Consider the following 230,686-nt stretch of genomic DNA (forward strand, 5'->3'; position numbering starts at 1 on the left):
AAAGTTGAGCAGGCCATTGATTCCTTTGTCAAAAAAGATAATTTCAACGGGTCTGTATTGCTGGCAAAAAATGGAAAAATTGAATTACTGACCTACAAAGGATTGTCCAACAGGCATTACAACGTTCCATTTTCAGATGAAACGAGATTTCATATTTTCTCGCTCACCAAAACATTTACGGCGGTCCTGATCATGCAGCTTTACGAAAGAGGAAAAATCGATCTGGATGCTCCTATTTCCAAGTATTACCCTGAATATAAAGGGGAAGCCGCCCATAAAGCCACGATAAGAAATCTTCTTACCTACAGCAGCGGAAGGTACAACAAAGACATCAGTTCGCCGGAGCTTATTCATCAGGCGTATGACAATACGATCTGGGATCTTGATGATTTTATTACAACTTTTCTTTCTGAAAAACTGATTGATCAGCCAGGAACCAAGTTCAGCTATAACAATGGAGATTTTATCCTGTTGGGAAAAATTATTGAAAAAATATACAACAAATCTTTTGAGGAAGTTCTTAAAGAGCAGATTCTACATCCTCTCAACATGCAGAACACCGGATTTCTTCATCATAACGACATTATCAAAAACATTGATGATGGATATTCTGCTTACGAAAATGATGCATTTGCTCTTCATACACCTACCAATACTTATATTGATAATTTCTACTCCGCCGGAGCGATGTATTCGACTCCGAAAGATCTTCTGGCATTTGATCAGGCGATATTCAATCATACTTTATTCAATAAAAAAACGTTGGAAATCATGCTTACTGCGGATAAGAAACTGGAAGATACAGCGCTTGGCTTTTGGGTTTATCCTAAAAAGTTCGGATCTGTCAATACAATATTTGTGGAACGCCAGGGTGAAGGATATGGGCACAGCGCCAACTGGGTTCATTTGGCAGATAAAGGCATTACTTTGATTATTCTCTCCAACACAAAAGATATTCACTACCTCAATACAATGAGAGAGAAACTGATTATGGCCTATTACGGACAATAATTATTTTATTATTGCCTGTCTTTTTATTCTTTCAGGCTTAAAAAGTCTAAGATTTTTTTCCATTCTTCCAATTTCTTTTCAAAAGAAACGGTGTGAAGTGGGCTGGTTGAAGGCAATAAAAAGACAGGCAATTTATACTCCTTCCCTAACAGTTTCTGTAAATTTTTATAGGATTTTCCGCCGTTGCAAAAAATAACTTTAATATTCGGATATTCTTCCAGTAGCTTCCCGATCTGATTGGCTTCTTCATTTTTTATTTCAGAATCAAGACTTCCTTTACGTTCACAGGAATCGATGACATCCCAAAGGGCAATATGGTGTTTCTTTATGGTATCTATTCTTTGAAGGTAATGATCCGTAAATTCTTCATTCAGCAATTCAAAAATAATTTTCCAAAATTTGTTCTGAGGATGTGCATAATACTGCTGCTTTTCTAATGACTTTACCCCAGGAATTGATCCTAAAATTAAAATTTCAGATTGATCGTCAATAATGGGTGGAAATGAAGAAATACGGTTTTGCATATTCAAATATATATATTTTCTCAAAAGCCTTCGGACTTTTAATCATAAAAAAACGGGCTAAAGCCCGTTTCTATTGATATTGTATCCTATTTTGTCTTACAAGGTTTCCTTCAACCAATCGAAGAATTCTCTCTGCCATACCAATCCGTTTTGTGGATGAAGTACCCAGTGATTTTCATTCGGGAAGTAAACTAGTTTAGATTTTAATCCTCTCAATTTAGCAGCCTGGAAAGCTTCCTGCCCCTGTTCGTAAGGAACACGGAAATCAATTCCTCCCTGAACGATCATGATTGGCTTGTTCCATTTTTCCACAAAATTACTTGGGTTGAATTCTGTGTATGCTTTTGGCAATGGTTTTTCCCAAGGCGAACCAAGATCCCAGTTAGCAAACCAAAGTTCTTCCGTAGTCAGGTACCATGATTTCATATCGAACAGTCCATCGTGTGCAATGAACGTCTTGAATCTGTTTTCATGGATTCCAGCCAACATAAATACGCTGTATCCTCCGTAGCTCGCTCCTACTGCTGCTACTCTATCGCCATCTACATAAGGTAATGTTTTAGCATAATCTGTTGCGGAAAGGTAATCTCTCATCGGCTGGCCTCCCCAGTCTTTAGAAATATCTTCGTTCCATTTTGTTCCCCATCCTGGCATACCTCTTCTGTTTGGAGCCACCACAATATAACCGTTGGCTGTCATCAAAGCAAAGTTCCATCTTACGCTGAAATATTGCGTCAATGCAGATTGTGGACCTCCCTGGCAATATACCAATGTAGGATATTTCTTGTTTGGATCAAAATTTGGCGGATAGTGGAACCACACACCCATTTCTTTACCATCAGAAGTTTTTACCATTTTTAGCTCAGATTTTCCCTGAGCCAGTTTAGCATAGGTTTCTTTATTGGCTTCGGTAACCTGCTTCATTTCTCCATTCTTAAGATTTACAGAGAAAAGTTCTGTCGCATGGTTAGCATCTGTTCTTCCTACCACAAGAGAAGATTTATTATCTGTAAAAATTTCATTTACGTCAAAATCTCCTTTGGTGATCTGCTGTACTTTTGCAGATTTTGAATCTAAAGAGAAAAGCTGTTTTGTTCCTCTGAAAGCTGCCGTAAAGTAGATTGTTTTTGAATCTGCTCCCCAAAGCACATCTCCGGAAACACTTTCATCCCAAGCGGCTGTAAGATTGGTGGTTTTGCCCGTCTTCCAATCCATGATCTTCACATCATTTTTGTCTGCTTCATACCCGTCTCTTGCCATACTTTGCCAAACCAGAGACTTTCCATCAGGACTAAATTTAGGGTTAACATCATACCCTTTATTTGACTCAGTAAGGTTTTTAGTCACTCCTGAAGCCATGTCATAGGCGAAAATATCAGTATTGGTACTGGTTGAATATTCTTTACCGCTTTTTGGTTTTGTAACATATAAAAGCTGGGTAGAATCCGGACTCCAGATAAAATCTTCAGCTCCACCGAAAGGTCTTTGTGGAGAATCCCAAGTTTTTCCTTCTAAAAGGTCTTTCGCTGCGTCTACTTTATCCGAGATATTCACAACAAATACGTGATTGTATTTCCCTTCGTTGAAGTAGTCCCAATGTCTGTGGTTCAGATCTGTATATACCTGAGCTGTGGTTTTAGGAGTATCTGCATATTTATCTTTTCCCATCAGTTTTTCTACTAAAACCTGTCTGCTGAAAGCAATTCTCTTGCCGTCCGGAGAAATAACGATATTATCAGCTTCCCCGATGGTATAAAATTCTATCCAGGTTTTTCCAGCATCTTTTGAAAGATAGATATTATCTCCCTCCTGAGCATAGATTCCGTTTTTGTCCCATTGGATAAGGGCTTTTTTTCCGAAATCAATTTTAGTAGACTGATTGTTAAGAACATTCAGGAAATAGTTCTCATTTTTCGTTTTTTCTGTTTTCAGATCTACCTGCCCTACTTTATAGATAAGGGAAGCCTGATCTGGTGAAACAGCCTGTACTCCTACTTTTTTCAAAGTCCAAAGGATTTCAGGCGTCATTAGTTGTTGTGCGTTCATTAAAAGCGGAGCTGCCAGAGCCAGCAGACTGTACTTAAGTTTCATATATTGCTATTCTTTTTTTAACGGATAAAATCTGCGCGATTGTTTTTATCCTTTTATTACATTCAAAGATTGCCAAAGTTAATATTTAAAATAAAAACGGACGAAAGAATTAACATTTAAGTTTTTTAAAGTTTAAATAACCTTTTTCTGTAAGAATGAATTTTACTAGCTTTACCATCATAAACTAATACCCATCTTCTATGAAAAAGTTCTTACTTGTTTCTTCATTCCTGGTGTCCTCATTCTTTTTCTCGCAGTTAACGATGAGTCCCACTGCGACCCATTATTCTACCCCTTATCAGGCCATTATTTCAGGAAACGGAACCATTTATTATACAACCGACGGAAGTACTCCCACACTGAGTTCAATTTCAGCAGCCAACAGTGTACAAATCCCTATTGATCAGACGAAAGAAATCAAAGCATTTCTGGTGAACGGGCAGGGAAATTCCTCAGCTATCATCAGCAAAAAATATTATACAGGAAGCATTCCTGAGGCTGTTATTTATTTTAAAGTACCTTCCAACTGGACGGCGGGAAGTTGCATCCTGATCGATATGGTAAATCCCAATTCAATTAACGGATCTGTTATTGATATATCATGGCCGGGACTTCCTATGCAACCTACAGGGTGTGAATCCTGGTATAAGATTACCCGAAATTTTGAAAATGCCAATGTGCGTTTTAATAACTGTACCCTTTTCGAAAATATTCCTCAAACCATTAGTACAAATCTGATCCCCGCAGGAAGCACTTTATATTATGATTTTACAAATGGGGTGATCACCACTCCGCCTTCATGTCTATTTTTAAAGAACAATGAAGCTTTGCCAAAAAGTAAAAATGTTTTGATAAAAGTGTATCCCAATCCTGTTTCGGATGTTTTAAAAGTAAATACCGACCGATATTTCCAGGAGTATGAGATTATAGACGCCAGTGGAAAAGCGGTTGTAAAAGATCAGTTTAAAAAAGAAATCCCTATCAGTCAGCTTGTTTCAGGGAATTATTATATCAAACTGAAAGACCAGCAGGGAGATCTGGTGGTATTGAAATTTATTAAGAAATAAAAAAACCGCTCGTTTTGAGCGGTTTTTTGTATGTTGATCTGTTTTTTATTCTTAGTCTCCATCTGAGAACATTGAGTTGGCCAGAGAGGTTACAATAGACAATAGAATACTGAATATAAATGCTGACCAGAATCCACTAACAGTCATACTGTCGATAAAATAATCTGCAATCAGAATAATCGCTGCGTTGATAACCAATGCAAAGAATCCTAAAGTGATAATCGTCAACGGAAGCCCGAAAAGACTTAAAATAGGTTTTACAAAAATATTTAAAACACCCAGTACAATAGCAAATATAATTGCTGAGGAGAATCCTTCAAAATGTACTCCTGGTAAAATTTTAGTTAAGAGGAAAGCAACTATGGCAGTTACAAACAATCGGATAATAAAGTTCATTTTGTTATTTTTTTAATGTTTATGGGGGTTATGGAGCAAAAGCCATTCCATTTTACGTCCTACTTTTCCCGCTAGGTGAATCTTTTATTTTATTTTCATCATCGTTACCAACGAAGTGGCGACATGACTTTCCGAATCGGAGTTTTCATTCTGAACATAAATCTCTGTTCTTACGACACTTATTTTGGCTCCTCCTTTTATGACATACGACTTGGAAACCAAAACGTCTCCTATTGCGGGACGCAGGTAATTCACTTTCAATTCTACGGTTACTACATAACAGTCTTCGGGATAATGGCTTACGGCAGCGTATCCTGACGAGACGTCTACCAAAGAAGCAATCATTGCTCCATTGAACATTCCTGCTTTTCGGGTCATCATTTCCATTTTTGGAATTTTCATAGAGATAAAATCAGTTTCTACCTCCAAAAGTTCTGCTTTATAGAACTGTAATGTTTCTGAGCGGCCGAAGCTGTCTGTAATGAGTTTTCTTTTTTCCGGTGTCATGAATTTTATTTTTAAACAAAGGTAAGTGCTACAGGCTTTTTAATCTATATACCAGGGAAAATTTTCATAAAAAAAGCCATCCCACAGGTTGTGAAACGGCTCTTTATTTTAAGGATTACCCTCTATTTCAAACTAACGATAACTTTTCGGATGTTGAGGAAGCTTTCAGATGGTGATCTTCTTTAATCATATCGGCTGCTTTTTCTCCAATCATAATGGTAGGAGCGTTGGTATTTCCGGACACTACATCGGGCATAATGGAAGCATCGGCCACACGAAGACCTTTTATTCCATACACTTTCAATCTCGGATCTACTACAGAAAGACTGTCAATTCCCATTTTGCAGGTCCCGGCCATATGATGGTAAGTAGAGCATGATTTTTTAATATAATCAATGACTTCTTCTTTTGTTTTTTCTTCTCCTGGATAAATTTCACCATCGTTCCATTCTTTCATAGCTTCTGTTCTTCCCATTTCACGGCAGATTTCCACGCAACGGTAAAGAGCTTCCAGATCAGACTCCTCGGAAAGATACATCGGGTTGATTTCCAATGCTGCAGCGGGGTCCGAAGAGGTCAGTTTAATATATCCTTTACTGGCAGGTCTGATAAATCCTGCACAGAATGTAAAAGCGTTTTCCGGCCCAGTGAATCCCGGACTGTAATAAGGAAGTCCCATGAATAAAGGCTGCAGATCCGGGAAGGCCATTTCTTCTTTGCTTTTCCAGAAGAGCTGCGCTTCCAGTAAATTGGCTTCGGGAGCTGGAATTTGTTTTTTAGCTTTAAAAATAACACTGGTTAAAAGATGGTCCTGAAGGTTTTTGCCGACCCCTTTCAGATCTTTTACCACAGGAATTCCTACAGAATCCAGTTCCTCTTTATCTCCAATTCCGGAAATCATCAGAAGTTTAGCAGATTCTATTGTTCCACAGGATACAATGACTTCTTTGTCGGCTTTTGCTTCTACTAATTCTCCATTTTTCGTATACTGAATTCCTACACACTGATCTCCTTCAAAAATTAATTTCTGAGCAAGCGCACCGGTTTGAATATGGAGATTGGTTCTTGATTTAACGGGATCCAAAAATGCTTTTGCTGTGGAACATCTTTTCCCATCTTTTCCTACACTGAGATGATTGAGACCTGCTCCCCAGATTTCTTTATTAAAATCGTCTGTCAAAGGATAGCCCAATTCTTTACAGGCATCTATGGCACTTATGGAGATTGCATTGGGATGTTTGATACGGCTTACAAACAAAGGTCCTTCTCCTCCATGCGTATGATCTTCCCCTTCTTCGTGAGTTTCAGATTTTTTAAAATAAGGCAAGACATTTTCCCAGTCCCAGCCTACACAACCTTTGTATGCCCAGCTGTCGTAGTCCTGCTGATGACCTCTGATGTAGATCATTCCATTAATCGAGCTTGAGCCTCCTAACGTTTTTCCTCTCGGCCAATATCTGGTATTTCCACCGGCACTTTCCTGAGGAACGGTGTGATAGGCCCAGTCTCTCTCGGTATTCCATATGGCAGGCCAGCCCGCCTGTTCTTCTACTTCTACCACTTTATCGTCCGGCCCTGCTTCCAGAAGAAGTACATTTATATTCTCGTTTTCGCTTAATCTGTTGGCCACTACAGCTCCTGCGGAACCTGATCCTACTATTATAAAATCGTAATTCATAAGTTTTAATTTAATTTGTTACTTTTTGATGCTGATTACTTTGGGAACTGTTACTGCTTTTAGTCCTTCGATTCCGAATTCTACTCCATATCCGGATTGTTTTGCTCCTCCAAAAGGAACAAACGGATGAATGGCTCCATGCTGATTGATCCAAACCGTACCTGCTTCCAGCTGTGTGGCTACTTTCTGTGCCTGGTCAAGATCATCACTCCAAACTGAAGCTCCTAATCCGTTTTCGGAATCATTGGCTTTACTGATGGCTTCTTCCAACGTTTTGTATTTTATAATAGGTAAAACAGGACCGAATTGTTCTTCATCTACGATTCGATCTCCGTTGTCAACATTACCGACTAAGGTTACCGGGATGAAATACCCTTCCAGATCAGGCTTTTGTCCTGTAAATATAAAGTCGGCACCGATATGTTCAGAATCTCGGATAAGATCCTGAATTTTATCATATTGCATTTTGTTTTGTATAGGTCCCAGCACACTCGTTTCTTCTGCTCCGTTACCCATTGGAATGTGAGAAGAGTATTCTGCCAAAGCATTGGTCACTTTTTCATAATCATCTTCGTGTACGTAGAGTCTTTTTAGACAGGCACAGGTTTGTCCCATGTTCAGGAAGGCACCCCAAAAAATGTTTTCTATATGTTTTGCGATATCAAGACCTGGTAATATAATACCGGCATCATTACCTCCGCACTCCAATGTTAAGCGTGCCATATTTTTAGCAGAAGCTTCAATAACTTTTTTTCCTGTGGCAATAGAGCCTGTAAACATAATTTTTCCGATTTCCGGATGAGATGTAAGATAACCACCCACTTCTCCTCTACCGGTAACCACTTGTAAAAGATCTTCAGGAAGAACAGTATTGATTACTTTTATCATTTCCAGACTACAGAAAGTCGTATATTCTGAAGGTTTGATAATTACTGCATTTCCCATTCTGAGAGACGGAATAATCTGCCAAATAGCAATCATTAAAGGCCAGTTCCATGGGGCAATTGCAGCGACTACCCCAATAGGATTTCTATATAGGACATCTTTTCTTGTATCATCTTCAAAAACAACTTCTTCCGGCAAGTCTAGGGATGCGGGAACCTGAGTCCAGCCTACACATGCCTGCATTTCAAAATTGGCTCCCGGACCGCTAAGCGGTTTTCCCTGTTCGCGTGTGATCCATTCTGCCAGTTGCTTCGAGTTGCTCTGCAGAGCTTCAGCTACTTTGAGTAAAATCTCCTTTCTTTCTCCATCCGGCCTTGCTGACCATTGTTTTTGGGCATTCTTTGCTCTTGTAATTTTGACATCTATTTCTTCTTTAGAAGTATTGATAACTTCACCAATAACCTCTAAGGTAGAAGGATTTAAGGATAAAAAAGAAGTATCTACAATATGTGATTTTTCTACGAACGATGTATTTTCCATTGTTTAAATTATTTTGTATTTTACATAGCTCGAAAATGACGAAAACATGATATAAATCATTTGCTTATTCTCTATATTTTTTAACCTAAACTCTAAGCTATAATGGAAAAGATTGAAGAAAGAACGGTTTTCAGCATTCCCTTCGGTGAGCTGAATGTGTTCGAAACAAATGTAGTATGCCACGATTTTCCCTTTTTTTTTGAAAAGCCTGTCATCACGCTGATGCTGAGTGGTAATAAGATTATACGCAGTGAGGAAGAGACGTTTGAGTTTAATGAAAGAAGTGTTTTCATTCCGCCTTGTAATAAGGAGCTGAGTATTGATATTCATCCTGTTTTCCGGGAACCTACAAAATGCCTGGTACTGGATATAGAACAGGAATACATTGACAGCGTTTTTTCGGAAGTTATTGAAAACTGGCATCCTGATTGGGACAGAACAGGAATCATGATGAAAGAGAATGCCGTGAAAAAGTTTGTAAGCTCGGATGAATCTTTATGGAAAAGTCTTACAAATCTTTATAACAGAAGAATAGACGGAAGCATGTACGGAACGTCAGATTTTCTTTTAAGCTTAAGCCTTAAAGAGCTGATCTATGAACTGATGAAAACCAACGCCAAACACATCCTTCTGCATACGGATAAAGCTGAGAATATACAGAACGGGCTTCAGGAGGTGGTTCATTTTATCAAACAAAATTACAGAGAGCCTATTACAATAAAAAAACTGGCGGCTGTTGCGGGAATGAGTGAAGCGAATCTCTTTAAAAAGTTCAAACATTCCTATAACTGTACTCCGGTTGAATATATTATTCAGCTGAGGATAGAACACGCGAAGCAGCTTTTGATCAGCAATCCTGAAATCGGCATTAAAAACATCTGTTTTGAATCGGGTTTCAATACATTGGAATATTTTTACAGAAAATTTACTCAGATCACCGGAAAATCTCCGAAAAAGTTTACAATAAACTAACTATTTATAAAGGAAAAAGCGATGCATCTAAAAAGAGTTGTTGTATGGGTAAGCCTTCTGTTATCATGTATTTTCCAGGCCCAAACTTTACATTTATATGGAGGTTCGGATCAGAAGCAATATCTTGGCTGTTTAAATTGTGATACTTTTGATAAATCTTCTATATGGAATAAGTATGGCGATTTTGGAAATGTATACAGCTCAAAATCTATCTGGAACTCCTATGGAAATTATGGAGGTACATACAGCACCTATTCACCCTGGAGTACATATGCTTCTTATCCTCCTGCAATTGTAGACCAGGATGGAAATTTTTACGGATATCTTACTTTGAACCCTTATAAATCTGAGAGGTCTGAGTTGGAACTGGCAAATATTTTATGCAAATATCACGAGGATATCAAAGCGGATATTGACAGATGGTATGATAAATTGTTCAGATAAAATATAGAAAATAATATCTGCGCGTTTGACTGGCAGTCAAAATGCCACGAGTTCGAATCCCGTATTCTCCACGTTTAAATCAGGGAGAGAGGGCTTTGGATAAACCACCCCTCCAAAGTAGGGGAATTTTTACGTCTTCATTGGTAGTATTTATCAACAAAATAAAGCTTGTGAAAAATATAAAAAAAATAAGGACAGGTTCCGACAGAATGACAAACTGTGTGCATAAATTCAACATTGCACTTCTCATTCTGCGGGAATTTTAGTATTAATAAAAAGTCGGAAGATAGGTGAAGAACGTAAAGAGGCAAAGTAGTTTTTTAAGCTACAACTTGTACGCAAAAGTTTCTTCTTCCCCAAAACAGGAATATTGTTTTTCATTTACACTAAAAATTTATTTAACTTTCCCTCTTATCAAATTCAAAACGAAAGTCCTTTATTATGTTGAATGATTACAAAAAACACGAATTATTTGGAAAGCCTTTATTACAAAAAATTGATCTTAAAGGATCGTTCAGATATGATTTTCCGGTTTCTGAGCAAGCCTGTTTTCTGTATGTACTTAAAGGGAAGTTTCAATACAAAACAGATGAGCAGGAGTTTAAATTTTCTGCTAATTATTCTTTGTTTCTAAATTGTATGACTTCTGGAAAGCATATTCAAAATTCAGAGTCGGAGGATCATTGTGAAATTGTTATCGTTACTTTTTATCCGGATATCCTGAAGAGAATCTATGACAGAGAACTGCCTTTATTGTTGCAAAAACCTGCAAATATGGTATCAAACAAATCTAGTGAGAAAATAAATAATGATTTTCTGATACAAAAATATGTTGAAGGTCTTCTTTTCTATTTTGAAAATCCTTCTCTAATTAATGAAGATATATTGGTTCTTAAACTAAAAGAAATCATGTTGCTGCTGGCCCAATCACAGAATGCTAAAAATGTTCAGCTGATACTGTCACAACTTTTCTCACCCACCACTTATTCTTTTAAACAAATTATTGAAGCTAATTTATTTTCTCAACTAACGATTGAGCAACTTGCTGAGCAAAGCAATCTAAGTGTATCGTCTTTCAAAAGGGAGTTTACCAAATTATACCATGACACCCCTGCCAATTATATAAGGAATAAAAAACTGGAAAAAGCGGCCGAATTACTGCTGATATCAGATGAACGCATTACTGATATAGCATTGGACTGTGGTTTTAATGATCTGGCAACTTTTACAAAAAATTTCACTGATAAATATCTTATCAATCCTTCTCACTATCGTCAGGAACAGAAGAAAAAATAATTGTAAATCATTTTCATATCATGATACAGGCATTTCTTATTTCGATAAGGAATGATTTTTTGGACTAAAACCTCAAATTCTTGAACTAAATCCCAAAATCATTTCTGTATTTCTATTGCAAATTTGTACTGTCAGTTTCAGGGAATAGAAATATACCTAAAACTCAAGCCAAATAAGTATAAATTTTAAATACTATCAATATGAATCTATCAATTTTAGGAATTTTCCATACCATTATTGGCATCACAGCTCTTGTGGGCGCCATTATAGGGTTTATTAAATATGGTAAAATTAATCTGGCCCAGCTCTCCGGAAAAGTATATTTTTATGCAACTGCCGTCACCTCTCTTACCGCTTTGGGCATTTCAAAACATGGAGGATTCAATGCTGGCCATGTATTCTCATTATTTATAATAGTACTGATCGCTATTGCCTACTTTCTTTTCTCCAATAAAAAGGACATCAGAAAAGCCAGATATTTTGAGAATTTTCTTCTTTCATTCAGCTTTTTTCTCTCTCTGGTTCCTACTATTAATGAGACCTTTACAAGGGTTCCGATAGGACATCCTCTTGCTAAGGATATCAAGGATCCGCTAATTGGGCAAACTCTTCTGATCATCTTCCTGCTTTTTGTTGCGGGATCTGTTTTTCAGTTCATTAAACAGAAAAAAGATAATCTTGAAATATTATAAATCTGCTGTCGGCTGAATAATACATCATTTATAGACAGTACAATTGACGTTGACTTTTAGATTGAACTTATTATTGATTAGCTAAGTTGTGTCTGAAAGTCGTCGCTCAATGTCAGGACACCTTCCGTGATAGCTTCCGGATGGGTAGAGAAACCTTTCAATTTTGAAGTTTTACCTTTTAATACCAAGTCTAAAAGCTGTTTATCTGATAATTTCTTACCGAAAATTTCAAAAGTAATTTTAAAGCCACAATTCTTGAAATCGGAACAGCCTACTGCGGTTTTTCCTTTGATCAGATTGTGCTCTTTACATTTTGGGCATTTCGTTTCTTCCCAGGATTGAAGCTCTTTTTTCTGTGCCGGTTCTCTTTTTTTCTTCTCCTTTACTTCTTCTTTTTCTTCTTCCTGAAGGGTAATCACTTTTCCTTTGCCATACACCACTTTATCAGTAAGCTCTGTTACCATTTGTATCAGTTCTTCTTTAAAGAGATTGGCTTCATATTCCCCTTTTTCAATCTTACGGAGTTTCGATTCCCATTCTCCGGTAAGTTCTGGGCTTTTTAAAAGTTCATCTTCAATCGTATCGATCAGCTGAATTCCGGTTTGAGTGGCAATCAGGTTTTTTCTTTTCTTTTCAATGTACTTTCTTTTGAAAAGGGTTTCAATAATGTTGGCTCGGGTGGATGGTCTTCCGATTCCGTTATTTTTCAGAAGTTCACGAAGTTCATCGTCTTCCACCTGTTTCCCTGCAGTTTCCATCGCACGCAGCAATGTTGCTTCTGTATACGGTTTAGGAGGTGTTGTTTTCCCCTGATGGATCATAGGATCATGAGGGCCTGTTTCTCCTACAATAAATTCGGGAATAGTCTGTTCTTCTTCCTTTTCTTTTTCTTTATCTGTAGGTTCTTCTTTCGGCTCTTTAGCATACACAGCTCTCCAGCCAGGTTCCAGGATCTGTCTTCCGCTGGTTTTAAAAGGAATGGTTCCTACTTTTCCTTCTACTAAAGTATTGGAAATTTTACATTCAGGATAGAAAACCGCAATAAAGCGTTTCGCGATCAGATCATAGATCAGCTTTTCTTCCCTGCTCAGATTTTGAGAAGGAGGAACTTCCGTAGGGATGATCGCATGGTGATCTGTTACTTTTGCATCATCAAAAACAGCCTTTGATTTTGGAATGGGAGCTTCTAATAAAGGAGCTATCAAATCCTGATAAGGGTGCATTTTCTGAAGAATACCTTCTATTTTAGGGTATAAACTTTCGGATAGATAGGTTGTATCTACACGGGGATAAGTAACGTGCTTCTTTTCGTAAAGACTTTGGATATAATTCAAGGTATTCTCTGCAGAATAGCCATATTTTTTGTTGGCTTCTACCTGAAGTCCGGTAAGGTCAAAAAGTCGTGGATTTTTTTCTTTTCCTTCTTTAATTTCGAACGAAACAATCTCAAAGGGATTAACTTTAAGGTACTCCAGTCCTTTTTCTGCACGTTCTAATGTTTTTAAACGATCGATCGCTGCATTGAAAATTACATCACGATATTTCGTTTTCAGCTCCCAATATTCTTCTGTGGTAAAGGCATCAATTTCTTTCTGGCGCTGCACCAGCATGGCCAATGTTGGCGTTTGTACCCTACCGATAGAAAGAACAGCTTTATTTCCACCAAATTTTTTAGTAAAAAGTCGGGTTGCATTAATTCCCAATAACCAATCTCCAATGGCTCTGGCATTTCCCGCCAGGTAAAGGTTTTTATAATCTTCAGCAGGCTTTAAACTCGCAAACCCCTCTTTAATAGCATCTTCCGTAAGTGAAGAAATCCATAAACGCTGAATCGGTTTATTACATTTGGCCTTCTGCAATACCCAACGCTGAATGAGTTCTCCCTCCTGCCCGGCATCCCCACAGTTAATAACCTCATCACATTCTTCCACTAATCTTTCAATGACTTTAAATTGATTTTCAACGCCTTTATTCGGGATCAGCTTGATTCCAAAGCTGTTGGGAATAATCGGCAGTGAAAAAAGATTCCAGGATTTGAATTGTGGACCATAGTCGTGAGGTTCTTTCAGGGTACAAAGGTGTCCGAACGTCCATGTTACGCAATAGCCGTTTCCTTCCATATAGCCTTGTTTAGGCGTGGTAGCGCCCAATACTTTGGCGATATCTCTGGCAACACTGGGTTTCTCGGCAATACATAATTTCATGAACTCGGATTTATTGTAGGAGTGCAAAAATCGGGATTTTTTTTGGATTTTACTAATTTAGGTACATATCAAGATAGAAAGCTTGATTATACGAGAGATACTAATAATTAATCCACTTTTTTATGTAAATGCCTATTAATCGCTGTAAATACTATATGCTTCCTTTTTCTTATTTGATTCATAAAGTGTTCTTCCCCAAATATCAGGCAACATCGCCTTACATAAGAATAATAGTTAGATTCTTTCTTATTATTTACTGGATAATGTGAAAACTCATAAAACCCTCTTTCATTTCTAACCAAAGAGTAACGTTTTCTAATTTGTTTTTTAAGTTCTGTACTTTCAGAATCCTTAATCTTTAAAGGTTTATTATAAAGCTTTTTTATTTGATTAATATAAATCGCTTTTTTAGCTTCCGGAGTTTTATTCAGTAACATCCGAGTTCTTTTACATCTTCTTTTTGTTATTGAAATGATTTTCCTGTAATAAGAAGATAAATTAGCTGATTTTATAACAGTTTTATATCCTCTAAATTCAAAACCAAGATATAAGAGCGGTGTTTCTTTCTCTTCCTTTGTTACTTTATTTACTTTAAAACAGGTTAGTCTTTTTTCATTATGTTTTGGAGAATAAGTAACATTTTTGAAAATAAATTTTTCGGTCTTATTTTTACTGATTTGAACTTTACTTTCTTCTACAAGATCATAAATATATTTCTCAATAAATTCTGATTGGTCAGGTGTACAAACTACAATAATATCATCAGAATATCTTCTATAATAAGCCCCTCTTTCAGTAACAATATCATTGACAATTTTTAAATCAAAATCATATAAATATAGATTCGCAAGAAGTGCACTAATAGGAAGACCCTGTGGGATTCCAATATTTATTTTTTCTTTAGAAAAAAACGGATTCTTATAAATTCTAAGCTTTCCTTCTTTAATCGTTTTCCTAAATTCTTCATTACTTCCAAAAAAACATTTGAAACCTTTTTCTTTTCTAATTTTAGCAAGCTTTGATTCGTCAAATCCTAATCTTCGTCCTTTTTTATTTTTCTTTTGTATTCTTAGATCATCAAGAAGTACATATCTAAATTTTGTACAGGCCTTAAAAACATTGTAATGATCTTTTGGTAGTTCATCAACTTCTAAAAGCCACTTCCACTTTTGTTTTAAAAATTGATGATCTAAACTAGAAAAGAAACTTTTTAAATCAAAAGTCATTACACAGACATCTTTATTTTCCCCTCTTTTTTTAATCTCATCAAATGCTTCTTTTGCAAAGTGAATTGTACTTTTCCCTTTTTCATTTTCTTTAGAAATTGGAATTTTACGATATGCATTTACAGAAGCATCTAATGTAGAATTTTGTTTTAACTTACTTTCATAAAGCCCATTAAGAATATCTTTATAATATCCAAAAACAAGTGCATCCATATGGCTGGCATAATGTAAAGGACGAAGCTTATGTGTTTTTTCAGGCTTATTGGTCTCTTTATGAAAATGACAATGTCTGCGATCATCATTATGCTTATGCTTTTCAGAGTCCCCTTTTTTATATTTTCTATCTTTTAAGATAGTATGTATAAGTGGATAAAATGCGTATTTTTCAACGTACTTTTTATTTGTAATACTGTAATAATATCTTGTCCAATCTTCTCCAAATTTAAGAGAAGGAGAAAGATGTAAATAACCTTTTTCTTTTATCCAATCTGGTTTTTCCATTATAAAAAATGCTTGCAAAAAAATCAATATCGCTTAAATAATTACATACAGCTTTCGCTCAGATAAGTACTCAATTACTGAGTCATTGATATTTTCGTAATTGATAGTCGAACTGCCTACGGGCATAATTCAGTCTATATTAGTTGAATATATAGTTAAATACCTAAATAATAATGAAGAATAAGAAATCTTTAATAATTAGATCAATACTCTTGTATATCTGTTTGATATTACTTACATTCGTGTCGAGCATTGTCCCTCTCGGGCATCCAGCTCTGATGAAATTCTTCTTCCTTATAACCCAATTGTTATAAGTAAATTCAATTGAACCTATTATCTTTTTCTAATTGTAATTAAACTTCTTTTTGCAAGCACTTCAAAAATAATCAATAATTATTATATTTGTATATAACCTTGAAAATATTATTAAACTATGGGAGAATTTTCCATTGGTGACTTAGTATCATTAAAAAATCACCCTTATAACATAGCACAAAATTCAAAAATTGGAGCTGCTGCATTATTAACACCTCCAATAATGGTGGTAACAGAACGTTTAATTTCTAATAAATACAATGCTGATGCCGAAGAAAAAGAATTAATTTCTAGTCAAATACTTTGTACATTTTTTAATTCGAAAAACTCTTCAATCGAAAAATTTTGGTTTAAATCTAATGAATTATCTAAAATACATAATGAAAAGAATCAATTAAACCCAGAAAACGAATCAGAAACAGACTATAAATCAGAAAGCAAGGATCTTGCATCAATGAAAAGAGATTTTAAGAATGAGTTAGTCGTTCTTTTAACAGCAGATGAGGAACTAGGCAAAAAAAAAATGAGTTGGTTTAAAAATAAAGAAGAAGACAATTATAAAACTGAAGCTTTTTTAGAATTTTTACCTCCGGTTATGACAGTTATTGATGTAGTAGAAAATTTGAATTACTTAAAAGAACGTAGAGATCCCAAAGATGGAGCATTAAAAAAAGCCTCATGCAAGTATTTATTGAAATGTAAATGGTATAATCCTATAAAACAAACATTCTCAGAAGAATTTATTCCCTATAAAATCATCCAAAAAGTAAGTTTCTCAAATGATCTTTTAGAGATAATTAAAGATGCTATTATTGATAAGACAGTTTTTTCTATCGTTTCAAATGAGAAAGAAATAAAATTCAATAATAATAAGTTCAAGAAAATTATTTCTTTTAAAGAAGTGATTATTTTAAATCATACCGTTAAAATACTTTATAAAGATATATTTTCTAACAAATTATCTACAGACAACTTAGAAAACCTAAATATAACATCTTTAAAAGGTAATATCGAGGAATTGGGAGATAAAAAATATCCTGATTATACAAACTCTGGTTATATAAAAAGAGACAAACTAACTTGGAATAAAAATAAAATCTATAGAATTAAATATGTAGACAGAAATGGAAGAAATACTGAAAGGTATATTACCAATGCAGAATTAAAAACATTTGATACAGAAGAAGCAGATAAAGTAAAGTTTATCGTGGCTAATTGTTTATTGAGACATGGAGAAATAAGGCATTTTAAATTAAGTAATATTAATGAGCGCTTAGACATGAAAGATGAATTCAATAAATTAATTAAAAAATAATACAAAAAGCCCCCTTATAAAAAGGAGGCCGAATCAACAATAGTAACGAAACTAAGTTCATTATTTCTTTTTTACTTCTTCAATGGCTTCTGAAATCCCACCTCCTGCGGTTTCAAAGAAGGAAGGACCGGCAAGCAGATATACTTTTTCAATTTTTTTTGTGGTGGATAATTTATGTTCCTTCAGGTAATTTTCAGAACGATTGGCGTGTACTATTCCTCTTACTACATTTCCGGCTATCAAAGCGGTTGGAGAGTCTATTCCTGCATCTTTCAGATCGCTGGCGAAGGCAAAGTTGGTAACGCCTAATCTTAATGCTTCACGGGCTGCCACTTCTCCTACGGAGGTCATCAGATCCGGAGAGAATTTGTTTCGATCACCTAAACCGATCAATAATAATTTCTTTGCAGATATAGATCCGGCGGGAGGAGTAATTAAAATAGTTTCCAAAGAATGTCCCTGAAACTGTCCTGACTTTCTGATGTTGGTCAGTTCTCCTTTTAAAGCTTCGTCCAAATGTACCAATCCATTCAAATTGGCGGGTAAAGCCGGAGCATTGAAAATATCTCCGTCTGTATATTCAAAAACGCAGGCTACTTGTAGCTGGGCATCGGCTGAAGATGGCCCCTGTACCAACCCTACCATAGAGATTCCGTCTACGGTTCCCCAATTTTTGGAGGTTCCGATGGCTGTTGTTTTCGGAGCGGCTGTAGGGGTTGTTTGCGCAAAGCTTAATGCAGAGAATGCTAACACTACGATTATTAATGATTCCCTTAGAATATTTTTCATATTGTTTGGATGCTGGTTATTTTTGTTTCCGGATAGGGGATTCTTTTTATAAAGTCATAGGAACTTCCATGATCAGAATTTCTGTATCTTCCTGTAAGATTTTAATATTTAAATCCTTGATATCCCATACCCCGAAGCCGTCTCTTTCTTCTACTTTTTCACCTTCGATTTCTGCGCTTCCTTTAAGGATAAAGAAATAGGCCCCGTTTCCTTTTTTCTTGATTTCGTAAACTGTTTCTGCGTCCTTGTCAAAAGTTCCCAGATGAAACCATGCATCCTGATGAATCCATACTCCTTCATCGTCGGCATTGGGAGAAAGAATCTGTTGAAATCTGTTGCGGCTTTTTGTTTTGTCTAGTGTAATTTGATCGTATCTTGGAGCTACATTTCTCTTCTTTGGATAAACCCAGATCTGAAGAAACTTCACAGGCTGATCGCTGTTTTTGTTGAACTCACTGTGCATGATTCCTGTTCCTGCGCTCATCACCTGGATGTCTCCACTTTTGATAATTGCTGTATTTCCCATGCTGTCTTTGTGTTCAAGATCCCCTTCCAAAGGAATGCTGATAATTTCCATATTATCGTGAGGGTGGGTTCCGAAACCTCTTCCTGCTTCTACTTTGTCATCATTAAGGACTCTCAAAACACCGAAGTGCATTCTTTCAGGATTGTGATAGTTGGCAAAGCTAAAGGTATGCTGGCTTAGTAACCATCCGTGATCTGCTTTCCCCCGTGAATCCGCTTTATGGATAACAGAGTTTTCTTTGATTTTTGATGGGGTGTTGGGTAAGTGATTGTATCCTATAGGTTCTAGCGGTTCAATCTCGTCGATGTCATTTTTCATGGTGTTGGCAAGTGAAGCAGAGGTTACAAACATCCCTGTTCCCAATAGTCCTTTTTTTATAAAATCTTTTCTGTCCATATCTAGGTTCTTATTTGTTCATTTTTGATATGACAAATTTAGAGTACCTGGAGGCCCTGTACATTTAACTAGTTTAATAAATGCCTGTAATGGAAAAATATTTTCCTATTTCGGTATATTGTTGTTTAGACAAGTCCCATTGCTTTGGCCAGTCTGTATGCTTCAATTGAATTTTTCACCTGTAATTTCTGAAGAATATTCTGCCGGTGTCTATTGACGGTATTTAAGCTTATCCCCAGTGATTCAGCGATTTCCTTACTCATTCTACCATGAGCAATCATCAAAAGAACCTCCTTTTCTCTTGCCGACAGTACATCGTTATATGTAAATTCTTTGTAGTAAAGTGTAGCTCCATTCATAGAATTGACGATAACTCCATTTTCGTGAAGTAAGGCATTTACATTATTTCCGGATATATTATAAATACAGAGGGCCATTCTTACTTTATCTTCTTCAATACCGTAAAACATACGATGCCATACCGTAATATATTCTCCGGAATTACTTCGCATTCTAAGATTAATAGCCATATAGTAATCTGTCCACTCTTTTATGGGAATATCTTTCAGAAAATGAAAAAAGTAATGTTCCAGAACGAGTTTTTTTCTGACATCTTCAGCATGTATTTTATTGAGGATATCATCTTCCCAAATCGAAGAAATTCCTACTTCATCTCCCTTACGATCTTCCCCGATCAGCGAACTTATACCACCATAGTAAATTACGCTTTTTCTCGTCTTGAGATCTGTAAGTACACAGATCGCATTTTCAATTTCAGCATACATCTTTGCAATGGATCTGTATTTCAGACAGATTTCTGAGGTCTTTTTATCTTCAAAAGACTGGTTTAATAATGCTTTGTCAAGTTGAGCCTTAATATTCATCGTATGGTTATTACTAACTATTGAATTCTTTTTGGAGGCAAATTACCTTTGTAAATATAGATTTTTTAGTGGTTATTCGATGAAGCAGAATATCACTTTCGAAAAAAAATATTCTGTTTCATTGTATGTTTATATTATATTTTTAATGAAAAAATTATTACTGGCGGCATCTCTGTCTATCATGACGGGATTCTTACACAACGTAAAAGCGCAACGTTTAGAAAAAATGAATTGGTTCAATGAACCTGAAAAATGGGAAATAAAGGATAATACATTATCGATGTTCGTTACTCCGCAAAGTGACTATTGGCGTATTTCTCATTACGGATTTACGGTAGATGATGCTCCGTTTTATTATTCCACCTATGGCGGTGAATTTGAAGTTAAAGTAAAAATTACAGGTGATTATAAAGTAAGATTTGATCAGATGGGCCTGATGCTTCGTACAGATCCTCAGAATTATATAAAATTCGGAATCGAATACGTAGACGGAAAATATAATCTAAGCACAGTTGTTACCCATAACACCAGCGACTGGAGTGTTATAGAACTGAAAGACAAACCCCAGTCTGTATGGATTAAAGCGATCCGTCGTCTGGATGCCGTTGAGATCTTTTATTCCTTCGATGACAAAAATTATATTATGATGAGGAATGCTCATCTGCAGGATAACACTCCTGTGATGGTAGGCTTAATGGCCGCCTGTCCTGATGGAAATGGTTTCAATGCGAAATTTGAACATTTTCAGGTAAAGCACCTTCCTGATCAACGAAGATTGGAATGGTTAAACAAGAACAAATAACACCATAGAAAATTCGATATATAATTTTTTCAAATTAGCTTTATTCAACCGATGGTTTATCACTTAGAATTCTCGTGGTTGTGGAACAACGATAAACAAGCAACGGTTGATGAATGCTTTTTTGGATTGATGATTAAATTATTTCGTTTATAGGTACCGCTTTTATGATGAAGTTGTACCTATTTCTCTTTTGATGCCAGACGCTTTCTGATGGTACTCACAAACTCTTTAGAAACACCGAGATAAGAAGCAATATAATATTGAGCCACTCGCTGCGGAATGGAAGGATATACTTTGATAAATTCGAGATAGCGGTCTGAAGCAGTTTTTGAAATCGTATTTACCAAACGGCTCTGAAGCGTTGCAAGGTTTCTCTGCACAAGCATTCTGAACACCCTTTCAAATTTTGGAACTTCATTCAGCAGCTTTTCTTTCGTAGTGGGATTCAGCATATAAATTTCTGAATCTTCCAGAGTTTCTATATATACTTTAGAAGGTTTCTGTTCCTGGAAAGAAGAGATATCGCTAATCCACCAGTCTTCGATAGCGAACAATAAAGTAACCTCCGAGCCATCATCATCCAAACAGTACATCCTCAAACACCCTTTCTGAATATATCCTTCAAATTGACAGACTTCTCCTTCTCTTAATAAAATTGTTTTCTTTGGGAATGACTGGCAAACCAGTAAGTCTGTAAATATTTTTTCCTCTTCCGGGGTAATCGTAATGAATCTTGTAATGTTTTTGATGATGTTTTCAAACATAATTTAAAGTTTACTCCCGCAAATTAGGAAAAAGACTGTAAACTTCATTCTTCAAAAGGCCACTTCCTCCTCCATAATGGTCAATTACTTTTACGTTTTTATCTAATTTTTCACAAAATACTTTAATTTTTTTTTCAAATTCATCTTCCAGACCGGAGCTTAGAAGTACAATATCTACCTCATTCTCTTCTACATATCCGTAGCAGAAATTTTCATCGCTTTGGATTTCAGCGGTCCAGCCTTCGTTGTTTTCAATAATTCTTTTTAAGACTTCCAGAATCTCCTGATTCTTTCCGATAACTAAAAAATGGAGTGTTTTCATTATACTTGAGAGATTAAAAGTTCTATAGGTACTCTATGACTCGTTTATACTTTTTCGTTTTTTTTACTTTCTAAAGATGCTTATTTCCGGTTATTTTCAGTTCATTCAGATCCAGCTGTGATTCTGCTTTTCTGATCTCGCCATCACTGAACTGCTTTTCGCGTTTCATTTTAAAAAGCTCTTTTCTTTGATGAGCAAAAATATCCAGCATGATCTTATGATATTCTTTCATGTCATTTTGCCTGTTGCTACACATTTCAAGGGAGCTTAAATGATTTTGGTGAAGAGTAATATCATTTTCCAGTGCTTTTTTCAGGTTTTCTACCAGGCTGTTGGTTTCTATGGAAGTTTCATATTCCTTATTAAGTCTGTCAACAGCCAGCCTATCCAGCCTCATTTGAATTCCTGCCTGCTGTTCATGAGAAGGAAGGATAGAATCGATCTCTCCGATTTTGGTTAATTTAATAATCAAAGGAAGTGTAAGTCCCTGAAAAACCAATGTTACAAAAATAACGATGAAAGTGATAAAAATAATAAGGTTTCTCATCGGAAACTGCGCCTGGTCATTCATCATCACCGGGATAGATAATGCCGTTGCCAGAGAAACAACCCCTCTCATTCCTGCCCAGCCTATAATTAAAGGATTCTTCCATCCCGGACTTGGATCCCGGCGTGCTTTTTCGCTTAGCCATCTTGGAATATGAGCAACCGGATAAATCCATAAAAGACGGACTACAATAACGATCAAACTTATAATTAATCCATATTTTACCCCATCCATTAAGGAAGTTTCTCCTAAACCATTGATAATATCCGGAAGTTCAAGACCTATTAAAACAAAGACCAAAGCATTCATCACAAAGATCAGGGTATTCCACACTCCTGTCATGTTGATTCTTGTAGTTCCGGTTTTAAATATTTCATGAGCACGGAAAGACATAAATAACCCTCCACTTACCACAGCCATTACTCCCGAAAAGTGAAAATGTTCTGCTGAGAGAAACAAAATATAGGGAGTCATTACCGTAAGGGCTGCATCAATCGCCGGGGTTGTAGGTAAAAATCTGTGAATGGCATAAAAAATGTGTGCTCCCACAATTCCAACTACAATTCCCATTCCTGCAACCCAAAAAAACTGTCCTGTGGCCTCATGCATCGAGAATGCTCCTGTTACAACGGCAGCCAGAGCAAATCTGAAAACAATTAACGAAGAAGCATCATTAATAAGACTTTCCCCTTCCAGGATTGCAATTGTCCGTTTGGGAACTTTTAATCCCTTCAATACTGTTGTTGCGGCTACTGCGTCAGGCGGAGAAACAATTCCTCCCAATAAAAAACCTAATGCAAGGGTAAAACCGGGAATCAGCATCTGAGAGGTATAAGCAACCACCAAAGAAGTCAAAAATACAAGACCAAAAGCCAGTAGGCTGCTAGGACGCTTCCATTTCCAGAAATCATTCCATGAGGTATACCAGGCTGCTTCGTACAAAAGCGGAGGTAAAAAGATCAAAAATATGATGTCCGGATCCAGTTTCAAAACGGGAACTCCAGGGATGATACTGATTCCTAATCCTCCAAGGACCAGAAAAATAGGGTAAGCAATTTTGATACGCTGTGCCAGCATAACCAAAAGCATAACAACGAGCAGAAGTCCCAGTATTAAAAGTAATTTTTCGTGCATAGTTTTTTTTAAATGAGTAGAATTAGATTCTGATTTATATGGATTTTTGCTAAAGCACTTGTGTATTGTCTCTGTTTAAAAATAATAATTTCAATTGTAAAAGCTAACCACAAAGTCATAAAGTTTTACTTTAAAATACTTAGGAAAACTTAATACTATACTAGAGAAAGTTTACATAAGAGAAAAAATCAGAGATTTTCATGAAACTTAAGGACTCTTATCTAAAGTTCAATAGTGAGGTATCCAATCTTTTGTGACTTTTGTGGTTAAATCCTTTATTTAAATATGATTGAGTTGGCCAACTCTATTTCTTCTTCATTGATGGAGTGCCCGAAATTGGCATATACTTTCTCGGTAACTTCAGCATTCATTTCTCTTAAAATATTGGCTGTTGCATATACTCTTTCCACCGGAACATGAAAATCCGGGTTACTGGTTCCTAAAAAAACAGGGGTCCCCGCAAAATCTCCTTTATAGTTATCCCGATTGATTTTATCACCGATTACACCTCCAATAATAGCTACAGCTCCTCCAAACTTCTGTGCATGACGGGCCAAAAACTCTAAAGTAAGACACGCACCCTGAGAAAAACCGAAAAAGTAAATATTTTCTGGTTGTATCCCTGATTCTACGATTATTTTTACGGTTTCTTCTATCATTTCCAATGCTGACGACAACCATGGCTCATTCTCATCAACCGGTGCCATAAATGAGTAAGGATACCACGTATGATTCAAAGCCTGTGGAGCAAGCAATGCGTAATCCTTTACCTCTAAATGCTGGGAAAGACTTAAAATGTCCTGAGCACTTCCTCCCCTTCCGTGTACCATAATCAATGCTTTTTCAGCTTGTTTTAATGGTATTCCTGCTGTTTTTATATTTACTATATGACTCATTGTATTTATTTGAATTTTTCTGTTGGATAATGTATTGGGGGAAGAACCTCAATCAAACGATCTCTCTGTTCTTCAAACGGTGAAGGCAACTGTAGCGCTTCTCCTAAAAAAGCTGCTTCTTCATCTACATCGAAACCGGGACCTGAAGTGGCAATTTCAAACAGCACTCCGCCGGGTTCTTTAAAATATACTGAGGTAAAGTATTTGCGGTCTTTCACCTCTGTATGTTCCAGTCCGTAAGTGTTTAATCTTTCTACCATTTCAAGCTGTGACTGGACATCCGGCGTGGCAAAGGCAACATGGTGAACGGTTCCTCTTCCGGCCAATCCTTTCAATGCATTGGGAGCTGATAACAAATCCACATACTTTCCCGGAAGGTTTTCTGTGCCTAATCTCAGTCGGCCAGAGCTTTCAACAATCACTTTATGATCCATTTGAGTAGTTAATAAAGCTGCTGTTCTTTCGTAAGCATCCTGCCATATTTCAACATGATGAATTCCTTTTAAAGCATATTCTTTCGGAATATATCCGTTGTAGTAACCTTTTCTTTCGTCTTTATCTGTAAAAACCAGTTCCAACCCCAATCCGTCAAAATCTTCCAGGTAAATAAAGACCTCATCAGAAAATCTTTGCTGCGGATGTTTATAGGGAATATTAAACTGATCAAGACGATTCAACCAATAATCCAATGCCTCTATAGATACTGAAAAAGCAGTGGTATTCAACATTCCTTTTCCATGTCTTCCGTTGATCAGATCTTTACCATACGGGAAAGTGGTCATGATTGTTCCGGGCGTCCCGTATTCATCTCCAAAATAAAAGTGATAGACATCGGAATAATCAAAATTAACCGTTTTTTTAACCAGGCGAAGTCCTAAAACTCCGGTATAAAAGTCTATATTTTCCTGTGCATTGCCTGTAATAGCGGTAACGTGGTGTAGTCCTGTGATAAGATTCATAGTATTGAAAATTGAATGTTAATAGTAATTGACAAAAGCTCTTTAAAAGATCAGTCTTCTATGCTGATGCTAGTTGTCTTTCATCCATACATCGTTATATTCTTCCGGATGACGCTTGAACTGTGCATGAACATACGGGCATAACGGTACAATTTTGAGATCGTTTTCCCTTGCATAAGAGACCAGTTTTTCCAGTAAAATTTTAGCAAAACCTTTGCCTTCGTATTCTGGATTAACTTCTGTGTGATAAGCCGTCAGTTTTTGTCCAATGACTGAGATATCCATTTTTCCTGCTTTATGATCGTCTGAGAAAAGTTGAATTTCTCCTCTTCTTCCTTCTAAAACTATTTCTGTTCTTTCCATTTTTTGTTTTTAATTATTAATTCAAAATTAGCCTCTTTCTGTGATGCAGTCGATGATCTATGATAATTTCGGAAGTACTCCTTCTATTTTATCGCGCATTCCTTCATACTGTGCAGGAAGTTTCAGATGTGTTCCCAGCTCATTCAATGGTTCATCTACGGTGAAACCTGGATTATCTGTTGCGATTTCAAATAAAACACCTCCTGGTTCACGGAAATACAATGAGTAGAAATAGTCTCTGTTGATTTTCGGCGTGATGCTCAATCCGGCAGAGAGTGCCTTTTCGCGGTATTCCATTAAAACATTCTCGTCTTTCACTCTGAATGCAATGTGATGGTTGGTTCCTGCTGCATTTCTTCCAGATGGAATCTTATCATTTTCTACAATATCTATAAGGTTGGCAGTATCAATTGCCTCTGTAGCCAATCTAAGTCTTTCCCCTTCCTGTTTTTGTATCGTGTATCCTAATAGATCAGTCAGTACTTTAAGAGTAGGATCCGCTTTTTTTAGGGTTAAAGTTACGTTGTGGAATCCTTTCAAAGCATTGTCATCTTTAATGTCCTCCGTTGTCCAGACCTTTCTGTTATCTTCTGCTAATGGTTCTGTAAACTGTAGCTGCAGACCATCCGGATCTTTAAAAGAGATCATTTTTTCTCCAAAAATCTCCCCTTCTTCAATATTGACGCTGAAACTTTTCAAACGTTCTTTCCAGAAGTCCAGGCTTCCTTTGGGAACGGAATAACCGATGTGGGTAGCCATACCACTTCCATTGGTTCCCTGCCCGATTCCTTCCCATGGAAAGAAAGTGAGAATGGTTCCCGGAGTTCCGTTTTCATTACCAAAATAAAAATGGTAGGTTCCCGGATCATCAAAATTTACGGTTTTCTTTACCAATCTTACTCCCAACACCTGAGTATAAAAGTTTAAGTTTCTTTTTGCATTGTCCGCAATAGCTGTAATATGATGCAGCCCTAATATTCTATTGTCCATGTTTTTAATTTTGATGCTAAATTACAGCACATAGAAATCCTGCACATTTAACTAGTTTAATAAATGCTTTTTCATTTCACCTCCTCACAACTTTATGCAATTCTTAAAAAACAAGCGTTATTTTATCTTTTCTACAACCGCATTATACTCGTTATTTTAATAAAAACAGGAGTAAAGGGTATTTAAAATCGCATTAAACCCTTTTCTACCGTAATCCAAAATACAATTAATTCACTTAAAATCAAACAATTAAATACTTAACAATAAATTAATATTTAAAAAGTCTACTTTTTTAGTGGACTAATAAATATTATATTATATATTTGCAAACGTATTCAGGAAATAAAACAAAATGAAGGCAGAATTCAAAAATAATTCAATAAAGAAACATAGCATCAACAATATGATGATGGCTATCTGTATGCCTATGCATCTAGAATACTGTGGTTGACCTTACTTTTATATGACATATTTTGCAGAGGCCCTACCACGTTGTAGGGCCTTTTTTAATTGAAAAAACGAACAACATTAAAAAAATAAAAAATGAGCAATTCTAAAAACAAATGGTTAATTCCATTAGCGTTTACAAATATCTATGTGATATGGGGAATTACGTTTTTAGCTATTTCATTTGGCTTGAAAGGTTTTCCCCCGTTCATTCTTTCCGGGTTAAGATTTCTGGTAGCAGGAATTTTGATGATGGGGTATCTTCTATCCAAAGGAGAAAAAGCAAATTCTCTGATGAACTGGAAGAAAAATGCAATTACAGGAATTCTCATCCTTGCCGGAGGAACAGGTCTTGTTGCCTGGGGAGAGCAATATGTAACCGCTTCTGAAGCTGCCATTTCAATAGCTACCGGGCCATTCTGGTTTATTGCGATTGACCGTAAAAACTGGAAATATTATTTTTCTGATAAATTTATCCCAATAGGTTTGGTGATTGGTTTTGTAGGATTGGTATTATTTTTAAAAGGGAGTGTTACTTCCAATGCAGCCCACGCAGCAACAAATGGAAATCTGCGTATCACTGCTTTTATCGTATTAGGTCTAAGTTCAATAGCATGGGTATTGGGTTCTTTGTATTCCAAGAAAAATCCAGCCTCACAATCTACTTTTATGAATATTGCCCAACAGCTTATTATTGCGGGATTGGCATCGTTTGCTATCGCTTTATTAAGGGGAGAATGGGTTGGTTTTTCGTTTTCTGCGGTTCCATTATCGGCATGGTTTGGAGTTTTGTTTTTGATTTTCTTTGGATCAATAGTCGCTTATTTGTCGTACATTTGGCTCTTGTCTGTGAAACCCGCCGCTTTAGTAAGTACCCACACCTACATTAATCCTATTGTAACAGTTATTGCAGGCTGGATTGTTGCCCACCAAAGTATCAACGGAGGTCAGCTGTATGGTTTATCCATCATATTACTGGGAGTGCTTCTCACCAATGTGACCAAGTACTTCAGACTTTCGAAACGGTCAAAGGTCAAAATCAGACGATTAAGAAGATTTTTTAACAGAGCAGGTAGACGATATCAGCCTATTTAAACAGTATATTATATCATAATGATAGAAATAAGAAATATATCAAAAACATTTCACCAGAAAAAACAGTCTTTCAAGGCTCTGGATAAGGTGAGCCTTACTATAGAGAAAGGAGATATCGTAGGAATTATCGGTTTTTCCGGTGCGGGGAAAAGTACATTAATACGTACCGTCAATTTATTGGAAAGACCGGATGAAGGAGAGGTTATCATCAATGGAAAAGATTTTACAAAACTCAGCGCTACGCAATTGGCGGAGGAACGCAAAAAAATAGGAATGATTTTCCAGCATTTCAATCTTCTTTCTTCAAGAACTGTTTTTGATAATATAGCACTTCCTCTGGAACTGGATCATAAAAGCAAAGAACAAATCCATACAAAAGTGAATGAGCTTTTGAAAATTGTAGGCCTTGAAGATAAAGCCAACGATTATCCTAAAAGCCTTTCAGGAGGACAAAAACAAAGAGTTGCCATTGCCAGGGCACTAGCCAACGACCCTCACCTTCTTCTTTCTGATGAAGCAACGAGCGCTCTAGACCCGGCTACCACACAGTCTATCTTACAGCTTTTAAGAGATATCAATAAGAGACTGGGCATTACAATTCTTCTCATTACCCACGAAATGGACGTGATCAAAGCGGCTTGTAACCATGTTGCAGTAATAGACAAAGGAAAATTATTAGCAAAAGGTACTTTAAGCGAGATCATTTCGGACAAAGAAAATCCGGTGATCCGACAATTTATAAATTCAGACATCATGGCCCTGCCACAGGAACTCAATAACAGACTGCAGAAAGAGCCAAAAGAAGGTTTATTCCCGCTGGTCGAAATAGAACTTAATGAAAGCATCAGTGTGGAGCAGATTCTTTCTGCATTATACAATCAGTATAAAATTCCTTATAGGCTTTTAAAGGCTGATGTAGAATATCTGGGAGATTCCAACTTTGGTAAACTTCTGCTGCATCTACAGGGTAAGGAAGAAGAAAACCAACAGGCGATTTATTATTTTAATCAAAATAAAATTCAAAATACAGTAAAAGGATATGCTTAGTGATACAGTAATTGCGCTTTTGGCAAAAGGAACCTGGGAAACAGTTTATATGACATTTTTATCCGGATTTTTCGGATTTGTCCTGGGACTTCCGGTGGGAATTATGCTGTTTTTAACCCGAAAAGGACAGCTTATGGAAAATGCTTTTTACAACAGAGTTTTATCTATTCTTGTTAATATTTTCCGTGCTATTCCCTTCATTATTCTTATTGTATGGATGATTCCTTTTACAAGAATTTTAGCGGGTACTTCCATTGGTGTAAACGCAGCACTGGTTCCATTAAGTGTGGGTGCAGCCCCATTTATTGCAAGACTTGTCGAAAACAGCCTTATTGAGGTTCCTCACGGTCTTATAGAAACAGCCAGAGCATTGGGAGCTTCTCCGTTACAGATTATTAAAAAGGTGTTATTACCGGAAGCGCTTCCGTCATTAATCAACAATGCAACCATCACTTTGATTACTTTAGTAGGATATTCTGCGATGGGAGGTGCTGTAGGAGCCGGTGGGCTGGGACAGGTTGGCTATCAGTACGGATACATTGGTTATGATATTGTCATTATGAATACCGTATTAATATTACTGGTTCTTTTGGTATTTATCATCCAGTTTGCCGGAGACAGATTATCAAAAAGTTTCGACCATAGATAGTTGGGTTTCGAGATGCGAGTTGAAGCATATAAGGGTCGAGCGTAAGAGTATATTCATTCGTTTTTTCCCCTAGCTTTTTGCCTCAATACCATTTAAAATAAAAAAATAGAATGAAAAAAATAAATATTTTTGGTTTATTAGCTGCAGGAATATTACTGTTCAGTGCCTGTTCAGGAAGAAAAGATGATCCGAACTTTATCCGTGTAGGAATTACTTATGGCCCTGAGCAGGAAATTGCAGAGGTGGCTAAAAAAGTGGCTAAGGAAAAATATAATCTGGAAGTGGAGCTTATTCCTTTCAATGATTATGTGGTTCCCAATGAAGCGCTTACCAATGGAGATATTGATGCCAATGCATTTCAGCATATCCCTTATTTAACAGAACAGTCGAAACAAAGAGGATACAATCTGGTACCCGTAGGAAATACTTTTGTATACCCTATTATTGCGTATTCAAAAAAGATTAAAAATATCGGCCAGCTACAGGAAGGAAATACCATTGTAATTCCCAATGACCCAACCAATGGCGGACGATCCCTGCTTCTGCTGCAGAAAAGTGGTTTATTAAAACTGAAAGACGGAGTCGGACTTCTTCCAAAAGTTACAGACATTACAGAAAATCCAAAGCAGCTGAAGATTATGGAAATTGAAGGTGCGCAAATTCCAAGGGTTTTGGACGACAGAGATGTGGTGGTAGGAATCATCAACAATAACTTTGCAGCTCAGGCAGGCCTGGATCAGGAAAAACAGGGAATCCTTGTAGAAGATAAAGACTCCCCTTACGTGAATGTGATCGTTGCCAGACAAGATAACAAAAACAGCCAGAAAGTGAAAAACTTTGTAAAAGCCTATGAATCACCAGAAGTCGAAAAGAAGGCCAAAGAGATTTTCAAAGGAGGCGCTGTGAAAGGTTGGGATTAATACATTGCAGGGTTTAAAGGTTTCATAATAAGCAGATACACAAAATCATCCATCTTATTTTTTATTATTTTTTAGATAATACACCTGAAAAACCTTTCTTCTCCCTGTCCTTTTACCTTATAAATACAATCAATAGTAAATAATCAACTGCCTGCTTATAAAGTGGCAGTTTTTTTATCCACAAAAATTTATTTTCTCAATTTGAGATAATAAAAAATTTTCTTTACTTTTGTTTTCAATCAAATAGAAAGGAATTATGATAAAGAAAACCGTCATTATAAGTTTATTCACCTTTATTTCTGCTTCTTATATGGCTCAGACAAATACTACTCTACCCGTTTATTTAGATGAATCAAAACCCGTAGAACAGCGTATTCAGGATGCACTTTCCAGAATGACTCTGGAAGAAAAAGTGGCTATGCTTCACGCACAGTCAAAATTCAGTTCACCCGGAGTTCCAAGACTGGGAATTCCTGAATTCTGGACAACAGATGGTCCTCACGGAGTACGCCCGGAAGTAATGTGGGATGAATGGGACCAGGCCGGATGGACCAATGACTCTATCATCGCCTACCCTGCTTTGACGGCCTTATCTGCAACCTGGAACAAAAAAATGTCCTGGAACTATGGTAAAGCATTGGGCGAAGAAGCCCGTTACAGAAAAAAAGATATCCTTCTAGGACCTGGAGTTAACATTTACAGAACACCACTCAACGGAAGAAACTTTGAATATATGGGAGAAGATCCTTATCTGACCTCAAAAATGGTAGTCCCTTATATTAAAGGAGTACAATCTAACGGAGTGGCAACCTCGGTAAAACATTTTGCACTCAACAACCAGGAAATGTTCCGTCACACCAGCAATGTGAAAGTAGATGACAGAACCCTGTATGAAATTTATCTACCTGCTTTTAAAGCTGCAGTGACAGAAGGAGATTCATGGACGATCATGGGGGCTTACGACATGTATAAAGGTCAATATGCCAGCCAAAACCAATATCTTTTAAATGATATTCTAAAAAAAGAATGGAATTATAAAGGAGTGGTTGTTTCAGACTGGGGTGCCGTAAACAATACAGAACAGGCCATCCATAATGGTTTGGATCTTGAGTTCGGTTCATGGACCAACGGACTTTCTGCGGGAACCAAAAATGCCTACGACAATTATTATCTGGCAAAACCTTATCTCGATTTGATTAAATCCGGGAAAGTAGGGACAAAAGAGCTCGATGACAAAGTAACCCGATTACTTCGCCTTGCTTATAAAACGACGATGAACCGCAATAAACCTTTCGGAAACATCGCTTCAGATGAGCATAAGGCCATTGCCAAAGAAATTGGAGAAGAAGGAATTGTTCTTCTGAAAAATCAGGGAAATGTTCTTCCTATCGATATTAATAAAGCTAAAAAAATCGCTGTTATCGGTGAAAACGCTATTAAAATCATGACAGTGGGTGGAGGTTCTTCTTCTTTAAAGGTAAAATATGAAGCTCTTCCTTTGGACGGTATCAAATCCAGATTCGGGAAACAGTCTGATGTACAATATGCAAGAGGATATGTGGGTGATATTGGCGGAGAATACAATGGTGTAAAATCCGGACAGGATCTAAAAGATACCCGTTCAGAAGCTGAATTGATCAATGAAGCAGTAGAACTGGCAAAAAAATCAGATTATGTGATCTTTGTCGGAGGGCTAAACAAAGCTGACTTCCAGGATAGTGAAGGGAACGACAGAAAAAGCTACGAATTGCCTTACAACCAGGATCATTTGATCTCTGCTCTGGCAAAAGCCAATAAAAATCTGGCTGTTGTTCTGGTAACTGGAAACGCAGTGGCTATGCCTTGGATCAAAGAAGTTCCAACCGTTGTACAGGCATGGTATCTGGGATCTGAAGCAGGAAATTCTATTGCCGCTATTTTAGCTGGTGATGCTAACCCTTCAGGAAAACTTCCGTTTACTTTCCCTGTGAAGCTTGAAGACAACTCAGCGCATCAGCTTGGAGAATATCCTGGCCAAAAAGACGAGTTCGCAGCAGGAAAAGGAAAAGATCAGAAAAACCCAATCAATATTACGTATAATGAAGGCGTTTTTGTAGGATACCGTTGGCATGACACTAAGAATATTAAACCATTATTCAGCTTTGGACATGGATTAAGCTATACCACGTTTGAAATTGGAAAAGCAACCGCTGATAAAACAGTGATCAACCAAAATGATAAGATCACCTTTACGGTAAGCGTTAAAAATACAGGAAAAAAAGCAGGAGCAGAAGTGGCTCAGCTTTACATCAGTGATTTAAAATCATCTGTTCCACGTCCTGCAAAAGAATTGAAAGGTTTTGAAAAAGTATATTTAAATCCTGGTGAACAAAAGGAGGTAACTTTCACTATTGATAAAACGGCATTAAGCTTCTTTGATGCTCAAAAGCACGACTGGGTAGCTGAACCGGGAGATTTTGAAGCTCAAATCGGTAACTCTTCAGACGCCATCAAAACGAAAGTGAAGTTTACTTTGAAATAAACAGAGATTTGTATCCAAATTAGCTACATATGGACTGAGCCAAGAACATGCAGAAAAAATTGAAGCTCTAATAAATAATATCTGCAGAACAAAATATCAGTCTTAAACATCTCATCAACTCCGTCTTTGATGAAAATATTTTAATGAAACAACGGATTAAGGATTTGATAATCCTTAATCCGTTGCTTTAAAAATGAAATAGTCAGGTATCTGAACTTCTACATTCTTTTTAACTGTTACGGAATACATAATTACTCCCGCTAATAAAATTAGCGCTCCCACTACTGCGACAGGGTGAGGTTTCAATTGTTTAATCAATTTTCTCATATTTCTATTTTGATCTTTTTAATAAATACTTGGTTTCTTCCAAAAGTACTATCGACTTTTCCCAAAATCGGGTTTGCTTATTTATACCTCCAGCTCCAGAAAGAAAATCAATGTTCAAACTTCCAAATTCAAAACATTTCCTGAAAGGACATACATTATCACTTCTCTGTAATCCCTATAAATAAAGGATTTCAAAGTTATTTATCATTTTTAAAAAGTTGTGACGCACTTAATTGCTTCCCACAGGGATAAAGATAAAATGTATTCAATCTATCTTTTGTTACACCAAAAATTCTTGAGATACGGCACAAAAAAAAGCCCCTCGTAGTACGAGAGACTTTGTCTTCGATACGAAGCTACGGAATGATCTAATACGAAGCAAAAGCATTAATTTTAAAATTAACCTTCTATAACACTATTTATCCTAACACCCTGTAGTTTATATATTTCGATACCTTCAGGATCATGTTTTATTGACCTCTTTGTATCACCAGATACAAAAAGAGTAGATCTACTACTACTTTTTCTCTTTTATTATTTTAACAATGAGAATTATTAACTCTATTACTTTCACTATTCCACCTAATAACTATTCAATCTGTTCCAGCTTGTTGTTTTGCATAATTTTTAATATTAAAAACACCGACAAGGTTTTCACCCTTGGGTTTTAGATATCTAAAACGATCACACTCCCATTCATAACTCTTAACAACCATTTTTATAATCCTTTTTTGTGTATTTATTTTTGGACACTATTGTCTAAAAATTTTAAACTAAGGAGCAACGAACGGCAAGTGTTTTGAAAAAACGGGAAGTCTGAGGAAGTAACGGCTGAAAAATTTCACTTAGTGTGATATTTAATTTATCTTTCTTAAATTCACACCAATAACATTTACGGTAAAAAATTAAAGCATTTGCTTTTCTGTTAGGAAAACTGGTAATTTTCATTCGAACACAGGAATATGCAATGCTCACGCTACGGCGTGGGCTTGTTTATTTTTGTTCAGGTATACCAGTACCTCCTAACAATAGGCATAGCTCCACGCTTTTTTTGTGCCCATAAACTAAATCCAAGATGTATAAATTTAAAATACGACATGATCTGTCGCTATGCTGTAATAGATTTGTTTTTAAGATTTCCGTAAAAGCAAAATACCGTGATTTTACGGATTGTGCAAAGACTCTGTAGTGCCTAAGTTCGCTTAAGAGAAAAACAACACACAATGAGAGAAAAGAAATAATGTTCCCAACACAAAATTTCTTGTATGCACAAAGTAAGGTCCCTCCTTATTTCTTTTGTGCAGGACTTCTAAAGTCTAAGGTCCTGATTTTTAATCAGGCTATATCATCATTTTTTTAAAATAAGCCATATGAAAGCTTTATGTATTTCAGGGTATTTTATATCCTGTCGTACAAAACCCATATAAAAATCCCCCCCTTAATTGGGAGTTAATGGTGTTTTATTTTTCACATTAAATTCATAAATCATGAAAAAAAATTATTTAAGTGCATTATTTTTATGCACTACCCTGAGTACATTGAGTGCTCAGCAGACCGAAGTCTACTTCAAGTATGACGCGGCGGGCAACCAGCGCTATCGCGGCCCTGATACCAATGCAAAACAATCCTCTGAAACTTTATCACCATTAGCATCTAAAACCTCTGCAATGGCGCAGTCTGTGGCTATGAATGAAGGAACCTTCTGGAAACAGGTGCGCTTGTACCCGGTTCCGGTTAACGATCTGTTAACCATCGACTGGAGCGAGGAAACAGACAAGCTTATAGAATCAGTTTCTCTCTATCAGCACAGTACAGTGCACTGGAAGTTTCAGCAGCAGAATATTCCCGGACTTGGCAGGCAGTTGAAAATTAATATGACGGGCTATGATTGGGGAGTATACGTCCTGCGTTTTACCCTGAAAGACGGAAGAATCTTCAGTAAAAACATCACTAAAAGATAAAGGCTATGGAAAAAAAATATCCTCAGAAAATACAGCTATTTTCATCGCTTATCTTATCTTTTATATCGGTATTCTGTTTTTCGCAGACCCCAACTCCAAAATTTCACGATACCAAAGGAAATATAGAGGTTACGGGGGCAGGCCAGCTCCAGTATACTCTTCCCCTTGATCTTCCCCCTGGTGTTAAAAATACAATGCCCGGGATCAGCCTTGTATATGTGAGCGGAGCGGGAAATGGCCTGGCAGGCTATGGCTGGAATCTCACAGGGCTCAGCGCTATATCAAGGGTAGGCAAAAATCTTGAAAAGGACGGCATTACCAAAGGAGTACAGCTGGATTATTCCGACTATTACAGCTTTGATGGGCAACGATTACTTTTAAAGTCCGGAGAGTATGGTAAGAATAGTGCTGAATATGTAACGGAGAAGTATTCTAACCTTAAAATTAAATCGGTAGGAAGCATTGCCGGGCAAAGCTGGCAAGGTCCGGAATACTGGGAAGTAACTTCCCCTGACGGATCTCAGGTATGGTATGGAGCCACAATTCCCGGAAACAGTTCTGCCAGAACACCTATAGATTATAATATTGTTAAATCAAAAGATACTGATGGTAATTATATGACCTATCATTATATTTCAGATGGTAATGTCTCTGTGATTAGCAGTATTGAGTGGGGAGGGAATGAGATCCAAAACACTCCTCATTATAATCAAGTTAAATTTGCATTTGGAGAAAGATCGGTCCCGGAAACGGCCTATATAAAGGGTACTCTTTTTTCCCAGTCAAAGCTGCTCGAATCTGTTTTGATCTCTAGTAATGGCAATCAATACAAAAAGTATACTATTTCTTATAAAAAAGATCTGCAGGAAACAGCATACAGATATCTTGATAAAATTACCATTCTGAACAGTAATAACGAAGAAGCTAATCCTGTTCTTTTTACCTATGAGAAATCACTGGGCATAGATTATTTGGATGGTGGGGTTTGTAGTGAAGTCATGGCATTAAGGCCTGATAGTAGTCGTGATGTAGTAGGAGATTTTGATGGTGATGGTAATCAGGATGTGTTAAGGTATCATTCTGTCGTATCACAAGGAGTTCCGCAGCCGGGGTTATACCTGTATAGTAACTTTTATACAAAAAATTATTATACCCCTCCTGTATTTGTTGGAAATTCTTTATCAGGATTAAAAGATGCGGTTACCGTAAATTTAAAAAAAAATAATCTTATTGGTAACCGTCAGGGATTTGTAGTGTTCAATAAAGTAACCAATCCTTCCACCTCCGTATCAGATCTGGAAGTCTCCTTTTATAGTATTACAGAAAACAATCAGCTGATGCTGCATTCTAAAAAGGTTATTACTAATGCAAATTATGACTATTCCTCCGGAACAACACAAAACGGAACAAGAACAACTGTTATAGGGCTAAAAAATGTTGATTTTAATGGAGATGGTTTGAGCGAAGTTATTTTACAGTTAAGAGACAGAGTATGCTGGTCTGATCTATCCAATTCTGCTAAGCTGCCACATCAATGTGAAGTTTATAACAGGTACTATGTTATTGATCCTGATGAATCGGTTCAAAATAATAGTTGGTATTATGAACTTACTCTTTATAATGCGCCTAATGAAGACGCATTTGTAGCATATAGACCAGGGGATTTTAATGGAGACGGGCAATTTGATTTTCTTAAAATAGATACCAATAAGAAACCCCAGTTAATTACTTTCCAGAAAGATACCCAGGGAAAGTATGTGTCTGCTATATCACCTTTTAATCCTGCCAACGACGCTACTATAAATGGATATTGGCAAGAATCCTTAGTAGGGGATTTTAATGGGGATGGTTTGAGTGATCTTATGATGCCCGGTACTCCTACCTCTGTCATTTGGTATTTATATACCTCCAAAGGAAATGGTTTCAAAGAAGAAACAACAAACTTCCTTCGGCCTCAAAGAACGCGTGAAAAAAGCTACGATCTTAATCAAAATATTTCGATATCTAATCCCCGAACCTTTGTAGCGTATGATATTAACAATGATGGAAAAACAGATCTTATATCTCTTCAATCAACAAGATACTATCATAAGGCTTACCCTCAAGACAGTAATCAAGGAATGAAATACGAGAGAACTTACCGTATGGCAGCCCATGTGTTCTCCACTTTTGGGGGGCATCACAACTATAAGTTTAGTGCCTATAATATCGAGGATCAGGTGGTTTATCTTACGGATAATAATATCGGTGCGGAACTGGCTCCCAATTCAATAGATGCAATGGGTGTATCGGTTGATCAATGGACTGGAGCAATGCTGAGAAAGCTTGTTCTTACTTCTGCAATTGGATTCAACTATGGCTATGATAGGGAACAATATGTAATATCACACCCATACTATGATATTTCAACGGAAGGGCGTATTAAAAGTATCTCCCAAGGGGGTATTACAACAGCTATTACTTATAAACAGCTGGACAAAGTTAAAAATCCGGGCTTATATGACGGTGTTTCGACTCTAAGCTATCCTTACGTTGAAATCAATCAATCAACAGGATTTTTTGTGGTATCTCAGCTTACGCAAAGTATTGCATCAGACAAAAAATTAAAACAGGATTTCAAATATCGAGGTCTCACTTCTAATATTCTGGGAAGAGGGCTTATTGGTTTCAGAAAAGTAGCCCGATCATCTTGGTATGCTGATGGATTTGAAAATACAATAATTTGGTCAGGGATGGAAACAGATCCTCTGAATGAAGGAGTTCCTGTAAAAGAATGGTCAATCAGAACCAATATTGCGGCAAATATTTTCCCGACGGATCTTTCTGAAAATAATACCCAGCTTCTTTCTTTAAAATCTACCACCTATCAGATTGATAGAATATTGAATGGGCAGATAGTGAGTAGCATTCCTGCTGCTGACAAAGCTAAGATCATTACTGCCATCTTACCTAGAATAAGCCGAGTGAAAGATTTCTTAACAGGAACTGTTACAGAAAGTGATATCACGTATGGGGCATACTACCTGCCAGTACAGGCTCTATCTAAAGTAAATACAACCTATGGAATTACCACTTCTGGTTATCAGTATGAGCATAACCCTTCCGGAAATGGAGCAGGATATTATATAGGCCGTCTGAAATCTAAGACAGAAAGTCGGCAGGCCTACGGAGACACCCAATCCGGCAAAGAAGAATACACCTATGAAAATAACAGAATAAAAACCCTTAAGAAATGGAACAGGAATAATTCGGGGTATCTCCTGGAAACGTACTCCTATGACGGCTTTGGAAATATAAACGGAAAAACGCTAAATAATAGTATTGATGCTCAAAACCGTACCACAGCTTCTCTGTATGATCCTACCGGAAGATTTGTTATTAAAACGACAGACCACTTGGGATTACAGACTCAGTTTTCATATAATAGCTGGGGACAGCTGACAAAACAGACTGATCCGTTAGGAAATACCCTTATAAATACTTACGATAACTGGGGAAAACTCCTGACTTTTGAAAGCAGCCTTCAGGGAACCACCGGCTATATCTACGAAAGGGATAACTCTGATAATGTTACGGTGACAAAAAATGAGCCCGATGGCAATATATCCAAAACATTCACCAACAAACTGGGGCAGGTATATAAGGTGTCGGCTAAAGCTTTCTCGCAGGGACAATACGTTTCTCAGGAAACCCAGTACGATCTCCTGGGAAGAAAAACTAAGGAATCCGAACCTTATTTTGAGGGGCAAAGTGCCAGTAAATGGAATACCATTGCCTATGATGATTCTGTATATCCTGCCAAAGTAAAGGTAGCCACATTTACCGGGAAGCAGACAGAAACGACAGTGTCCGGATTTACCACCTCCAGTAAAGAACTTAATGGATATGGAAGAACCACTTCCAAAACAGGGGATGCTTTAGGAAATGTAATTTCTTCAACAGATAAAGGAGGAACGATACAATTTTCCTACAATGCAGCAGGAGAACAGATCAAGGCTCAATATGCTGAAAATATAGTCAGTACAACCTATGACCATTGGGGAAGAAAATCAGAATTCAATGACCCTTCCAACGGATTATACAAATATGAATATGACGGACTGGGACAGCCTAAGAAAACCATAAGCCCGAAAGGAACTAAAGAATACACCTACAATAATTTCGGACAATTGGTTGCCCAAAAGGAACTTTCCACCACAGATGGAGGGCAGGCCACCAATAAAACCATTGCGGTCACCTATAATAATAAAGGGATGATTACCGGAAAATCCGGCACTGTGAAAGGTCAGCAATTTGGTACCCAGTTTACCTATGACCCTCAGGGAAGAATTGTATCTTCTACAGAGAACAGCAATGGAAGAACCTATACGCAGAAAGGGATAACCTATGACAATAAAGGAAGAATGATGTCTTATGAGAAAGAATTACTCTCCTCGGGCATTATAACCAAAGTTGTGATAGAAAACCTTTACAGTACCTGGAACGGAGAACTCTATCAGGTTAAAGATAAAACCTCCGGAAAAGTACTTTGGGAGCTTCAGCAGACCAATGCGAAAGGACAGGTAGTAAAAAGTAAATTAGGGGCAGCAGATATTAATAATGCATATGATGCCAATGGTTTTCTGAGCAGCGTTAACCATTCTTCACAGGTAAAACCAGGAATCCTGCAGATCTCCTACTCATTTGATGCCATAAAAAATGAGCTTACCGCAAGAACAACCGGAGGAGATTTCAATATTGCAGAATCCTTTGATTATGATGATAATAACAGGCTTGTAAACTGGACCAATCCGGTAACGGGAGTAAAGCCTGCTATGAATAGAAATATCTATGATATAAAAGGAAGGATTAAGGAAAATGATCAGGTGGGAATCATGAAGTATGAAAATGCAGCTAAGATCTATCAGCCTACCGGAATGACATTAAATGCGGAGGGAATACAGAATTATAATGGGGATCTAATCCAAAGTATCACCTATAATGAGAATAATGATCCGGTGCAGATTGATGGAGAAAAAAACCGTATTTATTTCGATTATGGATTGGGGAGTATGCGCCAGCGGGTAGGGATTAGTAAACTGACCAATACGGAACCAGCCACCGGACTGGGAATGGCAAGAAGTGGATTCTGGGATCCTAATGCTCCTATATGGAAAGATACTTTTACAAAACTCTACAATGAAGACGGAAGCTTTGAAGTGACGATGGATCTTGCTACAGGGCATGAAAAGCATATTTTATACATTGGGGGCAGTCCTTATGAATCGGATATTGTATATTTGAAAGACAGTGATCAGACCAACGGTTCTTATAAATTCCTTCACAAAGACTATATAGGAAGTATTCTGGCCATTAGTGATGAAGCCGGGAATAAACTGGAGCAAAGACATTATGATGCTTGGGGCAGCTTAGCAGCTTTGTCATTTGGGAATAACGGGGTCGTAATAACAGATAAAAATCTTATTGCGGAAGCTTCACTTCTTATAGACAGGGGATATACCAGCCATGAGCACTTTATGAACGTGGGAATCATCCACATGAATGGCAGACTGTATGATCCACTGCTCAGAAGGTTCTTAAATGCAGATGAGAATATTCAGGATCCTACCAATACCCAGAACTATAATAAGTACGGGTATGTGATGAATAATCCATTGATGTATAATGACCCAAGCGGGGAATTCTTACAGTGGCTTATTGGGTCTTTAGTAGGAGGTTATTTAAATGGTGTGGCCGCCAATGGTGGAAAATGGAATCCCGGAAAATGGGACTGGGAGAAGACATGGAGTGCCGTATTAGGAGGGGCTATTGGTGGCGCAGCGATCTCAGGAACATTGGGGAATATTGCCAGTAACCCAGGAGCGATTAAGTTTGTACTGCCAAGTATTATCTCAGGAGGGTTAAACTCTGCCTTTACAGGAAGTAATTTCTTAGGAGGAGCTATTGGTGGGTTATCATATGTCAGTAGTGTATTTGAAAATAAAATGACATCCACAGATATGGGATCCTTGGGCTATAAATATTTTACTTCTACAGACTATAGCAATTCGTTTGATACAGAATCAGTTAGTATCGACGAAATTAAATCTAAATATCCTAGATATTATAAAGTATTAGCTAAGCTTCATAGTTTCGTTTCAGAAAATGAAATTATATCTCAGGCGTTTATGGACAACTCTGAAGCATCTAGAGAGGAAATGTTAAAATTATTAAATATGGAAAGTATTCAGCAACTTCCAATTAAGATTGCCGAAATTGAATCTGTATTTCATAGTGGTAATGGAAACGATTATAAGGATAAATGGAATGTAGGAGGTAAAACAAGTGCATATTCACCTTTTAATATTACAATTAACAAACTTAGAGTTATGACTCTGGAAAGGTTAACAGTACAAACTGCGATCAATGCATATTCATTTGCATTAGGTATAACTACTTTACATGAACTTGTTCATTATGTGAGATTTAAAAAAGGATTAGATAATTATAATTACGAATATGGAAACGCTTTTGAAAAACGAGTCACTGGAATATTTTGGCCTTACGATGAAAACTTATTTAAAACAAATATGCATGGTTGGAAATTTTAAATATTTTGTATTCATATTACTTCATATTACTTTGTTTTCTTGTCAGAACAAAAAAGAAAAAAGTAAACTAGGTAAAGAACTAATATCTGAAAATTTACCTATTTTGTTAGATAATTTAGATTATTTTAAAGTTTCCGGAACTCCTCACTTATCTGCAGGAATTTATCAATATGTTGGTGAGGTTAAATCAGATCAAACGATGGTCATTGAAAAATTTCAAAACAGATTTAATTTAAATAATGAAAAAATATTCAACGGTCCAATAAAAATTGGAAAAATCCCCCAAAAAATAGGAAATCATTCTGTTTTTTTAAATACAGAAAATGCATTTGGTAAGAGAAGTGATATTATTAATATTTCTTTTGTTAATTTTATTATTAGTGAAAATAATCAATACGCATCTATTGAAGTAATTAAATCTTTAGGTAGTGGAGCAAAATTTGAAATTTATTACTTTAAACAGAACAATGGCAAATGGATTTTTGTTGGTAAAGAAGTAATAGGAGTAGGCTAAGTTTTACATTCCCAAACTAAGAGATATCATTTGAGAACAGAAGTAGGAGTATTCCTTCTTCTGTTCTACTTATTACAAGCAATCCGGGAGCAATTAAGTTTGTACTGCCAAGTATTATCTCAGGAGGGTTAAACTCTGCCTTTACAGGAAGTAATTTCTTAGGAGGAGCTATTGGTGGGTTATCCTATACGGCTAATTTATTTGAGAATAAAATGACATCGGCAAATATGGATTTCGCCGGATATAGATACAGCATAAGTGAAATGCTTGTTAGTGATGATAATACTTTAAATGGTGCAACTGAGGCTGAATTCGGCAGGGATACAGTAATAAATGTAGAAAAGGCTCATTATAAAAATCAATTTATCCGTGGGAGTTGGCATTTTGTAGATGAAACAAGTGACTTAAGTCCATTCCTTCGAGGTCAAGGCTATTCATTTGGAGGTAATAATAATAAAAATCTTTTAGTCAATGGGGATAGAAAAGTTTGGGGATTAACAGAAATTGTTACTCATAATGGTATTCTTGTCTGGCAAAGGATATACTTACCAAAAGGAGCATTTATAAGCTTAGAACAATTGGATTTAACCATGGGACACGAGATTTTTCACACTATATTAAACAATGCACGGCTTTTTGATGATTACACATTATCTGGAACTAATAAAAGATCATGGGCGCATGAATATTATACATCAAGGTGGGAAGAACAGTATGTGAAATTCCGAGGTTGGCAAAAGTTAAATCTAGACATGGAATCATTTAATACTGATGCATTTTATGATAAATCCTTAGAGGGTTTAATCAATAAGATAAAGCCTATTTTTAATAATTACTTAAAAAGTACCCTAAAATGATAAAATACATATATAGATTAATTGGTTTTGTACTTCTTTTCTCGTGTAAAGAACAACATAAAAACACATTAAATTTAAAGTATATAAAAAATAGTAAGAATATATATCTTCAATTTAAAAATAACACAGGTAAAGATATTATATTCTTAGTACCAAATTCTTTAGAATTTGGTACTAAGAATATAAAAAGTTATTCTACACGGGGAAGTAGAGAAGAAGATTACCCTCTAAATGTCTATGCTATAATTGAACCCAGACAATTCTCCGAAAGTTTTCAGAAAAAATTAGATAGTATTCACAATACTTATCTAACTGAAATTGGTAATAGTGCTTTTATAGGAGACGAACGACCTGGCGATGGAAATTCTGCATTATATTTAAAAAATAATAATATTATAAAAGTAAAATATAAGCTAACTATCAAACAATCTCCCCCAATAGAAAAGTATTCTTCAAAATTTAAACAAAACTATTATCCCTATGATAAGGTCTTAAAAGGAAATTATCCTGAAGGAGAATACTTGAGAAGGTTTTCAAAACTAAATTTCGGTAAAGCAAAGTTTGTGGCGCAACCTGTGATAGAAGATAGTTTGTTTATAAATATTACCGAAAATGATGTAAATTATTGAAAATTATAATTTTTTAAGCTCCTGCAGTAATTGTTGGAGCTTTAAAAGCTTGACAAAAAGATGTTAAAATATACGGATTATCTTTTGTGTTTAATACAGAAATAAATAGTTTCAAAATGGTTTGATTGACTAGAACCTAAAATACAATCAACATTCAATAATTATTTGACAGAATGCTAAACAGATTCCAAATCGGGATCTGTTGTTTTATCCTTCTAAAACCTAAATCTGTTCATGACTCACTTTCATCATCAGTAAGATTCAAGAAAAAAGCAGATTCCAATGGAACCTGCATTTGTTTTATCTCACTCATCTTGAATTATTTTCCGCCTCCGGAATTCTTTTCAACATCTGTTTTGGTATTTTCCTTTACCTTCTGGTTTCCGAAACGCTTCACAAAAGTAAGCGAAACTCCGTACCAGTCCCATTTTGAATACTCTCTAAAAGTTCCATCCTGGCTGTATGTGGTATTATCTGCATACGGTCTTTTAAAGATGTTCATCAGCTGCATACTCAATTCCATCTGTGTTTTAGGGAATATTTTGGTCACTGAGATATTATGGAAAACATTGGTATTATTTGCATATGAATTTCCGTTATTCTGATTCGCGATTTCCATCCATGCACTCAGGTTGATATTCTTATTGAAAAGATTGGTATACGATATGTTTGCAGAACCACCCCAATAGCTGATATAATCTTTAGCGCCTAATTGATTTTTTTCATTAAAATCTTTATTATTAATGTAATACCATCCAAATCCAACGTTCACGTTCAGCTTATTTTTCAGGAAGTTCTGGTTCGTATTGGCAAAAAGGTAATACTTCTCAACCTTTCCATCAAAATTGCCCGGTAATGAAACCGTTCTTCCGTTTTCCGTTACATAAGTCGTCCAATAATCCTGATTGGTATGCATATATCTTGCAGAAATAAAGTACTTCTTCAAAATTCCGAACTTCAGGTAAAGACGGTCATTAGGATTTGGATTCAGAGACAGATTTCCTCGGGAATAAGTTCCGTTGATGTCAGGGACAAGAAAGGGATTAAACTCCGAATACCAAGGTCTCCAGATGCTTCGGTTATAGGTAAGGCTTACATCATATTTATCTGAAAAGCTATATTTTAGCAATAAATTGGGTAAAAAGGTGCCATAAGAATCTTTTCTTTCCGTTCCTGCAACATCCTGTCTTACTTTAAAATCCATGTATTCATATCGAATTCCGATTCTGGTTTCCAGTTTTTTGAAAAATGTTTTGCTATAGTTAGCATACAAAGAACTCAGATTATCTTCATAGTGGAACCTGTCACTTCTTGCAAGATTAAAATACTCAGATAGAGGATCAGAAATACTTGTCCCATACAGACCATTGGAGATCACATGATTGTTAAACTCTGTTTTACCACCTACTTCTACTGTTCCACCCGATTTCCCTAGTGGTTGCGTATAATCTACTTTCAGATAATAATTACGCATTTGGTTATTGCTGAGCACTCCCAGCTGTCCCATTTTATCTGCGATGGATGTTCCTCTCTTATCGATCAGGTTGTCATTATCATTTCCTGTATAATTGGTCCCGATATTAACGTCCAGAATTCTGTTTTTCTCTTTATCGTAATATTTATAAAAAGCATTCGTTCCTAAAGTACGGCTGAATCCCCATGTATTCTGAGTCTGGTTATAAATATCATCAGGTTTACCATCTTCTGTAAGCTTTCCGCCAGATTCACCGAATGACAAGTTCCTGTTTTGGTAATATTCCAGCACAAGACCTATATTATTTTTATCATTGATCTCAAATTCGGAAGTGGAAGACAGAGAAGGACTTTCATTTCTCATCTCTGTTTCTACGCTGGTTGTATTGATCCTGTTATTTTTGTATCGGGTATCCAACGTCTCGTTTTTCTGTACGTAGGTTCCGTTACTATAACTTCCAATCAAAGTTTGAGTAAATTTCTTCTTATGATAATTCAGGTTAAAATTGGTGTATTGTGAGTTTTTGGTACTTTGTCTGTTGTTCAGGGAAATACTTCCCTTCATCCCTTCATCGTCTCTTTTTTTCAAAACAATATTGATAACAGATCCGGAAGTTTCGTATCGCGAAGACGGGCTGGTAATGACTTCAATCTTCAGTAGATTGTCTGCAGGAATCGTTTTAAGATATTCTTTCAATTCTTTTCCTGTAAAAACTGACTTTCTGTCGTTGATATATACAGTAACCATCTGCCCTTCAGCCTTTACATCATCATTATTATCAACGCTCACCAAAGGAGTCATTCTAAGGACATCCCAGGTTGTATTTCCTGCCACAATAGCACTGTTGGCCACATTGAAAACAGTTCTGTCTACTTTGGATTCTACTGTAGGCTTTCTGGCTACCAGGGTAACTCCTTCTATTTCTTTAGCATTGGTTTTTACAGTATCCTTTGCAGCCTGGGTCTGAGCTAAAGCCAGAGAACCCGTTAGTAATGCAATTGGAAATAATAGTACTTTCATGTGAGATTATAGTTTTACCTATAAGACCACTATCTTGATATAAATGTTACATCAAAAAGTAAAAAAAATTAAAATAAATATCTAATCCTCAACAATATACCAGCAAAAACATTAAACATAAATTCAAAAACAATGAAAATTCAGTAATAAAAAACAGTAATAATAAATATTTACATAAAAAAACAACTACAAAACCAATTTTACTGTAATTTAATTTTTATTAAAAAAAGAATTTAAATTCAATGGTAACCTTATCTATAAAAGGATTTCTGTAGTCACATTTCAACAATTTCAGAGAGAATTTTCTGGAAATATACTCCACAAAAAAAAGCCCGGATCTCACCCGGGCCGCTAGCAATAGCAAATTTACAAGGATATTAAAATAAGTGCTAGTTTAAGCTTTCAAAATAATGGATAACGCCTACCTCCGGCAAGTGAATATTATCCTTATTAAAATCAGTTTCCTGACGTTGAGTATTTTCGAGGAAAGAATTACTGTAAAGAGCATACGAAGGCTGTTCTGCCACGCCATTTTTCAAAAGCTGATGCGCCTCTACAATTGTTTTTCCGTATAATTTTCTGAAGTTCCCAATATTATACTGAGAAAATGATCCATAATGCACAATAAATTTGAGAGACAGATCTATTGTTGTGCTCATACTTTTGCTGAGTTCTTCTATTTTTCTGTTGAAGGCACTCCTCATTTTCCAAAGCATCCTGGAGATACTTTTATAAGAAGGGTTCTGATCGTAACGGTAAAATAAAATAGCATCCCCTTCAATTTCTGAAATTTCAAAATACTGGTCATTCACGTCAATTAGCGTAGACAATAGCTGTCTTACGATATACTCTCCCGTATACAGTTTTGTATTGAATACAAACTCTGTAAATCCGCTGAAATCCGGAATAAGAATGATGCCCTCTTGTATAGTTGTTTTCATAATGATAATGGATTAAAAACCTGCTTCATGAATAAAGACGAAGCAGGTTCAATTTTACTTTATTGCGATCCCCCTCCTACAGAGCGATAGAGTACTGTAATGGCATTCAGTCGCTGCGTTTTCAGAGAAGCCAGATCCAATTCTGCCTGAAGCTTATTGGTCTGCGCAATGATTACCTCCACATAAGTAGCTGAATTGTATTTAAATAGCATATCCGCTTTTTTAACAGCCTCATTGGTTTTCAGCACCAGTCCTTCGGCAATTTTTTGCTGTTCTTCCAGTTTTTGAATCTGTACCAAAGCATCAGAAACCTCTCCAACTGCTTTCAAAACCGATTGTTTGAAACTTATTTCTGCCTGATCCGCCAATACCTTAGACTGCTCATATTGTGTTTTCAGCTGCTTGCCATTCAGAATAGGCTGAGCAATGGCTCCGGCAGCCATCCCAAAAAGAGATCCCGGAACACTGAACCATTTGCTGATCTGAAAAGCATTTACTCCGCCCTGTGCTGTAATATTCAGTGAAGGATACATGCTCATTTTGGCGACATGAATAGCAGCTGCACTTTTCCTTACTTCAAGTTCTGCCGCTTTGATATCGGGTCTGTAGCTCAATAATTCCGAAGGAATTCCTACAGAAATCTGATCTGGAGACTGAACATTATTCAAGCTTACCTTTCTTTCAATTTTCCCCGGCATGGAGCCTGTAAGAAGACTCAAAGCATTTTCCTGTGTGGTGACAGAGCTTTCAATAGCGGGAATGGTTTTCAAGATCTGATCTTTCACAATTTCCTGCTGCTGAACGGCTAACGCTGTTGTTAACCCCAACTCCTGCTGCTTGGTAAGAAACTGTAAAGTATTGTCAGCATAAGTAAGGTTAGACTTTGTAATTTCCAGTTGAGTATCCAGCATCAAAAGATTATAATACCCCTGTACTACCGAAGCTACCAGTTGTGTTTTCACCGCTTTGGCAGCTTCCTGAGTTTTAAGATATCCCGCTAAAGCCTGTTCCTTTCTTCCTCTGATCTTGCCCCAGATATCTGCTTCCCAGGAAAGATTGATGGAGGTGGTGTAATCTTCCATATATCTTTTTCCCATGAACTGCCCTGCCATCATTCCGTTCATACTGTTGTCTGAAGGACGGTTGATATTGGCATTGGCTCCTACACTTACAGTAGGAATATTGGCCCATTTGCTTTGATTATAGGCTAATGAAGCATACTCTATCTGCTTTAAAGCAACCAGCAGATCATTATTCTGTACCATCGCTTTATCGATCAGTGCTACTAAAACCGGATCTTTAAAAAAATCTTTATAGCTGATTTTAGCGATATTTTCATTGTGTTCTGCAACGATACTGTCACTCCTGAAAGTTTCAGGCATTTTGACTTCCGGCTGTTCATACTTCTGAACTTTGCAGGAAACCGCGGTCCCTGAAATGAGTGCGATATATGCAATATTTTTAATTTTCATTTTTAAAATCATTTGAATTAATATTCCCAGTCGGCATCCGTTACTACTCTTCCGTTGATCTTCTCGTGTAAAGCCTGGAATACCACGAAAAGAACCGGAACCACAAAAATTCCTAAGATCGTTCCGAAAAGCATCCCTGAAATGGCAGCATACCCAATAGAATGATTCCCCATTGCCGAAGGTCCTACTACAAATACCAATGGAAGTAATCCGGTAATAAATGCCAAAGAGGTCATCAGAATAGGTCTGAGACGGGCTTTCGCTCCTTCTACAGCAGAAGCAATAAGACTTTTTCCTGCTCTACGTCTCTGAATGGCAAATTCTACAATCAGGATACCATTCTTGGCCAAAAGTCCGATCAGCATCACCAAAGCAATCTGTACATAGATATTGTTGGAAAGGTCTGCCAATGTAATTCCTACAAATACGCCTGATAATCCTACCGGAATTGCAATAAGTACCGCCAATGGAAGAATATAACTTTCATATTGTGCAGATAACAGGAAGAATACGAATACAATACATAATCCGAAGATCATAACAGACTGTGAGCTTGATCCTGCTTCTTCACGGCTCATTCCTTTATAGTCATACGTATATCCCGGAGGAAGAACCTGCTTGCTGACTTCCTCAATTGCTGCCATTGCCTGCCCCGTACTGAATCCAGGAGCTGCCATCACTGTTAAGTTGGAAGAATTGAAAAGATTGAAACGGTCCACCACCTCTGCACCAGTTACCTGTTTTAGGCTCACAAGGGTGTTGATAGGAACCATCTGTCCTAAATTATTTTTAACGAAAACACCATTCAGCGATTCTTTATCCTGTCTTGTTTCAGGAGTAGACTGTACCAATACCCTGTAATATTTACCGAACCTGTTGAAATCCGAAGCCTGAATACTTCCATAATATCCCTGCATTACGCCTAATACATCAGAAACGTTTACTCCAAGCTGCGCTGCTTTCACCTCATCTACCAATACTTCAAACTGAGGATAGGTCACATCAAAAGTGGTAAAAGCTACGGCCACTTCAGGTCTCTGCATCAAAGCACCCATCATTCCGTAGGAAATATTCCCTAAGTTCTGAAGTTCTCCGTTGGTACGATCCTGCAGAACAAGCTCCATACCGCTGGTATTTCCGAAACCGTCTACGGTTGGGGTATTAATCACCAGGAAGTTGGCTCTTTTATCCTGAGAAAGCATTCCCTGAGTTTGTCCGATGATATCATTGATATTATTAACAGAACCTCTTTCTCCTCCCTTTTTCAGTTTAACGAAAATAGAGGCTGCTGAGGATGACATGGAACCACTGAAAAGGTTGAGCCCGTCTACAGAAATTACTTTTTCAACAGCCGGATTTTTCATTAAAAGATCTTCCGTATCCGAAACTACTTTTGAAGTTCTGTCTTTAGATGCTCCCGGTGCCAGATTAGCTGTTACAATAATGAAACTCTGATCCTCATCTGGAATGAAACCTTTAGGAGTTGTCATCGACATCCAGGCAAACAATCCTCCAAATGCTACGATGATGACTAATGCAATCCATTTTCTTTTCAAGAGAAATAACACCGCTTTTCCGTAACGGAAGGTCAGTTTATTAAAGCTGGCATTAAATCCCGCAAAGAAACGGTCTTTAAAATTCATCTTTTCATGTGTTCCCGGATGATGTTGTTTTAAGAATAAAGCACACAGCGCGGGGCTCAATGTTAATGCATTAATGGCAGAAATCACAATCGCAATCGCAAGTGTTAAGGCAAACTGCTGATAAAACAATCCTGTGGAACCACTCATAAATGCCACCGGAACGAATACGGCAGACATAATCAGAGTAATTGAAACAATAGCTCCTGTAATCTCACTCATTGCCGACATTGTAGCGGCTCTCGGATTCAGCTTTTTATGTTCCATTTTGGCATGAACGGCTTCTACAACAACAATAGCGTCATCTACCACAATACCGATAGCCAGTACAAGGGCAAACAAGGTCAGGATATTGATGGAAAATCCAAAAACCTTCATAAAGAAGAATGTTCCTACAATAGATACCGGAACGGCAATAGCCGGAATCAATGTTGAACGGAAATCCTGAAGGAAAATATACACCACAATAAATACCAGGATAAATGCTTCTATCAGGGTATGAATCACCTGCTCAATAGATTGATCCAACGCTTCTTTTGTAGCATAGGGAATCTCATAATCCATACCTTCCGGAAACGATTTTTCCAGTTCTTTCATTCTTTCCTGAAGAGCGATCTGTACTTCATTGGCATTAGATCCCGCCATCTGGAATATCGCCATGGTCACAGAAGCCTTTTTATTATAATTGGAAGAAACAGTATAGCTGTATGCTCCAAATTCTACTTTCGCAATATCTTTCAGCTTTAAAACAGAACCGTCATTCAGTGCTTTAATAGTAATATTTTCATATTGTTCAGGTTCTGTGAATTTTCCTTTGTAACGAAGCACATATTCCATCACTTCTTTACTTCTTTCTCCCAGTCTTCCGGGTGCCGCTTCCAGGTTTTGAGTCTGAATGGCTCTTGAAACATCAGATGGAGTAAGATTATAGGAAGTCAGTTTATTAGGATCCAACCAGATACGCATCGAGTAATCTTTATTTCCGTATACCATTGCATCTCCTACCCCTTTCACTCTTTTCAGCTCCGGTACAATATTGATCTTTGCATAGTTTTCGAGGAAAAGATCGTTCATTGAGCCATCTTTACTGGTCAGAGAAACCATTGCAATCATACTGTTCTGTCTTTTCACGGTGGTGATCCCCGCCTGAATTACTTCGGCAGGAAGCTGATTGGTAACCTGCGCTACCCTATTCTGAACATTGATAGCTGCCTGATCCGGATCTGTACCCAGTTTAAAAATAACGGTGATACTCAATGTTCCATCGTTACTTGCAGTGGAGGTAATATAATCCATATTTTCCACTCCATTGATGGCATTTTCTAATGGCGGGGCTACCGACCTTGCAATGGTTTCAGCATTCGCTCCCGGATAAACAGCGGTTACCATAACGGTAGGCGGTGCGATGTCCGGAAATTTGGTAATCGGCAGACTTACCATCCCTACAACCCCCAGAATAACGAGCAATACGGAAATAACCGTGGCCAGTACGGGTCTTTTTATAATTTTCTTTAGCATGATTCTGTCTTACGATTTTTTCTGTTGAGCATTTTTCTTTTGCGCCACTACAGGAGTCCCCGGCTGCAGTCTGTCGAAACCGCTGGCAATGTACTGATCACCTGCCTTAAGTCCTTTGGATACGATGAAATGATCCCCAGCTTTCCCATTCACTTCAACAGGAAGCATCGCTGCTTTTCCGTCTTTGATGGTGAAAACAAAAACCTTATCCTGAATGGTTCTGGTAGAAGCAATCGGAAGCAAAACAACATTGCTGTAAAACTGATCCAACAGAATTTTTCCTGTGTTTCCACTTCTCAGAATGTTCTTTGGGTTATTGAATTTTGCTCTTAATGTAATAGAACCTGTTGTTTTGTTAAACTGTCCTTCTACAGCGTCAATCTTTCCGGTTTCAGCATACTTCTCTCCTCCTGAAAGCAATAACGATACTGCCGGCGTATTTTTGATCACCTCATCAATACTGCTTCCTACATATTGTTTCTGAAAATTATTAAAATCATTTTCACTTAAACTAAAGTAAGTATACACCTGATGAATATCGGACAGTAAAATGATCGGATCCTGATTACCCGGTGTCATCAAACTTCCTAAACGATAGTTGAATCTTCCGATAAAGCCACTTACCGGAGCTTTAATGGTTGAGAAATTAAGATTGATCTTTGCCGATTCTATGGAAGACGCTGACTGACTTACAGCTCCTCTCGCTGCATTATAAGCTGCTTCTGCCTCTTTTACCTGAATTTCTGACACCATTTTATTACGGAACAGCTCCTTTTTTCTGTCCAGATCAATTTTAGAAGTGGAAAGATTGGCCTGTGCAGTAATTAAAGACGCCTGTGCACTTTTCAGCTGTTCACGAAAAACCTGATCTTCAATTTTGAAGAGCACCTGCCCCGCTCTTACGAAGTCTCCTTCATCTACAAAAATCTTGCTTAGATATCCCGTCACCTGTGGTCTGATCTCCACATTGGAAATTCCTTCTACAGATGCTGCATATTCTCTGGAAACAGAGGCATCTCCCTGCTTCACTGTTTCTACGGGAAGCTCCGGTGCCTGCTGCTGATAAGACTGGTTTTGATTATTTTTCCTACATCCCGCCAAAACGATGAGCGAGAGGAAAAGTATGGTTGATTTCTGAATAAAAAATCTTTGCATAACAATATTCCTTTTAAATTTTCCGCACAAAAATCGACCGAAAAAAATTCAATAGGATTATTCAAAAAACTCCTTGTTTTGTCAAAAAGACTCCTCATTTATCAAAACATGAGAAATATCATTTATAGATAGAATAAATATGATATTTTAATATTTTAAATCAAGATAACACTCAATTTTAGCAAAAAGACGCTTTCAAATACAATTTATTGATTATCAATACAAATCATCTTTCCGGTATTCCAAAGGAGATCTACCGGTATGCTTTTTAAAAAACTTACTAAAGGAAGCCTGATCAGAAAATCTGAGCTGTAATGCCACTTCATTCACATTCAGGTTAGGATTCTTCAGCAGCAGTCTGGCTTCTACCGCTAGCACCTGATGAATGATCTCTCTTGGGGATTTTAAAACTGCTTTATTGATCACTTTGGTAAGGTATTTTCGACTGATACACAGCTTATCTGCATAAAACTGAACATTGTGTTCTTCTTTAAAATGATCCTGAACCAACTTAAAGAAACTGGTGGTAAGCTCATCTTCCCGAAGCGTCACCGAATGAGGTTTTTCTATCTTTTTAAAATAATTATCAATTTCATAGATCACCAGTGAAAAGTGATGCCAGATCATTTCATTGAAATAGTAATTATCTTTCTCCTTGTTGTTGAGAACCTGAAGCTCATCCAGATGAAAATTGATCTTCCTGTAGACCTCCGCATCATTTCTTATAATATGGGTAGGATCTGAAGAGAGGCTTTTGAGTACGTTATTGGATTTATAATTGAACCCCGCTTCGGAAATAAAATCGAGTGAAAAGAAAATATATTTCGAATTATAATCATCCGCAATAGCATCTACCCAGAATGTTTCTGAAATGGGACAGAAAACAATATCCCCTTTGGAAACCTCATAACTTTTATCATCAAGTCTGAAGCTCACAGTTCCTTTCTGCACAAGGAAAATACAGAAATAATCAGCACGATACGGAATATTGGGTTTTATTATATAGTTCTCCCTATCAATTTCCATGACAACAAATTCTTTAATCCTGAGATCAAATTCTACCTGCTGCAATACTTCATCAAAAGCCAACTGTGAAACAAATTCAGATTCTTTGGGAGATTCATTGCCGGATTTTTTAGCCATGGAAAACGGGTTATAAAGTACGAAGGTAGTGAAAAAGGCTAAATTGCTGAAAGATAAAAAGTGAAGAAAAACGACAGGCAAACTCAATTCAACCTACTGCTTATACTTTTTACACTGTAATGATCAACTCTTTGTCAAAGCCGTTGTATTTTTCATCGATATAGCCGTGAGGATTACAAATGACCTCCGTATTTTCAATTCTATATCTGCACGGAGTATGAATATGCCCATGAATCCAATATAATGGCTGATATTCTGTGATCATCTCTTCAAGATCTGAAGCATACGCAGAGGTTATCGGATCGTTTTTATATTCTTCGGGAACAGAAAGAAGACTGGGAGCATGATGGGTGACGACAATATTTTTAAGACCTTTTGAACTTTCTAAACTTTCTTTAAGCCACTGTCTTGAAAGCTGATGAATTTTAAAAGTATCCATCGTCCTCATTTTTGAATAAGAAGGATCTCTTTTGATCATTTTATAGTCATTCATCTGCGGCTGACAGATCATTCCGTAATGAGCCGGGTTTCCAAAGATTGAAAAATCAGTCCATAAAGTAGCGCCATGAAAACGAACATCCCCTATATCTACGAAAGAATTTTCAAGCACAGAAACATTTGAGTCCAAAGCTGCTTCTTTAATTTTATTCAATGTTTTTGGATAAGATCCTTTGTAATATTCGTGATTACCCAGGACATAGATGACCGGTTTATCAGAAATCTTATGCTTTATCCATTCAATACCTTTTGTTCCGAGATTAACGTCACCAGCCAACACAACGACATCGGAATGATCAAAGTTCAATTCCGTGCTTCCAAATTCCTGATGAAGATCGCTGATGATTTGTATTTTCATAATACAAAAATAGGAAAATAACTCAAGCCGGATTCCTATGGAATGACAAACGTATTGTTTGAGTTTATCTTCACAATTTATTATTCTGTAAGAATATCAACATTGTATTATTTTAAAACACTTCAGTAAACTTTAGAAAGTTTAATATCCTCCTTTATAAGTAAGTTCACTTTAGATGAAAATCAAAGATTTTCAAAAGCTTATGTGTACTTCATCTACGCAAGGCTTTAAACTTAAAATAACTAAAGTGTTAAAAAACTTTTGCACCTTTTGTGGTTAAATAAAAACACATAAAAGAATGATAATTTCTAAGGCTGGATTCCTACGGAATGACAAACAGGACGTTTTCATCTATCTTCACACTTTGCCATTCTGTAAGAATCTAAATATTGTATAATTTAAAAACACTTCAGTACACTTTAGAAAGTTTAATATCCTCCTTCATAAATAAGTTCACTTTAAGAAAAAATCAAAGATTTTCAAAAACTCTTGTGTACTTCATCTCCGCAAGGCTTTAAACTTAAAATAACTAAAGTGTTAAAAAACTTTTGTGCCTTTTGTGGTTAGATAAAAACACATAAAATAATGATGATTTCTAAGGCTGGATTTCTACAGAATGAAAAACAAAACGTTTTAATCTATCCTCATCACTTTGTCATTCTGTAAGAATCTAAATATTGTATAATTTAAAAACACCTCAGTACACTTTAGAAAGTTAAATATCCTTCTACATAAATAAGTTCACTTTAGATGAAAATCAAAGATTTTCAAAAGCTTATGTGTACTTCATCTCCGCAAAGCTTTAAACTTAAAATAACTAAAGTGTTAAAAGACTTTTGTGACTTTTGTGGTTAGATAAAAACACATTAAATAATGATGATTTCTAAGGCTGAATTCCTACGGAATGGCAAACAAAGCGTTTTAATCTATCCTCACACTTTGTCATCCTGTAAGAATCTAAATATTGTATAATTTAAAAACACTTCAGTATACTTTAGAAAGTTTAATATCCTCCTTCATAAATAAGTTCACTTTAAGAAAAAATCAAAGATTTTCAAAAACTTATGTATACTTCATATCCGCAAGGCTTTAAACTTAAAATAACTAAAGTGTTAAAAAACTTTTGTGCCTTTTGTGGTTAAATAAAACACATAAAAGAATGAGAATTTCTAAGGCTGGATTTCTACAGAATGACAAACAAAGCGTTTTAATCCATCTTCACACTTTGCCATTCTGTAAGAATCTAAACATTGTATAATTTAAAAACACTTCAGTACACTTTAGAAAGTTTAATATCCTCCTTCATAAATAAGTTCACTTTAAGAAAAAATCAAAGATTTTCAAAAACTCTTGTGTACTTCATCTCCGCAAGGCTTTAAACTTAAAATAACTAAAGTGTTAAAAAACTTTTGCGCCTTTTGTGATTAGATAAAAACACATAAAATAATGATGATTTCTAAGGCTGGATTCCTACGGAATGACAAACATAGTATTGAGTTTATCCTCATACCTTGTCATTCAACAGGAATTTAAAGTTCTATACTTGGTAAATCTTTGATAGGGCTTTCAACTCATCAATAAAAAAAGAACCGACACGTTAAGCACCGATTCTTCCTCATATAGTTTGTGTAATTTTAAGGCCGCTTATTATGAAACGGCGACATCTGCCTGCTTCACCTTTAAGCTTCTTAGTATAAAATAAAATAACATCCCGAGCGCCAGAAGAGCATAGCCGATCAGAATAATCAAATTCAGGCTTCCTACTGCAAATTCTGAAGGAAAAATCTGACTCATCAAAGTCATGAAAGACAATCCAATACCAGCTCCCAAGAAGTAACTTGTAGAACTCAAACTTGATGCCAATCCGTAATTGGAAGCGTCAACATCCTGAATTCCCATTACTGAAAGTGCAGTAAAACAGAATGTCATTCCTACTCCGGAAATACAAGCCGCCCCCAACAAAACCACTGCCAGTGGGTGTCCTGTGAATACTGACGTTAATAACAACAGCCCTCCTGCCAACATAAATAACCATCCAAAAATTCCCATCTGAGAAGAACTTAGTCTTTTTGAAATGTAAGGTAAAACAAACTTGGCAGTCAGTGCAGACAATATACTGAACGGAACAAGCATTAATCCCGCAGAAGCTGCGCTATATCGCATATCTTTCTGAAGCATCAGGGAAATCAAGAATAAGAATCCTATAAAAAACGCTCCTAAAGTAAAGAAAGCAGCATTGGAAACCACTAATGATTTATGTTTAAACAGTTTTAAATCAAACAAAGGTTCTGCAACAGATTTCAATCGATAGAAAGTCATCACTAAAAGCAACACTGCCAAAACTAAAGAACCTATTACAAGCAAAGGTTGTTCTTTAATATGAAGCAACTCATGCGTTCCGTACGTAAGACTCAGAAGTCCCAATACCATCATCATACCGGAAAGAAGGTCTGTCTTTTGAGCCGTTTCGTTTTTCTCATCGGTTGGAAGGTAATAGTAAGATAAAATTAAGGTTACAAAAAGGATAGGCACGTTAATCAGAAAAACCCAGTGCCAACTCATATATGTACTGATGATCCCTCCTACAGAAAGTCCACTTCCGGAACCAATGGCCGCGAAAGAACTGAAAACTCCAATAGCACGGTTCCTCTCCTGCTCCCCTCTGAACGTATTGGTAACGATAGATAATGCAGAAGGCATCACCAAAGCTGCACCTAATCCTTGCAACGCACGGAATACCGCCAGCACTTCAAAACTTCCCGATAGCCCAGCACCTAGTGATGTGAGCATAAAAATCAAAGCTCCCCAAAGAAACATTTTTTTTCTTCCGATCTGATCTGAAAGCTTTCCTCCAATAATCAGAAAACCACCGAAGAACAATACATACAAAGTCTGTAGCCATTGAACCGTTTCAGCTCCAATCTGAAACTGTTTTTGAATGGCAGGAATCGTTAAATTAATAATGGCAATATCCAATGCTTCCACAAAAGTCCCTACTGATGCTAATATTAAAATGATATTCTTCCTTGTATCCATATGTTCAAATTTCCTGCAAAATTAAAATTAACAGAACGTATATAAAAATTAAGTCTTAAATTTGGAACAAAGCAATTAATAAACACACTTAAAAAGAACAAAACAACTGTTCTAATCCATAATTACCCATAAAACAGAACAAAATGGCAACAGAAAATTACACTCCCGATGAAAAAGACCTGTCTATCCTTAGGCTTCTTCAGAAAGACGCCAAAATGAGTGTCCGCGATATTTCGGCAAGAATCAATCTAAGCCCAACTCCTACTCATGAGCGCATCAAACGTATGGAAAAACAGGGAATCATTAAGGAATACACTGCTGTAGTAGACCGTAAAAAGGTAAATAAAGGAATGATGGTTATTTGTATGATCGCCCTGAATGTTCATAATAAAAAAACGGCAGGAAAATTCATTGAGGAAGTCAGCAAACTGAAAGAAGTTGTTGAGTTTTACAACATCAGCGGGGATTTTGATTTTATGCTCAAGATCCTTGCGCCTAATATGGATGACTTCCATGAGTTTTTTGTAAACAAACTTTCCGAGATTGAAGGAATAGGGCAAACCAAAAGCATCTTTGTAATGAACAGCATCAAAGAAAGCGTACAGATTGTTTAAAAATAAAAAACAGCTTCATTAATGATAAAGCTGTTTTTTTAATATACAGTATAGATGGTTTATTTCCAGTAATTCCAGACGGCACCATCATATATGGCTAATGTCTTGCTGGTTGTATCGTAGCACATCATTCCCGGATAGGGACTTTTCACATTAAGATGGGGTGTTGCGATTTTGGGAAGTATCATTGCTTTATCCTGAGCTTCTAAGACAAGAACTCCATCTGCAGTACTGCTTGAAGCACCAATAATAACTCCTCTACCCGACTCTGCAGAATTGTTGGCCGCAATCGCACTGGAACTTCCTGCATCAGAAAGAGATTTCCAGACATCATTTTCGTATACTTTCACTTTATTATCAGTAACATCAAAAACAAATGTTCCGTTTACAAGTGAGCCCGTAGGAATTCCCGATGTAGCAGGAAGAATAAGACCTTTTGTATTGGTAGGTGCATCATTAAAATCAAGCACGGTACTATTCCCATTAATGGTTTGTTTGTCGATAGCTACTTGAGCAAAAGAGAGGTTAAAAAAAACAAGAGCTGCTGCTATATTTATATTTTTTATGTTTTTCATATTACGTTATTCTTTTAAATTAATCATTACAGCTTCTTTGTACACATTTCCATTCGGTTCCGTTATAAAGCTTTATGCATTTGTCCTGAATATCATATACAATCATTCCTTCTTTAGGATCTGCAATAGCATCTCCGGATTGCGGTGTCTGGCTCACATGCTGAACTCTGGTAATTACAAAACCTTTTTCTTTAGATTCCATAGCGAGAAAACCATTGGGGATATTCTCCGGCCATGAATTTGTTTTCTGCTGTATGGTAATTCCGAAGTTGGTAAAGCCATCGGGTGTTCCTGTAGCTCCAGGTTTTGTACAATAATCATCAATAACATTAATAATATTAGGCGCATTCCCGCAATCAGCAATACTGTTTGATAATCCCGGCGGCCATAAAGTAGGACATGTAGCACTTGTCGCATTCGGACCACAGAAGCTTGAACCTCCAGGTCCAATACCCGTAGTTGGCCCCATCGCAATGGCTATAATCTGACTGTCATTACTGATTACGGCAGAGCCTCCACTCCCACTCACTTCTGCTTTTGCAATACAGTAAGCTCTTCCCGTAGGACTTCCTACATAATTAACAGACGGATATGTTGTAGACCGCTGGGTAAATGTTCCACATATTTCTACTACGCTATAGGTTCCCATTTCAATCACAGAAGTTGTACCGGGATAAAGACCTCCGAAAGTAGGATCATCCTGTATTACAGATCCTGTAAGGGAAAGAAATGATTTTGTTCCTAATCTGATTTTTGAATTTTGTTGAGACCCAAATGTTCCGATCGAGATGGAGCCGGTAGACACAACGCTTGCTCCATCATTTATATCGAGAAAACCCATCACCTGAATACCTGCCACATCCAACTGCCCGGACTGAACAATAAGAGTTGCTCCGTTAGGAATGGTAATTCCACTAACTGTAGAGTATCCACCGCTGATGCAATACGTATTTCCACTTGTCATTGCCTGACCTGTGTAAGGGATACACTGCGCTCCCGCTACTCCATAGAAAACAAGCATTAACAAGAAAATCATTTTCTTATCAATACTGAAGAAAAATAAATTATTCATTTGCATTTATAATATTTTAACAGATTATTGTTATTTTAATGTTAAATATTTGATTTTTCAACATCATCGACCGACTAATAAACAATTAACATACCAAACTTCCACTCAACCACATGGCAAAGTACCTGCGAACGACACATCTCTTCTATGAAAAGTTACATATATTCAATAAATATTTTTAACATTATTTAAAATTTCAATGTTATTTTTTATGCATATCATGACATTATCAAATAAAATCAATCATAAATATCAAAATACATCACTCTCATTAACAATAAAGTAAACCCACAAAACAATAATAGATCATTTCATGGCTTTACAATAGCTTTATTTTTTATTCCAACAAAGCAATAGATAATCTGAATAACAGACCTGATTATAAATTCTCATTAAAAAGCGTAAATTTGCACCATGAATAACGATACTATTTGTGCACTGGCTACCGCCAATGGAATAGGTGCTCTAGGCATTATCAGAGTTTCAGGAGATGAAGCATTACCCATAGTTCAGAAAAGTTTTCCGGCCAAAAAACTGGAAAAGCAGAAGTCACATACCATTCATTATGGATATTTTATGGATGGCGAGGAAGCTATTGACGAAGTAATGTTGTCTATTTTTCTGGCTCCGAAAAGTTTCACTACAGAAAACTCTGTAGAAATAGCCTTTCACGGTTCCCCGCATATTGGAAAACGTATTCTGGAAACGTTGATCAAAAACGGAGCAAGAATGGCTAAGGCTGGAGAATTTACTCTCCGGGCTTTCATCAACGGAAGAATTGATCTTTCCCAAGCGGAAGCAATTGCAGACGTCATTGCCTCTGAAAATGAAGCGTCAAGAAAAGTAGCCATCAATCAATTAAAAGGAGGAATCACCAATGAGATTTCTTTACTGAGAACAGATCTTCTTAATTTTGTTTCTTTGATTGAACTGGAACTGGATTTTGCAGAAGAAGATGTGGAATTTGCAGACAGAACCGCCCTGAAAGGATTGCTTGACAAAATTGAAATCAAGCTAAATTCTCTTATAGAAAGTTTCCAATATGGAAATGCTATTAAAAATGGAACCGCCGTTGCTATTATCGGGAAACCGAATGCCGGGAAATCTACTCTACTCAATGCCCTATTAAAAGAAGAAAGAGCGATCGTCAGCAATATCGCCGGAACCACAAGAGATACTATTGAAGAAGTTCTTCATATCAAAGGTCATGCATTCAGACTTATAGACACCGCCGGACTTCGTGAGACCGTAGATGAGATTGAGGCTATCGGAGTTAAAAAAGCAAAGGAAAAAGTAGAAAATGCCAACATCCTTGTATACCTGGCAGATGCTGCTACAGAAGATTTTTCTGAAGATATTGAGATGATCCAATCTTTATTGAGAGAAGATTTAAAACTTATTATCTGCGCTACAAAAATTGATGAAGTTGTTCCTACAAAATATGAAACAGTAGAAACTATTTTCAGAAATTCCATTTCTAATGATTTTGATTTCATCACAATTTCAGCAGTTGAAAATCAAAACATTCAGGATTTAAAGAATGAGCTCTCATCCTATGTTGAACATTTAAAGACTGAAGAAAATAATGTTGTAATTACCAACCAACGTCACTTTGAAGCATTACAAAAATCTTTGGAAGCCGTACATAAAGTAAAAGAAGCAATTACTTTTCAAATTTCAACAGAACTACTGGCTTATGAATTGAGAAATGCTCTGGAACACCTTGGAGAAATTTCCGGTGAAGTGACTAATGATGAAGTTCTTGGAAATATTTTTTCTAAGTTTTGTATCGGGAAATAGGAAATGAGCGGTAGCGTTAGCTCACATCACATTTGTAGCAAGTGCAATCAAAAATTCATAGCCAAAACATTCACTAAGAAACATTATTCACACCCCTATAATCAAAAGGATTATAAGAAATATATTCTATTTAAGTCCCACCAATGAAATTATTAGTGATGTAGCTATTCATCTACACATAAAACGTTTCTAACAGTACTTCAAACGAAAACGGTTTTTGAAAATATTATTATTTTATAATTACCAAAATAATCCAGCTTTTAAAAATACTTGAAGCGTCTCAAATAATATTTCATCTTGTATTGAAAGTCTTCTTTTAAAAAGAGGACTTTCTTTAATAATACATGACAGCAGGTTTAGATCAATTTTATTCTGATCGTAGTTGTACTACACTTTCAAAATTTTTCAAAGATTTTCACATGTGGTATTATCCATTTGCCTATATTTGAAAACAACACAAATCACTCTTTATCGATGAAAAAAAATCTTTCTAATTCTGAAAGGATTTCAGAGAATTATATGCCCGGAATTAACCGTGTGGTTAAGCTGGATATCGTGATTGAAGGAAAATCCATCAGCCATTTTAAACACTTCCGTTTACAGCAAAGCGCCAAAACGCATCATCATTTTAAACTGACTTTAGCCCATGATTCTTTAGATGAAGTACAGAATCATAACCTTGAAGAAGCGAGGCAGTTTTTAGGAAAACGCATTACAGGAACTTTCAAATACAAAGACTTTGAAGATGAAAGTCCTGAAAGAACTTTTGTAGGGGTTATTACACAGGTTGCATTTAGCCAAAAGCAAATGAGTCTTGGTAATATTGTTCTGGAAGGATATAGCCCAACAATTTTAATGGATTCGGCCCCGCATACCCAGAGTTTTGGAGGAAATCAATCGGTAAACACCTCTATTATTGCCGACAGAATCATCAAAGAATCATTAGGAACAAGCAAGTTTGATTTCAGAATAGAATCTCAGAATAAAGGATATATCAATTACAGTGCACAGTATTGTGAAACACATTACAATTATCTTGCAAGATTGGCAGAAGCCTATGGAGAGCAATTTTATTATGATGGATATATTTTACATTTTGGAAAACTCCCTCCCTCCGAAAAGGCTATACAACTCATCTATGGAAGTAATGTTACAGACATACAGGTAGAGTTAAAAGCTATTCACACTAAACCCGAATATTTTGGTTATAATAGCAGCAGCCATGCAAAAATGCTTGGGTCCGATAATAAGATAAAACATCTCGGAGATTTATCTCAAAAAGCATACGAATTAAATGATGGCATTTTTAAAACAAGGTCTCTTACCCCTACTCCTATCAATGCCAATATGTTTCTGGATGTGGATGACTCCCAAAAAAGTGCAAGAGGAAGTAAAGCAGTAGAAGTTTTTACGGTTTCAGGAAATACAACAGTTCCTTTTTTATATGTGGGTTGTGTGGCAGATATAGACATGAGAAATCAAGATAGTAACCAGACTTCCCATTTCACGACATTAATGATGACAGAAATAAGGCACGAAGTGGATGCCAGAGGTTATTATACAGGAAGTTTTGAAGCCATAGCTGAAGGAACAGGTTTCATGCCTAAACCTGATTTTATAATGCCAAAAGCTGAGCCACAAGTTGCCACTGTAATCTCCAACGTTGATCCTTTAAACCAAGGAAGAATACAAGTGCAATTTGACTGGCAATTAAATGACACCACCCATTTTATCAGAATGATGAGTCCTGATGCAGGGGGAACAGATGCTGTAAGCCAAAACAGAGGATTTGTAGCAGTTCCAGAAATCGGGGACCAGGTAATGGTGGATTTTGAATATCATCATCCAGACTTCCCTTTTGCCATGGGAGGAATGTTTCACGGAGGTGTAGGTTTAGGAGGTGGAATGGATAACCGGGTAAAATCTTTACAGACCAGAAGTGGGCACAGATTAGTGTTTACAGAAGACGAAAGTATTGTATTGACTGATAAAAGTGGCAATGAACTTAGGTTTGATACAGAAAGAAGTAACATCAACATTACAGCCCCTGAAACCATTACTATAAAATCAAAGAATCTGAAGTTTGATATTGAGGAAAATATTGAAACCAAAGCAGGAAAGAATATGGATACTGATGTTGGACAGAATATCAAGATTATTGCCAAGCAGGAGATCAGCCAGGACAGTGGTAAGAAGACCATCATTAATGCCGGAACCAATACTGAAATATCAGCAAAAGCACACTTAGACCTTTATGGTAAAGAAAAATTCATTGGTTATACTGATGGGCAAACAGAGTTCGGAGCAAAAGACAGAATGCATGTTTATGGAGCCAACTCATTATTGACTGCCAAAGATAAGATTGAGTACAAAGCTCCACAAATGAATAAACTTCCTCAAAATGGAAAGTTTGATTATACAAAAGAAAAGCAAATTGTAAGTGTTCAATGGATGGATGATGAAATGAATGAGAATATTAACGAAGCATATATTGGACAAAAAGTAAGTTTGTTTATACATACAAGAAATTATGAAGAAGGAGAAACTGTGCAATTGAATGTTAAAGAAATTCAAGGAAAAGAAGTTGAGGACAAAAAAAGTTCTGTACCATATTCAGGAACAGTTGATAAGAATGGGTTTGCAATTTTGAAAAAACGAATCATTATAAAGGAATATCAAAAGGAAGGATAAAAAAGGGGGTGAAAATAAATAAAAAATAATTTTATGGACGGAAGAGTTTTTTACGTAGAAATAGATGGCGTTGAGTATAAAGATGCCCTTTTAAAAATAGATATTAGCATTGATATTTTTGTAAACGAAGATGGAAAAGAAATAGGACGAGTAGCAAACAAGGGAATTAGAGATAAGAAAAGAGATAGAACAGCAAAGGAAGATATTTCAACAGACCTAGAAGTTGATTTATCTTTTGACAAAGGGCAAGCTAATGAAAATGAGGAAATCAAATTTACAATTACAGCTAAAAATCTTGGCCCGAATAAGGCAACAGGTGTATACGTTGAAAATGCATTACCTGATGGATATTCCTTTGTAAGTGCAACTCCCTCTAAAGGAACTTGGGCTAACGACGAATGGACTATTGGAGACATGGAAGTAAATAAAGATGAAACACTTGTTATGACAGCCAAAGTAGCAAGTGGAGAAAATTACGAAAGTAATGTACAGATATATTCAAATGAAGTGTATGATAGGTTTCCGACAAATAATGCGAAGAAAACAGGTAATAGGGTTTTTGTAATAAAAACAACTACAAAAACGTTTGATTCAGGCGCAAAAGGTGCAAATCTCTCGAATAAAGAAGCAAAAGAAACTGAGAAGTTTATTACAGAAAATCTTCAAAAACCTGAAATGTTTACCGCTGGTTGTCTGGCTTATAAGAATACTGTGGAAATTGTTCCAAAGGAGTCTACAAGACAAGCAATGATTAATGTTATAATAAAAGATGATGGTTCAGGTGGTACTTTTGATATAAAACCCAATAATAACAGAGAATATGGAGGAGCTATTAATAAAAAAGGAGATGTTTATAATATCAGTGAAGGAGATGTTATAGATCTTTCGAAAGCTACTTATGCTTCCGTTGGCATTACATATAATGAAGGAGATTCTATTTTTCATTCCCATCCAAGCGGTACATTGGGAGAAGAAAAAAAGAGTACTGGAACAGGGTCAAGTAGTAGTGTTATTGGATATGGAGGGGGAACAGAAACCAAAGAATATGGTCATGCTCCTTCAAATAGTTTCAAAGGTAAAAACGGGGAAGCAATGGGTGATATAGCAACGGCTGATGATTCAACAATACGTTATGTTTTTGCAAGAAAAAGTCCTCAAAAAGTATATATTTATAATAATAGTGGTGTATTAGCAACTTTACCACATCAATATTTTGTAACATTTAAAAAGTAAACTATGCGAACTTATCTATTACTAATATTTTGCACTTTATCTATTAATTTATTTTCTCAACAAAATAACAATGTTACATGGAAAGATATCCTACTTGATAGGAGTATAGAGAGTCTCCATAAAACTTTAAATGAGTCCAAAGAAGATGAAGAAAGAGAACTATTCGAGAATAATTTATTAATTCTTGACAATGGATATTTAATAGATAATAAATATTTTGATACATATACTACAAAAAAAATAAAAGAAAGAAATTTAGGTCATAACATGCTCTATAATAGCAAAGAGTTTTCTAAGATTTTCAGTTATTTAAAAGTAAATAAATTATCTTTTATAAAAGCCACAGTAAAAAATACTTATTGGAAGTCTGATCAGAAGTACTATATTTTCTTTGAAACAATGTCCGCTATTAAAACTCCGTCTGATATTACATTTAAGAATTACAATACTGCTTTGTATGTTTATAAATGGAATGATAGTTTAAATAATGGAGATTATGAGTTGGAAAAGTATGAATTATTCAACCGTTGAATTATGCCCCAATATATTACAGATACCGCTCAGCTAAAATGTGACAAAGGAGCTTCCCCAGCACCAATCACAGTAACAAGTCAATCTTTTATGAGTATTGATGGAAAGTTACAGGCTACAGAAGAGGACAAACAGCCTAATACCAATATTAAACCTTTTGGAGTGTGTAGTGTTTTAAGATCATCTTGTAATCCTGCTCCTGTAAAATGGCAAGATACTTCTGATTTTGAAATTGATGGCAAAAAGGAGCTATTAGATAGCTCTACCTGCCAGTGTTCTGTTGGGGGTACAATTTCTGTTGTACAGTTTTCTCAGAATTTTGTTGAAGAATAGATCATATCCTTTTCTAAGAATCCTGTTAAACTTTGATAAAATCAAAAAAATATGAATATTATAACTGATAGCCTAATGAGGAATCATGTATAAATCATGAGCTGTCGCGCAACTGCATTTACTTTCATTGATTTGAAATTTTATTTGTTCCAAAGAGGATAATCAATATAACCATTTTTTCCGCCTCCATATATTGTAGTCTTGTCCGGCTCACTAAGTGCAGCATTTTTTTCAAACCGTTCAAGTAGGTCTGGGTTGGCAATGTATAATCTCCCAAAGGAAATCAGCTTTGCAATCCCTTTTTCAAGTTCCGCTTCTGCCGAAGCCTTGTCATATCCTGCATTAGCAATCACTGTCTGACGAATCCTGCTGCCAAATAATTCAATCTCATTGTCAGCTCCATAATTTTCAGGAGAAGCAGAATAAGGAGTACACCTCATAAGCTCTACATAGGCAAAGTCTAACTTGTTCAGTTCTTCAATCAGATGGATATAGGTGCCGACAGAATCATTAAGTACTATATCGCCATAGGAATTGAAAGGAGATATTTTAATTCCCACCTTCTCCCCTCCTACCGCATTGATCAATTCCTGCATCACCTCCAGTACAAATCGGGCATTTTTAGAAATGCTGCCGCCATAATCATCCACCCTTTGATTAGCACTTTCTGCTAAGAACTGGTTTGGCAGATAACCATTGGCAGCGTGAAGCTGCACCCCGTCAAACCCTGCTGCTATAGCATTTTTTGCGGCCTGACCATAGTCTTTTATAGTTTGCTTGATATCAAGAATTGTCATTTCCTGAGGGATCTCGTAATCCTTTCTACCCTCCGAGGTAAAATGTTGCATTCCCCGGATAGGCAGGGGTGATGGCGCAAAAGGGAACTTACCGTTCCTGTCTATAGAATGTCCTATACGGCCAGTGTGCCAAAGCTGGGCTATGATAACACCCCCTTTATCGTGTACCGCCGCTGTAACCTTCTTCCATGCTTCTATTTGTTGATCTGTGAAAATACCCGGCGTGAGCGGACTACCGGTAGCTTCTTCACTGATCCTGATAGCTTCGGTAAACAGCAAACCTGCGTCTGCCCTTTGGGTATAGTATTCTACTGTCATATCCCCTACTAAACCATTTATATCTGTACGACCTCTGGTCATTGCTGCCATAGCCATTCTATTTTTTAGGCTGATATTACCTAACTGTATTTTTTCTAAAAGCTTCATATCATTATTCTTTTAATGTTTACTGCTAATCAACGGCTGGCAGCTAAACCTCATTTACAATTCTTATGCAGTAGCTAGACTTGTTTTTGATACATCATCTGAACTATCTGCATAAGGTTTTTTGTAAAAATTATACTTCTTTTCGTCGGGCCATACCCTGAGCGATGATGCTGGCGGCAATCAATTGCAAAGCATGGTAAAGCATGAGTGGTAACAATACAATACCGGTGATAGTACTTTGCTGAAAGAGTACTTTTGACATGATCGTGCCATGTACCAATGATTTTTTAGATCCACAAAATAATACCGTAATACGATCTTCATCTGAAAAACCCAAAAAGCGACTGATTAGTCCGACACAAAAAAATACAGCGAAAAATAAGACCATCATCCCAACAGCCAGTCCGGCAAGTTCAAGGGCGGTAAAACCTTCAAAAAGATGTTCAGAAAATGACTTACAAAACGAGGTGTAAATGATTGTGAGAATGATTGCCTGATCAAAATATTTGAGGTGTTTCTTATATTTTTCGGCAATGGCTCCAAAACGGGAATTAAGGCTGATACCGATAATAACAGGTAACAAAACCTGAAGAACCAACTTTATGACGATATCAGTGACATCAAAATCACCTGTTGCAGAAGCGATGAACAGCCCAACCCATAGCGGGGTAACCACTACTCCGATCAAACTGGAAATACTCGCATTGAAAATAGCTGCTGGAATATTACCCTTGGCAATGGAAACCATCACCACAGAGGAGGAAACTGTGGATGGTAAAGCTGCCAGAAAGAATACTCCTAACCAAAGCAACTCAAAGTTGGTGTTCACGAACAAGGGGCGAGATGCCAAAACGATCAGCGGAAAAAACAAAAAGGTTGTTAACTGGACAACAATATGCATTTTCCAGTTGGCGAGCCCGGCTTTTAGTTTCTCAACACTCAGTCGTACACCATAAAACAAGAAAATAAACGAAACACCTACATTGGCAATCTCCTCCAGTGAAACAGGTTCTTTGATCAGGCCAGGCTGTGGCAAAAAATAAGCCAGCAGAATCATAATGCCTATCAATAACAGGAAACCGTCGAAACCTGCTTTTTTTAATAATTTTAATAACTTATTCAAAGGATTCTTATTATATTTTTCCGTTGATCCAAAATCATTTATCAATTAATACATGGGAACTAAACCGCAAATTCTTTGCGTATAATCTCAGCTCCTGCACTCAAAGCACTTAACTTACCTCTTGCCACATTTCGAGACAAAGGAGCCATACCACAGTTTGTAGAAGGATAAAGATTTTCGATATCTACAAACTGAAGAGTTTTACGTAATGTATCAGCTACCTCTTCGGGGGTTTCGATCGTGTTACTTGCCACATCAATAGCTCCCACCATTACTTTTTTACCACGAACAAGTTCAATTAAATCTAAAGGCACATTTGAGTTGTGGCATTCTAACGATACGATATCGATATTAGAATTTTTAATTTTAGGGAAAATTTCTTCGTATTGACGCCATTCTGAACCCAAGGTCTTTTTCCAGTCATTATTCGCTTTTATGCCATAACCGTAACAAATATGTACAGCAGTTTCACAGGTTAAACCTTCAACGGCTCTTTCCAGCGCTGCCATTCCCCAATCGTTTACTTCATCAAAGAATACATTAAATGCAGGTTCATCAAACTGAATAATATCCACCCCTGCATCTTGAAGTTCTCTTGCTTCTTCATTGAGTAGTTTTGCAAATTCCCATGCCAGTTTTTCCCGGCTTTTGTAATGGTTATCGTACAACGTATCTACCATTGTCATGGGGCCAGGCAATGCCCATTTTATAGGTTTATCAGTCTGCTTACGCAAAAATTTAGCATCCTCAACAAAAACTGCTTTTTGACGAGTCACCTCACCTACAACTACAGGAACACTCGCATCATAACGGTCACGAATTTTTACGACTTTACGGTTTTCAAAATCTACGCCGCTTAAATGCTCGATAAAAGTGGTAACAAAATGTTGGCGTGTTTGTTCACCATCACAAACAATATCCAACCCTGCCAATTGCTGTTCCTGCAATGTGATACGTAAAGCATCCTGTTTTCCTTCCAATAACTGATCTGCTTCTAAATTCCAGGGTGACCATAATTTTTCGGGTGGTGCAAGCCAGGCAGGTTTGGGTAAACTTCCAACAATTGAGGTTGGTAATAATAATTTCTTCATTATAGAAATAGTTTTAATTTTTTGTATTATTTAAAGATCGAAATTGGCAGACCATTTTTCTAAAACATTTTTGTACGGCTTAATGAAATTCTCTTCCGTGAATTTACCTTGATTAATAGCCAGCTGGCTGCGCTCTTCACGGTTGTATACAATTTTTGTTAAAGAATGATCCTGATTTTTCAAACTAGGCTTATAGCACAGTCCTGCAATAGAATTGGCATTATAAATTTCGGGCCTGTAAATTTTTTGAAAAGTTTCCATTGTACTGATAGTACTGATTAGTTCGAGGTTGGTATAATCAGCCAGTAAATCGCCAAAGAAAAAAAACGTCAAAGGGGCAGCACTATTAGGTGGCATAAAATAACGAACCTGCAAGCCCATTTTTTTGAAGTATTGCTCTGTTAAAGAAGAACTGTTGGGCTCGTATTCAAAACCTAACACCGGATGGTGGTTTCCTGTGCGTTGGTACGTTTTATTATCCGATACGCTCAAACAGATAACAGGGAGCTTGATAAAGTTGTTTTTATAACTTTCTGAATTTACAAAATGTTTAAATATATTGCCGTGCAGTTCACCAAAATTATCAGGAATACTAAAGTGGTCTTTATCCTTGTTGTGTTCTAAAAGCAATACGCTAAAATCATAATCACGTACATATGAAGAAAAGTTATTTCCAACGATACCTTCAATATGTTTGCCTGTTTTATGATCGATAATATGCGTTTTTAAAATCTCAATCGATGGGAATGTTGCTCCATTACCATCAATATCTATATCAACAGAAACAATTTCCAATTCAACCGAATAGCGATCGTTATTGGGATTATCCCAGTTCGCCAGCGCATTAAAACGATTGTTGATCATATTAATGGTGTTGCGTAGGTTTTCCTGACGACTTTCACCTCTTGCCAGATTAGCAAAGTTGGTTGTTGTACGTGTACTGCTGGAGGGTATATAATTCTCATTGAAATAAATACTCTTTAGTGTGAACACAAAGTCATTATTGATTGTAGTATGAGTGCCTTCCATATATTTCTTTTCATTTATTTTCAAATCTTGTAACATAATTGGTTGTATTTAATGGGCAACAGTTTTTTTTATTTGCAAATTTCAAAATAAAAGATCAAATAAATTAAATAACACTTAAAATCAGTAAATTATTCTTCTTATGCTTTTATAGAAGATAATTATTCTTTTTTCGAGTATAAAAATTTAAAAAACAGAAAATTATTCTTTAGAAAATCAGATATGGTTCATTTGAAGTGGCTGAAAGTTCTTTAAAAAGAGGCTAAATTCAGCAAAAATTTATATTTCACAATATTCATGAAAGAATTAAAATACTCGAAAAATAAGGTGTGATAAGTAATTATCACTAAAGTAGTTTTGACTCGTGATATTCTGTTGTCACAAACCAGATTTAAATTGGTCTCCTAACAATTTATTAAACTATAAAAACATGAGAGACCTATCCGGTACAGCACTCAATCCAACCGAACTTCCAAAGCCTACTATGATTTCTGTTAATAATGTGATATTAGAAGTATTTGAAGCAGGAAAACAAAATGCAATGAAAACCCTCAATGGAAGACAATGAGTTGTCTGTATTTGTTTCTGCCTTTGAATTGTCTGGATTTACAGGAGCTATAAACTGGTATAGAAACCTTGATAGAAACTGGCATCTGATGGCGAACATAAAGCCAATCATTCATCAGCCAACTCTGATAATATATGGAGAACAGGATACGATTCCAAAGTCTGAAACCTGAAAAATATAGTTCCTAATCTTGACATTGTCAGTTTAGACTGTGGTCATTGGATTCAGCAGGAAAAACCGAAGGAAACCAACCGTTCAATTGTAAAATGGTTAGCACAGCAAAATGCACAATAAGAACGTATTACACTCAAAGTCAATCAGATTAGAGGCATTGGTTAAAAAAAACATCAGTCCAAACAATCTGTTTAGCTTGTTAGCTGAATATCCCTTCTTTAAGCTAGATTATCCTCGTCAGAAAACAGGAAACCAGACAAAGCGCATAGAGGAAGTAGTAGAAAGTGCGGCACCGCATCTTAAACCAAAGCATTTACGATAGAAAAGGCTTAAACAGTTTATATTGTCATTCCGATCTCATGTTTTTCACATGTCCCTTCCCTCAGCGATAGAAAAGTTCTGGCTGCTAACCCTTAGATCGCTTGGTATTGTTCCTTAATTACTGGATAATCGGTCGTTATTTGTGATTTTTTGCGTTTTTAGACTAATTTTTCTTTTTATAAAGCAGGTCCAAACTAGTTCCATCACCACCTTTTCCAAGTTGACGTTCTACAACTAATAGTTCTCCTGTAACACCATTTAACATGATTCTTATTAGTCCTCCTTTAGGATCTTCTTTGTATTTTCCTATATAAGTTATACTCCAAGTAGGAAAACTGTAACCAGGATATTCTAAATTATTATCTACTACTACCTTATCTTTTAATAAATCTAACTTTAAATCTTCTTCAATATATTTTTTTACTTGTTCCCAGGTAAATTTATAGGGTTTCCCCCAATCTTCAACTTTTATTAGCTTCCCTTTTTCATCATATTCATATCGTAACCCTTTAATAAAACCTCTATCACCAAATGTTTCAAATTTCAACCATAACTTTTTATTAGGGTGATATTCTTTGTGAATTACAAATAAAGAACCTTTAGGAGTTATATACCGTCGATACATAACACATTCATAATCAACCTCATACACTAATGAGCCGTCTTCACGTATATACTCATATCCTTCTTCAATTTTATTTTTTTTATATCTTAGAATATCCTGATCTGTAAATTCTTCATCTGTATAGGTTTGCATCGACTTATGATTTATTGAGGTTTCTATTTTAGTAAGTTCGGGTTTGTCATGAGTTCTATTATTATCTTTTTCTTTATCCTGAGAATGGCAAGAAATTATTATTAACAATAACTGTATTAAAATTATTTTTCTCATTTTTTAATAAATTTTAAAGTGTCTGTACTTTCAATTCTATATAGTGTAAAAAGTAAATCATTTTTATAAAATAATTTGCCATATTGAAAATGATCAATATAAATTATATTTCCGTCAAATGTATATTTATGATATTCAATTTTATTTTCTCTCATTATTTGAGGATTATCAGTATCCGCTTGATAGTATTGAATCTTAACTTTATTTTGATTAAAGATTAAACGGCAGGAATCGTATATCATATACCCACCGGAAGATGTTTTGGCACAAGATGAACCTACTCTGGCTTCATATAATGTTTTATCCACATTCTTGTGACAAGAAATTACACAGAAAATAACAAATGAAAAAGCTATTCTTTTCATCATTATATTTTTTTAACATTTTTATAAATAAACGGATATTGCCAATGCCATATTTGAATAACAGGTATTCCGCTTTCGATATCTGAATAATCCATAATATTATCAGTCGTTGAACGCTTAAACATGTGTTCACCACCACGGAAAGGATGCTCTAATCCCATTGCATGAAGTCCTTCATGAGCGATAGTGCTATCTGTAAAACCAGGATTATATACCACAACTGATCTTGCAGATGAAGGAATTCCAAATGCACGACCAAATAACCCACCAGCAGTTTGGGCTATAAAATAGAATTTATAAACATTATCATATTTATTTCCATATTTAGCCCTAATCTGATTATTTAGAAATATTTGAATTTTAGCTGTTGCCCCATCAGGAATCATTCCACCAGTTATATTTGCTTCTTTATTAAAAAGGGTCATCAGATTTGTTGTTTTCTTTGTAATAGGGTCAATATTACTACTGCAATCTAAAACAATTTCATTTGAAAAATTAGGATTAACCAATGCTTGTCTTAAGTATTTATCCAAGACAGCTCTTCTCCCTTTGGGATCACTTCTGACCGAGGCTCCATTGATATTTGTATGTACCTTTACAATGACACAATCAACTTTATATCTTTGTTTATTAGGGGTGACTAATAATTTTCCTGCAAGTGTCTTCTCTTCTTCTCCTTTTGCATTTTTAAAGACAGACATAATTTTAATGCTTTGATATTTATCAAAAGATTTCAAACATGTTATAGTAATTGTAGTTTTATGAATTCCTTTTGCTGTCTGAGAAAAATTTTGTTTATCAAAATTAAATAACGATAAATCATCACATTCTATTTCTAATCTTATCGGTTCTACCTCTATATCAATAGTAACATCTAATTTTGCAGAAGTATGGGTAAATCCTTTTGGCTCTTCATTTTTAGGATATAATGTAAGCCAAGGTACAAAGTAGGTAAATGTTGTTCTTCTGCCTCTACTATCTTTTCTTGTAAAAGTTCTTTGTTGGTAAGCTGTTTTTAGATTATTATAGTTCGATGAAATAAATTTATATGCATTAGATTTAGTATCACCCGGCAAAGAAGTGTCCCCCATTCTCATCCAGTCAAAGCCAAATTCTCCACTCCAATTTGATTGAGGTCTAAACTTAACGTAGCATCGACCATCCATATATATAGGAATCTTTTTATATGACTGAGCTTTATTCGTTTGGCTGTTCCCTTTTTTACCATGCATTCCCACACTACCTTTGCTGTTTACTATGGTATTGTGATCAGAATGCAAGAATAGTTTTTGAGTACCTGCAACATTAGCTTCTTTCGCCTGAATGAATAATTCATTTTCCGTATTGATAATCATTTTTGTTGCCTGAGCGTGAAATAGCTCTGACACGGTTTGCAACATAACAGGAGTATTCATCAATGTTTTCTGAAGATAGTTCATCATGGCCGTGTTCCCAACAATTGAAGTCATGTTATTAGCAACGTTAATATTAAAATTGTTATTGGCATTAATTTCAACATCCTTTGCATTCATAGTTATCTTATTGGGAGCAGTAATGTTGATATTTCCACTTCCATCCATAATATATATATTTCCACTTGGATCTTGAATGGTCACACTGCCATTGGCATCATTCATTAAAACTTTAATTCCGCTTCTCGTTTGAATAGATTTCAGATGATTGTTAAGTCCTCCTCCTAATCCAACCTTTCCATGAAACATCCCTCCCATAGCAAAAGGGAAGTCCGGGTTGTGATATTCAAAACCTACCATTACCTGATCTCCTATTTCAGGAATAGCTACAAAGCCTCTGTTTTGAATTACGGCATCTGTTCCGCCTGCATCGGGGCTCATCATTCTTATAAAATGGGTGGTATCATGTATCTGCCAATCAAATCGAACCTGTATTCTTCCCTGATTTAAAGGATCAATATTGGATATAACGGTTGCAACCTGGGGCTCGGCTTTTGGCATTACAAAATCAGGTTTAGGCATAAAACCAGTTCCTTCAGCTATCGCTTCAAAACTTCCGGTATAATATCCTCTGGCATCAACCTCGTGAGTTACCTCTGTTATCATCAAAGTTGTGAAATGAGAAATTTGGTTACTGTCAGGTTTTCTCATTGACAGATCAGCTACACATCCTATGTAAAGAAAAGGAATAGTAGTGTTTCCTGATACCGTAAAAACTTCGACAGCAGCACTTCCCCTTGCGCTTCTCTGAGAATCATCTATATCCATAAACATATTAGCATTGATGGGTGTAGGGATCAATGAACGGGTTTTGAAAATATTATTATTCAACTCATAAGCTTTTGCTGACAGGTCTCCTAAATGCTTAATCTCATTGTTAGAGCCAAGCATTTTTGCATGAGTACTACCATTATACCCAAAGTATTCAGGTTTGGTATGTATTGCCTTCAATTCTATGACAACATCGCTTATGTTACTGCCATCAACCAGCCGAAGTGGTTTTTCATGAGACTTGATTTTACCAAAATGAAGAATTTCTCCGTCATAATAAAATTGCTCTCCGTAAGCCTCTGCAATCCTCGCCAGATAATTATAGTGCGACTCACAATATTGAGAGCTGTAATTGATGTAACTCTTGTTTTGGGGTTCTATTCTGAAATCGAATCGGTTTGCTCCAAGTGTTTCTTTAATAATTCTGTCTGCAATAATGGAAGTATTCACAGGTTGACTTCCTCCAAAACTCTGAGTATGAGGAGCTGCATCCATTAGAATAGTTGGGCTATATCCTTTGAGAACAATATTTCCCAGGCTCATTTTTTCCTGACCGAATGCGATCTGTGTAATAAGCCCAACGAATGTTCTTTCAGGGCTTTCATTTTCCGAATCTTTATATTTGAAAACTACAGTCAAACGCTTTCCTAAGAATTGTTTTGCCTGTTCTAATGTGTGGTTTTGTATTTTGTCTAAAGAATCATGAGCCAGAGTGAGCTCAAAACTATGATGTTTTTTTGCACTTTGTTTTAAGCGGAAGTGTATAAAATGACTGATAGATTTCCCTTCAATCACAATATCCAGCTTCACTACACGGTTAATCCCCGCAATATGATTATCGGAAATCCTATCTGCATTTGAGATATTTTTTTTCATCGTGATTTGTGTTTGTGTCGAAATTAAGTCACCAAATTTATATAAAAATATTGGCAAAATATTTTTTTTGCAATATTTAAAAAATTGTCGTAGAGCTACGATGGATTAAGTCCAATAGATTGACTAGCTCTTAATACCACTTATACCAACGAATTAAAAAAATATAAAATCCAAACATTAATAGAGATAGACATTCACCAATATTTGTGTTACTTATCAATCATTAGCAAATCAGCAACAGTCTATATTCTCCGGCATTTTCTACAGGTGCTCTATGAACACAAGGCAGAACCTGCTGTGTGGGATGATCTACAGCCAAGCGCCAAAGATGGCCTAATTTTAAATTGATTGGCTCTGCATTGGGTTTGGGCTGATAATGAAGATCGAAGAAACAATCTTTCAAAAAATCTTCAAATTCCGATTCAGGGCCATCATGAAGTTCTTTAAGTTTTTCTCTGATTTCCGGAATTAAAATTTTCTGTTCCACCTGATCATTTGGCAAAATATCACTCGCAGCACCATAGTAAGTGCATAGAAAAGTATCTGTTCCCACAGGTGAGCGATCTACATGAAAGGAATATACATCTGTAGAGATAAAATCAAACTCTTCATCCCGATCATAAGATTTCAATAAATTAAGAGAAGGTAAAGCTCCAAAATCTGTTAACTGCTGTAAATCGTTTAATATAATTTCCCTTGCCATATGTCCTTTTTCTGACAAATCAAGGGACAAAAGGTCTTCGGGAGATATTTCTGTAATATTTTCCTTTAAGTGAAGCTTGGAAACAATTTCCTTAAAATCCCCGGCTAAACTTCTGTACCAGCAAAGAGCATTTGTACTTCCCCGAAAATCGGTATTCATCAGTTCAGAAAATGAAGAAACTATACCAATTTGACTGTTTCCGGAAAACTCATTGTCCATATTTTAGCATAAATTATTTACAAAAATAAGGAATAGATCAGAAGATGACATCGGGAAAGTATTTGTTTTTATCATTACCCCCGACATTAAATGCCAGAAACTGCAGCGTTTTTTTTGTTTCGGCATCACAGATAATACTCCTTTGTTATTTTCTGATTTTATTGAGATTCATTCACAAGGCTGAATGTTATAAAAAAACAGTACTATCCATAGAATAGCACTGTTTTATATATAAGGTTATTAGTTTTCAGTTTTGTTTTTACTTCTTAAGTATTTTTTCTGTTACTGTTGAAGATTTTGTTTTTAACTTTATATAGTAAACTCCCGTCTGAAGAGAAGATAATACTATTTGTTCCTGCGTCATACTTAAAGTTCCCTGTTTGATCAACTGTCCTGTTGCACCATAAATTTCATAAGAAACCAAAGGCTCCTTACTTCTAACAGTAAGAACGTCCTGTACAGGATTTGGATGTAACTGCATTCCTGCCTGAACCGCAGTTTCCTCTACTGACATCTGGCTGCAAGCCGATTTTGCAAATTTGGTGAAGAAAGATTGAGATTTTCCTCCGATAACGTTCACTCCCATAGTGGCAACCCCATCATTAGGATCAGTAAATAACTGATCATGAAAAAGACCTCCCAGTACATAATTTCCATCGTTGTCTACAGCAATGGCAGTAAATTCATCCTGAGAATCATAATTACTCTGAACTTCCGCAGCTCCAATAATGGCTCCCGAATCTTTATTAAGACGCACTAATAAAGGATCTGCTTTATCCCCATTCGGACGCACCATAGAATAGCTTCCCCAAATGTCATTCCAGCTTCCTTTGGCAAAGGCCAGCTCATTTCCGTTAATAGCCAGCTTTCCTTTTACAAAAGGATATCCTCCAAAACTTGTGATTCCGTCAGCAATCTTCGCCCATTGCACGCTTCCTCCAGAATTTAATTTCATAACAAAAGGGGTTTGTCCCTGATAAGAAGAGGAAGGAAAAGTATAGTTTCCAAAAGTGGGCGTTGCACCTATCATAAAATAACGTCCAGAAATGTAGATATCCGAAGATGTGGGATCTTTTATAATGGAATGAATTTCATCATCCAAAGAAATTCCTGTAATGTTGGTGGTAATTTCCTTTCTCCATAGTTCTGCTCCTGCAGTTCCGTCAAAAGCAAGCAGAAACGCCTTCTTGGTAAAAGGAATATTGTTATAGGCAAAATCTTCCAACCCTGTAGTATCTTGCATTCTGTTTCCGGCAAGATAATAACGATTTAGGGATTCATCGTACAGCAAATTCACTTTTCCTTCTGTAGCTCCCGCTCTCAATGTTCCTGTAATAGGAAGCAATACCGGCGTTGAAGGAGTCATGTTCCCATTGTCATAATTGAATTTTACAAGATAATACTGAAAGGATGATGAATAGCCGGACGGCACATTAATCAGTCCATTCAGATGAGTTCCGGCCCTGAAACCTAACACAGCATGAATATTTTTGGACGAATCCATATACATCATATGAACATCACATATTCTGCTGAGATAATTGACATCTCCCTGTAAAGGCTTGCTCCATGCCAATATACCGTTGGAGGTGTTATATTTTAATAAATAAGCCGATTTATAGCCCGGATCCGGAGTACTAAGATCCGTAAAGGTATACGGCGGAATGGTATGGGTATCATCAAAATGTATAGGAACAGCACTCGGATCATTGGTATCCGCCGCATTATAAAGCGTAGCCATTACATAGACCCCACCGTTATTATCTACCTTGATATGCCACGCATTCTCCCCATTTCCCGAACCTCCTATTGCTCTTGACCACCTTATATTTCCCTGACAGTCAGTAGAAAATAAAAACAAATCACTAAGTCCATAGTTGGTAACGGCTGCCCCGTTAAGGTTTTGTCCCTGCTCCCGCATGGTGGCCAGATAATAGGTATTATTATTGCTATCTACGGCAATATCACGTATAGATTCATCAAACGGATATGAAAATCCCGGATCGGCAGATCCTGATATCCCACCTGCCTGTTTTGACCATTGCCATTGATAAGTCTGGCTAAAAGATAATGCCGGAAATATCAGCATCAGTCCCCAGAGTTTGTTTTTCAATTGTATCATAAATATTCATTTTGTTATTACATCCTATAAAAAACAGTGCTCTCCGAAGAGAACACTGATTTATATGTCACTAATTTTTAATTAGTTTTCCTTGCAATGAGGTATCTCCTGTTTGTACAATGACAATGTAAACACCTTGCAACCAGCTGGAAACTTCTACATCCACCTCTCCGGAAGATGCTTTCAGTTCTTTACGGAATTTGATATTGCCCATGGCATCAAAAACTGTAACCTGTTTTGCCTGTAAACTTTCATTGCCTGTATTATAAGAGATTTTCACTTTTTCTTTCGCAGGGTTTGGCAGCATTTTCAGCGAAGGAGCAGAAGTTACACTTACTCCTCTTTTTGCTTTGATACCTCCTTCCCACTTAGGATCCACTATTTTAGTGATAAACTTACACGTTTCATTCATGAATAAGATTTCATCAGCTCCTGAGAAATTCGAATTCGGATAGAACACAAATGAATTGCTGTTCAAATCATACATTCCGCCTGCAGGAATAGTAATAATAGACGGGAAGTAGCTTCCGTATCCATTAGCACTTGAAACATTCAGAGTAATCGCCTGGCCTCCACTATTAATGATTACGCCATGAACGTTATAGTGATCACCAGCCCATTCAAGACCTTTTATTTTAGCATCCAATTTACAATCTGTCTCTACTCCACATTCTTTACCAGGGAAATAATTCAGATTTCCAGAAGTATACTGACATCCTAAATGGTTTATCTGTAACTGATAAGTTCCTGATGTTCCAAGATAAAGTGGGTTAATAAAGTTATTGTTGGCACTTTGAATACTGCTTCCGAACAACTGCCATTCATGGTGATCAAATATTCCTTTTGGTCCAAGAATATAGCTCTTTCTGTAGCATTCATCATAACATCCTGTAGGGAATACCCACATCAGACTTTCAAGACTTAAAGGCACCTGAGTCTGGTTTGATACTTTACAACCACTTGGTGCGGTATAGGTTACTTCGAAAGCACCTCCTTCATTCACCACAATAGATTGTCCTGACATTCCGTTGCTCCAGTTGTAATCTCCTACAGATGGTCCTGATGCCGTTAATTTAACCTGATAAGGCTGACAGCTCAGTAAACTGTATGTGATAGAAACCGGAGACGGTGGATTGCTTACCGTAAGGGTAAAGTTTTTAGAACTTGTACATCCTGAAGTACCTGGTGTTCTTACTTCTAACGTATACACATACGTACCCGCTGTAAGTGATCCTGTGTTGTAAACAATAGGATAAGGAGAAGAAGCCCATGCCGCGACTACAGATCCATTCTTTTTCCATTGATATTCCAGTGTATTATCAGTCACAATACCGGTAAGTACCGTAGATGATCCTGCGCAGATATTCGCTTTTCCTGAGATATTAACGTATGGAGGCGTTTTCAATGTCACGGTCGCCGCCTTGGTACTCATAATGTTTGTTTTACAACCATCTGAAGATACCAGTACCGGCCAGTAGCTTCCTGACTGGGTAGGGGTAAATGTCATTGAGTTAGGCGCTCCATTTACAGGCTGGGAACCATTCATCCAGATATAATCTGTAGGAGTTCCAATAGTGCTTACAAAGCTGATCGTAGGACCACTTCCTATGCATCCGACAGCATTGATTGGCACAATATTTCCGTCAAGAACTGCTGCTTTGATGAAAATAGGTACATCAGGAGAATAATACACACATCCAAGTGGAGTCTTCACCATAAGCTTCACAGTGGTATTTCCTACCGTATTGATCGTAACCGCTGTATTGGCTCCAGAAGCCACTATTGAACTTGTGGAGAAATACCATGTATAAGTATTGGCCGGGTTATAACTGGACGGGCTCAGATTAATAACTTCTCCTACACAAGCAGAACTTGGAATGATAAAGTTAGTACTTGGTAATGGCGCCAATGTTATCGTCTGAGTTGTGGTGCACGGCGGAAGACCTGGTGCAGACATCGTCAAGTTAAATGTATAGGTACCAGGAGCCAGGTTATTATAAGTAGCCGTCTGACCAGACTGACTTGGCTGACCTCCACCACTGAATGTATAGGTAATTGGTGAAGTGATCTCAAAGATGGTAGAAGTATTATGAAGCGTGATATTATATCCGTTTCCACTACAAACCGTGCTTACATTGAACTTAGGCTCATAATTTTTTCTTACTTCTACTCCTTTGGTATACCAGCATGTTCCATATCTTAAACGTACGAAAACAATATGTGCCCCTGCAAGAGTCGTTTGATACGTTGCAGTAGATGCTCCCTGAGGAGAAACCAGATTAAGTACACTGTCTGAAACCCATTGAATTTCATTAGGAGTTCCTACATAGCTTAAATTAGTAATACTGATTGTATTACAAGCCGTCCATTGAGGAGTAAAATTAATCTGAGGATCTGTTGTACAGCCACTGCTACTTGGACAAGACTGAATTACTTTAACCTCCTGAGAAAAGACAACACAGGTGTTTTGATCCATTGCCTTTACTTTGTATACCCCAATAGCATTAGCCCCTTGTATAGTATAAGTATTGGAGGTTGCTCCAGGTATTAATGAATTATTTCTGTACCACTGCCATCCTGTCGTGTTGGTAAGTCCTGTAGAACTATTGGCAGTAAGGGTATAAGGAGCCATTGTAAGCGGATCACAAACTGCAATATTATAGACAGGGGAAATCGTAATAAATGTTTCCGGGAATATCGTAAAGTTTGCACTTGCTGTCGGCTTATAGTTACAACCGTTGGTACCACTGTAAGTTACAGTGATCGTTTGAGTAATGTTACTTCCGGTTGTATTTTGAATATATCCATACGGAATAACATAATTTCCTGATGAATTAAAGGTCGCAGGGTACGACGTTCCATTTGGAAAGCTGAATAGAACCTGACTGGCTGAAGTAATCGTTCCCTGGTTAACTGATAAGTTAACATTAGATCCCAAACAGATGTTTCCAACGTTGATAAAGCTAACAACAGGAAGTGTTAACAATGACACCGGAATAGAAACATTGTAGGTAACCCCACATTTTACTATTCTTAAATTAAGGTTAGTACTACTGTTTGAGCCTGCAATTTCATTGAAATTTACTGTAATGTTTGAAGTTCCCTGCCCTCCTACAACACTTCCGAAGCTGGAATTAGCAAAGCTCCATTCCATAAAGTCAGGAACGATACCATTAAGGTTAGCACTGAAGGTCTGTGTACTACTCGGACAGAAAGGCCCAGGATTTGGATTGATTGTAATTGTACTCAGATCCAGTTTAGAAACATTCAGTGAAACCGGAGCAGAAAGACATCCTGCTGCTGAATTTGCAGCTCTATTTCTTACTGATACCACGTAGGTGGAAGCCGTTGAGTTGAATATTACGGTTACTGATGATCCTGTATTACTTCCCTGAATCGTTCCGTTTGTCACTTCCCACACAGGGATCATTCCCGGATCTACGGAGCTTATTGTATACACATAAGGTTTTCCTGCGCATACTTTTTTCTCTCCTGTAATAGATCCTGTTGGGGCTGCCGGAATAGGCATTACCTTAATTACTCTTACATTACTTTCGCACCCTCCTCCCTGCTTAGTAGCAGTAATAGTGTAAGTGCCCGGAGTTGTAAATGTGTATCCAAACGCTCCTGTTGTAGCAGGTGATGTATAAGTTGAACCTCCTGAGGTAACTTTCCATATAACCGGTACATTCGGAGAAGCCGTAAAGGTTTGGGCAGTTCCTGCACAAATTTCGTCTGTACCTCCACTTATCACTACCGGATCTTCTACCACGATAGTAATCGATCCATTACCTTCACATGATAATAATGTGTTCTGATAAGCTGCTGTAAGTGTATAAGTTCCCGGCTGGCTGCCAGAGAAAATCACTTCATTTCTCTGCTGCGTATAATTCAGCTGACCGCCTGCAGGACCTGAAAGATACCACTTAACACTTGTGGTAGGCCACTGAGGAATTGCATACGTGTACTGCTTGTTAGCACAAACAACAGTCTGTCCTTTAATCTCTACTTTGGATAGGATAACCGGAATTTTGATGGTGGTCCACTCCGGACAAGCACATTCTGACAGGTACATTACGTAACCAAATCCGTCGGCAGGATTTACCTGATCCCATTTTACTTCAATCGAGTTACCATTATTGCTTACAATGGATCCGCCGATTACTTTCCATTTTCCTTCTTTACATCCGTCCTGAGCAGTGTACTTTTCAACACTACCCTCACATACTACTGATGCACAGGTAATTTCTACCGGAGGAGCTTTTAATACCTCTATTTCTTTTTTAAAAGAACTTTCGCATCCGCATTTATTGGTAACCGTAAGACGAATAGTATAAATTCCTGAATCGGTATACACATGGGAAGGTTCAAAGGCTGTAGATGTTGTTCCATCTCCAAATTCCCAGTAATAGTTAATGATATCCGAACCGCCGTTCTGCTCAGAAAGATTGTCAAAATAGATCGTCGTATTCTTACATACTGAATAATCTAAATTTACCATTTCAAACTTGGCAATCGGTCTATTAATCTTCTCAATACAGATGGTCTGATTTTCAACAGTTCCGTCATTATACGTAATGACAGCCTGTAAGGAACCACTGCCTGCGTTTCCCCACTGGACATTCGCCAAGGTATTTCCCGTACCTGAAATATTAGAATTTCCTCCTGAAACTGTCCACTGAACACTGGACACGTTTGGACCAGCGACCGTATACAGAACCCATGAATTCTCGCAAACCCGGAGGCATTGCGATGAGTTGATGTAGGAGGTGGCTACGCCATTATCTCCTTGTCCTTCTTTTTCGCCACGGAATTCCTGGCAACCGACCTGAGAGGTCCATGTAATTCGAGCTTGTGCTTGCAGTGCCCACGGCACCAGAAGCCAACATAGTAGCAGCCATCTGAAGATGTGCTGCCTACTAAAGTAGGTGTTGTTTTTCATAGTTATTAAAAAAGTGTTATTAATTTTTTTCCAAATTAGTAAAAAAAATAACACAAAAATCATCCAATAGTGAAAATAATTACGAAATTAAACACTATACATCAATTATATAATCATATTCTCTACCACATGTTATTTCACTTGAATTATATTTATTTATTAAAAACCAACCTGAAACTACCTGTGACGCTTATTTTTTCATTTTTCAAACCCAACACTCCATTGAAATAAAAATTATAATAAAAATGAAATTTTAAATGAAAATTTTAATTAAAAAAAACTATATATAGAAAATTTTAAACAAAAACACTAACCAGAGAAACAAAAAGGTCTTATTTTCAAATTCTTGAACAATATTTTCAACCCAAAATCAGGATTGATTTTCAACAATTCAAATATTTCTAAAATAAAAATAGGCTACAGGTTTTATTAAAAAATAGAAATATCGGATTATTTAATATTCACGTAGGAATTTATATGTATTATTGTTATTACAAATTCAAAACAATGAAAAGAACTTTCATTTGCTTTCTGCTTACTATCTTTTCTATCTTCTGCCAGGCTCAGAGCACCGAGTCTCAAACTTCACCCGACACCCTGCGGCAACCTGCAATACCATCAAAAGACATTGTTGATATTCTGCACAGAATTCTCCATAAAAAAAGCAACGAAGACACAGTGCGTGCCGGGAAAAAATTCAACTGGTCATTAATTCCGGCTGCGGGATACACTTTACAGACAGGATTTGCTGGAGTTGTGAGTGGTAATATTGGTTTTTATCAACAAAACTCAAAAGACCAGAAAATTTCCAATATCACAACAAGCTATACCTACTCACAATATAAGCAGACTATTTTCCCGTTATATGCCAATATCTGGACAAAAGGTAATAAAATCAACCTGATCAGCGATTTTAAATATCTCAATTATCCTTCAGAAATATACGGTTTGGGAGGCAAAAGAATTTCAATAGAAGCCAACTCCAATACTGCCTACACTGTTAACTTTAAATACATAAAACTGCATCAGTCCATTATGTTTAAAGTTTTAAAAGATCTCTATGCGGGAGGAGGAATTTATTATGACCAGTTTTGGAACATTAAAGTCACCGATTCACTGGGTACCAGAATAAGCCACCTACTCACCCGAGATTTAAAAACCTATGAACGAGCTTCCGGAATAGCCCTAAAAGCATTATATGATAACCGGCTTAATCAGATCAACCCTCAAAACGGTGAATACCTAAGCGTTACTTACCGTCCCAATTTCACATTCTTAGGCAGCCAGTCCAACTGGTCTTCACTTCAGATAGACGCCAGAAAATACATCCGTTTTCCTGCAAAATCTGAAAATATTCTTGCATTTTGGGGATTTGCATGGCTCAACACAAGCAAAAATACGCCTCCATACCTCATGCTTCCCAGTACAGGATGGGATGATCAGAACAATTTAGGAAGAGGTTATATACAAAGCAGGTTTCGAGGAAGAAATATGTACTATTACGAAAATGAATACCGGTTCGGAATTACCCGAAATGGTTTATTAGGAGGTGTTGTTTTTGCCAACGTACAATCTTTCTCCGCAGATCTCTCTGAGGAGTACAAAAAACTTCTTCTCGGATATGGAGTTGGATTGCGTGTTAAGCTCAACAAGCACAGCAACACCAATTTATGCATAGATTATGCCTTTGGACAAAATAACTCTCATGGTTTTTTTGCCAATATCGGGGAAGTATTCTAGTTTTAGAACAGTTACCCCTTGAAAATATCAACAGAAAAGGTAAATTGCCAGCCACAGTGAAATACTTTATCTTTGTTTTTAGGTTAATCAAAAATTGAAGATCCTCTTATATACATATGAAAAAAAACAGCCCTTTATTTTCTGCAAAAGCAATTCTAATAGCAGCTTGTATCACAGCAAACACAACCATTAATGCTCAGAAAACAACAGACGCTCCCAATATCACAGAAAAAACGTTAAACACTATTCTGGAAAAGAATAGAGCTTACTACACTCAGGGAAAAGTTGCTGATTATATTCCTGAACTGGGAAAAATGGATGCCAAAGCCATTGCTTTTTCTGTAGTAGATAAAAACGGAAAAATCTTCAGTACCGGAGATGTACAAAAAAAATTTACCATGCAAAGCATCTCCAAAATCATTGCTCTTATGATTGCGGTAAACGAAAAAGGCGAAGCTCATGTTTTTGACAAAATAGGATATTTCGGATCAGACAAACCTTTCAATCATTTTTCCAACCTGGAAACAACCGGAAAACCATTAAACCCGATGATGAATGCAGGTGCCATCCTTACCACTTCCCTGATTTCCGGAGAAGGTGAAAAACCCTTCCTTAAAGTTCTGGATATGGTTCGGTATATCACCAAAAATCCATCCATCGAGTACAGCAAATCTGTTTACGAATCTGAAAAGTCTACCGGACACCGTAACCGTGGAATGTTTTACATCATGAAAAACAGCGGACTTATTACCGGAAATGAAGATCAACTCGACAACTATTTCAAACAATGCTCTATTGAACTTACGGCTGAGGATCTTGCTAAAATAGGGTATTTCTTCGCCAACCAATGTGTAAGATTTGACGGAGATTCCCAACACAAAAATGCCGACGTTGCCCAGTTAATAGAATCACAAATGTTGACTGCAGGGATGTACGAATTCAGCGGAGAGTATTCCCGTATGGTTGGCTTACCCAGCAAATCTGGTGTTGGAGGAGGAATCACTGTGAGCGTTCCTGGAAAAATAGGAATCGGTGTTTTCAGTCCGGCTTTAGACCAGCACGGAAATTCGTTGGCAGGCTACCATATGATTTTAGATCTTGTAAAACAGTATGGTTTAAGTATATTTTAAAACAAATCGTATACAGATACTGAAAACCTCCAAAAAAACAGATTGTTTTTTGGAGGTTTTCATTTTATTAATCATTCTTCGATAAAAAAGCTTTTATCTTCTCCGAAAAACCGATCAATACATGCCCTTTTTCATTGTCTATGTAAAATGTAAAATCAGGCAGCAACCCCATCAGTCTTTCTTTAATTTTTACCGAGTTTCGAATAACATCATTCGCACCACCAATGAAGAAGGTAGGCATGATAAGTTTTCTCAGCTCATCATCAGAAAAAATATACTCCCTATCCATTCTTGAATTCACGGAAGCCTGCATCAAATCCATAAAATCTATAACGGACTGATCCACTTTTTGATTCCCCACAATAAGCTGGTTTATTTTTCTTTTTCCAAAACCGCCAAGAAGAGAATACAACACCGCTTTCATAATAAAACTACCTTCTGTATTTACAATTCCTGCAGGAGACAGAAGAATCAATTTATTGACTTTTTCCGGAAATTTCACAGCAAACTTCACAGCAAGCCATCCCCCTTGAGAAAGGCCAATCAAATCTACATTTTCAATCTGTAGTTGTTGAAAAACCTCATTCAACCACTCACTGTAGTCATCACTTTCGTAAGGAAGTCTGTTTTGATCACTTTTTCCAGGCTCGCCAATGACATCAATTGCATATACCTTATAGTCTTTACCATACTTAGCAAAATCTTTTATCCATGATGATGCATTGGAATTAGCACCATGAAGCAAAACCAATTGAGAACCCTCTTCGTTTCCATAACTCAGTACGTTTGTTTTTCCAAAATCAGTTTCTACTATTTCCTGACTGATAATTCCATTAAAATCAGACAAAGAATTATTGTACCACTTCAGCACATTTTCTTTGTGATCATTTGATTTAAAAACAGCTGTCTGTTTCATATATTCCTATTTTCTAATTAAATACTCTCTTCACATCCAAAATAAATTGTAACGTCTGATCATTCCACAAAACGGAATACCATCTTCTTTTTTAATAAAAAACTATTCAAAAAGGAAAAACAAAGAAAGCCTCCAGCAGAATAAAAGTAGATCAATACAATTTATTAATGAATTTAATAATACCTGAAAAATAAATCAGACATCAGCGAAAACAGGCATATATAAACGATTTCCATACGACCATGGAATACGATAGTGGTTTATAATGAGCCAAAGATACAAAATTACGGTAAAGACAAAAAATAAACAGGATTAATAAACTGAAAATTTCATCAATCAAATCTACGTATTGAGTTCACATTGATGCTTTTTTTAAAATAACAGAGGAAAAATAATAAAAAACAAGATCAGATTCATTCAATAGGGATTTATTTCTAAAAAAAAAATCCATCAAGCAGTATTAAAACAAACCCGCTATTCAATAATACAGAAAGTGAAATATATAAAAATAAGGAAAGATTAGTCAAATTATTTTATCCAATTTGTGGTACCTGTAACATTCACTTTAACAGTTCTTAACATCTAATCTAGTCATAAAAACAAAAATAGTTTTTTCTGAATAAACTGAATATTTTATCATTTTCTCAATTTGAAAAACACCTCTTTTTACCCCATCGCTATTCATATTATCTTTTCGTAATATAAAAAAAACAAATCTCTTATTTTTGAAATATTTTATATTTTATTCCTATATTTGCTTAACACTACTCTAATTATAATCATTTATAATTGTAATTAGTGAGATTGTAACCGCTTTGTACTAAGAATAAAAAAATAAATTATATACTTTAATATCGTTTAAATAATTAAAACGTTATTGTTAAAAAATTATTACTAAATTGCATTTATGATTAAAGATATAATATAAATTTATTATTTTTATTCCCTCACAACAACAAATCACCGTTTATATTGATATAATAATGATTTGCTGTAGATTTTCATTGTATCATTCAATACTTATAAATGCTATGGAGAACTTGACTATTTTAAGGCAAAACCCTTTCAAAAAGGCGGACTTACACCCCAATCAAATCAATTTATTGGCTATCAATAAATTATTGAACAATTGTCAACAAATAACATTTATGGTTAAAAATATTTTAAAAACCAATTTTATTATATCATAACAATAGATGATTGCTTTACGTGAATAGTTCAGCACTTTGTTATGACTCTTGCTATCATTTCAATAATTATCACGCCATGAAAAACTTAACCATTATTGGACTAACTCCCTTTGAAAAGCCGGATGTTAATCTAATACCCAAACTGCATCAGGCGGGTGCATTTCCCGTTCTGAACTTAGGGTATGAATTAAAAGATGCTCAGGACGCACTAGATCAACTTGAACAAACAGATATACCATCGTATGGTATTTGCTTTCCTAATGACAGTTTTATATCAATTCAAATTCCTGAAAAGGTAAAATTTGCCATTGTTCCGTTGGGTATGCCAGTCAGTGCTTCAGGCCTGTCTATTGTTTATCAGGTAAGCAGTCTGGAAGAAGCCAGGCAGGCTGAGCTTTCAGGAGCAGCTGGAATCATTGTAAAAGGAAATGAAGCTGGTGGGCTTGTAGGTTATGAATCAACATTTGTATTGTTTCAACGCATTATCAGTGAAATCAAAAGCATTCCGGTGTGGGTACAGGGGGGAATAGGACTCCATACAGCAGCAGCGGTAAAAGCACTTGGCGCCACAGGAATTATATTAGACAGCCAGCTGGCCTTGTTTCCTGAATGCTCTGCTCCAAAGGTATTAAAAGATGTATGTTCAAAACTGAACGGTACAGAAACCAAAATCATCGCGAACCACCGTGTACTGGTAAGACCAAACTCACCTGCTTTACCGGAAAATGCTACAGCCGAAGATCTTAAAAAATATTTTAACGGCTTCGATCTGAGCAAGAGTTATATTCCTATGGGACAGGACATCTCATTGGCAGTAGACCTGTATGAGGAGTTCAGAACACTAAAAAAATTAATTTTCGGACTTAAAGAAGCCATGTATGGTCATTTGAAGCAGGCAAAAGCCCTTCAGGTGATCGATCAGAACAATCCATTGGCTCAGGAGCTTGGAATTACCTACCCGATTGCACAAGGGCCGATGACCCGAGTAAGCGATGTACCTGGATTTGCCAATGCAGTAGCAGAAGCCGGAGCTTTACCGTTTGTTGCCTTATCATTACTGAAAGGTAATTCTGCAAAGTCTTTAGTAATGGAAACCAAAGAACTGGCAGGTAACAAAACATGGGGGGTAGGTATTTTAGGATTTGCGCCTCAGGAATTGAGAGATGAACAGACTTCTTACATTCTTGAAGCTCAGCCACCAGTTGTTTTAATTGCGGGAGGAAGACCAGCACAGGCTAAAGTATTTGAAAAAGCGGGGATAAAAACATTCCTGCACGTTCCATCTCCTGCCCTTTTGGATATTTTCCTTAAAGAAGGTGCTAAAAATTTCATTTTCGAAGGCCGTGAATGTGGTGGCCACGTAGGTCCATTGTCCAGCATGGTTCTTTGGGAAAAACAAATAGAACGTATTTTAAAAGAAGACCATCCGGAAAATATCAGTGTATTTTTCGCAGGTGGAATCCATAATGATTTCTCAACAGCATTCGTTTCCATCATGGCCGCGCCATTAGCTGCGAGAGGAGTGAAAGTGGGGGTATTGATGGGAACAGCTTATCTGTACACTCAGGAAGCCGTACAAACCGGAGCCATTCAGGAAGAATTCCAGTTGCAGGCAATGCAGGCTAAGGATACTGTCTTATTAGAAACAGCTCCCGGCCATGAAACCCGTTGTCTCAATACAGCATTTGCCAACCACTTCAATACCGAAAAAGCTAAACTTTTAGCAGCCGGAACAGATAAAAAAGAAGTATGGGAAAAGCTTGAAAAACTCAACGTAGGCCGTTTAAGAATTGCAGCCAAAGGAATTGAACGCCAGGGAGATCAATTGGTAAATATACCTAAAGATGATCAACTGGATCTTGGAATGTACATGATAGGCCAGATTGCCACCATGCAAAATAAAGTACTTACCCTTGAAGAACTTCACCAAAACGTAAGTATCAACAATTACGAATATATCCAAAACGCAGAATTATCTGAGCAACCAACATCAAGCGAAAAGCCTTTAGACATTGCCATCGTTGGAATGGAGTGTATTTTCCCTGGTGCTAAAAATCTGGATGAATTCTGGAGAAATATCATTTTAGGAAAAGACAGTGTCACTGAGGTTCCGGACGAAAGATGGAATAAAGAGCTTTATTATAAACCAGATTCAGACGAAGCGGATGTATCTCATTCAAAATGGGGCGGTTTCATCCCGAAAATTGATTTTGATCCTCTTGCATTCGGTATTCCGCCACAATCATTGGCTGCTATTGAGCCAACACAATTGTTGACTTTATTGGTAGCAAAACGTGCGATGGAAGATGCTGGTTATGGTGAAAAACATATTAACAGAGAAAACATCTCTGTAATTATTGGTGCTGAAGGCGGTAACGACCTTGCCAATAGCTACAGTTTCAGAGGATACTATAAGCAAGTCTTCGGAGAACTTCACGAAGAAGTAAAAGAAGCCTTCCCACATACTACAGAAGATTCATTCCCAGGTATTTTGGCTAATGTGATCGCAGGTAGGATTACGAATCGTCTGGATCTTGGAGGGAGAAACTTTACCGTAGATGCAGCATGTGCTTCTTCTTTAGCAGCCTTAGACTTAGCTTGCCAGGAACTTGTATTAGGGAAATCAGATATGGTTCTTGCCGGAGGGGCAGATTTACACAACGGAATCAATGATTACCTGATGTTCTCCAGTACGCATGCCCTTTCCAGAAAAGGAAGATGTGCTACATTCGACAGTGAAGCAGACGGAATCGCCCTTGGAGAAGGAATTGCGATCCTCGTTTTAAAACGATATGAAGATGCGATCAACGACGGAGACCGTATCTACTCTGTCATCAAAGGAGTTGGCGGATCCAGTGATGGTAAAGCTCTTGGATTAACAGCACCTAGAAAAGTAGGTCAGGTAAGAGCTCTTGAGCGTGCTTATACTCAGGCAGGAATCAGTGCTGCAACTGTAGGATTGGTAGAAGCTCACGGTACAGGAACTGTTGTTGGAGACAAAACAGAATTAAGTGCCTTGACTAACTTATTCAGTCGTTCAGGAGCATTACCGGGACAGACCCATTTGGGTTCTGTGAAAACACAGATTGGACATACCAAGTGTGCTGCAGGATTAGCAGGTTTAATCAAAGCTTCTCTTGCGGTTTACCATGGAGTAAAACCTCCTACCCTTCACCTTAAGAAGCCAAACGCTTATTATAATGCACAAACCAGCCCGTTCTCTTTCCATGCTGAAACCGGGTTGTGGACTGAGAAAAACAGATATGCGGGAATCAGTGCTTTTGGATTTGGGGGTACTAACTTCCACACCGTAATTGCCAACCACCCGAAACAGGATAACTCTATCGCCATGCAGTCCTGGCCTTCAGAATTATTTGTATTCCGTGGAGATACTTATGAAGAAGCAAAAGGACAATCAAGTCAGATCAAAACGTTATTGGAAATCAATGATGAAATTCCATTAAAAGATATTGCTTACAGTTTAAGCATCAGTTCAGAAAAGCCAATTCAATTCAGCATCGTAGCGGATAACGCTGTAGACCTGATGATGAAGCTCGAGCTAGTATTGCTAGGGATTGAGACAAAAGATACTTTCACTGTTAACAAAAAAGAAGGTAAAGTAGCCTTCACATTCCCTGGACAAGGAAGTCAGAGAATCAATATGGCTCGTGATCTGTTCGTAGTCTTCCCGGCTATGCGTCAGATTATCGACAATTATCCTGAGCTTGAAAAAGTAGTTTTCCCTTCAACAACATTCAATGAAGCGGATTTAAAGCAACAGAAAGAAACCATTAAAGACACCCGTCTGGCACAACCGCTTTTAGGAATCGTTGATCTTGCATTGGCAAAATTCTTAGAATCATTGGGAATCATTCCGGATATGCTGGCTGGTCATAGCTATGGTGAATTACCGGCTCTATGTTTCTCTGGAGTTTTTGGTGAGGACAAACTGGTTGATTTAAGTATTCAAAGAGCCCAGTCAATTCTAGATTCAGTAGAAGGTGGAGATCCGGGTTCAATGCTAGCTGCAAGTGCTACTTGTGAACGCTTAGAACCGATCATCGCAAAGGTGGAAGGATGTTATCCTGTTAACTTCAACGCTCCTACCCAATGTGTCATTGCAGGAAGTACACCAGCAATCACCAAACTTCTGGAAGTTCTTAAACAGGAAGGAATTTCTGCTAAAAAATTAGAAGTTGCCTGTGCATTCCACAGTCCAGTATTGGCAAAATCAAAAGAATTATATGCTGATGTATTAAAAGACGTTCCTTTCCAGGAAATGCAGATCCCTGTATGGTCTAATACGACAGCACAAGTATATCCACCGAATCCTTCAGACATCAAAGAAAGATTGACTGACCACCTGGTACAGCCAGTAAAATTCGTGGAACAGATGCAGGCAATGTATAACGATGGAGCAAGAATCTTCATCGAGGTAGGGCCTGGAAAGGTTCTTACAGGATTGGCAAAATCATGTATTGAAAAAGACCAGTTGACTTTATATGTTGAAGACAGCAGCCGCAACAAATTCAGCCATTTACTGTGCATGTTGGCTCAGTATTTAGGAACCGGACGTAATTTCAATATTGAGAAACTTTTCGATGGCCGTTTCGTTCAGCTTGTGGATATCAATCAGCCTGAGCTGTACAAGAAAAGCCCTGCCATCTGGCGTGTTAACGGACAAGCTGCACATCCGACAACAGGTTCATTGCCTGCTAATGGTGCACTCCCTATCATAAACCCTATTCCTATGAACAATTTTACAACTCATAATACGCAAGCTCCTGCACCGGAAAGCTTATCTACAGCTGAACGTATGTTGCAGGAATATTTAAACAGCATGAAACTCATGATACAGGCACAACGTGATGTGATGCTTTCCTTTATGGGACAGAATCCTCAGGTGAACCCAATGCCTGTTTATAATACACCAATGCCGGCACCTGCTCCTGAACGTACCATTCCGGTACAAGCAGTTCAGCAGGAAAGAACGGTTGCAGTGGCTCCTACTGCCGTTGCTGTAAAAGTGGCTCCTACAAGAGATATCAAAGCTTTATTACTACAGGTTGTAAGTGATAAAACTGGCTATCCGCAAGAAATGCTGGGTATGGAAATGGACCTTGAAGCTGATTTAAGTATCGACTCTATCAAAAGAGTAGAAATCATCGGAACACTTCGCAGCGAATTAGGTACACTAGCCAATGGTAACACCAATGAAGATATGGTGATGGAACAATTGGCGGCTATTAAAACCTTAAGCGGATTAGTTTCATGGCTTACTGAATTCTCTGGGGCTGAAACGACAACTGCTCCTGAAAAAAACGGAACAGCTGCTGAAGTGGTTTCAACACCACAAGCTAAATCTGCTTTATCATTAGAAGACCTTCAAAACGCTATCCTGAATATCGTAAGCGAGAAAACAGGGTATCCAAAAGAAATGTTAGGACTTGACTTAGATTTGGAAGCAGACCTTAGTATCGATTCTATCAAACGTATGGAGATCATTGCAGATCTTAAAAACAAGATCGGCTTCGGAGAAAATCTTGAGCAGGCTGATGATGTAATGGAAAAATTGGCAGCTATTAAAACCCTTCGCGGATTAGCAAGCTGGATCAGTGAAATGAGCGGTGACACGACTGAAACAAAAAACGAAGTAAAGGAAGAAGTAACTTCTGAACAAAACAACAATGTATTATCACGTCTTCGTTTTGACATCACACCTACAGATGCTTCTTCAGTACAAAATACAGATGTTTTGCAGGGAAAACGTTTCGCAATTACTCAGGATGATACCCAACAAACCTCAGCTATTAAAACTGAATTGGAAAAACACGGAGCTATCGTAGAATTGGTAGACACAGACAAAGATCTTTCACATGTTGACGGATTAATCATGTTAGATTTATTCTCAGCAACAGATAAGCCAAGCATCATCGATCATGTTGATTTAATTAAAAAACTAGATTTTGATAAAGCAAAATGGGTGTATTTAATCTCAGACATCGCTGCTCATATTCAGGAAGTAACTGATGTAAGTGTTTTACGTCATCATCAGGGTTATCCTGGACTTTTCAAAAGTTTGGCAAGAGAATTCGATCATACGACTTGCAGATTAATTAGCTTAAGTACTCCTCAGGAAGTAGATCAGATTGCTGATATTACTTTAAAGGAAATCTTAACCAACGATAAACCTGCTGAAGTTATTTATAAAAATGAAACAAGACATAAGGTAGATATCATCCCTTCCCCATTGTCTACAAGTTTAAATGAAGCTCACATTCAGTTAGACCAAAAATCAGTGGTATTGGTACTTGGTGGTGCACAGGGAATCACTGCAGAGTTGGTGAAACATATGTCTCAGGCTTATCCATGTACTTATATTTTGGTAGGAAGATCGGCAGATCCAAGAAATGAAGTTTCTGCAAAAGAATTGGAAGCAATGAAGACTAAAGAGGAAATCAGAACTTACTTGATTAAATCCGGAAAATTTACTTCACCTGCTGAAATTGAAAAAGAGACCACAAAAGTTTACAAAAACAATCAGATCCTACGCACGATCCGTGATATGGAAGCGCTTGGAAATACGATTATCTATCAATCATTAGACCTTTGTGACGAAGAAGGATTAAGCCAATTAATCAGCAGTATTTATGAAAAATACAGCCGTTTAGATGGAGTGATCCACGGAGCAGGTCTTTTAGAAGATAAATTATTCAAACAAAAGACTACCTCTTCTTTCGGACGTGTATTTGATACTAAAGTAAAACCGCTTCGTGTATTAGCTGAACAACTTCGTACAGACTGCCAGTTCGTTGTGTTATTCTCAAGTATCGCATCCGTATACGGTAACAAAGGCCAGACAGATTATGCGGCTGCCAACAGTGTACTGGATGATTACGCTAACGCTCTGAATAAAAGATTAAAAGGAAAAGTAATCTCCATCAACTGGGGACCTTGGAAAGGAGCAGGAATGGTTTCTTCCACCCTTGAATCTGAATACGAACGTAGAGGAATTTCCATGATCCCATTGGATGAAGGAAAAGAAATCTTCCTTAACGAAATAAAATACGGAACTGAAAGCCAAGTGCTTATCATGTCAGGAAATAATTGGTAACCCTCTGTATACACTAAGCATGAAAAAAACAGATGTTGCTGTAGTTGGACTATCCTGCGTCTTTCCCGGGGCGCAGGATGCCCAAACTTTTTGGCAGAATATTGTCAATAAAGTAGATTCTACCCAATCTGCTCCGGCTGATAGGATAGATCCGGTGCATTTTAGCGATGCCACCAACCCTGTCGATCGTTTCTATTGCAAACGAGGCGGGTTTATTTCTGATTATGAGTTCAATCCTACCACTTTTGGGATTTTACCCCTTGCGGTGGAAGGAACAGAACCCGATCATTTACTGACCCTTGATTTAGTTCAGAAAGCTTTAGAGGATGCTGGAGTATTTCAAAAGAATACTTCCCTTGAAAAGACAGGAATTGTCATCGGGAAAGGAAACTATACCGGACCGGGAGCTACCCGTGCCATTGAAATTGTAAGAACCGGAGAACAAATTTCCTCTTTATTGCAGGAATTGCTGCCTCAGGTATCTTCTGCTGATATTGAAAAAGTAAAATATGCTTTCCAGGAACGCAAAGGACGTTTCGCTGCCGATACTGCCATGGGATTAATTCCCAATCTAGTTGCCTCATTGGTTGCCAACCGCTTTGACCTTGGAGGTGTTGCTTTTACAGTGGATGCCGCTTGTGCCAGTGCTTTAATTGCCGTAGATCATGCCGTACAGGAACTTCAGAGAGGTCGTTCCGATATGATGATCGCCGGAGGAGTTCACACCGGACAAAACGCTGCTTTCTGGAGTATTTTTGCTCAATTGGGAGCTATGTCCCGCCAGGAACAGATCAAACCGTTCAGCATGGATGCTGATGGGTTACTGATTGGAGAAGGTTGTGGTTTCGTCGTGTTAAAACGATTAGAAGACGCCGTTCGCGATCAGGATAAAATCTATGCAGTGATTAAAGGTGTGGGTGTCAGCAGTGACGGTAACGGAACCAGCGTGATGAGCCCATCTGTAAAAGGTCAGCTGAAAGCTTTAGAACAAGCCTGGATCAATGCTGATCTGGATAAAAATAAAGTAGGTTACCTTGAAGCTCATGGTACCGGAACTCCACTTGGAGATAAAACAGAACTTCAGACCTTAGCACAGTTCTTTGGGAAAGAAGAAGCTGCTCCGGTAGCAGGAATCGGTTCTGTGAAATCCAATATTGGACATGCCATGCCGGCTGCCGGAATTGCAGGATTGATTAAAACCTGTCTGGCTTTACACCATGATACTTTACCACCAACGTTGTACTGTGAGAATCCTACTGCTGACATGCAAAATACAAGATTTGAACCCGTACAGGAAGCTAAAAACTGGTCAAAAACAGGACTTCCAAAAGTAGCAGCAGTGAACGCTTTTGGATTTGGAGGAATCAATGCTCACGTTGTTCTTGAAGGCTATGATATGCCTAAAAAAGACAGAGTATTGCTATTGGCAAGACCTACTCATGCAGAATTGGTTTCTGCATTACAAAATAACGATACCACTTTAGGAGAAGGAGATTTCAGAGTAGCGATATTCGATCCAACTCCTGCAAGAGTGGAAAAAGCCCTTAAAATTGTTTCTAAAAACCTGATCTGGAAAAACAAACAGGACATTTGGTACACTTCTACCCCATTATTAAAAGATGGTGGCAAAGTTGCCTTTGTATTCCCTGGTTTGGATGGTCTGGCAAAAGGTGAAGTAGACAGTGTGAGCCGTTATTTCGGATTAACAGCGCCTATAGAAACTGAAGGTGAAGGTCTTTTAACCGATGCTTTAAACATCTTCAACAACTGTAGTATCCTTGATAATTCATTAAAAAAACTGGGAATCATCCCGGATATGAATGCAGGACACAGTTTAGGAGAATGGCTGGCAGGATATTCATCAGAGTTAGCAGAAGCCAATTCTGTAAAAGCTTTAATTGATGTATTGAATCCTGAAACTTTTGAATTAAAAGATTCTAAATTCATTGCCATCGGAGCCGGAATTGATGTTGTACAGCCTTTTATTACTGAAATTTCAGACCTGTATATTTCTAACGACAACTGCCCTAATCAGGTGATTCTTTGTGGTAGCAATGCCGCATTGGATGAATTGGTTCCGTTATTAAAATCAAAACAGATCTTCCATCAGGTGCTGCCTTTCCAATCTGGGTTCCACTCGCCATTTATCGCTGATAAACTGGATGTAATCCTTGCCGGAATGGAAAAAGCACAGTTCCAGAAAACGAAGATTCCGTTATGGTCTGCAACGACTTTAGAACCTTATCCTGCAGATCAGGCAGCGATCAGAAAGCTAAGCGCTGAGCATTTGGTTGAACCTGTTCGTTTCCGTGAACTGACAGATAAATTATACGAAGAAGGTGCCAGAGTATTCATTCAGGTGGGTACTGGAGGTCTGATCGGATTTATTGATGATACCTTGAAAGGAAAAGCATTCAGCACCATTCCTTCCAGTGTTCCAGCCCGTTCTGCGTTGGCGCAATTACAACGTGTTGTCGCTTCGTTATTTGTAGAAGGGAAAACAATTGCTCTTGACTTTTTAGAGCTTCAACAACAATCAAAAAAAACATCAGAAAAAGGCATTAAACTGGAATTAGGATCGCCTATTATCAGAAACTTTAAAGAAGTAAAAGCCTTAGCTCAAGCCTTTGAAACACCAAAACAATACACTGCCTCAGCTTCAGCCATGACTGCCAAAAGTGGTCATCCGCTGGTACAGGCATTCCAGGACAATGTGAATGATATGATCCGTATGCAGGAAGAAGTATTGACTTTATTCCAGAACCGTCCGGAGATTACGATTCCACGTCCTGCTCAGGTTGCTCCTGTAGCACAATATGCTGCTCCACAAGCACCGAGAAGTACAACCTTCTCAAAAGATCTGTATGTAACGCTGGAAAGTCATCCTTACCTGATCGATCACAGCTTATTGAGACAGCCTAAAGGATGGGCTCATGTAGCCGATATGGAACCGGTTATTCCGATGACTATGATCTTTGAACAGTTAGCAGAAATTGCAGAAGCGGAAATTCCGGGAACACAGGTTCATAAAATTATGAATGTAAGTGTATTCCAATGGATGAATGTGGCACAGCCTTTCGAGAAAACCGTGAAAGGACAATGGCGTGGTGAAAATCATGCGTATCTGGATATTGAGAACTTTGCCAATGCAGAAGTCACCTTAAAATCCGGCCCGATTGCTACTCCAACCTTCAATCTTTCCATTGGTGATCTTTTACCGATTGAAAGAACTCCTGAAGAAATCTATGATGCACACATGTTCCATGGCGATCAATACCAGGGAATTACTGAAGTTTCAGCGGTTGGAACTAAAGGAATTATAGGAAAGATCAAAGGAAATGGCGGAAAAGGTTCTCTATTGGATAATGCCGGACAGTTATTCGGGCTTTGGTTACAGCTTACATTAGTGAAAGACCGTATCGCCTTCCCGGTGAAGATCAGAGATATTGAATTCTTCGGAGACATGCACGATCAGGAAGGTATTTTTGAATGCACCTGTATGCAGACCGAGCTTAACGATGAGTTTGCCATTGCTAATATTATCCTGAAAAGAGACGGAAAAGTATGGTGTGCCATCACAGGCTGGCAGAACAGAAGGCTGGAAATTGATGCCGCATTATGGAATGTTTCCATGTCACCATTGCACAACCGTCTTTCTGAAGAGATTGCTCCGGAAGTATTTTTCTTCCACCAAGCCTATACCAGAGTCGCTTCATGGGATTTTATCCTGAAAAGATATTTCAACCAGACGGAAAAACAACATCACCTACAATTATTACCCAACAAGAAGAAAAACTGGATGGTTAGCCGTGTTGCGGTGAAAGATGCCGTGAGAAACCTTCTTCGTCAGGAAAAAAATCATGCCTGCTTCCCGATCACCTTTGAGATCCGTTCCGATGAAGTGGGGAAACCTTACCTCATCAGTGATTTTACAGAAGACATTCATATTTCACTCGCTCACAAAGGAAAAGAAGCTGTGGGGATTGCGAGATATGGCAAATCTGTAGGAATCGATATGGAGCTTATGGAAGAACGCAGCGAAGGATTCTATGATCTGGTATTTACAGACAACGAATTAGCCTTATTAAAAGGAAAAGATCAGGCAGAATGGACCACCCGTTTCTGGGTAGCCAAAGAAGCCTACGGAAAATTCTTAGGAACCGGATTGAAAGGAAATCCAAAAGCCTTCGAAGTAGAACAAATAAAAGACGATCACTTGTGGATCAACAACATTGAAATCAAAACTATTAAACATAAAAATTATATTATCGGATGGACACTGTAAACGCAACATTAAAAATGAACCACGAAGAACTTTTTACTTTATTAAAAGGTTTTATTACTGAAGTGATAGGTGCTGAATTTGTAGAGGAGATGGACATTACTCCGGAAAGTTCATTCACCAAAGATCTTGAAATGGACAGCATCGAGATTGTCTCTTTCTCTGAAAAGATCAAGGCGCATTTTGGCGATCAGATCGACTTTACAGGTTGGTTATCTTCTATGGATCTTGACCAGCTTATTAATCTTGACCTTAGTATGATCATCAATTATATCTACGAATGCCAATAATCACTGTCAATAACAGACAAGTTCATATACAGGAACTCAATAAAGGAGCAGAACAAACCGTGGTCTTAATCCACGGTATGTTCAGTAACCTGTCCATTTATTATTTTAATATTGCCCCTATTCTGGCAAAACATTTCCATGTGGTGATGTACGATCTGAAAAGTCACGGTATGAGTGAACGCTTTTTGGATGGGTACGACCTTGAAAATATGTCATCCGATCTGATGGGTTTAATAGATCACCTTCAACTGGAAAAAGTACATCTTGTAGGCTATAGCTTCGGAGGTCTTATTGCTTTAAAAACAGCATTGAAATACCCTGAACGTGTTAATCAATTGGTAGTGATGGAAGCTCCGGATCCTCAGGACGAAAAAGCCCGTAATATCATTGATGAGTACAGCAAGGAATTCCTTGAGCATTATGTAGCCAATTTTACAGATACTACCAAAGTGCAGATGGGCAAAAGACAAATGGAAAAGAACCATCGTATGTATGAGTTTCTGTTTAATCAAACCAGCATCAAAGCAGATATGATTAAGGAAAAACATTTCCTTGGTGAAGCCGATTTCAATGGATTGACAGCTTCCACTTTATTGCTTTACGGTGCTGATTCCAATTGCAGACCTACAGGAGAATGGCTCCAGACTCAAATCGGTTCGTCCGAACTTGAATTAATCTCCGGCGATCACAATATTCCGATTCAGGAACCTCAGCTTATCGCAGAGACGATCGCTCAGTTTTTATCTAATATTTTAACGAAGAACCATGGCTAAATTTGCATTTATAGTTCCACCCTTGACAGGACATGTCAACCCTACCCTAAGCATCGGTGCTACTCTGTTGGAAAGAGGGCACGAAGTAGCATGGATCAGCCTTGACCCGACTTTAGAGGCTAAACTTCCGGAGGGCGGAAAATTGTTACTGATCCAGTACGATCAGACCGACGCAGAAAAAAAAGAAAGCGAACAGTATCTCGATATTATTTCCAAAAAAGTAGTCTACGGAATAGACAGCGTGAAGTTCCTTTACGAAGAAGTTCTTATTCCACTGAACAGACATTGCTATAACGGAATTGTTGCTTTATTAAAAACATACCAACCCGATTTAATCATCGGTGACCACCAGTTATTTGCCGCTCCGGTAGCAGCCAAAGCATTAGGAATTCCTTGTGCGACTTCCGTTACCGCTCCGGCTGCCATTAAAATCATGAATGAACTGCCTAAAGTTCACGAATGGGAAGTGAATCAGATCATTGATCTACAGAAAGAACTAGGCTTCAATGAAGAACGTTCTTTAGCAACTTCAGATCTTTTAGCTCTTGTTTTAACTTCAAATTATTTCTTTGGGGAAATGGAAGATCTGGAACCTCAATACAAATTCACGGGACCGGTTCTTACCGAGCGTCGTATCTCTTGTGAATTCGATTGGGACAGATTGAAAAATGCCACCAACAAAAAGATTTTAGTAAGCATCGGAACTACTTTCGATCACGATCATAAAAAAGCATTCTTCCAAAAGGTTGTTGACGCTTTTAAAGAGGAAGATTTAACTGTTGTCGTTGTTTCTGATCCACAGCTTTTCGAGCAATGGCCGGATAACTTTATGGTGTATCAGCAGGTTCCTCAATTGGATCTGTTACCTCATCTTGATGGTGTGGTTTGCCATGGCGGTCACAATACCGTTTCTGAAACTTTATCCAATGGGATTCCTTTAGTCGTGATTCCTATTGCGTATGACCAGTCGCACGTTGCAGGACGTGTGGTGCGTACAGAAGCAGGGGAAAGACTTAATTTCAACAGATTTAAAGCCAATCATCTGAGAGAGGCAGTACAACAAATATTAAATAACCCGAGCTATCGTGAGGCAGCTCAAAAAGTAGGACAATCTTTTATGGAAGCAGGAGGAGCATCTACAGCCGCTAATTTATTGGAAGAAGCCATCACAAAGGCTTCAAAACCAGAAAAACCATCTAAATTTTTATTCGTTGTTCCACCGTTTTTCGGACACGTGAGCCCTACATTAAGTGTGGGTGCCAGTCTGATTGCCCGTGGCCATGAAGTAAAATGGTTCGGAATTACGCCTTTAGACAGCAAACATATTCCGGAAGGAGGTTCTTATTTTTATCCTGAAGAAGATCTTATTCCGTATCAGGAAGAAATTGCCCGTATTTTAAAAAGACAGGATGACGGACCAGCTTGTTCAGGTCCTGAAGTGATGAAATTAGCACTGGAAGAAACGTATGTTCCTTTTGCCAAAATGATGATGCCGGGATTAACCCGATTAACAGAAAGCTGGATGCCTGATGTGATCGTGAATGACTGTATCACTTTCGGAGGTGCGCTTTTCGCTCACAAACATAATATCCCTTGTGTAACGACTACCCCTGTTCCGCCAGACGTGATGGGAGATACTGAAAAAAGTGCCCCTAAAATCTGGGAATGGCAGCAAAACCTCATCAAAGATCTGCAAAAAGAAGTAGGCATTCATGAGGAAGGTATTTACATCCATTCACATAAACTGAATATGGTATTTACGTCACAAGCCTTTGCCGGTTTTGATACAGTACCATCGCATATGAAATTTGTAGGTCCTGTAAAAGGTCGTCCCAACGACGCTCCTTTTGACTGGGATAAATTAAATGCTTCTACCACTCCAAAGATCTTCGTATCGCTGGGAACATTGTTGGTAGACATCAGAAAAGCTTTCTTTGAAAAGATCATTGCAGCATTTAAAGATCAGCCGGTAACGGTGATTGCCGCTACTCCACCAGAAATCTTTGAAGAATGGCCGGAAAACTTTATTGTGAACAGCTTCGTGCCTCAATCTGCGGTGATGCAAAGAATGGATATGGTCATTTGCCACGGTGGTTTCAATACCGTAAATGATACTTTCCGTAACGGATTACCGATGTTGATCACGCCTATCGCTTATGATCATTTCCATATTGCGAAATTAATTGAGCAGGCAGGCTGTGGAATCAGTATCCGATACAAGAGACTGCGTGTAGAAGCTCTTCGTGAAACCGTTTTTGAATTATTGGAAAACCCTAAATACAGAGCTGCTGCTCAGGAAGTTCAAAATACCTTCCATCTTGCCGGAGGTAATGATAAAGCTGTAGAATTGTTGGAAAACTTTGTACAGGAAAATTCCACATTAGCTTCTGTATAATAAGCCTATAAATCTACCTATGAAAAGAAGATTGTTATTTGGCGAACGAATGTTACTGGGAGACGGAACAGAACCGTTCAATGCGGTGATCCCTTTCAGACTCAGAGGTACCTTTGCATTAAAGGATATCCAGCAGGCTTTGGCTCAGATCCAACAAAAACATCCGTGGTTAAGAGCGCTTATTGCTCACGATGATAAAAATATCCCCTGGTTTGATGTTCCTGAAAACCCGATCTCCATTCCGGTGCGAATTATTGCCCGAAGAGGAGAAGATCAGTGGCAGGAAGAATCCAAAAGGGAATGGAATACTTTATTCGATCCTAAAAAATTGCCTCTTATCCGGTTTGTCTGGATCAAGGGGGAAGACGTTTCTGACATGCTATTTGCGTTCCACCATTGTTTATGCGATGGTGGTTCTGCAATGGCCTTCCTGTATGAATTTTTAAAGGTATTGGATAATCCAAAAGCTGATATTGGAATAGAAAGTCCTATTTTAGGCATTCAGGATGTAGTTCCGGCGAATATTTTAAACAACCGGAAGAAAAAATTAAAAGCCAAATTCATTGGAAGATTAGCAGCTACAGCCATTAAGGTGATTCCTACCGGTAAAAAAGCTATTGACCGTCAAAATGATTATTTAATCAGCTGGAAAGTAAGCGAAACCATCAGCCAGCAACTGATTTCCTATTGTAAATCCAATGGGGTTACGGTGAATACGTTTTTAAGTGCCGCTTTACTTCAGGCATTCAAGAAAATAAAAGGAACCGGAGCTTTCAATAAAGTGTCCTGTCCTGTAGATATCAGACGTTTTGCTACTCAGGTGAAGAACGATCATATTTTTGCTTTTGGATTGATGATCGTAGTTTCTGCCAATGAAAAACTGAGCTTTATAGAGAATTTACATGCGATGCAGGCTTCTGTAGAACGTAAAACCTCTAAACTAGACCCTTATATTACCATGATGGTGATGGAATCCGGACATGATGCGTTGAATAATTTCACGAAACTGTTAAAGAACGGAAAATCATCTAATGACTGTATGTTTTCCAATCTGGGACGTATTCAGATCCCTCATGAGTATAAAGAATTTAGTGTAGATACTATTTTCAGCCCATCGGTTATTGGTCCGCTGGGTAATACCACTACACTGGTCGTTTCTACCTACCGTGGGAAAATGGATTTTTCATTTGTAGGAAGTGAAGGGTATCTACCGTATACCGATGCCATGGCCATCCGTGATGAAGTCATGCAGATCATTAAAACCCAACTGGAATATATCGCTGTATCATGATCAAAAGAAAACTAATGATGGTGGAAAGGATCATGTATGTAGATCCCGAAACCCCCGTAAATTGTATATTTGCAGCCAAAATAAAAGGAGAACTTCCGGAGCAGAATTTTAAAACTGCTCTGGAAAAAATCCAGCAGAAACATGCACTATTAAGAGTGGTTATAGACTCTAAAACTGAGAAATATCCCTTTTTTATAGAAGAAAAAGAGATTGCTCCTATCCCACTCCGCATTGTAGAAAGAAAAACAGACGAGGACTGGCTGACAGAATCTCAAAAAGAATGGAAAGTTTTATTTGAAGAAGAAAAAACACCACTAGCCCGTGTAGTTTGGGTAAGAGGGCAAGATGTATCTGAAGTATTTTGGGCCATTCCTCATTGTATTTCAGATGGGACCACAGGAGTGACTTTAATGAAGGAACTCCTTCAGCTTTTGGACAACCCTGCTTTGGAATTAGAACCTTATGAGCCTTTCACTTCTGTAGATGAATTTCTCCCTTCCAACTTTAATGTAAAAAGTAAGAAGTTCAAGGCTAAACTTTATCTGACCTTTGCCAGATTCTTCTTTATGCTACAGCAAAAAAGCAAAAAGAGAAATCTTGGACACAACTATGTGCTTCACCAAAAACTGGATCCGGCCACCACATCTCAGATCACTGAAAGATGTAAAGCCAATGGGGTTTCCGTACATGCTTTGCTTTGTTCTGCGTTTATGCAGGCATTCCAGGAGGTAAAAGGCAAAGATGCCAAAGGGAAAGTCATTAGTCCGGTGGATGTGCGTCATTTTATTCCGGAGATCAAAGAGGATCATTTATTTGCTTTTGCCCCAACGGTTGACCTTGCGATTAAAAAAGGAAGTTCCGATCTGTTGAACAATGCCAAACACATTAAAGAAGACCTTGTTCAGAAAATAGGAAAAATGGAAGCCCGCGAACTGCTCTGGATGGGTGAACAGATGCACCCGATTGTTGACCGTATGATCTCCATGCTTAAATCAAGCAATGGCGGCCATGATGTGACCTTATCCAATATGGGCAGGATTAATATTCCTAATGAGTATAAAAACTTCAGCATTGAAACCATTTTTAGTCCTACGGTAGCCTTCCCATGGCTGAACTCAAATACTTTGACAACGAGTACCTACAACCATCAGATGGATTTTATATTTTTGTCCAACGAAGACTTCCTTCCCAAAGCAGAAGCCGCCCAAATAAAAGAGAAAGCCATCGCGCTAATGACCACCTCATGAAATTGAAATTTAAGCCGAAACCGCCTAAAAAGCTCAAAAAAACTACCCTTAAACGCTTTCTCATCAAGCGTACAATTTATTATGTCCTTCCCAATGTATTTTTCAATTTCATCATTGCCTATGCCAGCTTCAAAGAATTAGGCTACACCCATTTTTTCTCCGGCGAACAAAATCTGGCCCGCCTTACCCTACCCATGGCCTTATTTCTCCCCGTTGTCCTCACCATAGACATCATCAAAAGAGTAACCGATGCCGCTGGACAAGGCGCCATTGAGTTTACCGTAGATGAGCAATTGAATATTAAAAAGTTAATGACCAAGCTGAGTATTCTGCATGGCTTAATTACCTGTTCTTTGGTATTAGCTATGCTTTTTTTAGGGCAGTATAATTTTTCTAAGGATTATAAGCTGGATGCTACGGCGATGGCTGTTGTTGTGGGAACACTGGCTGGGATTTTATCTGTGGTGTTTGTGTATTTGCCGGTGTGGAGGTTGAGGAGGTGGATGTGTAGGAGGATTGAGATTATAGCTTAAAAAGCTTATTAACTCATTAAATTATACAAATAAATCTTCAGTTATAAATCTGAAGATTCATTTGTAAAGTATAATATTATATTTTATTATTAATAATTATATTACATAATTTTCTCCTTAATAAATTCAACAAAGGAAGTAAATTCATTAAATGTTTTATAACCAGCTTCCAATGCATACTTTTCTTCATATTGGCGAACACCGATATCTTTTCTGTTTTTTTCTGGATTACTTAACCAATTCTGATGAGATGTTTTAATAAATGCTCCTAAGTCTATTGCCTTAATTATGGAATATTCTGGTGCTTTTGATCGATCCATAGGTAAGCTAACAAAAACAAAATATTTACTTTCTGATGCATTTATTTCATGTTCTATTTTTGCTGTTAAAAGCCACTTCTTTTTTCCTTGTGTTGTTTTAACTTGAATCGCTAATTGATGTTGTCCATTTTCATCAGTTACCATGATATCAACACCATTAGAATTTCTTAAAGTAATAGCCGCTAAGAGTCCATTTCGTGTAAATTCTGCTGCAACATAATATTCACCCGCAACTCCAGACAATTGTTTTTTTAACTTGGTTAACATAGTTTAAATTTTAATTATTTGAAAATATTGGTAAGGTTAATCTAAATCTTTTTTTTAAACTATTTTATTCTAATACCTTCCAATTATCTTTATAAATTTTCAAAGAACCATAATTTATTGTTTCTCTTTTTGAATCAATACTTGAACCATAAAATCTTCTCAAATTTGCATTAATTGTTTCCCCATCTATAACATAAAATATTGGTTGTTGACCAATTTTATTAAGTATCACAAATACAAAATAATTCCCAAGTAATTTATTTTTATCTACTGTATATGCATTATGTGTTCTTAAAGTTTTTACCTGAATCTTTTTAGGATATAATTCGTCTTTAAATGCAATTATATCAACTGCTTTTGCATTTCCAAAAGTTAAAGAAACTTGAAAATTTCTTTTTAGCAATTCAGCAGCAACAAAAAACTCACCACTTAGACCAACCTTTTGTTTGTCAAAAATTTCTTTTGTAATTATTTCTGATAATTGAGTTTCCATATATTTTAATTCAAACCTAAATTTACTGGCTAGTGATTACTTTTAAATCAATATTGCCTTCTTTCTTTAAATGATTAGCTGTAACTCCTAATAAACTTAGAATTGGTTTAGATACTTTTTTCTTTGAGATACTTGGTTGGACTATATAAATATCAAATAATAAAGGTTTTAACTTTGAAAGAGTCAATAACTTTTCCAAATCCTCAACTGTACCTTTCCTTAAACGAGTTAATCTGCTTTTATTCTTTTTCTTTTCTCTATTTAATAATCTATTAAATAAATCCTCATTCTTATCTTTGTGTCTCCATATAAGGGATTTCTGAGCTTGTCCACAAACCTCATAGAGATTTTTCACCTCATTAGAGACTTTTCCTTCAGAAGCAAATTTAAGATGATATAAGTCGATTTTGATATTTTCCCCCTTATCCTTTATTAATATAATATCCGCTATTTCACCACTGTTATCATCATTGAATACAATATCATAATCTTCTTTAATAAATTTTTCAATACAAAAATATTGAATAGATGTTTCCTTTGGCTCTCCAAATCCTTCTGATTCATCTTTGATTGTAACACCTTTCCATTCCCAATCAATAAGCTCATCTTGTGGAAAATCAAAAATGTCTTCTTGAAAAGTCACATAATCATTTCGATATAGATATCCTCCATTGTGAAACCAGATAAGAGGAGGATTATCTGTAAAGAAACTTTCTAATTCTAAAGTTTTTGTTCCAATATTTATTTTAGCTGTTATTGCCTTATTAGTCTTTTCAACTTCAAACAAATATTCCGTTTCTGTACCAACTGTTTTTTTTGATAGTTTGATTTCAAATGGTATTCTTTTATTATCATCAGTTACTAAACTAAATTCTATCTTTTTTGAATTTTCATCGATAACTATATCCAATTCTGTATTGGATAAATCATATCTATCATTTCCATTAATATTAAAAGTTATAGTACTTTCAGATCGATACATCTTAGGATTCCAATCTGCACTTATTGCTACAGCATCAGGTTTTTCATAAACCTTTTGTGGCTTGATTGTATTTTTCAATAAAATATCATTACCATCAATATCTTTATTTGAAAGCTTTTCACCAATTTTATTACACCAATTAACAAAAGCATTTACAGTTCCTCTTGAGTATGACCAAATCCGGCCTTTCCTTGATGCTCCAATTGAGGTAACTTCCCCATTTTCAAAACCACTCCCAAATAGATTATTATTAATTCCTGATTTTTCTTCAGATAATGATAATCCATCTTGAACACCTCTACCATAATAAGATTGAAATGTAATATCTTTTCCAAGCCCTTTTCGGAGACCTAAGTTGAAAACTTTTAATCTGTCAATTTGATAAAGAGATTTAAAAACATCTTTATCATTAATCAACATAGAATCTTCACCAATAATACTATTGGCTAAATCTTTATGTAAAGTGCCCTTATCTGAAGAATGAATGAAAAGTAAATTGTTTTTAGTTTCCCAATAAATTATATAAATATCCCAATCAACTGAATAGACATCTTTTGATTTAGTCCAATCAACAGCCTTTTTACTTCCTAATAATGCGATTATAATCTTCTTTTCTCTATTAATGTCCGAAAATTCGTAATCATAACTTTCATAACCATTAATTCCCTCTTTGAAATTTGAAGGGTTCCAATCATTTGTATTATTTTTATAGACGACAGTACTAAAAGCAGGTCTTATTTCCTGTAAAGGAATAATAAAATCATCTAAATTATCAAACCCATGCATAAATTCCTTTAAATCAATTTGTTCCTGTGTAGCCTGTAAACTTAAGCTTGGCAAAATAGTATTCCAATTTGAGTCTCTTGTGTATAACATACTTAAAACATCTTTAATTTTTGGTTGATACATATTTGCTATAAAACAAGCATTTCCTAAATTGTTATCCTTGTTTGTTCTTGTAAATCGGCCCGCAAACTGTAATGTAATTGGTAAACTCTTCCTTACATCATGAAATGCAGCTATTTTTAGTTCGGGTAAATCAAACCCTTCACCTAACATATCTACACAAACAATAATTCGGTGTTTTTTATCAACAATACTTTGCTTTACAGAATTAAGATTTTCAATATCTGAATGGATTACAACAGGAGATAAGTCGGAATATTTCTCATAATAATTTTTAAAAACCTCATCTGCTCTATACTGGTTATTACATCTTGCCATTATTATATGGTCATAACCTTTTTCTAAATCTTCCCTGAGGCGTTTAATAGCAACTTCTGAAATTTTTTCATCAGCATCTTGTAATTCATATTCTCTTACAGGTACAAAATCTATTTGCTTGAAATAGTTTTGTTCTTGAGCATCTTTTAATGTGAAATTATAAATTATTTTACCATTAAGAATTTCCCCATCATTTCGATATGGTGTAGCTGTAAACTGAACAACTTTTTCTTTACTAAAGGAACTTATAAATTTATCCCAATTGCTTGCCTTTGAATGATGCGCTTCGTCAACAAATAGGTGTGAAAATGATTCTTTTATTATTTCGAGTTCCTCAGCTTTACCCATTAGACTCATTGTTGTAATCACAACATTGCATTTACTAATAAATTCCTTTAGTTTATCAATTGACTTGAATCCAGAATTCAATATCCCAACAATTGGAAACATAGCTTCATTATTCAAAATACTTTTATTATCCTTATCTTTCTTTTTAAGCCATCCAAGAGTAATAAATTTTTCTGATAATTGTCCTCTTAAGGCATCAGATGGCACAGTCACTAACAACTTATCACATTGATTAGCAACTAAAACAGATAACATAGTCTCTGTTTTTCCTGTACCTGTTGGTAAAACTACATTTGCAATATCAACTGCATTAGTAAAGTGTCCTAAAATATGATGGATTGCTCCTATTTGCGGTGTCCGCAATCCAGGAATTCCTTTTTCAATATCTTCTTTTTTAAAATTAAAATTACCTTTCCAACTGTCGATAACATCTTTTGGTTCATAGTTTTTGTGAGAACTTTTTATCCATTTAATTACCTCAATAGTAGAGTTAGTTAAGTCAGATGGTGTAAATTTATCAATTAACAGTATGTTATCGGCCTTTTCATCAGTATTCTTATCTGTAGTAAAAAAGTATTTTTCATTCTTATGTTTAACATGAAATCCTTTGTCATTAACTGTTATGATCTCAACATCTTTTACTTCTTCTTCTAAGAGTAAATGTCTTATTATATTTTTTTTTGATGCACCATCAAATTTTTCTTCCCTAATTAATTTTGGTAATTTTATTTTCATATATCATGTTATTAGCGTGTCTAATTTAACAAAAATACACTATTCATATACTTTAACATTACGGATTACCATAATGTTATGGATAAAAATTTTTCATGAACTGTTTAAATAAAAAAAGGTTCAACACATGCTGAACCTTTTTTATATCTTAAACAAATTATCCCTTCTCAATCAACCTCTCCAATCTCCCCATCATTGCATCCTTCTCCCTCAGCATCCTTTCATAAAGAGCAACCTTTTCATCATACAATTCCACAATTTTATCCATTGGATTAAATGTAGGATAATGATTATACATAAAACCTGTAGCATTATCGCTGGCTGTAAACGTATTAGAAATAATATTCACCGCCTGCTCCTCATCAAAATTCTGAAATGCTTCCACTGGAATTTTCAATACTTCAGAAATCCTTTTCAGTAAAGGGTCTTCAATAATTTCTTTCTGTTCCAGCAGAGAAACTTTCTTCTGGTTCCAGTCGTCCCCAAGGTCAAGAGCCAATGCTTCCTGCTTGATGCCCAGCATTTCCCTAAATCGTTTTACATTGCGTCCCTGATGTATTTTATGTTCCATATTCATCATCTATTATAAAGAGTTAAATATAAAAAAATATTTAGAAACTATTTCCATTCTATTACTTAATTCTATCCCCCCGATCCCGGCCCATTCAAATACTCATTACTAATATCCTTCTCCTTTTTAAAATCCATTTTCCCAAACTTATAGCTGAAGCTGATTCCGAAAGAACGGTACGGTAATTCTCTTACAGAATAGGAATCATAATCTCCAGTGCTTACGGTGGTTACCTGTTTGATATACTTATTAAACGGATTGGTGATGGTAAATCCTAAGCTTGCCTTTTTGTTCCAGAATTCTTTTCTTCCGGCAAAGGTATAGGTGATGGATTGTGGATTTTTCCCCTGGATATTTTTGGCAGCTGAGTTGTAATTTCCGAATACTTCCAACACAAAGTTCTTTGGAAACTGATAATTAAGATTCAAATTCGCACGGTAACGCATTCCCATATCTAAGTTTCCTACATAAATATGGCTTACAATATAGCGGTGAAACACCATAATATTACTTCTCAAATTCAGTTTGTTCTGGAAAAAAGGAAGTGATAGGGAGACAATTCCGCCGGAGTTGTATTCTTTCCCAATATTATCTCTTGCCGTAACCGATACATTGGTGTACTCTGTTCCGTTAGCAATAAATGTTGGATAAAAGGTAGTAATCTGTTTTAAATCCTGACTGTTGATGCGCTCCACAAGTGACAATGAGATATTCCCTCCATTGGCCAGGTTTTTTGTGTAGCCTAATTCCATATTATCTCCAATTTCAGGCTTCAAAGCCGGATTTCCTGTCGTAATATTGTGCGGATCACTGAAATTAAGGAAAGGATTAAGTTCTGTATATTCCGGACGCTCCAGCCTTCTTGTATAGGAGAGTTTCACTGTTTCACCACTATCAAATTTATGAGATAAGATGAAGGAAGGAACCAGTAAGCCATACGATGGAATATTCGTATTTGGGAAATCAATTTTCAGAGTAGTATATTCATATCGTAGACCTGCTCTTACATCCAGCCAGTTCAATAGTTTTAATTTGGAAGAAAAATAGGCAGCATAGAATCCCATATCGTAATTTAAATGATAGGATTGCAAAGGATCGGTTTCATACTGCCCTGATGAAGTATTCAAAACATGAACATCGGTAGCATTGGTAATATGCTGTTGTACTGTTTTAAGCCCCATTTCAAAAGTAACATTATCATTCAAAGGATGAACATAATCTACTGAAATATTGTGGCTGTTATCCGTTCCGGGATTACTTCCTGAAATACCATTGTAAGGTCCTGCTGCTCCCAATAAACTTTGAGTCTGTAAATAACTGGTCTTTGGAGAACCATAACTGAATACGTAATCTGCCGTAAGCTCCTGCCCTTCTTTGGCAAAGGTTTTTCTAAAACTCAGACTTCCATCTATAGAACGAACAGAAGATTGATTGTCTGAAGTTCTGGATCCGATAATAGAGGTTACATCGGAAGTAGTATGATCCGTAATATATTGCTGTTGATTGATTAATCCCGTACTTTTATTCGAAAAGCTATTGAAAGAAAGTGAACCGCTTAATGAACTGGTTTTCGTAAGATTCCAGTCGAAACCTAAGCCTGTACGGTAACCATGTCTTTCAAAATCTGTATACCCGTCCTGTAATAAATGGGTGTTGGTATTGGAAGCTGCATCTCTTGACGTTCTGTCCTGAGAGAAAGGAGTTTTGGCCTTTAGCTGAGCATTTCCGCTAAAAAAAGCATTCATGCTGAAATTATTATTCTTATAATTCAGGTTCAGAGATCCGGTTTCAAATAAAGTTCCACCCGTAGCATTCACACTTCCATTGATTCCTCTTACTTTGTTATCTTTCAGAACAATATTAATGATCCCTCCCGTCCCCTGAGCATCATATTTTGCTCCCGGGCTGGAAACCACTTCAATACTTTTAATCTGACTCGCCGGAATGGAAGCCAGTGCATCTGCCAGACTGTTTCCAAATATGCTGGATGGCTTTCCGTTAATCAAAAATCTGATGTTGGAGTTTCCCTGAAGCTCAACATTTCCATCAGCATCCACTGTTACCTGAGGGACTTTTCTCAGCACATCAATCGCTGCTCCATTTTGAGAAGTCACATCATTAGCAGCATTAAAAACAATTTTATCAACCTTATTTTCAATCACCGCTTTTTTACCAACGATCGTTACTCCTTCTATTGCCGTTTCTCCATTTGTTAATCTGATATCACCAAGAGCAACTGTTATATTCTTGTCATCCAGCTGAATATCTGAGGTTGTTTTATTTTTATATCCTGCATAAAAAACCGCCACTTTATAAGTTCCGGATGCAATATGATCTATGGAAAACTCCCCTTTTTCATTAGAAGTCGTTCCGTTGACTTCTTTATTGTCCTGATTTAAGAGTCCGATACTGGCATGATCTATTGATTTTCCCGTATTGGAATCTACAATTCTTCCGCTTATTTTCCCTTGACCAGCTCCTTGCTGGGCATTAACCCAACCTATCGAAAACAGCATGGCTGCTAAAATTGTTACTTGTTTCACTGTGATATTAGAATTAATATGAAGCAAAAGTGAGAATCAATTTAGAAGAAATTCTGAATTTTCTACTGAAACAGATTTTTTAATAACCACAAAAGGCACAAAAGAGTTAAACAATTAAGTAATAATAAGGGACAAGCTTTGCGCACAATAAGTACACTGAAGTTTTTGAAAATCTTTGATTTTCTTCTTACGTGTACTTTGATACAGCATCATTTTAAACTAGCTTAAGTGAACTAAAGTGTTTTAAATAAAAACTTTTGTGACTTTTGTGGTTAAAATATAGTCGAATAAATAGTGGAGTCTACCCTTTTCATCAGATGATTTCCCTAACTTCTACGCCATTCATAATACTTTAACATCCATTATACCCCATCCCCAGATAAATTTTCGTTCTTTTGCAAAAAGTTTTAATTTTTTAAATAATCGCATGTCGAAGTTTGATGAAATCCGGTTTTTTGATGATCATGAAGTCAATGAAAGGCTGGGAAGTGTAGCACGGGATCCTATGATGAAAGCATTGATGAACTTTACTTTTCCGGATACGGAAGAGCAGGTTTGGTTGCATCAGTTTAAAGAAATTCATTCCATCAGTGATTTTCAGCATCATTTTGTAGCTCATACTGTTCGTCAGATTCTTGCCAAAAGTTCTGAAGGGTTAACGACTTCTGGTTTCGACAGGCTTGATAAGAATACACCCTACCTTTATATTTCGAATCACAGAGATATTGTGCTGGACACCTCATTGCTTAACCTCGTTTTGCTGGAAAGCGGGCATATCATGACTGCTTCAGCCATTGGAGACAACCTTGTGAAGAGAAAATTCCTGAATGTACTGGCTAAGCTCAACCGCAACTTTCTGGTTCAGAGAGGACTCTCTCTTCGTGATCAGCTGAAAAGTTCTCAAACCATGTCTGAATATATTAAGGACCTGCTATTAGAACAAAAACAGTCTGTATGGATTGCCCAACGTGAAGGCCGTGCTAAAGATGGTAACGATGCTACTCAGCAGGGAGTTTTGAAAATGCTGGCCATGGCTGCAGGAGATCAGTCGCTGATCGATTATTTTAAATCACTGAAAATTGTTCCAATATCCATTTCTTACGAGTATGATCCTACAGATTCCTTAAAGATGCCACAGCTTCTGGCTAAGCATCGGGAGGAAGAGTATATTAAAGGAAAAAATGAAGACTTTACAACAATGCTCAGCGGCATATTAGGACAGAAGAAACGTATCCACCTTCATGCCGGGCATGTTATTGATACAGAACTGGATGATATTGCTATGCACATCGAAAATAAAAATAAACAGCTGCAGGCTATTGCTCAGATCATTGATACATCTATCATCAGCAATTATAAGCTTTGGCCCACTAAATTTATAGCTTACGATCTGCTTTACAATACTGATAAATATGCTTCAGAATATACGGAGCAGGAAAAACAATTGTTTATCCGAAGGCTGGAAATGCGTATTTCTTCTGAAGATGCTGTATCTAAGGAATATTTCCTTACCATGTATGCCAACCCTCTCATTAATAAAATAAAACAGGAAGAGAAATAATCATTCTATCCATTGATTTTATCCGATGAATGCATGAGCATAGGGGTAAAATAATTCTGAATAAACGGTCTCCTATTTGTAAAAATTGAGATCATTTCTTAAAGAAAAGGTATCTTCGCGAAGTCCATATAAGATTCGCTGAGATGAAAAAAAAGATCCCTTCTCACCACAACCAGCTGGAGAATTCTGCTGTAAGGCTAATGCCGCTATCTGTGCTTCATGAAAAGCAGGCAGAAATTCACCGGGATGATCACTATATGCTGATAATCCAGAGAAAAGGTGATTTTACTCTTGAGGTAGATTTCAAAACCATTCAGTTAAAAGGTCCTTCCCTCTGCTTTGTGGGCCCGGGACAGATTCATCAGTATATTCACCAGCAGGATAATGAGGGCTGGTTCCTGTTTGTGGAAGCTGGAGCGGTTTCCGAATCCCACCAGGAAATATTGGATATGCACCAGTGGCTTCGTCAGTCCGTATCCATTGATAAAAATGATGTGGTTTTTGACTTTCCTCTTCTGTTCGAAAAAATGGAAAAAGACAAGTTGCTCAACACTCCTTCTGTCATACTTCCATTGATAGAAGCTGCTATGGGAATCATTGTTTTAAAAATTTCAGAAGTTCCTGTATCACAGTTTCAGTATAGCAGTCATAAATATTCTATTACAAGGCAATTCAAAAAACTTATCGCAACGCATTATAAAAATACCAAACAGGTACAACAGTATGCGGAGCTCCTTACCCTTACACCACTCTACCTGAATGAAGCCGTGAAGGACGTTACAGGCTCCCCTGCCAGTTTTTGGATCCAGCAGAAAATCTTATGGGAAGCCCGCAGAATGCTCTTCTATACCACCATGGATGTGAAACAAATTGCTTTTGAACTGGGATATGATGATCCCATCTATTTTTCACGATTCTTTAAAAAAGGAACAGGCAAAACCGCTCTGCAGTTTCGAAAAGAAAACCAAGATTTGTCCCATCATCACCATTAAATACCCATCGGAGTTCCCATTTTCCCATCATAATTTTGTCTCATCAATCATCATAACAAATCAGAGATTGATGATCCAGTATTATGACACAAAAACATACCCAAAAACGCATTGCCATTATCGGAGCCGGACTAGGCGGTCTATGTCTGGCACAAGGTTTAAAAAAGAACGGAATAGACTGTACAATTTTTGAAAAAGATCCTGCCCTCAATACCCGAACACAAGGATACAGAATCAGGGTGAACGAACCGGGTAGAAATGCTCTTCAAGAATGCCTCCCTTCTCATTTATATAATCTTTTTATGGAAACCTGCGCAGCGAGCTATCCTGGAATGAACGTCGTAACCACGACTCTTGAATCTTCCAAAAATGAATTGGTAGAATCCTGGAGTGACGGCATAAAAGAAATCCCGGATCTGAAACCCAACCGATTAACATTACGGGAAATTTTACTGCAGGGATTGCAGAAACAAATCAGTTTCGGGAAGGAACTGGCAAGCTGGAAGGAACTTGAAAATAATGAAATAGAATTACATTTTACAGATGAAACAACTTACACCGCCGATCTTGTCATTGCGGCAGATGGTGTACATTCTAAAATTGGAGCGCAACATTGTAAAGATCAAAAAGTAAATACCGGCAATATTACCATCTATGGAAGAACTTTTTATTCTCCTGAAGCTCAAAAAGCTGTTTCTTCTCAACTTCAAAAAGGAACTTCCGTTATTGTAGGAAACCAGTTTTCGCTTATTACCGATGCAATGGTCTTTGACTTTTCAAAAAAAGACAGTTCCTGGGATCTATTGAGTCCGATTTCCAACTATTTCTATTGGGCTTTTATTGGAAATCCTAAAGCATTTGATTTGCTGCCTGCTGATTTTTATACTCATTCAGGAGAAGATATTGCTCACCTCATCACTCAATTAACCAAGGGATGGCATCCTCAGCTTACCGCCCTTTTTGAATATGCAGACCGGAAATCATTATCCATTACTCCGATCCGTTCATCTTTGCCAAAAGAACCCTGGAAATCGGGAAATATTACGGCATTAGGAGATGCGGTTCACACCATGAGCCCGGCAGGAGGTGTAGGAGCCAACACCGCATTTATAGACGCTGCTCTTTTAACAGCCAATATTCTTAGCAACAATGACATTTCAGTGGCTGTTAGTGATTATGAATCCAAAATGAGGTTTTACAGCAACAGAGCCATAGAAATTTCATTGCAGGGCGGTGAAATCCTGCATGGGACCTACGAAAAGAAATAATCATAACATCAGTTATTCAATAACAACAGTCAGTAAATCATTACTTATAACTTTATAAAATACTGATAATATATTGAGTTCGGTATTTTTTACACTGTTCTGTTCTGAATATATTTTTAAAAGAAAACTATATTTCCCTATTTAACCTGCTTTCAGCCACCAGTGAATAACTAAAACAATATGCACTGGCGGCTGATTGACTTTATGAATCGTTTATTTCATTTTAACTGAAAAAATCCTTTCTTTTTTTAAATGAAAAAATACCACATTTTGTAAAAACACTTTGAAAATTAACTCATTAAAACTAAATTGTTTATATTTAAATAGATAAAAGGCAATACAATTCACACTTGTAAAAGGCAAGATAATTGCAGCAATCTAAAAATCACACAAAATACAACCTATGAACTTACAGTTAGATCCATATTCTACAACCGAAAAAGATTCTGCTGATCATTTCCGTCTGGATATTCTGAATGGACTGCAAAATACTCCTAAAAAGCTATCTTCAAAATACTTTTATGATAAAATCGGAGACCATCTTTTTCAAAAAATCATGGCCATGCCCGAATATTATCTTACCCGTTGTGAACTGGATATCTTTAAAAATAAGACAGAGGAACTTGTTGAGTTACTCATTCCCCAAAACGAACCTTTTGATCTGATTGAATTAGGAGCCGGAGACGCCATGAAATCTACCTATCTGCTAGAACATCTGATCAATAAAGGAAGCGATTTTACATATATGCCTATTGATATTTCCGGAAACATCCTTTCCATACTCAATGATAAATTGAGTAATCAGCTTCCTGATTTGAAAATTACTTGTCTGGAAGGTGATTATTTTGAAATGCTTCAGAAGGCTGCATCATTGTCTAACCGCAGAAAAGTGGTTTTGTTTTTAGGAAGTAATATAGGAAACATGACTCCTGATGAAGCTGAAAACTTCTGTATTCACCTGAACCAGAATCTTTCTTCCAAAGATTGTGTACTGGTAGGTTTTGACCTTAAAAAGAATCCTCACGTTATTCTCAATGCTTATAATGATCCGCAGGGAATTACAGCTTCCTTTAACCTCAATTTACTGACACGCATCAATAATGAATTGGGTGCCAATTTCGATATCGATCAGTTTCAGCATTATCAGACCTATGATCCGATAAGCGGGGCCTGTAGAAGTTTTTTGGTGAGTCTTTCTGACCAACAGGTAACAATTGGTAATAATCATATTGCATTTGAAGAGCATGAGCTTATTGATATGGAAATTTCACAGAAATTCTCTCCTGAACAGATAAAAGAATTGGGAGAAAAATCAGGATTTATAACAACCGGAGAAATCAAGGATTCCAAAAAATGGTTTGTAGATGCTATTTGGCAGGTACAATAAAACGGGTTCATCAAAATCATGATTCTTTCTCTTAAAAATAACCCTTAAAAACTAAAAGACATGACACCAGAGATCACAATAAAAGATATAACAAAAAAATATATGGAGATCCGCGGGCATTCTGAAAAAATCTGCGCCCCATTGGAAATCGAAGATTATGTGGTACAGCCCATTGTTGATGTAAGCCCTCCCAAATGGCATCTGGGGCATACTACATGGTTTTTTGAGACCTTTATTCTTCTTCCGAATTTCCCCGGATATCAGGTTTTCGATCCTCAGTACAATTTTGTTTTCAACAGTTATTATGAAACCATTGGAACAAGGGTAATACGAACGGACCGTGGCAACCTAAGCCGCCCTTCTGTTTCAGAAGTCTATCAGTATCGAAAATATGTGGATGAGCAGATGAAAATTTTTCTCCAAAGCGAATTCATGAAAGAAAGTATTGAACCACTCCTCGAATTAGGTCTTAATCATGAACAGCAGCATCAGGAATTATTACTTACTGATATTAAATATATTTTAGGGCACAATCCGCTCTTTCCACCTTATACAAAGGAACAAAATAATATTCCAATGATCTCTGGAGACGCGCAGATGCTCAGCTTTTCCGAAGGAGTCTATGAAATTGGTTTTAAAGGAGAAGGTTTTTGTTTTGATAATGAATTGGGCAGACATAAAGTATTTCTGGATCATTTTGAAATTGCCAGTCAGCTGGTGACAAATGGTGAGTATTTAGAATTCATGGAAGCTGGTGGTTATTCCGATTTCCGGCACTGGCATGCTGAAGGATGGGACTGGGTGAAACAAAATCATGTAAAATCTCCTTTATACTGGCATTATATTGATGACAGTTGGCAGTATTACACTCTCAACGGATTACAGGAAATAGACCTTCAATCTCCTGTTTGTCATATCAGTTTTTATGAAGCATCTGCTTTTGCATCATGGAAACAAATGCGTCTTCCCACTGAAGCAGAATGGGAAGTTGCCTCTCATCATTTCGATTGGGGAAGCCGCTGGGAATGGACCAATTCGGCCTATCTACCCTACCCTCATTTCAAGAAAGAAGCGGGTGCGGTGGGTGAATACAATGGTAAATTCATGGTCAATCAAATGGTTTTACGGGGAGCCTCTGAAGCCACCCCAAAGGGACACAGCAGGAATACATACCGAAACTTCTTTCAAACCAATTTAAAATGGCAGTTTACAGGAATCCGTCTTGCCAGATAATTTTTGCCCATGATTACAGTTGAATCAGTTTCAAAACATTTTAACGGAAAAATTGCAGTAGATCATATTTCTTTTCAGGCAAATGATCAGGAAATCTTTGTGCTTTTGGGAACCAGCGGCTGTGGTAAAACAACGACTCTCAAAATGATCAACCGTCTGATAGAAGCGGATTCTGGAAATATTCTCATCAACGGTAAAAACATTCGTGAACAGAAACCGGAAGAACTGCGGATGGGAATCGGTTTTGTGATGCAGCATTCAGGTTTGTTTCCTCATTATACAATCCGGCAGAATATTGCTGTAGTTCCTGAACTGTTGAAATGGGACAAAAAAGAAACCCAAAGAAGAACCTATGAACTTTTAGAGAAACTTCATCTTTCCGAAGAAATTCTCACCCAATTTCCCAGTGAATTAAGTGGTGGCCAACAGCAAAGGGTCGGTATTGCCAGAGCTTTGATTGCTGACACCCCTGTTTTACTGATGGACGAACCTTTTGGAGCTCTGGATAATATTACCAAGGCGGATATCCATTCTGAATTTAAATCTCTTGAAGAACTTAAAAATAAAACAATACTACTCGTTACCCATGATGTACAGGAAGCATTTGAATTGGGACACAGGATTTGTCTGATGGATCAGGGACAGATTATACAGACCGGAACACCCAAAGAAATGCTTTATCATCCTAAAAACAATTTTGTTCGCGACTTTTTTGCTGAAAGCAGACTGTTACTGGAATATAAAGTAGCCACTTTCGGAGATATACTTCCCTTTCTTGCTTCTGAAGACTTATCGGTTGGCTTAGAATATATAAACAAGACAAGTATCTGGAGTATTTTACAGAAACTGAGTACAGATCATCATAATGCTGATGCTTATGAAAATATTGTAAAAGCTTTTAATCATTATAGAAAATTACAGGTGGTATGACGCAGCAGAATCTTTGGCAGTTTATTCTAGAACAGCATGACAAGCTTCTCACCCAGATCATTCAGCATCTTGGGTTGACGCTTTTTTCTCTGTTTCTGGCGATTATTGTAGGGGTACCTTTAGGTATCATAATTTCGAGAAAAAGAAATTTTTCAGGGCCCGTATTGGGAATTGCCGGAATTTTGCAGACTATACCCAGCATTGCTTTATTGGGATTCATGATTCCTGCCTTTGGAATTGGCCCTCAACCTGCCATTGCAGCTTTACTGATCTACGCTCTTTTACCCATTATAAGAAATACGTATACGGGAATTACAGGAGTAGATCCGGTAGTAATTGAAGCGGCTAAAGCAATGGGAATGAATAGAAACCAACTTCTTTTCAAAGTAAAACTTCCTTTGGCAATGCCTGTAATTATTGCTGGAATCAGAACTGCGGCAGTGATTAATGTTGGAGTAGCTACTTTAGCGTCTTTTGTGGCTGCAGGAGGTTTGGGAGAGTTTATCTTTGGCGGGATCTCTCTCAACAATACCAATATGATTCTGGCAGGTGCTATTCCGGCAGCATTGCTTGCTATTTTGCTGGATCAGATCATTGCTCTTATACAGAAATCAGAATATCGGCTGTTTCAGAAGCTGAAGTATGTATTGCCCATCCTTCTTATTATAGTGGGAGGCTTTTACATAACGACCCTTATTTCGCACCGTACTATTAAAGCAGGCTTTACTCCTGAATTTATGGGAAGGCAGGACGGTGACATCGGTTTGAGGAACGTGTACGGAATCAATGTGAACCCATTGGTGGTAAGCGATGCAATCATGTACAAAGCGGCATATGAAAAAGAACTGGACCTGATCAGCGGATATTCTACAGACGGAAGGATTAAAGCTTTCGACCTTTATGTACTGGAAGACAACAAAAACATATTTCCTCCTTATTTTGCGGCTCCTATCATAAAGAGCAAAACACTTGAAAAGTTTCCTGAATTGGAAAAAACCTTAGACCTGTTAGCCGGAAAATTCAATGATTCTATTATGACGGATTTGAACTACAGATCCGATTATCTCCATCAAACCCCGGAAAAAATTGCGAAGGATTTTTTAATCAGAAATAATCTTTATAAAAATCCCAGGAAAGGGGGTTCTGAAAAGATCCGGATTGGTTCAAAAATCTTTGGGGAACAATATATTCTCACAGAAATGTACAGAATGCTAATTGAAGGATATACCGACTATAAAGTAGAGACCAAAACAGGTTTGGGAGGAACGAAAATATGTTTTGATGCTCTCATGAATGACGCCATCGATTTTTATCCTGAATATACGGGAACCGGGCTTCTGGTACTGTTGAAACCCACTGCTCAGATCATCAAAGATGTAAGCCAAAGTGCTGATAAAACCTACCAGTATGTGAACCTGGAATTTGAGAAGAAATACGGTATTCGATGGCTGAAGCCTCTAGGTTTTAATAATTCTTATGCTTTAATGATGCGCAAAAAACAGGCTGACGATCTGCATATCAAAAGTATTTCTGATCTCGGTAACTATTTTGATAAAAATAAGTGACGATAATTCAGCATATCATTTTTATCCTATCTTTTATTACGATTTATGATGTATTCTATAAATGATCTATTGAAATCAGACGGATATTCCGCTTTCGTACCATTCTGATTCAATATTACTTTCTTCCCAATGTATTTTTTATTGTTCCAATCTACTATATAAGTTCTTGATTTGGTAACATACGAACTCGAACTTTCCGAACCATCTGTTAAATAAGCTCTTATCGTACTAAACTCTTTTTGATCGACCAGAATAGGCTCATTATTATAGAGGTAAACAATTATATAACTTTTAATACACCAATCTCTGCTGAAACCAATATAATTACAGTCTTCTTCAATCATAAATTTTGACAACGGAATAAGCTTGTTTATCCTCTCGATTTGTAAGCTGTCTTCCACAGATTGCTTTTCGAAGGTAATTGTATTATTTAATGACTGTCCAAACGCGAAATGACACAGATTCATTAAAATAATCAGTATTATTTTCTTCATAGCTATTAGTTTAGGAAGCAAAACTACTAAAAAAGGATTATGATTCACAGCATCATTATCCTGTTTTCTATAAAAAAATTAACAGATAGTCTTTTGATAAAATATTATCTTCGTACAAAATTTGACATAATGAAAAAAATAGTATTGCTGGCTTCGGCTGCATTTGTTCTCAATTCCTGTGTGGTAAGAACGGCTACGAAAGTAGTGTCTGGCGCGGTAAATCTCAGTTATAAAGCTGTAAAAGGAACTGTAAACGGAATCAGCTGGGCCGTAAGTAAGGCTAAGGGAAAGATTGATGAGGACCGTTTGGATGGGACGTGGAAAGTAGTTGGCGTTTACAAAGGTTCTTTCGAAGATTTCTCAAAAGATCAGAATCCGGATGGTTCATTTACTTCAGATTGTATGGAAGGAAGTTTTGATCAAATTATTTTCAAAGCCAAAAAGTCTAAATTTAAACCTGTACACTGCAGTTCTGATAAAGAAGACTGGGTAAAATATTCTCTGGAATTTGGTAAAAATCCTGTCACCAAAGAAAAGGAAAATTATATAGAATATAATTCCAACAACTACATTTCTGTAATTGATGTCAACAATAAAACGATGATTCTGGAAGGTAATCTGATGCCAAAATTAGGATTTTCGGGAGCTAAGCTCTTTCTGTTGGAAAAGGTAAGATAAAATCTCTTATTCATAAAAATAATTCCTGCTTCCTTTTATTCTGAAAGCAGGAATTATAATAAGCATAAAATTAATCCGCTAATTTTATAATTTTTAAAAAAATTAAAATAAGCTGTATGGTTAGTTTTTACAGTTCCATGTGAAGGACGGGATATTCTTTACCTTCTCCATCCAGTTCGGATCTATACAATACACTAAAGCCCAAGTGTTTATAAAAATCCACTGCCTGGCTATTTTGTTCGTTCACATCTACTTTTCTTACCTGTAAATCTGATATTGTGTAGGCCATCAGCTTCTTTCCAATTCCGGTTCCCCGATAATCGTTATGAACAAACAACATTTCAAGATTTCCTTCTGCAACGCCTGCAAAACCTATTAAAATATTGTTCTGTTCAAATCCTACCAGGGTTACATATTGAAAATATACAGGAAGCTGTTTTTTATAATATACAAAGTCTTCCTCTCTAAGAAAATCATGGGTATTCCGTACTGCACTCTCCCAGATCTCCACCAAACGCGGGTAATCTGATATCTTAATTTCTTTGATCATAATTGTAAATTCAGGAGCACAAAGGTGAGAACTTATTGACTAGAAACACTGAACCCAGGTTAAAAAATACGTTTGCGTATTCTGCTCAGTGCCTGTGGAGTGATCCCCAAATAGGAGGCTATATCTTTTAGAGGTATATAATTTAATGTGGTTCCATATTCAGCAATCATTTGGAGGTAATACTGTTCGGAAGAATACTTAATCAGATCGATATTTCTGTTCAGAATTTTATTCAATAAAATGGCCGTTAAATCATCAAAAATTATTTTTAATCTTGGAATAGCTGAATATAATTCGGCGGTTTTCTTTTTGTCTATACGATAAATAACGCTGTCCACAATAGTCTGTACATTAAAGGCTGATTTTTCCTGTAATGTAAATGAAATATTCGACAATGAAAATGTTCCGTTTTTACAAAACCAGAAAGTCTGCTCATCTCCTTTATGATTAATGATCCAGCAACGCAACAGCCCATCAAAAACAAAATAGCTGTACTTTTCTATTTCTCCCTCCTGAATAAGGAAAGTATTTTTTTTCATCAGAATCCGTTCAAAATATTGGTCAAACAGATCAGACTCTTCCCTGCTAAAGGTATGGATGTCTACATTAAATTCTTCAAGTAATTTTTCTAAAAGCATACAATAGAAATTATTTATACATTCAGGTTTTAATCATTCAAAGATACACATTGATTATTGCAGAAAATATCTTTCCGGGATCGTGATCATTATAAAATCATTTGGTTTCTATTTTAACAATTTTCTTTCCCTGCTCGCCCAAATAATGAACAACCAGCTTTTCATACACTTTATAACCATCATCAATATTGGTGAAAATGACAATTCCTTTTCCGGAACCCGGCAATACTATAGCAATGCATCTTGTCCCCTGATCTGCACCGCCATGAGACAAGGCATACTCTCCGTTGCCAAGATCATAGATTTCAAAACCAAGTCCGAAATACTTATTTTCTTTGGTTTTCACCTGCTTTTTTATCATTTCCTGAAATATTTCAGGTTTCAGGTTTTTCCCTTTCATCACGCTGGTCATAAAATTTCCATAATCTTCTACGGTGGTATGCAGATCATCGGCTGCGTTGGCTACTTTATTTTTTTCTATCGGGTAAGCCGTTCCTTTTTCATTATATCCTGTTATAAATCGTGATTCATCAGTTTTCTGATCCCAAATATAGTTGGTATCATTCATTTTAAGAGGTTGAAATATCATTTCTTTCGCCAGCTGATCCAGTGATTTACCAAATTTCTTTTCAAGTGCTTTTCTGAGATATTCAAATCCTTCTCCTGAATATTGATATTTTGTACCGGGATCAAACTGAAAATTCAGTTTTTTGTCAGCATTCATCCATCTCCAGTTTGGGAAACCAGTCTGGTGGCTCAGGATAATTCTGGTTGTCAATTTTTTATGCTTGGGATCGTTGGCGATATCTGGATCTATCCAATAAGAATCAAGAGGCTCATCAAGTTTCCATTTTCCTAAGCTGATCAAACGTAGAGCAACCATTGCAGTAACAGGCTTTGTAAGAGAGGCTACATTAAAAAGAGCATCATGGGGAGCTGAAATTCCTTTTTTAACATCTCCGAAAACTTTTACTTCCTGTAGTTTTCCTCCATTGATGATGCCTAATCCAAGGGTAGGAATATTATTCTCTTTCAGCCAGCTTTCCATTGACTGATCATTATCAAACAGGGTTTCATTATCTGTAGTGTTCTTTGGGTGATGGTTAAAGCTCAGTGAGTTTTTAAGTTTCCATTCTCCATTTTCCAATATCCACAGATGGGTAAATTTGGCTTCTCCGACCAGTTTTTCTGCTTGCTTTTCTATTTTTTCATAAAACTCGTGATCTCCTTTCTGAATGGCAGCATATATTTTCCCTTCTTTGTACATGGGATAAACTTCTGTACTTTTCTCAATAAGGACTCTCTTTAGCTGATACGTTTCCGGAGATTTGCATAAGCCATTTTTAAAATCGGTTATAAATTTATTTTTTTCTGCAAAGCCTCCTTTATCGTGATAAAATTCAAATTTTTCACTTAGAAAACTTTCCATCTTCGGAATATCGCAGGTATTGTAGGCGACTGAAAAAAACAGACTGTCTTTTGACATAATGGTTCGGTAGAGCGAATCTGTTTTGGGTAATTGAGCCTGAATATAATTAGAAAGTAAGGTAAAAAAAAGAAGTGCCAATGAAGCTGTCTTTGTCATGATTAAATTTTTGACAAAGATTATCTTTTCGCCTGTTTCGAAACGAAAAATGAACCCGACAAAAACCCGACAAAGCACCGACAGGTTTTATATCATACTGAAATTCAATTTGAAATACAATTTCTTATTTCTATCAATCTCAGCAGTATTGCGAAGGATAATAAAAATATTAGAGAGTACTATTGCGATCATAAGAATCAAAGTAAACGGTCTTCCGAGCTTTAAAAAGATTCCCAAAATGAATACAATCGGCGCCATCACTGTCCATATCATCTGAACTGAAATAATTTGTTTCACCAGACTATTTCTCTGCTTCATGGCAAACATCAGAATAAGAGGAATGAGAATATTCAATGGTGGCAATAGGGTAAATAATAATGAAGAAAGATTGATGATTTTAACCAGAGAATAATTGATCTCTGGCTGTAAGTACTGTTCTTCCTTTATTTCAGGAGCAGTCTTTACTATTACGTCATCATTTGTCTCGGGAATTACGACAGGATCTTGTAATAGACTTTCTTCGATCTCCAAGGCGTGAGCTAATGCTCTTAAGCTATGTCCTTTAGGTTCTGTACCCGCTTCAATCCGTTGAATCGTTCTTACAGAAATCTTCGATTTTTCTGAAAGTTCTTCCTGAGTCAGATTTTTCTGTTCTCTTACAGCTTTTAGTTTAGACATAACAATGATTGAAGGGAATGTATTCGCAATTAATTTTGACAGCTAATTTACAGTTTTTTAAGAAGTGATGTTTCTTTATCTGAGAGGGAGGAATCGTTTTTAATCCATGAAAGTAAAATCCGGAACAGGTTAAAACTGTCCCAGATTTCGGTGTATAGTCATATAAAGTTTAAATACTGATTATTTTGGTGCAAAACTGAGAATAAAATAACACGTACGAAACCGTAGAAATACGGGTTTTAATTGATCGGGTTCACTTTGGTTTTAAACCTTTCAGGAGGGCTGAGTTGCTATTAACTCAGATCGTTTTTCCCTTTCATCCTAATTCAAACTTCTAGCATCTTCAGTAGTACGCTTATCCAAATAATATTTCTTTTCTCTCATTATTGTAAATTCATTTTCTTTCCAATCTTTAGGGCGTATATATTCATCAAAAATCCTATTCAAGTCTGAGTAACCAAATCCTCTTAAGTATTCATCACGTATCTCGTTAGGTTTTAGAGCTCCATCCTTCTTACCAGGAGTAAAATGCGGACGGTCTATTTTTTCTTCTTTTATTCTTTTATATACTTCTCTATCTATTTCTTCTTTTATTACTCTTTTTAGTGTATCTTCTTCTGTTTCTTCTTTTCTTATTTTATTTCTTCTATTTTTTATTTTATCTTTTCTAACTAGTTCATTTTTCTCTTTTTCATCCATTCCTTCTATTCTCTCAGTAACTTCTTTTATTATCTCCGCTTTTTTATCCTGAAGATATTTACCTGTTCTTGTCGGGAGAACATTCAATAGGATTCGTTGATATCCAATATCCAGTCTTGCCTCTTTAGAAATTCCTTTTTCACCAAGGATTTTATCACGATTATCGTTCCATTTGGCCATTCTTTCACCACCTATACTGCCATATTCTTCCATATATAAGACTTTATAGCCTAACATAGCCATTACTTCGAGGTTTCCACTTCTGAAACCAAGATGTTTTACCTCTTTAAAATGCGTTTCAAAATACTCATACAGCTTAAATTGCCCCATCCGGGTATTCCCACTCCATTTGGACAGTTCATTTGAATTTTCATCATTCCAAAATTCGGTGATATTAAAAACTTTGGAAGTTCCAACCTCAGCATTGATCTCCTCAGCAATTTTGTCAAACTGATGACCTCGTTTCGTCGAATCGTCTTTTTTTCTCCAGCCTTTATCTCTTCTTTCCGTCTGATACCCCTTATCTCCGGTGATCATGATAGCATCATACATATCCACTGCTCTATCTATAATCTGCCTGGTTCCAAAATAGCTGGTATCATGCTCTATATGAATATCTCCATTCTTACCACTGAACCGTGACCATAATATCAGTAAACGATTTCCACGGGTAGGTATACCCTTTTCTATCAACCATTTTTTTATAGCGTCATTTTCTTCATTATTACTATTGACCTTCCATGCATTTCTTACCTCCTCCCGCATTTTTTTTGTGAAATTTTCAGCAACATAATCCGTCCCATAGCCAAGAGACACTTCTTCTTTTGGAATTTCTTTTTGTTCTCGAAGCTTACAAATTGCTTTTTTTAATTCTTGATTATTCCCTCTTAATCTACTTACTTCCGCCACATGTATTCTGTAGTCAGCAATTTCCGACTCTTCATAAAACTTTTTAATAGAATCCGCTTTGTCTGTCGGATCTTTGCAATTCTCATTACCTTTTGTAATGATTACATGAAGCTTATCATCATCCACTAAAGCAGCGGCAATTGCAAACATATCTCCTGTTGCATATCCCGGCTGAATGAGTACTTTAGGTTTTGTACTTGTTTCCATTATTGATTATTAAATAGGTTATCAGACAAATTTCAAGGTAAAGTTCCTACCGGATTAGAGGGAATGTACCCATCTTTAGAAATTCAGGGTTTACTCTTAGCATGGATGATCACAGTATATATAAATAGTAGTTTAAGACTTCTATTAAGATCACTATTCATTATAAATACACTTCATTTTCCAATATAAAAATCACTTATAGGAGAATACCCTTATTTTTAAAAAATCCGTTTTTTCCCTTAATGAAGATTTATTTTTATTAATGAAATTTGTATCAGACAAAAGAGGTCAGCAATCTCATCATCAATCTTTAACGGATACCGTACGAAAGTTGATCGAAGAGAAAGCGTCTTAAAAAAAGACAAAAATTAAAAAAGTAATAACCAATTAAACCCAAAATATGGCAGAAACCGTAAACAACCAGACGACAGATGCAGTAACGCAGACCAATGTTACCGTGCTCGGTGAATCTCCTGCACAGGCTATGAGTATGCTTTACCAGATGGCCACCCACGCCAGTGGAATTTCCATTCAGAATTCGGTAACCAATCAGCAGAACCTCAATCAGCTCAACCCAGCCATTGTTGCTGACGCCATTAAAATTTTAAAAGGATAATAAAACCTTACCATCATGAATGAACTTAACAGTGAAACCCCACAGCCACAGGCAGCAGAAGCCACCACTCCGGCGGAAAAAGCTGTAGTATTTGTGAACAGTGAGGTATTGGCACCACCTCAAGGTTCTCCGATGACCGGAGTAACGAAAGTAATGATTGAACAGTCTACAGGAATGATGGTTCAGGATTTACAGTCTTTTTTAAAAGGATTTGAACAGGTAGGCCTTATCGCATTGAGCAGACTTGCTAATAATTTACTGACCTATGGAACCACCTTCGGGCCGGCGCCAGGCAGTAAAGAGGCATCTACCCACCCAACGGAACTGTTTCAGGGCCAAGATGCAGGAAAAGGAAATGAAATGATGAAAGACTTATTTAAAATGGTAAGTGATTATGCGGAGGTAAAAGCTAAAGTTTCCAATACTATTTATAATGTCAACACGCTTCCTGTTTCTGCTAAAACCCATTCTTCTCCCACTTCTTATACTGAAATTTCTAACGGAACTGAGGAGAGCGAAAAAAAAAACGAATAGCAGATCCGGGTCAGGAAGAAGCCTCATTAGAGAAAGAAAATATGAGAAAAAACTTTATCACGGCTAATTATGAGGGGAAATTGGTATTGAAGTCAGTAAAACTGACACAGCCACTTATCAAACCAGAAATTAAAGAAGCAGTAATTACTTCAGAAAAATCTGAAGAGCATCCAGAGAAAAAAACAATAATAACTCAACTCATTAACAAACTCAAAAACAATAAGACATGAATTATTCCTCAGTAACCAAACCCGCCAAGATTTTAAATCTGCGCAGTCTAAATGAACTTAATGAAGGTCTTTTCCTTACGAAAAGCACAGATACCCTTTACCTGGACACGAAAAGTACAGAACCTAAAAGGAGTGAACATAATAAGGACCGTTTTGTATTTAATCTTCAAACCTCTGATATCAATATACAGCCTTCAATAAGAATGTGCAACTGTATTGGTAAAAATGGTAAGAGGTATACGAATTATCAATGCTTTGTAGTGGAACCCAAAGACAGAGCCACCGGAATTGTCATCATCATGATTAAACTTGATGATCCCAAAGTATTCTATTGCAATGTGAGAATTTTACCCCTCGCCACTTTAAGTGATGTTGCTTCTCCTGATCATGATTCAAAGTTTCTTACAGTGAACCTGGAAAAATCAAAATGGACCCTAAAAACAGATCTCACCATTATACCATCAGATACAGGAGAGGCATTGTACGCTGTGCACGATGTAGATGTTGCAGCAATTTCCGACCTGATTACTCAGGATGAAATGGTAGAATTAAAAAGGGAATTAGAGTTTCAGGTGTCTAAACTGATTGCTCATTATTTTCAGGAAATTTTAAGCATTATTGAGAATGAGCCACCGGCCAATCATCCCAATCTTCGTGTAATTCCGGATGACTATATCTTAACCCTTCCTAATGGGCAATTAAAAGAAATGCTCTCTGCCAGTACTATCTCAGCCTGTGTTGCTCTGGAAGCTGTAGGATATAATGTCGTTAAAGATCTCAACCGGGACTGGAGAGCTGCGTCAGCATTCATCAGTTATTTAATATAATTATAAAAGACAACACTTATGAACAGAAAAACTCCTGTAAAGCAACCACCCAATGCGGTGACAGAACCTGAAATGATTCAGGAAGAGATTATGCCTTTTGTTCTAAGGCATGAAGATCAAATTGTGAATTATATCAAAGAAAAAGCAATTAAAGAGACCATGAAATCACTGGCTCCTTTATTGGAAAAACTGGAAGAAGCCGTTAAACAGCAAGAAGCGGCTCCTGTTCCGGCAGCAACAACTCCGGCTGAAGTTCCTTCTATGAATTATGAAGAGCAATTGAAAAAACTTCAGGAAGCTTCAACAGCAAAGTTAAGACAGAAGGAAATCAAAATCGTTGACAGGATGAATAAGCTGAATGCAAGATTTGGTAATATCCGTCCATAAATTATCAAACACCAATAGTTATTATGAACGAAATCAATACAATAATCACAGGAATGTCTACTGCTGTGCCACAGGCTATTTCTACCCAGGTAAGTGCACATTCTACAGGATTAATGCAGATCAACTCCGTATTAAATCAGCAAAGGGACTCAATGATGGCAATGACCAATTATGTCATAGGAATGAAAAAAATGAGTTCCGGAAAACTGAAATACAGAGAATTGGGAATGTTTAAAAAAGGAAGATTTTAATCCCTATTATTCAATATTTACGGATGCGGTTTTAGTTTCCTGTAAAAGTAAGGTCCGATGCTATCCATATATACAGTCAGGTCAACGTTTATTTTTTTTGCATCGCCTTCCCATGCTGTCAATACTCAAAAGCAATCATTCAGAATACATTTTCCGCCCAAAGGAATCCTATATTGCCAGCAGATATATTACAGGAATTCATTTTTAAGACAGATATTAAAAATGACAGCCGCATCCTCTTTTCAACATCATTCTTTTGTTTGTTGAACTTAAAAAGATATGCTTTAAACCTGCACAGATTGTACAGATAAGGGTTCCAACCATTGTAATAAGAATCACCCTTTAGATCTAATCATCCATTACCAGTCTATATCAATGCTTTTGAAATCTATTTCATCTGTGGAATCTGTTGTGGGTTTAAAAATATAATACAAACTAGTTTACCTCAATAATTATTAACCGAGATCACATCTCAAAAAAAAACAATTACAACTATGGCAACAGTCAATGAACAAATCACAGACGCAGTAACGCAGTCCAACGTAAAAGTAATAGGAGAATCTCCTGCAATGGCTTTAAGCAATGTCTATCAATCTGCAGCACATTCTACCGGTATTATGTTTGAAAATGCGGTAACCAATCAGAACCAACAGAATATTTTAGGTCAGGCAGCAACCACTCAGGGAATTCTGCAGATCTACAGTCTGGATACGGTAGCTGATGCGGTTTCGATTGCTAAAATCCTAAGACCTTAATCTTTTTGATAAAACTTATTCTCTCAACCGGAAACTCCGGTTGTTTTTAACCCATAAACAATAATCATTATGCCACCAGTAAACGGACAAATCACCGATGCAGTAACACAGTCTAACGTAAAAGTAGTAGCAGAATCTCCTGCTGTAGCTTTAAGTAACGTGTATCAAACCGCTGCGCATTCTACAGGAATTATGTTTGAAAATGCTATCAATGCTCAAAATCAGCATAATATCTTAACCCAGGCTGCGACAACACAGGGTGTTACTCAGATTTACAGCAAAGATACCATTGCAGATGCAATCTCTATTGCCAGAATCCTTACCCCTTAATCTTTTTTGCAATAAGCAGAATCTCATTTCAACAACCGGAAAATCCGGCTGTTTTTAAACTCAAATAAACAATAATCATTATGGCTAACGAAAAAGCTGGAACAACAGTAAACGAACAAATCACAGATGCAGTAACACAGTCTAACGTAAAAGTAGTAGCAGAATCTCCTGCTGTAGCTTTAAGTAACGTGTATCAAACCGCTGCGCATTCTACAGGAATTATGTTTGAAAATGCAGTGAATGCACAAAATCAACAGAATATTCTTACGCAGGCTGCGACTACACAAGGGGTATCTCAGATCTACAGCCTGGATACCATTGCAGATGCGGTATCTATTGCTAAAGTCCTTAATCCGTAATTCATTTTTGCGATAAGCAGAACAGCATTATCCGAACAGCCGGAAAATCCGGTTGTTTTTAAATCCAAATAAACAATAATCATTATGGCTAACGAAAAAGCTGGAACAACAGTAAACGAACAAATCACAGATGCAGTAACGCAGTCTAACGTAAAAGTAGTAGCAGAATCTCCTGCTGTAGCTTTAAGTAACGTGTATCAAACCGCTGCGCATTCTACAGGAATCATGTTTGAAAATGCAGTGAATGCACAAAATCAACAGAATATTCTTACGCAGGCTGCAACAACACAGGGAATTTCTCAGATCTACAGCCTGGATACCATTGCAGATGCGGTGTCAATGGCTAAGATCCTTAATCCGTAATTCATTTTCGCAATACGCAGAACAGCATTATCCGAACAGCCGGAAAATCCGGCTGTTTTTAAATCCAAATAAACAATAATCATCATGGCTAACGAAAAAGCTGGAACAACAGTAAACGAACAAATCACAGACGCAGTAACGCAGTCTAACGTAAAAGTGGTAGCAGAATCTCCTGCAATGGCATTAAGCAACGTGTATCAAACCGCTGCGCATTCTACAGGAATCATGTTTGAAAATGCGGTGAATTCTCAGAACCAACAGAATATAGTTACTCAGGCAGCTACCACTCAGGGAATTTCTCAGATCTACAGTCTGGATACTATTGCAGATGCAGTATCAATGGCTAAGATCCTTAATCCATAATTCATTTTTGCAATAAGCAGAACATCATTATCTGAACAACCGGAAAATCCGGTTGTTTTTAACCCCAATAAACAATCATTATTATGGCTAACGAAAAAACTGGAACAACAGTAAACGAACAAATCACAGACGCAGTAACGCAGTCTAACGTAAAAGTAGTAGCAGAATCTCCTGCAATGGCTTTAAGCAACGTATATCAATCTGCGGCACATTCTACAGGTATTATGTTTGAGAATGCAGTAACGGCCCAAAACCAGCAAAACATTTTAGGTCAGGCGGCCACTACGCAGGGTGTAATACAGATCTACAGTCTGGATACCATTGCAGATGCAGTTTCTATTGCTAAAGTATTAAATCCTTAATTATAGTGTATTTTTTAGATTTCTTGTGATCAGGGAGTACATCAGTGTACTCCCTGATTCTTTATGATTATTTATCAAACAGTACTATTTCGTTGGCATCAATGATGGTATTCTGTACAGCATAGATAACCAATCCCGCCATATTCTTCACTCCTGTTTTAATCATGAGATTGGTTTTATGAGTTTCTACCGTCTTGGGAGATATGAACAATGAATCTGCAATTTCTTTTGTGCTGAGCTGTTGACACACCAATCGCAAAACATCAACTTCTCTGTCCGTCAGTTCATTTTTTGAAAAAGCATGAAACTCAGGAAGTTTATTGGAAAACTGGTTTCGCATGACATCAATCTGTTCATTGGAAAAATAATGTCCTGTATTGTAAACGGTATTGATAACAGTTAGCAGCTCTTCCAGCTCAATTTCTTTAGATAAAAAGGCATGAGCTCCCATTTTGAGCATCTGCCCCATGAAAGAACGCCTGTAGAAACTGGAAAGCACTATAATTTTCGTGTCGCTCTCTTTTTTTGACAAAGCTGTCATCACTTCAATACCATCTCCGTTCGCCATCCTTAAATCGAGGATCAGAATATCCGGAGATCCTGCTTCTTCATTAAGAAACTGATGACCACCGGTGGATGTATGCACCACCTGATAATTCCCGTTGTTTTCGATATAATTTTTTAAAAGCTGTACAAACAGCAGATCATCATCTACAATGCCGATCTTAATTTTTGAATGTTCCATGTTTATTTTATTGTATTTCCATACAGGCTATAAATTTAGTCCCTTTCTCAGGCTGTGTTTTAAGTTTATAAATGGCTTTGATTTTCTGTGCCCGTGACTGAATATTCCTCAATCCAATACCTCCTGACCGATTTTCTATGATAAAACCTCTTCCATTGTCTTCGATAGTCAGCATAAGATAATTCAGAGATATTCTCAATGATACGTCAATCCTGGTTGCTTCAGCGTGTTTCAGAATATTGGTAATGAGCTCCTGAACAATTCTGAAAAGATTTAATTTTACCGGATTACTGATAGGCATTCCTATCGTAATAGAACGGAAAATCACTTCTACATTTTTATTGACCTGTTCAAGATAGTCTGCAAGTAAATCTGTGAGATCAATCTCATTAAGATCTGGTGGAGTAAGATTGTGTGACAGCTCACGAATGAGCTGCATGGATCTTTTTAAATCCCGGTTGAGTTCCTCTGGTTTTTTATCATGAAGATTCAAGCGGATAAGGTTCAGCTGTGAAATAATATTATCATGAAGTTCTTCAGCCAGACGCTCCCTGTCCTGTTCCTGCAGAAGCAATATATTCTCTCTGTATTCTTTTTGAGTATTACGAACCATCTGAGAAACTTTTTTCTTGTTTCTTTTTATACTTTTCAAATAGTTAATAACCAATAATGTAATTAATAACGTTGTTAAAAAGAATAGTCCAATACCGATCCATATCCATATAACTATCTGATCCTGATTCTCCCAACGCCACATCCCAGATTAATAAAAGCAATATAAAAAGACAATAACAGAACGCCTCTAAAAAGCCAGATGGGCGCTACCCAATTCAGGTGGTTACTGATTAAAAAATGAAAAGCTGTGGAGATAAGACATTCGACAGAAAAAAATAAAAAAACAATGACATTAACAATGAACATATTCTTTTCTGCACGTCCTTCTCTGATGATCTTCATAAAATAAGAAGCCGCATAGCTGCAGATAATGATACTGGTGATAATATTGGAATAAAAAGTAACCAGCAGATCATTTTGTACAGGCATCATATTTCCCACCAAAACCAATCCTGCATAACAATAAATAATCCATCTTACTTCACGGGAAAGCTGAATATAATAATGGTTATAGATCACTGTAAGAATCATTAAACCAAAAAACTGACTCAACGCATAATTATAGGTATTGAGGGTATTAAACTTCAGCATCCGGTCAATCAGGTCCGTCAGCTCAAGGACCAATTCTCCAGACAGAAGTATAATCACAGGAAGTTTGGTTTTTACCCCTTCTTTTACCAATACAAACAATCCTGCCAGTAAGACCAGATTAATAATAATTTGCAGATACAGGGACAGATAATTATACGAAAACACTACTGCTTTGCTTCAAAAGTTGATAATCACTGAGAGTATCAACGGTAAACGGAGGTCTTGGAGTAGAATAATTTTCCGCAGTTTCGCTCATATGATCAACAGCAAGGCTTTTTACGGTAATAATCTCTATATGATAAGGAAATTCTGAGTTTTTCTTTTCCAGATCATCGGTAAGTCCAAAAAAGCTGGTGCAGGTCTGCTCATCTGCTATTCCCATTCTTTCGTAATCTGAAAAAGGAATTGAGATCAACTGGAAAAAATCCGCTTCTTTCTGAGACTGCAGCCAGGCTGTTCCGAACATATTCCATCTGAAATTACGGTTAATAGCAGATTCGGCGGTAATGGGAGGAAGATTTACTACAATCTCATTGTTGCTTTCCATCTTTGATTCTGTAAAATCACGTAAAAAATCCTTAATGATAATATTGCTGAAATCAGCATCTTTATCACTTTTAGAATCAATCAGAAAAAATTTCAGCTGTTTCTCATGAATACCTATGTAAGCATGAATTCTTTTCAGCTCTTCCTTTTCAAGATGTGTTGCCCATTGCGCAATCTCCTTTCCTGAAACACTGAAATGAGTTCCCTGATTTAAGTAATTCAAAATTTCTGCTCCATTCGCCCCATTTTCGATAGTATAGGGATCGATAAGATTTTTCCAGTTTCTGAGAGCCTCAAAGATGTTTTCCGTTGTCATGGTTATAAATATTTGTGAATGATAATTATTTTATGTGTTGAAATTTACAAAAAAAATGGAGTTATATTTATTTTTAAATCACATTTGAGTGTAAAATAAAGTGTATTTGAATAAAATTAATTATTCTTTTCTTTTTTTATAAAATCAGATCAGAAAGAGCACATATCTTTGTTCTGAAAAATCTGGTGTAAAACATACTGACTTATGATTCCATTTCAAGATCTCCCATTTTTTATAGTGGCGGCCTTTATACTGGCTATAAGCCCGGGTCCCAATATGATTTATTTAATCTCAAAATCGATCACTCAAGGAAAGAAATCAGAACTTATCTCATTAACTGCTGTTATCTGTGGTTTAATGTTTCAAATCATTATGGTTTCTTTTTGACTTACAGCTGTCTTGCGGACAGTGCCCATTTGCGTATACAGTACTTAAAACAGCAGGTATAGTTTACCTTTTATATTTAGCCTATCAAGCCATTAAACCCAAAAGCAAAAACATTTTTGAAGTAGATCACATTTCACTTCATGGGTATTATTTCTAAAAGAGACTATTTTAAGCTAATATTTCATTATTTTTGCATCCGAAAATTTCGTCCGGAAGATCTGTTTAAATACAGTAAGGATCTCTAATCATTTCCTGTTTATTTCTGACATGGTATATTTTCATCTTTACACCGGACATTCAATAAAAAAACATACAATAACCATTTTAATGAAAAATCTTATTTCTTTTTTGACCCTTTTAATATTCGTTCAGGGCTATACACAGACCAAACAATGGACCAACGGTACTTTCATCAATCAGGGATATTATGCTTCCTGCTTTGGAAATAAAGTAGACAGCAACGGAAATGTTTATATGCTGTATGATACCACCCCTGACCGTTTTACCCAGGAGACGATGTATCTTGAAAAGTATCTGCCCAATGGATACAGAGATCTCAACTTCGGAACCAACGGCGTCTTGAATGTAGCTCAGGCTATAGGGCATCCTACCACTTCTTCAATACCTCTACGGACATTTGAAGTAACAGACAGTGGTAAAGTACTTCTGTGTGTGGGTTCACGTGATGGTCTTAGTCCAAGTCTTATTTCTATTTTACCTGACGGAACATTGGATCAGAGTTTTGGTGTAGGTGGTTTCAAAAAGATTTTTACTGATCCTTCAAAATATTCAAGTCATAGTGGTTTTGCCTATATGGTTAAGAGTAATGAAAAATATTTTATTGCCCATTCTTATACCTCTCCTCAGAATGCAGGTAAATCTGTGATCGGATGTTTCGACGAATTGGGAAATCCTATAACAACTATGTTTAATCAGGGAGAATATGATGTTGATTATGGCAGTACTTATAATTCTTCATTTGCTTCAGAGCTTATATTAACCGGTCCTTACTTATATTTCCTTGGTACAGGTTATCAGGGCAATACATCTACCTCAATTCTGAAGAGAATGGATCTTGTTTCAGGAGCTATAGATAATACTTATCCTAACAATGCCCATATTGGTTTTGTAGGCACTAATACTCACATTCAGCCCGATGGTAAGATCATCACGGCTTATTCCAGGACTGTAAGCGGATCAATAACTGAATTAAATGTTACAAGATACCTTCAAAACGGAACTATTGATACTTCCTTTGGAAACAATGGGATAAAAAATATTAACTACCCTTGGATTAGTATTAATTTCAAGAGTATCAACACCCGTCCAAACGGAGATATTCTGATAGGTATTTATTATGTAAGTACCGCCAGTTCAGGAGGAAAACAGGACGCTTTTATTAATTTAAAAAGTAATGGTCAGCTTGATAGCAGTTTTGGGGGTAACATTCCCAATAACGGGGTTCCTTTGGCTGGATTTTTTGGCATAAACAGTGTCTATGGAGGTCCTTCAAAAGTTACTTTAAAAGATAATTACTGTGTTGTCTCCAGTCGAGCTGAATATGGTGCTTATATTGCAACTTCCCGTGTCAATTTTAGTTCCTCAACGTTGGCTACACAAGAGACTTATCACCCCAGCCCGATTAGATTTTATCCAAATCCGGTACAATCTCATGGGACTATTATGATGAATAATCATCATGAAACAAGTTTTAACCTCACAGATGCAAGTGGTAAGCTTCTCATTAAAGATCAGGTTTTCCGAAATACTACCCAGGTTGATTTTTCAGATCTGACTAAGGGGGTATATTTCTTAAATATCAGGCAGGCAGGAAAGCAAACCTCACAAAAGGTTATCAAAGAATAATTTAAAATCTCCGGTATTCACCGGAGATTTTTTTGTTCAGAATTAAAACCATTAAAGCATATTTCACATAATATTGTAGCTTTGTAAAACCAGTTTCAAAAAAGATGAAGCATACAATTCCTACCTATGATCTAAGTGATATTTCCAAGTATCGTTTTCACGTTAAGAGAATGGATCTGCGTACGGCAGATAAAGAAGATATTCTTCTGGATAAAGGAATACATCGTGACAGTCACTATATTTTTACCTGTATGGAAAGCGGCCACGTCAAAATGATGGTAGACTTCAACAATATAGAAGCGCAGGATTCTACAATTTTCTGCGTACTGCCCGGACAGGTACATCAGGGATTTTTAATGAAGGATGTCAATGGCTGGTTTGTTGCTGTAAAATCTGATCTAGTTCCTGATGCTGTACGTTCTGTTTTTGAAGAATCTCTGGAAGAAATATATCCGTTGAGCATTGATAAAAACTGGGTTGAAAAAATCTGCACTGCAGCCAGTATGCTTCATGATGCCTATACAGATGAAATGCTGGCTTCTAAAGAAGGCTTTTTGGTCATTCAGTCATTACTCCATGCTTTTCTAGGAATGTTTGCCCTGGTATATTCTCAGAAAAACATCTCCCAGACTCGCTATGAAAGCCGTTCTTTCCAATTGTCAAGAGCATTCAGAATCTCGGTAAGAAAACATTTCAGAACCCTGAAAAGTCCATCAGAATATGCAGAAACTTTAAATATCACAAGAGGTTACCTTACGGAGGTTATTCGGGAAATAACAGGAAAGCCTGCACAACATTGGATTCATCAGGAAATATTAATAGAAGCCAAGCGATTGCTAGCCTTTACAAACCTTACGGTAAAAGAAATCGCTTATGAGCTGGGGTATAGTGATCATACTTATTTTACGCGTTTGTTTTCAAAGCTTGAAAATAAATCCCCTTCGGAATTTCGAATGCAAAATAAAAAATAGAATACAATCCACGAATAGTCCAACAAATTCCCCGATACCGCTATGGCACTATTTCAATTTTGAAGCTTCCTTTGCAATAAAATTATTTATGCCAAGTTTACCAAAATGGATCAATGACACGGTTGAAAATGTCTGGTCTTCAAAATTCAAAGACTGTACCGTTACCTCTATAGAAAATATTACCCACGATCTACGCCGCATCCGTTTTGCTGCAGATTTGTCGGATGCCCTATACGAACCGGCATATGCTATAGGAATAAGGGTTAACGACCGTGATTTCCGTAATTATTCTCCTTTTAATTTTAATAAAAAAGCAGGAACTTTTGATGTACTGTTTCACCTTCATGATACGGCAGCTGCGGGAAGTAATTTTATCGCTCAGTTATCGGTTGGAAGTACAGTAAAGGTATTACTGCCAAGGGGAAAACGTTTCTATGAGCAACAGGCAAAAATTCACTTTTCTATCGGAGATGAAACGTCTCTGGGGAGTTCTCTTTCCATCAAGGAAGCTGTAGACCAGAATCAGGGTACTTTTATATGTCTTCATGAACTGGAGGAGATTCTTGCTCTGGAAACTTTAAATTTATATGGCTATCACAGTCCTAAAAACAATACTATGAGAATGATAGAAGCCTTAAACGATTTCCTGAATGAAGAAAATGAAGCCATTCATAACGATGAAGCAGTTTTCTATCTTACAGGGAATGGTGAACGGATGTCTCTCTTCAGAAAATTTCTGAAAGCAAGAGGTGTTTCTCCGAAATGCATAAAATCACAGGCGTACTGGATTGAGGGGAAAAGAGGATTATAGAATAAAGATAGGAATACAGAGGAAGGAAACCATTTGATCCTCCCTCCTACTTCCTATCTCTATTTCTGTCTCTGTCCAAGTTTTCTCACTTTTTCCAGCCATTTATTCCTCTGTTTTTCATCAGAAGTTTTAATGATTCCGATATAAGTTACCTTTACAGGTTTTATTCCGCAAAATTCCAGGATCGATTTTTTCAACTGATTAACACTTGGTCTTCCATACATAAGGCGGTAATACCATCCTGGCTGATCTAAAGTGGTAATGATATGCGCCGTTTTTCCTTTCAAAAGCTTGTCCCACCACAATGAATCTTTTCTGTATTTATAAGCGAAACCAGGCAAAAAAAGACGATCGACAAAACCTTTGGTTATGGCAGGTAGCCCTCCCCACCATACAGGATGTACCCAAACGAGATGATCTGCCCACTGAATGACTTTCTGGGCGTTGATCAGGTCAGGTTCCAGTTCCATTATTTTTTGATATCCAAATTCAAGATTAGGGTTGAAGGTAAGATCTGCCATAACAATTTCCCTGATTTCTGCTCCCGATTCTAAAGCTCCCTTTTTATAAGCTTCTGCAATCCCAAAGTTGAAAGATTCTTTATGAGGATGTCCATTAATGATTGCTATTTTTTTCATGGTGTCACTTTAATATTGATCGTTTCGTAGGCATTCAACTGCGCCATTAAAGAGAGTGGTTCATGCAGCTGGTGGCTGAAATAAACTTTGTTTTCATGAGGATTTCTCATTAATTCTTCTGCGTGTATCACTGCCGATAAAGCGGTAAGTTCCGCCTGACCTTTGGTACTCTGCAGACTGAGTTTTTTAGATCCCGACTGATCTTTTACTACGATTTCAAAAACAGACTGATCTCCATTTCCACTGGAACCAAAAATCATTTTTCTCTCTTTTAATGATAAAATACTGAAAATCCTCAAATACTGAAAACTCCCCAGCAGCCAGGTAATAAACTTTGAGTTATACGTCATTTTTACACCTACATTCGGGATCCTCTCAATTTGATTGAGAATATAAAGATCCGGAACATCAAAGTTGTAAGCCTGTCTCTTTCCTATTCCAAAGGAAAAATCAAAAGTTTCTGTATTTAAGAAATGCCTGATGGAAACCGGTTGGTCATTTTGATAACGGTGAAAAGGAACAGCCACATTTTCTGCCATAAAATGCGCAGAACTCTCCCCTGCTAAATCTTTTACAGAATAATATACAAAAAGGCCTGTTTCTTTAATATGTGCCCCATCGTTTGAAATGGCATTCACCAGTCCCGGCACAATACCTCCCATCCATCCAGAGCTGAAAACAACCCGGCTGTTAATTTCTGCTTTTTCGGCAATTGTATATGCTTTTACCAATGCTGGAGTGGGTTTTGTGATATCAAGATAGTCGATTTTGTGTTTAATAGCAAAACGAAGAATATGATCTTCTCTATCATTAACAGAAAGAATAATAAGGTGTATTTTTCTATCGGTAATGGCTTTAAAAGTATCAGGATCGGTGACATCAATTTTTAAATCGTTATCTGTTTTTCCTCCTTTTCTTCCGCCGATAAAAACCGAAATATGAGGATTTCTGGCTTGTAAAATGCGGGAAATTGTTCTCCCTACCAAACCGTTTCCGCCAATAATCAGAATATTGTGTTTCATATATTTTTTTTACAAAAGTATAGAGCTACAAATCCTGAGGGCAGGACAAATGTCTAAAAAGTAATTTCTTTCCTGATTCTGCTGAGATGTCTTTGGGTAATTCCTAAATAAGAAGCCAAGTATTGTAATGGAATATTACGGATATAATCGGGATAATTCTTCAAAAGAGTATTATATCTCTGAGCGGCACTGTCTCTCTGAAGCTGGAAGAATCGGGTTTCCAGCTCAAGATATTCCTGTTCTGCAATCATCTTTAAGAAACGGGTCCAGTTTAGGCTGTCCTGAGTCAGCTGATCTACGGCTTCCTTTCGAAGAATCATGAGTTCAGCATCATGAATGGCCTGCATATTTTCTTTACTGGGAGATCCTGAAATAAACGAAGAGTAGGCAGCAATCATTTGATTGGGGAATCTAAAACAATACGTCATATCTTTTCCTTTATCAGAAATATAAAAGGAACGGAAGATTCCCGATTTTATAAAGGCAACTTCTTTACACCGTTCGCCTTCCTGTATGAAATAATCATTTTTATTTATTTTTCTAAGTTCAAATAGTTGTAGAAAAGCTTCAATTTCGTCTTCTGAAAAAAGGTTAAAGCTTCTAAAATAGTCGTGTTCCATGAAATCGAATTACATGCAGCGAAAATAAATAAAAAAAAATCATCTCTGGACGAGATGATTACCGCTTTGAATTTACTAAGTTATATATGAAGATATGAATGATTTTGTGTTGGTACAAAGATAAGTACAGTCTGCCGGCAAAGCCTCAGGGGAATCCCCATAAGTGTATCCGTAAAAATACGGTAGTGTACATAAAAAAGCCCTGCAAGTGATACTTACAGGACTTTATAGTTTATCTAACAATTATTTTGTTGAATGTTTAAAGTACAATAATTAAAAACAGATAATCAATCTGCTTCTCTTTATCGACTTTCTTTTCTATTAAAGCGGGCTTACCAGTTGTAAGAACCATTCTTTAACTTCTCCTTCCAGGTAAGGAGCTATTTTTTCCTCGCAAGTTCTATGATAATTGTTTAACCATGCGATTTCTGTTTCCGATAGAATCTCCTTCACAACAGTATCTTTAAAGAATGGGCAGAATGTAAGGGTTTCAAATTCATAGAATGTTCCATGGATTGTTTTTTCTGCTTCTTTTACAGCAATTAGGTTCTCATGACGGATTCCGTACTGCCCTTCAAGGTAATACCCAGGTTCGTTGGAGCATACCATTCCTGGAAGAAGATCCTGAGGATTCATATCTTTTCTGATGTTTTGCGGCCCTTCGTGAACATTCATGAAGCTTCCTACTCCATGTCCTGTTCCGTGGTTGAAGTCTTTGCCTTCCATCCATAAAGGAAGTCTTGCGATCGCATCTAAATGTACCCCTTTGGTTCCTTTAGGGAATTTAACCATGGATAAACGGATCAGCCCCTGCAATACCAAGGTAGAGTTTCTTTTGAACTCTTCAGAAGGAGTACCTAATGCAAAAGTTCTTGTAATATCTGTAGTTCCCTCCAAATACTGACCTCCCGAATCTACCAAGATGGTCGCTTCATTGGTAACCTCTTTGCTTCCTTCTTCTTTGGCAGAATAGTGCATAATGGCTCCATTATCTTTATATCCAATGATAGAACCGAAACTTTCGCCCACGAAATTTTCACCTTCTGCACGGAAACCTCTCAGCTTTTCACCGATCGAATATTCGTTCATGGCTTCTTTTCCTGCATTGTGAGTTAGCCAGTAAAGGAATTTCACCATGGCAACACCATCTCTTACCATTACCGTTCTAAAACCTTCAAGTTCAGCTTCATTTTTCTGGGCTTTCATCAGATTTCCCGGTACCGGAGCTTTGATAAACTGATTATCTGCTTTTAAAGTTTCAAAAATCTGTTGATTGCTATTGGGAGAAACCAATACTTTCTCATTTTTAAAAGCGTTCAGGTAATTGTAGAATTCTTCGTACGGCATCATTTTCACGAAAGAATCATCCATTTGCTTTCTGGCTTCCACCTGCAGTTTTTCCAGTCCTGTAAACAGAACAGCATCATTTTTAGTGATTACGATATATCCTAAAAATACAGGGTTACAGTCTACATCACTTCCTCTCAGATTGGAAGTCCATGCTACATCATCCAAACTTGAAATAATATGAACCGTAGCTTGCTGTTCTTCCATTTTCTGACGTATTGCAGCAATTTTATCTGCCACAGATTTACCTGCTCTTTCTACAGGGTGTACGTAGATAGGATTAGCTGAGGGAGTTCCTCTTTCTTTCCAGACTTCTTTTAAAAGTGGAAAATCTATAAGGGTAATATTTTTGGAGTTTAATTTTTGAGAAAGCAGCTCCCAGTTAGCATTAGAAGCGGCTAAAGCATTTACAGCCACTTTGCCACCGGTAGGAATCTCAGAAATAATCCAATCGATATAATTGGGGGTTCCTTCCATTCCGTCTTTGAAAAGATCAATTCCTGATCCTTCCAGTTCGATAGCAGCCTGGGTAAAGTATCTTCCGTCTGTCCAAAGTCCGGCTTTATTTTTGGTAACTACCACAAAACCAGCTGAACCCAAGAATCCGGACAGCCATGCTCTTTCCTGCCATTCTTCAGGAAGGTACTCACTCATATGCGGATCTGCAGAATATACTATAAATGCATCAACATTATTTTTCTGCATTTCTTCGCGAAGTGCAGCAACTTTTTCCTTTGAAGTCATTTTTTTCTTTTTTAAACACCGAAAGTTACGAAAAATTTGATGTCCACAGATGAAATAAAGGCCCTATTTTTCAATATAAATACGATTAATGTTAATACGATCTCCATTATACTGAAATCCTTCTGATATATACGATTCTACATCTGACAGAAGGTTTACCCACCAATTTCTTTAAAAAACAAGCTGCGAAAAACGTAAAATATTAAAATAAAACTAAAATACTCTTATCTCCAATACAACCCCATAAAACAGCTTTTAAAAACACTTAAAATATACCACAAATGAGATTTTATTATCAAAATAATAAAAATTGGAAAGGTTATTGCTGTATTTTTACAGTATGAAACAACAGAATTACAAAAATCACAGGAAATTTTATCCACCTCATCACTTCATCTATCTTCCTTTATTAATTGTACTGGAGATATTCGGAATCTATAAAATTGGAAATGATCCCGAGCAAAAGCTAACCTGGATACTTTTTTCTATTGTCATTTTTCTGCTATTTTATCTGGCATTTATGACAAGACAACATTATGCATTGGGACTTCAAAACCGTATGATCATTCTTGAATTTAAACAGCGGTATTTTGAAATTTTCAATATTAGATCTGATGAAACTGCTGAGAAATTAAGATTTGACCAGATTGCGGCATTAAGATTTACCTATGATGATGAATTCAAAGAACTTTTGTACAGAGCTCTTCATGAGAATATTTCAGGGGACGAAATTAAAAGATCCATCAAAAACTGGAGAGCAGACCGACTTAGAGTATAACAACCAATCAAAAAACATCAAGCTATGAAAAAATGGAGCTTTTACAGTATTACGATATTCAGTTTATTAACATTAACAAGCTGCGAAGCAGTAGGAACAATTTTTAAAGCAGGAATGTGGTGGGGAATCTTCTTAGTCTGTGTAATTGTAGTGATTCTTTTACTGATTTTTTCGAAGGGTAAAAACTCTTAACCATGTCTTATGGAGAAGAATACAGAGGTAGAGATCATTTCTCATTTAAAACCTGCGAAAATTGTTAAAATTATGAAAGATCCCGAGGCTTCTGCAAAGGCGGTACATCTTGTATATACCACCGATGCGGAAACGCCCGGTATCATTCGTAAGAAAAACGGCAAGAAGTATTCTTATTATAAAGACGGAGAAAAAATAAAGGACAAAGAAGAAATTTCAAGAATCAATAAACTGGTTATTCCTCCAGCCTGGGAAAATGTATGGATCTGTGCATTGGAAAATGGTCATCTTCAGGCCACAGGTTTTGATGTAAAAAAGAGAAAGCAGTACCGATATCATTCTTTATGGAACGCTCTGAGAAATCACACCAAATTTTACAGAATGCTTCAGTTTGGGTATGCACTTCCTAATATCCGTCTTCAGGTGGAACAGGATCTTGCCTTGAGAAACTTTGAAAAACGAAAGATTCTGGCACTCATAGTAAGCCTGATGCAGAGAACCAACATCCGTATTGGTAATAATATTTACGAAAAACTCTACGGATCTTTCGGGCTCACCACTCTAAAAGATAAACACGTAGAAATAAAAGGACAAAAAATAACATTCTCCTTTAAAGGGAAGAAAGGAGTCATGCATCATGTAGATCTCCGCAGCAAAAGGCTGGCAAGACTGGTTCAAAAATGCAAAGATATTCCCGGTAAGGAACTTTTTCAATATTTTGATGATGAAGGAAACCGTCATTTAATTGATTCCGGAATGGTGAACGATTATATCAAAGAAATAAGCAATGACGATTTTACAGCAAAAGACTTCAGAACATGGTCCGGCACTGTAAATGCGCTGATTGCTTTTAAAGAAATAGGATTTGCTGAAAATAATGCCGAATACAAAAAGAAAGTAAAAGAAGCACTGGACATTGTCGCGGAACATCTCGGAAATACCAGTACAGTCTGCAAAAAATATTATGTTCATCCTCTCGTCATCAACCTTTACGAAAACAATACGATTCAAAAATATTTTGACGAACTGGAAATGATTGAAGAAAATGATGGAAAAGCTGATCTTACTAAAGAAGAAAAGCTTGTTTTGAAAATTCTTGAAAATGAAAAAATGTAATGAAAGAGACAGGCCACCTGTGTTACTCTATCTCTCATTACCTTTATAAAGCCCATTCAGTCTTTATTTTTTCTCCATTAAACGGGAATTCTGTTGTTCGAAAACTGTATCCTGTATTCTTTTGGAGTAATTCCTGCAATTTTTTTGAAAAGCTGAGTAAAGTGTGATGCGGTATGAAAATTCAGCTCATAGGCGATCTCTGCAATATCTTTACTGGAATGCAGCAATGCTTTACTGTAATTGATATCAATCTCATTGATCCATTGTTTTGGGGACTTCTGAGTAACGCCTTTTACACATTTATTCAAATAGCTCTCTGTAACGGATAATTTGTCTGCGTAGAAAGCCACTCTTTTTTCTGCAACATGATATTTAAACAGGAGATCCCGAAACTGAAGAGAAAGTTCCATTGGACGTGTGGCAGATTTATGGTGTGTATCTGAATCTGTGCTTAGCATTTTAATTAAGATCAAATGAAGCATCGTTACTGTCACATCATTGATGTTCAGATTATTCAACCATAGTTCCTGCTCCATAATCGGAAGAAGCTGGGTGATGGTACCATAGGTGAGGCTGTCAAGATTCAGAAAAGGAGTCATAAAGAAGATGCTGCTCTTGTGTTTAGGCAGTTCCTGTTCAGACAGAATATTGTTTTCATAAGCCAGAAAAAAACCTTCAATATCATCTGATAATTCTACGGTTGCCGTTATTGTTCCCTGTTTGATAAAGATAACGCCTCCTTTTTCTGCGTGATATTCTTTATTTTCAAGATACTGTTTGATATGGCCATTGGTGACGAAAATAATAAAATTAAAAGTCGTACGGTACGGAATAACCGGCATTAGAATTCCTTTAAGATAGTTTTCTATCCGATAAAGCTGTATATCCGCATTATTGGCTAATATTTTCTCCGTAATATTGGGAAGAAAAAGCTTTTTATATTGAAAATTGGATAATACTTCCATATCCGATATTATGATTATTTAAAGTTATACAAAATATTTTTAAAGCAAAAGGGGTGAAAGAGTGAAAGAATAAAAACATATCTGCATTTCTATCATCCACCCTTTATATACTAAAACTCTCTCACTCTTTTACTCTTTAATCTAGAATTTATAATACACTCCCACTCTCACTCCGAAAGGACTTCCCGGAGTATAAGTAAGATCTGTAATAGGTTCTGCTTCACCTTTCAACTGAGTTTCTGTAGCAAACTGAGCTTCGTTCCATTTTACATTGAAAAGGTTGTTTACCTGAATATTGGCACCCCATTTCTGACGGTTATAAGAAAGCATCAAATCATTCACAAAGTAAGCTTTTGTTCTGATGCTGTTATCTTCTACAGCCGGTCTCGCTCCCAAATAACGGTATTGCAGTCCCAATGAAAATCCATGAAGGAAATCCCAGTTCACAGAACCGGTACTGGTAACTACAGGAGCTAATGGAACATAATCCTGGCCTTTTTCTTCTTCAATAAATCTTGCATGGGAGTAATTAACATCTGCATTCAGATAGAAGTTTTCAAGTGGCTGGAAACGAATCCCCAAGTCAGCCCCGAAACGTCTCGATTTCCCCGAAGGTTCTACCACTGCATCATCTCCAACATACACAAATTCCTGCTGCAGATCCATATACCATAAGGTTGGTGTGATGATCAATGATTTGAATGGATGCAATCTTACCCCGAAATCTGCTCCGATGGAATAGGGTAAGGTATTTTCATTTTTATTAGGAACCACTACTCTCAAGTCATTGGAGTGGAATCCCATCCCTGTTTTCAGAAACCACATTACATTGTCGTTCTGAGCGTAAGAAAAATTAAGTTTGGGACTTACTCTGGTAGCTTCTTTTGACTGTCCGGAAGGTAATTGCTCAACATCCAGAAGATTATGCATATTAAAAATGAAATGATCTACTCTCAACGCCGGATTAACCGTCCATTTTCCGGTTTTCCATACCAGACCTGTGTAAGCATGAAGATTGGTTTCTGTTCCGGTAACATTTGATAATCTTTCCAACAGAAGATCTCTATGGTAAACGTGGTTGAGCTGTAACGTATTGATATCATCATTTCTTAACCCAACACCTGAAGTCCAGTTCAAAGAGCTGTTGGGAAGAGAGAACGTTTTAGTATATTTGATTTCCGTTCCATAAATATTTCTTCCGTCAGTTTGCTGGATTTCGTCGCCATGATCTTTATCTTTTAAATAAAAAGTAAAATCAGAGTACAGGTTGAAGTTATATTTAGAATAAAAAGCCATGGCATCAATCTGTTCAGAAGGAGAAATAATATGTTTGAAATTCATCTGAACATTGGTTCTGGATGTTTTTCCTCCTTCTGTAGGATCTATACTGCCCCATCTTCCGATAATTCCCTCATCTACAGCGCGCTCAGGAATCTGTCCGGAAGCATTCCATGAAGAGTTGAATGTAGAAAACTGAATATTAAAATAATCTTTATCTGTAATCCATTGATTATACTTTCCGAAGATATTGACTCTGTTGAAGTTCTGCTTCACATCAAAAGGTCCGTCAGTATAATTGTATTCTGCCGCAATGTAGGCATTCTTTCTTCCCTGATCATCATGCAGAATATTAAACATTCCCAATACTCTTTTAGAATTGAAAGAACCACCTTCCAATTTTACCATACTGTTTTTTAAACCATTATACGTTTGAAAATCAACATATCCAGCGGTGTTAAAATCTCCACGGTCCATATAATAAGCTCCTTTTCCGAAATCGATATTATTTACCGTTTCAGGAATAACGAAGTGAAGATCAGAATATCCCTGTCCATGAGCGTGGGAAACAATATTCACAGGCATACCGTCTACATTAACGCTTATGTCTGTCCCGTGGTCCGCATCAAATCCTCTAAGGAAGAGCTGCTCGGCTTTCCCTCCACCTGCATGCTGGGCAATAAATAAACCCGGAACTTTTCTTAAAAGATCCTGTGCAGAATTCACCGGAAATTTGTTCAGATCAACTTTAGTGATTGCGGATAAGAATGAACTGTGATTGATGGATACTTCAGAAATCTGATAAGGTTTATGTTGCAGAAAAATAGTTTTATTCTGTTCATCATCATTGGTAACAGCCCATTTTACCTCATCATACCCCGGACGGCTGATCACCAAAGTATCGGGAAGAGATTTTAAGGGAATAGCAAAAGTTCCGTCTGTGGCCGTATGGGTATGGTTGTTCCCATGGTCATATTTTATCAAAACATCTGCTATGGGAAATTTATCATCTGCATCTTTTATCAGCAGTTTTTTTTCGGCTTCCTGCGCCATCATTTTTCCACTGAAACCCATTGCCAGAAAGAGGACTGCTATTTTTGTTATTTTCATTTTTTGTTTTTGTAAAATGTATGTTGTACAATACAAATTGCACTATTTAATATTGAGTAAATTATATTCTGATCAGAAAATTAGATTTTAGCTCTGGCTTGTTGCGAGCTTACGAACTGTTTTCTGAATGAAAAGAGTAATCCATGTTCCTACCACAAATGGAAAAGTAAATACACCTCCAACAGCTCCCAGACAGTTGTTATCAACAAGGAAATCATCAACTGCAATGGTAATAACCACTGCAATAAGTACCCATAAACCGTCTGTTTTTTTAACGCCTGAAAATACGATTGCAGAAAGCACCGCATTAAATCCGAATAATCCCATATGAATTTCTTTGATAGGTTCTCCATTCATTTGTGATAATCCCGCTCCTAAGATAGATGCTGTAAGCCCATATAAAGCTGCCACCGGTGAACTGATGAAAACGGCAATAAAGAAGATCATCCCCGAAAGTACTCCACCCTGAAATATAACCTCACCAAAACCGTTGGTACAGGCAAGAAGATCGTCATATTTGGTAGGAATCACTTCACAGCTTAGCAACGCAGATGGCGGAATATGAGTAAAATGATGAAGAGCAAATACCAATACCCAAGTGATAACGATAAAAGGAAATGTAAATACCGGTATCTTTTTTTGGATAAAGAAATGCTGAATAACAGCAGCCAATGCTCCGCCTAATAGAATCAGGATCCAGATCAATAGTGTTGTTTCAAATAAGAAAGACAGGGCGACTCCTACTAATGCTGCGCTGAAGCCATATAATCCTGCATTAATTTCAGATTTGTCATATCGAAGTTTCATCGCTGTGAAAGTTCCTGCCGCAGTAGACAGCAACACGGCAATACCACACTGCCAGCTGCCCATGAAAATTCCTATCAGAAACAAAAGTCCGGTCCATCTGTTTTCCTGAAGCATAATTTGCCCTATTCCTTTTAAAACATTGTCTATAAAAGGTAGTTTTTTGAAAAATTCGTTCATAGTTTTTTTTAATTGTATTAAATGACTGTTGATATTTAGACAAGAGACTTATAGATGATAGACTGTCTAGCACTACATGCAATCGTCAATTTTGCTTGGCAAGTGAATTGTGAATTGTCTATAATTTGTAAAGAATAGCAATCTAGACTTTTAAACTCTGCCGTCTTCATTCTCAAACACTCTGACTTTCAAACTCATATTTACCATCCCAGGAAGACCATTCCGATTCCACAGACTGTTACCACAGCTCCACTTACCACTCCCATATATCTTTCAATCTTGTCCGTGTTGAATAATGTTGAATACCCATAACGTCCCAAAAGAACCATTCCCAGCATTGTTAATACTGTAGTTGCAGTAAATGAAATAACTAATACTGCAATTTCAGACGTGGAATGCTTCACTCCGGAATAAAACAATAAAGGAATCAAAGGTTCACTGGGTCCCATTACAAAAATCATAAAAAGAACAAGCGGAGTCACTTTTATTCTTGTTTGCGGCATTACCATTTCGCTGTGATTGTGTTCATAAACATACACATCGTCACCCATTACGTCAAAATGTTTATGAGGTTTGTTTCTGATCGCCTGGATCACACCATATATCAGATAAATACCTCCGAAAATAAGCAGAGCCCAACCGGAAAAGTTACCTCTTATATCCTGAAACCATGAGATCTTATTCAGCTGCCACCCCAAAAACACCCCAATGAAACCTAAAATTAAAGAACTTAACACATGCCCCAGACCGCAAACGACTGTTAGCACGGCCGTTTTCATTCCACTCCATTTCTTAGATTTTGAAATCACGATAAACGGCAGATAATGATCCGGTCCGGAAGCTGTATGTATAAAACTTATTGAAACGGCGCTTAAAAGAAGTGCCCAAACTGTACTGTCCATTTTCTATTTATCTATTGTTGTTCTCTATTAAGTTTTGGCTAAAGCCAATGGAAGTATCTTTTAGTATTGCGGGCTAAAGCCCGCCTCTATTGAATATTTTCTATGTACCTTAAATAAAGAATCATTTTAATTTTTATTCTAGAGACCAAAGTATTTCCTGAATGTACAGGAAGAAGTTGTACATCATTTCTCCGCCGTGTCCCAATGCTCTTACTACAAAACCACTGTCTTCCATTTCAGAAACTCCCACTTCCATTTCTTCCTGATGCTGTGCTGCTGCTTCAACAATCTCTTCAATCAAACCTGTTTTATCTACATTCTCTTTTGTACTGTAGAAAATCAGTGTTCCCTGATGGGTATATTGCTCCAGATTTCCAATACTGCTGATAGGAATCAGATCCGGCTGAATCACCACGTTGTCTTTTACGATCAGTTTATTGTTATGGTAAATTTCCATAAGGTTCTGAAAACGCTTCAGTTTAAAAACCTCTCCATAATGTTTTCTTCCACAGGTAATGATTTCACTGATGATAATCTGGCTGTTGTTTCCGATATGAATAGTAGCTTTACTTTTAAAGTTTGAATCTTCATGGGGAACAATCGGATGCGGAACATAGGCAAAAGAGGTATTATCTTCCATGTTTACATTAAGCTCCTGAACGGCTTTGTCTTTCATATTGAAAAGTCTCTGATACGACTGTGACTGCAGCTGAAGGGAAGCTCCTTTTTCCAGGGCAACTTCAAGGTGATAACGGTCTCCATCCAGAATTCCCGGAGAGGAGCTCATCACCATCTGATAGAGCTTTTTGTCACTTTTTCTCTGTCCTACAGAAACGACTCTGAAGGGAAGTGAGACATAAAGATCTTTCACATATGATTCTCCTCCCTTGAATCCTGCGATAATATTTAAACGGCTATCCATCTATCTTACTAAATTCGGTTCTTCAATTTCTTCTAAAAGAGCATATTTTTTAATCCAACCGATTACTTTATCCAAACCTTCATCAGTTTTAAGGTTGGTAAAGACAAAAGGATTTCCTTTTCTCATTCTTCTGGCGTCATTTTCCATTACTTCAAGACTGGCTCCTACGTGTGGGGCAAGGTCAATTTTATTGATGATCAATAAATCTGATCTTGTAATACCAGGTCCTCCTTTTCTAGGAATTTTCTCACCTTCTGCTACATCAATGATGAAAATAGTAACGTCTGCAAGGTCCGGGCTGAATGTTGCTGAAAGGTTGTCGCCTCCACTTTCGATAAGTACAAGTTCGATATCAGGAAAACGGGCAGCCAGTTCATCTACTGCTTCAAGGTTCATACTTGCATCCTCACGAATGGCTGTGTGAGGGCATCCTCCGGTTTCCACCCCAATGATTCTGTCGTGAGGAAGAAGGCTGTTTTTCGCCATAAATTCAGCATCTTCTTTGGTGTAAATATCATTGGTAATTACTCCAAGATCATAGATTCCGAATAATTTTCTGCTTAAACGTTCCAATAATGCAGTTTTCCCTGATCCTACAGGTCCTGCTACTCCTACTTTTATGTATTTTCTATTTTCCATTTTTCTAAATTTTAAATGATTCTTTTTAAACGCTAAGGGCGTTAAGTTTTTTTGATTGTTAAGATTTTTAAGGTCGCAAAGGCGTTTCATCCAGCAAAAGGTTCATCCATTCATTTATTTCGTCTTCCATGTTATCATTCTGTACCATTCCGCCTTTCCGTCCTTTATCGTTTTTATTTCCTAAGACATATACAACCTTGAATACAATCTTTCGTGCTGCATACATCTGATATCAAAGGCAGTATTACAAAGGCCTACCATATCTCTGTCCAGTTTTATGGTTTCCCAAACTGTTTTTTCCATTACAGGATATAAGGAAAACAGAATATCCTGTCCGTCAAGCTGTCCAAGAGGAACCAATTTTACAGCATTGGTGATCATACCTGCCACTGAAGTGTAATAGAAGCCTAACAATGCCTCGTACAAAGGTATTTTCATTAAGTAAGCATACACTCCGAATACGATACAGTAGTGAGAGTTCGCTTCTTTATTCTGAACAGCTTTCTCAAAAGCTTCCATAAAAGGAAAATTTTCTCTTCTTTTGAATATTTTGATCAATCTTAAGCCTAATTTCTGACTGGCCTGGCGAATTTCTTTGGGACATTTTATGGAATTGCATTCGTTATCCAAATTCAGCAGTTCCTGTAAATCTCCTTTCTCGGCAGCCTTATACGCCATTGTTACAAAAGCTCCGTCATTGTATTTAAGATTGTACTGAAGCATATTCTGAACAAATTCTTTTGCTGTTTGCACATTATGTACAATTCTTTCCTGTACATACGTTTCAAGCCCGTTGGAATGAGTGTACCCTCCGATGGGAAGTGTAGGATCTGACAGATGAAGTAACCCTGACAGAAAATTAATGTTTATATTATTCATCTTTTGGGGCTGCCATTTTTAAAATTTTTGTAAATATTGTGGATCCCAGACTTCCATGTCCATGAGGTTCTACATTAGATTTAAGAAGGTTTAGCAGTTTTACGGATTGTTTTTCCGGGTTGAAACCGCTTGCTTCCAGCCATCTGAACATCGGCATTTCGAAAGGCAGCAATACTTGATCATTCTGAATGAAAAGCGGAATATGTTTGTTTCCGATCTCATAGCATACGGTACCCATTTCCAACAAAGAAGCGGGTAACATCACGATAGCTTCTGCTTCCAGAACGTTTACCGCAATTATTTTTTCTGCATCCTCAAAGAGAATATCTCCCTCGCGTAAACGCTGACCTTCTCTAAGAAACTTGATAGCAACATCGGTTCCCTGTCTGGTTTTTTTACGCTGAATTCTTTTGGTGGTTTCAAACCATTCCAGGTCGAGATAATCTATAATTTTCTCTGTAGGATTTTCAGATAGATTGCCTATGATTTGATTAATTATCATTTTTGGATTTTTTTCTGAAGTCAATGTTTTTAGAAATACCTACTCCGAATGTTGAACCGCTAAGTCCTGCAACATAACTCTTTGTCCAGCCCTCTTCTTTTGTTTTGGTCTGAAGCATTGAAAGCTCTGCAAATTTGAATTTCAAAGCCCAACCTCCGCCTAATAAGATTCCAATTAAAGGATAGGCACGGAGACGGAACCCATTAAAGTTATACATTGCATCGGCTGCCGACTGCTGTTGTCCCCAAACATAGTGAGCATCAACCTGGCCAATCAGTACAAAGTATTTTCCAAGCATTAATGAGGGGCTATACCAGATTCCAGCTTCGTTTTGTTTATAAACCACATTGTGATCAACAGAATTTTGAGAATAGGCATAGTTTACTCCCACAAGGTCATTATTATTGATGAAGTATCCTACTCCCAGCGGTGCACTGGAAACTGTGCTGCTACTGCTTGATGGTGTGGTGATTTTAGAATAATCTAACGAGCCGTACACCATAAACTGCCCTTTGGGTCCTTCTTCGTCACTTTTAATTCGGTGTCCTCCCAGAAACTGAGCACTTACATTACCTGAAAGAATCGCCATACCGGCTAATGCAAAAGAAAAAACTGTTTTATTTAAATATTTCATTCTAAGCTTAGTTCTATAATGATTTAAATTTTCTTTGAATAGATCTTTTGAAATCTTAGGTAAACCTCATAGGTTTCGAAAACCTATAAGGTTTGATTTACCGTTAACAGATTTGTTTTTAGAACAAGAAATACAGCTGCGTTAAAGGAAGTGTTTCTGCCGGTTCACAAGTGATATACTCACCATCTACCGTTACTTTATAGTTTTCAGGGTTCACTTCAATTAAAGGAGTCTTGTCATTATGAATAAGATCTTTTTTTGAAATATTTCTACAGTTTTTCACCGGAAGAATCATTTTCTCCAATTTATAAGAAGCAATGGTTCCGTTGTCAATAGAGATTTGAGAAACGAAGTTGGCACAAGTACCAAACTTAGCTTTACCATGGGCTCCGAACATATTTCTGTAAATAATAGGCTGAGGAGTTGGGATAGAAGCATTTGGGTCTCCCATTTTCGCAGCAATTACAAATCCTCCTTTTACAATCATTTCCGGTTTTGCTCCGAATAATGCAGGTTTCCAGATCACCAAATCCGCCAGTTTTCCTTCTTCAATAGATCCTACATATTCTGAAATACCGTGTGCAATAGCTGGGTTGATGGTATATTTAGCCACATATCTTTTTGCACGGTAGTTGTCATTATCGGTATCCTGATCTTCTTCCAACGCCCCTCTCTGTTCCTTCATTTTACTGGCAGTCTGCCATGTTCTTGTGATCACTTCCCCCGGTCTTCCCATTGCCTGAGAATCGGAACTCATGATACTGAATACTCCCATATCGTGAAGAATATCTTCTGCTGCAATAGTTTCAGGACGAATACGAGAATCTGCGAAAGCCACATCTTCAGGAATATTTTTGCTTAAGTGGTGGCAAACCATCAGCATATCCAAATGCTCATCAATTGTATTGACTGTGTAAGGGCGCGTTGGGTTGGTAGAAGCCGGCAATACGTTTGGATACATTGCTGCTTTAATGATGTCCGGCGCATGGCCTCCACCAGCTCCTTCAGTGTGGAACGTGTGAATGACTCTTCCATTGATGGCTCTCATCGTATCTTCAAGGAATCCTCCTTCATTTAAGGTATCTGTGTGGATCGCCACCTGCACGTCATATTTATCAGCTACTTTTAACGCTGCGTCAATGGTTGCAGGCGTTGCTCCCCAGTCTTCGTGAATCTTTACTCCCAGAGCTCCTGCTTCTACCTGTTCTTCGATAGGTTCTTCTGCCGAACAGTTTCCTTTTCCGAAGAAACCAAGGTTCATTGGATATTCTTCTGCTGCTTCAAGCATTTTCTGCATGTTGAATCTACCTGGCGTTACTGTAGTTGCATTCGTTCCATCGTTTGGACCTGTTCCTCCTCCGATCATTGTGGTGATTCCACTGTATAAAGAAGTTTCAATCTGCTGTGGACAGATGTAGTGAATGTGGGTATCAATTCCTCCGGCAGTCACAATATATCCTTTTCCTCCATGTACTTCTGTTGAAGCTCCAATGATCATATTAGGAGTTACACCATCCATCGTATCAGGGTTTCCAGCTTTCCCGATTCCTACAATTTTGCCGTCTTTGATTCCGATATCTCCTTTTACAATTCCCCAGTGGTCAATGATTACTGCTCCTGTGATGCAAAGGTCTAAAACACCTTCATCTCTTTTAGCAGTAACATTCTGTCCCATTCCGTCACGAACGGTTTTTCCACCTCCGAATACGGCTTCGTCTCCGTAATGGGTGAAATCTTTTTCAATTTCAATAATGATTTCAGTGTCACCCAGTCTGATTTTGTCTCCGGCTGTAGGACCTAATATATTGGCGTATTGTTTTCTGTCTACGTTTAAGCTCATTTTACTGATTTTTAAAGTTTAACTCTTCTACTTTTGCAAGGCTTATCTTTTTCTGTTCTTCGGAATCTATCTGTCCGTCAACAAGATTATTGAAGCCCATTGCTTTTTTGGTTCCTCCTATTTCTACCAACTCCACTTCTTTTTCTTCTCCCGGTTCGAAACGCACTGCAGTACTTGCTACAATGTTCAGTCTCTTCCCAAAAGCTTTTTCACGATCAAAGCTCATAGCCTTGTTTACTTCGAAAAAGTGAAAATGCGATCCTACCTGAATAGGACGGTCTCCCGTATTGGTTACTTTTATTTTGACAGTTTCTCTACCTTCATTGCAGATGATAGTGCCTTCTTTTACAAAAATTTCTCCTGGTATCATGATGAATAGGTATTAACGGATTGGGTTGTGTACGGTTACAAGCTTCGTTCCATCTGGGAAAGTTGCTTCAATCTGAACATCGTGGATCATTTCTGATACGCCTGGCATTACATCCTCTTTGGTAAGAAGATTGGCGCCTTCCTGCATCAATTCAGCTACTTTTTTTCCATCTCTTGCTCCTTCAAGCAAAAAGTGGCTAATAAGAGCGATTGATTCTGGGTAATTTAATTTCAGACCTCTGGCCTTTCTTTTTAGAGCGAGCTCGCCTGCTAGAAATAGCATAAGCTTCTCCGTTTCTCTCGGTGTTAAGTGCATAATATTTTTATTTAAAATTGGACAAACAGTATCTGGTTCACCTTTCTGCAAAGGCAAATAAGAATGTTCAAAAATGTAATAGGAAGTATGATACCTATGGTTCTGTACTGATATCAATACAAACTACAACGGATCATTATAAGTTTAAAATAAGATTAGCAGCCCGCTATTTGCAGGGAATGATACAGAATGTATCTTGGTGCTGTAATATAGACACGGTTTTGAACGGCCGCTATCTGAGTATTGGAAGAATAACCTGCAAAGAAATAGTGAAGCCACTGCTGTGCAAGTATGGAGTAATCAAATTTCACTTTCTCCCAGTCATTGGAATCCTGTGCATCCTGTACGTCTGAAAAGCTGTACATTTCAGCCTGTGTCTGCTGATCAGATTTTTGCTGAAGAAGATGAATTTTTGAAATAATATCAGAATATGATTGAGTTTTCCCTTTATGTGTAAGAAAACCTACACACAACGCTGAGAAAAATATCACAAAAGAGAAAAATAAGACTCTTTTTTTCATACCTGTTAATAATGGTGTAAAATTAGAACAATCTTGAAAGGCAGGCTATCAAAAAAATTATTTAAAATGTTCAAAATCGCAACAAATACAATTTTATATAATTTTAACATTTGGCTATAAATCCTTTATTTACAATGGATAAAGTAAGTTTATCAACTATGACAAATAATTTATTGTCCGTATTCATATAATTCTTCCTAAACAGTGTGTTTTTTGTTCTATTTAAAGTATTGGTTAATTCAATAAATAATCCATAACATTCTCTACCAATATACAGCTCAAGAGCAACAATTATCTTGTAAAAAAGTTCATTTCACAAAAACAGGAGGTATTTTTTTCTTTTCTTATAATTATCGTAAATTTGTATACAACATACTTATTAATTTAATAAAAATAATAAAACGTAATATGTCAAAAGCAATTTCGCAAGTACCATTAGCGGTAAACGAGCCTGTAAATTCATACGTACCGGGATCTCCGGAAGTTAAAAGCCTTATCGACACATACAAAAAAATGTGGTCTGAAAAGGTTGAAATTCCAATGATCATCAATGGTAAGGAAGTAAAAACTGATACAAAAGTACAGCTTCAGTCTCCTCAGGATCATGCTCATGATTTCGGGTTCTATTACCAGGGAGGTATGCAGCATGTGGATGACGCTATCAACGCGGCATTAGAAGCTAAAAGTGCATGGAACGAGCTTGGTTGGGAGCAGCGTGCAGCTATTTTCTTAAAGGCAGCTGATCTTTTAGCAGGTCCTTACAGAGATGTCATCAATGCAGCTACAATGATCGGACAGTCTAAAAATGTACACCAGGCTGAGATTGATTCTGCTTGTGAGTTCATTGATTTCTTAAGATTCAATGTAGAATTCATGACTGAGATGTATTCTGAGCAGCCTATTTCAGACAATGGCATCTGGAACCGTGTTGAATACAGACCATTAGAAGGATTCTGTTTTGCGGTTACACCGTTCAACTTTACTGCTATTTCAGGAAATCTTCCTACCTGTATGGCAATGCTAGGAAATGTAGTGGTTTGGAAGCCTTCTGACAAGCAGGTTTATTCTGCAAAAGTAATCATGGATGTATTAACTGAAGCGGGTCTTCCTGCAGGGGTTATCAATATGATCTTTACAGATGGTAAAGAAACTGCTGAAAAAGTATTGGCACACAAAGATTTTGCCGGTCTTCACTTCACAGGTTCTACGAAGGTATTCCAGGGAATGTGGAAAATGATTGGTGACAATATCCACAACTACAGAACATATCCAAGAATTGTTGGTGAAACTGGTGGTAAGGATTTTGTAATTGCTCACCCATCTGCGAATGTAGAGGCTGTTGCAACGGCATTGGTAAGAGGTTCTTTCGAATATCAGGGACAGAAATGTTCTGCAGCTTCAAGAGCTTATATTCCTAAATCTCTTTGGGCTGATGTGAAAAAAGTAATGGAAGCTCAAATGAGTACTATTAAAATCGGTTCTCCTGAAGATCCGTCTAACTTTGTGAACGCGGTTATTGACAAGAATTCTTTCGAAAAATGTAAAGGATACATTGACAGAGCAAATGCTTCCGGTGAAGCTACTGTAGCTATTGGTGGAACTTATGATGATTCTAAAGGATGGTTTGTACACCCAACTGTGATTGAAACTACAAATCCTCAGTACGAAAGTATGGTTGAGGAGATCTTTGGACCTATCTTATCTGTATTTGTATATGAAGATCAGGATTGGAAAGAAACTCTTAAGGTTGTAGATTCTTCTTCTCCTTATTCATTAACAGGTTCTGTATTCTCACAAGACCGCTATGCCATCAATGAGGCTTATAAAGCATTAGAAAATGCATCAGGGAACTTCTATATCAACGACAAACCAACGGGTGCTGTTGTTGGTCAACAACCTTTCGGTGGTGGTAGAGCTTCAGGAACTAATGACAAAGCAGGATCTAAAATGAATCTTTTAAGATGGACGTCTGTAAGAAGCGTAAAAGAAACTTTTGTTTCTCCAAAAGATTATAAATATCCTTATTTAGGATAATAAAATATGTAATAGACAATGAGTAATTATTGTCTGTTCTTTCCATACAACCTCGGAATTTCGGTTCTGAGGTTTTTTTATGCTTGGTATGAAGACAATCTTCTGACTAATTAAAATTCATCTGGAATAATGATATTTTTAATAACAATATCTTTTTATCTTTTAATAAAATTACTATATTTGAGTACCATCAATCATTAAAAAACAATTATGAAAACATTCTGTATAACAGCTGTTCTTGGAATTCTTTTCCTGGGAAGCTGTGCTCAAAACAAAGAAAAGAGAGAAGAATATAAAGCGGCTCACGATAAAGATTCTTTAAGAAATAAAATGGGCGATTCCGCCGTAGCCAATTCCGAATCCTCTTCTCCTGCTCCAACAACAAAAACCGACAGTATAAAAACGAAATAAAATCACAAATCCACAGACGTACTGTGGATTTGCACTTAAAAAAACTTGACTGAAAAAAAACCGGGCAATCAACCCCGATTATATGGTGTGAAACGGAACTCCGGATCAAAATTTTTCTTTAGCAGATAAAAACTGGAGTCATCATTATTTCAAAAAATTGAAATAGGTAAATGTGAATATCTAAAGTTTCATGGTCTGATAGTTTTTCGTTTTACTTTATCTTAAAAAGAGACATAATGCTTTTAATACAAAACAGACATCTCACTAAGTCGTATTCCGTAAAAACTGCGGCAAATATAGGGCAGCATTAGGGTTTCGTAAAATAATAGGTTATCCATTTTCACGAAAATGGTAAGACAGGGCTCAGAAAAAACAGCTTTTTTTAATCATTTTCGGGAAAATGAACATTTTTATTCAATTGATTTTCAGTATCAATATGCTTAATATAAGCTGATGGAGAATAATCTGTGACCGCTTTAAAGACAGCCGCGAATTTACTGTGAGAGGAAAAGCCGCATTCATCTGCAAGAATGCTGATTTTATATTGTCTGTACTTTTCATCATTAATCAGTTTATCAACAATATAATTAATCCTTAAACGGTTGATATATGTTTTGAAGTCTGCGCTTTTATGCTGATTGATTACGTAAGACAGATACTTGGTATTGGTGTTTAGTTCACCGGCAAGAAATGACAAAGACATTCCTTTATGATTATAAAGTTCTCCTTTTTCAAATTCTTCTAATAGCTCCAGCAGTTTGGATTCTGTTTCTGAAGTCATCAGAGATTCATTTCTTTTCCTGTCTACTTCGGAGTCTTTTTCATCAATTTCTTCAACAGATATATTAGAAAATTCAGGAGCTTCTGATGAAGGTATAGGATGGCTTCTGCTGCTAATAAGGTTCAGCTGGGTTCTGATGATATTTCTTAATTTCGAACGTTGTTTTTTCTGTTTTGTTCTGAAAAATATAATTAAAGCAATACAGGATAAGAATAAGATAATAATGGCTACATTTTTGGCTTTGCTTACCTCTCCGGAGCCTTTGCTTTTTCCCACAGGAACTTCTTTATTTTTCCCTGTAAAACCATGATTACGGGCAGCAATACTGTCATATGCTCTTACATACTTTACGGCATACAAAGACGCTTTGAAATTATCACCCGTACCTTCATAGTAATCATTGATATTGGAATAAACTGCTTTTTTAAGCTTAAGACTTCGGGAGGTATCTGCAATTTTCTCTGCTTTTTTAAGGTAAAACTCAGCGTCTTCCCAGTTTTTTTGCTTCAGGCGAATTCCTCCCAATCCATTGTACACCAATCCCAGAGTACAACTCCCTTCTTTAAGTAATTGTTCAGCTTTTCTGTAGTATCTTTCAGCAACAGGATAATTGTTCACCTTGAAATACACATCCCCTAAAACCTGGTAAGAGGCTGCAGTAGTTTTATCTTCGTTACGGCTCTCTATTTTTCCAAAATGTTTTAAAGAAAACTCTACAAACCGTATGGCATTCGTATAATTTCCCAACTCCATTTCATAAAAGGCCATTTCCTGATTCAGCAGACCTGCAGCTTCATTACTTTTTTGAAAATCAGCAATTTGTTTTGAGGCTTCCAGTCCTTTCAGTATGTATTTTTTCGCCCTTTCGTAAAGCCCTACCTGTCTATATTGCCGCGCAAGTAATCGGCTTACTTCTACCATCCGTTCCACATCATTTTCGTCGCTGATCAAAGAGTGTGCATTTTCGCTGTAGTAAATTGCTTTTTTTATTTCTCCGGCATGATCGTACAGTTCTGATGAAAGAATAAGACTCCTTATTTTCTCTGATGGTTTCTGGGAAACAGTATAGAGGGAATCTGCCGTTTTAATAGCTTCTGGCAAGTTCTTATAAGCAGTAATGGAAGAAGTTCTTTCACAAGCCTGTTCAAACGTATTTTTATTCTGAGAAAATATAGGGACTGCTGCGGAGAGCAAAAACAAAAGTATCAGTACATTTTTAGACATAGAAAAACAAATTATTATTTTTATTTTATAATAATTCATCATTATTCTCACAGGTGTCTTTTTGTTTTTTACAAAACTAGTGATATTTTGCTTTTAATTAAAACATTCTGTTGAAATTTAATGATTTAACCTAAAACACCAAATTACATTAATTTTAATAATTATACCAAAATAATAAACGATTTTCTTTCATACCCTACTATCCCTATATTAAAAACAGGTTTCCTATATAATTATTTTCAATATGATCTGGCTAAATGTCACCATATTTATTACATTTGCATGGAATAAAAAGTTTTTATGAAAAAAATAGCCATACTTTCAACCTTATTTATTGGAGCTTTTGCCTGGGCACAAGGAATTAAATTCGAGGACGGGAACTTCGCCTCTATCGTTGCCAAAGCAAAAAAAGAGAACAAACTTATCTTTATTGACGCCTATGCTTCATGGTGTGGACCATGTAAACTAATGGTAAAAAATATTTTCCCTCTTAAAACGGTAGGTGATTATTATAATTCTCATTTCATCAATGCCAAAATTGATATGGAAAAAGGAGAAGGAATAGATCTTGCCAAAAAATATAATGTAAAAGCATTCCCTACTTATCTGTTCATTAACGGAAATGGCGAAGCTGTACACAGAACACTGGGTTATGTAGAAGAAAGCGATTTTATACAGTTTGCAAAAGATGCCGAGGACCCAAGCAAAAGACTTACCTCTCTGAAGCAGCAGTTCGAAAGTGGAGAAAAAGATCCTGAATTCCTAAAAAACCTAGCCGGACTTACCATTTATAATGATCCTGAATTTGCAGGAAAGGTGCTTAACAGATATTTTCAGCAAAAATCAACATTAGATCAGGAAGATGTTCAAATGCTTCTTTCAGGTACTCAAACTACAGACAGCCCTTTATATAAGACCTTTCAGGATAAAAAAGCAGACATTCTGAAATTGATTCCTGCAGATAAATATGAGGCGATCAACAAGAATATAAAACTGAATACTGTAGCTCAAAAAGCTTATAATTCAGAGACCAAAACATGGAATGACAGCTATTTCATGACAGAAACTTCAAAATTTCTGAGCAAAGAAGAGGCCGACAAAATCTTAAAAAGAATGAAAGCCAACAGAGCATTGAAGAATAAAGATATTCCTACCTATGAAAAACTGATTCTGGAACTTTATCAGGATTACTCCACTGCGAGCTCTGCAGAATTAAATTCTCTTGCATGGAATTTTTTTGAAAATGTAAACAACAAATCATCTTTAGAAAAAGCGGTGGCTTGGGCACAGGAATCTGTGAAAAAAGATCAGAATTTTGCGAATACAGATACTCTAGCCAACCTTTACAACAAGGTAGGTGATAAGAAAAACGCAAAAATATGGGCTGAAAAGTCTATTGAACTGGCAAAAACTTCAGGAGAAGATTCTTCCGACACTGAAAAATTACTAAAAAGTCTTTAAGAGATCTTTATAAAACAAAAAAACGCAGCGTGATGAGCGCTGCATTTTTTTTTTAGTATTATTGAACCACCCCGTCAAAAATTCTCTGAATTTCTGCCATCCCTCCAGAGGAAGGGAATTTTCACTTCTTCAATGATGATATTTGTGAAAATCAATGATTATCTTTATTCGATTAGTATTCAAAAAGAACACTTCCCCAGGTAAATCCACTTCCGAAAGCAGAAAGAAGAACAAGATCTCCTCTCTTGATTTTTCCTTGCTCAATAGCTTCACTTAAAGCAATTGGGATAGAAGCTGCAGTAGTATTCCCGTATTTCTGAATGTTGTTGAAAACCTTCTCGTTTGGCAATCCAAATTTTTCCTGCACAAACTGAGCAATTCTCAAGTTCGCCTGGTGAGGGATGAACATATCAAGATCTTCTACTTTTTTTCCTGCTTTATTTAAAGCTTCCATCATGGTTTCAGGAAATCTTGTAACAGCATGTTTGAATACAAAGTTTCCGTTCATGATTGGGTATACTTCTTTATTGGTAACGTTTTCCGGATCTTTTCTCATTCTGTCGCTCCAACCGAATTTAGATCCCGGGAACTGCGTACAAAGATCGTCTGCATATTTTCCTTCGGAATGCATATTCATGGCTAAAATATCTCCTGCGTTTTCATCCTCTGTTGCTGAAAGAACAATCGCTCCTGCCCCATCTCCGAAGATCACGGAAACTCCCCTTCCTTCATCTGAAAAATCCAATCCGAAAGAATGAACCTCTGCGCCTACTACAAGTATATTTTTATAAGTACCGGATTTGATAAAAGCATTCGCAACACTCATAGAATATACAAAACCTGAACATTGATTTCTTACATCCAGAGCTCCGATGGTATCACATCCCAACATATCCTGAAGCAAAACCCCGCAACCAGGGAAATAATAATCCGGAGAAAGGGTTGCAAAAATAATATAATCGATATCTTTTGAAGTAAGACCTGCATTCTGAATAGCTTTTTCAGCGGCTTTGCAACCTAAATAAGCGCTGGTCTCTTGGGAGTCGTACCTGTTTTTTCTGTGTCTTCGTTCCTTGATGCCTGTCCTTTCTGTAATCCATTCATCATTCGTAGTCATTAGTTCGGCTAAATCATCATTGGTAACAACGTTATCTGGAACATAAAATCCAACACCTTTTATTGTACTTTTAATCATATAGTTTTATAATTTTGGCAAAGATAAAACTTATTTAACACATAGTATTTCAAAATATTAGTATTTTTACTTTATGCCAATTGATACGATATACAGAAGCGCCCAGTGCGAATGGGTAGATGTAGAGGCTCCTACCGCAGAAGACCTGAAATTTCTTCATGAAAGATACGAAATCAACAATCTCCTTTTGGAAGATACCATAGATCCTAATCACCTCCCAAAATATGAGGAAGACGGACATGTAAAATTCTATCTTCTTCGCGAAAGTACGGAGCTGGAGAGAAAAAACCTCAACACGATTAGTGACATCAGTACCAAAATCGGAATTTTCCTATTGAATAATACCATTATTACCATTCACAGGATGAAAAGCAGAAGCATTACGGAAACGAAAAAAAAGCTTTCTGTAACGCAGGAAGAGGTCAGTCCCCAAAAAATAGCCCTCATGATCACCCTTCTGATTATGAAGAGTTTTGATGATGAATCCATCAGCCTATTGGAAACCATGGATAATATTGAAAATGAAATCTTTCTTAAAAACACCAATCATACCAGTCAGATCCGAAGGTTGTATAAACTGAAGCGAAAATCGGGACTGAATTCAAGAGTTCTGATTATTTCTACAGATGCTATCGACAAGTTTAAACTACTAGATCTACAGGATTCTGAGATTGTGGATTTAAAAGATAAGCACAAAGATGTAGTAGCCGACTTTGATCATTTGAATATTCAGATCACCAACCTTATTTCGATGTTTCTGGCCCTTTCGGATCAAAAGGCCAACCAGGTCATGAAAGTTCTTGCTATTTATTCCGTGTATTTTTTACCAATCACTTTTATTGCCGGAGTATATGGAATGAACTTTGAAAATATGCCGGAACTTCATCATAAACATGGCTACTTTATAACACTGGGAGTTATGGCAACAGTCGTGATCAGTACCTTTATTTATGTAAGGCGCAGACAGTGGTGAACTGGTGGAAAATAACCCCAAATAAAACTGAAATGCAAAAATCATTACACAACAAGATATACATGATTTTTGCATTTTAGCTTTTCTCCCTTTTGAAAAAGATCCATTTTTCAACAAAAACAAAACCCATGAAAACTGAAAACTTAAATACAACGCTGCAGGATAATTCTCTTTCGCAAGCTTCTAAAGAGAAACTGACAGCATTGCATGAGAATATCTCTTCCAAAGAATTTTCTGATCTTTTGGATGCCTATGGCAATCAATATGTGGAATTTGTACAGGAAGGCGGTGGAGTCTGGGGAAGTGCTCTGGTAGGCTATCTCTATGGACTGGAAATCTTTGGGATTCGTTTTCTGAAAGTAGCCGGGACAAGTGCGGGAGCCATCAACACGATGTTGATTGCCGCCTGTAAAACCAAAGAAGAACCGAAAAGTGAACTGATTAAAAATATTCTTTTCACTTGGGATTTTGCAGATTTCATGGATGGGAAAACCTATGTAAAGACAACGCTTCATGCGATGCTTAATAATAAGGATTTCTTTAAGATCAATGCCATTTTGGCCGCAATTATATTTATTATTTTGGTCAGTATTCCGTTTGTAACGCATTCGGAAAAGATATTGAATGCCAAACTAATGTTTTTAATTCCTCTGATTCCGGCTATCATCTTGTTTTTCTGTATCAAAAAGCTTTATCATAATTTCAGGAACGAAAATAGCGGGCTCAATCCCGGCAATGCTTTTCAGAATACCATGAAAAATGCTCTTGAAAGTTTCGGTATTCAAACGGTAGCCAGTCTGAACGAAAAATTCATTAGAAAAGAACATGACCTCAACCTCAACTATCGCTATGGAAACGGCCAGGAATATTATACCATAGCTCTGCAAAGCATTGAAAAAATCAAAACTAAAAATCTGGAACATATTGACCCAACCCGATACCGGATTTTCTATGAAAGTGCTGCCAATAATGATTATTATAAAAACAACCCTTTTTACCTTCTCCGTTCAGAATACATTGTTGTAACTACGGATATCAATGCTAAAATAAAAGTAGAGCTTCCTACGATGGCCAATCTGTATTGGTCTGAAGAAGAACTCAAGCACATCAGCCCTGCAGAATTTGTCCGCGCTTCTATGTCTGTACCCTTCTTTTTTGAACCTTTTCAAAAAGTGATCAACAAATATGAAGACTCTGTGAAGTATGCATGGAGATATTGGATGAACACCAAACAGGAAGATATTAATCCGGTCGGAGTTTTCATTGATGGAGGCAGTATTTCCAATTTCCCTATTGATCTGTTTCATGCAGATGAAGTTTTTTATCCGAGAATGCCTCTTTTTGGGGTGCAGCTCACCAGTGATTCTGATCTGCTCTCAGAGAAGGGAAAAACAAGTGCGGAAATCCTCAAAACCCCTTTCAGCTATGCTGGAAACATCATTAATACATTGAAGGGATTTAATGATAAAACATTTCTTACCAAGCATACTTTCTACAAATTATACAGTATCCAGACTGTCAATTGCGGCACGAGCAGCTGGCTGAACTTTTTTATGAAAAGAGAAGAAAAGGAAGAACTTTTCAACAGAGGATTTCAGGCAGCCCTTGATTTTCTCCATCAATTTGACTGGGAAAAATATAAGTATGAACGCATGATGCTTTCTATGAAAGAGAAAAAGATACTGAAAGAAGAAGACACCCCTACGGTAGGATAAGGATTTTTAAGTATTTTAGCCTTTTAAATATCCATGAAAAAGAAACACTTTTTAATTCTTGCAGTGATAGCAAGCATTATTTTCATTTCTATTCCGATTATTCATATTCTTAAAACAAAATGGAGTGAAACTGATCTTAAAAATGAAATTCCAAAAGGTTATACCAATGATGCAAGTCAGTTGAATTTAACCAAAATAGATACTCTGATCAAAGTTCCTTCATCCAAAGCAGACATTGAAATTCAGTTGCAGCAGATTTTACAATATGCCAAAGAAAAACATCTGAAAATATCTATCGCCGGAGCACAGCACAGTATGGGTGGGCATTCAATTTACCCCAACGGAATTCTTCTTAATATGCTTCCTTATAAACATATGGAGCTGGATGACAAAACGAATATTCTAACCATCGGCTCGGGAGCTCTTTGGGAAGATGCTATTCAATATCTCGATAAACATGGAAAATCTATTGCCGTAATGCAGGCTTTCAGTTCGTTTTCTGTAGGTGGTTCTATCAGCGTAAACGGACATGGATGGCAGAAAAACCTTCCTCCAATTTCTTCCAGTGTTGTTTCTTTTTCCCTGATGAATGAAAGCGGAAAGATCATCAATTGCAGCAGAGAGGAGAATCCGGAACTTTTTAAACTGGTCATTGGCGGATACGGACTTTTCGGAATTATTCTCGACATCCGTCTGAAAGTGGTTGACAATACCGCTCTTCAATATAAATATATCCGGTTAAAAGCAGATAATTACACGGATTATTATAAAAAATTCATCTCTGAAAATCCTAATGTAAATCTTGTTTTCGGAAGGTTAAGGATTTCAGACAAACGTTTTCTTGAAGAAGCCACCATCAATTATTTTGAAAAAGTAAATGAAAAGCCTTTGTCTCTTCCGCTTCAAAATGCTAAAAATGAAGAAGTGAAACGTCTTGTATTCCGCAGTACCGTAAACAGCGAGTATGGAAAAAGATTAAGATGGGATCTGGAAACCGGAATGAATAAAATGACCAAAAATGCAGTGTATTCCAGAAATGAGCTTCTTAATGATCATGTCTCTCTGATTGAAAATAAGGATCCGAATTCTACGGATCTGCTTCAGGAGTATTTTATTCCGGAAAGACATTTCACTCAGTTTATTAAAGACATGAAGCCTGTTTTGAAAAATTCCGGATTGGATTTGCTTAATATTACGATCCGTGCGGTAAACAAAGATGAAGACAGCTACATGAATTATGCCCGGGAAAATGTGTTTGGGTTTGTCCTGTTATTCAATCAGAAGAAAACTGCAGAACAGGAAAACGCTATGAAATTATTAACCAACAAACTGGTGGATATAACATTAAAAAATGAAGGTACTTTTTACCTTCCTTACCGTCTTCATATTGGCAAAGAGAAAATGAGAAAGGTTTATCCACAGGCTGAATCGTTTTTTGAGCTGAAAAGAAAGTATGATCCTTCTGAACTTTTTGATAATAAGTTTTACCAACATTATAAATAATAATGCTATTAAGAAAAAAACAACAATCAACAAGATTTTAAATAAAGAATAAATGAACTGGATTATAAGAAGTACAAAAAAGGTAAAGTTCCATACCAACCTTCATGAGGTTTTGAAACCTATTTGGAATGATCTTGCTGTTTATAAATGGATTCTGACAGATTTAGATTTTATATCTGATCAACCACTTCCAATTAATTTTGATGAAGATTATTTTGTTTTGGATCATCCGGAATTTGAACAACTCTATAAAAGCAATACTCAGATCATTTGGGGAATACTTTCAGCTGTTCCAAATAATATTGAACCGGATACTTCCGCCTGCTCCACATTGTCTGCTGAAGATACAAATGTCTGGGAACCTGATCATTTTTTAATTCAAGGAAGTATGTTAGAAATTATTGCTTTTGACAGCGGATATACTATTGTAAAATTTAAAGATCAAAGTCTCTCGGATAAATTTAAAGATTATTTTCAAGAACAGGCAGTAGATCTGCAAAAGTTTAATGAAAAGTACATCAAATGAAATTAATTCACAGATATTTATTCATTTCTGGAATCTGTATATTATTACTTTCAGTGATCATGTTTCTGGTAGGTATAGGAATGTTTACGGCAAGTGGAAATTTCCCACAATTTATCGTAAAACTGGCTGAATTATGTTTTGCATTTTGGCTGCCATTTCTTATACTGGGAAGTATCTTTACGACTACCGGAGCAGTCATGGGGTTAATCTTTGAAAGAAAGAAATCTTAAAAAAGTTTCGAAGTATTTATTTGAATGTATCAATAGAAGTCATTATGGGCGGATTTATAGAATTGTACAGACTTGATAAAGCAAAAATAAGAGAAAACCTGTACCCGAAAATTTCGGATACAGGTCTTCCTGAGGTATTTGTTGCAGGTATCGATAAAAATTTTGGGAACTTTCATAGTTTTTTGAACCATCAAAATACAATCTCAAAAGTCTCTTATGAGAAGATTCTTGCAAAGCTTCAACAAGAAAATTACACTTTAGAAAATCAGGAATTCACGATGCTTTTTGAATGGTTTACCTGGTATTATCAAAATGATCACCAAGAAGATGAAAAAATCTTTGCCCATCATGGATTCATCAGCATCTGGCATCTTACTACCCGCTATGAAGTTCCCCTCCTCTTTTCAGTGGCTGCCACAGGAGTTGAGGAATTTTATATACCGCTTCTTGATAATGCTCCGAAATTGACAATTGACAGTATTTTGAGCAGTGACGAACTCCTTCTTATGGTTGATTATCTTATTCTTCTTTCCTTTAAAGCAGCAGTTTTTAAAGAATCACCTGATGTAGAGGAAATGAGAAAATCATTTAATATTGCTCAGTTTGAGCCCCATATCAATTTGCATATCAGTACAGAAAAACACTTAGACACCTATCTTCAAAACACTGATTATCTATACCATGATGAAATGAAACATCTTCTTGATGGCGGCTATGAATATATTCCGGACATAATGATGAACATCAAAGAAAATCTGGACGGTTATCAAGGTCCGGTTTACCTTGATCATCATAACTAATTTAAAGGCTATCCAGAAAATCAAGATACATCGGAACGCTTCTGTTAATCCATTCATCGGAAGAATCTCTTTCAATTCCATAGTAAACGAAAGGTTTTTTATACTCTGCTTTGATGTAATCAAAAGTCAGTTCATAGGGACGGAACAGTTCATTCATTGTGTATTTATATTCACCCCACTGGCTGTAACCTTCTTCATCAATTCCGGCCGTTACGGCTAATGACATTTTCTTTCCTGCAAGTTTAAAACCACTGTTGCTTCCATAAGCCCAACCATAAAGAATAACCTCATCCAGCCATTGTTTCAAAAGCGGCGGGCTGCTGAACCAGTAAAAAGGAAACTGAAATACAATCTTATCATAAGATTCCATCAGTTTTTGTTCTTCTGCAACATTGATCTTTCCATCTGGATAAGCCTCATATAATTGATGAACAGTATATTTTTCAGGATTCTTTTTTAATTCGTCAATCCATTTTTTATTGATTACAGATTTTTCAATATCCGGGTGTGTAACAATTATTAATGTCTTCATTATGTTTAAATTTCTATGACAAAATTACTACACATAACTTACATTTCGTACATTAGCTACCCATTGTATGGTACTATAAAAAATGTAAGTAATGACTAAAATAAAGGAAACTTCCACCAATTTCGCCAATAAAAAAGCTCTAGCTGATGAATGTCCGGAGATTTATGCTTCCAACATTATCGGAGGACAATGGGCCTTGGCCATCTGTTGTTATCTGATTAACGGGAAAATGAGGTTTGGAGAACTGAAGAAAAAGCTAAATACCATTACAGAACGTATGTTGACGCTTCAACTTCGAAGGTTAGAGGAAGATAAAATCATTACCAGAACCGTATATGCTGAAGTTCCGCCACGGGTAGAATATGAACTTACAGAAATCGGGTATAAACTCGGTCCTATCATTCTAGAATTTGAAAAATGGGGAAAAGAACATAGGCAGCTTTTAGAAAATCAATAAGATAAAAAAGGTTTTACGTTAAAAAATTTCATTACATTATTTTATGTAAATTGATTACTCTTTAACACCCAAATCAACACCTATGAAAAGTCTTACTTTTTTAATCTTCCTCACTGTATTCATCTTTCTTGGAAATTCCGTCAATGCACAGAAAATTTCTGATGGTCAAACCTTAAATCTGAATGGAATGACTGTTACATTCAACATACTCAACAAAGAGAGTATAGAATCCGGTGGAAAATCCTATGATCGATACAAAGTCTCTGCATCGGTAAAAAATACATCAGATAAAGCATACAATATTCGGTTGTCCGCTTTTCCTCAAGTTGTAAGCAATATCGGCCTTGTAGAAATTGATTGTATGAATGCAACTGGGGCCAGATTGACTTCTAAAAAGATCGAATTAAAAATGAAAGCTCAAATACTGAACGTTACGTACTCAGCCTATGACAGATCGGGAAAATTTGTAACCAGTACCATTCCGGTAACCGGCAGTTACTACTTTGATCCTGGAGATACCATTAGTGATGATGCTATTTTCATTGTTCCCCAAGGTGAAAAACCTGATGTTTCAGTGAGAAGTATGAAATAAAATAATTGAGATTCCTGCAGATTCTATCATTCTGCAGGAATCTTTTTTTAAAATATTCTGATTTCTTTTCTATTTACCTTCCGTTTTCGTCCACATTGGACTGCTATCTAATACCTTTTGATAAACAGGACAACTTTCAGAATGGCATCCTTTCAGATATCCGGTGCTCATTAGAAATTCATTTACGATTTCTCCTCCTGTAAATTTGAACGTTTTTTTGAACAGTTTCATCCACTCCTGAAGAGTTTTAGGATGATGATAGTCCAACCATTTCTCAAATGAGCCGAATTCTTCCTGTAGCCCGATGGTAGTTTTAGCATTTTCTATGGCAGCATTCACTTTCAGCTTGTTTCTTATAATTCCAGGGTCATTCAGTAGTCTTTCTCGGTCTTCTTCTGTATAGGCCGCTATTTTCTGAATATCAAAATTGTCATACGCTTTTCTGAAGCTTTCTTCCTTCTTTAAAACAGTTTCCCAGCTCAGACCTGCCTGATTGATTTCCAAAATCAGTCTTCCAAACAGTTCATTATCATCATGAATCGGAAATCCATAATAATTGTCATGATAATTTTTGTGCAGTTCTTTTCTGCTCTCGGGCTGCATTCCTTCTATGGCTAAGCAATAACTCATTGAAATATATTTTCTGTTTTCGTTAAAAATGTATTCAGGGCTTCTTTAATATCAACCCCTGTACGGTCTGCCAACACAATAAGCCACCAGATATTCTCGGCTAGCTTGTGTTCAAGTTCTTCTGCTGAATCTTTTTTGAGCCAGGTTTTCTGATGAGACATTACATTTCTTCCTACCAACCCTGCGTCCGTAAGATAAGCTAAGGCGTCTTCTTCCAAAGTCCATTCCGATCCGTTTCCCCTGGTCTCAAGCTGATGGTACTTTTCCCGGATGTGTAAAGAACGCTTTATAATTTCGTTAAAATTATCGTTGCTCATATTATTAATTTCTATTGTAATAACTTTTAGAGTATAAAGATAAGATACAGTTTTGACAACTGTGCGTCAGCAGTATTTTTAAACTTTAAAATTTAACAAAAATTTTGGAATTCTTTCAGTCATTGATTGGGAATATTCAGTAGTTTTGAGTTTTAAAACTAAAATGATGAAATTCTCTACAACAATCTTATTCATACTTTTCACGGTTTTTTATCATGCACAGACTCTCTATTCAAAAGCATACGGAAATCCGAATAACCCTCCCGTGATTTTTATTCATGGCGGGCCAAGTGGAAACGCTACTTTATTTGAAGGAACAACGGCCTCAAAACTCGCTGAAAAAGGCTTCTATATAATTGTCTATGACAGACGCGGTGAAGGACGTTCCAAGGATGAGAATGCCACAATGACCTTTAAAGAAAGTTTCGAAGATCTGAACCAGATTTATGCAGATTATAAGCTCAAAAAAGCCAATATTATTGCGCATAGTTTTGGGGGAATTATTGGGACTTTGTTCACCGATCATTTTCCAAAGAAAGTAAGTTCTCTCACGCTTGCAGGAGCCTTGTTTACCCAACAGGAAACTTATGACCATATTCTGAAACAGGCAAAAGAATATTTCAAAAATGACCCGGCCCGGTTAAAAGAAATATCCGAAGTAGAGCAACTTGCTAAAAATTCTGCAGCCTATAGAAAAAGATGTTATGAGATTGCAGGAGCAATGAATTTCTTCAAAATGCCTTCTCCCACTCCAGAAAGTGAAGAGCTCAGAAAAAACTATGAAGCGGGTGAGTTTTATACAAACAATATCAGAAATCCCAATTCTCCAGCAAAATTCTATCAAAATGAACCTCTTAATAATCTGGACAACACCAAAGTTTTAAAAGAAATTAAAAAAAAGGGAATTCCCATTTTTGCTATTTACGGAAAGAATGATGGTATTTTCTCTGAAAAACAACTCAATGATCTTAAAAATATAGTCGGAAAGAACAATTTCAGACTGATAGATAACTGTTCTCACTATTTATTTGTAGATCAGCAGGATGAATTTTTACAATTTATTAAACTTACATTGAAATAAAGTGTAGTTTTGTGAGAATGTCAAATAAAAAAGTATATATCAGTTTTTGTAAAATCATCGTATTGATGGTTATTCTGGTATTTTCTTTATCACCATGCTCCGTAAAAAGAAATGTGCTTGATATTTTTGACATTCAATATATCAGCGGTTTAAATAAAGTAAAGATAACGCCGGAAACTTTTTCTGCCTGTGACTCTTTTTCTGCTTCTTCAAAAGCTTCTTTCTCAAAAGCTACCGCTATTAAGCATAAAGGAGCTTTTCCAGCTATACACTTTACGTCAAAGAATATCCGGGTAGAAAAGATATTTTTCAATGATTACTCTGGGCATTCTACAGGAAACAGCCCTCCGAAATATATTCTGTTTAAAAGACTGAAATTGAGTTTGGCTTAAACATTCTTATGTTAAATCAATAATCAGTTTTTTACACAACAATATTTATTTCAATGAAAAATACCAATAACAGCCAGTCTACTGACATGGCCGGATTATATACTTTATCCCTCCGTCTGGTTATAGGATGGACTTACTTTTCAGCTTTCTGGCGCAGACTTATCTTAGAAAACAAACTTATTCCTGATGAAAAAGGATATATTGGAGAGAAATTCAATCATTTCCTGCCCAACGCATTAGGCATTAAACCTGTCATCGAGTATCTGGTGACTCATCCTGAAGCTTTGCAGCGTTCTATGATGATCTTCACAATCATTGAGGCTATTGTTGGATTCCTGATCATTTTGGGATTATTTACACGGCTGATGAGTATCGGAATTTTCAGCCTTGCTTTAGGAATCTTGCTTGGTTCCGGTTGGCTAGGTACAACCTGTCTGGATGAATGGCAGATTGGAGTTTTGGGCATTGCAGGGGGCTTTGTACTGTTTCTTACAGGAAGTGGTCCTTATTCTCTGGACTATTATTTTATCCGAAAAAACAAAACTTTTACCCATACTCGATGGTTTACATGGTTTGCATCAGGAAACTTAACTGTTTCAAAACCTAAGATTTTTGTCCTGATTGGTTCACTCATCATCTTTGGACTTACTTTGTATACCAACCAATACTTTCATGGTGGAGTCTGGGGAACTCTTCATAACAAATCGGTACAACCTAAGCTTGAAATTTCAAATATAGTTCATCATCATTCGGATTTAACCTTTCAAGTTTACAGAACGGAAGGGGCTGATGTTTATGGTTCTTTTTTAATAGGAATTCATCTGTTGGATAAAAACGGTAATATCCTCAAAGAACTTGATCATAAAGACCTTTCAAAATTCCCTAAAGAAAACATCAAAAATCATTATGTTGCGAAAATAAAACCCGGCAAACACAGTCTTGTTATTCCATTGGGAGCTAAGGCCGATATGATAATTAATATTGATGATATTTTCCCAAAAGGCACTATTCATTCGCTAAAACTGATTGATATTAGTGGAATTGAATGGGTAAAGAATATTCAGTAAAATGAAAAACAGAAATCATACTTATCACAGAAGCGGACTTTCGTCCGCTTCTGTTGATGAAAAATAAAATCACTATACAATCTATTGTTTCAAAATTTTCAGTTGTATAGTTAAATTTTCAGTTTTTTGAAACCGTAATTTCGTAAATGCACGAACTGTCCGGATCCAGTTTGACTACTTTTATATCAATAGAAACATCCAGCCCCATGGTATCGCAAACACCATGGATAAAAGGTTTTATAACCGGCCATTCCAACTGGTCTGCAATCTGCAGGCTCTGTGTAATTCTGTGGTAACGGTCTGCTCCTTTGATCAGTAATTTGCCTTTGTGGTCATTTAATTCTTTAAATTCAAAATTATATTCGGGACTGGATGTAAAAACTGCTCCTATAAGTATTTTTGCCGCTGCCGGAATTCCTGGTTTCAAATCTGGCCTTGCATTGAGATTTCTTAAAGCCATATTGGATCCAAGATCATGCATAAAGGAACTGGAAAGCTGCTGTATAGCTCCATCTCCATAAAGTTCGCCTGCCTGTTTGAGCATTCCTCCATAAAAGGCACCTGTAATGTCTGAAAGGCGCTGGGTAAGCTCTGTAAAAGTTCCTGGGAAATAATCTGTGATAATCTGAGCGTGATTCATTTCAGGAAGATAAACGTCATGTTTCCTAAAATCGGATAAGGCTACGTAAGTTTCCGGTAATGGTGTTGAATTCATATTTATTATTTTGTGTGGTTTTCGTGGTCATGATTGGTATGGTTGATATTGATAGTATGACTGAAGGAATAAGTATATATTTTTCAGAAATGGGGAATCTTGCCTTTGTTTTCGTCTATACAAAGCGGGCATAAGAGCAAGTGGAATACACTAAACTTATATTCGGAAAGACTGTGAAAGTCTAATTCTCGAGAACCTTTTGAAAGGATATTCTGGAGTGAGGGAATCTGTTCATATTTTTTTCATTTGGTAGTGTAAAGCTAGAAAAAATAAATAAACTCTCCAATAGGTGATATTACTTTTATTTCAACAAAGAGTCTGAAAATTAATATTTTGCATTTATATCTTCAATCTCCATCATAAAAAAAACCTTCGGGGTTTCCGAAGGTTTTAATTAAAATTTAGTGCATGGCTTCACTCAAATCTATTTTTTCTTTGCTCTTTCTTTCTTTTACGAGTAAGATAAACGGAATACATATTAAGAATATAATCCCGAGGTAAAGAAATACATCCATATAAGAAAGTACAGTGGCCTGTTTGGTGACAGATAGGTCTAACATTTTGTAGGCGGCGTTCATCGCCTCATCAGGCGTTTTACCTTTAGCGATAAAACTTGCCTTCAATGCTGCCAGTCTCTGTTGAACGTCAAAGCTATTTTCGTCCAGGTGAGAAATTAAATTATTTCTATATTTCTGGCCTGCATTCGCAATAAAGGTTGTGATAGCTGCAATCCCGAAAGATCCTCCCAACTGTCTCATCATCCCTGTAAAGGCTGCTCCCTGACCAATCTCCTGCCCTTTCAAAGTACTTAGAGATAGGGACGTGATCGGGATAAACAATAATCCAAGACCGGCACCTCTTACGATAAGCATCCAGAAAAAGGCATCTTTGCTGGTATCTGGTGTCAGAATTTTATATCCCCAGAAACTATACACAAAGAAGATGAACAATCCTAATGAAACCAGAATTTGCTGTTTTGCACCTTTTGCCAAAAGTCTACCAATGATAGGCATCATAAAGGCTGTGGTTAATGCAGCAGGAATCATCAATGCTCCTGATTGAAGGGCCGTCCATCCCAAGATACTCTGCGTATACAAAGGAACAATGAACGTGGAACCATACAATCCAAATCCAAGGACGAATGACATCATCGTTCCGATTCTTAGGTTACTATTTTTAAGAACCCTGAGTTCAACGATCGGATATTTAAAGGTAAGTTCCCTCCAAAGGAATAAGATAAATCCTAAAACAGCTGCTACTGTAAATGCTACAATCATTCCGCTGGCAAACCAGTCTTCTTCATGACCTCTTTCCAGAATGAACTGTAATGAACCTACTGTTACTGCCAGTAATGCAATCCCAATCCAGTCTACATCTGATACTTTACGTTTTTCTGCATATTTCGGACTTCTTACAAACTGCAGTGTCATCAAGGTTGCTGCAATCCCAATCGGAATATTAATATAAAAGATATAAGGCCAGCTGAAATTATCAACGATATATCCTCCAAGTGGCGGACCTAGTGTAGGGCCAATAATTACTCCCAGACCATAAATAGCCTGAGCCATACTTCTTTTTTCAATCGGATAAGATTCCGTAATGATCGTTTGTGAAGTTACCAGTAAGGCTCCTCCTCCAATTCCCTGCATCAATCTGAAGAACACAAGTTCCCAGATATTGGTCGCATTTCCACATAAAAATGAAAATATGGTAAATATGATGATGGATGCCGCGAAGTAATTTCTACGCCCAAACTGTTGGGAAAGCCAGCTCGTCATTGGTACTATAATTACGTTACCAATGGCATAAGCCGTAATTACCCAGCCCACTTCAGAAAGTGTAGATCCAAGATTCCCCTTCATTTCATTCAAGGCAACATTGACAATCGTGGAGTCTACAATTTCAAGAAGGGCACAAAGGATAGCAGTAATCGTAATGATCACTCTACGCGCTCCATATTCTACTAATGAATCTTGCATAAGTTTTTTCGATGTAAAAAGTCAATGGTGAATTTTACTCCACAAGTGAATGGTGAATTTTAAAACTTTGTGTTTTAATTAAAAGCAAAGCTGATTCACTACTGACAAAGAAGTTCATTGACTTTTAACAATTTTAAATGTTATTTCAAAGCAACTTCAGCCTTCACATTCATTCCTGTTCTTAATCTTTTTGCAATATCTTTATCAAGGTTTACAAAATCGATTTTTACAGGAAGTCTCTGTACTACTTTTACGAAGTTACCACTCGCGTTATCCGGAGGAAGGATAGAGAAGGTAGCTCCTGTAGCCGGAGAGAATGAGCTTACTACTCCTTCAAATTCTTTGTCAGGGAAAGCATCAATCTCGATTTTCACTTTCTGCCCTTCTACCATTTTATCAACCTGAGTTTCCTTAAAGTTAGCCACTACCCACTTCTGGTCGTTTTTCACCAAAGCAAAAAGCTGTGCTCCTGCCTGTAAATACTGACCTGCCTGAGTAGGTACTTTTCCTACGTATCCATCTTCAGGGGCAAGGATTACAGTGTATGATAAGTTTAATTTCGCATTTTCTACATCTACTTCTCTTTGTTTAGCTACAGATCCTGCAACACTGATTTGTTGAGAGCTTGCCGCTGTCTGAGATGAAGCAATGTGAGTTTGCTGAGCAATCTGATTTCTCTGATCTACCAACACCTGTAATTGCTTATCTGCAGATTGTTTTGCTGCTAAAGCCTGCTCATATTGTTGTTCTGTAATAGAGTGATCTTTCACAAGATTTGCATATCTTTTCAAATCCTGAGAAGTTTGCCAAACGTGTACTTTCGCTGCTTCTATCTGAGCATTTGCCGTAACGACAGCCGCTTCTGAAGAACCGATATTTTTTGAAGTAGCCGTTGTTGTAGCTTCAGCATTTGAAATATTGCTTTTAGCCGTAGATAAAGCTGCCTGAGCTTGTTCCAAAGCCATTTTCTGATCTCTGTTATCTAAAATAACCAACGTATCTCCTTTTTTTACGAACTGGTTATCTTTTACTTTCACCTGTGCCACATATCCTGAGATTTTAGAAATAACGGGTGACATATTTGAAGTAATTTGAGCATCATCAGTCTCCTCATGATACTGTCCGTATGTAAAGGCTCTATAACCATAGATACCTCCTCCGATAACTACAGCTGCTAAAATGATAGGAAAAACTAAACTTTTTTTCTTTTTAGGTTCAGCTGCCTGTGTATTATTATTTTCCATTTTGGTTTCGATCTGATTATTTAATTGTTAAAGTTCCTGTTGTCTGTAATAGTTTTCTGTATGCCAACGCAGCATCTGCCTTAGCATTGATCACGCCAACGTTAGCTGCAATCTGAGCTGCGTCTGCATCCAAAAGTTCCGTCATGGTAGCAAGACCGTTGTCGTATTTATTTTTTGTAATTCTGTAATTTTCGTTAGCCTGCTCAGCAGATTTTTCAAAAACAAAAATTCTCTTTTTAGAATAATCTGTATTCTGATATTCTCTGTTCACATCCAGTTTAATGTTATCATTCAGTAGTTCATCTGTAGCCGCTAACTGTTTTTCTCTGGCCTGAGATTGTCTCAGTGATGAGTTCTCTTTCCAGATATTGGATAAATTATAAGAAATACCGATTCCTACATTCACGGCATTGTATACCGTAAGAAATTTCGGAATATCTGCTGCCACATATCCTCCTGTAAATGCTAATGATGGAAGGTTTTCTGCTTTTGCCGCTTTTGTTCCCAACTGAGCTGCTTTTCTTTGCTGAGCCAAAGCCTGTAAGTCTTTACGGTTTTCTCGTGCTTCGTTTACGTAAAAATCAACAGGTTTTACGTCTGAACCTTCTTCAATGTAATTCTGATCAACTTCTAATTCTGTTGTTTCAGGAAGTCCTAGTAACAGGTCCATATTGATATTGGCAATATTGTAATTGTTTTTGGCTTCCAACAGCTGAAGTTCGATATTGGATGTCTGAAGGTTAGCCTTTAATCTGTCGTTTCTTGCGATCAACCCGTTGTTTTCCATTTTAAGGAAAGTTTCGTCTCTTTTCTGAGAAGCGGCAAGGTTTTCTTCAAAAACTTTGATGGATTGGTTGGCTTTAAACAGATTATTATAAGCCTGAGCAACATTATAAGCAATGGCTACTTTATCGTTTTCCGTACTTAGTTTTGAAGCTTCCACAAGATATTTGGCAGACTGAATACCGTATTTGATTCTTCCACCGCTGTAAATAGGAACACTAAGGTTGGCCGAACCATAAACTACCTGATGTATATCTGGTCCTCCTGCTCCACCGGAAAGTCCTGCCAATTTGATATCAACATTTGGTTTTATGGGAAGATACATATAGCTCCCAGAAACTTTCAATTCCGGAAGCTGTCTGTTTTTAGCTTCCAAAAGATCAGCGGTAGCCTCTTCGATCTTGGCTGCGTCGATCTTAAGATTCTTGCTGTTCTGGATTCCCAGCTGCACAGCTTCATCAAGAGAAAGGGTCTTTTTCTCCTGAGCATTTGCATTTGCTATTCCTACGAATAGTGATAATGCAATCACTGAGTTATTTATTCTCTTCATAACCTAAAAGGTCTTTTAGTAAATATTTTATATGTTTATTAAGTTCTGTGTAGTATTTTTCATCAAAAACACTGTCCTCTTCTGTATCATTAAGGAATTCTTTATACATTTCTTTAGCATTGAATGCATAAAACAGAGTTCCGCTTATCGTGGTATGCAACAGATAGATGGGAGGATTTTTGGTGAAAATTCCTTTTCTATGACCGCTTTCCAGAATTTGAGAATACATGGAGAGAAATATCATTTTGGTTTGCTTCAAAAACTCTACAATCTGAGGATTTTGAGCATAAAGCTGCTCTCTCTGCATAATTCTGTAAAAACATTTTTGAGTTCTTACCTTATTGGAAAACTGATCGATTATTCGTTCAATCTTTTGCCACTCGTTCATATCTGTTCTTTCTAAAATATCCTTTGAAAAAAACTGTCCTTCATTCATTCTGTACTCCACCAGTTTTTCATAAAGTTTTTCCTTGGAACCGAAATAATACGAGATCATCGAAATATTTACATGAGCTGCTTTAGCAATTTCCCTTGTGGAGGTTCCTTCGAACCCTTTCTCGGCAAAAAGCTTTTCGGCGGCAAATATTATATTCTCTTCTTTTGAAATCATGTCATTACTCATTTTTCAGGGCGCAAATTTACACAAGTTTTCGTTCGAATCAAACGATTGATTGATTTTTTAATATAGATTTAATTTATTGTAAATAAGAGACACTTTCTATAAACTAATGACGATAGTACAATCAGATATGAATTTACAAAAAAAGTGCCTAATGATTTTACTATTTATTTAAATTTTTGTTAATAAACAGAAAAGTAAGTCATATATCCGTAGTGATATTTATAAAGTCTCGAAAAAAAGAAAATGGGAGGTGAATCGTAATTCTGTAAGTATAAACCATACTTACAGAAAAATATATAAAGCAGGTTTTCTATCAAAAATCGCTTTGATAAGAAAATATAAAAATAAACTCCGGCAAATGACCGGAGTTTGTATATTATGTACTTTTATGAATATATCGTGATAATTTGATGCCGAGATCTGTCCATATGATTTTAGGATTCCCGTTTCTTGTAAGGTGCAAATCTGCGTCATTGATCTCTTCCAGAATACTCTCAATATTAGCTCCGGTAATGAATTTCGAAAAACCACCCCAGTTGAACCCGTTGGCATCAATCTTTTTGTACACCAAATTTTCAGACTGATAATTCTGTAACAATGCTAACCTGAAGATCTCAGAACAGTAGTTCAGGAAGTTTTTTTGCTTTTCCCTGTTCCAGCCTGCAATTTCTCTGGCCCAGAGAATAATACTTTTCAGATAAGCAGGTTTCTTTTTTACCATAAATGCATCCCGCACCCACTGAACAAACAATTGCTCAAACTCACTGGTTTTATCACCGGAATTCAACAATTTGATGGCATCATTGAGGTTTCCCTGTGCTTCATGAACAATTTCTCTGATTTTTTCTTCCGATACAGAATGATTGTTTTTGAGAAATTTTTGAATGTCTTCGTCTTCAATTCTCGGCACTTCCACAATCTGTGTTCGGGAAAGAATGGTGGGAAGAATATCATTTGTACTTTCTGCTGTGAGAAGAATAACAGTTTTTGCCGGCGGCTCTTCCAAAAATTTCAAAAATTTATTGGCCGCGGAGGTATTCATTTTATCAGCTCTCCAAACAATCAGAATTTTTGTTCCTCCTTCGAAGCTTTTTAGTGCAAACTTCTGGTTTTGATCATCAATTTCGTCTGCTGAAATAAAGAGCTGCTTATTTTCAGATTCCAGAAAGGCTGTCCAGTCATCATAGCTTGCATAAGGAGATGCTAGAATCATTTCTCTGAACTCATCAAACTTATTCTTACTTAAAGAATTTCTGTTGTCTGTAAAGACTGGAAAGCTAAAATGCAGATCCAGGTGATTGAGGTGTTCTACCTTAGCTGCAGCATGACTGTTTTCCCGACTAAAGATTTCTTTTGCATAGGCCAAAACCATTGGTAATGTTCCATATCCCTCTTTTCCTACAAAAAGCTGGGCATGGCTCACTCTGTTTTCGGCAATGCTCTCTCTAAGAAGTTTTTTCAGATGATCCTGTCCGGCGATGTTCTCCCAATTCATGTTTCAAAGATAAAAAATCTTATTTCAATTTGTAAAATTAAGTCTGATTAAAATAGAAACTGTCTGAACATTTGTAATGAAATTGTCTGTTTGAGAGGCTTTAAATAAAGAAAATTGTAATAAACAATATAATTTATAGACAAAAATCGTTATAATTTGCTATAACAATGGGCAAACTCTATAGTATGATGAAAACCTGCAACGGACTACTTTAAAAATAGACTCTACAATAATAGGTACCATCAATAATCTTATTTGAAAAAATTTAAAAATTAAATTTTGTGCAATTTAATTTCAAGCAATATATTTGTAATATAAAAATAGTCGTAAATTGAGATTACAATTTATGCCAATTTCAACTATTAAAATCAAAACAAATGGACAAAGAATTAGAACAGAAAATAAAGGGAATATTCCAACAGCAGAAAGCATTTTTCAAAACCAACCAGACAAAAGATATTGAATTCAGAAAGGCACAGTTAAGAAAATTCCATGAGGTCTTCTTAAGCCATACAGAAGCTCTTTGTGAAGCTTTAGACATTGATTTGGGAAAGAGCAGAAAGGAAGCTGAGTATGTGGAAATTCAAATCGTCATCAGTGAACTTGATTATCTTCTTGAGAATATTGATGAATGGGCACAACCAACATCTGTTCCTTCTAAACCGCATCCATCAGGAGCAGAAGTCGTGAGTACAATAACTTACCAACCGTATGGGGTCAATTATATCATCGGTCCATTTAACTATCCTGTTCAGCTGACATTCAGCCCTCTTATCGGAGCTTTGATTGCAGGAAATACAGCGATTATAAAACCATCAGAAAATACACCCCATGTAGCAAAAGTTCTTGAAGATATTGTAAAAGGAGCTTTTGATGAATCCTATGTTGCAGTTATTCAGGGAGGTATTGAGGAAAACACTTTATTATTGAGTTTCCCATTCGATTATATTTTCTTTACAGGAAGCCCGAACGTAGGGAAAATTGTCATGAAAGCAGCCGCAGAACAATTGATTCCCCTAGCTTTGGAACTTGGCGGAAAATCTCCGACGATTGTTCATAAGGATGCGGATCTGGATAAAGCGGTTGCCAGAATATCTTACGGTAAATGGATCAATTGCGGCCAGACGTGTGTTGCTCCCGACTATATCTATATTCACGAGTCTATAAAAGATGCTTTTATTGAAAAATTCAAGGCTCATTTAAATACAACCTATGAAGGTAATTCTTTAGGCAAGATCGGGAAGATTGTAAGTCAGAACCAGATTAAACATCTTGCAGGATATCTGGAGGCATCTCGGGAAAAAGTGATCTATGGAGGAAATTATGACCTGGAAACCCGTCATTTTGAAGCTACTTTGATGGATAATGTTACCTGGGACGATCAGGTCATGCAGCAGGAAATCTTCGGACCCATTCTTCCTATTATGACTTATCGTGAGATTGATGAAGCCTTAGAAGAGATCAATAACCGTCCTAAACCTCTAGCATTGTATGTTTTCTCCGAAAATCAGGAATTTGCAGATCAGGTTCTTGCCCTTACCACAAGTGGAGATGCAGAAATCAACAGTGCTATTATTCACGTAGGTTCTCATTATCTGCCGTTTGGAGGAGTGGGAACATCGGGAATGGGGAAATATCATGGAAAATTCAGTTTTGAAAGTTTCAGTCACAGCCGTTCTGTACTTCAGGTGAAATAAAAAATATACAAAGATTTTATTATTTATAAAAAAGGCCGTTCTACATCACGAATGGTCTTTTTTTGATAATAGAATTGTTATTTTTATTGGAGAAAATTTGCATTTTTCTTTTAAAGAAGGGCCCTTAACAAACTTTAACCACATATAATTTTTACAATTCATTAATATTTAAGATATTTGCGCATTGTTTTAAAAATAAAGAATGAAAAAAATCTTTGTAGTATCATTCATATCAGTTGGATATTTCTTAAATGCACAGAGTCTAAGTAACTCGCCTTATGCAGCGTATGGAATTGGAGATGTAAAATATGATAATACGATCGAAACTTCTTCAATGGGAGGTATATCAACAGCTTTTATAAGTGATTTTACCAGTAGTTTCAATTTTGCCAACCCGGCAAACAACGCCAATTTCGAACTTACGAGTATCAAACTGGAAGCTACCAATGAAAACAATTATTTCAAATCGAACTTTAACGATATGAAATCTACAAAGCATTCTACGTATCTTTCCAATATTTCCCTGGCATTTCCTATCTCTTCGAGGGTGAAAATGGGAATTTCTTATCAGCCTTACAGCTCTAAAAGCTATGATATTGTAAGTGAGCAGCTTGACGCAAACCAGACTCCTGTTTATAAGAATAACTTTAAAGGAAGTGGTACCGTAAATATTGCACAGGTGGCGGTTGCTTATAAAATCAACCAAGAATTCTCTGTGGGAGCAAAAGCCAATCTTTACTTTGGAGATATTAACGATCTTAATGAGTTCCGTGCTTATAACAACGCTCTTCAAACCTATGATACAGAATATGTAAATGGATTTGAAACGAAAAACAGAATCAGAAACTTCAACTTTACATTGGGTACAAGCTACCAAACTGTAAACCCACGTACTGATAAGAAATTAACTATTGGTGCTACTGCTACTTTTGGTAATACAAGTAGTACAACTGTAGATTATACAAACAGTACTTACAGATATTCCGATTTAAAGGCCGGAACCAAAACCGATGAAAGCATCCTGGATCAGCAAAGTGTAAGTTCTAAGAATATGATTCCATTCCAGGCCTCTGTAGGGGTAGGATATGGAAGTGAGAACCACTGGTTTTTCTCAGGACAGGTTGATTACAAAAAAGGAGAAAATGTTGCTTATTTCGGAAAAACATTCGACTTCCAGGATAGCTACAGAGTATCTGCGGGTGGATGGTATCTTCCTAACTATAATAACTTCAGAAATTACTTCTCAAGAGTAATCTATCGATATGGAGCTTTCTATGAAAGAGGAAATCTTCAACTGGAAGGAAACAGCATCAACAAATTCGGTATTACTGCAGGAGTAATGTTACCATTCAAAAACAGCAGTATTACAAGGATGAGTGGTCTGGAACTAGGTCTTGAAGTTGGTAAAAGAGGAACTCTTAAAGACAACCTGATCAACCAGAATTACATCAACCTCAAAATCGGCTTCAATTTTGCTGATAAGTGGTTCAGAAAGAATCTTTATAACTAGAATGAAATTTTTAAATAAAATATCATATAAAAATATAGCATACCTTTTTAGTTGTGCTATATTTTTTATATTGACATCCTGTGAAGAAGATCTTACCAAAAATAAAGGTAACCAAAGCAAAAATTTCCCTTCACAGATCATTAATAATGCCAACATTATACAACGTGACTCCGGTTTTATAGTACTTAAAGCAAAAGCTCCTATTATAGAAAAATATGAACTGATAGACAGTCCTTATACTGTTGCAAGAAAAGGAATAGACATTCAGTTTTTCGATAAGAAAAAACCCAAAATACCTGGAACTATAAAAGCAAAATACGCCAAGTTTTTTGATTATAAACAGTTTTACGAGGCAAAAGGTAATGTAAGAATTACCACCAATGAAGGCCAAAAATTTGCCATGCAGAGTATTTTCTGGGATCAAAGAAAAAAGAGAATCTATACCAAAGACACCGTATATGTAACGATGGAAGATGGCTCTACCCTAGTTGGCGCTAACGGTATGACTGCCAAAGACGATTTCTCCGAATATACTTTTTATAATAATTCGGGAGATTTCAGTTCCAAAAGAATTTCCGAGAACAAAAAATAAACTTACCCTCATGAAAGCTCTGGCTATAGGATTGATGTCCGGTACAAGCCTGGACGGTTTGGATATCTGTCTGGCTGAATTTGAAAAAAACAATACATGGACCTTTCAGATTCTGCAAGCTGAAACAGTTCCCTATTCTGAAGATTGGGAAAACAAGCTTCGAAATGCCATTTACATTTCGCCAGAAGATCTACTGGAACTGCATGCAGAATATGGTTTCTATCTTGGTCAGCAGGTTAAAGAATTTATAAAGAAATACCAAATTGAGAATATCAACCTGATTGCTTCTCACGGTCACACAATCTTTCATCAGCCTCATAGAAAATTTACTCTTCAAATTGGAGATGGGCGGGCAATCAAACTGGAAACAGGATTACCCGTTATTTATGATTTCAGAAGTCAGGATGTTCTTATGAACGGCAATGGAGCTCCTTTGGTTCCCATTGGAGATGAGCTGCTTTTTTCGGAATGTAATGCCTGTCTCAATCTTGGAGGATTTTCCAATATTTCTTTGCGATTAAATGATAAAAGAATTGCTTTTGATATTGCTCCAGTAAATATTGTTCTCAACGCACTGGCTCAAAAGTTGAATAAAAACTTTGATGAAAATGGAGATCTTGCCAGACAGGGAAAAATCAATGAGAAATTGCTGAACAGTCTTAATGCTTTAGATTTCTACCAGCAACCTTATCCCAAATCCTTAGGACTCGAATGGTGTAATGAGTACGTATTTCCTTTTCTTCAAGAAATTGAAACATTGGACGCTTTGGCTACTTTTACGGAACATATTGCCCAACAGATTTCAAAAGTAATCAATGAGAATACTATTCAGGATATTCTTATCACCGGGGGTGGCGCTTACAACACTTTTTTAATTGAAAAAATACAAGCAAAAACCAACTCAGGCATCATTCTTCCGAAAAAAGAAATCATCGATTATAAGGAAGCTCTGATCTTTGCTTTTATGGGTGTTTTAAAGATGAACAGTGAGATCAACGTACTATCTTCTGCAACGGGAAGTACAGCAGATCACTGCTCAGGCGTAATAGCTTAAACAAATTAAATTAGCATAAAAAAGACCTTCATTCCTGAAGGTCTTTTATTATTTATAAGCTTCGATCTTGTCGGTAAGCGTATTGATAAAGTTCTGTAATGGTTTTTCTACCATCATTTTGATAAAAGGATTGAATTTTCCTTCAAACAACATCTGTACTTCCGTCTGGTTTTCGCTGATAGGATTCAAAGTAGCTGTTAATGAAAAATCTAAGCTTGAACTTGCAGATTTTAAAACTGCTTTCTGATCATTCACTTCGTCTATTTTCAAAGCAATTTCAGGCATTCCCTGTAAACCAAATTTAAAACCGTCGTCTCTTGTTTCAAATTTCTGAAGACCGTCTGGCATAAAATCTTTATAATTTTCAGGTGACTTCAACAATTCTGAGAGCTCTTTAGATGATTTATTGACAATAATCTTTCGTCCTTCTAAATTCATTTTTTATTTTTGTATTTAAATTCTTAATTCTTACAAATGTATAAAGTTTTTGTGAACGAAAAAAAATTATTAATATCTAAGCATCCTGAGGAACTTGAAAAAAATCTCGGGTATGAAAGTTTCACGACTTTAGAGATTGCATTAGATATTTTGGAGAATACTTCGGTGAATGAACTGAATGTTTTTGGTGAGAATATTGATGAGATCTGGGGCGAGTTTCAAAAGCTTTTCAGAATCATAGAGGCTGCCGGAGGTTTGGTAAACAATCCTGAAGGAGAAACGCTTTTCATCAAAAGACTTGGCAGATGGGACCTTCCCAAAGGTAAAATGGAAAAAGGAGAGTCGAGAGAAGAATCCGCAGTAAGGGAAATTGAAGAAGAAACGGGTTTAAGTGATGTTGAACTCATCCAGTTTATCAATACCACTTATCATATTTACATCGAAAGAAACGGGGAAAAGATCCTGAAATGTACCCATTGGTTTGAAATGAAATTTAATGGTGAAGATACTTCAAAGCCACAAATTGAGGAAGGAATTACAGAAGTAGCCTGGAAAAATACTGCTCAGATAGAAAGTGAAGTCTTCCCTAGCACTTTTCAGAATATTAAGCTTATCGTGAAAGAATTCTGGGATTCCAGAAAGTAAGTAATGATATCAAAGATTGAAAGAGGGGCAGGAAGTCATTATCAAACTCCCCTCCCCTGCAGTCTTGTATTTTTTAAATAAATTCGATCAGTTTTTCCAAAGCAATACCTCTGGATCCTTTCAACAGTATATTTTCCGACTGAATTTTATTTCCTTTCAGGTATTCAATCAATTCTGTTGTGTTTTCAAAAGCGAGTTCTGAAGAATTCACTGCTTTAAAATGTTTTCCAACTGTAATGATTTCGGTAAACCCTAAATCCTGAGCCAGTTTTAAGATGTTCTGGTGTTCTTTTTCACTTTCTTCACCCAGTTCAAGCATATCGCCGATGATAATGGTTTTATGGCCTTCAAATGTGATGAAATTATTCAGAGACGCCGTCATCGAACTTGGGTTAGCATTATAAGTATCCAACACCAATGTTCTGTCATCTTTTTTTACAACCTGAGAACGCATATTTGTTGGAGTATACATTTCAATAGCATTTTTGATCGTATCAAAATCAATCCCAAAATGAAGTCCAAGACTCACTGCTGCACAAAGGTTGGTGAAATTATAAGTTCCGGTAAGTTTTGATACGGCTTTTGTACCATTATAACTCAATCCTACAAAATGATCTTCTGAAAAAGAGTCAAAAGTATAGTCTGAATCATTTTTACCAAAAGTTATGACTGGTGAATAATTTTCAGTTTTTTCAACCTGAATAGGATCATTTTCGTTAACGACAATGGTTTTCCCGTTATTTTTAAGATAATCATATAACTCAGATTTTCCTTTGATAACGCCCTCAAAACCACCAAATCCTTCCAGATGTGCTTTTCCGAAATTGGTAATATAACCGAAATCAGGTAAGGAGATTGTACATAATAATTCTATTTCTTTCTGATGATTGGCACCCATTTCTATGACAGCCATTTCATGCTCTGCTTTAACAGATAGAATTGTAAGAGGAACACCAATATGATTATTCAGATTTCCTGACGTATACTGTACATTAAACTTTTCTGAAAGTACAGCATGGATAAGTTCTTTAGTTGTTGTTTTTCCATTGCTTCCTGTAAGCCCGATAAAAGGAATGGTCAGCTGGCTTCTGTGGTGAATGGCCAATTGCTGCAAAAACTCAAGAGTGGAGGGAACATAGAAAATATTTCTATCTGCGTTTTCAAATTCCCGCTGTTCAACGATGGCCGCCAGAGCCCCCTCGTCAATAGCTTTTTCAGCCAGAGTTGCCGCATTGAAATTATCTCCGGAGAAGGCAAAGAAAATATCATTTTCTGCGATTTTTCTGCTATCAATGGTTACTTTACCGGCTTGCAGAAATAAAGGATAAAACTGTTCTATATTCATGTGGAAATATATATATTTTTAGAAGTCACCTATAATCGCCCAATATACACGAGTGTTTGAGACTTTTTAGCCAAAGCGATTTCATGGTTCAAAAATAAAAAAACCTTCCGGAAATCCGGAAGGTTTTTTATAAGTATTTTTTGATAAATATTATCTTCTAGTTCTGCTCTTGTCATTAGTTCTAGCATCCTGAGCAACACGGAAACCAACCCAGCCAAATGCTTTTCCTTGGTTTTTATATCTTCTTTGCCCCGGGTCTAGCCAATATGCAGTATCTTGCCAAGAACCTCCTTTTACTACTCTGATTTCGTTAGACATTTCAGAAGTTCTGTCTTTGCTGTCTTTCTGCATTTTCACTCTACCAGTAGCGTCTACGATAAATCTCTTTTTAGGAGAGTTGTACATGTCAAATCCTGCAGCAGAATCTGAAGCTCTGTAATACTCTAGAGAAGATTGTCTGTCACCATCTCTGTAGTTTCTGTAGTCAGCAATTGTTTCTCTTTCGAATTGTCCAGGAAGACCTTTGTATACTAATCTTCCGTCTGCAAGAGTATCATATTTGATAGTACCTTCGTCGATCATTTTGTAAGTTCCGTCTCCGTTTCTTACAATCGTTTGAGGCATATTTCCTCTATAATAGTTGAAGTCGTTGTAATCTTCATCAATGATTGGTCTGTAGATGTCAGCTGTCCATTCTGCAACGTTACCATACATACCATAGATTCCCAGGTCATTAGATGGATACTGTCTAACGTCTGAAGTCTGAGCAGATCCGTCGTTTTTCCATCCAGCAATACCTGAATAGTCACCTTTACCCATTTTGAAGTTTTCAAGGAACATTCCTCTTTCTTTTCCTTTAGTTCCTCTCAATCTTTCGATTTGAGGTTTTTTACCCATGTACTGGTTGTATTCTCTGTTCTTAGCCATACCAAGAGCAGCATATTCCCATTCTACTTCAGTAGGAAGTCTGAACTTCTGTACCATGGCAGAGTTTGGAGCTCTGTTTGCTGCCAGCAATCTTTGGTTGGTAGTTTTCATACCAGTTTTTTGCTGCATTCTCTTTTCGTTGATGTATCCTTGCATTTCAGGATCATTCGATTTGAATTTATCCATATTAAATGCCGTACCACCCTGGTTATTGGATTCATTGATGTATAAATCCTTAGCAATAATACCTGCTTGCATCAACGCTTTTTCGTTGGCTCTATCTGACAACCATTCACAATATCTGTTGGCTTGAGTCCAGGAAACACCTACTACAGGATAGTAGTCGAATTCCGGAGAACGCAGATAAGTTTCATTATAATCGTTTCTAGCTAATTTGTTGTCCCATAATAGAGTATCTGGCAGGGCGCCGTTGTAGATCTCCTTGAAGCTAGGGTCACTTGGTGGGAATACATACTTCAACCATGTAAGGTATTCGCGGTATTCGTAGTTAGTAATCTCAGTTTCTCCGATAAAGAATGAACTTACCTGCATTCTGCGAGGTGTGTTATTCCAATCGTGCATCACATCATCTTTCACTAATCCCATTGTAAAAGTTCCACCTTCTACATATACCATTCCTGGCCAACCCTTCTGCTTTTGTTGCTTTCCTGCAAAAAACCAACCTTGTTTTTCGTTTGGTTTCCAACCCGTCTTGCTGACAAACTTTTTAGTACCGCCTCCTTTGCTGGTACCTGATCCGCCACAGCTGGTTAATGCAAGTGTAGAACTTAATGCTATTAATGAAAACAACTTTAGTTTTTTCATAGTCGATATAAATATTTTCAAAGTACAAAGAAAAAATAAATTATTCAATAAATCAAGTAATCATTTGATTTTTTTGAAAAACGTTAACAAATTAATTTTATTGTATCACAATTTAATTCTAAAATTTTCATTTATTTTGTAATTTAGCAATTTCAATAATAAACATGAGACGAAAAATCACTCTTTTATCCTTAATCGCTTTTGCATCAACACTTTACGCTCAAAGAAACACCATAGAATGGAATGGTTCTAAAATTCAGGATTTTGGTGACACAAAAATTAATCTTCCTATTTTTAAAAATGAAGGTTTTTCTTTCAGCCAAAATAATGTTTTTATAGTAACCAAGCAAAAAATCGGAGAAAAGCAGTTAAAAATTTCAGACCTCGCCTGGGAGAATGTATCCAATCAGGATTTATTTGAATTAGACAAAGGCAGGCTTCCGGATTATGATGTGGCAGATATTTCATATTATACATTGGAAGGAGAAACATATGCCAGTATCAGCATTGCTTTATTTAAAAATGTAAAAGGCCGTGTTCAGAGACTTTCTTCATTTAATATTTCAGAAGGTGCGGCTCCTTTGAATGCTTCAGCCAACGCCAACAAAGTAGGAACAGCTAACAACCCTCTGTCCAGCGGTAATTTCTATAAAATAAAAGTTGACAAATCCGGAGTATTCAAAATCACAGCTCAATTTTTAAAAGATAACGGGATCAATCCTGCTTCTGTAAATCCTAAAAATTTCAGAATTTATGGAAATGGAGGGATCATGCTTCCTGAGTTCAATCAGGATACCAAATACAGTGCCCTACAGGAAAATGCCATTCAGGTAGTGGGTGAAGACGATGGAGTATGGAATGACAATGATTATGCACTATTCTACGCTCAAGGGCCAGATGGATATAACCTTTATGATACTTCTAATGGAAATGGTTTCAAAAGAAGAGATACCCGATTTTCTGAAAGAAGCAATAATGTGAAGAATATCTATGAAGATTTTTCATACTATTATATTAACTTCGATAAAGGGGCGGGAAAAAGAGTACAGCCTATAGATGGAACACTTCCCGCACAGCTTATCACCAGATATGACAATTACCAGTTCATTAATAAAGATCAGAAAAACCTGTTAAAGGTAGGAAGAACATGGGTTGAAGATACGCCTTTCAACAGTGAAAAAAATATAGTATTCAATACCAACTCTCCTATTCAGGCTAATGACCAGATCCGATACAGAACACAAGTAGTAGCTTATAAGTCTCAACAGAACAGTATTGATTTTAAAATCAATAATCAGGCTCCATCTACCAGAGATGTACCTGCAGATTCCGGAGGGGTACAGTATAATTTTTATCCTATTACTTATTCGGGTACGATTAATAATCTTACCGGAAGTCAGTTCACCATAAATTACAACCCCAATATTTCTAAAAACCCTAACGGAACTTACTACCTTGACTATGTTGAAGTACAGTACAAAGAAAATCTTAGTTTCAATGGTTCACAGATGAACTTCAGGGATTATTCTATAGTAAGTGGAAGTAATGACACGTACGGATTCAGCATCAATAATGCCAATAATATAGAACAGGTATGGGATGTTACCGATATTACAAATGCTAACAGAAGAGTAAATAAAGCAGGAGCAGGATCGTTCAATTTTGCTTATACTGCGGCTGATCAGAATTTCAATAATGAGTTTGTAGCTTTCCGTTCTGATGCGGCATATAGCCCGCAGTTTGTTGGAAGAATTTCCAATCAGAATCTTTCGGCATTACAGAACATCGATTATCTGATTCTTACTACCCCAGAAATGATGGGGCAGGCGCAAAGGTTAGCCAGTTATCATCAGACTACCAATAACTATAAGGTAGAAATTGTAGACGTCAACAAAATCTATGAAGAATTTGGAAGCGGAAGCAGAGATCTTACTGCAATCAGAGATTTTGTCACTAAGCTAAATACTCCGAACGGAAGGCTCAGATATGTATTCATCCTGGGAGATACTTCATATGATTACAAAAACAGAATTCCTAACAACTCCAATATTGTATCCAGCTATCAGAGCGAGCAGTCTTCAGATTATGTATCTTCATTCGTTACCGACGACTATATTGTAATGACCCAGCCACAGAATTCTCTTTTAATTGAGAATAATCTGCCGGATCTTCCTGTGGGAAGAATTCCTGCAGCTAATGTGACTGAGGCATCTGATATGATGAACAAAACATTGGCTTATTATAATTCTCTTCCGGGCCAATCCAGTCCTTTTGGAGAATGGCGTATGCGTCTTGACTTTGTGGTGGATGATAATGCTGAAGGAGGAAGCCCTTTCCACAATGTTATGAATTCCAGCTTGGTAAGTATATTTGAACAGCCTGGTCAGCTTGAACTGAAAGAATATAACGTAAAAAAACTCTATATGGATGCCTTCACCGCTCAGAGTACTTCTGGTGGTTTAAGATATCCACAGGTGAATCAAGCCATTTCCAATGCTATTGGGAACAGTTTGTATTTATTCTACTTCGGGCACGGGGGAATCAACGGATGGGCACAGGAAAGAGTCTTAACCAGCACTGAAGTTCAGAATGCCAATAATTTTTCCAATGTATACAGCAGATTCCCATTCGTTTCTACGATAACCTGTGAATTTACATTATGGGATGAGCCGGAAACGAATTCTGTGGGTGAGCAGTTTCTTAAGTTAAAGCAAGGAGGAGCTTCCACAATGATTACTTCCAGCCGTGCTATTGGAGTGGATTACGGACGTGATTTCACCAATACCTTTACCAGAAATATCTTCAAATTAACGAATGATGATTTCAGTTCATTAGGAAATGCTCATTTATTAGCAAAAAAACAAAAAGGACCCAACAGCAATCACCTTAAAGTAAATTTTCTTGGGGATCCTGCGATGAAACTGAGCAGACCTCAAAGATTGTTAACTATTGATAATATTGATACTCCGGTACCGGGATTAATCAGAGGATTGGATTTCGTAAAAGTAAAAGGACATATCAATAAACCTGACGGAACCCTTAATAGTACTTTCAACGGAAAAGTAGCCATCAATATTTTTGATAAAAGATTAAATAAGAAAACACTCAATAATAATGGTACCCTTTCGCCGGTATTAGATTATACAGAAGAAGGAACGGCAATTGTAAAAGCTGCAGGAACGGCTGTAAACGGAGTTTTTACTTCTGAATTCTACGTTCCTAAAGACATCAATTATGCTGTGGGAGACGGAAGAATATTAGCCTATGCAGACAATAAGTCTACGGATGTATTCAACAACCAGACCGTTCAGGTAGGAGATATCAACCCCAACGGAATTAATGATAATCAGCCTCCCAAAGTAAAACTGTACATGAACAATACCAACTTTGCAGACGGTGGTATCACCAATCAGAACCCAATGTTGCTTGCCTGTCTTACAGATGATACAGGGATCAACTCTACCGGATCAGGAATTGGACACGATATTACAACCTACCTTGACGGGCAGATTATCAATACCGTTATTCTAAATGATTTCTACTCTCCAGGAGAAGGTAACGGATGTCTGAATCCTAGTCTGGCCGATTATCAGAAAGGAAATGTAACCTATCCATTCAAAAATCTGGCGATAGGACAACACCAGCTAAGTTTTAAAGTTTGGGACATAAACAATAATTCTACAACTGCTACGTTAAACTTTGAAGTTAAGGATGAATCTGACCAGCATTTGATCATCAACAGACCACTGAACTGGCCAAATCCATTCACCAACAAAACGTATATCCAGTTTGAACACAACTGTGACGATATTCTGGATGTGAATGTGCAGATCTATACTATTACCGGAAGATTAGTAAGAACTTTATCTCAACCGGTAGTGGCAGAACCGTTCCTACAGGGCTTTAGAACCCCTCGTCAGGCAATAGAATGGGACGGAAGAGATGATTTTGGTGCTACAGTAGCAAAAGGTACGTATATTTTTAAGATATTTGCAAAAAGTCAAAACCAAGAAAAATGCAAAGGAAGTGCCACAGCTGTAGAAAAAATGGTACTTTTGAAATAATTTAACAAATACATAGACAATAATATTAATAAAAAACTGATAATATATAAAAGACAACATATGAATTTAACTACTAAACTGCTTTTAGGATTTGGTTTGAGTGCTGGTTTTTTAGGCTATTCACAAGATTTGGGTAAAGTAAACCCAGTACTTACCGGAGCTCCTTTTCTAAGAATTGCGCCAGATGCAAGGTCTGGTGGTATGGGAGATCAAGGGGTTGTAACCTCTCCGGACGCATTTTCACAGTTCTGGAATGCGGCGAAATATCCTTTTAGCAGAACAAGTTCTTCCATAGGTCTTAACTATACACCTTATATGGGAAAACTTACCAATGATGTATTCTTATTATATGGTGCATTCCATAAGTTCTTGGGGCAAGATGAAAGATCTACCATTTCTGCGAGTATTTATTATTTCAATATGGGGCAGGTTGACCTTACCCAGCTGGTAGGTACAGAAATCGCTTCAATGGGTACATCAAAACCAAATGAATTCTCTATTGACGTTGCCTATGCTTTGAAACTTTCTGACTCCTATTCAATGGCTGTAACAGGTAGATTTATCCGTTCAGACTTAGCCGGAGGATTCAACACAGATACAACTCTTAAACCTGCCAACTCTTTTGCGGTAGATATTTCAGGTTACTATACTTCTCCCAGATTCTCCAGTTTTGGTGGATATGATGGTAAATTAAATGCCGGTTTTGCCGTTCAAAACTTAGGACCTAAGCTAGATTATACCGGAAACGAAGAATCAAGATCTTATCTTCCTACCATGGCAAGATTAGGGGTTGGGTATGATATGTACCTTGATGATATGAACAGAGTGGGAATAAGCGTGGAAGGTTCCAAACTTTTGGTTCCTGGATCTGAATATGCAGGAATAGACCCGAATACAAGACAACCTATTTACCAGATTCCCAATGTGGGACCAATGGCCGGTATCGGAAAATCTTTCAAAAACAAAAACAGTATCATGTATAGTGGTGCTTTAGAATATTCATATGATAATGCTTTTTCTGTAAGAGGAGGTTACTTCCATGAAAGTGAAGAGCAGGGAGCAAGACAGTTTGCTACAGCGGGTATCGGATTAAAGTACCGTTCTTTCGGTCTTGATCTTTCTTACCTGATCAACATGTCTAAAATCAATACAGCACTGGATAACACACTTCGTTTCGGACTTACCTGGAACATTGGTGAAGAAACATCCAATAACGACAGATAGTTCCTTTGATAACAATACAAAAAGCCTCATCTTTATTTTCGATGAGGCTTTTTTTTGGAGAAAAATGAAAATACTCCACTCCCTTCAATTACGTATTTTCAACTTCCATCGTTCACTTTATAAAGTAAAAACCATTTATTAAAAAAATATAATACTTAAGTTTACAAAAGTCTCTTATTTATGGCGTCTTTTTTAAATCCAATAGTTATTTTTGTAACATGAACTACTCGGCGGAACTAAAAAAATTTGTAACCAGTCAATATGTATATTCTGCAATCAGAATTACATTAGCTACTGTTCTGCCTTGTCTGGTCCTCGCCCATTTCGGAATTCTGAAAGAATATTTCCTTTTTCCACTCGGAACCAGCTTTGTAGCCCTGACAGACCAACCGGGACCTTTTATCCGAAGAAGAAATGCTCTTACATTTGCCATTTGTTGTTTCGTACTGGTTGCATTGATTGCCAGTTTGGTAATGGATTTTACAATTCTGGTCATTGCCGAAATCATTCTGTTTGGAATGTTTTTCTCCCTGATCGGTGTCTATGGGCAAAGACTTGCAGCGGTAGGATCTCTATCTCTGGTTGTTTTGGCAATCTTCATTGATGGTCATCTTACAGGAAGCAATATATTGAAAAGTCTGTTAATTTTTGCCTGTGGATGTATATGGTTCCTTCTTATATTCCTTGTAGTAACGACCATTCGCCCTTATAAACTGGCAGGTCAAATGATTGGTGAGAACTATCTCCAACTGGCCGAATTTTTAAAAATCAAAGCCAATTATTATCAGAAAAATCCTGACTTCGATAAACTGACGATTCAGGTTATCGCCAAGCAGATTGAAATAAAAAACTTACAGGAAGATACCCGGGAAACGGTTTTTAAAACCAGAACAATTGTCAACGAATCTACAACCACCAGTCGTTTGCTGATGCTGATGTTCCTCAACTCCATGGATCTTCATGAAAAGCTGATGACTTCTGAAAGTGATTATCAGAAGCTGCAGCAGAGTTTTGACGACAGCATGATCCTGGTAAACATCCATGATTATCTTAATCTTCTGGCTGAGGAAATCACCAATATTGGAATCGCTCTTCAAAGTGGAACAAGAGCAAAATCGATATTTAACCTTGAGCTTGAGCTGAAGAATCTTAATAATCATTACTTTGAGCTCAGAAACAAGCAGCTTTCTTCCAAGAGCCTTGAAAATTTTATGATTCTGCGTCAGATTCTGATGCGCATCAATGAAATTACAAAAGAGATCAACGAAATCTATAAAGTTTTTTCTCAGAATATAAAACTGGCAAAAAGTTTATCCACCGGGCTAGACCTTAGAAAGTTTATGCCCAATGAGCCTAAGCTTAATTCTAAAGTTCTGAGAAACAATATTTCTCTATCATCTTCTCATTTCCGTCACGCAATAAGAATTACCACCGCTTTATTGCTGGGATATCTTTTTTCCATGTTTGACTCTTTGGGGCTGGGACATACCTACTGGATACTGATTACCATTACCGCCATTCTGAAGCCGGCTTATTCCATTACAAAAAAAAGAAATCTGCTGCGTCTGTACGGAACCTTTACAGGAGCGACCATTGCTTATATTATCCTTCACTTTATTCATATAAACAGCGTATTGTTCACTATTTTGCTGGTGAGCATGATTATGTGTTTCAGCTTCCTCAAAGGCCGTTATTTTTGGGCTGTTTTATTTATGACGATCTATGTTTTCCTGAGTTTCAACTTTTTGAATCCTGGAAAAATAAATATTATTTTCAAAGACAGAATTGTTGATACCGCCATTGCCGGAGTTATCGCTTTTTTGGTATCTTATATTGTACTGCCTGTATGGGAGCATACTCAGAATCTGGATCTGATGAAAAAATCTGCTGCAGACAATCTGATCTATTTTCAGAGTGTAATGTCTAAATTTCTTCAGGGAGATTTTAATATAGAAGATTATAAAGTAAAACGAAAAAATGCGATCATTTCTCTGGCCAATCTTTCCGATAACTTCCAGCGTATGATTTCTGATCCTAAAAATCAGCAGAAAAAACTGGAAGTTGTACACCAGTTTGTAGCCACATCGCATCTGGTTACAGCTTACACAGCGTCTCTTTCCCAATATGCACAAAGTAACGAACAGTATCCGGAAATAGATTCTGAAAGCTGGAGCAAAAAAATTGAAGCCGAAATGCAGCAAACCTCTACCCTTCTGAATGGTAATGATGTGAATGAAGCTTTAAAAATGGACAGCCGCCTTGAACCTGAAGATTCTTCTATTGAAGATATGCTCCTGAAAAGAAAAACAGAAATTGAAGAAAGTGATACTATAGATACAATAGATACGGATAAGATTTCCCACTTAACAGAGCTTAAAAACATTCATGATATTCTTGAACTCATCTACGATGTTGCCAAAGAACAGCGAAAGGTCATTGAAAAATACAAGGCTGAAAAAGTAGATGAAACAGAATAATTCAACAAGATGAAAGAATTTATTCTTCTACAATAGTAAAACAATAGTCGTCAAAAAACTCGACTCTGGCTTTAAATTCATCGGAAAACTGCTCATCATAGACCCTGCAGCTTATCTTATGCAGATGTTTCAGCTCAAAGGGCTTTACTTCGTAATTTTTCTTTAAAGACCAGTATTTTGAATGATGAATCTTGTACATACTTTCTTTCACACTCCATATAATGGTATAAAAAGTATCTGCTTTATCTTCCGGGATAAACCCTCTCTCATTTTCATAGGTAAATTTGTCAATCACTCTTAAGATCTTAGGATTGAATTTTTCCACATCAATTCCTATCTTATTTTGAGAAATAGCGATTGCGGCAAATGGAAAAGAATGGGTGATGGAAATCTCCGCATCTTTGGGAGACAGAAAAGGTTCTCTTTCTTTGTATAGAATTTTAGAATCTGGTTTCAGGCCCTTCAGCAGCTTTCGAACCATCAGTACTTCCAATAGCTTTTTAGGATGATAATCCTTTACTTTTTCTGCGTTTTCGGGCTCAAGCAATTCATTGATATCAAGTTCTTCACTTTCATCATACTTCCAAACAAGGATAGTGGCATTATCATCTGAAAAATCTCGGTAAAGGGGCATTCTTTTTTGTACAAATTTTATTGTACAAAAATACTAAAAAGAAATCATTCAAAAGAAGCTAGAAGATGAGAGCTGGATGATGGAACTTATGATCCGTTATAAAAACAACAGATAAGCAAAGTGAGTAAAAATTGCTGACTAAAAAATAAATTCTTTGTCGACATTATCTTTACAAACTTTCAGTATCCTTCTTCCTGCTCCCAGCTTAATTATTTAGACTGATGATTGGCATCATTTCTGTGCTCTATAATCTCCAGATTTTCATCTACAAAATAAGCGCTTCCAAATCCGTTTACATAAGATCCTTTTACAGGCTGCAAAGCAATCAGAATAAAGTCTTTCATTTCAGAAATAACATCAACTACTTTTCCATGAGTTTCTTTAAGGTTGTTAACCACTGTATTCCAAACTTCAGAATCTCTTTCTATTTGGGAAGTTGATGCTTCAAGCGTTAAACGTTCACGGGCATAGATCTGTTTTGTTGCAGACTCATCCTCAATAAACATTACTGAGGCATTTCTTCCGTCTGCCAGATTTTTGGTATGTTTTGCCATAAAAGATACCAGGATATAGAATGTATTTTCTACCTGCACAAAAGGAGCATAGCTGGAATTTGGGTTTCCTTCTGCATCAACAGTAGCTAAGATCACACTTTTAGTTGCCCCTATCAGCTCTTTTACTTTTGGTGCAACAGGTTTCGCTTTTCTTTGAGATTCTTCCTTAGAATTGGTATGATTCATAATAAAATTATTTATCCGATAAAATTAACTATTTATATTAAGACTAAATAGCCTTAGCGTATGTTTAATCTCATAAATATGAACTTATGTTGTTTTTGTATCTTAATTATTAATCGTAATTTTGCCTTAAGTTATCAATTGAATTTAAAATTATTCATTACATATGAGTACTACAACACAATACGTTCCTTATAAAGTTAAGGATATCTCCCTTGCAGAATGGGGTAGAAAAGAAATTACCCTTGCAGAAGCAGAAATGCCTGGTTTGATGTCTATCCGTGAAGAATACGGACCATCTCAGCCACTTAAAGGGGCAAGAATCGCTGGATGTCTTCACATGACAATCCAAACGGCTGTGCTTATCGAAACTTTGGTAGCTTTAGGAGCTGAAGTTACCTGGTCATCTTGTAATATTTTCTCTACACAAGACCACGCTGCTGCGGCTATTGCTGCTGCAGGGATTCCGGTTTATGCCTGGAAAGGTTTGAATGAGGAGGAATTTGACTGGTGTATTGAGCAGACTCTATTCTTCGGAGAAGACAGAAAACCATTGAACATGATTCTTGATGATGGTGGAGATTTAACAAACATGGTTTTTGATAAATATCCTGAATTCACAAAAGATATCAAAGGTCTTTCTGAAGAAACTACTACAGGAGTACACAGATTATACGAAAGAATGAAGAACGGAACTTTAGTAATGCCGGCTATCAACGTCAACGACTCTGTTACTAAGTCTAAATTCGATAACAAATACGGATGTAAAGAATCTGCAGTAGATGCTGTAAGAAGAGCAACAGACGTAATGTTAGCGGGAAAAAGAGTGGTAGTTTGCGGATACGGAGACGTAGGTAAAGGTACTGCTGCTTCTTTCAGAGGAGCTGGTTCTATTGTTACAGTAACTGAAATTGATCCAATCTGTGCTTTACAGGCTGCCATGGACGGTTATGAAGTAAAAAGATTAGATACTGTAGTAGACAATGCTGATATCATCATTACTACAACAGGTAACTTCAATATCGTAAGAGGAGAGCATTTCCTTAAAATGAAAGATAAAGCGATCGTATGTAATATCGGTCACTTCGACAACGAAATCGATATGGCTTGGTTAAACAAAAACTACGGTGAGACTAAATCTGAAGTTAAACCTCAGGTAGATATCTACACTATTGAAGGTAAGGAAGTGATTATCCTTGCAGAAGGTAGATTGGTGAACTTAGGATGTGCTACAGGGCACCCAAGTTTCGTAATGTCTAATTCTTTCTCTAACCAGACATTGGCTCAAATTGAACTTTGGAACAACTCTGCTGCTTATGGAAACGAAGTATACATGCTTCCTAAGCACTTAGATGAAAAAGTAGCTGCTTTACACCTTAAAAAATTAAGCGTAGAGCTTGAAACTCTTTCTCCTGAACAGGCTGAATACATCGGAGTAGATGTAAAAGGTCCATTCAAACCAGAGTACTACAGATACTAAGATTTACAATAATCTATGATATTATCCCACTATTCCGAAATAGTGGGATTTTTTTATAAAAGCTTTTCAGCCATTATGTATTTTTGCAGACTAAAAAAATAACATGAAAAAATTCTTATTTCTGGGAATAATGGGCTCTGTCGTATTCTTAAACAGCTGCAGCAGCAGTAATGATGAAACTAGCGTTGAACCTGAAAAAAAACTGTTACTAAGCAAGTTTACTACTATTTACTATGATAATCCTTCTAAACCTGAAACCGTAGATCAAACATTCGAATACAATAATAAAGGTGAGGTTATAAAAATCCTGCACAAAGGATTAGCAACAACTTTTGAGTATATCGACGGGAAGCCGGTAAAAGCAAACTTCTATAATAATAAACAAGAACTCTCCTACTCATCTGTGTTTTATTATAAGGGAGCTTTATTGGATAAAACTCAGGAGACTTATGTCAATTCGTTGTCAAGAACCACAAACTATACTTATAATACCAATGGACAGCTTACCAATATTACCAGTTGTATGGCGGGTAATTGTACTGATCCTGGGAATACTTCCTATACTTACTCCGGAGACAATGTTTCAACAGAAATCATCTCAACACCTGGATCTTCTAGCTACACTTATAAAGAGGAATACTCCTATGACAATAAGCTGAATCCTCATACCAATACCAATAAGTACCTGCGAATTTTGATGGGTAGCCCAGACATCATCAGTAAAAACAATTATATCGTAGATAAAAGCAGTACGAAAACCGGAACCACTTGGACTGCCGGTGAAACCACTACTTATACTTTAGAATACAATAGTGCCGGACTGCCGGTAAAGGCAACAGGAATGGGCAGCGACGGAAAGCTTTCTGTTCTGCATACCTACGAATATATTACTCAATAAATTCATATGATAACGACTCTCCAGTTTTGGAGAGTTTTTTATGATACAGTATTTATTGAATTCCAAAGCAATTATCTTTACAATCTCTTAGAAAAACAAAACAAATTTTGAAAGTATTAAACAGAAATTCTTTCTTCATCCCCGTATTTTACCCATATTTTATCCTCTACTCAACTGAATTTTATAAAAAATGAATATATTTAACGATTAAACAAAACATTAATTCATGAAAAAACAAAAAGTATCGAATGCATTTATCGCAGCATCCTGGGTAGCACTGGGAGCAGGAATGATCGGTTTTATTGTAGGTCTTGCAAGAGCGGAAATGCTGCTGAATGAAAAGGGATATTATTTCACCATTCTTCTTTATGGTTTATTTGCAGTGGTTTCTCTGCAAAAGGCTGTTCGTGACAAGTTAGAAAACATTCAGGTAACAGATATTTATTATGGGATCTGCTGGTTTGCTACATTATCATCTATTGTACTACTGGCCATCGGACTTTGGAATGCCACTATTCTTCCCAGCGAGAAAGGATTTTATGCTTTTGCCTTCTTACTCGCCCTTTTTGGAGCTATCGCAGTTCAGAAAAATACCAGGGATAATATGATGCAGGAATAACTAATAAACTCTCCAATTTGGAGAGTTTTTTTATGAATACAACCCTACTCTCATCATCTAAATGTTAAAAATAGACTTGAAAATTAAATATAAAGTTAAAAAATTACATCATTAATATATTTTTAATTATATTTATCCCAATAAGTAGTGAAATTATTAAAAAACAGTTCAACATAAGAACTATTTTTCAATAACAACCAGTAAACTTATAAAAAACAATAACCATCTGTAAAACAATAAGCATGAAATTCAAGAGAATCTCTATCGTTATTTTCATTCTATCCACTCTCATTGTAAAAGCACAAAACGAATTTACCACCATTTGGAAACCTGATTCTAATGTGATACCCACCATGAATGTAAACGCACCGTTTCAGGCCAATTCTCAACAAATATGGTTTCCCGGAATAGGTGAGAATTACACCATTACCTGGGAAGAAGTTGGATACCCTCAACATAATGGTATTCTTGATAATGTCACTTCTACCAAACAGGTTCTTATTGATTTCGGAGCTTCACTCAATGATGGCAGCGCGGCTACATATAGAGTAAAAGTGAGTAACGGAAACGGTGTTTTCAGACAAATACAATTCGGAGAAGTACAGCTATTTTCAGCTCCCGAACAGTATATCCCTGTATGGCAAATTAATGGAAGCGCTGATAAAATTTTAGAAATAGAACAGTGGGGAAACATTTCATGGAAAACAATGAAGAGTGCCTTCAGCAATTGTAAACTGATTCAGATTACCGCCACAGATGCTCCTATTCTTAGCGGTGTTAAAGATGCTTCTTTTATGTTTTACGGTACAACAAGCTTTACAGGTGCCAGCTCTATGCAAAATTGGAATACCTCTAATATTGAGAATTTCAGCTATATGTTTTCACTTTTATTCAATCCTTCACCCAACAACCTAATACAGGATCAGTTCAATTCACCCTATATTAATAGCTGGGATATGTCATCTGCTACCGACCTCTGCACTATGTTTGCAGGAAGAGGTATTTTCAATCAAAGTTTAGATAACTGGAATGTTTCCAAAGTAAAAGATATGAGCTGGATGTTTGCTCAGTGTTTAAGCTATAATCAGCGCATGGACAACTGGGATACCTCAAGTCTTGAGGATATGCATTTTATGTTTCATGTCATCCCCGTTTTCAATCAGCCTTTAAATTGGAATACCTCTAAAGTGACCAATATGGCGCATATTTTTCATGGTTGTAAAGCATTCAATCAATCATTGGAACATTGGGACACAACAAAGGTTACCAGAATGGATCAGATTCTTAACGACGCCACAAGTTTCAACCAACCTCTCGGAAACTGGAATTTAGCATCTCTTGGGGATGCCAATTCAGGCTTATTTGGGAGTGCCATAAGTTGTGAAAATTACAGCAAAACCCTTGCAGCATGGGCAGACAATCCCAATACAGCGAACAATGTTTCCTTTGGAGTGATAACACCACTAAAATATGCTCCCAATGTATCGGATAAAAGAGATATTCTTGTCAATAAAGGCTGGATATTGAACGGAGATGTACCAGGAAGCTGTTTCTTATCTGTCTCTGAACTACATCCTAATAAAAAACTTTCCCTATACCCTAATCCCGCGGTGGATGATATTCATATTGAGGGATTGGCAGATATTAAAAGTTATAAAATCTATGATGCCAGCGGAAGACTCGTAAAGGAAGGAAATCCTAACAGAGATATGATCAATATAAATAATTTACCAAAAGGCAATTACATTTTACAACTGATAATGAAAGAGACTGTTATCTCTTCAAAATTCATTAAAAAATAATCATAAAACTCTCGATATGGTATTGAAAAAATTGTATATAGGACTTTTTATTCTGCTGTTATCTATGGTAAAAGCTCAAAATGAGTTCATTACCATCTGGGAACCCGGCTCTACAGTGATACAGCCCATTAGTGTAAGTGCTCCCTACCAGGCCAATAATTATCAAATATGGTTTCCCGGAATTGGTGAGAACTATGATATCTATTGGGAAGAAGTAGGCTTCCCTCAACATAATGGTTCCCTTATTGGAGTAACTTCCACAAAGCAGGTTTTAATTGATTTTGGATTGTCATTCGCGGATAAAGATACCGCAAAATACAGAGTAAAAGTAAGTAATGGCAATGGCATCTTCAGACAAATAAAATTCGCAGAGGCACAGGAGTTTCAACTTCCTGACAGTGTTTTCCCGCTATGGGAGATCAACGGAAGTGTTGATAAAATATTGGAAGTAGAACAGTGGGGAAACATTACATGGGAATCTATGAGGAGTGCCTTCAGCCATTGTAAACTCATCCAGATTACAGCAAATGACAGCCCCAATCTTAATAATGTTGAAGATGCGGCTTATATGTTTTATGCTATAAAAAGCTTTAAGGGTGCCAGTTCCATGCAAAACTGGGATACTTCAAAGATTAAAAATTTCAGGTTTATGTTTGCCGTTATTTACGACAGTCTCAATGCTACACTTCCTGATCAGTTCAATTCTCCCTATATTAGTAATTGGAACACCTCATCAGCCACAGATCTTAGCTTTATGTTTACAGGAAGATCAATTTTTAACCAAACATTAAATAACTGGAATGTTTCGAAGGTAACTGATATGAAGTGGATGTTTGCTCTTTGCCCAAGCTACAATCAACCTATGGATCAATGGAATACTTCAAGTCTTGAAGATATTGGCTATATGTTCCATTTCGATTCTGCTCTCAATCAACCTTTAAACAACTGGAATACTTCTAAAATTACCAATATGGCCCATGCTATTCATGGCTGTACAGCTTTTACTCATACGTTAGAAAGTTGGGATATGACCAAAGTGACCAGAATAGATCAGATCCTGAAAGAAACTCCGAACTTTAATCATTCCCTTGCAACCTGGAATCTTGCCAGCGTAAATAATGCCGCCATGGCATTGACTGAAGTAGGAATGGATTGTGAAAATTACAGTAAAACACTGGCTGCATGGGCAGATAATCCTAACACCGTTAATAATATTGATTGGGGTAGCTTAGCGCCTTTAACCTATGCTGCCAATACAGTAGATAAAAGAAATTTTCTGATCAACAAAGGCTGGATAATGTCAGATGATACGGTTGGAAACTGTTTGCTATCATTATCAGATCCAAAACTAAGAAAAAAACCTTTACTTTATCCTAATCCTGCAGTAGACGATATTCATATTGAAGGATTAAATGATATTAAAAGTTATAAAATTTATGATGCCGGCGGAAGGCTTGTATTGGAAGGCAACCCTAATAAGGATATGATTAATGTAGGATCTTTACCCAAAGGAAATTACATTTTACAGCTCATTCTGAAAGATACTACCCTATCTTCAAAATTCATTAAGAAATAAAACAAAGAAGCCTCACTTTTCAGCGAGGCTTTTATTTTGAGTATAAAATAAACTATTTGTCAAAATGATTAGGATGCTGCGCTTTGATATCATCCACAGTTCCCAATACTTTATCTTTTAAAGAATCCTGATATTTCTGAAGTTTTGCTGCTACTTCTTCATTACCGCTTCCTAATATTTTGGCTGCCAGAATTCCCGCATTTAAAGCTCCGTTTAAAGCTACTGTGGCTACAGGTATTCCACCAGGCATCTGAAGGATAGATAAAACAGAGTCCCATCCATCTATAGAATTACTGGACAAAATCGGAACCCCAATCACCGGAAGTGTAGTACAGCTCGCCACCATTCCCGGAAGATGAGCGGCACCTCCTGCTCCTGCAACGATAACTTTTAAGCCTCTTTCCTGAGCTGTTTTGGCATAATCGAACATTCTTTCCGGTGTTCTATGCGCTGAAACTACAGTCAATTCATATGGAATATCCAGGCTTTTAAGAAAATTTGCAGCCTGTTCCATGATCGGCAGATCACTCTGACTGCCCATAATAATTCCTACCATCTTCAATTTTTATTAGATGGTCAAAGATAAAAGTCTTCTTTCAAAATCACAACTTTATTCGTTTCTAAATAAAGAGGGTGATATTCCTTTTATCTTTTTAAAAAAACGATTAAGGTGACTTTTATCCGTAAATCCGAATTCATCCGCTATTTCACTGATCCGCATATCGCTGTGCTGCAAACGGTTTTCAATAAGTCCCATTTTATAATGAACAACATATTCATTTAACGTCTTTCCCGTATTGCTTTTAAAATAACGTCCGATATACGTTTTTGAAATTCCGAATACCTTACTTATATTTTCACCCGTCAGTTTTTTCGGATTATAAATATGACCATGAACATACTGAATAATGTCTGCAACTTTATGATCAGTTGTTTCATTTACTTCCAGTATTTCCTCTTTCATAAGGTTTTGAGCAACTGTTGTCAATACAGTCTGTACCAAAAGATGGTTCAGTTCATTGGCATAGAAATTCTTACTATGCATTGCAATCATAAGACTTTCCATAAGTTTTTTAATAATCTGGTGATCTTCTTCTCCTTTAATAATGGCTCCCTGTATAGTATGGTTGGAAAAGCTCTGATCGATACGTTTCAGAAAATCCTTTGTCATCGTATGAAACTGAAAAAAAACCTTATTAAATCTTATAAAAAAAAGCTGTGTTTTGGTTGTAAAGGTAAAACGGTGAGCATCTTCCGGGATAAGTAAAAAAAGATGCCCTTCATTATAGTGAAATGTATTTCCGTTAATATCCTGCGTTCCCGTACCTGAAACAATATATACAAGCTCAAAAAAGCTCACACTATGATCTCCCCGCGGGCATACCTCCATCGCTTCCTTTAAATCAAGTTCAAACGGTTGTTGTAGAAAATCCTTTTTCATGACAATATTATACCCTTTTATGATGTAAAAATACAACATATAAATGTTCTTAATCGCAGAAATTTGCAGAACTAAAAAGAAAAACAATGAATTTAGATTTCAATACAACAAAAATGAAAACCCTTGTATTAGAGCAATTTGAAAAATCTTTTGTAGCAAAGGAAATGAATATACCTATTCTTAAAGATCATGAGGTTTTAATTCAAATCAAAGCATCAGGATTAAATCCTTTAGATCTTAAAATAAAAAACGGACAGGCAGCCCATGCCCAAGTAAGCCTTCCCGCTGTATTGGGAATTGATATGTCAGGAATCGTCGTACAAATGGGTAAAGACGTCAGGAATTTCAAAAAAGGAGATGAAGTTTTCGGAATGGTGGGTGGTGTTGGTGGTCATCAAGGTACTTTAGCAGAATATATTACGGCAGACTCGGAACACATCAGCTTAAAACCAAAAAACATTTCATTTCAGGAAGCGGCTGCAATTCCTCTGATATTCATTACTGCCTGGGAGGCGTTAGTAGATCAGATCGATATTCAAAAAGATCAGACCGTATTAATTCATGGAGGAGCTGGCGGTGTTGGGCATATGGCTGTACAAATTGCAGTTGCAAAGGGAGCAAAAGTATACGCTACAGCAAGTTCCGGCAATATGAAAAAGATAAAAAGCTACCACGCCCAACCGATTGACTATACCTCATCTGTTGCGCAATATGTAGATCAGTATACTTCAGGAGCAGGTTTTGATGCAATCGTAGATACCGTAGGAGAAAGTATACTTGACGATTCTTTTCAAGCTGTAAAGAAATATACAGGCCACGTAGTGAGTATCCTTGGATGGAGCACCCATAATCTGGCTCCTCTATCTTTTCGTAATGCTAAGTATTCTGGAGTGTTTACCCTATATCCTCTGCTTACAGGCGAAAGAAAAAAACATCATGGAGATATTTTAAAAGAAGCAGCTCAGTTATTTGAGGCTGGAAAAATAAAAGTACAGCTTCATCATCAGACTTACTCTTTGGAACAGACTGATACGGCTTACCATCTTCTTGAAACAGGAAAAGCAACCGGAAAAATCGTCATCGATATATCTTAAAACAGGAATAATCTACAACTCTACGATATTGGCCAATATCTGTATCATTAAAAATCTACCAATCTGTACCCATATCTTTCATTAAAAAACAGCTAAATTTGTTCGTTACACTTTAATTTACCTTGAAGAATTATAAACTTATTTTCGCAGTTCTCACTGTTGCTATGGTGTGGGGAACTACATTTCTAGCCATCCGTGTTGCTGTAGAAACCATTCCTGCCTGGTTTGTGGCCGGAATTCGCCAGTTTCTGGCTTCTGTTATCATGCTTTGTGTACTTCTCTCAAGGAAACAGTTCAAGTGGATTGGATGGAAAAATCTGGGCTATCAGATTATCTTTGCTTCACTGATGCTTGTTATTGCCAATGGAATGACTACCGTGGCAGAAGAAAGTGTATCCAGCAGTCTGGCTTCTCTTATCAGCGCCTGCTCTCCTATTCTCGTATTCCTGGGAAGTGTGGCGGTTGGGCTGCAGAAATTCAGCTTTCGTGCTTTTGCCGGTGTTCTGATGTGCTTCAGTGGAATCCTTTTTATCTTTTGGGATGGTCTTAAAGATTTGGCAAACCCTGAGTACAGAATGGGAATGATCTTTCTTTTCTGTGCCATTGGCGGATGGGCTTCCGGAACAATTTTCACTAAAAAGTTGAATATCCAGAGCGGAAATATCACACTGAATTTATTTTATCAGTTCCTTTTTGCAGGAGTTGTACAGATTATCTTTGCTTTTGCCTTTTCCGAAAATTATAACTTTGGAAACTGGACTCCAAAAAGTATTTTTGCAATGCTTTATCTTTCTGTTTTTGGTTCTGTAGCTGCATTTTTTGCTTTTCATTATGCACTAACCAAAATTTCTCCGGTGCAGGTATCTATCTTAGCTTATATCAATACTATTATTGCTATATTTTTAGGCTGGCTGATTATGGATGAACAGGTTACATTCAAGTTTATTCTGGCTGCAGTACTCATCATCTGTGGTGTTTTTATTATCAATTATAAACCGGAGATGTTCAAAAGACAGAAACAGATTATATAGATCACCGTTTTTTGCAAGGTAGATGATTAAAACCCGTTCACTTTCAACCAATTCAAAAACATAGCAGGCCATTCAACCGTGTCAGTTCCTTTTTTACCTAATCCCCAGCCGTGTCCTCCCGTTGAGAATAGATGAAATTCAACCGGAATTGCATTACTTTTTAAGGCCTGATACATCAAAATACTGTTTTCTACAGGGGAAATCGGATCATCTTTGGCATGGGTTAAAAAAGTGATCGGAGTCTGAGCATTCACCTGCCTTTCAACAGAATATTTGATTTCCTCTTCTTTATCGGAGGTCTTCCCCAGTAAGCTTTTGAAAGAATGAGTCTTATTATTAGGAGGAAGCATCGAAACAACAGGATATATCATTCCTGTAAAATTCGGTTTGGCAGAAACCTTATCAATATCATCTTTCGGCGGATAATAGGCAGTATCAAACGTTGAAGAAATATACCCGGCAAGATGCCCTCCCGCAGAAAAACCAAGTACGCCGATCTTATCGGGATTAATTTTATATTTTCCGGCATTCTTCCTGATTATTCTCATAGCCCGTTGTGCGTCCTGAAAGGGGACTAACTTTGTAGACCAGCCTTCGTCAGGAAGTCTGTATATCAATTCAAAAGCAGTAATCCCTTGAGATTTCAACCACTCAGCTGCAGGATAACTTTCTGAGCCGGATTCTATATGTGCATACCCTCCTCCACTTATGATCAACACAGCGGTTCCGGTGGGACTTTTTGGCTGGTGAACAATCAATTGTGGAACACTGACATTTGTAAAGGAGCCTTTCGGAGAGATTTGGGTACTTCCACCAGGGCCGGGACCATCAGGAATATTTTTCCAAAGAGGAATAGACGGCAAGTTATTTTGGGACGTATTCTGTCCAAAAACAAGACCGGAAACCCATAAAAAAACAAAAAGTATTTTTCTCATTTTACTGATTTTTTCAATGTAACTTAGATAAATACAGCAATTAAAAATACCTACACTATTGATAACCGTCTCTATTTATTTCAATATTAAAATTACTACATATGGTTGATAAGTTATATAGAGAACATTGAGATTTAATATTTTTATAAGGTTTTAATGTTTGACTTTCTAAAATAACCAAACATCGTAATATTATACGTGTTTCAAAGAATTTTAAAACGACATTTATCCTTATTAAAGGCAGAATCTGACAGAAAAACATCATAAAATACAGAGATATTTTCTTATGTTTCCCTCATTTTTCCTTATATTGTATACCCAACTCATACAATATGCTGAAAAACACATTTTTTTTATTTCTGGCTGCCTCTTTTATTTTAGTAAGCTGTGATTACAAAGAAAAAGAGAAAAACCTAACAGACAGAGAGAAACAATTACTGGAGAAAGAAAAATTATTTGCTAAAAAAGAATCCGAATACCAATCTCTTCTAAAAATGAGAGACAGTATTTTTGCCAAAAAAGATTCGGTGGTTATTGCGACGTGGCCTACCGAAATTTCCGGCCCCTGGAATGGAAAAGTGATCTGCACAGAATCCAGCTGCAGCGATTATGCTGTAGGCGACCAACGTACAGACATTTGGGAGTTCGATAATGATTCTACCCAACCTATTACCAAAATTATCAATAACAACAATCTGGTAAGGTTATACACGGGTAAATTTGAGAATAATGAGATCAGACTTTCTTTCAAAACTGATTCTACGGCTAAAAAAAATGTAGAAATGAGCGTTCTTCTGAATGACATTTCTGATAACAAAATCAAAGGAACAAGAACCATCACTTCCGATGGCTGTACGGCCAAGTTCTCTGTTGAATTAGTACGTTCCACCAAATAAAAAACACTTATGATTTTACTGAGCATACACAATCTGAGTCTTCCCATCGAAGATCCGGTATTAAAGTTCCTATTGGTACTCGTCATCATTCTTGCAGCTCCACTCCTTCTGAATAAGATTAAAGTTCCCCATCTGCTGGGTCTTATCATTGCCGGAGCTATTATTGGTCCCAACGGATTCAATGTTTTGTCGAGAGACAGCAGCATTGTTGTAACCGGAACCACAGGGCTACTCTATATCATGTTTCTTGCCGGACTTGAAATTGATATGGGCGATTTTAAAAAAAATAAATGGAAAAGCCTCACTTTTGGAATTTATACATTTACCGTTCCTTTTGTTCTCGGGTATTTGGGCGGATATTATCTTCTTCATTTCTCGATGCTGACTTCTATTCTTTTTGCCAGCCTTTTTTCGTCTCATACACTGATTGCATATCCACTGGTCAGTAAACTGGGTATTGCAAAAAATAAAGCAGTAAATATTACAGTCGGAGGAACCATGATTACCGATATTCTGGCGTTATTGGTACTTGCTGTAATTGTAGGTATGTCTCAGGGGGATGTAGGAACCGAGTTTTGGGTAAAGCTTTCCGTTTCCTTCATCGTTTTTGCATTGATTGTCCTCATTCTATTTCCTATTATAGGACGATGGTTTTTCAAAAAGGTAGATGATAAGATCTCGCAATATATTTTTGTACTGGTAATGATCTATCTGGCAGCAATGCTTGCCGAACTTGCAGGTGTAGAAGCTATTATCGGAGCATTCTTCGCCGGATTGGCTTTAAACCGACTTATTCCTCATACTTCTTCGTTAATGAACAGGGTTGAATTCGTAGGAAATGCGATTTTTATTCCGTTCTTTCTGATCAGTGTAGGAATGCTTATTGATTTTAAGGTTTTCTTCAAAAGCTGGGAGACCCTTGAAGTAGCAGGAATAATGCTGGTAGCTTCTATCGGTGGGAAATACCTTTCCGCAGTAGCTACGCAAAAAACATTCAGACTGACAAAAGAAGAAGGAAAACTGATCTTCGGATTAAGTTCTGCTTCTGCAGCCGCTACTCTGGCTTCTGTAATGGTAGGTTATAATATTATTCTTTCGGAAACGGAAACCGGTGAACCTGTCCGACTGTTAAATGAGCATGTACTGAACGGAAGTATTCTTCTGATCCTTATCTCGTGTACGATTTCATCTTTCATTTCAATGGCTAGTGCTCAAAAAATTGCTGAAAGTGATAATGAAGATACGGTTTCCGGAAACAGTCATGAAGAAGAAAACATTTTATTGGCCATCAATCATGAAGAAACGGTTGAAAGAATGGTTAATCTGGGAATTTTGATAAAGGCTCATTCTAATACGGAAGATTTTTTTGCGTTAAATGTCATCAATGAAGATAAAAATGAATCTTCAGTAAAAAATGCAGAGAAGCTTCTTCATCAGGCCGCCGATGCCGCAGCCGCAGCCGATGTGAAATTGCAGACTTTCAAAAGGTATGACAATGATGTGATCAACGGGGTAAACAATGTGATTAAAGAGCAAAATATCACCGATCTTATCATCGGTTTAGAAGATGAAAAAGGCTTCTCGCCTTCGTTCATTTACAATCTTTATAACGGATATCTTCAGAATGATGATGTAAATGTATTGGTATATCATGCAGCACAACCTCTGTCAACAATTAAGCGATATGCGGTGATGATTCCTGAAAACGCCCATCAGGAAGCTGGATTTTTCCATGCTCTTCTGAGAGTCTGGAATATTGCCAGAAATTCGGGAGCAACAGTAGCTTTCTACACGCCTGAGAATATTCTTGATATTTTGCAGAAAATCATTAAAAAAGCCAATATAGAAGCTGAGTTTATCATTATGAATACCTGGCAGGATGGTGAAAAAACTGCTGCCCAGCTAAAAGACGATGAAGCGTTGATTATTTTCATGGCTAAACGAGGAATGAAGTCCTATATTCCAAGGATGAGACTTATTCCTGAGCTGCTGAACAGGTACCTGAACAATAATAATTACCTTTTGATCTTCCCATTCTCCGAGTATGACAAAAACAGCCCAGAGATACGTTCTGTAGGCAATCATGGAGACTTTGTGGAAATAGGAAATGTAATCCAGAAGATTTTTAAGTAAAAAATTACTGACTGGTATTGATCAGATACTTTGTACATTAAATAAAAAAACCATTGAAAACAAATAAGTTACTTCTTTTAACGACCGTTTTAAGCGTACAATTATGCTTTGCTCAATTTGCTAAAATTGTAGATAAAGACGGCTATGTGAATGTAAGAGAAAATGCGGATATAAAAAGTAAGATTGTCGGAAAAATTAATACCGATGAGATTGTATATGTATATGAATCTGATTCTTCCCATAAAAATTGGCTGAATGCTTACTATAATGATAAAATATCGGGATTTATTTATAGTTCAAAGGCTCAACTTATAGGCTCCTATGAAGCTGTTCCTTCTACAATACAGGAGGTTAATAAAGTTATTTTCGAATCAGGGAATATTAGGGTAAGCATTATTTCTGACAAGTTCAATTATAAAGCTCACAAAAAATTCTTTTCTTCATCCCAATATAACGGACAAGAAATAGAAGATAAATATAAAGGAAAGAAGATATGGGGTACGGATGGTACGATTCCTCAAACGTATTATCAATCTATTGCGATACAGATTGGAAACAAAACGATACAGATCCCCAATAAAGAAATTGAAAACCTATTCAATCCCAATAATGAGTTAACGCACTGTTATTATGACCGTCAAAATGAAACATTATATATTTCTATGCTAAATTCTGATGGAGCCGGTAGCTATGTTGCCCTGCTTCGAATCGTAAAGGGAGAATATAAAGGAAAAATGGTGGCAATGCCTTTTTAAAATGTTGAGATATTTTTAAAAATAACAGTTTGAATAAGGAGATAAAAAAAGCACAATAAATAAAAAAATTATTGTGCTTTTTAAGTTTTATTCTGAAATCACTCTCACCATTCCTTTCACTTTCACCAGTTTTTCCATCAATTCTTCTCTGGAATCTGCCAGAACGTTGATGTGTCCCATCTTTCTGCCTGGTTTGGTTTCTGTTTTTCCATATAAATGGATATAGGTTTCAGGTAACTGAAGAACGTTCTCCATTCCTTCGTAAACTACTTTTCCGCTGTATCCTTCTGCTCCTACCAGATTCAGCATCCCACTGTAAGTAATGGCGTCTGTATCTGCTAAAGGAAGATTCTTTACCACACGGTACATTTGCTCAAACTGAGAATTAGTATTTCCCTCCTGGCTCTGGTGTCCGGAATTATGAAGTCTTGGAGCGGTTTCATTTACCCATACTTTTCCTTCTTTATCCAGGAACAGTTCTATAGCAAAAAGTCCCGGAGAATTTACTACCGCTAAAAATTTCTCTGTAATAGCATCAATCTGGTTCTGAACATCTTCTGTTAAAAGAACCGGACATACATTGAAATCTAAAAGATTCAGTTTAGGATCAGCAACCATTTCCGTCACAGGGAAAGTATTGGTTTCTCCTTTTTCATTTTTGGCAACAATAACGGAAAGTTCCTTGTCGATATCTACCATATTTTCGATCACAGAAGCTTCTTTCCACAAGTTTTGGTAATCTTCTTCTGTTTTAATGACCTGTACTCCTTTTCCGTCATATCCTCCTGTATTCATTTTCTGTACAAATGGGAGCGGCATCACGATTTTTTCATCACTATTCCAAACTACCTGAAATTCCGGGCTTGGGATGTTATGAGTTTTATAAAATTCTTTCTGAAGGATCTTCTGCTGAATAGTTTTGATGATACTGGCATTGGGAACTACTTTTATTCCCTGTTTTTCAAGCTCAGCCAATGCATCAGCATTTACGTGTTCTATTTCAATGGTAACAACATCCTTATCTTTTCCAAAATTCAAAACCGTTTCATAGTCATTGAAATTTCCCTGTGTGAAATATGAGATATTATGACACGGGGCATCCGAAGCAGGGTCCAGAGTATAAAATTCATCGTCATACTTCAGTGCACTTTGTATCAACATTCTTCCCAGCTGTCCGCCTCCCAGAATTCCTATTTTCATTTTTTATTTTTATTAGATTTACTTTCTTATTGAACTTTATCAATTTTTAAATATCCCAGCCCCATTGGATTTTTCTGATCTTCCGCATTAGATTTGATGAGAACAATGGAATATTTTTCTTTCATATGTACGGGAAGGATATCATTCACGTTGAAAATATCATCAATATCAACGCCGTGTTTATCATCAATATGACTTACTGCTCCTTCAAACCCCATGGTCTGATAAAATTCAGTACCTCTTGCTCTCTTTACAATCTCTCCCATAGACTGTCCTACCATAAGGTGCTGCTCATGAAATTCTTCAAAGAAACCAGACTTGTATCCTCCCAAATTCAGGAAGTATAGCTGTTCTTCAGAAGACTTCGCTCCTTTTTCTACAATTTTCACTTCATAGCCGTCTGCAAATTTTACTTCCTGATGGCAGTCGATATGAATTTTACCTTCTGCTTCCTTCCAAAAGTCTTTCATCTCAGGAACAAGATCTTTAAGACTTTCGGCAATTCCGAAAAAAACATCGTGCTGTTCAATGTTTCTACCTTTGGGTGTAGCCCCAAGGATAACATAAAATAATTTCATTTCATTTTTCATGCATACAAAAATACGTTAAATTTATCTTTTTCAAATGTTTGGCAGACTACCACAATAATTTTATATTTGTAACATTAATTGTAGTATGTCAGAAATCATCATACTCTTCCTTGGAGCTATTTCTGCAGGTCTTTTAGGATCGCTTACGGGCTTAGGAGGAGGAGTAATTATCATTCCTTTATTAACGCTGGGCTTTGGTGTTCCAATGCACTATGCTATCGGTGCTTCTCTTATTTCTGTAATCGGAACTTCTTCCGGTGCGGCAGTAGCTTTTGTAAAAGAAGGCTTTACGAACATGAGAATCGGTATGTTTCTCGAAATAGCCACCACGGCAGGTGCTGTAATTGGCGCTCTTGTCTCGGGAATGCTTAATCCCAATACCATCGGAATTATTTTTGCGAGTATTCTTCTTTTAACAGTTATTTTAAATCTTAAAGGAAAACCGGATCACCAGGAACCTTTAATAAAAGGAAGTCTGGAAGAAAAACTTAAACTTTACGGAACATTTCCTGATAAAGGAATTTTGAAAAGCTATTCTGCAAGAAATACAGTTCCGGGATTTTTAATGATGATGTTTGCAGGAGCAATGTCAGGTCTTTTAGGAATAGGTTCCGGAGCATTGAAAGTATTGGCAATGGATAATATGATGAAGCTGCCATTCAAAGTATCTACTACGACAAGTAACTTTATGATTGGAGTAACGGCAGTAGCCAGTGCACTGATCTATTTCCAAAGAGGTGAAATTATCCCTGTAATTGTAGCACCTGTATTGATAGGGGTAGTGATAGGAAGTTTCATTGGATCCAAGACCCTGATGGCATCCAAAACAAAGAAGCTGAAAGTATTTTTTGCTATTGTGATCACTCTTCTGTCTATTTATATGATGTATAACGGTATCAACAAAAGTTTCAGATAATGAAAAAGAATTTTACAGATGTAGATCTGAACCGTTCGGTAGGAAATCTTCTGAGACTGGGGGTTATTTTATCCGTAGCTACCTCATTAATAGGTTTTGTGAAGCTTTTTGTTGAAGGTTTTGAAATGCCCAAGAAATACAGCAGCCTGAATGTAGGTACCTCATCTGAAAAAGTATGGGGTCATTTCTGGAGCTCATTGTGTGAAGGGCAGGGTTCTGCCATTATTCAGTTGGGAATTCTTTTGTTGATCTTCACTCCTTTGATGAGAATTGTTTTTGCTCTGATAGGTTATCTAAAAGAAAAAGACTACGTGTATGTAGTCATTTCTTCTATTGTTTTAACCATTATGGCGGTAAGCTTTTTTGCGGGATACGCGCACTAATTATTACATTTCATAAAACTCCAACGGCAATTGGTCCGGATCCTGGGTAAAGAAAAACTCTTTGCCTGTAAACTCGTCTATCCGTATTTCCTCACAATCTAGACCTTTTCCTATCAATTCATTTCGTTTTTCGGTTACATTGTCAACGGAGAATGCAAGATGCCTTAAACCACAAGCTTCTGGACGGGAGGGACGTTGAGGCGGATCTGGAAAAGAAAATAATTCAATCACATAATGATCTCCGATAGCAAGATCCAACTTATAGGACTGCCTTTCTTCGCGGTAAACTTCCCGAATGATGTTCAGGTTCAAAACCTCTGTATAAAATTTCTTTGAAACGGCATAATCTGAACAGATAATGGCAATATGATGAATCTTCATTGTTTAAATTTTATATTATTCTATTTCTTTACATTTCTCCTTTCTTCTCGTATCAATAATATACTGAATTTTCCATTCATTACTCTGCTTCACCAACTGAAAGCTATTAGCCCCACAATGTGATAATTTACCTTTTAAATAAAAAGAATAAGGGGTAAATACACTCGCAAGGTTTCCGTCTGTATGAATGGCTTCTATAACAATTCTTTCATCCAGATCTCCTTTTGTAAATTGAGAAACCGAAATAATGAAATCCTGTACACTGTCATCTTTTACAGTACCATCCTTTGTGATAGTTTGAAGAACTGCGTTTTCTGCAAAGGCCGATTTTACCAATTCAGAATCTGCATTTTTCATTCCAAGGAATAGATTACGGATAGGTTTTTCAATCTCTTTATTTTGTTGACTAAAACACATCGTGTTTATCATCAAAAGAATACCCACAATTTTTTTCATCTGGTGATTTTTAAGAAATAAAAATAGGGAAAATAATGTTTCTGCTAAAACGATTTTTCTTCAAGTTCTTTTCCAAAATATAATATTTTGTTTGACCGTATTTATTATAGCTTTCTATATCATTAGAATATTGACATTCTGATCTCCTTATTAAGGATAAGAACTATTTTTTTGTAACTTTTATAAAAATAAACACATAAATGATAGAGTTTTCAAAAGGTTACCATACCTACTATATTTATATCTTAACTAATAAAACAAGAAGAGTTTTATATACAGGCGTAACAGGAAATCTTCATAAAAGATTATATCAACACAAAGTAAAATTAAATCCTTATAGCTTTACTGCAAGGTATAATCTTGAGTTTCTAATCTATTATGAAAAATTTGACTGGATTCATGATGCTATTGCTAGAGAAAAGGAAATCAAAAATTGGACAAGAGTTAAAAAACTGGAACTTGTAAGAGCTGTAAACCCTAATTTAGATTTTTTGAATAATTTGTTTGAAAATTGGGTTTAATATGAAAACGTATGACTTTCTATGGATAACTATTATTACGTATTCTTCATCTCATGATGTAATAAAACAAGAATTTTGTCATTCCGTAGGAATCTGTACAAGTTACTATTAAAAGCTGTTTTACTTCAAATTAACAAGTCTGGATTCCTACGGAATGACAAGAACGGAGATGATAAAAGCAACATCCTTAGATAATAAAACTGGAACTTATAAGAGCTGTGAATCCTAATTTAGATTTTTTGAATGATTGATTTGAAAATTGGGTTTAATATGAAAACGTATGACTTTCTATGGATAACTATTATTACATATTTTTTATCTCATGATGTAATAAAATACGAGTTTTGTCATTCCGTAGGAATCTGTACAAGTTACTATTAAAAGCTGTTTTACTTCAAATTGACGAGCCTGGATTCCTACGGAATGACAAGAACGGAGACAATTAAAGCAGCATCCTTAAATAAAAAAAGTGGACTAAAGCCCACTCTTGTAATTGTTATTTTATCAGAAGCCAAACGGCAACCCCCAGTTAATTGTTCTGTTCCATCCCCAACTGCCCACTTCAGATGTTACTGTAAATTCGCCAAAAAACACAAGTAGCAAGACAATGATAACAACAGCAATAAGGATATAAAATTTCTTCTTTTTCATGTTAGAATTTCATCACATCTTTCACTACTCCATTTTTCTGAGTATGATGTAATAATTCAGCTTCTATGAAGGCTTTTATGTGTTCTTCAGAGTCGTTATTTGGGAACAGAAGGTGAACGTTGGCTCCTGCATCTAAAGTGAAAAATAAAGGATGTCCTGTTTCTCTCCTGAAATCCCAGATCTTATTGATGACTTCCAAAGTACCGGTTTTCATCAGAATGAAAGCTGGTTCACTCATCATCATCATAGCGTGAAGGGTAAGAGCTTCATGCTCTACCAACTGAATGAAGCGCTCCATGTCTCCGTTTTTCAGAATTTCTTTCATAGGAACAAAGTTCTCTCTTGCTTCCTGAAATCTTCTTTCTGCATAAGGATTGGTATTCATCAAACCGTGCCCTACTGTTGAAGAAACACTTTTCTGCCCTTCATGAATTAACAAAACCCAGTCATTAAAGTTCTTGAAAACCTCATGAATTTCAGAATCAGGATAAGGTACTGCAAATAAATCTGAACTTCCTTCCACCTCATCTGTCGCTCCCCATACAATAAGACCGTTATATAAACTTCTGCATGCACTTCCACTTCCTAATCTTGCTAGAAAAGAAGCTTTTCTTAAAGAATCTTCTTCGGAAACTTTACCTGAAAAGGCTTCATCTAACTTCATCAGACATTTTGCAATAGCTCCAAATCCAGAAGCTGAACTGGCAATTCCGGAGCTGTGAGGGAATGTATTTTCTGTTTTAATGATGTACTTTCCTTTTAAAATCCAGGGAAGGTATTGTTCTATATTTCTAAAATATTTTTCAATTTTTTCGGCAAATTTCAATTCTTCGTTTCCAGCCAAAAAGGTCTGGACAGAGAAATTTTCATCGGCTACAAATTCCAGTAACGTATTTGTTTTACAATGGTTTAATGTATAACTGATACTTGGGTTGGCAGGAATCTGATCTTTATATTTCCCCCAATATTTGATCAAAGCTATATTGGACGGACAGCTTTCTGAAACAGTCTGTGTATGAATATTGTAATTTTCTTTTCCTAAAAATTCTTGTGTTGTCATCGTTTAATTTAAGTCGTTATTTTTAACCACCCCGTCAAAAATTCGTTGAATTTTCGAGTATTCAGTTGTAATATACCTGAAAAGAGGGAATTAAAATTCAGGATTAAATAGAGATTTTCGTTGTATTTTTTAATACATTTTCTCTATAATATCCGCATATTTTTTGATAACCACGTTTCTTTTGACTTTCAGCGTGGGCGTAATTTCTCCGGTATTGATGTCAAATTCAGCAGGCATCAGGGTGAATTTTTTCACTTTCTCGTAATCTGCCAGGTGGCTTTGCAATTCTTTTATTTTTTCTTTATAAAGACCAATAATCTTATCACTTTTTACCATTTCTTCCCAGCTCGTGAAAGGAATATTGTTCTTTTTAATATAGTCTTGCAGGAATTCAAAGTTAGGAACTATCAGGGCCGAAACAAACTGTCTTCCTTCTGCAATCAGCATAATCTGCTGGATAAAATTATTGTTGGTGAGAAGATTTTCAATCTGTTGCGGAGCGATATATTTCCCATTGGAAGTTTTCATCAGATCTTTGATTCGGTCTGTAATAATGAGGTTTCCCTTATCATCAAATTTTCCGGCATCTCCGGTTTTGAACCAGCCGTCTTCTGTAAAAACTTTTTGGGTTTCCTCAGGTTTGTTGTAATACCCCTTCATTATTCCGTTTCCTTTAGCCTGAATTTCGTCGTTTTCTCCGATACGAAGTTCCACTCCCGGCAGCGGTTTTCCACTGGTTGCATGCTCAAAGTGTGTTAAAGGAAATAAGGTTAAGGTTGCCGTTGTTTCTGTTAATCCATACCCTACTGTTACGTGGATTCCTACGGATTCAAAAAACCTGGTCACTTCAGGTGACAGAGACGCTCCACCGCAAGGTAAAAACCAAAGTCGGCCTCCCATTCTTTCTTTAATCTTACTAAAGACAAGAGTATCGGCAACAGATTCCTTTAGTTTTAATCCAAAAGGAATTGGTTTTTCATTTCTTCTTAATTCGGCGGTTTCCCATCCGGTTTTTAAAGCCCAGTCAAAGATTTTTTTCTTTAAAGATGATCCTTCTTCGGCTTTTTCAAGCACTCCAGCATATACTTTTTGGAAAAATCGGGGAACGGCACACATTGTAGTGGGTTTCACCTCTTCCAAAGCTTTTGCTACGTTTTTAGGATCTTCCAGGAAGTATACTCTTGCACCACCGTAGAGGCAAAGTAAACTCCAGCTTCTTTCAAAAACATGGCTTAAAGGTAAAAATGCCAGTGAAAGTTCTTCCTCAAAGTTTTTAAACTTAAAAAATTCAAAATGAGAGTCGAATGCTTTAATGAAATTTCCATGGGTAAGCATAACACCTTTCGGAATTCCGGTAGTTCCAGAAGTATAAATCAATGTTGCTGTATCTTCGTATTCTCTTTTACAGATTTCGAATTTCGGGGAAGCTTTTGCAATAAAATCTTCCAGATAAAAGCTGTTGAATTCTTTCTTGATCCAGACTGCCTTTTTAGAAACAATAATGGTATCAAGATTATTTTCTTCTTTTTGCAGAAATTCAAGACAGGCATCATACTGCATTTGATTGCCTACCAGAACTGCTTTAGCGCCGGAATCGTTGATGATATGTTCTGCCTGTTCTGCATTGTTGGTAGAGTAAATAGGAACCGTAATGGCACCAATAGACATCGAAGCCAGATCAAAGATCATCCATTCAGAAGAATTATCTGAATAAATAGCTACTCTGTCATTTTCCTGAACACCTGCATTTGTAAGGGCATTGGCTGTTTTAAAAATAATTTCACTGAATTTTTTCCAACTCAGCTCTTTCCAGGCTGTCTCTTTCTTTTTAAAACCAATGGCAGCTTTTATAGGATGTTTTTCTACATTTTTAAGGATAATTGCCTCGGCAAGATTCATTTCTTCAGCTTTTTGTCGTTAATATAATTATTCAGGTGAAAGTCGATGCTTTCTTTTACGGGAATAAACTGATAATTCAGTTTTTCTTTGACTTTGTGATTGGAAATGGTGTTGAATGAAGATATGGCTTCAATATTGGATTTGGTAACCATCTTCAGTTTTGGAATAAGCCATCCGAAAAGGGTATTGGCAATTCTACCGATATTCAATAGGGATTGTGACAGGATTCTGGCATCTTTAAGCCCCAGTCGGGATCTCACCTGCCTGGCAAGATCTGCATATCTGTTGTTTTCTGAAACAATAATAAAGCGTTCTCCGAAAATATTGTTTTCCATCAGTTCAATGGCTGTTTTTGCAACGTCTCTTACGTCTACATAGGCAGAACCCCCTGAAAAAGTAAAGCTGTTATCTTCAAATGTCGAAAAAAGTTCACCGCTGCTTTGCGTCCAGTTTCCACTTCCAACGATCATTCCTGGGTTGATGATTACTACATTCAGACCCTCAGCAGAGGCTCTCCAGGCTTCCATTTCTGATAAATGTTTGGAAATGGCATAGGCAGAATGTTCCAATTTCGGATTGAAATCGGAATCTTCATCGAGTTCTCCTTTTTCATTGAAATTATCGAGAACAGCAACAGAACTTACATGCAGGAATTTTTTCACATCCGAACCTTCGCAGGCATACAAAAGATTTTCGGTACCGTTGATATTGGTGCGGTACATTTCTTTCTCATCTTTGGGATGGAAACTTACTTTTGCGGCACAGTGATAGACCTCATCTACTCCATTCAAAGCATCTTTCAGAGAGTCAATATCCTCAAAATCTACATTCATCCATTCAATTTTATTGAAAAAATCATCAGGGTGATCTGTATAAAAGCTGTATGAATGCTTTACTTCGTTTATATTGCTGCCAGGTCTTTTGGAAGCACGTACTTGTTTGCCTCTTTTAAGAAGCTCCAATACAATTATTCTTCCCAGAATTCCGGTAGCACCCGTTACAAAAACCATTAATTATTTTACTTGATTGCTGACTAAAATATAACAATATTTTCGATCCGGCAATTCTTCAGATTCCGGTGAAAGATTGTTTGAAAAACTGCTTTTGCAAATTTGCGATTTTTAAAGCATAATTCAGCCTAATTTAACCAATATTATCATTCTGATGACATAGCTTATGTTCATTACAGGTGTTGTATGATTCCGGATTTGCTTTTATATTTCTGATCCATGTTTTTGATAAGATCCATTAATGTTGTTTTACCCGGATATACCTCTTCACTATGCTTTATGGTCTTATATTCTTATGAAATAATACTTTCAGATTACAATGTAAGGAAAGTAAATCCAAAGGAATAGTGTACTCATGAAAGCTCATTTATAACTCCATTAAACCCACAAAAAATCCTTAAACAATTTATTTTTTTAAATCATTTAAGGATTTTTATGGTATAAAAAGGATTCTATTTTTAAGCCATTACCTCATTACTTCTTCTTGGAGCTTTATCGCAAAGTACGTCTGCAATACTTTTAGAAATAAGGTTGCCTTCTGTAAGATTATCCAGCCAGAAGAATTCTCCTGCGGCGTTGATCTCAATAAAGTAATATTCGTCTTCCGGAGAAACAATCATGTCTATTGCACCATAATCAACATTGTATACGTCCAGAAGTTCCAGAAGTTTTTCTTCCACATCTCCTGGAAGTTCTGTTCGGGTCCATTTATCTAGCAGATTGATACCGTCTTTTCTCCAGTCTATTTTAGCATCTTCAGATTGCTGAGAATCGATTTCGAAAGCATAAACATCTCTTCCCACAATCGTAATACGGAGTTCTTTCTTTTTCTGAATCATTCTCTGGAACTGCATTGGGCAATATAACAGTGAATCCAGTTCTTCCAGTTTATCTTCGCTTACCACGTTTGTAAAAACAACATTCTCCACTCCATCTTCATAGATGGCAAAACCGGTCTGCATTTTAGCTACCACATTCTGATGTTTCAGGATGAATTTTCTTGCTTCATCAGGGTTGTTGGTAAGGCAGGTATCTGGAATCGTAAGTCCTATTTTATCAGCAATCTTCAATTGCTCTTCTTTACTGTCCAATCTTCTGTAAACACTTGGTTTTCCTAAAGAATAAGCATCAACAGATTCAAAGAATCCGAAAAGGGTATTTCGGATCTCCCCCATAGCGGCCCCGTAAAACTTATTATCCATTTCTTCTTTTAGTCCTTTTCCGATATTGTAAGCTCTTCTGTACCAAATGGCCGAAATATCATCCAGACGGTGTTTTGCATCAGGAGTTTCAAGGATACTGATCCATTCCCCATCCTGAAAAACAGTAGAAAGTTTATTGTGTAAAGGATATACGTCTACATCAAAACGGATGACCTCACAGTTGTTTTTTCCGATATATTCTGTTACTTTTTCTATTGAAAAATTATCGGCAGTATGGGTAATAATTAAAATTTTATTCATGGGAATTTATTCTTTTGATAAGGTTGTCGGCAATTTTTTCTGCAATGGGAAAGCTTAATTCTTTTTGCAGCATTCCCCATTCTCCCTGCGGGTTTACTTCCAGGAAGTGATAGTCTCCATCTTTCCCTTTGA

General features: G+C 36.8%; 197 protein-coding genes (2 of these 197 running past the window's edge). 97 read left to right on the forward strand and 100 right to left on the reverse strand.

From position 1 onward, the window contains the following. Positions 1–1,011: the 3' portion of a serine hydrolase domain-containing protein gene (locus tag ACQ76T_RS11160; protein WP_431343368.1), read on the forward strand. 63 nt of this gene lie to the left of the window's left edge; only the last 1,011 of its 1,074 coding nucleotides appear in the window; its start codon lies off the left edge, out of view; the stop codon is at positions 1,009–1,011. 23 nt (positions 1,012–1,034) lie between these two features. Here the strand turns inward: ACQ76T_RS11160 and ACQ76T_RS11165 are convergent, their stop codons facing one another. Both ACQ76T_RS11165 and ACQ76T_RS11170 read right to left on the reverse strand, forming a co-directional pair. Continuing rightward, entirely contained in the window at positions 1,035–1,535 is a 501-nt protein-coding gene (locus tag ACQ76T_RS11165) for a DNA-deoxyinosine glycosylase (protein ID WP_431343369.1), read from the reverse strand. A gap of 96 nt (positions 1,536–1,631) precedes the next feature. Then, positions 1,632–3,626 (reverse strand): prolyl oligopeptidase family serine peptidase, encoded by a 1,995-nt coding sequence (locus ACQ76T_RS11170; protein WP_431343370.1) that lies wholly within the window; start codon positions 3,624–3,626, stop codon positions 1,632–1,634. A 200-nt stretch (positions 3,627–3,826) separates the two neighbouring features. Between ACQ76T_RS11170 and ACQ76T_RS11175 the strand changes: the two genes are divergently transcribed. Beyond that, positions 3,827–4,693 carry a chitobiase/beta-hexosaminidase C-terminal domain-containing protein gene (locus tag ACQ76T_RS11175; RefSeq protein WP_431343371.1) on the forward strand — a complete coding sequence of 289 codons (867 nt, stop codon included), beginning with the start codon at positions 3,827–3,829 and terminating at the stop codon, positions 4,691–4,693. Between the two features lie 51 nt (positions 4,694–4,744). Here the strand turns inward: ACQ76T_RS11175 and ACQ76T_RS11180 are convergent, their stop codons facing one another. The 4 genes from ACQ76T_RS11180 to ACQ76T_RS11195 form a co-directional block, all read right to left on the reverse strand. Then, the gene (locus ACQ76T_RS11180) at positions 4,745–5,089 is read right to left on the reverse strand and encodes a phage holin family protein (protein ID WP_422693272.1); all 345 of its coding nucleotides are present in this window, start codon (positions 5,087–5,089) and stop codon (positions 4,745–4,747) included. 84 nt (positions 5,090–5,173) lie between these two features. Continuing rightward, complete coding sequence (locus ACQ76T_RS11185) at positions 5,174–5,596, reverse strand: PaaI family thioesterase (RefSeq protein ID WP_431343372.1); 423 nt, start codon at positions 5,594–5,596, stop codon at positions 5,174–5,176. A gap of 127 nt (positions 5,597–5,723) precedes the next feature. Continuing rightward, complete coding sequence (locus ACQ76T_RS11190; RefSeq protein ID WP_431343373.1) at positions 5,724–7,274, reverse strand: GMC family oxidoreductase; 1,551 nt, start codon at positions 7,272–7,274, stop codon at positions 5,724–5,726. A gap of 18 nt (positions 7,275–7,292) precedes the next feature. Further along, positions 7,293–8,699 carry an aldehyde dehydrogenase family protein gene (locus ACQ76T_RS11195; protein WP_431343374.1) on the reverse strand — a complete coding sequence of 469 codons (1,407 nt, stop codon included), beginning with the start codon at positions 8,697–8,699 and terminating at the stop codon, positions 7,293–7,295. Between the two features lie 102 nt (positions 8,700–8,801). On the opposite strand from ACQ76T_RS11195, the gene ACQ76T_RS11200 reads away from it, so the two are divergent. From ACQ76T_RS11200 to ACQ76T_RS11215, 4 genes are all read left to right on the forward strand, one after another. Beyond that, entirely contained in the window at positions 8,802–9,671 is an 870-nt protein-coding gene (locus ACQ76T_RS11200; protein WP_431343375.1) for a helix-turn-helix domain-containing protein, read from the forward strand. A 21-nt stretch (positions 9,672–9,692) separates the two neighbouring features. After that, on the forward strand, positions 9,693–10,115 hold the full coding sequence (locus ACQ76T_RS11205) for a hypothetical protein (RefSeq protein WP_431343376.1): 423 nt from the start codon (positions 9,693–9,695) through the stop codon (positions 10,113–10,115). A gap of 441 nt (positions 10,116–10,556) precedes the next feature. Continuing rightward, on the forward strand, positions 10,557–11,411 hold the full coding sequence (locus ACQ76T_RS11210) for a helix-turn-helix domain-containing protein (protein WP_431343377.1): 855 nt from the start codon (positions 10,557–10,559) through the stop codon (positions 11,409–11,411). A 200-nt stretch (positions 11,412–11,611) separates the two neighbouring features. Then, on the forward strand, positions 11,612–12,103 hold the full coding sequence (locus ACQ76T_RS11215) for a hypothetical protein (RefSeq protein ID WP_431343378.1): 492 nt from the start codon (positions 11,612–11,614) through the stop codon (positions 12,101–12,103). Between the two features lie 77 nt (positions 12,104–12,180). Here the strand turns inward: ACQ76T_RS11215 and ACQ76T_RS11220 are convergent, their stop codons facing one another. Both ACQ76T_RS11220 and ACQ76T_RS11225 read right to left on the reverse strand, forming a co-directional pair. After that, on the reverse strand, positions 12,181–14,307 hold the full coding sequence (locus ACQ76T_RS11220) for a DNA topoisomerase 3 (protein ID WP_431343379.1): 2,127 nt from the start codon (positions 14,305–14,307) through the stop codon (positions 12,181–12,183). Positions 14,308–14,414: 107 nt separating this feature from the next. Beyond that, entirely contained in the window at positions 14,415–16,034 is a 1,620-nt protein-coding gene (locus ACQ76T_RS11225; RefSeq protein ID WP_431343380.1) for a reverse transcriptase domain-containing protein, read from the reverse strand. A gap of 433 nt (positions 16,035–16,467) precedes the next feature. Here ACQ76T_RS11225 and ACQ76T_RS11230 point away from each other — a divergent pair, with 433 nt between their 5' ends. Further along, positions 16,468–17,664, forward strand: coding sequence for a hypothetical protein (locus tag ACQ76T_RS11230; RefSeq protein WP_431343381.1), 1,197 nt, complete (start codon positions 16,468–16,470; stop codon positions 17,662–17,664). 60 nt (positions 17,665–17,724) lie between these two features. On the opposite strand, the gene ACQ76T_RS11235 is transcribed toward ACQ76T_RS11230, so the two are convergent. The 3 genes from ACQ76T_RS11235 to ACQ76T_RS11245 form a co-directional block, all read right to left on the reverse strand. Then, positions 17,725–18,453, reverse strand: a complete 729-nt coding sequence (locus ACQ76T_RS11235; protein ID WP_431343382.1) for a M17 family peptidase N-terminal domain-containing protein — start codon at positions 18,451–18,453, stop codon at positions 17,725–17,727. 46 nt (positions 18,454–18,499) lie between these two features. Further along, positions 18,500–19,375, reverse strand: coding sequence for a pirin family protein (locus ACQ76T_RS11240; protein WP_431343383.1), 876 nt, complete (start codon positions 19,373–19,375; stop codon positions 18,500–18,502). Positions 19,376–19,500: 125 nt separating this feature from the next. Continuing rightward, positions 19,501–20,259, reverse strand: coding sequence for a response regulator transcription factor (locus tag ACQ76T_RS11245; protein ID WP_431343384.1), 759 nt, complete (start codon positions 20,257–20,259; stop codon positions 19,501–19,503). A gap of 145 nt (positions 20,260–20,404) precedes the next feature. On the opposite strand from ACQ76T_RS11245, the gene ACQ76T_RS11250 reads away from it, so the two are divergent. After that, positions 20,405–21,061: a DUF1349 domain-containing protein gene (locus ACQ76T_RS11250; protein ID WP_431343385.1), complete on the forward strand. Its 657-nt coding sequence runs from the start codon at positions 20,405–20,407 to the stop codon at positions 21,059–21,061. Between the two features lie 179 nt (positions 21,062–21,240). Here the strand turns inward: ACQ76T_RS11250 and ACQ76T_RS11255 are convergent, their stop codons facing one another. From ACQ76T_RS11255 to ACQ76T_RS11285, 7 genes are all read right to left on the reverse strand, one after another. Further along, positions 21,241–21,825 (reverse strand): Crp/Fnr family transcriptional regulator, encoded by a 585-nt coding sequence (locus tag ACQ76T_RS11255; RefSeq protein WP_431343386.1) that lies wholly within the window; start codon positions 21,823–21,825, stop codon positions 21,241–21,243. A 10-nt stretch (positions 21,826–21,835) separates the two neighbouring features. Next, a complete protein-coding gene (locus tag ACQ76T_RS11260; RefSeq protein WP_431343387.1) occupies positions 21,836–22,147 on the reverse strand; it encodes a hypothetical protein in 312 nt (103 codons plus the stop codon). Between the two features lie 70 nt (positions 22,148–22,217). Beyond that, positions 22,218–23,828: a Na+/H+ antiporter gene (locus tag ACQ76T_RS11265; protein ID WP_431343388.1), complete on the reverse strand. Its 1,611-nt coding sequence runs from the start codon at positions 23,826–23,828 to the stop codon at positions 22,218–22,220. A 275-nt stretch (positions 23,829–24,103) separates the two neighbouring features. Further along, on the reverse strand, positions 24,104–24,724 hold the full coding sequence (locus tag ACQ76T_RS11270) for an alpha/beta hydrolase (RefSeq protein ID WP_431343389.1): 621 nt from the start codon (positions 24,722–24,724) through the stop codon (positions 24,104–24,106). Between the two features lie 5 nt (positions 24,725–24,729). Continuing rightward, on the reverse strand, positions 24,730–25,683 hold the full coding sequence (locus ACQ76T_RS11275) for a VOC family protein (RefSeq protein ID WP_431343390.1): 954 nt from the start codon (positions 25,681–25,683) through the stop codon (positions 24,730–24,732). 69 nt (positions 25,684–25,752) lie between these two features. Continuing rightward, entirely contained in the window at positions 25,753–26,046 is a 294-nt protein-coding gene (locus ACQ76T_RS11280) for a GNAT family N-acetyltransferase (RefSeq protein WP_431343391.1), read from the reverse strand. A 57-nt stretch (positions 26,047–26,103) separates the two neighbouring features. After that, entirely contained in the window at positions 26,104–27,036 is a 933-nt protein-coding gene (locus tag ACQ76T_RS11285; protein WP_431343392.1) for a ring-cleaving dioxygenase, read from the reverse strand. Between the two features lie 543 nt (positions 27,037–27,579). Here ACQ76T_RS11285 and ACQ76T_RS11290 point away from each other — a divergent pair. The 5 genes from ACQ76T_RS11290 (at position 27,580) to ACQ76T_RS11310 (ending at position 33,715) form a co-directional block, all read left to right on the forward strand. Then, on the forward strand, positions 27,580–28,578 hold the full coding sequence (locus ACQ76T_RS11290) for an EamA family transporter (protein WP_431343393.1): 999 nt from the start codon (positions 27,580–27,582) through the stop codon (positions 28,576–28,578). Between the two features lie 18 nt (positions 28,579–28,596). Next, a complete protein-coding gene (locus ACQ76T_RS11295) occupies positions 28,597–29,625 on the forward strand; it encodes a methionine ABC transporter ATP-binding protein (protein WP_431343394.1) in 1,029 nt (342 codons plus the stop codon). Continuing rightward, the gene (metI, locus tag ACQ76T_RS11300) at positions 29,618–30,274 is read left to right on the forward strand and encodes a methionine ABC transporter permease MetI (protein WP_431343395.1); all 657 of its coding nucleotides are present in this window, start codon (positions 29,618–29,620) and stop codon (positions 30,272–30,274) included. The genes ACQ76T_RS11295 and metI overlap by 8 nt, the downstream gene beginning before the upstream one ends. 110 nt (positions 30,275–30,384) lie before the next feature. Next, positions 30,385–31,194 carry a methionine ABC transporter substrate-binding lipoprotein MetQ gene (gene metQ, locus ACQ76T_RS11305; protein WP_431343396.1) on the forward strand — a complete coding sequence of 270 codons (810 nt, stop codon included), beginning with the start codon at positions 30,385–30,387 and terminating at the stop codon, positions 31,192–31,194. A 310-nt stretch (positions 31,195–31,504) separates the two neighbouring features. After that, the gene (locus ACQ76T_RS11310) at positions 31,505–33,715 is read left to right on the forward strand and encodes a glycoside hydrolase family 3 C-terminal domain-containing protein (protein WP_431343738.1); all 2,211 of its coding nucleotides are present in this window, start codon (positions 31,505–31,507) and stop codon (positions 33,713–33,715) included. 174 nt (positions 33,716–33,889) lie between these two features. Here the strand turns inward: ACQ76T_RS11310 and ACQ76T_RS11315 are convergent, their stop codons facing one another. Then, positions 33,890–34,042 carry a hypothetical protein gene (locus ACQ76T_RS11315; RefSeq protein ID WP_431343397.1) on the reverse strand — a complete coding sequence of 51 codons (153 nt, stop codon included), beginning with the start codon at positions 34,040–34,042 and terminating at the stop codon, positions 33,890–33,892. A gap of 1,667 nt (positions 34,043–35,709) precedes the next feature. Here ACQ76T_RS11315 and ACQ76T_RS11320 point away from each other — a divergent pair. The 5 genes from ACQ76T_RS11320 to ACQ76T_RS11340 all read left to right on the forward strand — a co-directional run bounded on the left by ACQ76T_RS11320 (position 35,710) and on the right by ACQ76T_RS11340 (position 44,593). Further along, the gene (locus ACQ76T_RS11320) at positions 35,710–36,003 is read left to right on the forward strand and encodes a hypothetical protein (protein WP_431343398.1); all 294 of its coding nucleotides are present in this window, start codon (positions 35,710–35,712) and stop codon (positions 36,001–36,003) included. 5 nt (positions 36,004–36,008) lie between these two features. Continuing rightward, a complete protein-coding gene (locus tag ACQ76T_RS11325) occupies positions 36,009–42,593 on the forward strand; it encodes an RHS repeat-associated core domain-containing protein (RefSeq protein WP_431343399.1) in 6,585 nt (2,194 codons plus the stop codon). Further along, the gene (locus ACQ76T_RS11330; RefSeq protein WP_431343400.1) at positions 42,577–43,107 is read left to right on the forward strand and encodes a hypothetical protein; all 531 of its coding nucleotides are present in this window, start codon (positions 42,577–42,579) and stop codon (positions 43,105–43,107) included. Before ACQ76T_RS11325 ends, ACQ76T_RS11330 begins: the two co-directional genes overlap by 17 nt. 227 nt (positions 43,108–43,334) lie before the next feature. Then, positions 43,335–43,964, forward strand: a complete 630-nt coding sequence (locus ACQ76T_RS11335) for a hypothetical protein (protein WP_431343401.1) — start codon at positions 43,335–43,337, stop codon at positions 43,962–43,964. Further along, positions 43,961–44,593: a hypothetical protein gene (locus ACQ76T_RS11340; RefSeq protein ID WP_431343402.1), complete on the forward strand. Its 633-nt coding sequence runs from the start codon at positions 43,961–43,963 to the stop codon at positions 44,591–44,593. The genes ACQ76T_RS11335 and ACQ76T_RS11340 overlap by 4 nt, the downstream gene beginning before the upstream one ends. A 319-nt stretch (positions 44,594–44,912) precedes the next feature. Here the strand turns inward: ACQ76T_RS11340 and ACQ76T_RS11345 are convergent, their stop codons facing one another. The 8 genes from ACQ76T_RS11345 to ACQ76T_RS11380 all read right to left on the reverse strand — a co-directional run bounded on the left by ACQ76T_RS11345 (position 44,913) and on the right by ACQ76T_RS11380 (position 58,848). After that, positions 44,913–47,087, reverse strand: a complete 2,175-nt coding sequence (locus tag ACQ76T_RS11345) for an outer membrane beta-barrel family protein (protein WP_431343403.1) — start codon at positions 47,085–47,087, stop codon at positions 44,913–44,915. A 389-nt stretch (positions 47,088–47,476) separates the two neighbouring features. Then, positions 47,477–48,028 (reverse strand): DUF2652 domain-containing protein, encoded by a 552-nt coding sequence (locus ACQ76T_RS11350; RefSeq protein ID WP_431343404.1) that lies wholly within the window; start codon positions 48,026–48,028, stop codon positions 47,477–47,479. A 59-nt stretch (positions 48,029–48,087) separates the two neighbouring features. Continuing rightward, a complete protein-coding gene (locus tag ACQ76T_RS11355; RefSeq protein ID WP_431343405.1) occupies positions 48,088–49,500 on the reverse strand; it encodes an efflux transporter outer membrane subunit in 1,413 nt (470 codons plus the stop codon). 17 nt (positions 49,501–49,517) lie between these two features. Next, positions 49,518–52,658, reverse strand: coding sequence for an efflux RND transporter permease subunit (locus ACQ76T_RS11360; protein ID WP_431343406.1), 3,141 nt, complete (start codon positions 52,656–52,658; stop codon positions 49,518–49,520). 9 nt (positions 52,659–52,667) lie between these two features. Then, positions 52,668–53,813: an efflux RND transporter periplasmic adaptor subunit gene (locus ACQ76T_RS11365; protein WP_431343407.1), complete on the reverse strand. Its 1,146-nt coding sequence runs from the start codon at positions 53,811–53,813 to the stop codon at positions 52,668–52,670. Positions 53,814–54,029: 216 nt separating this feature from the next. Continuing rightward, entirely contained in the window at positions 54,030–54,956 is a 927-nt protein-coding gene (locus ACQ76T_RS11370) for a helix-turn-helix domain-containing protein (protein WP_431343408.1), read from the reverse strand. Between the two features lie 109 nt (positions 54,957–55,065). Beyond that, a complete protein-coding gene (locus ACQ76T_RS11375) occupies positions 55,066–55,812 on the reverse strand; it encodes a metallophosphoesterase (protein WP_431343409.1) in 747 nt (248 codons plus the stop codon). A 1,647-nt stretch (positions 55,813–57,459) separates the two neighbouring features. Then, positions 57,460–58,848 (reverse strand): MFS transporter, encoded by a 1,389-nt coding sequence (locus tag ACQ76T_RS11380; RefSeq protein WP_431343410.1) that lies wholly within the window; start codon positions 58,846–58,848, stop codon positions 57,460–57,462. 143 nt (positions 58,849–58,991) lie between these two features. Here ACQ76T_RS11380 and ACQ76T_RS11385 point away from each other — a divergent pair, with 143 nt between their 5' ends. Then, a complete protein-coding gene (locus ACQ76T_RS11385) occupies positions 58,992–59,462 on the forward strand; it encodes an Lrp/AsnC family transcriptional regulator (protein ID WP_422693311.1) in 471 nt (156 codons plus the stop codon). 59 nt (positions 59,463–59,521) lie between these two features. Here ACQ76T_RS11385 and ACQ76T_RS11390 read toward each other — a convergent pair whose 3' ends face one another. Next, the gene (locus tag ACQ76T_RS11390) at positions 59,522–60,037 is read right to left on the reverse strand and encodes a hypothetical protein (RefSeq protein WP_431343411.1); all 516 of its coding nucleotides are present in this window, start codon (positions 60,035–60,037) and stop codon (positions 59,522–59,524) included. A 19-nt stretch (positions 60,038–60,056) separates the two neighbouring features. Continuing rightward, positions 60,057–61,109 (reverse strand): hypothetical protein, encoded by a 1,053-nt coding sequence (locus ACQ76T_RS11395; RefSeq protein WP_431343412.1) that lies wholly within the window; start codon positions 61,107–61,109, stop codon positions 60,057–60,059. A 414-nt stretch (positions 61,110–61,523) separates the two neighbouring features. Between ACQ76T_RS11395 and mnmE the strand changes: the two genes are divergently transcribed. The 5 genes from mnmE to ACQ76T_RS11420 all read left to right on the forward strand — a co-directional run bounded on the left by mnmE (position 61,524) and on the right by ACQ76T_RS11420 (position 67,697). Beyond that, positions 61,524–62,909, forward strand: coding sequence for a tRNA uridine-5-carboxymethylaminomethyl(34) synthesis GTPase MnmE (gene mnmE, locus ACQ76T_RS11400; protein WP_431343413.1), 1,386 nt, complete (start codon positions 61,524–61,526; stop codon positions 62,907–62,909). A gap of 474 nt (positions 62,910–63,383) precedes the next feature. Continuing rightward, positions 63,384–65,600: a type VI secretion system Vgr family protein gene (locus ACQ76T_RS11405; RefSeq protein WP_431343414.1), complete on the forward strand. Its 2,217-nt coding sequence runs from the start codon at positions 63,384–63,386 to the stop codon at positions 65,598–65,600. A 33-nt stretch (positions 65,601–65,633) separates the two neighbouring features. Beyond that, positions 65,634–66,833, forward strand: a complete 1,200-nt coding sequence (locus ACQ76T_RS11410; protein ID WP_431343415.1) for a DUF11 domain-containing protein — start codon at positions 65,634–65,636, stop codon at positions 66,831–66,833. 3 nt (positions 66,834–66,836) lie between these two features. Further along, positions 66,837–67,364 (forward strand): hypothetical protein, encoded by a 528-nt coding sequence (locus tag ACQ76T_RS11415; protein WP_431343416.1) that lies wholly within the window; start codon positions 66,837–66,839, stop codon positions 67,362–67,364. 3 nt (positions 67,365–67,367) lie between these two features. Beyond that, on the forward strand, positions 67,368–67,697 hold the full coding sequence (locus ACQ76T_RS11420; RefSeq protein WP_431343417.1) for a DUF4280 domain-containing protein: 330 nt from the start codon (positions 67,368–67,370) through the stop codon (positions 67,695–67,697). Between the two features lie 140 nt (positions 67,698–67,837). On the opposite strand, the gene ACQ76T_RS11425 is transcribed toward ACQ76T_RS11420, so the two are convergent. The 4 genes from ACQ76T_RS11425 to ACQ76T_RS11440 all read right to left on the reverse strand — a co-directional run bounded on the left by ACQ76T_RS11425 (position 67,838) and on the right by ACQ76T_RS11440 (position 72,199). Then, positions 67,838–68,920: an alkene reductase gene (locus ACQ76T_RS11425; RefSeq protein WP_431343418.1), complete on the reverse strand. Its 1,083-nt coding sequence runs from the start codon at positions 68,918–68,920 to the stop codon at positions 67,838–67,840. A 130-nt stretch (positions 68,921–69,050) separates the two neighbouring features. Then, complete coding sequence (locus ACQ76T_RS11430) at positions 69,051–70,043, reverse strand: bile acid:sodium symporter family protein (RefSeq protein WP_431343419.1); 993 nt, start codon at positions 70,041–70,043, stop codon at positions 69,051–69,053. A gap of 59 nt (positions 70,044–70,102) precedes the next feature. After that, positions 70,103–71,134, reverse strand: coding sequence for a methionine synthase (locus ACQ76T_RS11435; RefSeq protein WP_431343420.1), 1,032 nt, complete (start codon positions 71,132–71,134; stop codon positions 70,103–70,105). A gap of 30 nt (positions 71,135–71,164) precedes the next feature. Then, positions 71,165–72,199: a DUF1852 domain-containing protein gene (locus ACQ76T_RS11440; protein ID WP_431343421.1), complete on the reverse strand. Its 1,035-nt coding sequence runs from the start codon at positions 72,197–72,199 to the stop codon at positions 71,165–71,167. A 391-nt stretch (positions 72,200–72,590) separates the two neighbouring features. On the opposite strand from ACQ76T_RS11440, the gene ACQ76T_RS11445 reads away from it, so the two are divergent. Together ACQ76T_RS11445 and ACQ76T_RS11450 are read left to right on the forward strand one after the other, a co-directional pair. Further along, positions 72,591–72,728: a hypothetical protein gene (locus tag ACQ76T_RS11445; protein ID WP_431343422.1), complete on the forward strand. Its 138-nt coding sequence runs from the start codon at positions 72,591–72,593 to the stop codon at positions 72,726–72,728. Then, entirely contained in the window at positions 72,715–72,900 is a 186-nt protein-coding gene (locus ACQ76T_RS11450) for a hypothetical protein (protein ID WP_431343423.1), read from the forward strand. The genes ACQ76T_RS11445 and ACQ76T_RS11450 overlap by 14 nt, the downstream gene beginning before the upstream one ends. A 486-nt stretch (positions 72,901–73,386) precedes the next feature. On the opposite strand, the gene ACQ76T_RS11455 is transcribed toward ACQ76T_RS11450, so the two are convergent. The 6 genes from ACQ76T_RS11455 to ACQ76T_RS11480 form a co-directional block, all read right to left on the reverse strand. Further along, positions 73,387–74,115: a hypothetical protein gene (locus ACQ76T_RS11455; RefSeq protein WP_431343424.1), complete on the reverse strand. Its 729-nt coding sequence runs from the start codon at positions 74,113–74,115 to the stop codon at positions 73,387–73,389. Continuing rightward, complete coding sequence (locus ACQ76T_RS11460; protein ID WP_431343425.1) at positions 74,112–74,483, reverse strand: hypothetical protein; 372 nt, start codon at positions 74,481–74,483, stop codon at positions 74,112–74,114. Before ACQ76T_RS11460 ends, ACQ76T_RS11455 begins: the two co-directional genes overlap by 4 nt. Further along, positions 74,483–77,599, reverse strand: a complete 3,117-nt coding sequence (locus ACQ76T_RS11465) for a type VI secretion system Vgr family protein (RefSeq protein WP_431343426.1) — start codon at positions 77,597–77,599, stop codon at positions 74,483–74,485. The genes ACQ76T_RS11460 and ACQ76T_RS11465 overlap by 1 nt, the downstream gene beginning before the upstream one ends. A 223-nt stretch (positions 77,600–77,822) precedes the next feature. After that, positions 77,823–78,521: a DUF1826 domain-containing protein gene (locus ACQ76T_RS11470; RefSeq protein WP_431343427.1), complete on the reverse strand. Its 699-nt coding sequence runs from the start codon at positions 78,519–78,521 to the stop codon at positions 77,823–77,825. Positions 78,522–78,780: 259 nt separating this feature from the next. Beyond that, entirely contained in the window at positions 78,781–80,643 is a 1,863-nt protein-coding gene (locus tag ACQ76T_RS11475; protein WP_431343428.1) for a T9SS type A sorting domain-containing protein, read from the reverse strand. 70 nt (positions 80,644–80,713) lie between these two features. Beyond that, positions 80,714–85,585, reverse strand: coding sequence for a PKD domain-containing protein (locus ACQ76T_RS11480; protein WP_431343429.1), 4,872 nt, complete (start codon positions 85,583–85,585; stop codon positions 80,714–80,716). 507 nt (positions 85,586–86,092) lie between these two features. Between ACQ76T_RS11480 and ACQ76T_RS11485 the strand changes: the two genes are divergently transcribed. Beyond that, complete coding sequence (locus tag ACQ76T_RS11485) at positions 86,093–87,325, forward strand: BamA/TamA family outer membrane protein (RefSeq protein ID WP_431343430.1); 1,233 nt, start codon at positions 86,093–86,095, stop codon at positions 87,323–87,325. A 116-nt stretch (positions 87,326–87,441) separates the two neighbouring features. Beyond that, positions 87,442–88,455: a glutaminase A gene (glsA, locus tag ACQ76T_RS11490; RefSeq protein WP_431343431.1), complete on the forward strand. Its 1,014-nt coding sequence runs from the start codon at positions 87,442–87,444 to the stop codon at positions 88,453–88,455. Positions 88,456–88,522: 67 nt separating this feature from the next. On the opposite strand, the gene ACQ76T_RS11495 is transcribed toward glsA, so the two are convergent. After that, positions 88,523–89,371 (reverse strand): alpha/beta fold hydrolase, encoded by an 849-nt coding sequence (locus tag ACQ76T_RS11495; protein ID WP_431343432.1) that lies wholly within the window; start codon positions 89,369–89,371, stop codon positions 88,523–88,525. 1,266 nt (positions 89,372–90,637) lie between these two features. Here ACQ76T_RS11495 and ACQ76T_RS11500 point away from each other — a divergent pair. Genes ACQ76T_RS11500 through ACQ76T_RS11535 form a run of 8 tightly spaced genes read left to right on the forward strand, consistent with a single transcriptional unit; the run spans position 90,638 to position 108,486 of the window. After that, positions 90,638–97,675 carry an SDR family NAD(P)-dependent oxidoreductase gene (locus ACQ76T_RS11500; protein ID WP_431343433.1) on the forward strand — a complete coding sequence of 2,346 codons (7,038 nt, stop codon included), beginning with the start codon at positions 90,638–90,640 and terminating at the stop codon, positions 97,673–97,675. A 19-nt stretch (positions 97,676–97,694) separates the two neighbouring features. Next, positions 97,695–101,960 carry a beta-ketoacyl synthase N-terminal-like domain-containing protein gene (locus tag ACQ76T_RS11505; protein ID WP_431343434.1) on the forward strand — a complete coding sequence of 1,422 codons (4,266 nt, stop codon included), beginning with the start codon at positions 97,695–97,697 and terminating at the stop codon, positions 101,958–101,960. Next, on the forward strand, positions 101,948–102,247 hold the full coding sequence (locus ACQ76T_RS11510) for an acyl carrier protein (protein WP_002977699.1): 300 nt from the start codon (positions 101,948–101,950) through the stop codon (positions 102,245–102,247). Before ACQ76T_RS11505 ends, ACQ76T_RS11510 begins: the two co-directional genes overlap by 13 nt. After that, positions 102,238–103,020 (forward strand): alpha/beta fold hydrolase, encoded by a 783-nt coding sequence (locus ACQ76T_RS11515; RefSeq protein ID WP_294328922.1) that lies wholly within the window; start codon positions 102,238–102,240, stop codon positions 103,018–103,020. The genes ACQ76T_RS11510 and ACQ76T_RS11515 overlap by 10 nt, the downstream gene beginning before the upstream one ends. After that, on the forward strand, positions 103,013–105,415 hold the full coding sequence (locus ACQ76T_RS11520; protein ID WP_431343435.1) for a glycosyltransferase: 2,403 nt from the start codon (positions 103,013–103,015) through the stop codon (positions 105,413–105,415). The genes ACQ76T_RS11515 and ACQ76T_RS11520 overlap by 8 nt, the downstream gene beginning before the upstream one ends. Positions 105,416–105,434: 19 nt before the next feature. After that, on the forward strand, positions 105,435–106,706 hold the full coding sequence (locus ACQ76T_RS11525; RefSeq protein WP_431343436.1) for a condensation domain-containing protein: 1,272 nt from the start codon (positions 105,435–105,437) through the stop codon (positions 106,704–106,706). Further along, a complete protein-coding gene (locus ACQ76T_RS11530; RefSeq protein WP_431343437.1) occupies positions 106,703–107,953 on the forward strand; it encodes a condensation domain-containing protein in 1,251 nt (416 codons plus the stop codon). Before ACQ76T_RS11525 ends, ACQ76T_RS11530 begins: the two co-directional genes overlap by 4 nt. Further along, positions 107,950–108,486 carry a hypothetical protein gene (locus ACQ76T_RS11535; protein WP_431343438.1) on the forward strand — a complete coding sequence of 179 codons (537 nt, stop codon included), beginning with the start codon at positions 107,950–107,952 and terminating at the stop codon, positions 108,484–108,486. Before ACQ76T_RS11530 ends, ACQ76T_RS11535 begins: the two co-directional genes overlap by 4 nt. Before the next feature lie 101 nt (positions 108,487–108,587). Here ACQ76T_RS11535 and ACQ76T_RS11540 read toward each other — a convergent pair whose 3' ends face one another. The 5 genes from ACQ76T_RS11540 to ACQ76T_RS11560 form a co-directional block, all read right to left on the reverse strand. Continuing rightward, on the reverse strand, positions 108,588–109,073 hold the full coding sequence (locus ACQ76T_RS11540) for a hypothetical protein (protein WP_431343439.1): 486 nt from the start codon (positions 109,071–109,073) through the stop codon (positions 108,588–108,590). 64 nt (positions 109,074–109,137) lie between these two features. Further along, positions 109,138–109,566: a hypothetical protein gene (locus ACQ76T_RS11545; RefSeq protein ID WP_431343440.1), complete on the reverse strand. Its 429-nt coding sequence runs from the start codon at positions 109,564–109,566 to the stop codon at positions 109,138–109,140. A gap of 22 nt (positions 109,567–109,588) precedes the next feature. Next, positions 109,589–112,855, reverse strand: a complete 3,267-nt coding sequence (locus tag ACQ76T_RS11550; RefSeq protein WP_431343441.1) for a DEAD/DEAH box helicase — start codon at positions 112,853–112,855, stop codon at positions 109,589–109,591. A 157-nt stretch (positions 112,856–113,012) separates the two neighbouring features. After that, a complete protein-coding gene (locus ACQ76T_RS11555; RefSeq protein ID WP_431343442.1) occupies positions 113,013–113,426 on the reverse strand; it encodes a helix-turn-helix domain-containing protein in 414 nt (137 codons plus the stop codon). A 71-nt stretch (positions 113,427–113,497) separates the two neighbouring features. Then, positions 113,498–115,969 (reverse strand): TonB-dependent receptor domain-containing protein, encoded by a 2,472-nt coding sequence (locus tag ACQ76T_RS11560; protein ID WP_431343443.1) that lies wholly within the window; start codon positions 115,967–115,969, stop codon positions 113,498–113,500. 427 nt (positions 115,970–116,396) lie between these two features. On the opposite strand from ACQ76T_RS11560, the gene ACQ76T_RS11565 reads away from it, so the two are divergent. The 7 genes from ACQ76T_RS11565 to ACQ76T_RS11595 all read left to right on the forward strand — a co-directional run bounded on the left by ACQ76T_RS11565 (position 116,397) and on the right by ACQ76T_RS11595 (position 124,905). Next, a complete protein-coding gene (locus ACQ76T_RS11565; RefSeq protein ID WP_431343444.1) occupies positions 116,397–117,530 on the forward strand; it encodes a 1-acyl-sn-glycerol-3-phosphate acyltransferase in 1,134 nt (377 codons plus the stop codon). Positions 117,531–117,673: 143 nt separating this feature from the next. Then, on the forward strand, positions 117,674–118,522 hold the full coding sequence (locus ACQ76T_RS11570) for a helix-turn-helix domain-containing protein (protein ID WP_431343445.1): 849 nt from the start codon (positions 117,674–117,676) through the stop codon (positions 118,520–118,522). A gap of 83 nt (positions 118,523–118,605) precedes the next feature. Then, the gene (locus tag ACQ76T_RS11575; protein WP_431343446.1) at positions 118,606–119,790 is read left to right on the forward strand and encodes an FAD-dependent oxidoreductase; all 1,185 of its coding nucleotides are present in this window, start codon (positions 118,606–118,608) and stop codon (positions 119,788–119,790) included. Between the two features lie 403 nt (positions 119,791–120,193). Further along, positions 120,194–121,177, forward strand: coding sequence for an L-histidine N(alpha)-methyltransferase (gene egtD, locus ACQ76T_RS11580; RefSeq protein WP_431343447.1), 984 nt, complete (start codon positions 120,194–120,196; stop codon positions 121,175–121,177). Positions 121,178–121,237: 60 nt separating this feature from the next. Continuing rightward, entirely contained in the window at positions 121,238–122,410 is a 1,173-nt protein-coding gene (egtB, locus tag ACQ76T_RS11585) for an ergothioneine biosynthesis protein EgtB (protein ID WP_431343448.1), read from the forward strand. 9 nt (positions 122,411–122,419) lie between these two features. Further along, entirely contained in the window at positions 122,420–123,340 is a 921-nt protein-coding gene (locus ACQ76T_RS11590) for an ABC transporter ATP-binding protein (protein WP_431343449.1), read from the forward strand. After that, positions 123,337–124,905, forward strand: coding sequence for an ABC transporter permease/substrate-binding protein (locus ACQ76T_RS11595; RefSeq protein WP_431343450.1), 1,569 nt, complete (start codon positions 123,337–123,339; stop codon positions 124,903–124,905). The genes ACQ76T_RS11590 and ACQ76T_RS11595 overlap by 4 nt, the downstream gene beginning before the upstream one ends. A 26-nt stretch (positions 124,906–124,931) precedes the next feature. Here the strand turns inward: ACQ76T_RS11595 and ACQ76T_RS11600 are convergent, their stop codons facing one another. Then, complete coding sequence (locus tag ACQ76T_RS11600; RefSeq protein ID WP_431343451.1) at positions 124,932–125,399, reverse strand: hypothetical protein; 468 nt, start codon at positions 125,397–125,399, stop codon at positions 124,932–124,934. A gap of 129 nt (positions 125,400–125,528) precedes the next feature. Between ACQ76T_RS11600 and ACQ76T_RS11605 the strand changes: the two genes are divergently transcribed. Next, positions 125,529–126,077 carry a hypothetical protein gene (locus ACQ76T_RS11605; protein ID WP_431343452.1) on the forward strand — a complete coding sequence of 183 codons (549 nt, stop codon included), beginning with the start codon at positions 125,529–125,531 and terminating at the stop codon, positions 126,075–126,077. Between the two features lie 127 nt (positions 126,078–126,204). Here ACQ76T_RS11605 and ACQ76T_RS11610 read toward each other — a convergent pair whose 3' ends face one another. From ACQ76T_RS11610 to ACQ76T_RS11630, 5 genes are all read right to left on the reverse strand, one after another. Further along, positions 126,205–126,627 (reverse strand): GNAT family N-acetyltransferase, encoded by a 423-nt coding sequence (locus tag ACQ76T_RS11610; protein ID WP_431343453.1) that lies wholly within the window; start codon positions 126,625–126,627, stop codon positions 126,205–126,207. Between the two features lie 59 nt (positions 126,628–126,686). Continuing rightward, the gene (locus ACQ76T_RS11615) at positions 126,687–127,265 is read right to left on the reverse strand and encodes a Crp/Fnr family transcriptional regulator (protein WP_431343454.1); all 579 of its coding nucleotides are present in this window, start codon (positions 127,263–127,265) and stop codon (positions 126,687–126,689) included. A gap of 97 nt (positions 127,266–127,362) precedes the next feature. After that, positions 127,363–128,850 carry a serine hydrolase gene (locus ACQ76T_RS11620; protein ID WP_431343455.1) on the reverse strand — a complete coding sequence of 496 codons (1,488 nt, stop codon included), beginning with the start codon at positions 128,848–128,850 and terminating at the stop codon, positions 127,363–127,365. An 87-nt stretch (positions 128,851–128,937) separates the two neighbouring features. After that, positions 128,938–129,528: a helix-turn-helix domain-containing protein gene (locus ACQ76T_RS11625; protein ID WP_431343456.1), complete on the reverse strand. Its 591-nt coding sequence runs from the start codon at positions 129,526–129,528 to the stop codon at positions 128,938–128,940. 321 nt (positions 129,529–129,849) lie between these two features. Further along, positions 129,850–131,343: a hypothetical protein gene (locus ACQ76T_RS11630; protein ID WP_431343457.1), complete on the reverse strand. Its 1,494-nt coding sequence runs from the start codon at positions 131,341–131,343 to the stop codon at positions 129,850–129,852. Between the two features lie 400 nt (positions 131,344–131,743). On the opposite strand from ACQ76T_RS11630, the gene ACQ76T_RS11635 reads away from it, so the two are divergent. From ACQ76T_RS11635 to ACQ76T_RS11690, 12 genes are all read left to right on the forward strand, one after another. Continuing rightward, positions 131,744–131,959: a RebB family R body protein gene (locus ACQ76T_RS11635; RefSeq protein WP_027381237.1), complete on the forward strand. Its 216-nt coding sequence runs from the start codon at positions 131,744–131,746 to the stop codon at positions 131,957–131,959. Positions 131,960–131,974: 15 nt separating this feature from the next. Next, positions 131,975–132,493 carry a hypothetical protein gene (locus tag ACQ76T_RS11640; RefSeq protein ID WP_431343458.1) on the forward strand — a complete coding sequence of 173 codons (519 nt, stop codon included), beginning with the start codon at positions 131,975–131,977 and terminating at the stop codon, positions 132,491–132,493. Positions 132,494–132,534: 41 nt separating this feature from the next. After that, complete coding sequence (locus ACQ76T_RS11645) at positions 132,535–132,723, forward strand: hypothetical protein (protein WP_431343459.1); 189 nt, start codon at positions 132,535–132,537, stop codon at positions 132,721–132,723. Continuing rightward, positions 132,720–133,550: a hypothetical protein gene (locus ACQ76T_RS11650; RefSeq protein ID WP_431343460.1), complete on the forward strand. Its 831-nt coding sequence runs from the start codon at positions 132,720–132,722 to the stop codon at positions 133,548–133,550. Before ACQ76T_RS11645 ends, ACQ76T_RS11650 begins: the two co-directional genes overlap by 4 nt. Positions 133,551–133,568: 18 nt before the next feature. Next, the gene (locus tag ACQ76T_RS11655) at positions 133,569–133,937 is read left to right on the forward strand and encodes a hypothetical protein (protein ID WP_431343461.1); all 369 of its coding nucleotides are present in this window, start codon (positions 133,569–133,571) and stop codon (positions 133,935–133,937) included. A 23-nt stretch (positions 133,938–133,960) separates the two neighbouring features. Further along, positions 133,961–134,188 (forward strand): RebB family R body protein, encoded by a 228-nt coding sequence (locus tag ACQ76T_RS11660; protein WP_431343462.1) that lies wholly within the window; start codon positions 133,961–133,963, stop codon positions 134,186–134,188. Between the two features lie 494 nt (positions 134,189–134,682). Beyond that, complete coding sequence (locus ACQ76T_RS11665; protein ID WP_431343463.1) at positions 134,683–134,943, forward strand: RebB family R body protein; 261 nt, start codon at positions 134,683–134,685, stop codon at positions 134,941–134,943. Positions 134,944–135,012: 69 nt separating this feature from the next. Further along, a complete protein-coding gene (locus ACQ76T_RS11670; RefSeq protein WP_431343464.1) occupies positions 135,013–135,273 on the forward strand; it encodes a RebB family R body protein in 261 nt (86 codons plus the stop codon). A gap of 80 nt (positions 135,274–135,353) precedes the next feature. Continuing rightward, positions 135,354–135,632, forward strand: coding sequence for a RebB family R body protein (locus ACQ76T_RS11675; protein ID WP_431343465.1), 279 nt, complete (start codon positions 135,354–135,356; stop codon positions 135,630–135,632). A gap of 84 nt (positions 135,633–135,716) precedes the next feature. Further along, positions 135,717–135,995 carry a RebB family R body protein gene (locus ACQ76T_RS11680; protein ID WP_431343466.1) on the forward strand — a complete coding sequence of 93 codons (279 nt, stop codon included), beginning with the start codon at positions 135,717–135,719 and terminating at the stop codon, positions 135,993–135,995. A gap of 84 nt (positions 135,996–136,079) precedes the next feature. Then, positions 136,080–136,358, forward strand: a complete 279-nt coding sequence (locus ACQ76T_RS11685) for a RebB family R body protein (RefSeq protein WP_431343467.1) — start codon at positions 136,080–136,082, stop codon at positions 136,356–136,358. 83 nt (positions 136,359–136,441) lie between these two features. Then, the gene (locus ACQ76T_RS11690; RefSeq protein WP_431343468.1) at positions 136,442–136,720 is read left to right on the forward strand and encodes a RebB family R body protein; all 279 of its coding nucleotides are present in this window, start codon (positions 136,442–136,444) and stop codon (positions 136,718–136,720) included. Positions 136,721–136,787: 67 nt separating this feature from the next. On the opposite strand, the gene ACQ76T_RS11695 is transcribed toward ACQ76T_RS11690, so the two are convergent. The 4 genes from ACQ76T_RS11695 to ACQ76T_RS11710 all read right to left on the reverse strand — a co-directional run bounded on the left by ACQ76T_RS11695 (position 136,788) and on the right by ACQ76T_RS11710 (position 139,533). Next, positions 136,788–137,465 (reverse strand): response regulator transcription factor, encoded by a 678-nt coding sequence (locus tag ACQ76T_RS11695; protein WP_431343469.1) that lies wholly within the window; start codon positions 137,463–137,465, stop codon positions 136,788–136,790. Between the two features lie 7 nt (positions 137,466–137,472). Further along, the gene (locus ACQ76T_RS11700; RefSeq protein ID WP_431343470.1) at positions 137,473–138,078 is read right to left on the reverse strand and encodes a sensor histidine kinase; all 606 of its coding nucleotides are present in this window, start codon (positions 138,076–138,078) and stop codon (positions 137,473–137,475) included. Between the two features lie 113 nt (positions 138,079–138,191). Next, positions 138,192–138,836, reverse strand: coding sequence for a hypothetical protein (locus ACQ76T_RS11705; RefSeq protein WP_431343471.1), 645 nt, complete (start codon positions 138,834–138,836; stop codon positions 138,192–138,194). Next, the gene (locus ACQ76T_RS11710) at positions 138,823–139,533 is read right to left on the reverse strand and encodes a hypothetical protein (protein ID WP_431343472.1); all 711 of its coding nucleotides are present in this window, start codon (positions 139,531–139,533) and stop codon (positions 138,823–138,825) included. The genes ACQ76T_RS11705 and ACQ76T_RS11710 overlap by 14 nt, the downstream gene beginning before the upstream one ends. 714 nt (positions 139,534–140,247) lie before the next feature. Between ACQ76T_RS11710 and ACQ76T_RS11715 the strand changes: the two genes are divergently transcribed. The 3 genes from ACQ76T_RS11715 (at position 140,248) to ACQ76T_RS11725 (ending at position 143,568) form a co-directional block, all read left to right on the forward strand. Further along, positions 140,248–141,786: a T9SS type A sorting domain-containing protein gene (locus ACQ76T_RS11715; protein ID WP_431343473.1), complete on the forward strand. Its 1,539-nt coding sequence runs from the start codon at positions 140,248–140,250 to the stop codon at positions 141,784–141,786. Positions 141,787–141,890: 104 nt separating this feature from the next. Continuing rightward, entirely contained in the window at positions 141,891–142,757 is an 867-nt protein-coding gene (locus tag ACQ76T_RS11720) for a helix-turn-helix domain-containing protein (protein WP_431343474.1), read from the forward strand. Between the two features lie 88 nt (positions 142,758–142,845). Then, positions 142,846–143,568 (forward strand): siderophore-interacting protein, encoded by a 723-nt coding sequence (locus ACQ76T_RS11725; RefSeq protein WP_431343475.1) that lies wholly within the window; start codon positions 142,846–142,848, stop codon positions 143,566–143,568. A gap of 59 nt (positions 143,569–143,627) precedes the next feature. On the opposite strand, the gene ACQ76T_RS11730 is transcribed toward ACQ76T_RS11725, so the two are convergent. From ACQ76T_RS11730 to ACQ76T_RS11745, 4 genes are all read right to left on the reverse strand, one after another. Then, positions 143,628–144,206 carry an NAD(P)H-dependent oxidoreductase gene (locus ACQ76T_RS11730; RefSeq protein WP_431343476.1) on the reverse strand — a complete coding sequence of 193 codons (579 nt, stop codon included), beginning with the start codon at positions 144,204–144,206 and terminating at the stop codon, positions 143,628–143,630. Further along, entirely contained in the window at positions 144,203–145,228 is a 1,026-nt protein-coding gene (locus ACQ76T_RS11735) for a saccharopine dehydrogenase (RefSeq protein ID WP_431343477.1), read from the reverse strand. Before ACQ76T_RS11735 ends, ACQ76T_RS11730 begins: the two co-directional genes overlap by 4 nt. A 53-nt stretch (positions 145,229–145,281) precedes the next feature. Further along, a complete protein-coding gene (locus tag ACQ76T_RS11740) occupies positions 145,282–145,848 on the reverse strand; it encodes a Crp/Fnr family transcriptional regulator (RefSeq protein WP_431343478.1) in 567 nt (188 codons plus the stop codon). A 321-nt stretch (positions 145,849–146,169) separates the two neighbouring features. After that, complete coding sequence (locus tag ACQ76T_RS11745; protein WP_431343479.1) at positions 146,170–147,939, reverse strand: aminopeptidase P family protein; 1,770 nt, start codon at positions 147,937–147,939, stop codon at positions 146,170–146,172. 340 nt (positions 147,940–148,279) lie between these two features. Here ACQ76T_RS11745 and ACQ76T_RS11750 point away from each other — a divergent pair, with 340 nt between their 5' ends. The 3 genes from ACQ76T_RS11750 to ACQ76T_RS11760 are packed head-to-tail and all read left to right on the forward strand — an operon-like array spanning position 148,280 to position 150,025. After that, positions 148,280–148,717, forward strand: coding sequence for a DUF6526 family protein (locus ACQ76T_RS11750; protein WP_431343480.1), 438 nt, complete (start codon positions 148,280–148,282; stop codon positions 148,715–148,717). A 24-nt stretch (positions 148,718–148,741) separates the two neighbouring features. Beyond that, positions 148,742–148,909: a phosphatidate cytidylyltransferase gene (locus ACQ76T_RS11755; RefSeq protein WP_431343481.1), complete on the forward strand. Its 168-nt coding sequence runs from the start codon at positions 148,742–148,744 to the stop codon at positions 148,907–148,909. 9 nt (positions 148,910–148,918) lie between these two features. Further along, positions 148,919–150,025 (forward strand): DNA topoisomerase IB, encoded by a 1,107-nt coding sequence (locus tag ACQ76T_RS11760; RefSeq protein ID WP_431343482.1) that lies wholly within the window; start codon positions 148,919–148,921, stop codon positions 150,023–150,025. A 77-nt stretch (positions 150,026–150,102) separates the two neighbouring features. Here the strand turns inward: ACQ76T_RS11760 and ACQ76T_RS11765 are convergent, their stop codons facing one another. The 13 genes from ACQ76T_RS11765 to ACQ76T_RS11825 all read right to left on the reverse strand — a co-directional run bounded on the left by ACQ76T_RS11765 (position 150,103) and on the right by ACQ76T_RS11825 (position 161,886). Beyond that, the gene (locus tag ACQ76T_RS11765; RefSeq protein ID WP_431343483.1) at positions 150,103–150,990 is read right to left on the reverse strand and encodes a helix-turn-helix domain-containing protein; all 888 of its coding nucleotides are present in this window, start codon (positions 150,988–150,990) and stop codon (positions 150,103–150,105) included. Positions 150,991–151,131: 141 nt separating this feature from the next. Next, positions 151,132–153,378: a TonB-dependent receptor gene (locus ACQ76T_RS11770; RefSeq protein WP_431343484.1), complete on the reverse strand. Its 2,247-nt coding sequence runs from the start codon at positions 153,376–153,378 to the stop codon at positions 151,132–151,134. An 87-nt stretch (positions 153,379–153,465) separates the two neighbouring features. Continuing rightward, entirely contained in the window at positions 153,466–154,362 is an 897-nt protein-coding gene (locus ACQ76T_RS11775; RefSeq protein ID WP_431343485.1) for an urea transporter, read from the reverse strand. 200 nt (positions 154,363–154,562) lie between these two features. Further along, positions 154,563–155,264, reverse strand: a complete 702-nt coding sequence (locus ACQ76T_RS11780) for a hypothetical protein (RefSeq protein WP_431343486.1) — start codon at positions 155,262–155,264, stop codon at positions 154,563–154,565. A gap of 133 nt (positions 155,265–155,397) precedes the next feature. Then, the gene (locus tag ACQ76T_RS11785) at positions 155,398–156,186 is read right to left on the reverse strand and encodes an urease accessory protein UreD (protein WP_431343487.1); all 789 of its coding nucleotides are present in this window, start codon (positions 156,184–156,186) and stop codon (positions 155,398–155,400) included. Then, on the reverse strand, positions 156,187–156,825 hold the full coding sequence (gene ureG, locus ACQ76T_RS11790; protein ID WP_236855392.1) for an urease accessory protein UreG: 639 nt from the start codon (positions 156,823–156,825) through the stop codon (positions 156,187–156,189). 180 nt (positions 156,826–157,005) lie between these two features. Further along, positions 157,006–157,704, reverse strand: a complete 699-nt coding sequence (locus tag ACQ76T_RS11795; protein WP_431343488.1) for an urease accessory protein UreF — start codon at positions 157,702–157,704, stop codon at positions 157,006–157,008. Then, entirely contained in the window at positions 157,697–158,206 is a 510-nt protein-coding gene (gene ureE, locus ACQ76T_RS11800; protein ID WP_431343489.1) for an urease accessory protein UreE, read from the reverse strand. Before ureE ends, ACQ76T_RS11795 begins: the two co-directional genes overlap by 8 nt. Beyond that, on the reverse strand, positions 158,196–158,840 hold the full coding sequence (locus tag ACQ76T_RS11805) for a hypothetical protein (RefSeq protein WP_431343490.1): 645 nt from the start codon (positions 158,838–158,840) through the stop codon (positions 158,196–158,198). Before ACQ76T_RS11805 ends, ureE begins: the two co-directional genes overlap by 11 nt. A 118-nt stretch (positions 158,841–158,958) precedes the next feature. After that, a complete protein-coding gene (ureC, locus tag ACQ76T_RS11810; protein WP_431343491.1) occupies positions 158,959–160,680 on the reverse strand; it encodes an urease subunit alpha in 1,722 nt (573 codons plus the stop codon). 1 nt (position 160,681) lies between these two features. Continuing rightward, positions 160,682–161,050, reverse strand: a complete 369-nt coding sequence (ureB, locus tag ACQ76T_RS11815; protein ID WP_431343492.1) for an urease subunit beta — start codon at positions 161,048–161,050, stop codon at positions 160,682–160,684. A 12-nt stretch (positions 161,051–161,062) separates the two neighbouring features. Further along, positions 161,063–161,365: an urease subunit gamma gene (ureA, locus tag ACQ76T_RS11820; RefSeq protein WP_034697260.1), complete on the reverse strand. Its 303-nt coding sequence runs from the start codon at positions 161,363–161,365 to the stop codon at positions 161,063–161,065. Positions 161,366–161,520: 155 nt separating this feature from the next. After that, positions 161,521–161,886: a hypothetical protein gene (locus tag ACQ76T_RS11825; RefSeq protein WP_431343493.1), complete on the reverse strand. Its 366-nt coding sequence runs from the start codon at positions 161,884–161,886 to the stop codon at positions 161,521–161,523. A 408-nt stretch (positions 161,887–162,294) separates the two neighbouring features. Between ACQ76T_RS11825 and pruA the strand changes: the two genes are divergently transcribed. Together pruA and ACQ76T_RS11835 are read left to right on the forward strand one after the other, a co-directional pair. Then, positions 162,295–163,920: an L-glutamate gamma-semialdehyde dehydrogenase gene (gene pruA / locus ACQ76T_RS11830; RefSeq protein WP_431343494.1), complete on the forward strand. Its 1,626-nt coding sequence runs from the start codon at positions 162,295–162,297 to the stop codon at positions 163,918–163,920. A 210-nt stretch (positions 163,921–164,130) separates the two neighbouring features. Beyond that, positions 164,131–164,331 carry a hypothetical protein gene (locus ACQ76T_RS11835; RefSeq protein ID WP_431343495.1) on the forward strand — a complete coding sequence of 67 codons (201 nt, stop codon included), beginning with the start codon at positions 164,131–164,133 and terminating at the stop codon, positions 164,329–164,331. Positions 164,332–164,713: 382 nt separating this feature from the next. On the opposite strand, the gene ACQ76T_RS11840 is transcribed toward ACQ76T_RS11835, so the two are convergent. After that, positions 164,714–166,336 carry a tetratricopeptide repeat protein gene (locus tag ACQ76T_RS11840; protein ID WP_431343496.1) on the reverse strand — a complete coding sequence of 541 codons (1,623 nt, stop codon included), beginning with the start codon at positions 166,334–166,336 and terminating at the stop codon, positions 164,714–164,716. A gap of 300 nt (positions 166,337–166,636) precedes the next feature. Between ACQ76T_RS11840 and ACQ76T_RS11845 the strand changes: the two genes are divergently transcribed. Beyond that, a complete protein-coding gene (locus ACQ76T_RS11845) occupies positions 166,637–167,797 on the forward strand; it encodes a thioredoxin family protein (protein WP_431343497.1) in 1,161 nt (386 codons plus the stop codon). Between the two features lie 172 nt (positions 167,798–167,969). Here the strand turns inward: ACQ76T_RS11845 and ACQ76T_RS11850 are convergent, their stop codons facing one another. Then, positions 167,970–168,992, reverse strand: coding sequence for a 3-oxoacyl-ACP synthase III family protein (locus tag ACQ76T_RS11850; protein WP_431343498.1), 1,023 nt, complete (start codon positions 168,990–168,992; stop codon positions 167,970–167,972). A gap of 73 nt (positions 168,993–169,065) precedes the next feature. On the opposite strand from ACQ76T_RS11850, the gene ACQ76T_RS11855 reads away from it, so the two are divergent. The 6 genes from ACQ76T_RS11855 (at position 169,066) to ACQ76T_RS11880 (ending at position 174,739) form a co-directional block, all read left to right on the forward strand. Then, on the forward strand, positions 169,066–169,965 hold the full coding sequence (locus ACQ76T_RS11855) for a magnesium transporter CorA family protein (RefSeq protein WP_431343499.1): 900 nt from the start codon (positions 169,066–169,068) through the stop codon (positions 169,963–169,965). 128 nt (positions 169,966–170,093) lie between these two features. Continuing rightward, on the forward strand, positions 170,094–171,680 hold the full coding sequence (locus ACQ76T_RS11860) for a patatin-like phospholipase family protein (protein WP_431343500.1): 1,587 nt from the start codon (positions 170,094–170,096) through the stop codon (positions 171,678–171,680). A 33-nt stretch (positions 171,681–171,713) separates the two neighbouring features. Beyond that, on the forward strand, positions 171,714–173,183 hold the full coding sequence (locus ACQ76T_RS11865; protein ID WP_431343501.1) for an FAD-binding oxidoreductase: 1,470 nt from the start codon (positions 171,714–171,716) through the stop codon (positions 173,181–173,183). 52 nt (positions 173,184–173,235) lie between these two features. Continuing rightward, on the forward strand, positions 173,236–173,709 hold the full coding sequence (locus ACQ76T_RS11870; RefSeq protein WP_431343502.1) for a hypothetical protein: 474 nt from the start codon (positions 173,236–173,238) through the stop codon (positions 173,707–173,709). Next, a complete protein-coding gene (locus tag ACQ76T_RS11875; protein ID WP_431343503.1) occupies positions 173,706–173,939 on the forward strand; it encodes a hypothetical protein in 234 nt (77 codons plus the stop codon). Before ACQ76T_RS11870 ends, ACQ76T_RS11875 begins: the two co-directional genes overlap by 4 nt. 20 nt (positions 173,940–173,959) lie before the next feature. Beyond that, the gene (locus ACQ76T_RS11880; RefSeq protein WP_431343504.1) at positions 173,960–174,739 is read left to right on the forward strand and encodes a hypothetical protein; all 780 of its coding nucleotides are present in this window, start codon (positions 173,960–173,962) and stop codon (positions 174,737–174,739) included. Between the two features lies 1 nt (position 174,740). Here ACQ76T_RS11880 and ACQ76T_RS11885 read toward each other — a convergent pair whose 3' ends face one another. After that, complete coding sequence (locus ACQ76T_RS11885) at positions 174,741–175,271, reverse strand: NAD(P)H-dependent oxidoreductase (RefSeq protein ID WP_431343505.1); 531 nt, start codon at positions 175,269–175,271, stop codon at positions 174,741–174,743. A 91-nt stretch (positions 175,272–175,362) separates the two neighbouring features. On the opposite strand from ACQ76T_RS11885, the gene ACQ76T_RS11890 reads away from it, so the two are divergent. Further along, complete coding sequence (locus ACQ76T_RS11890) at positions 175,363–175,728, forward strand: winged helix-turn-helix transcriptional regulator (RefSeq protein ID WP_431343506.1); 366 nt, start codon at positions 175,363–175,365, stop codon at positions 175,726–175,728. 82 nt (positions 175,729–175,810) lie between these two features. Next, positions 175,811–176,320 carry a hypothetical protein gene (locus ACQ76T_RS11895; RefSeq protein WP_431343507.1) on the forward strand — a complete coding sequence of 170 codons (510 nt, stop codon included), beginning with the start codon at positions 175,811–175,813 and terminating at the stop codon, positions 176,318–176,320. A gap of 69 nt (positions 176,321–176,389) precedes the next feature. Here ACQ76T_RS11895 and ACQ76T_RS11900 read toward each other — a convergent pair whose 3' ends face one another. Next, the gene (locus ACQ76T_RS11900; RefSeq protein WP_431343508.1) at positions 176,390–176,950 is read right to left on the reverse strand and encodes a DNA-3-methyladenine glycosylase I; all 561 of its coding nucleotides are present in this window, start codon (positions 176,948–176,950) and stop codon (positions 176,390–176,392) included. Then, a complete protein-coding gene (locus tag ACQ76T_RS11905; RefSeq protein WP_431343509.1) occupies positions 176,947–177,267 on the reverse strand; it encodes a MazG-like protein in 321 nt (106 codons plus the stop codon). The genes ACQ76T_RS11900 and ACQ76T_RS11905 overlap by 4 nt, the downstream gene beginning before the upstream one ends. 163 nt (positions 177,268–177,430) lie before the next feature. Between ACQ76T_RS11905 and ACQ76T_RS11910 the strand changes: the two genes are divergently transcribed. From ACQ76T_RS11910 to ACQ76T_RS11920, 3 genes are read left to right on the forward strand one after another with little or no spacing between them, the layout of a single operon-like run. Beyond that, on the forward strand, positions 177,431–178,348 hold the full coding sequence (locus ACQ76T_RS11910) for an alpha/beta hydrolase (protein WP_431343510.1): 918 nt from the start codon (positions 177,431–177,433) through the stop codon (positions 178,346–178,348). A gap of 17 nt (positions 178,349–178,365) precedes the next feature. After that, entirely contained in the window at positions 178,366–178,740 is a 375-nt protein-coding gene (locus ACQ76T_RS11915; RefSeq protein WP_431343511.1) for a hypothetical protein, read from the forward strand. A 53-nt stretch (positions 178,741–178,793) separates the two neighbouring features. Continuing rightward, positions 178,794–179,807 (forward strand): TQO small subunit DoxD, encoded by a 1,014-nt coding sequence (locus ACQ76T_RS11920; RefSeq protein ID WP_431343512.1) that lies wholly within the window; start codon positions 178,794–178,796, stop codon positions 179,805–179,807. Between the two features lie 118 nt (positions 179,808–179,925). Here ACQ76T_RS11920 and ACQ76T_RS11925 read toward each other — a convergent pair whose 3' ends face one another. The 6 genes from ACQ76T_RS11925 to ACQ76T_RS11950 all read right to left on the reverse strand — a co-directional run bounded on the left by ACQ76T_RS11925 (position 179,926) and on the right by ACQ76T_RS11950 (position 187,195). Further along, positions 179,926–180,522, reverse strand: coding sequence for a hypothetical protein (locus tag ACQ76T_RS11925; RefSeq protein ID WP_431343513.1), 597 nt, complete (start codon positions 180,520–180,522; stop codon positions 179,926–179,928). A 401-nt stretch (positions 180,523–180,923) separates the two neighbouring features. Continuing rightward, the gene (locus tag ACQ76T_RS11930; protein ID WP_431343514.1) at positions 180,924–182,501 is read right to left on the reverse strand and encodes a DHA2 family efflux MFS transporter permease subunit; all 1,578 of its coding nucleotides are present in this window, start codon (positions 182,499–182,501) and stop codon (positions 180,924–180,926) included. 140 nt (positions 182,502–182,641) lie between these two features. Beyond that, the gene (locus ACQ76T_RS11935; protein ID WP_431343515.1) at positions 182,642–183,745 is read right to left on the reverse strand and encodes an HlyD family secretion protein; all 1,104 of its coding nucleotides are present in this window, start codon (positions 183,743–183,745) and stop codon (positions 182,642–182,644) included. Positions 183,746–183,761: 16 nt separating this feature from the next. Beyond that, positions 183,762–185,078: a TolC family protein gene (locus ACQ76T_RS11940; protein ID WP_431343516.1), complete on the reverse strand. Its 1,317-nt coding sequence runs from the start codon at positions 185,076–185,078 to the stop codon at positions 183,762–183,764. Continuing rightward, on the reverse strand, positions 185,062–185,700 hold the full coding sequence (locus tag ACQ76T_RS11945) for a TetR/AcrR family transcriptional regulator (protein WP_431343517.1): 639 nt from the start codon (positions 185,698–185,700) through the stop codon (positions 185,062–185,064). Before ACQ76T_RS11945 ends, ACQ76T_RS11940 begins: the two co-directional genes overlap by 17 nt. A 376-nt stretch (positions 185,701–186,076) precedes the next feature. Then, entirely contained in the window at positions 186,077–187,195 is a 1,119-nt protein-coding gene (locus ACQ76T_RS11950) for an ATP-binding protein (protein WP_431343518.1), read from the reverse strand. Positions 187,196–187,572: 377 nt separating this feature from the next. Here ACQ76T_RS11950 and mdlD point away from each other — a divergent pair, with 377 nt between their 5' ends. The 4 genes from mdlD to ACQ76T_RS11970 all read left to right on the forward strand — a co-directional run bounded on the left by mdlD (position 187,573) and on the right by ACQ76T_RS11970 (position 192,048). Further along, positions 187,573–188,892, forward strand: coding sequence for an NAD(P)-dependent benzaldehyde dehydrogenase MdlD (mdlD, locus tag ACQ76T_RS11955; RefSeq protein ID WP_431343519.1), 1,320 nt, complete (start codon positions 187,573–187,575; stop codon positions 188,890–188,892). A 202-nt stretch (positions 188,893–189,094) separates the two neighbouring features. Then, entirely contained in the window at positions 189,095–190,402 is a 1,308-nt protein-coding gene (locus tag ACQ76T_RS11960) for a hypothetical protein (RefSeq protein ID WP_431343520.1), read from the forward strand. A 1-nt stretch (position 190,403) separates the two neighbouring features. After that, the gene (lptC, locus tag ACQ76T_RS11965) at positions 190,404–190,994 is read left to right on the forward strand and encodes an LPS export ABC transporter periplasmic protein LptC (RefSeq protein ID WP_431343521.1); all 591 of its coding nucleotides are present in this window, start codon (positions 190,404–190,406) and stop codon (positions 190,992–190,994) included. 10 nt (positions 190,995–191,004) lie between these two features. After that, a complete protein-coding gene (locus tag ACQ76T_RS11970) occupies positions 191,005–192,048 on the forward strand; it encodes an anhydro-N-acetylmuramic acid kinase (RefSeq protein ID WP_431343522.1) in 1,044 nt (347 codons plus the stop codon). Between the two features lie 48 nt (positions 192,049–192,096). Here ACQ76T_RS11970 and ACQ76T_RS11975 read toward each other — a convergent pair whose 3' ends face one another. Beyond that, on the reverse strand, positions 192,097–192,486 hold the full coding sequence (locus ACQ76T_RS11975; protein WP_431343523.1) for an SRPBCC family protein: 390 nt from the start codon (positions 192,484–192,486) through the stop codon (positions 192,097–192,099). A 36-nt stretch (positions 192,487–192,522) separates the two neighbouring features. Here ACQ76T_RS11975 and ACQ76T_RS11980 point away from each other — a divergent pair, with 36 nt between their 5' ends. Continuing rightward, complete coding sequence (locus tag ACQ76T_RS11980) at positions 192,523–193,131, forward strand: NUDIX hydrolase (protein ID WP_431343524.1); 609 nt, start codon at positions 192,523–192,525, stop codon at positions 193,129–193,131. Positions 193,132–193,204: 73 nt separating this feature from the next. On the opposite strand, the gene ACQ76T_RS11985 is transcribed toward ACQ76T_RS11980, so the two are convergent. After that, positions 193,205–194,476: a UDP-N-acetylmuramoyl-tripeptide--D-alanyl-D-alanine ligase gene (locus ACQ76T_RS11985; protein ID WP_431343525.1), complete on the reverse strand. Its 1,272-nt coding sequence runs from the start codon at positions 194,474–194,476 to the stop codon at positions 193,205–193,207. 150 nt (positions 194,477–194,626) lie between these two features. Beyond that, positions 194,627–196,228 carry a gliding motility lipoprotein GldJ gene (gene gldJ, locus ACQ76T_RS11990; protein ID WP_431343526.1) on the reverse strand — a complete coding sequence of 534 codons (1,602 nt, stop codon included), beginning with the start codon at positions 196,226–196,228 and terminating at the stop codon, positions 194,627–194,629. Positions 196,229–196,392: 164 nt separating this feature from the next. Between gldJ and porU the strand changes: the two genes are divergently transcribed. From porU to ACQ76T_RS12005, 3 genes are all read left to right on the forward strand, one after another. Further along, complete coding sequence (gene porU, locus ACQ76T_RS11995) at positions 196,393–200,292, forward strand: type IX secretion system sortase PorU (protein WP_431343527.1); 3,900 nt, start codon at positions 196,393–196,395, stop codon at positions 200,290–200,292. A gap of 60 nt (positions 200,293–200,352) precedes the next feature. After that, positions 200,353–201,516, forward strand: coding sequence for a type IX secretion system outer membrane channel protein PorV (gene porV / locus ACQ76T_RS12000; RefSeq protein ID WP_431343528.1), 1,164 nt, complete (start codon positions 200,353–200,355; stop codon positions 201,514–201,516). A gap of 218 nt (positions 201,517–201,734) precedes the next feature. Beyond that, a complete protein-coding gene (locus ACQ76T_RS12005) occupies positions 201,735–203,993 on the forward strand; it encodes an FUSC family membrane protein (protein ID WP_431343529.1) in 2,259 nt (752 codons plus the stop codon). A 19-nt stretch (positions 203,994–204,012) separates the two neighbouring features. Here ACQ76T_RS12005 and ACQ76T_RS12010 read toward each other — a convergent pair whose 3' ends face one another. Both ACQ76T_RS12010 and ACQ76T_RS12015 read right to left on the reverse strand, forming a co-directional pair. Continuing rightward, complete coding sequence (locus ACQ76T_RS12010) at positions 204,013–204,627, reverse strand: 4'-phosphopantetheinyl transferase superfamily protein (protein ID WP_422693430.1); 615 nt, start codon at positions 204,625–204,627, stop codon at positions 204,013–204,015. Positions 204,628–204,836: 209 nt separating this feature from the next. Continuing rightward, complete coding sequence (locus ACQ76T_RS12015; protein WP_431343530.1) at positions 204,837–205,367, reverse strand: pyridoxamine 5'-phosphate oxidase family protein; 531 nt, start codon at positions 205,365–205,367, stop codon at positions 204,837–204,839. Between the two features lie 163 nt (positions 205,368–205,530). On the opposite strand from ACQ76T_RS12015, the gene ahcY reads away from it, so the two are divergent. From ahcY to ACQ76T_RS12040, 5 genes are all read left to right on the forward strand, one after another. Continuing rightward, positions 205,531–206,844 (forward strand): adenosylhomocysteinase, encoded by a 1,314-nt coding sequence (gene ahcY / locus ACQ76T_RS12020; RefSeq protein WP_431343531.1) that lies wholly within the window; start codon positions 205,531–205,533, stop codon positions 206,842–206,844. A 103-nt stretch (positions 206,845–206,947) separates the two neighbouring features. Next, a complete protein-coding gene (locus tag ACQ76T_RS12025) occupies positions 206,948–207,742 on the forward strand; it encodes a hypothetical protein (RefSeq protein ID WP_431343532.1) in 795 nt (264 codons plus the stop codon). 226 nt (positions 207,743–207,968) lie between these two features. Continuing rightward, entirely contained in the window at positions 207,969–208,361 is a 393-nt protein-coding gene (yiaA, locus tag ACQ76T_RS12030) for an inner membrane protein YiaA (RefSeq protein ID WP_422693434.1), read from the forward strand. A 242-nt stretch (positions 208,362–208,603) separates the two neighbouring features. Next, positions 208,604–210,163 (forward strand): BspA family leucine-rich repeat surface protein, encoded by a 1,560-nt coding sequence (locus ACQ76T_RS12035; RefSeq protein WP_431343533.1) that lies wholly within the window; start codon positions 208,604–208,606, stop codon positions 210,161–210,163. A gap of 16 nt (positions 210,164–210,179) precedes the next feature. Beyond that, positions 210,180–211,739, forward strand: a complete 1,560-nt coding sequence (locus tag ACQ76T_RS12040) for a BspA family leucine-rich repeat surface protein (RefSeq protein WP_431343534.1) — start codon at positions 210,180–210,182, stop codon at positions 211,737–211,739. A gap of 52 nt (positions 211,740–211,791) precedes the next feature. Here the strand turns inward: ACQ76T_RS12040 and purE are convergent, their stop codons facing one another. Together purE and ACQ76T_RS12050 are read right to left on the reverse strand one after the other, a co-directional pair. Continuing rightward, entirely contained in the window at positions 211,792–212,295 is a 504-nt protein-coding gene (gene purE, locus ACQ76T_RS12045) for a 5-(carboxyamino)imidazole ribonucleotide mutase (RefSeq protein WP_034699885.1), read from the reverse strand. Positions 212,296–212,349: 54 nt separating this feature from the next. Beyond that, positions 212,350–213,180 carry an AraC family transcriptional regulator gene (locus tag ACQ76T_RS12050; protein ID WP_431343535.1) on the reverse strand — a complete coding sequence of 277 codons (831 nt, stop codon included), beginning with the start codon at positions 213,178–213,180 and terminating at the stop codon, positions 212,350–212,352. Between the two features lie 86 nt (positions 213,181–213,266). On the opposite strand from ACQ76T_RS12050, the gene ACQ76T_RS12055 reads away from it, so the two are divergent. Together ACQ76T_RS12055 and ACQ76T_RS12060 are read left to right on the forward strand one after the other, a co-directional pair. Then, a complete protein-coding gene (locus ACQ76T_RS12055) occupies positions 213,267–214,274 on the forward strand; it encodes a zinc-dependent alcohol dehydrogenase family protein (RefSeq protein WP_431343536.1) in 1,008 nt (335 codons plus the stop codon). A gap of 122 nt (positions 214,275–214,396) precedes the next feature. Next, on the forward strand, positions 214,397–215,305 hold the full coding sequence (locus ACQ76T_RS12060) for a DMT family transporter (protein WP_431343537.1): 909 nt from the start codon (positions 214,397–214,399) through the stop codon (positions 215,303–215,305). Positions 215,306–215,331: 26 nt separating this feature from the next. Here ACQ76T_RS12060 and ACQ76T_RS12065 read toward each other — a convergent pair whose 3' ends face one another. Next, positions 215,332–216,240 (reverse strand): alpha/beta hydrolase, encoded by a 909-nt coding sequence (locus tag ACQ76T_RS12065; protein ID WP_431343538.1) that lies wholly within the window; start codon positions 216,238–216,240, stop codon positions 215,332–215,334. A 332-nt stretch (positions 216,241–216,572) separates the two neighbouring features. Here ACQ76T_RS12065 and ACQ76T_RS12070 point away from each other — a divergent pair, with 332 nt between their 5' ends. The 3 genes from ACQ76T_RS12070 to ACQ76T_RS12080 are packed head-to-tail and all read left to right on the forward strand — an operon-like array spanning position 216,573 to position 220,024. Beyond that, on the forward strand, positions 216,573–217,136 hold the full coding sequence (locus ACQ76T_RS12070) for a hypothetical protein (protein ID WP_422693441.1): 564 nt from the start codon (positions 216,573–216,575) through the stop codon (positions 217,134–217,136). A 9-nt stretch (positions 217,137–217,145) separates the two neighbouring features. Beyond that, complete coding sequence (locus tag ACQ76T_RS12075) at positions 217,146–219,269, forward strand: cation:proton antiporter (RefSeq protein ID WP_431343539.1); 2,124 nt, start codon at positions 217,146–217,148, stop codon at positions 219,267–219,269. A 53-nt stretch (positions 219,270–219,322) separates the two neighbouring features. Continuing rightward, entirely contained in the window at positions 219,323–220,024 is a 702-nt protein-coding gene (locus ACQ76T_RS12080; protein ID WP_431343540.1) for a hypothetical protein, read from the forward strand. A gap of 87 nt (positions 220,025–220,111) precedes the next feature. On the opposite strand, the gene ACQ76T_RS12085 is transcribed toward ACQ76T_RS12080, so the two are convergent. Further along, positions 220,112–221,224 carry a 5-(carboxyamino)imidazole ribonucleotide synthase gene (locus tag ACQ76T_RS12085; RefSeq protein ID WP_431343541.1) on the reverse strand — a complete coding sequence of 371 codons (1,113 nt, stop codon included), beginning with the start codon at positions 221,222–221,224 and terminating at the stop codon, positions 220,112–220,114. Positions 221,225–221,250: 26 nt separating this feature from the next. Beyond that, entirely contained in the window at positions 221,251–221,802 is a 552-nt protein-coding gene (locus ACQ76T_RS12090; protein ID WP_431343542.1) for a DUF1543 domain-containing protein, read from the reverse strand. A gap of 97 nt (positions 221,803–221,899) precedes the next feature. On the opposite strand from ACQ76T_RS12090, the gene ACQ76T_RS12095 reads away from it, so the two are divergent. Beyond that, a complete protein-coding gene (locus ACQ76T_RS12095; RefSeq protein WP_431343543.1) occupies positions 221,900–222,730 on the forward strand; it encodes a sulfite exporter TauE/SafE family protein in 831 nt (276 codons plus the stop codon). Then, on the forward strand, positions 222,730–223,113 hold the full coding sequence (locus ACQ76T_RS12100; protein ID WP_431343544.1) for a DUF1634 domain-containing protein: 384 nt from the start codon (positions 222,730–222,732) through the stop codon (positions 223,111–223,113). The genes ACQ76T_RS12095 and ACQ76T_RS12100 overlap by 1 nt, the downstream gene beginning before the upstream one ends. Before the next feature lie 3 nt (positions 223,114–223,116). Here ACQ76T_RS12100 and gloA2 read toward each other — a convergent pair whose 3' ends face one another. After that, positions 223,117–223,494 carry an SMU1112c/YaeR family gloxylase I-like metalloprotein gene (gene gloA2 / locus ACQ76T_RS12105; RefSeq protein ID WP_431343545.1) on the reverse strand — a complete coding sequence of 126 codons (378 nt, stop codon included), beginning with the start codon at positions 223,492–223,494 and terminating at the stop codon, positions 223,117–223,119. A 15-nt stretch (positions 223,495–223,509) separates the two neighbouring features. Next, positions 223,510–223,950 carry a nuclear transport factor 2 family protein gene (locus ACQ76T_RS12110; RefSeq protein ID WP_431343546.1) on the reverse strand — a complete coding sequence of 147 codons (441 nt, stop codon included), beginning with the start codon at positions 223,948–223,950 and terminating at the stop codon, positions 223,510–223,512. A gap of 200 nt (positions 223,951–224,150) precedes the next feature. Between ACQ76T_RS12110 and ACQ76T_RS12115 the strand changes: the two genes are divergently transcribed. Beyond that, complete coding sequence (locus ACQ76T_RS12115; RefSeq protein ID WP_431343547.1) at positions 224,151–224,471, forward strand: GIY-YIG nuclease family protein; 321 nt, start codon at positions 224,151–224,153, stop codon at positions 224,469–224,471. 652 nt (positions 224,472–225,123) lie between these two features. On the opposite strand, the gene ACQ76T_RS12120 is transcribed toward ACQ76T_RS12115, so the two are convergent. The 5 genes from ACQ76T_RS12120 to ACQ76T_RS12140 form a co-directional block, all read right to left on the reverse strand. Next, on the reverse strand, positions 225,124–226,182 hold the full coding sequence (locus tag ACQ76T_RS12120; RefSeq protein WP_431343548.1) for a diphosphomevalonate/mevalonate 3,5-bisphosphate decarboxylase family protein: 1,059 nt from the start codon (positions 226,180–226,182) through the stop codon (positions 225,124–225,126). A gap of 129 nt (positions 226,183–226,311) precedes the next feature. Beyond that, on the reverse strand, positions 226,312–228,081 hold the full coding sequence (locus ACQ76T_RS12125; RefSeq protein ID WP_431343549.1) for an AMP-dependent synthetase/ligase: 1,770 nt from the start codon (positions 228,079–228,081) through the stop codon (positions 226,312–226,314). Then, positions 228,078–229,091, reverse strand: a complete 1,014-nt coding sequence (locus ACQ76T_RS12130) for an NAD-dependent epimerase/dehydratase family protein (RefSeq protein WP_431343550.1) — start codon at positions 229,089–229,091, stop codon at positions 228,078–228,080. Before ACQ76T_RS12130 ends, ACQ76T_RS12125 begins: the two co-directional genes overlap by 4 nt. 458 nt (positions 229,092–229,549) lie before the next feature. Then, positions 229,550–230,554: an MvdD family ATP-grasp ribosomal peptide maturase gene (locus ACQ76T_RS12135; RefSeq protein ID WP_431343551.1), complete on the reverse strand. Its 1,005-nt coding sequence runs from the start codon at positions 230,552–230,554 to the stop codon at positions 229,550–229,552. After that, positions 230,547–230,686, reverse strand: partial view of an MvdC/MvdD family ATP grasp protein gene (locus ACQ76T_RS12140; RefSeq protein ID WP_431343552.1) — the end only. The gene runs 817 nt beyond the window's last position; 140 of the gene's 957 nt are visible here — the last part of the coding sequence; its start codon lies beyond the right edge, outside the window; the stop codon is at positions 230,547–230,549. Before ACQ76T_RS12140 ends, ACQ76T_RS12135 begins: the two co-directional genes overlap by 8 nt.

The sequence above is a fragment of the Chryseobacterium sp. JK1 genome (assembly GCF_050632815.1).
Taxonomy (GTDB): domain Bacteria; phylum Bacteroidota; class Bacteroidia; order Flavobacteriales; family Weeksellaceae; genus Chryseobacterium.

What these genes read in the sequence shown, in the direction of transcription:
- ACQ76T_RS12070 (WP_422693441.1), top strand. Translation starts at nt 216,573, where the DNA reads ATGCTGAAAAACACATTTTTTTTATTTCTGGCTGCCTCTTTTATTTTA.
- ACQ76T_RS11250 (WP_431343385.1), top strand. Translation starts at nt 20,405, where the DNA reads ATGAAAAAATTATTACTGGCGGCATCTCTGTCTATCATGACGGGATTC.
- ACQ76T_RS11420 (WP_431343417.1), top strand. Translation starts at nt 67,368, where the DNA reads ATGCCCCAATATATTACAGATACCGCTCAGCTAAAATGTGACAAAGGA.
- ACQ76T_RS11945 (WP_431343517.1), bottom strand. Translation starts at nt 185,700, where the DNA reads ATGAGTAATGACATGATTTCAAAAGAAGAGAATATAATATTTGCCGCC.
- ACQ76T_RS11910 (WP_431343510.1), top strand. Translation starts at nt 177,431, where the DNA reads ATGATGAAATTCTCTACAACAATCTTATTCATACTTTTCACGGTTTTT.
- ACQ76T_RS11385 (WP_422693311.1), top strand. Translation starts at nt 58,992, where the DNA reads ATGGCAACAGAAAATTACACTCCCGATGAAAAAGACCTGTCTATCCTT.
- pruA (WP_431343494.1), top strand. Translation starts at nt 162,295, where the DNA reads ATGTCAAAAGCAATTTCGCAAGTACCATTAGCGGTAAACGAGCCTGTA.
- ACQ76T_RS11605 (WP_431343452.1), top strand. Translation starts at nt 125,529, where the DNA reads ATGAAAAAAATAGTATTGCTGGCTTCGGCTGCATTTGTTCTCAATTCC.
- ACQ76T_RS11970 (WP_431343522.1), top strand. Translation starts at nt 191,005, where the DNA reads ATGAAAGCTCTGGCTATAGGATTGATGTCCGGTACAAGCCTGGACGGT.
- ACQ76T_RS11440 (WP_431343421.1), bottom strand. Translation starts at nt 72,199, where the DNA reads ATGTTACAAGATTTGAAAATAAATGAAAAGAAATATATGGAAGGCACT.
- ACQ76T_RS11360 (WP_431343406.1), bottom strand. Translation starts at nt 52,658, where the DNA reads ATGCTAAAGAAAATTATAAAAAGACCCGTACTGGCCACGGTTATTTCC.
- ACQ76T_RS11355 (WP_431343405.1), bottom strand. Translation starts at nt 49,500, where the DNA reads ATGAAAATTAAAAATATTGCATATATCGCACTCATTTCAGGGACCGCG.
- ACQ76T_RS11780 (WP_431343486.1), bottom strand. Translation starts at nt 155,264, where the DNA reads ATGGACAGTACAGTTTGGGCACTTCTTTTAAGCGCCGTTTCAATAAGT.
- ACQ76T_RS11205 (WP_431343376.1), top strand. Translation starts at nt 9,693, where the DNA reads ATGCATCTAAAAAGAGTTGTTGTATGGGTAAGCCTTCTGTTATCATGT.
- ACQ76T_RS11180 (WP_422693272.1), bottom strand. Translation starts at nt 5,089, where the DNA reads ATGAACTTTATTATCCGATTGTTTGTAACTGCCATAGTTGCTTTCCTC.
- ACQ76T_RS11960 (WP_431343520.1), top strand. Translation starts at nt 189,095, where the DNA reads ATGAAAAAAATCTTTGTAGTATCATTCATATCAGTTGGATATTTCTTA.
- lptC (WP_431343521.1), top strand. Translation starts at nt 190,404, where the DNA reads ATGAAATTTTTAAATAAAATATCATATAAAAATATAGCATACCTTTTT.
- ACQ76T_RS12015 (WP_431343530.1), bottom strand. Translation starts at nt 205,367, where the DNA reads ATGAATCATACCAATTCTAAGGAAGAATCTCAAAGAAAAGCGAAACCT.
- gldJ (WP_431343526.1), bottom strand. Translation starts at nt 196,228, where the DNA reads ATGAAAAAACTAAAGTTGTTTTCATTAATAGCATTAAGTTCTACACTT.
- ACQ76T_RS11320 (WP_431343398.1), top strand. Translation starts at nt 35,710, where the DNA reads ATGGCGCAGTCTGTGGCTATGAATGAAGGAACCTTCTGGAAACAGGTG.
- ACQ76T_RS11510 (WP_002977699.1), top strand. Translation starts at nt 101,948, where the DNA reads ATGGACACTGTAAACGCAACATTAAAAATGAACCACGAAGAACTTTTT.
- ACQ76T_RS11285 (WP_431343392.1), bottom strand. Translation starts at nt 27,036, where the DNA reads ATGGACAATAGAATATTAGGGCTGCATCATATTACAGCTATTGCGGAC.
- ACQ76T_RS11350 (WP_431343404.1), bottom strand. Translation starts at nt 48,028, where the DNA reads ATGAAAACAACTATACAAGAGGGCATCATTCTTATTCCGGATTTCAGC.
- ACQ76T_RS11215 (WP_431343378.1), top strand. Translation starts at nt 11,612, where the DNA reads ATGAATCTATCAATTTTAGGAATTTTCCATACCATTATTGGCATCACA.
- ACQ76T_RS11935 (WP_431343515.1), bottom strand. Translation starts at nt 183,745, where the DNA reads ATGGAAAATAATAATACACAGGCAGCTGAACCTAAAAAGAAAAAAAGT.
- ACQ76T_RS11975 (WP_431343523.1), bottom strand. Translation starts at nt 192,486, where the DNA reads ATGAATTTAGAAGGACGAAAGATTATTGTCAATAAATCATCTAAAGAG.
- ACQ76T_RS11435 (WP_431343420.1), bottom strand. Translation starts at nt 71,134, where the DNA reads ATGAAGAAATTATTATTACCAACCTCAATTGTTGGAAGTTTACCCAAA.
- ACQ76T_RS11835 (WP_431343495.1), top strand. Translation starts at nt 164,131, where the DNA reads ATGAAAACATTCTGTATAACAGCTGTTCTTGGAATTCTTTTCCTGGGA.
- ACQ76T_RS11640 (WP_431343458.1), top strand. Translation starts at nt 131,975, where the DNA reads ATGAATGAACTTAACAGTGAAACCCCACAGCCACAGGCAGCAGAAGCC.
- ACQ76T_RS11445 (WP_431343422.1), top strand. Translation starts at nt 72,591, where the DNA reads ATGAGAGACCTATCCGGTACAGCACTCAATCCAACCGAACTTCCAAAG.
- ACQ76T_RS11335 (WP_431343401.1), top strand. Translation starts at nt 43,335, where the DNA reads ATGGATTTCGCCGGATATAGATACAGCATAAGTGAAATGCTTGTTAGT.
- ACQ76T_RS11295 (WP_431343394.1), top strand. Translation starts at nt 28,597, where the DNA reads ATGATAGAAATAAGAAATATATCAAAAACATTTCACCAGAAAAAACAG.
- ACQ76T_RS12125 (WP_431343549.1), bottom strand. Translation starts at nt 228,081, where the DNA reads ATGAATCTTGCCGAGGCAATTATCCTTAAAAATGTAGAAAAACATCCT.
- ureG (WP_236855392.1), bottom strand. Translation starts at nt 156,825, where the DNA reads ATGGAAAATAGAAAATACATAAAAGTAGGAGTAGCAGGACCTGTAGGA.
- ACQ76T_RS11595 (WP_431343450.1), top strand. Translation starts at nt 123,337, where the DNA reads ATGACGCAGCAGAATCTTTGGCAGTTTATTCTAGAACAGCATGACAAG.
- purE (WP_034699885.1), bottom strand. Translation starts at nt 212,295, where the DNA reads ATGGTAGGAATTATTATGGGCAGTCAGAGTGATCTGCCGATCATGGAA.
- ACQ76T_RS12120 (WP_431343548.1), bottom strand. Translation starts at nt 226,182, where the DNA reads ATGACAACACAAGAATTTTTAGGAAAAGAAAATTACAATATTCATACA.
- ACQ76T_RS12090 (WP_431343542.1), bottom strand. Translation starts at nt 221,802, where the DNA reads ATGAAATTATTTTATGTTATCCTTGGGGCTACACCCAAAGGTAGAAAC.
- mdlD (WP_431343519.1), top strand. Translation starts at nt 187,573, where the DNA reads ATGGACAAAGAATTAGAACAGAAAATAAAGGGAATATTCCAACAGCAG.
- ACQ76T_RS11370 (WP_431343408.1), bottom strand. Translation starts at nt 54,956, where the DNA reads ATGGCTAAAAAATCCGGCAATGAATCTCCCAAAGAATCTGAATTTGTT.
- ACQ76T_RS11390 (WP_431343411.1), bottom strand. Translation starts at nt 60,037, where the DNA reads ATGAAAAACATAAAAAATATAAATATAGCAGCAGCTCTTGTTTTTTTT.
- ACQ76T_RS12095 (WP_431343543.1), top strand. Translation starts at nt 221,900, where the DNA reads ATGTCAGAAATCATCATACTCTTCCTTGGAGCTATTTCTGCAGGTCTT.
- ACQ76T_RS11730 (WP_431343476.1), bottom strand. Translation starts at nt 144,206, where the DNA reads ATGAAAAAAATAGCAATCATTAATGGACATCCTCATAAAGAATCTTTC.
- ACQ76T_RS11415 (WP_431343416.1), top strand. Translation starts at nt 66,837, where the DNA reads ATGCGAACTTATCTATTACTAATATTTTGCACTTTATCTATTAATTTA.
- ACQ76T_RS11195 (WP_431343374.1), bottom strand. Translation starts at nt 8,699, where the DNA reads ATGGAAAATACATCGTTCGTAGAAAAATCACATATTGTAGATACTTCT.
- ACQ76T_RS11480 (WP_431343429.1), bottom strand. Translation starts at nt 85,585, where the DNA reads ATGAAAAACAACACCTACTTTAGTAGGCAGCACATCTTCAGATGGCTG.
- porU (WP_431343527.1), top strand. Translation starts at nt 196,393, where the DNA reads ATGAGACGAAAAATCACTCTTTTATCCTTAATCGCTTTTGCATCAACA.
- ACQ76T_RS11795 (WP_431343488.1), bottom strand. Translation starts at nt 157,704, where the DNA reads ATGAATAATATAAACATTAATTTTCTGTCAGGGTTACTTCATCTGTCA.
- ACQ76T_RS11885 (WP_431343505.1), bottom strand. Translation starts at nt 175,271, where the DNA reads ATGAAGACATTAATAATTGTTACACACCCGGATATTGAAAAATCTGTA.
- ACQ76T_RS11405 (WP_431343414.1), top strand. Translation starts at nt 63,384, where the DNA reads ATGAAAAAAAATCTTTCTAATTCTGAAAGGATTTCAGAGAATTATATG.
- ACQ76T_RS11485 (WP_431343430.1), top strand. Translation starts at nt 86,093, where the DNA reads ATGAAAAGAACTTTCATTTGCTTTCTGCTTACTATCTTTTCTATCTTC.
- ACQ76T_RS11725 (WP_431343475.1), top strand. Translation starts at nt 142,846, where the DNA reads ATGCCAAGTTTACCAAAATGGATCAATGACACGGTTGAAAATGTCTGG.
- ACQ76T_RS11280 (WP_431343391.1), bottom strand. Translation starts at nt 26,046, where the DNA reads ATGGAAAGAACAGAAATAGTTTTAGAAGGAAGAAGAGGAGAAATTCAA.
- ACQ76T_RS11875 (WP_431343503.1), top strand. Translation starts at nt 173,706, where the DNA reads ATGAAATTAATTCACAGATATTTATTCATTTCTGGAATCTGTATATTA.
- ACQ76T_RS11610 (WP_431343453.1), bottom strand. Translation starts at nt 126,627, where the DNA reads ATGATCAAAGAAATTAAGATATCAGATTACCCGCGTTTGGTGGAGATC.
- ureA (WP_034697260.1), bottom strand. Translation starts at nt 161,365, where the DNA reads ATGCACTTAACACCGAGAGAAACGGAGAAGCTTATGCTATTTCTAGCA.
- ACQ76T_RS11840 (WP_431343496.1), bottom strand. Translation starts at nt 166,336, where the DNA reads ATGTCTAAAAATGTACTGATACTTTTGTTTTTGCTCTCCGCAGCAGTC.
- ACQ76T_RS11170 (WP_431343370.1), bottom strand. Translation starts at nt 3,626, where the DNA reads ATGAAACTTAAGTACAGTCTGCTGGCTCTGGCAGCTCCGCTTTTAATG.
- ACQ76T_RS11845 (WP_431343497.1), top strand. Translation starts at nt 166,637, where the DNA reads ATGAAAAAAATAGCCATACTTTCAACCTTATTTATTGGAGCTTTTGCC.
- ACQ76T_RS12085 (WP_431343541.1), bottom strand. Translation starts at nt 221,224, where the DNA reads ATGAAAATAGGAATTCTGGGAGGCGGACAGCTGGGAAGAATGTTGATA.
- ACQ76T_RS11365 (WP_431343407.1), bottom strand. Translation starts at nt 53,813, where the DNA reads ATGCAAAGATTTTTTATTCAGAAATCAACCATACTTTTCCTCTCGCTC.
- ACQ76T_RS11645 (WP_431343459.1), top strand. Translation starts at nt 132,535, where the DNA reads ATGAGAAAAAACTTTATCACGGCTAATTATGAGGGGAAATTGGTATTG.
- ACQ76T_RS11450 (WP_431343423.1), top strand. Translation starts at nt 72,715, where the DNA reads ATGGAAGACAATGAGTTGTCTGTATTTGTTTCTGCCTTTGAATTGTCT.
- ureE (WP_431343489.1), bottom strand. Translation starts at nt 158,206, where the DNA reads ATGATAATTAATCAAATCATAGGCAATCTATCTGAAAATCCTACAGAG.
- ACQ76T_RS11515 (WP_294328922.1), top strand. Translation starts at nt 102,238, where the DNA reads ATGCCAATAATCACTGTCAATAACAGACAAGTTCATATACAGGAACTC.
- ACQ76T_RS11775 (WP_431343485.1), bottom strand. Translation starts at nt 154,362, where the DNA reads ATGAACGAATTTTTCAAAAAACTACCTTTTATAGACAATGTTTTAAAA.
- metI (WP_431343395.1), top strand. Translation starts at nt 29,618, where the DNA reads ATGCTTAGTGATACAGTAATTGCGCTTTTGGCAAAAGGAACCTGGGAA.
- ACQ76T_RS11670 (WP_431343464.1), top strand. Translation starts at nt 135,013, where the DNA reads ATGCCACCAGTAAACGGACAAATCACCGATGCAGTAACACAGTCTAAC.
- ACQ76T_RS11650 (WP_431343460.1), top strand. Translation starts at nt 132,720, where the DNA reads ATGAATTATTCCTCAGTAACCAAACCCGCCAAGATTTTAAATCTGCGC.
- ACQ76T_RS11495 (WP_431343432.1), bottom strand. Translation starts at nt 89,371, where the DNA reads ATGAAACAGACAGCTGTTTTTAAATCAAATGATCACAAAGAAAATGTG.
- ACQ76T_RS11620 (WP_431343455.1), bottom strand. Translation starts at nt 128,850, where the DNA reads ATGACAAAGACAGCTTCATTGGCACTTCTTTTTTTTACCTTACTTTCT.
- ACQ76T_RS11660 (WP_431343462.1), top strand. Translation starts at nt 133,961, where the DNA reads ATGAACGAAATCAATACAATAATCACAGGAATGTCTACTGCTGTGCCA.
- ACQ76T_RS11950 (WP_431343518.1), bottom strand. Translation starts at nt 187,195, where the DNA reads ATGAATTGGGAGAACATCGCCGGACAGGATCATCTGAAAAAACTTCTT.
- ACQ76T_RS11690 (WP_431343468.1), top strand. Translation starts at nt 136,442, where the DNA reads ATGGCTAACGAAAAAACTGGAACAACAGTAAACGAACAAATCACAGAC.
- ACQ76T_RS11925 (WP_431343513.1), bottom strand. Translation starts at nt 180,522, where the DNA reads ATGAATTCAACACCATTACCGGAAACTTACGTAGCCTTATCCGATTTT.
- ACQ76T_RS11710 (WP_431343472.1), bottom strand. Translation starts at nt 139,533, where the DNA reads ATGACAACGGAAAACATCTTTGAGGCTCTCAGAAACTGGAAAAATCTT.
- ACQ76T_RS12035 (WP_431343533.1), top strand. Translation starts at nt 208,604, where the DNA reads ATGAAATTCAAGAGAATCTCTATCGTTATTTTCATTCTATCCACTCTC.
- ACQ76T_RS11675 (WP_431343465.1), top strand. Translation starts at nt 135,354, where the DNA reads ATGGCTAACGAAAAAGCTGGAACAACAGTAAACGAACAAATCACAGAT.
- ACQ76T_RS11270 (WP_431343389.1), bottom strand. Translation starts at nt 24,724, where the DNA reads ATGAGTCATATAGTAAATATAAAAACAGCAGGAATACCATTAAAACAA.
- ACQ76T_RS11825 (WP_431343493.1), bottom strand. Translation starts at nt 161,886, where the DNA reads ATGAAAAAAAGAGTCTTATTTTTCTCTTTTGTGATATTTTTCTCAGCG.
- porV (WP_431343528.1), top strand. Translation starts at nt 200,353, where the DNA reads ATGAATTTAACTACTAAACTGCTTTTAGGATTTGGTTTGAGTGCTGGT.
- ureC (WP_431343491.1), bottom strand. Translation starts at nt 160,680, where the DNA reads ATGAGCTTAAACGTAGACAGAAAACAATACGCCAATATATTAGGTCCT.
- ACQ76T_RS11540 (WP_431343439.1), bottom strand. Translation starts at nt 109,073, where the DNA reads ATGTTAACCAAGTTAAAAAAACAATTGTCTGGAGTTGCGGGTGAATAT.
- ACQ76T_RS11940 (WP_431343516.1), bottom strand. Translation starts at nt 185,078, where the DNA reads ATGAAGAGAATAAATAACTCAGTGATTGCATTATCACTATTCGTAGGA.
- glsA (WP_431343431.1), top strand. Translation starts at nt 87,442, where the DNA reads ATGAAAAAAAACAGCCCTTTATTTTCTGCAAAAGCAATTCTAATAGCA.
- ACQ76T_RS11655 (WP_431343461.1), top strand. Translation starts at nt 133,569, where the DNA reads ATGAACAGAAAAACTCCTGTAAAGCAACCACCCAATGCGGTGACAGAA.
- ACQ76T_RS11465 (WP_431343426.1), bottom strand. Translation starts at nt 77,599, where the DNA reads ATGAAAAAAAATATCTCAAATGCAGATAGGATTTCCGATAATCATATT.
- ACQ76T_RS11895 (WP_431343507.1), top strand. Translation starts at nt 175,811, where the DNA reads ATGAAAAGTCTTACTTTTTTAATCTTCCTCACTGTATTCATCTTTCTT.
- ACQ76T_RS11240 (WP_431343383.1), bottom strand. Translation starts at nt 19,375, where the DNA reads ATGGACAGAAAAGATTTTATAAAAAAAGGACTATTGGGAACAGGGATG.
- ACQ76T_RS12130 (WP_431343550.1), bottom strand. Translation starts at nt 229,091, where the DNA reads ATGGTTTTTGTAACGGGTGCTACCGGAATTCTGGGAAGAATAATTGTA.
- ACQ76T_RS11530 (WP_431343437.1), top strand. Translation starts at nt 106,703, where the DNA reads ATGATCAAAAGAAAACTAATGATGGTGGAAAGGATCATGTATGTAGAT.
- ACQ76T_RS11310 (WP_431343738.1), top strand. Translation starts at nt 31,505, where the DNA reads ATGGCTCAGACAAATACTACTCTACCCGTTTATTTAGATGAATCAAAA.
- ACQ76T_RS11210 (WP_431343377.1), top strand. Translation starts at nt 10,557, where the DNA reads ATGTTGAATGATTACAAAAAACACGAATTATTTGGAAAGCCTTTATTA.
- ACQ76T_RS12040 (WP_431343534.1), top strand. Translation starts at nt 210,180, where the DNA reads ATGGTATTGAAAAAATTGTATATAGGACTTTTTATTCTGCTGTTATCT.
- ACQ76T_RS11185 (WP_431343372.1), bottom strand. Translation starts at nt 5,596, where the DNA reads ATGACACCGGAAAAAAGAAAACTCATTACAGACAGCTTCGGCCGCTCA.
- ACQ76T_RS12100 (WP_431343544.1), top strand. Translation starts at nt 222,730, where the DNA reads ATGAAAAAGAATTTTACAGATGTAGATCTGAACCGTTCGGTAGGAAAT.
- ACQ76T_RS11870 (WP_431343502.1), top strand. Translation starts at nt 173,236, where the DNA reads ATGAACTGGATTATAAGAAGTACAAAAAAGGTAAAGTTCCATACCAAC.
- ACQ76T_RS11850 (WP_431343498.1), bottom strand. Translation starts at nt 168,992, where the DNA reads ATGATTAAAAGTACAATAAAAGGTGTTGGATTTTATGTTCCAGATAAC.
- ACQ76T_RS11190 (WP_431343373.1), bottom strand. Translation starts at nt 7,274, where the DNA reads ATGAATTACGATTTTATAATAGTAGGATCAGGTTCCGCAGGAGCTGTA.
- ACQ76T_RS11230 (WP_431343381.1), top strand. Translation starts at nt 16,468, where the DNA reads ATGGGAGAATTTTCCATTGGTGACTTAGTATCATTAAAAAATCACCCT.
- ACQ76T_RS11715 (WP_431343473.1), top strand. Translation starts at nt 140,248, where the DNA reads ATGAAAAATCTTATTTCTTTTTTGACCCTTTTAATATTCGTTCAGGGC.
- ACQ76T_RS11550 (WP_431343441.1), bottom strand. Translation starts at nt 112,855, where the DNA reads ATGAAAATAAAATTACCAAAATTAATTAGGGAAGAAAAATTTGATGGT.
- ACQ76T_RS11915 (WP_431343511.1), top strand. Translation starts at nt 178,366, where the DNA reads ATGTCAAATAAAAAAGTATATATCAGTTTTTGTAAAATCATCGTATTG.
- ACQ76T_RS11570 (WP_431343445.1), top strand. Translation starts at nt 117,674, where the DNA reads ATGAAAAAAAAGATCCCTTCTCACCACAACCAGCTGGAGAATTCTGCT.
- ACQ76T_RS11785 (WP_431343487.1), bottom strand. Translation starts at nt 156,186, where the DNA reads ATGGATAGCCGTTTAAATATTATCGCAGGATTCAAGGGAGGAGAATCA.
- metQ (WP_431343396.1), top strand. Translation starts at nt 30,385, where the DNA reads ATGAAAAAAATAAATATTTTTGGTTTATTAGCTGCAGGAATATTACTG.
- ACQ76T_RS11980 (WP_431343524.1), top strand. Translation starts at nt 192,523, where the DNA reads ATGTATAAAGTTTTTGTGAACGAAAAAAAATTATTAATATCTAAGCAT.
- ACQ76T_RS11235 (WP_431343382.1), bottom strand. Translation starts at nt 18,453, where the DNA reads ATGAAAAATATTCTAAGGGAATCATTAATAATCGTAGTGTTAGCATTC.
- ACQ76T_RS11680 (WP_431343466.1), top strand. Translation starts at nt 135,717, where the DNA reads ATGGCTAACGAAAAAGCTGGAACAACAGTAAACGAACAAATCACAGAT.
- egtB (WP_431343448.1), top strand. Translation starts at nt 121,238, where the DNA reads ATGACACCAGAGATCACAATAAAAGATATAACAAAAAAATATATGGAG.
- mnmE (WP_431343413.1), top strand. Translation starts at nt 61,524, where the DNA reads ATGAATAACGATACTATTTGTGCACTGGCTACCGCCAATGGAATAGGT.
- ACQ76T_RS11695 (WP_431343469.1), bottom strand. Translation starts at nt 137,465, where the DNA reads ATGGAACATTCAAAAATTAAGATCGGCATTGTAGATGATGATCTGCTG.
- ACQ76T_RS12075 (WP_431343539.1), top strand. Translation starts at nt 217,146, where the DNA reads ATGATTTTACTGAGCATACACAATCTGAGTCTTCCCATCGAAGATCCG.
- ACQ76T_RS11760 (WP_431343482.1), top strand. Translation starts at nt 148,919, where the DNA reads ATGGAGAAGAATACAGAGGTAGAGATCATTTCTCATTTAAAACCTGCG.
- yiaA (WP_422693434.1), top strand. Translation starts at nt 207,969, where the DNA reads ATGAAAAAACAAAAAGTATCGAATGCATTTATCGCAGCATCCTGGGTA.
- gloA2 (WP_431343545.1), bottom strand. Translation starts at nt 223,494, where the DNA reads ATGAAGATTCATCATATTGCCATTATCTGTTCAGATTATGCCGTTTCA.
- ACQ76T_RS11750 (WP_431343480.1), top strand. Translation starts at nt 148,280, where the DNA reads ATGAAACAACAGAATTACAAAAATCACAGGAAATTTTATCCACCTCAT.
- ACQ76T_RS11920 (WP_431343512.1), top strand. Translation starts at nt 178,794, where the DNA reads ATGAAAAATACCAATAACAGCCAGTCTACTGACATGGCCGGATTATAT.
- ACQ76T_RS11500 (WP_431343433.1), top strand. Translation starts at nt 90,638, where the DNA reads ATGAAAAACTTAACCATTATTGGACTAACTCCCTTTGAAAAGCCGGAT.
- ACQ76T_RS11635 (WP_027381237.1), top strand. Translation starts at nt 131,744, where the DNA reads ATGGCAGAAACCGTAAACAACCAGACGACAGATGCAGTAACGCAGACC.
- ACQ76T_RS11375 (WP_431343409.1), bottom strand. Translation starts at nt 55,812, where the DNA reads ATGAAAATACAAATCATCAGCGATCTTCATCAGGAATTTGGAAGCACG.
- ACQ76T_RS12025 (WP_431343532.1), top strand. Translation starts at nt 206,948, where the DNA reads ATGAAAAAATTCTTATTTCTGGGAATAATGGGCTCTGTCGTATTCTTA.
- ACQ76T_RS11225 (WP_431343380.1), bottom strand. Translation starts at nt 16,034, where the DNA reads ATGGAAAAACCAGATTGGATAAAAGAAAAAGGTTATTTACATCTTTCT.
- ACQ76T_RS11575 (WP_431343446.1), top strand. Translation starts at nt 118,606, where the DNA reads ATGACACAAAAACATACCCAAAAACGCATTGCCATTATCGGAGCCGGA.
- ACQ76T_RS11805 (WP_431343490.1), bottom strand. Translation starts at nt 158,840, where the DNA reads ATGAAATATTTAAATAAAACAGTTTTTTCTTTTGCATTAGCCGGTATG.
- ACQ76T_RS11765 (WP_431343483.1), bottom strand. Translation starts at nt 150,990, where the DNA reads ATGGAAGTATTATCCAATTTTCAATATAAAAAGCTTTTTCTTCCCAAT.
- ACQ76T_RS11245 (WP_431343384.1), bottom strand. Translation starts at nt 20,259, where the DNA reads ATGAATATTAAGGCTCAACTTGACAAAGCATTATTAAACCAGTCTTTT.
- ACQ76T_RS11565 (WP_431343444.1), top strand. Translation starts at nt 116,397, where the DNA reads ATGTCGAAGTTTGATGAAATCCGGTTTTTTGATGATCATGAAGTCAAT.
- ACQ76T_RS11275 (WP_431343390.1), bottom strand. Translation starts at nt 25,683, where the DNA reads ATGAATCTTATCACAGGACTACACCACGTTACCGCTATTACAGGCAAT.
- ACQ76T_RS11865 (WP_431343501.1), top strand. Translation starts at nt 171,714, where the DNA reads ATGAAAAAGAAACACTTTTTAATTCTTGCAGTGATAGCAAGCATTATT.
- ACQ76T_RS11545 (WP_431343440.1), bottom strand. Translation starts at nt 109,566, where the DNA reads ATGGAAACTCAATTATCAGAAATAATTACAAAAGAAATTTTTGACAAA.
- ACQ76T_RS11535 (WP_431343438.1), top strand. Translation starts at nt 107,950, where the DNA reads ATGAAATTGAAATTTAAGCCGAAACCGCCTAAAAAGCTCAAAAAAACT.
- ACQ76T_RS11555 (WP_431343442.1), bottom strand. Translation starts at nt 113,426, where the DNA reads ATGGAACATAAAATACATCAGGGACGCAATGTAAAACGATTTAGGGAA.
- ACQ76T_RS11860 (WP_431343500.1), top strand. Translation starts at nt 170,094, where the DNA reads ATGAAAACTGAAAACTTAAATACAACGCTGCAGGATAATTCTCTTTCG.
- ACQ76T_RS12135 (WP_431343551.1), bottom strand. Translation starts at nt 230,554, where the DNA reads ATGAATAAAATTTTAATTATTACCCATACTGCCGATAATTTTTCAATA.
- ACQ76T_RS12055 (WP_431343536.1), top strand. Translation starts at nt 213,267, where the DNA reads ATGAATTTAGATTTCAATACAACAAAAATGAAAACCCTTGTATTAGAG.
- ACQ76T_RS11330 (WP_431343400.1), top strand. Translation starts at nt 42,577, where the DNA reads ATGGTTGGAAATTTTAAATATTTTGTATTCATATTACTTCATATTACT.
- ACQ76T_RS11345 (WP_431343403.1), bottom strand. Translation starts at nt 47,087, where the DNA reads ATGAAAGTACTATTATTTCCAATTGCATTACTAACGGGTTCTCTGGCT.
- ACQ76T_RS12115 (WP_431343547.1), top strand. Translation starts at nt 224,151, where the DNA reads ATGATAGAGTTTTCAAAAGGTTACCATACCTACTATATTTATATCTTA.
- ACQ76T_RS11525 (WP_431343436.1), top strand. Translation starts at nt 105,435, where the DNA reads ATGAAAAGAAGATTGTTATTTGGCGAACGAATGTTACTGGGAGACGGA.
- ACQ76T_RS11900 (WP_431343508.1), bottom strand. Translation starts at nt 176,950, where the DNA reads ATGAGTTATTGCTTAGCCATAGAAGGAATGCAGCCCGAGAGCAGAAAA.
- ACQ76T_RS11315 (WP_431343397.1), bottom strand. Translation starts at nt 34,042, where the DNA reads ATGAGAAAATTGATTAAACAATTGAAACCTCACCCTGTCGCAGTAGTG.
- ACQ76T_RS11590 (WP_431343449.1), top strand. Translation starts at nt 122,420, where the DNA reads ATGATTACAGTTGAATCAGTTTCAAAACATTTTAACGGAAAAATTGCA.
- ACQ76T_RS11455 (WP_431343424.1), bottom strand. Translation starts at nt 74,115, where the DNA reads ATGAGAAAAATAATTTTAATACAGTTATTGTTAATAATAATTTCTTGC.
- ACQ76T_RS11615 (WP_431343454.1), bottom strand. Translation starts at nt 127,265, where the DNA reads ATGCTTTTAGAAAAATTACTTGAAGAATTTAATGTAGACATCCATACC.
- ACQ76T_RS11380 (WP_431343410.1), bottom strand. Translation starts at nt 58,848, where the DNA reads ATGGATACAAGGAAGAATATCATTTTAATATTAGCATCAGTAGGGACT.
- ACQ76T_RS11220 (WP_431343379.1), bottom strand. Translation starts at nt 14,307, where the DNA reads ATGAAATTATGTATTGCCGAGAAACCCAGTGTTGCCAGAGATATCGCC.
- ACQ76T_RS11200 (WP_431343375.1), top strand. Translation starts at nt 8,802, where the DNA reads ATGGAAAAGATTGAAGAAAGAACGGTTTTCAGCATTCCCTTCGGTGAG.
- ureB (WP_431343492.1), bottom strand. Translation starts at nt 161,050, where the DNA reads ATGATACCAGGAGAAATTTTTGTAAAAGAAGGCACTATCATCTGCAAT.
- ACQ76T_RS11505 (WP_431343434.1), top strand. Translation starts at nt 97,695, where the DNA reads ATGAAAAAAACAGATGTTGCTGTAGTTGGACTATCCTGCGTCTTTCCC.
- ACQ76T_RS11325 (WP_431343399.1), top strand. Translation starts at nt 36,009, where the DNA reads ATGGAAAAAAAATATCCTCAGAAAATACAGCTATTTTCATCGCTTATC.
- ACQ76T_RS11770 (WP_431343484.1), bottom strand. Translation starts at nt 153,378, where the DNA reads ATGAAAATAACAAAAATAGCAGTCCTCTTTCTGGCAATGGGTTTCAGT.
- ACQ76T_RS11475 (WP_431343428.1), bottom strand. Translation starts at nt 80,643, where the DNA reads ATGATACAATTGAAAAACAAACTCTGGGGACTGATGCTGATATTTCCG.
- ACQ76T_RS11985 (WP_431343525.1), bottom strand. Translation starts at nt 194,476, where the DNA reads ATGAATATAGAACAGTTTTATCCTTTATTTCTGCAAGCCGGTAAAGTA.
- ACQ76T_RS11625 (WP_431343456.1), bottom strand. Translation starts at nt 129,528, where the DNA reads ATGTCTAAACTAAAAGCTGTAAGAGAACAGAAAAATCTGACTCAGGAA.
- ACQ76T_RS11165 (WP_431343369.1), bottom strand. Translation starts at nt 1,535, where the DNA reads ATGCAAAACCGTATTTCTTCATTTCCACCCATTATTGACGATCAATCT.
- ACQ76T_RS11630 (WP_431343457.1), bottom strand. Translation starts at nt 131,343, where the DNA reads ATGGAAACAAGTACAAAACCTAAAGTACTCATTCAGCCGGGATATGCA.
- ACQ76T_RS11395 (WP_431343412.1), bottom strand. Translation starts at nt 61,109, where the DNA reads ATGAATAATTTATTTTTCTTCAGTATTGATAAGAAAATGATTTTCTTG.
- ACQ76T_RS12065 (WP_431343538.1), bottom strand. Translation starts at nt 216,240, where the DNA reads ATGAGAAAAATACTTTTTGTTTTTTTATGGGTTTCCGGTCTTGTTTTT.
- ACQ76T_RS11175 (WP_431343371.1), top strand. Translation starts at nt 3,827, where the DNA reads ATGAAAAAGTTCTTACTTGTTTCTTCATTCCTGGTGTCCTCATTCTTT.
- ACQ76T_RS11665 (WP_431343463.1), top strand. Translation starts at nt 134,683, where the DNA reads ATGGCAACAGTCAATGAACAAATCACAGACGCAGTAACGCAGTCCAAC.
- ACQ76T_RS11720 (WP_431343474.1), top strand. Translation starts at nt 141,891, where the DNA reads ATGAAGCATACAATTCCTACCTATGATCTAAGTGATATTTCCAAGTAT.
- ACQ76T_RS11740 (WP_431343478.1), bottom strand. Translation starts at nt 145,848, where the DNA reads ATGGAACACGACTATTTTAGAAGCTTTAACCTTTTTTCAGAAGACGAA.
- ACQ76T_RS11260 (WP_431343387.1), bottom strand. Translation starts at nt 22,147, where the DNA reads ATGAAAACACTCCATTTTTTAGTTATCGGAAAGAATCAGGAGATTCTG.
- ACQ76T_RS11600 (WP_431343451.1), bottom strand. Translation starts at nt 125,399, where the DNA reads ATGAAGAAAATAATACTGATTATTTTAATGAATCTGTGTCATTTCGCG.
- ACQ76T_RS11470 (WP_431343427.1), bottom strand. Translation starts at nt 78,521, where the DNA reads ATGGACAATGAGTTTTCCGGAAACAGTCAAATTGGTATAGTTTCTTCA.
- ACQ76T_RS11700 (WP_431343470.1), bottom strand. Translation starts at nt 138,078, where the DNA reads ATGGTTCGTAATACTCAAAAAGAATACAGAGAGAATATATTGCTTCTG.
- ACQ76T_RS12005 (WP_431343529.1), top strand. Translation starts at nt 201,735, where the DNA reads ATGAACTACTCGGCGGAACTAAAAAAATTTGTAACCAGTCAATATGTA.
- ACQ76T_RS11340 (WP_431343402.1), top strand. Translation starts at nt 43,961, where the DNA reads ATGATAAAATACATATATAGATTAATTGGTTTTGTACTTCTTTTCTCG.
- ACQ76T_RS11290 (WP_431343393.1), top strand. Translation starts at nt 27,580, where the DNA reads ATGAGCAATTCTAAAAACAAATGGTTAATTCCATTAGCGTTTACAAAT.
- ACQ76T_RS11855 (WP_431343499.1), top strand. Translation starts at nt 169,066, where the DNA reads ATGCCAATTGATACGATATACAGAAGCGCCCAGTGCGAATGGGTAGAT.
- ahcY (WP_431343531.1), top strand. Translation starts at nt 205,531, where the DNA reads ATGAGTACTACAACACAATACGTTCCTTATAAAGTTAAGGATATCTCC.
- egtD (WP_431343447.1), top strand. Translation starts at nt 120,194, where the DNA reads ATGAACTTACAGTTAGATCCATATTCTACAACCGAAAAAGATTCTGCT.
- ACQ76T_RS11265 (WP_431343388.1), bottom strand. Translation starts at nt 23,828, where the DNA reads ATGCACGAAAAATTACTTTTAATACTGGGACTTCTGCTCGTTGTTATG.
- ACQ76T_RS11520 (WP_431343435.1), top strand. Translation starts at nt 103,013, where the DNA reads ATGGCTAAATTTGCATTTATAGTTCCACCCTTGACAGGACATGTCAAC.
- ACQ76T_RS11255 (WP_431343386.1), bottom strand. Translation starts at nt 21,825, where the DNA reads ATGTTTGAAAACATCATCAAAAACATTACAAGATTCATTACGATTACC.
- ACQ76T_RS11930 (WP_431343514.1), bottom strand. Translation starts at nt 182,501, where the DNA reads ATGCAAGATTCATTAGTAGAATATGGAGCGCGTAGAGTGATCATTACG.
- ACQ76T_RS11890 (WP_431343506.1), top strand. Translation starts at nt 175,363, where the DNA reads ATGACTAAAATAAAGGAAACTTCCACCAATTTCGCCAATAAAAAAGCT.
- ACQ76T_RS11905 (WP_431343509.1), bottom strand. Translation starts at nt 177,267, where the DNA reads ATGAGCAACGATAATTTTAACGAAATTATAAAGCGTTCTTTACACATC.
- ACQ76T_RS11735 (WP_431343477.1), bottom strand. Translation starts at nt 145,228, where the DNA reads ATGAAACACAATATTCTGATTATTGGCGGAAACGGTTTGGTAGGGAGA.
- ACQ76T_RS11425 (WP_431343418.1), bottom strand. Translation starts at nt 68,920, where the DNA reads ATGAAGCTTTTAGAAAAAATACAGTTAGGTAATATCAGCCTAAAAAAT.
- ACQ76T_RS12010 (WP_422693430.1), bottom strand. Translation starts at nt 204,627, where the DNA reads ATGCCCCTTTACCGAGATTTTTCAGATGATAATGCCACTATCCTTGTT.
- ACQ76T_RS11685 (WP_431343467.1), top strand. Translation starts at nt 136,080, where the DNA reads ATGGCTAACGAAAAAGCTGGAACAACAGTAAACGAACAAATCACAGAC.
- ACQ76T_RS11755 (WP_431343481.1), top strand. Translation starts at nt 148,742, where the DNA reads ATGAAAAAATGGAGCTTTTACAGTATTACGATATTCAGTTTATTAACA.
- ACQ76T_RS11410 (WP_431343415.1), top strand. Translation starts at nt 65,634, where the DNA reads ATGGACGGAAGAGTTTTTTACGTAGAAATAGATGGCGTTGAGTATAAA.
- ACQ76T_RS11460 (WP_431343425.1), bottom strand. Translation starts at nt 74,483, where the DNA reads ATGATGAAAAGAATAGCTTTTTCATTTGTTATTTTCTGTGTAATTTCT.
- ACQ76T_RS12050 (WP_431343535.1), bottom strand. Translation starts at nt 213,180, where the DNA reads ATGAAAAAGGATTTTCTACAACAACCGTTTGAACTTGATTTAAAGGAA.
- ACQ76T_RS11745 (WP_431343479.1), bottom strand. Translation starts at nt 147,939, where the DNA reads ATGACTTCAAAGGAAAAAGTTGCTGCACTTCGCGAAGAAATGCAGAAA.
- ACQ76T_RS12110 (WP_431343546.1), bottom strand. Translation starts at nt 223,950, where the DNA reads ATGAAAAAAATTGTGGGTATTCTTTTGATGATAAACACGATGTGTTTT.